The 220,385-nt window shown below is 69.4% G+C and carries 231 protein-coding genes, 2 tRNA genes and 4 pseudogenes (2 of these 237 cut by a window edge); 133 read left to right on the forward strand and 104 right to left on the reverse strand.

Annotated elements, in window-relative coordinates; all coding sequences use genetic code 11:
- The 3 genes in view from HD596_RS17270 to HD596_RS17280 are tightly spaced (at most 20 nt apart) and all read left to right on the forward strand, a layout consistent with a single transcriptional unit that may run on beyond the window.
- Positions 1–512, forward strand: partial view of a dipeptide/oligopeptide/nickel ABC transporter permease/ATP-binding protein gene (locus tag HD596_RS17270; RefSeq protein WP_185070297.1) — the end only. It extends 1,213 nt beyond the left edge of the window; 512 of the gene's 1,725 nt are visible here — the last part of the coding sequence; its start codon lies beyond the left edge, outside the window; the stop codon is at positions 510–512.
- Positions 509–1,360 carry an ABC transporter ATP-binding protein gene (locus HD596_RS17275; protein ID WP_185070299.1) on the forward strand — a complete coding sequence of 284 codons (852 nt, stop codon included), beginning with the start codon at positions 509–511 and terminating at the stop codon, positions 1,358–1,360. The genes HD596_RS17270 and HD596_RS17275 overlap by 4 nt, the downstream gene beginning before the upstream one ends.
- A gap of 20 nt (positions 1,361–1,380) precedes the next feature.
- Entirely contained in the window at positions 1,381–2,799 is a 1,419-nt protein-coding gene (locus tag HD596_RS17280; RefSeq protein ID WP_221519372.1) for a cellulase family glycosylhydrolase, read from the forward strand.
- Positions 2,800–2,908: 109 nt separating this feature from the next.
- On the opposite strand, the gene HD596_RS17285 is transcribed toward HD596_RS17280, so the two are convergent.
- The 6 genes from HD596_RS17285 to HD596_RS17310 all read right to left on the reverse strand — a co-directional run bounded on the left by HD596_RS17285 (position 2,909) and on the right by HD596_RS17310 (position 12,054).
- Positions 2,909–5,167, reverse strand: coding sequence for a glycosyl hydrolase family 95 catalytic domain-containing protein (locus HD596_RS17285; RefSeq protein WP_185070304.1), 2,259 nt, complete (start codon positions 5,165–5,167; stop codon positions 2,909–2,911).
- Positions 5,164–6,783 (reverse strand): type 2 periplasmic-binding domain-containing protein, encoded by a 1,620-nt coding sequence (locus HD596_RS17290; RefSeq protein WP_185070306.1) that lies wholly within the window; start codon positions 6,781–6,783, stop codon positions 5,164–5,166. The genes HD596_RS17285 and HD596_RS17290 overlap by 4 nt, the downstream gene beginning before the upstream one ends.
- Before the next feature lie 34 nt (positions 6,784–6,817).
- On the reverse strand, positions 6,818–7,696 hold the full coding sequence (locus HD596_RS17295; protein ID WP_185070308.1) for a carbohydrate ABC transporter permease: 879 nt from the start codon (positions 7,694–7,696) through the stop codon (positions 6,818–6,820).
- 2 nt (positions 7,697–7,698) lie between these two features.
- Complete coding sequence (locus HD596_RS17300) at positions 7,699–8,610, reverse strand: ABC transporter permease (RefSeq protein WP_185070310.1); 912 nt, start codon at positions 8,608–8,610, stop codon at positions 7,699–7,701.
- The gene (locus tag HD596_RS17305; protein ID WP_185070312.1) at positions 8,600–10,936 is read right to left on the reverse strand and encodes a glycoside hydrolase family 2 protein; all 2,337 of its coding nucleotides are present in this window, start codon (positions 10,934–10,936) and stop codon (positions 8,600–8,602) included. Before HD596_RS17305 ends, HD596_RS17300 begins: the two co-directional genes overlap by 11 nt.
- 122 nt (positions 10,937–11,058) lie before the next feature.
- Positions 11,059–12,054: a LacI family DNA-binding transcriptional regulator gene (locus HD596_RS17310; RefSeq protein ID WP_185070316.1), complete on the reverse strand. Its 996-nt coding sequence runs from the start codon at positions 12,052–12,054 to the stop codon at positions 11,059–11,061.
- A 78-nt stretch (positions 12,055–12,132) separates the two neighbouring features.
- On the opposite strand from HD596_RS17310, the gene HD596_RS17315 reads away from it, so the two are divergent.
- Positions 12,133–12,354 (forward strand): hypothetical protein, encoded by a 222-nt coding sequence (locus tag HD596_RS17315; RefSeq protein WP_185070317.1) that lies wholly within the window; start codon positions 12,133–12,135, stop codon positions 12,352–12,354.
- Here HD596_RS17315 and HD596_RS17320 read toward each other — a convergent pair.
- Positions 12,332–15,268: a glycoside hydrolase family 2 TIM barrel-domain containing protein gene (locus HD596_RS17320; protein WP_185070318.1), complete on the reverse strand. Its 2,937-nt coding sequence runs from the start codon at positions 15,266–15,268 to the stop codon at positions 12,332–12,334. The two genes, HD596_RS17315 and HD596_RS17320, sit on opposite strands and share 23 nt — an antisense overlap.
- Before the next feature lie 123 nt (positions 15,269–15,391).
- On the opposite strand from HD596_RS17320, the gene HD596_RS17325 reads away from it, so the two are divergent.
- Complete coding sequence (locus HD596_RS17325) at positions 15,392–16,393, forward strand: LacI family DNA-binding transcriptional regulator (RefSeq protein ID WP_313044364.1); 1,002 nt, start codon at positions 15,392–15,394, stop codon at positions 16,391–16,393.
- Between the two features lie 176 nt (positions 16,394–16,569).
- On the opposite strand, the gene HD596_RS17330 is transcribed toward HD596_RS17325, so the two are convergent.
- The gene (locus tag HD596_RS17330; protein WP_185070320.1) at positions 16,570–16,902 is read right to left on the reverse strand and encodes a DUF6247 family protein; all 333 of its coding nucleotides are present in this window, start codon (positions 16,900–16,902) and stop codon (positions 16,570–16,572) included.
- Positions 16,903–17,243: 341 nt separating this feature from the next.
- A complete protein-coding gene (locus tag HD596_RS17335) occupies positions 17,244–17,531 on the reverse strand; it encodes an Imm32 family immunity protein (protein WP_185070321.1) in 288 nt (95 codons plus the stop codon).
- Between the two features lie 1,096 nt (positions 17,532–18,627).
- Here HD596_RS17335 and HD596_RS17340 point away from each other — a divergent pair.
- Positions 18,628–18,885: a hypothetical protein gene (locus HD596_RS17340; protein WP_185070322.1), complete on the forward strand. Its 258-nt coding sequence runs from the start codon at positions 18,628–18,630 to the stop codon at positions 18,883–18,885.
- A gap of 21 nt (positions 18,886–18,906) precedes the next feature.
- Here HD596_RS17340 and HD596_RS17345 read toward each other — a convergent pair whose 3' ends face one another.
- Positions 18,907–19,905 (reverse strand): transposase, encoded by a 999-nt coding sequence (locus HD596_RS17345; RefSeq protein WP_221519373.1) that lies wholly within the window; start codon positions 19,903–19,905, stop codon positions 18,907–18,909.
- Positions 19,906–20,659: 754 nt separating this feature from the next.
- Positions 20,660–21,046, reverse strand: a complete 387-nt coding sequence (locus HD596_RS17350; protein ID WP_185078529.1) for a suppressor of fused domain protein — start codon at positions 21,044–21,046, stop codon at positions 20,660–20,662.
- A 421-nt stretch (positions 21,047–21,467) separates the two neighbouring features.
- Between HD596_RS17350 and HD596_RS17355 the strand changes: the two genes are divergently transcribed.
- The 6 genes and pseudogenes from HD596_RS17355 (at position 21,468) to HD596_RS17380 (ending at position 25,535) form a co-directional block, all read left to right on the forward strand.
- Positions 21,468–21,938 carry a hypothetical protein gene (locus tag HD596_RS17355; protein WP_185070323.1) on the forward strand — a complete coding sequence of 157 codons (471 nt, stop codon included), beginning with the start codon at positions 21,468–21,470 and terminating at the stop codon, positions 21,936–21,938.
- 366 nt (positions 21,939–22,304) lie between these two features.
- Positions 22,305–22,598, forward strand: coding sequence for a hypothetical protein (locus tag HD596_RS17360; RefSeq protein ID WP_185070324.1), 294 nt, complete (start codon positions 22,305–22,307; stop codon positions 22,596–22,598).
- 13 nt (positions 22,599–22,611) lie between these two features.
- Positions 22,612–23,145, forward strand: a pseudogene (locus HD596_RS17365) (tyrosine-type recombinase/integrase); the annotation flags it as partial.
- A 609-nt stretch (positions 23,146–23,754) separates the two neighbouring features.
- Positions 23,755–24,078: a hypothetical protein gene (locus tag HD596_RS17370; protein WP_185070326.1), complete on the forward strand. Its 324-nt coding sequence runs from the start codon at positions 23,755–23,757 to the stop codon at positions 24,076–24,078.
- A gap of 251 nt (positions 24,079–24,329) precedes the next feature.
- Positions 24,330–24,731 (forward strand): DUF4279 domain-containing protein, encoded by a 402-nt coding sequence (locus tag HD596_RS17375; protein ID WP_185070327.1) that lies wholly within the window; start codon positions 24,330–24,332, stop codon positions 24,729–24,731.
- A 264-nt stretch (positions 24,732–24,995) separates the two neighbouring features.
- Positions 24,996–25,535, forward strand: a complete 540-nt coding sequence (locus HD596_RS17380) for an SMI1/KNR4 family protein (protein WP_185070328.1) — start codon at positions 24,996–24,998, stop codon at positions 25,533–25,535.
- A 63-nt stretch (positions 25,536–25,598) separates the two neighbouring features.
- Here HD596_RS17380 and HD596_RS17385 read toward each other — a convergent pair whose 3' ends face one another.
- Positions 25,599–26,186 carry a hypothetical protein gene (locus HD596_RS17385; protein WP_185070329.1) on the reverse strand — a complete coding sequence of 196 codons (588 nt, stop codon included), beginning with the start codon at positions 26,184–26,186 and terminating at the stop codon, positions 25,599–25,601.
- A 263-nt stretch (positions 26,187–26,449) separates the two neighbouring features.
- A complete protein-coding gene (locus tag HD596_RS17390) occupies positions 26,450–27,922 on the reverse strand; it encodes a helix-turn-helix domain-containing protein (RefSeq protein ID WP_512699272.1) in 1,473 nt (490 codons plus the stop codon).
- Positions 27,923–28,299: 377 nt separating this feature from the next.
- Here HD596_RS17390 and HD596_RS17395 point away from each other — a divergent pair, with 377 nt between their 5' ends.
- The gene (locus HD596_RS17395) at positions 28,300–28,530 is read left to right on the forward strand and encodes a hypothetical protein (RefSeq protein ID WP_185070331.1); all 231 of its coding nucleotides are present in this window, start codon (positions 28,300–28,302) and stop codon (positions 28,528–28,530) included.
- Between the two features lie 143 nt (positions 28,531–28,673).
- Entirely contained in the window at positions 28,674–29,405 is a 732-nt protein-coding gene (locus HD596_RS17400; protein ID WP_185070332.1) for a GntR family transcriptional regulator, read from the forward strand.
- 11 nt (positions 29,406–29,416) lie between these two features.
- Here HD596_RS17400 and HD596_RS17405 read toward each other — a convergent pair whose 3' ends face one another.
- Complete coding sequence (locus tag HD596_RS17405) at positions 29,417–30,832, reverse strand: SNIPE associated domain-containing protein (protein WP_185070333.1); 1,416 nt, start codon at positions 30,830–30,832, stop codon at positions 29,417–29,419.
- A 263-nt stretch (positions 30,833–31,095) separates the two neighbouring features.
- Here HD596_RS17405 and HD596_RS17410 point away from each other — a divergent pair, with 263 nt between their 5' ends.
- The 7 genes from HD596_RS17410 (at position 31,096) to HD596_RS17440 (ending at position 36,421) form a co-directional block, all read left to right on the forward strand.
- The gene (locus HD596_RS17410) at positions 31,096–31,509 is read left to right on the forward strand and encodes a plasmid replication, integration and excision activator (RefSeq protein ID WP_185070334.1); all 414 of its coding nucleotides are present in this window, start codon (positions 31,096–31,098) and stop codon (positions 31,507–31,509) included.
- Positions 31,506–31,799: a hypothetical protein gene (locus tag HD596_RS17415; protein WP_185070335.1), complete on the forward strand. Its 294-nt coding sequence runs from the start codon at positions 31,506–31,508 to the stop codon at positions 31,797–31,799. Before HD596_RS17410 ends, HD596_RS17415 begins: the two co-directional genes overlap by 4 nt.
- An 82-nt stretch (positions 31,800–31,881) precedes the next feature.
- Positions 31,882–33,300: an FtsK/SpoIIIE domain-containing protein gene (locus tag HD596_RS17420; protein ID WP_185070336.1), complete on the forward strand. Its 1,419-nt coding sequence runs from the start codon at positions 31,882–31,884 to the stop codon at positions 33,298–33,300.
- Entirely contained in the window at positions 33,297–33,446 is a 150-nt protein-coding gene (locus HD596_RS17425) for a hypothetical protein (RefSeq protein ID WP_185070337.1), read from the forward strand. The genes HD596_RS17420 and HD596_RS17425 overlap by 4 nt, the downstream gene beginning before the upstream one ends.
- Positions 33,443–35,080: a replication initiator gene (locus HD596_RS17430; protein WP_313044379.1), complete on the forward strand. Its 1,638-nt coding sequence runs from the start codon at positions 33,443–33,445 to the stop codon at positions 35,078–35,080. The genes HD596_RS17425 and HD596_RS17430 overlap by 4 nt, the downstream gene beginning before the upstream one ends.
- Positions 35,052–35,276, forward strand: coding sequence for an excisionase family DNA-binding protein (locus tag HD596_RS17435; protein ID WP_185070338.1), 225 nt, complete (start codon positions 35,052–35,054; stop codon positions 35,274–35,276). Before HD596_RS17430 ends, HD596_RS17435 begins: the two co-directional genes overlap by 29 nt.
- Positions 35,273–36,421, forward strand: coding sequence for a tyrosine-type recombinase/integrase (locus HD596_RS17440; protein WP_185070339.1), 1,149 nt, complete (start codon positions 35,273–35,275; stop codon positions 36,419–36,421). The genes HD596_RS17435 and HD596_RS17440 overlap by 4 nt, the downstream gene beginning before the upstream one ends.
- Before the next feature lie 1,179 nt (positions 36,422–37,600).
- On the opposite strand, the gene HD596_RS17445 is transcribed toward HD596_RS17440, so the two are convergent.
- Both HD596_RS17445 and HD596_RS17450 read right to left on the reverse strand, forming a co-directional pair.
- Positions 37,601–38,425 (reverse strand): inositol monophosphatase family protein, encoded by an 825-nt coding sequence (locus tag HD596_RS17445; protein ID WP_185070340.1) that lies wholly within the window; start codon positions 38,423–38,425, stop codon positions 37,601–37,603.
- Entirely contained in the window at positions 38,422–39,321 is a 900-nt protein-coding gene (locus tag HD596_RS17450) for a DUF5919 domain-containing protein (RefSeq protein ID WP_221519375.1), read from the reverse strand. The genes HD596_RS17445 and HD596_RS17450 overlap by 4 nt, the downstream gene beginning before the upstream one ends.
- 756 nt (positions 39,322–40,077) lie before the next feature.
- On the opposite strand from HD596_RS17450, the gene HD596_RS17455 reads away from it, so the two are divergent.
- Positions 40,078–40,809 carry a GntR family transcriptional regulator gene (locus HD596_RS17455; RefSeq protein ID WP_246554529.1) on the forward strand — a complete coding sequence of 244 codons (732 nt, stop codon included), beginning with the start codon at positions 40,078–40,080 and terminating at the stop codon, positions 40,807–40,809.
- 25 nt (positions 40,810–40,834) lie between these two features.
- On the opposite strand, the gene HD596_RS17460 is transcribed toward HD596_RS17455, so the two are convergent.
- On the reverse strand, positions 40,835–41,596 hold the full coding sequence (locus tag HD596_RS17460) for a hypothetical protein (RefSeq protein ID WP_185070342.1): 762 nt from the start codon (positions 41,594–41,596) through the stop codon (positions 40,835–40,837).
- 172 nt (positions 41,597–41,768) lie between these two features.
- Between HD596_RS17460 and HD596_RS17465 the strand changes: the two genes are divergently transcribed.
- From HD596_RS17465 to HD596_RS17500, 8 genes are all read left to right on the forward strand, one after another.
- Positions 41,769–42,182, forward strand: a complete 414-nt coding sequence (locus tag HD596_RS17465; RefSeq protein WP_185070343.1) for a plasmid replication, integration and excision activator — start codon at positions 41,769–41,771, stop codon at positions 42,180–42,182.
- Complete coding sequence (locus HD596_RS17470; RefSeq protein ID WP_185070344.1) at positions 42,182–42,457, forward strand: hypothetical protein; 276 nt, start codon at positions 42,182–42,184, stop codon at positions 42,455–42,457. Before HD596_RS17465 ends, HD596_RS17470 begins: the two co-directional genes overlap by 1 nt.
- Positions 42,454–42,756, forward strand: coding sequence for a hypothetical protein (locus tag HD596_RS17475; protein WP_185070345.1), 303 nt, complete (start codon positions 42,454–42,456; stop codon positions 42,754–42,756). The genes HD596_RS17470 and HD596_RS17475 overlap by 4 nt, the downstream gene beginning before the upstream one ends.
- Positions 42,757–42,844: 88 nt before the next feature.
- Positions 42,845–44,254 (forward strand): FtsK/SpoIIIE domain-containing protein, encoded by a 1,410-nt coding sequence (locus HD596_RS17480; RefSeq protein WP_185070346.1) that lies wholly within the window; start codon positions 42,845–42,847, stop codon positions 44,252–44,254.
- The gene (locus HD596_RS17485; protein WP_185070347.1) at positions 44,251–44,403 is read left to right on the forward strand and encodes a hypothetical protein; all 153 of its coding nucleotides are present in this window, start codon (positions 44,251–44,253) and stop codon (positions 44,401–44,403) included. The genes HD596_RS17480 and HD596_RS17485 overlap by 4 nt, the downstream gene beginning before the upstream one ends.
- 29 nt (positions 44,404–44,432) lie before the next feature.
- Positions 44,433–45,968, forward strand: a complete 1,536-nt coding sequence (locus HD596_RS17490; protein WP_185078531.1) for a replication initiator — start codon at positions 44,433–44,435, stop codon at positions 45,966–45,968.
- A gap of 12 nt (positions 45,969–45,980) precedes the next feature.
- Positions 45,981–46,187 carry a helix-turn-helix domain-containing protein gene (locus HD596_RS17495; RefSeq protein WP_221519376.1) on the forward strand — a complete coding sequence of 69 codons (207 nt, stop codon included), beginning with the start codon at positions 45,981–45,983 and terminating at the stop codon, positions 46,185–46,187.
- Positions 46,187–47,524, forward strand: a complete 1,338-nt coding sequence (locus tag HD596_RS17500; protein ID WP_185070348.1) for a tyrosine-type recombinase/integrase — start codon at positions 46,187–46,189, stop codon at positions 47,522–47,524. The genes HD596_RS17495 and HD596_RS17500 overlap by 1 nt, the downstream gene beginning before the upstream one ends.
- Positions 47,525–47,617: 93 nt before the next feature.
- On the opposite strand, the gene HD596_RS17505 is transcribed toward HD596_RS17500, so the two are convergent.
- Positions 47,618–47,688 (reverse strand) — tRNA-Gly (locus HD596_RS17505).
- 99 nt (positions 47,689–47,787) lie between these two features.
- Here HD596_RS17505 and dcd point away from each other — a divergent pair.
- The 3 genes from dcd (at position 47,788) to HD596_RS17520 (ending at position 50,161) form a co-directional block, all read left to right on the forward strand.
- Complete coding sequence (gene dcd / locus HD596_RS17510; RefSeq protein ID WP_313047551.1) at positions 47,788–48,363, forward strand: dCTP deaminase; 576 nt, start codon at positions 47,788–47,790, stop codon at positions 48,361–48,363.
- 167 nt (positions 48,364–48,530) lie between these two features.
- Positions 48,531–49,148, forward strand: a complete 618-nt coding sequence (locus tag HD596_RS17515) for a DUF47 domain-containing protein (protein WP_043625094.1) — start codon at positions 48,531–48,533, stop codon at positions 49,146–49,148.
- 8 nt (positions 49,149–49,156) lie between these two features.
- Positions 49,157–50,161: an inorganic phosphate transporter gene (locus tag HD596_RS17520; RefSeq protein WP_185070350.1), complete on the forward strand. Its 1,005-nt coding sequence runs from the start codon at positions 49,157–49,159 to the stop codon at positions 50,159–50,161.
- On the opposite strand, the gene mshD is transcribed toward HD596_RS17520, so the two are convergent.
- The gene (gene mshD / locus HD596_RS17525) at positions 50,136–51,074 is read right to left on the reverse strand and encodes a mycothiol synthase (RefSeq protein WP_313044390.1); all 939 of its coding nucleotides are present in this window, start codon (positions 51,072–51,074) and stop codon (positions 50,136–50,138) included. The genes HD596_RS17520 and mshD overlap by 26 nt on opposite strands.
- Positions 51,075–51,236: 162 nt before the next feature.
- On the opposite strand from mshD, the gene HD596_RS17530 reads away from it, so the two are divergent.
- Positions 51,237–53,024 carry a bifunctional metallophosphatase/5'-nucleotidase gene (locus tag HD596_RS17530; RefSeq protein WP_185070352.1) on the forward strand — a complete coding sequence of 596 codons (1,788 nt, stop codon included), beginning with the start codon at positions 51,237–51,239 and terminating at the stop codon, positions 53,022–53,024.
- A gap of 253 nt (positions 53,025–53,277) precedes the next feature.
- Here the strand turns inward: HD596_RS17530 and HD596_RS17535 are convergent, their stop codons facing one another.
- Entirely contained in the window at positions 53,278–53,583 is a 306-nt protein-coding gene (locus HD596_RS17535; protein WP_185070353.1) for a nucleoside triphosphate pyrophosphohydrolase family protein, read from the reverse strand.
- Between the two features lie 30 nt (positions 53,584–53,613).
- Positions 53,614–54,981, reverse strand: a complete 1,368-nt coding sequence (locus HD596_RS17540) for a sensor histidine kinase (protein ID WP_185070354.1) — start codon at positions 54,979–54,981, stop codon at positions 53,614–53,616.
- Positions 54,982–55,155: 174 nt separating this feature from the next.
- On the opposite strand from HD596_RS17540, the gene HD596_RS17545 reads away from it, so the two are divergent.
- Positions 55,156–56,133, forward strand: a complete 978-nt coding sequence (locus tag HD596_RS17545) for an NAD-dependent epimerase/dehydratase family protein (RefSeq protein WP_185070355.1) — start codon at positions 55,156–55,158, stop codon at positions 56,131–56,133.
- A gap of 425 nt (positions 56,134–56,558) precedes the next feature.
- Here the strand turns inward: HD596_RS17545 and HD596_RS17550 are convergent, their stop codons facing one another.
- The 3 genes from HD596_RS17550 to HD596_RS17560 all read right to left on the reverse strand — a co-directional run bounded on the left by HD596_RS17550 (position 56,559) and on the right by HD596_RS17560 (position 59,496).
- Positions 56,559–58,211: an FAD-binding dehydrogenase gene (locus HD596_RS17550; protein WP_185070356.1), complete on the reverse strand. Its 1,653-nt coding sequence runs from the start codon at positions 58,209–58,211 to the stop codon at positions 56,559–56,561.
- Between the two features lie 244 nt (positions 58,212–58,455).
- Positions 58,456–58,839, reverse strand: coding sequence for a hypothetical protein (locus HD596_RS17555; protein WP_185070357.1), 384 nt, complete (start codon positions 58,837–58,839; stop codon positions 58,456–58,458).
- 117 nt (positions 58,840–58,956) lie between these two features.
- Complete coding sequence (locus HD596_RS17560; protein ID WP_185070358.1) at positions 58,957–59,496, reverse strand: hypothetical protein; 540 nt, start codon at positions 59,494–59,496, stop codon at positions 58,957–58,959.
- Positions 59,497–59,717: 221 nt separating this feature from the next.
- Between HD596_RS17560 and HD596_RS17565 the strand changes: the two genes are divergently transcribed.
- Complete coding sequence (locus HD596_RS17565) at positions 59,718–60,938, forward strand: MFS transporter (protein WP_185070359.1); 1,221 nt, start codon at positions 59,718–59,720, stop codon at positions 60,936–60,938.
- Positions 60,939–60,959: 21 nt separating this feature from the next.
- Here HD596_RS17565 and HD596_RS17570 read toward each other — a convergent pair whose 3' ends face one another.
- Entirely contained in the window at positions 60,960–61,982 is a 1,023-nt protein-coding gene (locus HD596_RS17570) for a LacI family DNA-binding transcriptional regulator (RefSeq protein WP_221519377.1), read from the reverse strand.
- A 123-nt stretch (positions 61,983–62,105) separates the two neighbouring features.
- On the opposite strand from HD596_RS17570, the gene HD596_RS17575 reads away from it, so the two are divergent.
- From HD596_RS17575 to HD596_RS17600, 6 genes are all read left to right on the forward strand, one after another.
- A complete protein-coding gene (locus HD596_RS17575) occupies positions 62,106–63,434 on the forward strand; it encodes an ABC transporter substrate-binding protein (RefSeq protein ID WP_185070360.1) in 1,329 nt (442 codons plus the stop codon).
- The gene (locus HD596_RS17580) at positions 63,434–64,345 is read left to right on the forward strand and encodes a carbohydrate ABC transporter permease (RefSeq protein ID WP_185070361.1); all 912 of its coding nucleotides are present in this window, start codon (positions 63,434–63,436) and stop codon (positions 64,343–64,345) included. Before HD596_RS17575 ends, HD596_RS17580 begins: the two co-directional genes overlap by 1 nt.
- Positions 64,342–65,151, forward strand: coding sequence for a carbohydrate ABC transporter permease (locus tag HD596_RS17585; RefSeq protein ID WP_185070362.1), 810 nt, complete (start codon positions 64,342–64,344; stop codon positions 65,149–65,151). The genes HD596_RS17580 and HD596_RS17585 overlap by 4 nt, the downstream gene beginning before the upstream one ends.
- Before the next feature lie 3 nt (positions 65,152–65,154).
- On the forward strand, positions 65,155–67,278 hold the full coding sequence (locus HD596_RS17590) for a glycoside hydrolase family 43 protein (protein WP_185070363.1): 2,124 nt from the start codon (positions 65,155–65,157) through the stop codon (positions 67,276–67,278).
- Between the two features lie 3 nt (positions 67,279–67,281).
- Positions 67,282–68,748, forward strand: a complete 1,467-nt coding sequence (gene arfA, locus HD596_RS17595) for an arabinosylfuranosidase ArfA (protein ID WP_185070364.1) — start codon at positions 67,282–67,284, stop codon at positions 68,746–68,748.
- Positions 68,749–68,842: 94 nt separating this feature from the next.
- Positions 68,843–69,454, forward strand: a complete 612-nt coding sequence (locus HD596_RS17600) for a hypothetical protein (protein WP_185070365.1) — start codon at positions 68,843–68,845, stop codon at positions 69,452–69,454.
- 73 nt (positions 69,455–69,527) lie between these two features.
- Here the strand turns inward: HD596_RS17600 and HD596_RS17605 are convergent, their stop codons facing one another.
- The 3 genes from HD596_RS17605 to HD596_RS17615 all read right to left on the reverse strand — a co-directional run bounded on the left by HD596_RS17605 (position 69,528) and on the right by HD596_RS17615 (position 73,719).
- The gene (locus HD596_RS17605; protein WP_185070366.1) at positions 69,528–71,024 is read right to left on the reverse strand and encodes a M28 family peptidase; all 1,497 of its coding nucleotides are present in this window, start codon (positions 71,022–71,024) and stop codon (positions 69,528–69,530) included.
- Positions 71,025–71,151: 127 nt separating this feature from the next.
- Positions 71,152–72,651: a M28 family metallopeptidase gene (locus tag HD596_RS17610; RefSeq protein WP_185070367.1), complete on the reverse strand. Its 1,500-nt coding sequence runs from the start codon at positions 72,649–72,651 to the stop codon at positions 71,152–71,154.
- Between the two features lie 120 nt (positions 72,652–72,771).
- Positions 72,772–73,719, reverse strand: a complete 948-nt coding sequence (locus HD596_RS17615) for a DNA polymerase domain-containing protein (protein ID WP_313044401.1) — start codon at positions 73,717–73,719, stop codon at positions 72,772–72,774.
- 50 nt (positions 73,720–73,769) lie between these two features.
- Between HD596_RS17615 and HD596_RS17620 the strand changes: the two are divergent.
- Positions 73,770–73,901: pseudogene (locus tag HD596_RS17620) on the forward strand (histidine phosphatase family protein); the annotation flags it as partial.
- Positions 73,902–73,997: 96 nt separating this feature from the next.
- Here the strand turns inward: HD596_RS17620 and HD596_RS17625 are convergent.
- Positions 73,998–74,633 carry a maleylpyruvate isomerase family mycothiol-dependent enzyme gene (locus HD596_RS17625; protein WP_185070369.1) on the reverse strand — a complete coding sequence of 212 codons (636 nt, stop codon included), beginning with the start codon at positions 74,631–74,633 and terminating at the stop codon, positions 73,998–74,000.
- A gap of 63 nt (positions 74,634–74,696) precedes the next feature.
- Between HD596_RS17625 and HD596_RS17630 the strand changes: the two genes are divergently transcribed.
- Positions 74,697–75,122, forward strand: a complete 426-nt coding sequence (locus tag HD596_RS17630; RefSeq protein ID WP_185070370.1) for a MarR family winged helix-turn-helix transcriptional regulator — start codon at positions 74,697–74,699, stop codon at positions 75,120–75,122.
- On the opposite strand, the gene HD596_RS17635 is transcribed toward HD596_RS17630, so the two are convergent.
- From HD596_RS17635 to HD596_RS64795, 4 genes are all read right to left on the reverse strand, one after another.
- A complete protein-coding gene (locus tag HD596_RS17635; protein WP_185070371.1) occupies positions 75,119–77,227 on the reverse strand; it encodes a carbon starvation CstA family protein in 2,109 nt (702 codons plus the stop codon). The genes HD596_RS17630 and HD596_RS17635 overlap by 4 nt on opposite strands.
- Positions 77,224–77,577: a hypothetical protein gene (locus tag HD596_RS17640; RefSeq protein WP_185070372.1), complete on the reverse strand. Its 354-nt coding sequence runs from the start codon at positions 77,575–77,577 to the stop codon at positions 77,224–77,226. The genes HD596_RS17635 and HD596_RS17640 overlap by 4 nt, the downstream gene beginning before the upstream one ends.
- A gap of 175 nt (positions 77,578–77,752) precedes the next feature.
- On the reverse strand, positions 77,753–78,412 hold the full coding sequence (locus tag HD596_RS17645) for a response regulator (RefSeq protein WP_185070373.1): 660 nt from the start codon (positions 78,410–78,412) through the stop codon (positions 77,753–77,755).
- Complete coding sequence (locus tag HD596_RS64795; protein WP_313044404.1) at positions 78,409–79,602, reverse strand: sensor histidine kinase; 1,194 nt, start codon at positions 79,600–79,602, stop codon at positions 78,409–78,411. The genes HD596_RS17645 and HD596_RS64795 overlap by 4 nt, the downstream gene beginning before the upstream one ends.
- Positions 79,603–79,998: 396 nt before the next feature.
- Here HD596_RS64795 and HD596_RS17655 point away from each other — a divergent pair, with 396 nt between their 5' ends.
- Positions 79,999–80,376: a hypothetical protein gene (locus HD596_RS17655; protein ID WP_185070374.1), complete on the forward strand. Its 378-nt coding sequence runs from the start codon at positions 79,999–80,001 to the stop codon at positions 80,374–80,376.
- A 17-nt stretch (positions 80,377–80,393) separates the two neighbouring features.
- Here the strand turns inward: HD596_RS17655 and HD596_RS17660 are convergent, their stop codons facing one another.
- Positions 80,394–80,852 carry a MarR family winged helix-turn-helix transcriptional regulator gene (locus HD596_RS17660; protein WP_185070375.1) on the reverse strand — a complete coding sequence of 153 codons (459 nt, stop codon included), beginning with the start codon at positions 80,850–80,852 and terminating at the stop codon, positions 80,394–80,396.
- 83 nt (positions 80,853–80,935) lie between these two features.
- Here HD596_RS17660 and HD596_RS17665 point away from each other — a divergent pair, with 83 nt between their 5' ends.
- From HD596_RS17665 to HD596_RS17675, 3 genes are all read left to right on the forward strand, one after another.
- A complete protein-coding gene (locus tag HD596_RS17665) occupies positions 80,936–81,316 on the forward strand; it encodes a VOC family protein (RefSeq protein WP_185070376.1) in 381 nt (126 codons plus the stop codon).
- A 171-nt stretch (positions 81,317–81,487) separates the two neighbouring features.
- Positions 81,488–82,012, forward strand: a complete 525-nt coding sequence (locus tag HD596_RS17670) for a sigma-70 family RNA polymerase sigma factor (RefSeq protein ID WP_350733159.1) — start codon at positions 81,488–81,490, stop codon at positions 82,010–82,012.
- 149 nt (positions 82,013–82,161) lie between these two features.
- Positions 82,162–82,857: a zf-HC2 domain-containing protein gene (locus HD596_RS17675; RefSeq protein ID WP_185070377.1), complete on the forward strand. Its 696-nt coding sequence runs from the start codon at positions 82,162–82,164 to the stop codon at positions 82,855–82,857.
- 2 nt (positions 82,858–82,859) lie between these two features.
- On the opposite strand, the gene HD596_RS17680 is transcribed toward HD596_RS17675, so the two are convergent.
- From HD596_RS17680 to HD596_RS17705, 6 genes are all read right to left on the reverse strand, one after another.
- Positions 82,860–85,139 carry a hypothetical protein gene (locus tag HD596_RS17680; RefSeq protein WP_185070378.1) on the reverse strand — a complete coding sequence of 760 codons (2,280 nt, stop codon included), beginning with the start codon at positions 85,137–85,139 and terminating at the stop codon, positions 82,860–82,862.
- On the reverse strand, positions 85,136–86,833 hold the full coding sequence (locus HD596_RS17685; protein ID WP_185070379.1) for an ABC transporter permease subunit: 1,698 nt from the start codon (positions 86,831–86,833) through the stop codon (positions 85,136–85,138). Before HD596_RS17685 ends, HD596_RS17680 begins: the two co-directional genes overlap by 4 nt.
- Positions 86,830–88,050: a hypothetical protein gene (locus HD596_RS17690; RefSeq protein WP_185070380.1), complete on the reverse strand. Its 1,221-nt coding sequence runs from the start codon at positions 88,048–88,050 to the stop codon at positions 86,830–86,832. The genes HD596_RS17685 and HD596_RS17690 overlap by 4 nt, the downstream gene beginning before the upstream one ends.
- Positions 88,034–88,600 carry an ATP-binding cassette domain-containing protein gene (locus HD596_RS17695; protein WP_185070381.1) on the reverse strand — a complete coding sequence of 189 codons (567 nt, stop codon included), beginning with the start codon at positions 88,598–88,600 and terminating at the stop codon, positions 88,034–88,036. Before HD596_RS17695 ends, HD596_RS17690 begins: the two co-directional genes overlap by 17 nt.
- A 155-nt stretch (positions 88,601–88,755) precedes the next feature.
- Positions 88,756–89,127 carry a VOC family protein gene (locus tag HD596_RS17700; RefSeq protein ID WP_185070382.1) on the reverse strand — a complete coding sequence of 124 codons (372 nt, stop codon included), beginning with the start codon at positions 89,125–89,127 and terminating at the stop codon, positions 88,756–88,758.
- Entirely contained in the window at positions 89,124–89,723 is a 600-nt protein-coding gene (locus tag HD596_RS17705; protein WP_313044410.1) for a dienelactone hydrolase family protein, read from the reverse strand. Before HD596_RS17705 ends, HD596_RS17700 begins: the two co-directional genes overlap by 4 nt.
- 109 nt (positions 89,724–89,832) lie before the next feature.
- Here HD596_RS17705 and HD596_RS17710 point away from each other — a divergent pair, with 109 nt between their 5' ends.
- Positions 89,833–90,501, forward strand: a complete 669-nt coding sequence (locus HD596_RS17710) for a 2'-5' RNA ligase family protein (RefSeq protein WP_221519379.1) — start codon at positions 89,833–89,835, stop codon at positions 90,499–90,501.
- 54 nt (positions 90,502–90,555) lie between these two features.
- On the opposite strand, the gene HD596_RS17715 is transcribed toward HD596_RS17710, so the two are convergent.
- Together HD596_RS17715 and HD596_RS17720 are read right to left on the reverse strand one after the other, a co-directional pair.
- Positions 90,556–90,747, reverse strand: a complete 192-nt coding sequence (locus tag HD596_RS17715) for a hypothetical protein (protein ID WP_185070385.1) — start codon at positions 90,745–90,747, stop codon at positions 90,556–90,558.
- Between the two features lie 247 nt (positions 90,748–90,994).
- Complete coding sequence (locus HD596_RS17720) at positions 90,995–91,687, reverse strand: response regulator transcription factor (RefSeq protein ID WP_185070386.1); 693 nt, start codon at positions 91,685–91,687, stop codon at positions 90,995–90,997.
- Between the two features lie 176 nt (positions 91,688–91,863).
- Between HD596_RS17720 and HD596_RS17725 the strand changes: the two genes are divergently transcribed.
- From HD596_RS17725 to HD596_RS17770, 10 genes are all read left to right on the forward strand, one after another.
- A complete protein-coding gene (locus HD596_RS17725) occupies positions 91,864–92,115 on the forward strand; it encodes a MoaD/ThiS family protein (protein ID WP_185078536.1) in 252 nt (83 codons plus the stop codon).
- A gap of 72 nt (positions 92,116–92,187) precedes the next feature.
- On the forward strand, positions 92,188–92,853 hold the full coding sequence (locus HD596_RS17730) for an LmeA family phospholipid-binding protein (RefSeq protein ID WP_185070387.1): 666 nt from the start codon (positions 92,188–92,190) through the stop codon (positions 92,851–92,853).
- Between the two features lie 37 nt (positions 92,854–92,890).
- On the forward strand, positions 92,891–93,403 hold the full coding sequence (locus HD596_RS17735) for a sigma-70 family RNA polymerase sigma factor (protein ID WP_185070388.1): 513 nt from the start codon (positions 92,891–92,893) through the stop codon (positions 93,401–93,403).
- Entirely contained in the window at positions 93,400–94,260 is an 861-nt protein-coding gene (locus HD596_RS17740) for an anti-sigma factor family protein (protein WP_185070389.1), read from the forward strand. The genes HD596_RS17735 and HD596_RS17740 overlap by 4 nt, the downstream gene beginning before the upstream one ends.
- A 28-nt stretch (positions 94,261–94,288) precedes the next feature.
- Positions 94,289–94,738, forward strand: coding sequence for a thioredoxin family protein (locus HD596_RS17745; protein ID WP_185070390.1), 450 nt, complete (start codon positions 94,289–94,291; stop codon positions 94,736–94,738).
- Positions 94,739–94,909: 171 nt separating this feature from the next.
- Positions 94,910–95,323: a DUF4395 domain-containing protein gene (locus HD596_RS17750; RefSeq protein ID WP_185070391.1), complete on the forward strand. Its 414-nt coding sequence runs from the start codon at positions 94,910–94,912 to the stop codon at positions 95,321–95,323.
- Positions 95,320–96,159, forward strand: coding sequence for a sulfurtransferase (locus HD596_RS17755; RefSeq protein WP_185070392.1), 840 nt, complete (start codon positions 95,320–95,322; stop codon positions 96,157–96,159). Before HD596_RS17750 ends, HD596_RS17755 begins: the two co-directional genes overlap by 4 nt.
- Positions 96,159–96,461, forward strand: coding sequence for a DUF1416 domain-containing protein (locus tag HD596_RS17760; RefSeq protein ID WP_185070393.1), 303 nt, complete (start codon positions 96,159–96,161; stop codon positions 96,459–96,461). The genes HD596_RS17755 and HD596_RS17760 overlap by 1 nt, the downstream gene beginning before the upstream one ends.
- Before the next feature lie 85 nt (positions 96,462–96,546).
- Positions 96,547–97,107: an RNA polymerase sigma factor gene (locus HD596_RS17765; RefSeq protein WP_313044415.1), complete on the forward strand. Its 561-nt coding sequence runs from the start codon at positions 96,547–96,549 to the stop codon at positions 97,105–97,107.
- Positions 97,104–97,841, forward strand: a complete 738-nt coding sequence (locus tag HD596_RS17770) for a methylated-DNA--[protein]-cysteine S-methyltransferase (RefSeq protein ID WP_185070394.1) — start codon at positions 97,104–97,106, stop codon at positions 97,839–97,841. The genes HD596_RS17765 and HD596_RS17770 overlap by 4 nt, the downstream gene beginning before the upstream one ends.
- Here HD596_RS17770 and HD596_RS17775 read toward each other — a convergent pair.
- Positions 97,838–98,347 (reverse strand): helix-turn-helix domain-containing protein, encoded by a 510-nt coding sequence (locus HD596_RS17775; protein ID WP_313044416.1) that lies wholly within the window; start codon positions 98,345–98,347, stop codon positions 97,838–97,840. The two genes, HD596_RS17770 and HD596_RS17775, sit on opposite strands and share 4 nt — an antisense overlap.
- Positions 98,348–98,601: 254 nt before the next feature.
- On the opposite strand from HD596_RS17775, the gene HD596_RS17780 reads away from it, so the two are divergent.
- Positions 98,602–99,849 carry a hypothetical protein gene (locus HD596_RS17780; RefSeq protein WP_185070396.1) on the forward strand — a complete coding sequence of 416 codons (1,248 nt, stop codon included), beginning with the start codon at positions 98,602–98,604 and terminating at the stop codon, positions 99,847–99,849.
- 15 nt (positions 99,850–99,864) lie between these two features.
- Here the strand turns inward: HD596_RS17780 and HD596_RS17785 are convergent, their stop codons facing one another.
- The 3 genes from HD596_RS17785 to HD596_RS17795 form a co-directional block, all read right to left on the reverse strand.
- Positions 99,865–100,722 (reverse strand): hypothetical protein, encoded by an 858-nt coding sequence (locus HD596_RS17785; protein ID WP_185070397.1) that lies wholly within the window; start codon positions 100,720–100,722, stop codon positions 99,865–99,867.
- Positions 100,723–101,500: 778 nt separating this feature from the next.
- Complete coding sequence (locus HD596_RS17790; RefSeq protein WP_185070398.1) at positions 101,501–102,145, reverse strand: hypothetical protein; 645 nt, start codon at positions 102,143–102,145, stop codon at positions 101,501–101,503.
- Positions 102,142–102,762 carry a hypothetical protein gene (locus tag HD596_RS17795; RefSeq protein WP_185070399.1) on the reverse strand — a complete coding sequence of 207 codons (621 nt, stop codon included), beginning with the start codon at positions 102,760–102,762 and terminating at the stop codon, positions 102,142–102,144. The genes HD596_RS17790 and HD596_RS17795 overlap by 4 nt, the downstream gene beginning before the upstream one ends.
- A 218-nt stretch (positions 102,763–102,980) precedes the next feature.
- On the opposite strand from HD596_RS17795, the gene HD596_RS17800 reads away from it, so the two are divergent.
- Positions 102,981–104,921 (forward strand): hypothetical protein, encoded by a 1,941-nt coding sequence (locus tag HD596_RS17800; protein WP_185070400.1) that lies wholly within the window; start codon positions 102,981–102,983, stop codon positions 104,919–104,921.
- Between the two features lie 83 nt (positions 104,922–105,004).
- Positions 105,005–107,980: an ATP-binding protein gene (locus HD596_RS17805; RefSeq protein ID WP_313044421.1), complete on the forward strand. Its 2,976-nt coding sequence runs from the start codon at positions 105,005–105,007 to the stop codon at positions 107,978–107,980.
- Positions 107,981–108,055: 75 nt separating this feature from the next.
- Here the strand turns inward: HD596_RS17805 and HD596_RS17810 are convergent, their stop codons facing one another.
- Complete coding sequence (locus HD596_RS17810) at positions 108,056–108,490, reverse strand: YjdF family protein (RefSeq protein ID WP_221519380.1); 435 nt, start codon at positions 108,488–108,490, stop codon at positions 108,056–108,058.
- Positions 108,491–108,650: 160 nt separating this feature from the next.
- Between HD596_RS17810 and HD596_RS17815 the strand changes: the two genes are divergently transcribed.
- Both HD596_RS17815 and HD596_RS17820 read left to right on the forward strand, forming a co-directional pair.
- Positions 108,651–109,880, forward strand: coding sequence for a Mur ligase family protein (locus HD596_RS17815; RefSeq protein WP_185070402.1), 1,230 nt, complete (start codon positions 108,651–108,653; stop codon positions 109,878–109,880).
- Positions 109,870–110,583 carry a type 1 glutamine amidotransferase gene (locus HD596_RS17820; protein ID WP_185070403.1) on the forward strand — a complete coding sequence of 238 codons (714 nt, stop codon included), beginning with the start codon at positions 109,870–109,872 and terminating at the stop codon, positions 110,581–110,583. The genes HD596_RS17815 and HD596_RS17820 overlap by 11 nt, the downstream gene beginning before the upstream one ends.
- On the opposite strand, the gene HD596_RS17825 is transcribed toward HD596_RS17820, so the two are convergent.
- The 3 genes from HD596_RS17825 to HD596_RS17835 form a co-directional block, all read right to left on the reverse strand.
- Positions 110,535–111,722, reverse strand: a complete 1,188-nt coding sequence (locus HD596_RS17825; protein ID WP_185070404.1) for an NAD(P)/FAD-dependent oxidoreductase — start codon at positions 111,720–111,722, stop codon at positions 110,535–110,537. The genes HD596_RS17820 and HD596_RS17825 overlap by 49 nt on opposite strands.
- Positions 111,723–111,792: 70 nt before the next feature.
- A complete protein-coding gene (sigJ, locus tag HD596_RS17830) occupies positions 111,793–112,659 on the reverse strand; it encodes an RNA polymerase sigma factor SigJ (RefSeq protein ID WP_221519381.1) in 867 nt (288 codons plus the stop codon).
- Between the two features lie 84 nt (positions 112,660–112,743).
- Entirely contained in the window at positions 112,744–113,106 is a 363-nt protein-coding gene (locus HD596_RS17835) for a DsrE family protein (protein ID WP_185070406.1), read from the reverse strand.
- Positions 113,107–113,191: 85 nt separating this feature from the next.
- Here HD596_RS17835 and HD596_RS17840 point away from each other — a divergent pair, with 85 nt between their 5' ends.
- From HD596_RS17840 to ygfZ, 4 genes are all read left to right on the forward strand, one after another.
- Positions 113,192–113,680, forward strand: coding sequence for a heme-binding beta-barrel domain-containing protein (locus HD596_RS17840; RefSeq protein WP_185070407.1), 489 nt, complete (start codon positions 113,192–113,194; stop codon positions 113,678–113,680).
- A gap of 6 nt (positions 113,681–113,686) precedes the next feature.
- On the forward strand, positions 113,687–113,983 hold the full coding sequence (locus HD596_RS17845; protein WP_185070408.1) for a DUF2470 domain-containing protein: 297 nt from the start codon (positions 113,687–113,689) through the stop codon (positions 113,981–113,983).
- A gap of 303 nt (positions 113,984–114,286) precedes the next feature.
- Positions 114,287–114,700 carry a Fur family transcriptional regulator gene (locus tag HD596_RS17850; RefSeq protein WP_185070409.1) on the forward strand — a complete coding sequence of 138 codons (414 nt, stop codon included), beginning with the start codon at positions 114,287–114,289 and terminating at the stop codon, positions 114,698–114,700.
- Between the two features lie 10 nt (positions 114,701–114,710).
- Positions 114,711–115,649, forward strand: coding sequence for a CAF17-like 4Fe-4S cluster assembly/insertion protein YgfZ (gene ygfZ, locus HD596_RS17855; protein WP_185070410.1), 939 nt, complete (start codon positions 114,711–114,713; stop codon positions 115,647–115,649).
- 28 nt (positions 115,650–115,677) lie between these two features.
- Here the strand turns inward: ygfZ and dtd are convergent, their stop codons facing one another.
- Positions 115,678–116,103, reverse strand: coding sequence for a D-aminoacyl-tRNA deacylase (gene dtd, locus HD596_RS17860; RefSeq protein ID WP_185070411.1), 426 nt, complete (start codon positions 116,101–116,103; stop codon positions 115,678–115,680).
- Positions 116,104–116,169: 66 nt separating this feature from the next.
- On the opposite strand from dtd, the gene HD596_RS17865 reads away from it, so the two are divergent.
- Positions 116,170–117,072, forward strand: a complete 903-nt coding sequence (locus HD596_RS17865) for an asparaginase (RefSeq protein ID WP_246554533.1) — start codon at positions 116,170–116,172, stop codon at positions 117,070–117,072.
- Here the strand turns inward: HD596_RS17865 and HD596_RS17870 are convergent.
- A complete protein-coding gene (locus HD596_RS17870) occupies positions 117,069–118,676 on the reverse strand; it encodes a DUF2207 domain-containing protein (protein WP_185070413.1) in 1,608 nt (535 codons plus the stop codon). The genes HD596_RS17865 and HD596_RS17870 overlap by 4 nt on opposite strands.
- 28 nt (positions 118,677–118,704) lie before the next feature.
- Complete coding sequence (locus HD596_RS17875) at positions 118,705–119,793, reverse strand: FAD-dependent monooxygenase (RefSeq protein ID WP_221519382.1); 1,089 nt, start codon at positions 119,791–119,793, stop codon at positions 118,705–118,707.
- 109 nt (positions 119,794–119,902) lie between these two features.
- On the opposite strand from HD596_RS17875, the gene HD596_RS17880 reads away from it, so the two are divergent.
- Entirely contained in the window at positions 119,903–120,814 is a 912-nt protein-coding gene (locus HD596_RS17880; protein WP_185070414.1) for a TetR/AcrR family transcriptional regulator C-terminal domain-containing protein, read from the forward strand.
- On the opposite strand, the gene HD596_RS17885 is transcribed toward HD596_RS17880, so the two are convergent.
- From HD596_RS17885 to HD596_RS17910, 6 genes are all read right to left on the reverse strand, one after another.
- On the reverse strand, positions 120,811–121,545 hold the full coding sequence (locus HD596_RS17885) for an alanyl-tRNA editing protein (RefSeq protein ID WP_185070415.1): 735 nt from the start codon (positions 121,543–121,545) through the stop codon (positions 120,811–120,813). The genes HD596_RS17880 and HD596_RS17885 overlap by 4 nt on opposite strands.
- A 25-nt stretch (positions 121,546–121,570) precedes the next feature.
- Positions 121,571–121,939, reverse strand: coding sequence for a DUF2516 family protein (locus HD596_RS17890; protein ID WP_185070416.1), 369 nt, complete (start codon positions 121,937–121,939; stop codon positions 121,571–121,573).
- Between the two features lie 119 nt (positions 121,940–122,058).
- Positions 122,059–122,460, reverse strand: a complete 402-nt coding sequence (locus HD596_RS17895; protein ID WP_185070417.1) for a hypothetical protein — start codon at positions 122,458–122,460, stop codon at positions 122,059–122,061.
- Between the two features lie 3 nt (positions 122,461–122,463).
- On the reverse strand, positions 122,464–122,955 hold the full coding sequence (locus tag HD596_RS17900) for a helix-turn-helix domain-containing protein (protein WP_185070418.1): 492 nt from the start codon (positions 122,953–122,955) through the stop codon (positions 122,464–122,466).
- 63 nt (positions 122,956–123,018) lie between these two features.
- Positions 123,019–123,924, reverse strand: coding sequence for a M56 family metallopeptidase (locus HD596_RS17905; protein ID WP_185070419.1), 906 nt, complete (start codon positions 123,922–123,924; stop codon positions 123,019–123,021).
- Positions 123,921–124,277, reverse strand: a complete 357-nt coding sequence (locus HD596_RS17910; RefSeq protein ID WP_185070420.1) for a BlaI/MecI/CopY family transcriptional regulator — start codon at positions 124,275–124,277, stop codon at positions 123,921–123,923. Before HD596_RS17910 ends, HD596_RS17905 begins: the two co-directional genes overlap by 4 nt.
- 104 nt (positions 124,278–124,381) lie before the next feature.
- On the opposite strand from HD596_RS17910, the gene HD596_RS17915 reads away from it, so the two are divergent.
- The 3 genes from HD596_RS17915 to HD596_RS17925 are packed head-to-tail and all read left to right on the forward strand — an operon-like array spanning position 124,382 to position 127,133.
- Positions 124,382–124,855: a DUF305 domain-containing protein gene (locus tag HD596_RS17915; protein WP_185070421.1), complete on the forward strand. Its 474-nt coding sequence runs from the start codon at positions 124,382–124,384 to the stop codon at positions 124,853–124,855.
- A 3-nt stretch (positions 124,856–124,858) separates the two neighbouring features.
- The gene (locus HD596_RS17920) at positions 124,859–126,613 is read left to right on the forward strand and encodes a bifunctional copper resistance protein CopD/cytochrome c oxidase assembly protein (RefSeq protein WP_185070422.1); all 1,755 of its coding nucleotides are present in this window, start codon (positions 124,859–124,861) and stop codon (positions 126,611–126,613) included.
- 16 nt (positions 126,614–126,629) lie between these two features.
- Positions 126,630–127,133: an O-acetyl-ADP-ribose deacetylase gene (locus HD596_RS17925; RefSeq protein ID WP_185070423.1), complete on the forward strand. Its 504-nt coding sequence runs from the start codon at positions 126,630–126,632 to the stop codon at positions 127,131–127,133.
- Here the strand turns inward: HD596_RS17925 and HD596_RS17930 are convergent.
- A complete protein-coding gene (locus HD596_RS17930; RefSeq protein ID WP_313044434.1) occupies positions 127,130–127,954 on the reverse strand; it encodes a class I SAM-dependent methyltransferase in 825 nt (274 codons plus the stop codon). The genes HD596_RS17925 and HD596_RS17930 overlap by 4 nt on opposite strands.
- Positions 127,947–128,690, reverse strand: coding sequence for an SDR family NAD(P)-dependent oxidoreductase (locus HD596_RS17935; protein WP_185070424.1), 744 nt, complete (start codon positions 128,688–128,690; stop codon positions 127,947–127,949). The genes HD596_RS17930 and HD596_RS17935 overlap by 8 nt, the downstream gene beginning before the upstream one ends.
- A 122-nt stretch (positions 128,691–128,812) precedes the next feature.
- Between HD596_RS17935 and mshA the strand changes: the two genes are divergently transcribed.
- From mshA to HD596_RS17955, 4 genes are all read left to right on the forward strand, one after another.
- A complete protein-coding gene (gene mshA, locus HD596_RS17940; protein ID WP_446685862.1) occupies positions 128,813–130,090 on the forward strand; it encodes a D-inositol-3-phosphate glycosyltransferase in 1,278 nt (425 codons plus the stop codon).
- 60 nt (positions 130,091–130,150) lie between these two features.
- Positions 130,151–130,630, forward strand: a complete 480-nt coding sequence (locus tag HD596_RS17945; RefSeq protein WP_185070426.1) for a type III secretion system chaperone family protein — start codon at positions 130,151–130,153, stop codon at positions 130,628–130,630.
- A gap of 23 nt (positions 130,631–130,653) precedes the next feature.
- Positions 130,654–131,397 carry a phosphoglyceromutase gene (locus HD596_RS17950; protein WP_185070427.1) on the forward strand — a complete coding sequence of 248 codons (744 nt, stop codon included), beginning with the start codon at positions 130,654–130,656 and terminating at the stop codon, positions 131,395–131,397.
- 346 nt (positions 131,398–131,743) lie between these two features.
- The gene (locus HD596_RS17955) at positions 131,744–132,019 is read left to right on the forward strand and encodes a hypothetical protein (protein ID WP_185070428.1); all 276 of its coding nucleotides are present in this window, start codon (positions 131,744–131,746) and stop codon (positions 132,017–132,019) included.
- A 94-nt stretch (positions 132,020–132,113) separates the two neighbouring features.
- Here HD596_RS17955 and HD596_RS17960 read toward each other — a convergent pair whose 3' ends face one another.
- Both HD596_RS17960 and phoU read right to left on the reverse strand, forming a co-directional pair.
- Complete coding sequence (locus HD596_RS17960) at positions 132,114–133,070, reverse strand: carbon-nitrogen hydrolase family protein (protein WP_313044437.1); 957 nt, start codon at positions 133,068–133,070, stop codon at positions 132,114–132,116.
- 465 nt (positions 133,071–133,535) lie between these two features.
- Positions 133,536–134,180, reverse strand: a complete 645-nt coding sequence (gene phoU / locus HD596_RS17965; protein WP_185070430.1) for a phosphate signaling complex protein PhoU — start codon at positions 134,178–134,180, stop codon at positions 133,536–133,538.
- A gap of 133 nt (positions 134,181–134,313) precedes the next feature.
- Between phoU and HD596_RS17970 the strand changes: the two genes are divergently transcribed.
- Both HD596_RS17970 and HD596_RS17975 read left to right on the forward strand, forming a co-directional pair.
- Positions 134,314–135,486: a sensor histidine kinase gene (locus tag HD596_RS17970; RefSeq protein WP_185078541.1), complete on the forward strand. Its 1,173-nt coding sequence runs from the start codon at positions 134,314–134,316 to the stop codon at positions 135,484–135,486.
- Positions 135,483–136,175 (forward strand): winged helix-turn-helix domain-containing protein, encoded by a 693-nt coding sequence (locus HD596_RS17975; protein WP_185070431.1) that lies wholly within the window; start codon positions 135,483–135,485, stop codon positions 136,173–136,175. The genes HD596_RS17970 and HD596_RS17975 overlap by 4 nt, the downstream gene beginning before the upstream one ends.
- Before the next feature lie 63 nt (positions 136,176–136,238).
- Here the strand turns inward: HD596_RS17975 and HD596_RS17980 are convergent, their stop codons facing one another.
- Complete coding sequence (locus HD596_RS17980) at positions 136,239–136,820, reverse strand: copper chaperone PCu(A)C (RefSeq protein WP_313044441.1); 582 nt, start codon at positions 136,818–136,820, stop codon at positions 136,239–136,241.
- 275 nt (positions 136,821–137,095) lie between these two features.
- Here HD596_RS17980 and HD596_RS17985 point away from each other — a divergent pair, with 275 nt between their 5' ends.
- From HD596_RS17985 to HD596_RS18000, 4 genes are all read left to right on the forward strand, one after another.
- Entirely contained in the window at positions 137,096–137,578 is a 483-nt protein-coding gene (locus HD596_RS17985; RefSeq protein WP_043624891.1) for a CarD family transcriptional regulator, read from the forward strand.
- Between the two features lie 17 nt (positions 137,579–137,595).
- The gene (ispF, locus tag HD596_RS17990; protein ID WP_185070432.1) at positions 137,596–138,066 is read left to right on the forward strand and encodes a 2-C-methyl-D-erythritol 2,4-cyclodiphosphate synthase; all 471 of its coding nucleotides are present in this window, start codon (positions 137,596–137,598) and stop codon (positions 138,064–138,066) included.
- Between the two features lie 186 nt (positions 138,067–138,252).
- Positions 138,253–138,540 (forward strand): GlsB/YeaQ/YmgE family stress response membrane protein, encoded by a 288-nt coding sequence (locus HD596_RS17995; RefSeq protein ID WP_185070433.1) that lies wholly within the window; start codon positions 138,253–138,255, stop codon positions 138,538–138,540.
- A 98-nt stretch (positions 138,541–138,638) separates the two neighbouring features.
- On the forward strand, positions 138,639–138,908 hold the full coding sequence (locus tag HD596_RS18000) for a GlsB/YeaQ/YmgE family stress response membrane protein (RefSeq protein ID WP_185070434.1): 270 nt from the start codon (positions 138,639–138,641) through the stop codon (positions 138,906–138,908).
- Between the two features lie 59 nt (positions 138,909–138,967).
- Here HD596_RS18000 and HD596_RS18005 read toward each other — a convergent pair whose 3' ends face one another.
- Complete coding sequence (locus tag HD596_RS18005) at positions 138,968–139,900, reverse strand: DUF2637 domain-containing protein (RefSeq protein WP_185070435.1); 933 nt, start codon at positions 139,898–139,900, stop codon at positions 138,968–138,970.
- A 58-nt stretch (positions 139,901–139,958) separates the two neighbouring features.
- Between HD596_RS18005 and HD596_RS18010 the strand changes: the two genes are divergently transcribed.
- The gene (locus HD596_RS18010; protein WP_185070436.1) at positions 139,959–140,345 is read left to right on the forward strand and encodes a PPOX class F420-dependent oxidoreductase; all 387 of its coding nucleotides are present in this window, start codon (positions 139,959–139,961) and stop codon (positions 140,343–140,345) included.
- Positions 140,346–140,409: 64 nt separating this feature from the next.
- Positions 140,410–141,801 carry a cysteine--tRNA ligase gene (cysS, locus tag HD596_RS18015; protein WP_185070437.1) on the forward strand — a complete coding sequence of 464 codons (1,392 nt, stop codon included), beginning with the start codon at positions 140,410–140,412 and terminating at the stop codon, positions 141,799–141,801.
- A gap of 601 nt (positions 141,802–142,402) precedes the next feature.
- Here cysS and HD596_RS18020 read toward each other — a convergent pair.
- The 3 genes from HD596_RS18020 to HD596_RS65675 form a co-directional block, all read right to left on the reverse strand.
- A complete protein-coding gene (locus tag HD596_RS18020; RefSeq protein ID WP_246554536.1) occupies positions 142,403–143,848 on the reverse strand; it encodes an RNA-guided endonuclease InsQ/TnpB family protein in 1,446 nt (481 codons plus the stop codon).
- 592 nt (positions 143,849–144,440) lie between these two features.
- Complete coding sequence (locus tag HD596_RS65670) at positions 144,441–144,674, reverse strand: alpha/beta fold hydrolase (protein ID WP_185070438.1); 234 nt, start codon at positions 144,672–144,674, stop codon at positions 144,441–144,443.
- Positions 144,655–145,338, reverse strand: a complete 684-nt coding sequence (locus tag HD596_RS65675) for an alpha/beta fold hydrolase (RefSeq protein WP_376776147.1) — start codon at positions 145,336–145,338, stop codon at positions 144,655–144,657. The genes HD596_RS65670 and HD596_RS65675 overlap by 20 nt, the downstream gene beginning before the upstream one ends.
- A 42-nt stretch (positions 145,339–145,380) precedes the next feature.
- Here HD596_RS65675 and HD596_RS18035 point away from each other — a divergent pair, with 42 nt between their 5' ends.
- Together HD596_RS18035 and HD596_RS18040 are read left to right on the forward strand one after the other, a co-directional pair.
- Positions 145,381–145,917 (forward strand): PadR family transcriptional regulator, encoded by a 537-nt coding sequence (locus HD596_RS18035; RefSeq protein ID WP_185070440.1) that lies wholly within the window; start codon positions 145,381–145,383, stop codon positions 145,915–145,917.
- 41 nt (positions 145,918–145,958) lie between these two features.
- Positions 145,959–146,939, forward strand: coding sequence for an NADPH:quinone reductase (locus HD596_RS18040; protein WP_185070441.1), 981 nt, complete (start codon positions 145,959–145,961; stop codon positions 146,937–146,939).
- A gap of 21 nt (positions 146,940–146,960) precedes the next feature.
- Here the strand turns inward: HD596_RS18040 and HD596_RS18045 are convergent, their stop codons facing one another.
- From HD596_RS18045 to HD596_RS18055, 3 genes are all read right to left on the reverse strand, one after another.
- Complete coding sequence (locus tag HD596_RS18045) at positions 146,961–147,413, reverse strand: Tn3 family transposase (RefSeq protein ID WP_313044446.1); 453 nt, start codon at positions 147,411–147,413, stop codon at positions 146,961–146,963.
- 364 nt (positions 147,414–147,777) lie between these two features.
- Positions 147,778–148,125 carry a hypothetical protein gene (locus HD596_RS18050; protein ID WP_185070443.1) on the reverse strand — a complete coding sequence of 116 codons (348 nt, stop codon included), beginning with the start codon at positions 148,123–148,125 and terminating at the stop codon, positions 147,778–147,780.
- Positions 148,126–148,127: 2 nt separating this feature from the next.
- Positions 148,128–148,739, reverse strand: a complete 612-nt coding sequence (locus HD596_RS18055; protein WP_185070444.1) for an SRPBCC family protein — start codon at positions 148,737–148,739, stop codon at positions 148,128–148,130.
- A 115-nt stretch (positions 148,740–148,854) separates the two neighbouring features.
- On the opposite strand from HD596_RS18055, the gene HD596_RS18060 reads away from it, so the two are divergent.
- Positions 148,855–149,544, forward strand: a complete 690-nt coding sequence (locus tag HD596_RS18060) for a TetR/AcrR family transcriptional regulator (RefSeq protein WP_185070445.1) — start codon at positions 148,855–148,857, stop codon at positions 149,542–149,544.
- Between the two features lie 36 nt (positions 149,545–149,580).
- Here HD596_RS18060 and HD596_RS18065 read toward each other — a convergent pair.
- From HD596_RS18065 to HD596_RS18075, 3 genes and pseudogenes are all read right to left on the reverse strand, one after another.
- Positions 149,581–150,056 (reverse strand): annotated as a pseudogene (locus tag HD596_RS18065) (cytochrome P450); the annotation flags it as partial.
- A gap of 78 nt (positions 150,057–150,134) precedes the next feature.
- Positions 150,135–150,314, reverse strand: a complete 180-nt coding sequence (locus tag HD596_RS18070) for a hypothetical protein (protein WP_185070446.1) — start codon at positions 150,312–150,314, stop codon at positions 150,135–150,137.
- Between the two features lie 590 nt (positions 150,315–150,904).
- Complete coding sequence (locus tag HD596_RS18075) at positions 150,905–151,705, reverse strand: TetR/AcrR family transcriptional regulator (RefSeq protein ID WP_185070447.1); 801 nt, start codon at positions 151,703–151,705, stop codon at positions 150,905–150,907.
- Positions 151,706–151,974: 269 nt separating this feature from the next.
- Between HD596_RS18075 and HD596_RS18080 the strand changes: the two genes are divergently transcribed.
- The 6 genes from HD596_RS18080 to HD596_RS18105 all read left to right on the forward strand — a co-directional run bounded on the left by HD596_RS18080 (position 151,975) and on the right by HD596_RS18105 (position 156,756).
- The gene (locus HD596_RS18080) at positions 151,975–152,430 is read left to right on the forward strand and encodes a hypothetical protein (RefSeq protein WP_221519383.1); all 456 of its coding nucleotides are present in this window, start codon (positions 151,975–151,977) and stop codon (positions 152,428–152,430) included.
- A gap of 713 nt (positions 152,431–153,143) precedes the next feature.
- The gene (locus HD596_RS18085; protein WP_185070448.1) at positions 153,144–154,298 is read left to right on the forward strand and encodes an LLM class flavin-dependent oxidoreductase; all 1,155 of its coding nucleotides are present in this window, start codon (positions 153,144–153,146) and stop codon (positions 154,296–154,298) included.
- Positions 154,295–154,984, forward strand: coding sequence for an alpha/beta fold hydrolase (locus HD596_RS18090; RefSeq protein ID WP_185070449.1), 690 nt, complete (start codon positions 154,295–154,297; stop codon positions 154,982–154,984). The genes HD596_RS18085 and HD596_RS18090 overlap by 4 nt, the downstream gene beginning before the upstream one ends.
- Before the next feature lie 4 nt (positions 154,985–154,988).
- Complete coding sequence (locus tag HD596_RS64800) at positions 154,989–155,669, forward strand: winged helix-turn-helix transcriptional regulator (protein ID WP_185070450.1); 681 nt, start codon at positions 154,989–154,991, stop codon at positions 155,667–155,669.
- A 31-nt stretch (positions 155,670–155,700) separates the two neighbouring features.
- The gene (rlmB, locus tag HD596_RS18100) at positions 155,701–156,663 is read left to right on the forward strand and encodes a 23S rRNA (guanosine(2251)-2'-O)-methyltransferase RlmB (RefSeq protein ID WP_185070451.1); all 963 of its coding nucleotides are present in this window, start codon (positions 155,701–155,703) and stop codon (positions 156,661–156,663) included.
- Between the two features lie 20 nt (positions 156,664–156,683).
- A tRNA-Thr gene (locus tag HD596_RS18105) sits at positions 156,684–156,756 on the forward strand.
- A 472-nt stretch (positions 156,757–157,228) separates the two neighbouring features.
- Here the strand turns inward: HD596_RS18105 and HD596_RS18110 are convergent.
- From HD596_RS18110 to HD596_RS18125, 4 genes and pseudogenes are all read right to left on the reverse strand, one after another.
- Positions 157,229–157,942, reverse strand: a complete 714-nt coding sequence (locus tag HD596_RS18110; RefSeq protein ID WP_185070452.1) for a DUF3027 domain-containing protein — start codon at positions 157,940–157,942, stop codon at positions 157,229–157,231.
- The gene (locus HD596_RS18115; RefSeq protein WP_185079463.1) at positions 157,939–158,091 is read right to left on the reverse strand and encodes a hypothetical protein; all 153 of its coding nucleotides are present in this window, start codon (positions 158,089–158,091) and stop codon (positions 157,939–157,941) included. The genes HD596_RS18110 and HD596_RS18115 overlap by 4 nt, the downstream gene beginning before the upstream one ends.
- Positions 158,092–158,279: 188 nt before the next feature.
- Positions 158,280–159,224 carry an ADP-ribosylglycohydrolase family protein gene (locus HD596_RS18120; RefSeq protein ID WP_185070453.1) on the reverse strand — a complete coding sequence of 315 codons (945 nt, stop codon included), beginning with the start codon at positions 159,222–159,224 and terminating at the stop codon, positions 158,280–158,282.
- A 241-nt stretch (positions 159,225–159,465) separates the two neighbouring features.
- A pseudogene (locus HD596_RS18125) lies at positions 159,466–160,064 on the reverse strand (DUF3885 domain-containing protein).
- 261 nt (positions 160,065–160,325) lie between these two features.
- Between HD596_RS18125 and HD596_RS18130 the strand changes: the two are divergent.
- From HD596_RS18130 to HD596_RS18150, 5 genes are all read left to right on the forward strand, one after another.
- Entirely contained in the window at positions 160,326–160,802 is a 477-nt protein-coding gene (locus HD596_RS18130; RefSeq protein ID WP_185070454.1) for a hypothetical protein, read from the forward strand.
- A 205-nt stretch (positions 160,803–161,007) separates the two neighbouring features.
- Positions 161,008–161,403, forward strand: a complete 396-nt coding sequence (locus HD596_RS18135) for a hypothetical protein (protein WP_221519385.1) — start codon at positions 161,008–161,010, stop codon at positions 161,401–161,403.
- A 756-nt stretch (positions 161,404–162,159) separates the two neighbouring features.
- Positions 162,160–162,561, forward strand: a complete 402-nt coding sequence (locus tag HD596_RS18140; RefSeq protein ID WP_185070455.1) for a hypothetical protein — start codon at positions 162,160–162,162, stop codon at positions 162,559–162,561.
- Between the two features lie 69 nt (positions 162,562–162,630).
- Positions 162,631–163,290, forward strand: a complete 660-nt coding sequence (locus tag HD596_RS18145; RefSeq protein ID WP_185070456.1) for a GNAT family N-acetyltransferase — start codon at positions 162,631–162,633, stop codon at positions 163,288–163,290.
- Between the two features lie 138 nt (positions 163,291–163,428).
- Complete coding sequence (locus HD596_RS18150; protein WP_185070457.1) at positions 163,429–164,559, forward strand: NAD(P)/FAD-dependent oxidoreductase; 1,131 nt, start codon at positions 163,429–163,431, stop codon at positions 164,557–164,559.
- Between the two features lie 15 nt (positions 164,560–164,574).
- On the opposite strand, the gene HD596_RS18155 is transcribed toward HD596_RS18150, so the two are convergent.
- Together HD596_RS18155 and HD596_RS18160 are read right to left on the reverse strand one after the other, a co-directional pair.
- Positions 164,575–165,630 (reverse strand): WD40 repeat domain-containing protein, encoded by a 1,056-nt coding sequence (locus tag HD596_RS18155; protein ID WP_185070458.1) that lies wholly within the window; start codon positions 165,628–165,630, stop codon positions 164,575–164,577.
- Between the two features lie 92 nt (positions 165,631–165,722).
- Positions 165,723–165,989: a hypothetical protein gene (locus tag HD596_RS18160; protein WP_185079464.1), complete on the reverse strand. Its 267-nt coding sequence runs from the start codon at positions 165,987–165,989 to the stop codon at positions 165,723–165,725.
- 19 nt (positions 165,990–166,008) lie between these two features.
- Between HD596_RS18160 and HD596_RS18165 the strand changes: the two genes are divergently transcribed.
- Positions 166,009–166,752 (forward strand): AraC family transcriptional regulator, encoded by a 744-nt coding sequence (locus HD596_RS18165; protein WP_246556418.1) that lies wholly within the window; start codon positions 166,009–166,011, stop codon positions 166,750–166,752.
- Complete coding sequence (locus HD596_RS18170) at positions 166,749–167,417, forward strand: class I SAM-dependent DNA methyltransferase (RefSeq protein WP_185070459.1); 669 nt, start codon at positions 166,749–166,751, stop codon at positions 167,415–167,417. The genes HD596_RS18165 and HD596_RS18170 overlap by 4 nt, the downstream gene beginning before the upstream one ends.
- A 113-nt stretch (positions 167,418–167,530) precedes the next feature.
- Here HD596_RS18170 and HD596_RS18175 read toward each other — a convergent pair whose 3' ends face one another.
- Positions 167,531–168,838, reverse strand: a complete 1,308-nt coding sequence (locus tag HD596_RS18175) for a sensor histidine kinase (protein ID WP_221519387.1) — start codon at positions 168,836–168,838, stop codon at positions 167,531–167,533.
- A gap of 229 nt (positions 168,839–169,067) precedes the next feature.
- Between HD596_RS18175 and HD596_RS18180 the strand changes: the two genes are divergently transcribed.
- Positions 169,068–169,892: a helix-turn-helix transcriptional regulator gene (locus HD596_RS18180; protein WP_185070462.1), complete on the forward strand. Its 825-nt coding sequence runs from the start codon at positions 169,068–169,070 to the stop codon at positions 169,890–169,892.
- 186 nt (positions 169,893–170,078) lie between these two features.
- Here HD596_RS18180 and HD596_RS18185 read toward each other — a convergent pair whose 3' ends face one another.
- Positions 170,079–170,672, reverse strand: coding sequence for a dihydrofolate reductase family protein (locus HD596_RS18185; protein ID WP_185070465.1), 594 nt, complete (start codon positions 170,670–170,672; stop codon positions 170,079–170,081).
- Between the two features lie 89 nt (positions 170,673–170,761).
- On the opposite strand from HD596_RS18185, the gene HD596_RS18190 reads away from it, so the two are divergent.
- Complete coding sequence (locus HD596_RS18190; RefSeq protein ID WP_185070467.1) at positions 170,762–171,214, forward strand: winged helix-turn-helix transcriptional regulator; 453 nt, start codon at positions 170,762–170,764, stop codon at positions 171,212–171,214.
- A gap of 25 nt (positions 171,215–171,239) precedes the next feature.
- Positions 171,240–171,839 (forward strand): chloramphenicol phosphotransferase CPT family protein, encoded by a 600-nt coding sequence (locus tag HD596_RS18195; protein ID WP_185070469.1) that lies wholly within the window; start codon positions 171,240–171,242, stop codon positions 171,837–171,839.
- On the opposite strand, the gene HD596_RS18200 is transcribed toward HD596_RS18195, so the two are convergent.
- Positions 171,824–172,546 (reverse strand): phytanoyl-CoA dioxygenase family protein, encoded by a 723-nt coding sequence (locus tag HD596_RS18200; protein WP_185070471.1) that lies wholly within the window; start codon positions 172,544–172,546, stop codon positions 171,824–171,826. The two genes, HD596_RS18195 and HD596_RS18200, sit on opposite strands and share 16 nt — an antisense overlap.
- 10 nt (positions 172,547–172,556) lie before the next feature.
- Positions 172,557–173,423: an alpha/beta fold hydrolase gene (locus tag HD596_RS18205; RefSeq protein ID WP_185070473.1), complete on the reverse strand. Its 867-nt coding sequence runs from the start codon at positions 173,421–173,423 to the stop codon at positions 172,557–172,559.
- Positions 173,424–173,483: 60 nt separating this feature from the next.
- Between HD596_RS18205 and HD596_RS18210 the strand changes: the two genes are divergently transcribed.
- Both HD596_RS18210 and HD596_RS18215 read left to right on the forward strand, forming a co-directional pair.
- Complete coding sequence (locus tag HD596_RS18210) at positions 173,484–174,035, forward strand: helix-turn-helix domain-containing protein (protein WP_185070475.1); 552 nt, start codon at positions 173,484–173,486, stop codon at positions 174,033–174,035.
- A 148-nt stretch (positions 174,036–174,183) separates the two neighbouring features.
- Positions 174,184–175,293 carry a serine hydrolase domain-containing protein gene (locus HD596_RS18215; RefSeq protein ID WP_221519388.1) on the forward strand — a complete coding sequence of 370 codons (1,110 nt, stop codon included), beginning with the start codon at positions 174,184–174,186 and terminating at the stop codon, positions 175,291–175,293.
- 33 nt (positions 175,294–175,326) lie between these two features.
- Here HD596_RS18215 and HD596_RS18220 read toward each other — a convergent pair whose 3' ends face one another.
- The 9 genes from HD596_RS18220 to HD596_RS18260 all read right to left on the reverse strand — a co-directional run bounded on the left by HD596_RS18220 (position 175,327) and on the right by HD596_RS18260 (position 182,882).
- Positions 175,327–175,830 carry a hypothetical protein gene (locus HD596_RS18220; RefSeq protein ID WP_185070477.1) on the reverse strand — a complete coding sequence of 168 codons (504 nt, stop codon included), beginning with the start codon at positions 175,828–175,830 and terminating at the stop codon, positions 175,327–175,329.
- Complete coding sequence (locus HD596_RS18225; RefSeq protein WP_185070479.1) at positions 175,827–176,414, reverse strand: RNA polymerase sigma factor; 588 nt, start codon at positions 176,412–176,414, stop codon at positions 175,827–175,829. The genes HD596_RS18220 and HD596_RS18225 overlap by 4 nt, the downstream gene beginning before the upstream one ends.
- A 147-nt stretch (positions 176,415–176,561) precedes the next feature.
- On the reverse strand, positions 176,562–177,740 hold the full coding sequence (locus tag HD596_RS18230) for a cytochrome P450 (RefSeq protein ID WP_446685873.1): 1,179 nt from the start codon (positions 177,738–177,740) through the stop codon (positions 176,562–176,564).
- A gap of 76 nt (positions 177,741–177,816) precedes the next feature.
- On the reverse strand, positions 177,817–178,392 hold the full coding sequence (locus tag HD596_RS64805; protein WP_221519389.1) for a TetR/AcrR family transcriptional regulator: 576 nt from the start codon (positions 178,390–178,392) through the stop codon (positions 177,817–177,819).
- A gap of 44 nt (positions 178,393–178,436) precedes the next feature.
- The gene (locus HD596_RS18240; RefSeq protein WP_185070481.1) at positions 178,437–178,733 is read right to left on the reverse strand and encodes a hypothetical protein; all 297 of its coding nucleotides are present in this window, start codon (positions 178,731–178,733) and stop codon (positions 178,437–178,439) included.
- Between the two features lie 155 nt (positions 178,734–178,888).
- Positions 178,889–180,505, reverse strand: coding sequence for a GMC oxidoreductase (locus HD596_RS18245; RefSeq protein ID WP_185070483.1), 1,617 nt, complete (start codon positions 180,503–180,505; stop codon positions 178,889–178,891).
- Positions 180,506–180,528: 23 nt separating this feature from the next.
- Entirely contained in the window at positions 180,529–181,029 is a 501-nt protein-coding gene (locus HD596_RS18250; protein ID WP_185070485.1) for a carboxymuconolactone decarboxylase family protein, read from the reverse strand.
- A complete protein-coding gene (locus tag HD596_RS18255) occupies positions 181,026–182,084 on the reverse strand; it encodes an NAD(P)H-dependent amine dehydrogenase family protein (protein ID WP_185070487.1) in 1,059 nt (352 codons plus the stop codon). Before HD596_RS18255 ends, HD596_RS18250 begins: the two co-directional genes overlap by 4 nt.
- Positions 182,085–182,123: 39 nt before the next feature.
- Complete coding sequence (locus HD596_RS18260; RefSeq protein ID WP_185070489.1) at positions 182,124–182,882, reverse strand: class I SAM-dependent methyltransferase; 759 nt, start codon at positions 182,880–182,882, stop codon at positions 182,124–182,126.
- A gap of 72 nt (positions 182,883–182,954) precedes the next feature.
- On the opposite strand from HD596_RS18260, the gene HD596_RS18265 reads away from it, so the two are divergent.
- The gene (locus HD596_RS18265; RefSeq protein WP_185070491.1) at positions 182,955–183,524 is read left to right on the forward strand and encodes a CGNR zinc finger domain-containing protein; all 570 of its coding nucleotides are present in this window, start codon (positions 182,955–182,957) and stop codon (positions 183,522–183,524) included.
- 219 nt (positions 183,525–183,743) lie between these two features.
- Here the strand turns inward: HD596_RS18265 and HD596_RS18270 are convergent, their stop codons facing one another.
- Together HD596_RS18270 and HD596_RS18275 are read right to left on the reverse strand one after the other, a co-directional pair.
- Positions 183,744–184,112, reverse strand: a complete 369-nt coding sequence (locus tag HD596_RS18270) for a ClpX C4-type zinc finger protein (protein WP_185070492.1) — start codon at positions 184,110–184,112, stop codon at positions 183,744–183,746.
- A gap of 17 nt (positions 184,113–184,129) precedes the next feature.
- On the reverse strand, positions 184,130–184,471 hold the full coding sequence (locus HD596_RS18275) for a hypothetical protein (protein ID WP_185070493.1): 342 nt from the start codon (positions 184,469–184,471) through the stop codon (positions 184,130–184,132).
- Between the two features lie 326 nt (positions 184,472–184,797).
- Here HD596_RS18275 and HD596_RS18280 point away from each other — a divergent pair, with 326 nt between their 5' ends.
- From HD596_RS18280 to HD596_RS18315, 8 genes are all read left to right on the forward strand, one after another.
- A complete protein-coding gene (locus tag HD596_RS18280) occupies positions 184,798–186,612 on the forward strand; it encodes a glycosyltransferase family 2 protein (protein WP_185070494.1) in 1,815 nt (604 codons plus the stop codon).
- Between the two features lie 69 nt (positions 186,613–186,681).
- The gene (locus HD596_RS64810; RefSeq protein ID WP_185070496.1) at positions 186,682–187,683 is read left to right on the forward strand and encodes an energy-coupling factor ABC transporter permease; all 1,002 of its coding nucleotides are present in this window, start codon (positions 186,682–186,684) and stop codon (positions 187,681–187,683) included.
- Positions 187,684–187,686: 3 nt separating this feature from the next.
- Positions 187,687–188,442: a cobalt ECF transporter T component CbiQ gene (gene cbiQ / locus HD596_RS18290; RefSeq protein WP_185070497.1), complete on the forward strand. Its 756-nt coding sequence runs from the start codon at positions 187,687–187,689 to the stop codon at positions 188,440–188,442.
- Positions 188,436–189,173 carry an energy-coupling factor ABC transporter ATP-binding protein gene (locus tag HD596_RS18295; RefSeq protein WP_313044480.1) on the forward strand — a complete coding sequence of 246 codons (738 nt, stop codon included), beginning with the start codon at positions 188,436–188,438 and terminating at the stop codon, positions 189,171–189,173. The genes cbiQ and HD596_RS18295 overlap by 7 nt, the downstream gene beginning before the upstream one ends.
- A gap of 95 nt (positions 189,174–189,268) precedes the next feature.
- The gene (locus HD596_RS18300) at positions 189,269–189,607 is read left to right on the forward strand and encodes an STAS domain-containing protein (RefSeq protein ID WP_185070501.1); all 339 of its coding nucleotides are present in this window, start codon (positions 189,269–189,271) and stop codon (positions 189,605–189,607) included.
- Between the two features lie 48 nt (positions 189,608–189,655).
- Positions 189,656–190,429, forward strand: a complete 774-nt coding sequence (locus HD596_RS18305) for an SDR family NAD(P)-dependent oxidoreductase (RefSeq protein WP_185070504.1) — start codon at positions 189,656–189,658, stop codon at positions 190,427–190,429.
- A 7-nt stretch (positions 190,430–190,436) separates the two neighbouring features.
- The gene (locus HD596_RS18310; protein ID WP_185070506.1) at positions 190,437–191,201 is read left to right on the forward strand and encodes a crotonase/enoyl-CoA hydratase family protein; all 765 of its coding nucleotides are present in this window, start codon (positions 190,437–190,439) and stop codon (positions 191,199–191,201) included.
- A 391-nt stretch (positions 191,202–191,592) separates the two neighbouring features.
- Complete coding sequence (locus HD596_RS18315; protein WP_185070508.1) at positions 191,593–192,216, forward strand: rhomboid family intramembrane serine protease; 624 nt, start codon at positions 191,593–191,595, stop codon at positions 192,214–192,216.
- Positions 192,217–192,219: 3 nt separating this feature from the next.
- Here the strand turns inward: HD596_RS18315 and HD596_RS18320 are convergent, their stop codons facing one another.
- Entirely contained in the window at positions 192,220–192,804 is a 585-nt protein-coding gene (locus tag HD596_RS18320; protein WP_246554541.1) for a TIGR00645 family protein, read from the reverse strand.
- A gap of 37 nt (positions 192,805–192,841) precedes the next feature.
- Between HD596_RS18320 and HD596_RS18325 the strand changes: the two genes are divergently transcribed.
- Positions 192,842–193,210 carry a BlaI/MecI/CopY family transcriptional regulator gene (locus tag HD596_RS18325; protein ID WP_185070510.1) on the forward strand — a complete coding sequence of 123 codons (369 nt, stop codon included), beginning with the start codon at positions 192,842–192,844 and terminating at the stop codon, positions 193,208–193,210.
- Here the strand turns inward: HD596_RS18325 and serC are convergent.
- Positions 193,189–194,298 (reverse strand): phosphoserine transaminase, encoded by a 1,110-nt coding sequence (gene serC, locus HD596_RS18330; RefSeq protein WP_185070512.1) that lies wholly within the window; start codon positions 194,296–194,298, stop codon positions 193,189–193,191. The genes HD596_RS18325 and serC overlap by 22 nt on opposite strands.
- Positions 194,299–194,435: 137 nt before the next feature.
- Positions 194,436–195,542 carry a citrate synthase 2 gene (locus HD596_RS18335; RefSeq protein WP_185070513.1) on the reverse strand — a complete coding sequence of 369 codons (1,107 nt, stop codon included), beginning with the start codon at positions 195,540–195,542 and terminating at the stop codon, positions 194,436–194,438.
- Positions 195,543–195,720: 178 nt separating this feature from the next.
- Here HD596_RS18335 and pdxH point away from each other — a divergent pair, with 178 nt between their 5' ends.
- Together pdxH and HD596_RS18345 are read left to right on the forward strand one after the other, a co-directional pair.
- Complete coding sequence (gene pdxH, locus HD596_RS18340; protein ID WP_185070515.1) at positions 195,721–196,374, forward strand: pyridoxamine 5'-phosphate oxidase; 654 nt, start codon at positions 195,721–195,723, stop codon at positions 196,372–196,374.
- A 10-nt stretch (positions 196,375–196,384) separates the two neighbouring features.
- Entirely contained in the window at positions 196,385–197,620 is a 1,236-nt protein-coding gene (locus HD596_RS18345) for an MFS transporter (RefSeq protein ID WP_185070517.1), read from the forward strand.
- 10 nt (positions 197,621–197,630) lie between these two features.
- Here HD596_RS18345 and HD596_RS18350 read toward each other — a convergent pair whose 3' ends face one another.
- Positions 197,631–198,248, reverse strand: coding sequence for a UdgX family uracil-DNA binding protein (locus HD596_RS18350; protein WP_185070518.1), 618 nt, complete (start codon positions 198,246–198,248; stop codon positions 197,631–197,633).
- A 102-nt stretch (positions 198,249–198,350) separates the two neighbouring features.
- Between HD596_RS18350 and HD596_RS18355 the strand changes: the two genes are divergently transcribed.
- From HD596_RS18355 to HD596_RS18375, 5 genes are all read left to right on the forward strand, one after another.
- Complete coding sequence (locus HD596_RS18355) at positions 198,351–199,055, forward strand: iron-dependent transcriptional repressor DtxR (protein ID WP_185070520.1); 705 nt, start codon at positions 198,351–198,353, stop codon at positions 199,053–199,055.
- 123 nt (positions 199,056–199,178) lie between these two features.
- The gene (locus tag HD596_RS18360; protein ID WP_185070523.1) at positions 199,179–201,398 is read left to right on the forward strand and encodes an ATP-binding SpoIIE family protein phosphatase; all 2,220 of its coding nucleotides are present in this window, start codon (positions 199,179–199,181) and stop codon (positions 201,396–201,398) included.
- Positions 201,399–201,414: 16 nt separating this feature from the next.
- Entirely contained in the window at positions 201,415–202,194 is a 780-nt protein-coding gene (locus HD596_RS18365) for an alpha/beta fold hydrolase (protein WP_185070525.1), read from the forward strand.
- Positions 202,195–202,262: 68 nt separating this feature from the next.
- Positions 202,263–204,149 (forward strand): hypothetical protein, encoded by a 1,887-nt coding sequence (locus tag HD596_RS18370; protein ID WP_185070526.1) that lies wholly within the window; start codon positions 202,263–202,265, stop codon positions 204,147–204,149.
- The gene (locus HD596_RS18375; protein ID WP_185070528.1) at positions 204,133–205,590 is read left to right on the forward strand and encodes a type 1 periplasmic-binding domain-containing protein; all 1,458 of its coding nucleotides are present in this window, start codon (positions 204,133–204,135) and stop codon (positions 205,588–205,590) included. The genes HD596_RS18370 and HD596_RS18375 overlap by 17 nt, the downstream gene beginning before the upstream one ends.
- Here the strand turns inward: HD596_RS18375 and HD596_RS18380 are convergent.
- A complete protein-coding gene (locus tag HD596_RS18380) occupies positions 205,527–205,934 on the reverse strand; it encodes a helix-turn-helix domain-containing protein (RefSeq protein ID WP_185070530.1) in 408 nt (135 codons plus the stop codon). The genes HD596_RS18375 and HD596_RS18380 overlap by 64 nt on opposite strands.
- A 20-nt stretch (positions 205,935–205,954) precedes the next feature.
- On the opposite strand from HD596_RS18380, the gene HD596_RS18385 reads away from it, so the two are divergent.
- The gene (locus HD596_RS18385; protein WP_185070532.1) at positions 205,955–206,383 is read left to right on the forward strand and encodes a MarR family winged helix-turn-helix transcriptional regulator; all 429 of its coding nucleotides are present in this window, start codon (positions 205,955–205,957) and stop codon (positions 206,381–206,383) included.
- Here HD596_RS18385 and HD596_RS18390 read toward each other — a convergent pair.
- Together HD596_RS18390 and HD596_RS18395 are read right to left on the reverse strand one after the other, a co-directional pair.
- A complete protein-coding gene (locus HD596_RS18390; protein ID WP_185070534.1) occupies positions 206,380–206,541 on the reverse strand; it encodes a hypothetical protein in 162 nt (53 codons plus the stop codon). The two genes, HD596_RS18385 and HD596_RS18390, sit on opposite strands and share 4 nt — an antisense overlap.
- A gap of 96 nt (positions 206,542–206,637) precedes the next feature.
- On the reverse strand, positions 206,638–207,783 hold the full coding sequence (locus HD596_RS18395; RefSeq protein WP_185070536.1) for an acyl-CoA dehydrogenase family protein: 1,146 nt from the start codon (positions 207,781–207,783) through the stop codon (positions 206,638–206,640).
- A 181-nt stretch (positions 207,784–207,964) separates the two neighbouring features.
- Here HD596_RS18395 and HD596_RS18400 point away from each other — a divergent pair, with 181 nt between their 5' ends.
- The 6 genes from HD596_RS18400 (at position 207,965) to HD596_RS18425 (ending at position 214,229) form a co-directional block, all read left to right on the forward strand.
- Positions 207,965–209,365, forward strand: a complete 1,401-nt coding sequence (locus HD596_RS18400) for a hypothetical protein (protein WP_185070538.1) — start codon at positions 207,965–207,967, stop codon at positions 209,363–209,365.
- Positions 209,365–210,141, forward strand: a complete 777-nt coding sequence (locus tag HD596_RS18405) for a class F sortase (protein WP_185070539.1) — start codon at positions 209,365–209,367, stop codon at positions 210,139–210,141. The genes HD596_RS18400 and HD596_RS18405 overlap by 1 nt, the downstream gene beginning before the upstream one ends.
- A gap of 166 nt (positions 210,142–210,307) precedes the next feature.
- Positions 210,308–211,555 (forward strand): hypothetical protein, encoded by a 1,248-nt coding sequence (locus tag HD596_RS18410; RefSeq protein WP_185070540.1) that lies wholly within the window; start codon positions 210,308–210,310, stop codon positions 211,553–211,555.
- A gap of 5 nt (positions 211,556–211,560) precedes the next feature.
- Positions 211,561–212,334 carry a class F sortase gene (locus tag HD596_RS18415; protein ID WP_185070541.1) on the forward strand — a complete coding sequence of 258 codons (774 nt, stop codon included), beginning with the start codon at positions 211,561–211,563 and terminating at the stop codon, positions 212,332–212,334.
- Positions 212,335–212,361: 27 nt separating this feature from the next.
- Positions 212,362–213,021, forward strand: coding sequence for a hypothetical protein (locus HD596_RS18420; protein WP_185070542.1), 660 nt, complete (start codon positions 212,362–212,364; stop codon positions 213,019–213,021).
- Between the two features lie 62 nt (positions 213,022–213,083).
- On the forward strand, positions 213,084–214,229 hold the full coding sequence (locus HD596_RS18425; RefSeq protein ID WP_185070544.1) for an acetyl-CoA C-acetyltransferase: 1,146 nt from the start codon (positions 213,084–213,086) through the stop codon (positions 214,227–214,229).
- A 372-nt stretch (positions 214,230–214,601) separates the two neighbouring features.
- On the opposite strand, the gene HD596_RS18430 is transcribed toward HD596_RS18425, so the two are convergent.
- On the reverse strand, positions 214,602–215,984 hold the full coding sequence (locus tag HD596_RS18430; protein WP_185070547.1) for a serine hydrolase domain-containing protein: 1,383 nt from the start codon (positions 215,982–215,984) through the stop codon (positions 214,602–214,604).
- Positions 215,985–216,054: 70 nt separating this feature from the next.
- Positions 216,055–216,510 (reverse strand): Lrp/AsnC family transcriptional regulator, encoded by a 456-nt coding sequence (locus HD596_RS18435; protein WP_185070549.1) that lies wholly within the window; start codon positions 216,508–216,510, stop codon positions 216,055–216,057.
- A gap of 81 nt (positions 216,511–216,591) precedes the next feature.
- On the opposite strand from HD596_RS18435, the gene HD596_RS18440 reads away from it, so the two are divergent.
- The 3 genes from HD596_RS18440 to HD596_RS18450 all read left to right on the forward strand — a co-directional run.
- On the forward strand, positions 216,592–217,821 hold the full coding sequence (locus HD596_RS18440) for an APC family permease (protein WP_185070551.1): 1,230 nt from the start codon (positions 216,592–216,594) through the stop codon (positions 217,819–217,821).
- Between the two features lie 67 nt (positions 217,822–217,888).
- Complete coding sequence (locus tag HD596_RS18445) at positions 217,889–219,760, forward strand: acyl-CoA dehydrogenase family protein (protein ID WP_185070553.1); 1,872 nt, start codon at positions 217,889–217,891, stop codon at positions 219,758–219,760.
- 206 nt (positions 219,761–219,966) lie between these two features.
- Positions 219,967–220,385 carry the beginning of an extracellular solute-binding protein gene (locus HD596_RS18450; protein WP_221520512.1) on the forward strand. 850 nt of this gene lie beyond the right edge of the window, so only the first 419 of its 1,269 coding nucleotides appear in the window; the start codon lies at positions 219,967–219,969; its stop codon lies beyond the right edge, outside the window.

The raw sequence follows: 220,385 nt of genomic DNA on the forward strand, positions 1-220,385 counted from the left end.
CCGTCATGACCGTCGGCGCCCAGCTGGAGGACGTGCTCACCACCCACCTGCCCCGACTGTCGGCGGCCGAGCGCCGGGCCCGCTGCGCCACGGCGCTGGAGCTGGTCAGGGTGGACCCTAGGCGGCTGCGCTCCTACCCGCACGAGCTCTCCGGAGGCATGCGGCAACGGGTCATGATCGGCATGGCGCTCCTCCTCGAACCCCAGATCATGATCATGGACGAGCCGACGAGCGCCCTCGACGTCGTCGTCCAGCGCGGCATCCTCAAGGAGATCCTGCGCTTGCGGGACGAACTGGGGTTCGCGGTCGTGTTCATCACGCACGACCTCCCCCTCCTCCTGGAGGTGAGCGACAGAATCGCGATCATGCTGCACGGCGAGATCGTCGAGTGCGCGAGCGCCGAGGAGATCCGCAAGCAGCCACGCCACCCCTACACGCGGCGCCTGCTCGGCTCCTTCCCCAGCCTCACCGGCGACCGCGGCGCCTTCGTGCGATCGGGAGGTGCCCGGTGACCACTCTCGAGGTAGCGGACCTGGTCAAGGACTACCGCGTGCGCGGCGACGGCATGCGCCGTACGCGGCTGCGGGCGGTGGACCATGTCTCCTTCACGCTCACACCCGGCCGCACCACCGCACTCGTCGGCGAGTCGGGCTCGGGCAAATCCACGGTCGCCAGGATCATCGCCCGCCTGGAGCGACCCACGTCCGGCACGGTCGTCCTGAACGGCGCAGGCAGCGGCGACTACCGCGACCACGTGCAGATGGTGTTCCAGGACCCCTTCGCCTCGCTCAACCCCTTCCACACCGTCGAACACCACCTGGCCCGGCCGCTGAGACTGCACGGCCGGGCGCGGACACGGGCCGAGACCCGGCAGGAGGTCGCGCGGTTGCTGGAGCGCGTGAACCTGCCGGCGGAGGAGCTGGCGCAGCGCCGCCCCCACGAGCTTTCCGGCGGGCAACGCCAGCGGGTGGCCATCGCCCGCGCCCTCGCACCCGGCGCGAAGGTGATCGTGGCCGACGAGCCGGTGTCCATGCTGGACGTGTCCATCCGGCTCGACGTGCTCAACCTGCTGGCCCGGCTGCAGGAGGAGGAGGATCTCGCCATCCTCTACATCACCCATGACCTGGCCACCGCGCGGCACTTCGCCGACGACATCCTCGTGCTCTACCGAGGGCGGGTCGTGGAGCGGGGGCCGGCCGATGAGGTGATCCTCGATCCGCGCCACCCTTACACCAAGTTGCTGGCCGCCGCCTCACCCGACCCGGACGCGCGCGGCCGCACCTTCGATTTCGACCCGGCGGACGTGGTCGCCGCCGGCTCCGCACCGCCGTACGACCACAGAGAGGACACCCCCCGATGAAAGTTCGCACGATCTTATCCGTGGTGGCGACTGCCGCCCTCACGGTCGCCGGGCTCGTCACCGGTCCGGCGGCGACGGCCGCCACCGGCTGCACGGCCAAGTACACCGTCACCGGCCAATGGGGAAGTGGATTCGGAGCCGAAGTCTCCTTCACCAACCTGGGTGACCGCCTGACAACGTGGACTCTGGAGTTCGACTTCCCCGCCGCCGGCCAGCGCGTCAGTCAGGGCTGGAGTGCCGACTGGTCCCAGTCCGGCACCCACGTCACCGCCAAGAGCCTGAGCTGGAACAGCGAGGTTGCGACCAAGGGCTCGGTGGGCCTCGGCTTCAACGGTTCGTGGAGCGATGCCAATCCCGTGCCCGCCTCGATCTCCGTCAACGGGGTGAAGTGCGACGGCACCATCATCGATCCGCCCAAGACGCCGGCTCCGCAGCTGCGCGTCCAGGGCAACAAGATCGTCACTGCGCAGGGCAAGCCGTACCGGCTGCTGGGCGTGGACCGCTCGAGCGGCGAGTTCGCCTGCGTGCAGGGCAAGGGGATGTGGGACGGCGGGCCGGTCGACCAGACCTCCGTCAACGCGATGAAGGCCTGGAACATCCACGCCCTCCGCATCCCGCTGAACGAGGAGTGCTGGCTCGGCACCAACGGTTCGCCCAGCGGCGCCGCATACCAGCAGCAGGTCAAGGACTACGTGAACCTCCTGGTCGCCAACGGCATCACGCCCATCCTCGACCTCCACTGGACCTGGGGAGAGTTCACCGGCGTCGACTGGGCGTGCAAGGACGTGACCGCGACCTGCCAGAAGCCGATCCCGTCCGCTCGCAACGCCCCGCGGTTCTGGACCGGCGTGGCCAACGCCTTCAAGGGCAACAACGCGGTGGTCTTCGACCTGTTCAACGAGCCGTGGCCGGAATTCGGCACCGTCGACAGAGAGGCGGGCTGGCGGTGCCTGCGCGACGGAGGCACCTGCGCCGGCTTCAGCTATGAGGTCGCGGGCATGCAGAGCATGCTCGACGCCGTCCGATCGACCGGAGCCACGAACATCGTCATGGTCGGCGGGCTCGAGTGGACCAACGACCTTCGCGAGTGGACGCAGTACAAGCCGCACGACCCCACCGGCAACCTGGTCGCCTCCTGGCACTCCTACAGCTTCAACCGGTGTGCCGCCGTCGACTGCTGGAACACGGAGATAGCCCCGCTCGCGGCGCAGGTGCCCGTGGTGATCGGCGAGATGGGCGCGGACAACTGCGGCTACGACTACGTCGACGCGCTCACCAAGTGGGCCGACACGCACGGCCTGTCGTACCTCGCCTGGACCTGGAACCCGTGGGGCTGCACCCAAGGAGGTGTGCTCATCAAGGACTGGAACGGAACGCCTGAGCCGGGAATCGGCGAGGGGTACAAGGCGCACCTGCTGACCCAGGATCCCTACGCCTGATCATGGGTGCCGGCCGGCTGGGCCTCGGCTGACGTGCCGAGGCCCAGCCTTTGGCGGCGGGAGGCGAGCACGGCGGCGTATGCCGCCGGCATCGCGATCGCGCGCGCGTTCACAGGGAACGTTCGGGGAGGAGCGTGTAGCGGGTGAGCGCGGTCGCGTCCCAGGCCATGCGCCGGCGCCCCGCGAGCGCGCCGGAGACCTCCCGGGCCGGGACGGCTCGCTCGCCGCAAGTGACGGTCAGCGGCGGAGTGTCGCCGGGTACCTCGACGACGAGCCGTCCGTCCGACCCGGCGGTGATCGCCGCCGACGTGAGCATGCCCGCGGACCAGGCCACGGAGGCGGTGTACCCGCCGCGGCAGCGGATGCCGCGCACCGACCCCGTGTCCCAGCTCCCCGGCAGCGTCTTCAGCAGGCTGACCGCGCCTTCGTGGCTCTGCACGAGCAACTCGGTCATCCCCGCGACAGCGCCGAAGTTGCCGTCGATCTGGAAGATGTAGCCCGACGGCCGGCCGCCGTGGGGATGCAGGTCCAGCAGCGAGACGGAGCCCAGCTCGTCGAGCAGGATCGCGATCGAGCGCTCGGCCAGTTCCGGGTCGCGCAGCCGGGCGGCCAGGCACAGGATCCACGCCTGGCTCCAGCCGGTGTGTCCACTGCCGTGCTGCAGCCGGGTGGCCAGCGCCTGCCGTACCGCCTCGAAGTCGTCCGGCGTCCCCGACTCGGTGATCCGGGTGCCGGGGTAGAGGCCGTAGAGGTGGGACAGGTGGCGGTGGCCGGGCTCCTGGGAGGGCCGCCGGTCATACCACTCCAGCAGCTCGCCGTCGATCGCGACCGGGCGCAGCTGTGACAGCGCCTTCCCCGCGCGTACGGCGAGCTCGTCGTCGGCCAGCGAGCAGTAACGGGTCAGGACCTCGCGGACGAGCTCCTGGTCCATGGCCGCGCCCGCCGAGATGGCCGCCGGATTGCCGGCCTCGGTGAGGAAATGGTGTTCCGGCGAGGTCGACGGGCTCATCACCAGCTTGCCCTGGGCGTCGGGCACCAGCAAGGCCAGCGCGAAGGAGGTGACGCTGCGCAGAGCGGGCAGGAGCAGCTCGGGTGCTCCGCCGTACTCGAGGTGGTCCCAGAGGTGGGCGGTGAGCCAGAGCAGGCCGGAGGACCAGTTGGCCCACTGCGGCTCGCCGTTGACCGGGGCGCTGAAGCGCCACAGGTCGGTGTTGTGGTGAGTGGTGGATCCGGCGGCGCCGTAGTAGTGCCGGGCCGCGTCCTGGCCGGTATCGAGCAGGCCGCCGATCAGCTCGAACAGCGGCTGGTGCAGGTCGGGCAGGCCGGCGGGCTCGGCGGGCCAGTAGTTCATCTGGACGTTGATGTTGGTGGTGTAGTTGCTGCTCCAGCCGGGCCGCACGTCGGCGTTCCAGATGCCCTGCAGGTTGGCGGGCTGGGTGCCGGGACGGGAGCTGGAGATCAGCAGGTAGCGGCCGAAGTGGTAGTAGAGCTCGGCGCGCTCGTCGGGCAGCGACAGGTCGACCCGGTCGAAGTAGCCGCGGTAGTCGGCCTCGTGCTCGGCCAGCAGCTCCGCCGTGCTCCGGGACAGTGCCGCCTCGACCTGCGCGCGTGCCCGGCGGGCCAGCTCGGCGGTGTCGGCGCTGGGCCGTACGGCATGGCCGCGGAAGCCGTCGGCGGCCGCGGCGACCATCCGCACCTCGCCGGATCCGGTGCCCTGGACCGCGATGACGACGGCGAAGCCCATGCCGGCGGCCACCGTGCCGTCGCGGTCGGGCGCATCCGCGCCGTAGACGACGGCGGGCTCCCGGTTGATGTAGTCAGGCAGCACGTTCGCGGGCGCCCGGCCGGTGATGGTAAGCCACTCTCCGTCGCGGATCACCTCGACCGGGTGCGGTGAGGTGAACTCGGGCAGTTCGAGCGGCCCGCGAGCCGACGCGACCAGCACCCCGGCGGGGGCGGAGACGAAGCTGGTCAGTAGACCGTTCACCGTGGTCACCGCACGGGCGAGGTCGAGCTCTCGGCGGTAGCCGGAGGGCTCACCGGCGGCGGTATGGCGCCACTCGATGAAGCCCAGCGGCTGGTAGGCCTGGGTCCAGCCGCCGGACTGCATCCGGCGGCCCAGCTCGTCCGCGCGCTCGAAGTCGCCCGCGGCGATCGCGGCACGCAGCTCTGGCAGCAGCCCGGCAGGAGAAGGACCCTCCGGGGGCGGCTGGGGACCGCCCGACCAGAAGGTGTCGAGGTTGAGGTCGAAGCGCTCCACCTCCGGCCTGCCGTACGCCATCGCGCCCAACCGGCCGTTGCCGAGCGGGAAACCGTCGTGGAAGTGGGCGGCGGGTGTGGAGAGCCGGAGGAGATGTCTGGTCGTCACAGCGCGTCGTATGCCTTCTGCTGGATCTGGAGGTAGCGGGTCACGCCCAGGCCGTTGAGCCCGTCGAGGAAAGCCTGCCAGGCGGCGTCGTCGTTGATGTTCTTCTGGCCCGTGACGAACTGCAGGCTGGACTGGTTGACGTAGTTGTCGATGTTGGTCTGCAGGGTGGCCAGCTCGCCTGCCTGCTCCGGTGCGATCTTGATGTGCCAGACCGGGAAGATCTGGTCCTTGGGTTCCTTGCCCGCGTACAGCTCGGTGGCCTTGAAGAGGCGGCGCTCGTAGCCCGCCTGGTCGTAGATGTGCGTCGATGCCACCTGGGCGTTGCGGAACTCCTTGGTGCTGTTGTACTGCGCCGCCGGCCCCCAGCCGCCCTCCACCCCCTCGGGCTGCGTCAGTGTCTTGAACGACGGCTTGAGGCTCTCGTCGAGCGCGACGTCGCCGGGGCTCGCCTTCTCCCAGCCGACACCCTCCTCGCCGAACTCGCCATACCGGTGTCCCTCCTCGGTGAAGATGTAGTCCAGCATCTTGATCGCGGCGATCTGGGTCGCCTCACTCGCCTTGGAGGTGATGACGAAGGTGCCGCCGGGCTGGCTGGGCAGCGTGTAGGTGGCGTACTGCGTGCCTGACGGGCCGGTCAGCGGAGCCACGGCGTCGTAGTCCCTGTCGCGGCGGTCCTTCTGGCCGATGGTGACCAGTTGGGCCGGATGCATAACCGTCGCCGAGCCGACGATGGCCGCCCCTGCCTTGTCGCCCTTGGCCTTCATCGCGTCCCCGTTCTGGGTGAAGGCCGCCTGGTCGATCAGGCCGTCCTTGTACAGCCCCGCGATGTAGCGCAGGCCCTCGCGCCAGCCGGGCTGCATGGGCTGCAGTTGCACCTTGCCGGCGTTGACCGCCAGCGTGGAGCCGTAGTCGGGGCTGCCCTGCGGGTCGTAGATGAAGGCGTTCATGAGGTACGGCAGGAGCGGGTTGGCGGTGCTCGCGCTCATCGGGATCTCATCGGCCTTGCCGTTGCCGTTGGGATCCTTGGTCTTGAACGCCTGCAGCACCTCGCGCAGCTCGTCGGGGGTGGTGGGCTGTTTGAGTCCGAGCTTCTTCAGCCAGGCCGAGTTCATCCAGAGCTTGGCGGCATAGGAGCAGTGGAAACAGTCGTTCCACTGCGGCATGCCGTAGATCTTCCCGTCGGGCGCGGTCGCCAGCCGCTTGAAGTCGGGAATCGAGTCCAGCGTCTTCTTGACGTTGGGGGCGTATTTGTCGATCAGGTCGTTGAGCGGCACGACCACGCCCTGCTTGCCCAGGCGGATCAGCTCGGACTGGGTGAACCCGTCGACCCACGGGATGAGCATGTAGACGTCGGGGAGATCGCCGCTGGCCAGCGAGATCTGGCGCTTCTCCTTGGCCGAGGCGCTGTCCCAGGTGGTGGTCTCGAAGGTGAGGGTCACCCCGAGCTTCTGCTCAAGGCGCTTGGTGAACGGGCTTTTGCTCAGGTGCTGGTCGGCGTTCTGCTGGGCGAAGATCTTGATGGTGCTTGCCTTCTGCTCCTGCTTGGGTTCCTCGGCGGAGCAGGCGACGAGGGCGAGGAAACCGGCGGTGAGTGCTGCGACGACTCGGACGGACATGGCGATACCTCGATGTCTGTGGGTGGGGGGTGAGTCAGCCCTTGACGGAGCCGATCATGAGGCCCTTGGTGAAGTGCCGGGCGACAAAGGGGTAGATGAGGAGCACGGGTACGGTCGAGATCACGATGAGCGAGTATTTGAGCAGATCGGCGAGTTGCTGGCGCTCCATGGCGGTGGCGACGTCCATGCCGTTGCTCTGGGTGTTGAGGATGAGGATGTTGCGGAGCACGAGCTGCAACGGATAGAGGTCGTCGCTCTTGAGATAGAGCAGGGCGTCGAAGTAGGAGTTCCACTGGCTGATCGCGTAGACCAGCGCGATCACCGCGATCATGGGCTTGGCCAGGGGCAGCACGATCGACCAGAGAACCCGGAAGTGGCTCGCGCCGTCGATCTCGGCGGCCTCGAACAGCTCGCGGGGGATGGAGTGGCGCAGGTAGGTGCGCGCGATGATCACCTGCCAGACGGCGATCGCGTTGGGGACGATCAGCGCCCACCGCGTGTCGATCATGCCGAGAGACTTGACGACCAGGTAGGTGGGGATGAGGCCGCCGCCGAACAGCATTGTGAAGACGATCAGCCGGGTGAGGAGCCCGCCTCCGACGAAATCCCTGCGGGACAGCGGATAGGCCAGCATGAGCGTGAGGCTGACGCTGACGAACGTCCCCACGGCCGTGTAGAAGAGCGAGTTGCCGAAACCGACGAGGATCTGCGGATCGGACAGTGCCACCTGGAAGCCGCGCAAGGTGAAGTCCACCGGCCAGAAGGTGACCCGGCCGGAGCTGACCGCGTTCGGATCGCTGAGGGAACTGGCCACGATGTAGAGCAGCGGCAGCAGCACGACCGCCAGGAAGGTGGCGAGCAGCACGTAGACGCCGACCATGAACAGCCGGTCCGTCCGCGATTCCCTGACCATGGTTACCAGAGCCCCGATCCGGAGACGCGCTTGGCGACCCTGTTCACGACGATGAGCAGGACGAGGTTGACGGCGGAGTTGAACAGGCCGACCGCGGTGGCCTGGCTGAAGTCGGCGTTGAGCAGGCCGGTCTTGTAGGTGTAGGTGGCGATGATCTCCGACTTGCTCAGGTTCAGCGGGTTCTGCAGCAGGAACGCCTTCTCGAAGCCGACCGCCATGATGTTGCCGACGCCGAGGATCAGGATGATGGCCGCGGTCGGCATGATGCCCGGCAGGTCGACGTGGATGATCTTCTGCAGGCGGGAGGCGCCGTCCACCCGGGCGGCTTCGTACAGCCCGGGATCGACTCCGGACAGCGCGGCCATGTAGACGACGGCGGAGTAACCGGCGGTCTGCCAGATGTCGCTCCACACGTAGATGTGCCGGAAGTAGTCAGGATTGCCGAGGAAGTCGATCGAGGGGATGCCGAACAGCCCCAGCGCGTCATTGGCGAGCCCGACACTGGGCGACAGGATGAGGATCGTCATGGAGACGACCACGACCGTCGAGATGAAGTACGGCGCGTAGGTGACCAGCTGCACGGTCCGCTGGAAGAACCCGCGCCGGACCTCGTTGAGCGCCAGCGCCAGGATGATCGGGATCGGGAAGCTGGCGAGGAGGAAGTAGGCCGACAGGATGAAGGTGTTGCTGACCAGCGTCCAGAAGACCGGGTTGTCGAAGAAGGCGCGGAAGTGCCGGAAGCCGACCCACTCGCTGCCCCAGATGCCGTCCAGGACGCTGTAGTCCTTGAAGGCGATGACCGCGTTGGCCATCGGGATGTACTTGAAGATCGCGAAATAGGCCACCGGCACCGCGACGAGCAGGTAGAGCTGCCAGTTCCGGCGAATGCGCCGCAGGCGCGTGCTAGTGGCCATACACCCTCACCTCGATCAGTTCCGCCGGCCCGGCGGGGAAGCGCACCCACACCTCGTGGGCGAGCAGGGCGTCCAGCTCCACGCGGGCCGGGCCGCCTCCGGTCAGACCGGCCGCCACCTGGGCGCCGTCGTCGGTTTCGATGACGAACGGTACGTCGGCCCCCTCACCGAACCGGACTTCGATCCGCCGTAGCCGCCACGCGCCCTCCAGGTCGACGCGGACCCACTCGCCGCTCCAGCCGTGCTCGGTGCTGTAGTCGGTGACGTTATGAGCGGGTGATCCGCTGCTGAACACCGGCCGGTTGGCCGACAGCAGCCGCTCGCTGCCGGGCCGGTAGCGCCGGCTCGGCGGCCCAGAGGGCAGTTTGCGCGGCTGACCGGTCCACTCGGGGCCACCGGTCGCCAGGATCGTGAGGGTGGCGGGCTCCAGACCCTCGGCGCTCGCGCGCAGGACGTTGACCCCGGCATAGTGGGAGCGGAACTCGATCGCCCCGATCCCGTCCACGACGGGCAGCTCGATCGAGGTGCCGGTCGGGAAGAGGCCGCCGCCCTCCAAGACCTCGATGGTCACCGTGCGTTCGTCGGAGATGACCGTGCCGCTCTCGTCGACGAGTTCGACCCGGAGGTAGGCGTCGTCGGTGCCGTCCGTGCCGATCGTCTCGGTGTCGGAGCTCAGTCGTAAGGCTCGCGCGGTGCCCTCGCGCGGCCAGACGGGGGGCTCGATGCCGCGCAGCTTGTTGCGGTACCAGTAGTAGGAGCGCAGCGGCACGCGGAAGTAGTCGATGAAGCCCATCCGGCTCATGTCGGTGATGATGCTGCCGTGGTGGAAGGCGCACCACAGCGCGATCCCTGCCCGCCAGGGGTGCTCGATCTCGACGCCGTCGGTGTAGCGCGGGCCGTAGACGCCGGGCCGGTCCTCGATGGCGCTGCCGTACTCGGTGACCAGGCTGGGCCAGGGCGGCTGGTGGAAGAGGGCCGCGCCGTCGCCGTTGTAGCCGGCCAGGTCGCCGAGCTGGTCGAAGCCGCCTCGCTGCGCGCCGCCGACCGCGGCGGGCCTGGTCGGGTCAAGCTGGTGAGCCAGGTCCACCAGGCGGGTGATGAGCTTCTTGGCCTCCGGCATCACCTCCGCGTCGGTGAAGAAGGGCTCGTTGCTGACGCTCCAGACGATGATGCTGGGGTGGTTGCGGTTGACGCGGATCATCTCGGTGAGCGCGCGCAGGCAGCTCTCCTCGAACTCGGCGCGGTCCTCCTCGTGCGGCGGGTAGGCGCTGGCGTTCCAGTAGCCCTCCGCGTCGTGGCCGCCGACGCCCCAGAAGTGCAGCTCCGACCAGAACAGCAGGCCCTGCCGGTCGCATTCGGCGGCGAACTGCTCGTGATGCGGGTAGTGGGAGCCGCGGATGAAGTTCATGCCGCACTCCTTGATCATCGCGACGTCGCGGCGGATGCCGGCGTGGCTGACCGCGTCGCTCCAGCCGGCGTGGTCCTGGTGGACGTTGGCGCCGTTGATGAGGTAGTGCTCGCCGTTGAGGAAGAAGCCGCCGTCGGTGGTGAACTCGACGGTCCTGAACCCGAAGGTCGTGCTCGCCTGCTCACCGTTGCTCAGCCGCTGGTCGAGCTGGTAGAGGACCGGGGTGGCAGGGTGCCACTGCCGGACTTCGTCGAGCAGCAGCTGCGTCCGGTGGGTAGTGGCCTCGCCCGCTTCCAGGCTGATGTGAGCGCTAACAGTCGCTAGCTCGATGCCGTCCAGGCTCACCACGGCGTCGAGTTGCCCCTCGAAGGGGGTGTCCCCGTCGTTGACGAGTTCGGTGGCGATTTCGACGCGGTTGCCGTCGGTGGTGACCGCCGTGCCGTACCAGGCGAAGCGGGCCTTCTCACTGACGATCAGCGACACGTCGCGGTAGATCCCGCCGTTGAAGACGTGCTCTCCCGCCCGCGGCGCCAGGCGCGGGTTCCACTCGTTGCTCACCCGTACGGTGAGCTGGTTGATCCCGGGCCGGACCGCCTCGGAGACGTCCATCTCGAAAGCGGTGTAGCCGCCCAGGTGCCGGCCGACGTGGTGGCCGTTGACGTAGACGTCGGCGTCCTGGAACACGCCCTGGAACTCCAGGGCGACGCGCTTGTCCGGGTGCTCGACGACGAAGTCCCGCCGGTAGACGCCACGACCCACATAAAAGCCGGCTTCCATGAAGTACGGCTGGCCGAAGGAGTGCGGCAGGCCGACGTCGTACCAGTCGCTGTCGTCATAGCCGGGCTCGGTGGCGCCGGACGGGTCTCCGTAGGTGAACTTCCATGACCGGTTGATCAGGCTCTTGCAGGTGGAAGGCACGATGGCGCGCTCTCGGGGAGAAGGGGACGTGAACGTTCACGACACGGCCGTGAACGCTCACGACATCTGTTGGAAACGTCACGCTACGGAGCGGGGTGGCTCCATGTCAATGGGGAACTTCGTCAGGCGGATTCGCGCCAGATCAGCCACGGGTTGACAACCCGTCGCATAGGCGGAAGCGGAGCGAAGTCGGCCGCGGCGAGCTCTTCGGCGATGTCCAGCGCGGCGTTCACCACGGCCTCACGCCCCATCGACAACGTCGTCAGCCGCGGGAGCACCGCTTCGCCCAGGCTCAGCCCGTCTATCCCGCAGATCCTGACCCGCCCAGGCACCTCGATGCCGAGCGCGTGCGAGGCCTGCACGGCGCCGATGGCCATGAGGTCGTTGTAGACGAGCACGCCATCCACCTCAGGATGGGCGGCCACGAGCTCGGCGAAGGCCTTCCCGCCACCGGCCAGCGACTCGTCCCCGACCGTGATCATTCGTGCCGACTCGGCGCCCGCCAACTCCTCGAACCACTCCCGCCGGAGCGAGGGATGGTAGGTCGGCGAGTCCCGCAGGGTGAAGTCGGAATCGATCATCCCGAGGTGCCGTACGCCCCTGGCTCGCAGCGCCTCGATCGCATGCCGTACACCCTCACGCAGATCGATCTCCACCGAGTGCATGCCGGACCGGTCCATCAGGCGATCCACCATGACCAGCGGAACTCCCCGGCAGACCTGCGCGAGGTCGTCGTCCGGCAGGAAGAAGTGGCCCATGAACAAGTCCACCTCTCCTGCCAGCATCTCCATGGCCGCCGACTCCTCCTCCGTCTCCGTCGAGGCCATCAGCACATGCCAGCCCCGAGCCGCGGCTGCGTTGAGCAGGTCCCCGGCGATCTCGGTGTAGTACGGATTGCGGAACGAGGCGACCAGATAGCCGATCGCGCGGGTCTTCTTCCTGGCGACGAGATTGCGGGCGAACCGGCTCGGCCGGTAGCCGAGGCGCTCGCACGCCTCCAGGACACGCTGTTTCGTCTGCTCGTTGATCTCTCCCATTCCGTTGATCGCGCGGGTCACGGTCTGCCGGGAAACCCCTGCAGCCTGGGCCACATCGTTGATCGTCACACGCTTCGCCATCGCCATCCTCAGGTCCGTTCTGAAGCTGATCGTAGTGACGAGCCGGTCGTACGGCTGAGATGAAGCTCAGGAGCCGAAGTGGAACGCGGTGAGCCTGATGCTCCCGTGCAGGCTCACCAGCAGGTCGTGAGTCGCGGGCTGGTCCTGCCGGTCGCCGAGCACGCGGTCGCCCCCGGCCCGCTGGTGCTCACCGTCGAGACCGGGGAGCCGCGAGTGCCGGGCGACGCGTGCGCGGAGCCCGACACGCTCTCGTTCGGCTGGTTCGACTACGAGGGGTTCAGTCCGTCGCCGACAGGATGAAGGCGAAGTCGGCGGCCCTGACCTCCAGCCGGTGCTGGGGAAGGACGCCGGGACCGACCGCTCCCGATCCGACACCCTGGACGGCGTGGTCGGTGTAGAGGTAGATCAGCGGCTCGGGCACCAGGTCGCTCTGGTGCCGGGCGGCGGCGAGTTGCCTGTCGCTCCAGCGGCGGGCGGCGAGGTTGAAGACCGGGTCGCCCTCGATGCGGAGGCCCCCGATCTCGGCCCACCGCACGTCGGCGCGCGTGCCGTTGTCCTGGGGACGGACGTACGGCGTCTGCAGTTCGTCCACCGTGGCGCGGAAGTGGCCGATCCGCACCGCCTGCCGCGAGTCCGGATACGCCTCACCTGGCCCGGCGCCGAACCACTCGACCTGCGACGCCTCCTCGGGAAGCTGCCACAACAGGCCGATGCGCGCCAGGGAGGGCGCGCTGTGGCGGCGGAGCAGTTCCTTGCGCTCCTCGTCCGGCAGATCGGAGTCGACCATCTCCTCGTCGAAGGCGGACGTCCGCTCGGGCCAGTAACCGACCGGCTCTGTGTGCACGCTCACCCGGACACGCTGCCCGTCGGTGTCCCAGCGGTAGGTGCTGAGGTAGCCGCAACCGGCGTTCGCGGCCGAACTGCGGACCACCACGGTCAGGCCGTCGTCACTGGTCTCGACGGAGACCGTGCGGTGCAGCAACCGGTCCAGGCCGCGGGCCTTCCAGTAGCCGGCGTCGCCCTGCCCCGTCGATCGATCGTTGTCCGTGGGCGCGCGCCACAGCGCCAGCCGGGGGCCGTGCAGCTGCCGGTCGCCGAGGCCGACCAGGGTTCCGGTGCGCCGGTCGAAGCGCGCCGGGCCGAGCAGGAGGTGATCGCCGGACCGCCTGGCGGCCTGCCGTACCTCTGAAAGAGCAGGGCTCCTCTCGGGTACGGCGGGCGGGACCTGGCCCCACGCCACCACGTGACCCTCGGGCGCCCAGGCGGTGGCCTCGGCCAGCTCGGCCTGGACGGTGAGCCAGCCGTCCAGCGCGGGGACGGGGACTTCGACGGATTCCCCCGGCCCGAGCCGCGGCACCTGGAGCTCCCCCTGATCGTGGGTGAAACGCAGGTGGGACAGGTCCAGGAAGGCGTAACGGTTGCGGATCATGACATGGCCGGGGCTGCCCGGCTCGATGACGACGGGCTCGATGACCTTCTGGTATTCCAGCATGCCCGGCGACGGCGTGCGATCGGGGAACATGAGGCCGTCGCAGATGTAGTTCGCGTCGTGCAGCTCCTCGCCGAAGTCGCCGCCGTAGGCGAAGAACTCCCGGCCCTGGGCGTCGGTGGTGTGCAGGCCCTGATCGATCCACTCCCAGACGAAGCCGCCCTGGACCCGCGGGAACTCGTCGGTCAGCCGCATGTACTCCGCCAGCGCGCCGGGGCCGTTGCCCATCGCGTGCGCGAACTCCGTGTAGATGAAGGGCATGCGGTTGCGCCGGTCGTCGGCCGGATCGCCCGCGCCCGCGGTGAGCGGGTAGAAGATCTCCCCAGGCAGCAGCCCGCCCTGACCGATGCGGCGCACGGCGGCGGGGGTCCGGTACATCTCCCCGTAGACGTCTACGTAGCGGGCCAGGCGGTCGGCCTCGTAGTGGACCGGCCGCGACGGGTCGCGCTCGTGGATCCACTCGGCCATCGCCTCGAGGTTCTGCCCGTCGCCCGCCTCGTTGCCGAGCGACCAGATGATGATGCTCGGGTGGTTCTTGTCCCGTTCCACGGTCCGCTGGACGCGGTCCAGGTAGGCCGCACGCCACCGCGGATCGCCCGAGGGGTTGCCGATCCAGGGCTCGGGCCGCGTCTGGTCGAACCCGTGAGTCTCCAAATCGCACTCCAGCACCACCCACAGGCCCAGCTCGTCGCAGAGGTCGAGGAAGGTGGGGTGCGGCGGGTAGTGCGAGGTACGGACGGCGTTGACGTTGTGCCGCTTCATCAGCTCCACGTCGCGGCGCATCAGCTCCGGGCTCACCACGCGCCCGCGGTCCGGGTCGAACTCGTGCCGGTTGACGCCGCGCAGCACGATCCGCTGCCCGTTCACCGTAAGCACGCCCGCCTCGGTGATCTCGACGGTGCGGAAGCCGAACCGCACGCGCACCCGCTCGCTCGGGGTGGAGAGGACGGCCTCGTACAGGAACGGATCCTCCGCGCTCCACGGCCGCACCCGCTCGAACGTGAAGGTCTGCGTGGCGGGGGCCGCCTCCACCCCGAGCAGCGGGATGCTGACCTCGACGGGCCCGTCCGCGTCCACTTCTAACCGCACCCGCCCGCCGCCATCGGCTTGGTAGTCGGCGTGCACGAAGACGTCCCGGATGCCGTCGGCGGGCCGGGCAAGCAGCGTGACATCACGGAAGATCCCGGAGATCCGCCAGGTGTCCTGATCCTCCAGGTAGGTGCCCGAGGAGTACTGGTGAACCCGGACCGCCAGCACGTTACGGCCCTTGACCAGCACCTCCGAGGCGTCGAACTCAGCGGGCAGGCGGCTGCCCCTGGTCACACCCAGCTCCACCCCGTTGAGCCACACCCGCGCGCACGAGTCCACCCCCTCGAAGCGCAGCACCGCGGGGCTGCCGTCCCAGTCGAACTCCCGGCGGTAGTCGCCGGTCTGGTTCTCATCCGGGACGAACGGCGGATCCACCGGGATCGGATAGGGGATGTTCAGGTAGGCGGGCTTGCCGTACCCGTGGAGCTGCCAGTGCGACGGCACGGGCAGCCGATCCCACTGCGCGTCGTCGAAGTCCGGCGACTCGAAACCGTCCGGCTCGTCGAGTCCGATCGGGGAGAAGCGAAACGACCAGTCACCATTCAGGTCGAGCCGTGGGGCATCAGAAGCCAGGACGGCTCGCGGCGCCGCCTTGCCGTAGCCGGGCGAGACGTCCTCGAAGTAGCGGTGCGACATATGTTTCCTATGGTTTGCGCGAAACTTTCGCGCGACAACGTAGTATCGAACGCTCGTTGCGGGAAGCCACACCCGGCAAATATGCAGGCCGCGTCAGAGAAAGCCTTACCTTATAGTTTCCTCGTGACCGACAACCCACGCTCGATCGATGAAGTGCCGCACTCGGTCACCATCGCGTTCATCGCCGAGTCCGCCGGCGTCTCGATCCCCACCGTGTCGAAGGTGCTCAACGGCCGTTCCGGCGTCTCGGACGAGACGCGCGCCCGAGTCGAAGAGCTGATCAACCAGTACGGCTACCGCCGCCCTTCCGGCAACCGGAGCAGCACCGTGGAGCTCGTCTTTCGCGAGATGGCCGACACGTGGGCCGTGGAGGTCATTCGAGGGGTCGAGCGGGTGGCGCGCAAGAACCGGATCGGCCTGTTCGTGTCACAGTTCGACTCCTCCATCGACGACACGATCGGCCGCCGCCCCATCGGCGTGCTGTTCGTCTCCCAGATCTCGGAGTCCGAACGTGACAGGCTGAAGGCGAAGGACGTCCCGTTCGTCGTCATCGACCCGATCGACGAGTTGCCGGACGACATCCCCTTCGTGGGCACCACCAACTGGCGGGGCGGCCACTCGGCCACCCGGCACCTGCTCGACCTGGGTCACCGGCGCGTCGCGATGATCAACGGACCCGACCATCCGTTCTGCCAGGCGCGCATGGCCGGATACTTCTCCGCACTGGCCGAAGCCGGACTCACCCCGGACCCCGAGCTGCTCATCCGCACCGAACTCACTCGCGACCACGGCTACACCGCGGCCCTCCAACTCCTGTCCCGCGCCGACCGGCCGACCGCGATCTTCGCGTCCGACGACATGCAGGCATTCGGCGTCTACCGGGCCGCCGGAGAGCTGGGCCTGTCTGTCCCGCGCGACCTGAGCGTGGTGGGCTTCGACGACCTCGTCGTCTCGGACTGGGTCGACCCGCCTCTGACCACCGTCCACCAGCCGTTGTTCGAGATGGCCGGCGCTGCCACCGAACTGGCGCTGACCCTCGGCCGCGGGGAGCCGGTTTCCCAGATCGGGCTGGAGATCGCCACCACCCTCACGGTCCGTGCGAGCACGGCGCCGCCGAAGGGCTGAGCCCCACACTCTCCGCTGGAATCGAGCGGGACGATCCTCACCACCCCAGCTCGGAACTCCGGATCAAGGCGCCGCCGCGTGACTGCTGCCACGACCAAACCTCTCCCGGTTCGGTCTCCACGCTAAGAGGGGAAGCTCAGTTCCTCCGCTACGGGATCAAGGATGAGCTTGAACACCTAGACATCGATCCCGCGGGCAGCAAGGATCTCCCGCCACGGCCTGCCCTGAGGTACCGGTTCGCCAGCCAGAGCCTGTCCGGCTCTAACGTGCATCTGACGGCGCCCTTCGGGATCCTTCGCGGTGTCACAGGCGGAGATCCACCAGCGATGCATGAAGGCGTTGAGCGCTCCAAGATCCAGGCTCACCCGTACCTCGTCGAGCACAGCCTTCAAGCCTGCGTCAAAAGCTTCGCGATCTTCTGGGACGATCAGCGCGGCACGGATGGCCCGCAGGTTCTTCTCGGGCACAGATGCACCGATGGAGACGAAGTCCTGCGGTTGTGCGGTCATGCCCTGCTCCCTTCCTCTCCTCAAGAGACTACAGAGGGAAGACGACATCCTTCATGCACATGCGAGCAACTGGATCTATCGCGGCGTTGAGTGGATCGGGCGATGGGAATCGAACCCGCGCTGTCAGCTTGGGAACCGCAATGATTTGGCTTGTAGAGGCTCTGAGCTGGGCGGAAGGCTGGTCCTGACTGACGGTGGTTGGCCTCTTTCACCCCGGTTCAGCTCGTGGTCCGCTGTGCCAGAGCTCATCCGGGCCGCGGAGAATCATCGCGGTTCGCACAGGAATTGCCGCCGTTCCCGCCACCCTGAGCCGCGCGGCCCTAAGCGGCCTGACATGAGACCTAGGCCTTGCGAGTCAGCGTGAGAACTGTAAAGTCTCTGTCGAGTTCACCGGTGATGGGGTCAAGGTGACAGTGGTAGTGGTGAGGCACATTTGCTTCCGCCAACGCCAGCAGCTGTACGGCAAGCCCACGCAACCCAGCGCTGTCACCGTAGATCTCAACCTCGCCATGTTCCGACGACACCTCCAGCGAGTAGTCCGCTGGCCATGGGCGGGCGAGTCCACCGGTCCCGCTGTAGACGGGAATCTCGATCGTGATGGGCTTCGTCGGATACTTCTGCGTGCTCACCCGGGCAGGATCTCACTCGCTTTGCGGCCGATCCCGCTGACTGCGCTGATCTGCTCGACGAGGCTGTGGGCGTCATGCACAAGCGTGCGGCTCGCTTTGCCGGGGTTCATCGATCGCACACGCCTACCCTCGACGATCCCTTGGTCCCGGTCGTGGTCCACGAGGTGGCGTTCCTGACCGCGTATCAATCCGACGCGCAGCGCATCTCCGCTGCCTGGCCACATTGACGACCCGGGGCCGCGCGGTCGGCGTCGGCGTGCTCGCGGCTCTCCAGGACTCACGCAAGGAGGCCATGAACATCTCCACCTCTTCCCGGACAAGATCGCCCTGCGGCTCGACGAGTCGGAGCAGGTGGACATGGTGCTCGGTGACGGTGCGAGAGATCGTGGCGCTGGCCGACCGCGTTTCTCCCCGTCTCCGGAGCGGGTACGGGCGTCGGATGCGTGCGGCTGGAGACCAGTTCCGATCCGATCCGCGTCCAAGCGGCGTACGTCTCCGGCGACGACGTCCGGGCGAGGGTCGGTGAGGCCCCACGACGCTGACTCACTTCCTCGACGACCTGCGCTGCGCTCTGCGCGACGCGCTGAACGTTGTCCTCTGGCTCGACTCGCGTGGCCTGGTCGAGTGCTCCGAGTGTTCCGAGTGCGGAAAGACCGCGCTCAGGCTCCCCGAGATCGGCGAGGAGGTCAATCGGCCAACCACAGGACTCCGCGCTGTCCGCATGGCTCAACCGTTTGCCCGCGACGTGGCCGGGGAGATCACCAAATTCCCAGAAGTCGATACAGCCGGGATGCATACGACCGAGAACCCGGTCGGCACATGATCGAAGTTTCTGCTCCGGCCAATGACGATCTCAGCATGCTCCATGCGGTCATCCTTATGGAAGGGGCATTCACCTGGTCACCAGTGTGGAAGGTTTCGGCCGATGGTCGCCTTGCTGCGCTGCTGGTCGGGCCGACGGACGCTTAGGACGTTACTCCCCGTAAGTCCCCCTTGATCGCCTCACTATCGGGCGCGTATCGGGCACGGTTACTCTGATGCAACTCATGATCGGAACGGGGAACAAGTGATCTTAAGGGCGTGTAGTCGGGTGTTGATGGGAATCGGGCTGGTGGTCCTCGTTCCCAGCATCCTCATGCAGATGGAGGTGCAGGAAAAGTGGATGCGCGCGAGGGCGGTCGAGCCGTCGGAAGCAAATGCATCCTTTCTGACACCGCTCGTGATCTCATGGATTGGTATCGGTCTGGGGATCGCGTGGGTGCTGGCGGCCATAACCTGCTATCTCATACCGAGGTCCATGGCCTATCTGCAGCGACCACGGGGCCATAAAGACGGTTCGGGTGCGGTCGTTTAATCTCCTTCCCGCCTGACGCTCCTATGTGCAAGGGGTCGGTGGGTCCTTCTCCGCTGTCTCGGCGTGGTGGTCGGTGACGAGGGCGCGGTAGATCACGTCTGACAGGTGCCGTTTCAGGACGCGGAAGCTGCCTTTGGTGGTGTCTCGGGTGGTTTCCTGGCGTCGTTTCAGCAGGGCTCGGGCACCTTCGTGGCAGCGGGCCTGGGTGATGGCGATGCGGTGCAGGGTGGTGTTGAGCTGCCGGTTGCCGCCAGGGTTGAGTCGGTGGCGGTCGTCGTTGCCGCTCCAGACCGGGATCGGGGCGGTGCCGTTGTGGCGGGCGAATGCTGCGGAGCTGCGGAAGCGGGTGATGTCGCCGACTTCTCCCAGGAGTTTGGCCGCGGTCACCACGTTCACGCCGACGATCGTCATCAGGCGCGGAAGGCGGGTCTGAACCAGCGGCTTGAGCTCCTTTTCGGCCGCGTCGATCTCGATGCTGAGCGAGTCGATGAGGGCGATCTGCGCCAGCGCGACGCGTCGGGCGGTGGTGGCCGGCAGGGCTTGGAGTTGCGCGGTGAGCTTGCGCCGGGTGGTGACCTGCTTGAGTTTGGTTACCGCGGCTGCCAGGTCGGGGTCGAGGTCGTGGACCAGCCACAACACGCGGTTGATCAGCCTGGTGCGCTCGGCGACGAGTGCCTCACGATGATCGACCAGCAGCCGGATTGGCCTGGTCTGCTCATCCAGTCGCGCGGTCGGCAGGTCGGGCTCACGCAGGGCCAGACGTGCGATGGCCAGGGCGTCGATCGCGTCGGACTTGCCCCGTTCGCGACCGCCACGACGCTCTCCTGCGGTGCGGTTCGGCGGCACGGGGACCACCGCCCACACACGCTCTTCGGCAGCGAGTTTGCGGGCCCAGACCAGCAACCGGACGTGCCCGTGGTCACGGGCCTGAACGGTGCGTTCGCCCTTCTTACACCCGACTTCATCGACGGCGACCGCGGTGTGGGTGCGCTTGGGTGGATCGATACCGATCACCATCATGGACGTTGTCTCCTTCATGCAGGGGGACGACATCCGGGCTGGTCGGCGGACATATCTCAGTTGAGGGAACTGCCAGGCTCCTATCAAGTCATGCCGTCCGGCCCGGCCAATGTCGAGGGCCAGGCCACCATGGACAGGTCAGAACCCGAACCAGCGGGTCCTACAAGCGTGACATTTAGATCATCCCGTCTGCTCGGCTTGTCCCGGGTCGATGGCGGGCGGGATGATCAGGCTTCCACCGCAGCCATCGACGGTCCGGACGCCCGCTGAGATGATCATCCCGGAGTCGGAGCGCCGCCAGAGGCTTGCTCTTGTTTCAAGGAGAGAGCGAGTAGACAATCCCCTGCATGATGATCAGAGTTTGTCTCCTGGTGATGACTGTCCAACAGATCGTACTGATTGGCGGGCTGCTCCTCCTGTGGAGCGTCAAGGACGGAACAGGGATCGTTACCCTTCCCGACGCGACCCTGCAAGCGGCTTCGACGGTGTTATGCGTAGGCTGGGTTCTCGGGACGCTAGGAACGACGCTTGGCTATCTCGGACTATTGATTAAGCAGGTGAACGGGGCTCGAACCATGAAACCACGGATTAAAAGATCCAGTTCGAGCTGTTCCGGATCGTTCAATGCAGGTCAGAGGGCATAAGCGGTCCATCCTCAACGGGTCTGAACGACCCTGTATTGCAACCCGGACCGGCTCATCCCTATACGGACCTGGATGCTTCCGCCCCGTCGTCCCTTCTGGTGAAGCCGCTGTCAGGCGACCGACGACCGATGAGGATCGGTGTAGTCGACGCGCTTTTCCTCGAGGAGCGATTCGAAGGCTTCCAGACCGGCGTTCATGATGAGGTCGCGTTCCGCCGAGGTGATCGGCAGGAGCCAGAGGATGCGAGCGTGGCCGCCGTCCCACGCGCAGACCTCGAAGTCCGGGCCGAAGGGATAGGGAAGGCTGATCAGATACCGGTCACACACCGAGTCGGCAAACCACGGTCGGCCAATCGGGACAACATGGCCGTGATCGAGGCGCTGATGAGGAGGACCTGCGTGATAGTAGGCGTTCATGGTCATCGACTCAAGGTGCTGCCAGTCGTCGGTCCGCGCGGTGAGAACGAATTCCAGGCCGTGTCCGTCGACCGAGGTGATCTCGGCGCGCCCCTGAACTCACGTAAGTCCAGCCACCAAACCGCGGCCCTGGGCCGATACGGAAGATCCGGAACCCCGGGATGCGCTCCTTAATGGGGCCGACAACGTCAGTCCTCTCATCATGGGCGTGACGCATACACGCCATGCTCCTGATTGTCCTGTCCGCCTCGCCCCTTCTGTTACCGGGCAGAGATAGGAGTCGAACCCTGGTTGTCAGCTTGGGAACTGCATCGATCATGCCCCGATGAGGCGCTGAGCTGGGCGGAAGGCAGGCCCTGAGTAACCGTGGTCGACCCCTCGTCACCCCACTTAATGGCCCGCTAATGGCCCGGCGATCAGCCTGCCGCCTCGTGTTACTCGCGCAACACGCGCGCCGGTTGATCGGTGGTGAACTATACCGGTGAGGATATATACGAGGCTGATGAGCGTCCTACTTGTGGGCTGCCTTGGAATCGTGTTGGTCACCGGTGCCTTCCTGGCCTTCTTCTACTCGCACACGGACAACTCGATTATCTATGACGGCCCCTATGAGCCGCTGCGCGGTGTAGAGATGAGCACCGCCTACGCCTCGGAGCTGGAACTCGCCTTTGAGGCACCTGGTGGCCTGCTCGTGCGAGCGTTGCACCAGTGGGCAGGGCTGGCTTTCCTGGTGGTGGCCGTCTTCCGACTGCTACCCATCCGGAGGATCCCCCAGGTTCTGCCCGTGCTCGCGCTGCTTGGGCTGGGTGCATTGAACGTGGTCGTCGGGCTCGTGGCGACTGGCGCAGTGCCCGCCTGGGAGCCCTTCGAACAGGTGCCGACCATCTGGTGGTACAGCGTGCACCTACTGCTGGCGCTCATGACGGCGGCAGCCCTGATAGTCGCCTGGCGCCAGCAATCGCGGCCGGATTGATCTACGGGCTTTAGGCAACAGCAACTGTTCAGCGGCGATCAGCCACCGTGAACGGTGAGTCAGGGTGAGGAACGACCCCTGGATCGTCGATCGCCCCCAAGCACGTACGGCGTCCAGCCATGCAGTGGCGATCGTAGGGCTGCATCTGTGCGGCGGTGCGGCAACCCTGGTCGGGGGGTTCGGTTGGTACGGCGGGGCCGGCGCGGTGCCCGGCCCGGTGTGCCGCCGCCGTCCGGGACCGGCCTCCAGGCCGCACGCCCGGACGGCGGGCGGGCGGAGGGTCGGGGGTACGGCGGCGCGCCGCGCCGCCGCTTGACCGTTCGGCAGTGGCGGGCTGATCTGCTCGGCAATGGAGTATCGGTAAGCATGGCGGCCAAGGCGTACCGGTTGCTGCGCCGTACTGATGACCGCCGCCGACGACCGCGTCATCCCGCACAACCCGTGCCGGATCCGCGGGCCGGTGGTGAGCACGCACAAGAACGTCCCGTGCTCACCGTCTCCCAGGTGTTCGAGTTGGCAGACCGAATCTTCCTCACGCGAGCGGCGGCCGAGCGGGCGCTGTGGAAGATGGCCATGGAGGGAAAGGCTGACGCCATCCAGGACCGGGGGTTTCCGTGCGATGGTACTTCTGGCCACGTTCGCGAGCCTGCGATGAGGTGAGGTCAGCGCACTACGCCGGATGGACGTCGATCTCAAGGCGCGTACGGTCCGTGGCCGGGTCGCCTTCGTCGAGCGCTCCGCGGGTGGGCTGGTGCTGGGACCGCCCAAGTCCAAGGCCGGGAGACGGACGGTCGGCATTCCGCAGAGCATCGTCCGCGTCCTCCAAGAGCACATGAACACCTACGTCCAGGACGAGCCGGGCGCGCTCATGTTCCCGGCAGCCAAGGGCGGGCCGATGCGGCGTAGTGGCTTCAACACTCGTACGCGGTGGGTGGATGTCGTCTCGGAGATCGGCTTGCCGGGGCTTCATTTTCACGACCCGAGGCACACGGGCAACATGCCGGCCGCTGAGTCCGGCGCGGGTCTCAAGGACCTCATGGCGCGCATGGGACACGACAACGTACACAACGTACGGGCGGCCATGATCTACCAGCACGCCGTCAGGGGAGCCGACGAGGCGATCACCAACGCCATCGATCGGCAACTCGAATCGCGCGACGATGACGACGACAAGGGCACGGCAGGCGCACCGATCCCCACAGGGTGATCAAGAGCTAATGGCCCGTTAATGGCCCGCGAAGATCGAGTCAGTCCGGAAACAATCAAGGCCCGAGTCGGGATTCATGTCCCTACCTGGGCCTTCACGATGAGAGCGGGTGACGGGAATCGAACCCGCGCTGTCAGCTTGGGAACTCTTTCAAGATCATGGGATCTGAGCAGGGGAAACGCTGACCTGGGCGTATGTCGGTCGAGTGACCGTGAGTCCCCGTGACTCCCTGCTGATCACTCTACGAACGGGCACGCAACGGGCACGCAACCAGCGTGCCGTAGTCAGGGCTCGGCTCCTATCGCAATGTGATCAGAGCGTGAGACGCGGCGCGAACAGTCTTGCCAATAGGGCTGGCCGACGTGGGCTTGCCTCAACTCGACACTCAACGGAATGATCAGGCTGCCTAGCAGTCATCCACGATCCCCTACGACCGAGGACTCCCTCATGGTCATGTCGTCCCATGCCGACCCACGCCGAAGGCGAGCATGCTTAGCCGGCGTAAATTCCGCATTCCTCCTTATCGCTTCCCTGCTCATGTCGGGGTGCGGATATACGACATGGCAGGTTGATCCGGCGGTCCTCGAGGAAGTGCGCAGCGTTGGAAAGGTGGTAGGGGAGTCGACCTCTGATGGAATCTGGGAAGATACGAACGATATCATCACTACGTTTGTGATTGATGTCGGAGGCAAGAGCGGCCCCGATTCGGTCAATAAGGCCATCGCTCTTCTGGGCAGGCGTGGCTGGAAAATAGCGAACACCAACCTGCCAACGTCGGTAACGATGGAGTCGCCCAAGTGGGAGACTGATCAACTAGTTGTGCGCCCGTTTGACCCTATCGAAGTGGAAAATAAGCCTGAGCTTCAAGAGGCTATCAAGAAGAAAGTAGCCAAGCCTACAGCTCTTGTAGTTGTGTGGGCATGGGAAGCATGAACGGCTTATTCTGATGGCTTGAAAGCGTAAGGAATATCTGTGCTGCGAGCTGGTGCAGATGAGAGGCTGCTCCGCGCTGTCAGCTTGGGAACTGCATAGATCACGGCCTGATGAGGCGCTGAGCCGTGCAGAAAGTCGGTCCTGAGTGACCGTGATTGACCCCTCGTCGCTCCTCTTAATGGCCCGCTAATGGCCCGACGACCAACCTTCGACCTGGCATAACCTGAGCACAGAGCCCTAGCCTGTGCGCCGTGAGAATTGAACACAGCGCAACATTGCGGATCATGAGCGATGTGCACAGTCCCATCGAGATCTCTGAGGCTTTAGGGGTGCGGCCTTCAGCAGTCACCCATACTGGCGATTGGGAACTCGAAGCATCTGCTCACGGCAACGAGGCCTCACTTGAGGAACTCATCAGGGCAGTAACTGATCCTCTTCTTGGGCTTGCGGACAAGCTCGCCTCACTGGCCAGTCAGGGGGCAACGATCGAACTGCACCTTACGCGTGACCTGCTCGGGCCAGGAGCTGGTGCTCTGTGCTTCATGTTGGATGCCCCCGTGATCAAACTCCTGGGGGAGGTCGGCGCCGAAGTGTGGATCGACGAATACGACGAGGTCGAGTGGGAGCGCAACGCGCATACGCCGTCTGCCTGACGCTCATCCCGTCTGCCGTCGACCCGCCCGAAGGGGAAGCGGGCCAGGGCCACGGGGACAAGGTGGAGCGCCCTACTGGACGAACGACCTTGGCCCCGTGGCCCTGGTCTGCTCGGCTTGTCCCGGGTCGGTGGTGGGCGGGATGATCAGGCTTCCACCTCCGCCACTCACAGGTCTGCCACACCGCGCGGCGATCATCCCGGAGTCGGAGCGCCCCCGCCGGAGGCATGGTTTTGAGCAGTGCACGTCGTTACAGTCGGTGCCGTGGCTTATGACCCAGCAGCGCTCGATCGCCTCACTTCCCTTGTTCCTCCGCCTGCCTCACCCATCTTTGGCATCCGTAGCTGGGATGAGGTCTTCCGGGCTCTCGATCTTCGCCTTCCGCCCGACTACATCGCCTTCATCGAACGATACGGAGAATGCGAGTTCGCCCGATGGATCGGCGTTTTCGACTTCCGGACACTCACCGATGAGCAGCTCGCTCATATTCCAGAGTGGATGGACTACTACCGAGATCTCCGGGAGGACTCGCCCGAAGACTTCCGGCTCGCGATGTGGCCGGAACCAGGCGGCTTCTTCCAATGGGGCAGCACCATCGATGGTGACGCCATGGGCTGGATGACAGTGGGTAAGCCTGAGGAATGGCCAATTATGATCGTCGCTCGTCATCACGACGAGGATTTGCCAGTCCAGGAGACCATGACCGAGTGGCTGGTGGGTTGGGCCTCCGGAGCTCGGTTCGGTAGCTGGGCCTTCAGCGCGACGTCTGAAGAACATCCCTTGATCTGCGAGCCACGGGACTAGGCTGAATCTCCATCCGGCAGGGGTGCTGAGCTCCTAGGCCGGGATTGTCGGCGAGGTTAGCTGTTACCAGTCCGGCTCCCATCTGTAGCTGTACCAATGGCCCTCCAAGTGGCTGTAGCGGTTGCCGCCGTCGACGCCCTCGCTGGGTTCGCCGGAGGTCAGCCAGAGGAAGCCCTTGTCATCGTGCAGGAACAGGTCTCGGACGGCGAATTCCACACTGCCGGGGATCTCTTCTCCTGTGTCGGCATCCTGGTGTCGCGTTCCGTCGCACACGTAGTACAGGCCGACCCATTGACACGGTTCTTTATGGCTGGGGTTTTCGTTCACGGCTTTGATGTAGGCTTCCATGCTCGGTTCGAAGATCGTGAAGCGAACCCAAGACGGCGCCTCGGTGATGAGAGCGAGCAAGACGACGCCGGCGATGTACCACGGTATGAGCGAGCGATTGAGCGTGCCGTCCGGCGCGGTTCCCTTGTAATCGGCCCAGGTGATTCGGATCGCCCAGTATACGAATAGGAGAAAGCCAACGGGGATCCCGTATATGAACGTCTCGAGCCCCAACCAGGAGGGGTGGCTGGCCCATATCAAGAGGACTGCTGCCGCGGCTGAGAAGACGACCACGAACGGTAATCCGGGCGGCTTATTGATCACGGCGTCACCCTAGCGCCATCCAGTAACACGGGGTACCCGACATGGCCGGTCTTGCGCGGCGGTGCGGCGCTGAGTCGGAGAGTTAGGTGGGTACGGCGGGGTGGTGCTACGGCGATGCCCCGCGCGGCGCGCCGCGCGAGAACGGCCCCCAGGCCGCACGCGCAGCGCGGCGGCGCTGGCGCGGGGCGTACGGCGGCGCGGCGCGCCGCCGCTTGATACCTACAAGAACAATTCGGCAGTGCAGGGCTGCATGCCTGATGTGGTCACGCGGTCGACTGGCTCAGGCTTCGATGTGCCGAGTTGATGGCGAGCAGGAGTTCACGGGCTGTGGCGTCTCGCTTGCCGGTGAGTGCGTTCTCTACTCCGGCGAGTTGCTGGAAGGCCCAGCGGGATTCGGTGCGCTGGGCGGTTTCGAGAGCAAGGCGTCCGCTGACGATGCCTTCGTTGAGGTCGCCGATGCGGAGTTGGGCGGCGGCGATGTCGGCGTAAACAGCGGCGATCTTCTTGTGGTCGGTCTCGTGTGACAGGGCGTTGAGGGCGGCCTGGCCTTCGTCGATGACGCGTTGTTCGTCGCCGAGATGTTCATAGGTTGATAGCCGGTAGGCGGCCATGCGGCCCGGGTCCAGGAATCGGGTCCAGGCCCGTTCGCGTTGAGGGCGCGCGTCGCCGTAGGCATCCTTCGCCTGCTCTAGACGGATGAGTGCCTGTCGGTCGCCGAGACTGGCGAGCTCTTCGGCTTCGCGGGCCAAGAGCCAGGCTCTGGTGGCGTTGTCGCCCTGGGCTGGTAGGTACTGCTGAGCGAGGCGGATGTTCTGGACTGCGGGGGCGCCTCGGACGGCGTACGAGCGATAGCCGTAGGTGCAGGCTTGGATGATGGAGTGTCCGCTCTCCTGAGCAGCCAGAGCGGCGATGCGGTCGAAGGCTGTGGACTGTCTCGGCTGTTTGATTTCCCAGGCGATCCAGGAGGCCAGAACCGCTGCCTCGCCCGTGGTGGCGGCTAGCCGGCGGCGTAGGCGGTCGGGGAGTCCGGCTTGGAGGAGGGTGCTCAGCTCGTTGAGGTGTGCGGTGAGGCCCTGGTAAAGGGAGCGGGCGGGCATGACCTCTTCGAGGCGGTGGAACCCGATGGTGCGGGCCTCTAGCCGTTCGACCGTGTCTTCCTGATCGGCTCGCGAGCCGGTGAGGGCCAGGGTGAGGCGCTCCCATGGGTTGGCGATCGAGGCGGCGCTTTCGGCGGTAAGTCCGGCTGCGAGGAGCAGCATCGTGCGGCGGTCCATGTGGCCATCCAGCCTTCCCACGATCCAGGCCAGCGTCAGCACGTCAACGTCGCAAGCGTCGTCAGGCTGGCGCGAGCCGACAACAACTTGTTCCACCTTAAGAAGGCCACTTGCTGGTGTTCCATCCCGCGTCGGGATGGGTGTTGGTGGGAGTGGAACGTCGGTGAGGACGCGCGGGGCCAGGCCGAGCGTCATGCGGGCAGGGTCGGGCATGCCCAGGCCCTCGGCGATGCGCTCGAACACGTCGAGCGCGGTGACTTGAGCCTTGTCCTTCATGTACTCGCTGACTTTGCCCTGGCTGAAGCCCACGGCGACGCCGATGCGGGTTTGGCTGACGCCTGCGTACTGGCGGATGAGCCGGAAGAGGTGGCCGATATCCCGCTTTGTGAGGGCAGTGCGCATTTCGGGGCGTTCCCAGAGGTCAGCCGGTACTACCACCGGTTCGGCCCCGTCTGCGGGCATCTGCGGTATCCCCTTGTGTCCTTGGACTGCCGGTGACTCCACGCTCACCGTTCGGAGTTATCCCGTCAAGGGATATTGCTGATCCCGTCTGAGGATTCCGGCTCGGGATGGGTTGCCTTCGCGCAGGTGAACACGCTTGTCCCCATGACTGGGGGCGATCAACCGACAAGTGAGAGGTGCCGGGCCTGCCGGGCCAACGGATGGCGCTGGGTGCGCAAGAGCCGTGCTGATGCGCTGCGTCGTCTCGATGGGAAGGCGGTCGAGCTTGTGCGGGTGGACTGCTTCGAGTGCTCGGGTGTCGGAAGGAGGCGGGTGTCGTAGTGGAGATCATCTCGGACTGCATGAGTCCGCACGTCGAAGGGGTTCGGGAGGGGCACATGCAGTTGGTCTGGCGCAAGCCGTCCAAAGCGGAGGAGCGTGCCCGGGTGGTGGCCTGGTCGTGCCACTGCCGGACGATCGTCTACGAGCTGTGCCGTGCGGCCGGTCAGTCGTACATCCGCCGGACGGAATACGACGACAACGGGGAGTCGGTCTACGAGACCTACCGGTGGTCCTTCAAGGAGGCTGCGGAGGTCTGGGCCGCCTTGCTTGAAGGTCAGGCGGTGTAGGTCGGTTCGACGGCGCGGTTCCCTGAAACGGGGCCGCGCCGTCGCTCTTTGGGGTACATCTATCTGTCGGAAGAAGGGGTTGCCTAAGCAGCATGCGCTGATAGCCTGCTTGGCTAGACAGGCATGTTGAATGTGGAGCCCTGATGTCATTTGAGTACACGCCTCCGAAGTACGCGCAGTTGATCGCGGAACTTGAGCGGCGCATCGACTCGGGCGAGTATCCGCCCGGCTCCCCGCTGCCGAGCGAACACCAGCTCATGGCCGAATTCGCCATGGCGCGCCCGACCGTCGTCAAGGCGCTCGGCGTTCTCCGGGATCAGGGCTGGATCGTCACCCACCAGGGCAAAGGCCGGTTCGTGCGCGGTCGCCCTGCGATCCCGACGGGGCAACAGGTACGAGCCGGGCGGGAACTCCTCGACCGGAAAGAGGCCCAGGTCTCCAGTCGGCTGCTCTCGGCTGGAGAGGTCCCCGCACCGAACAGGGTCGCCGCTTATCTCGGGATCAAGCCCAAGTCGCCGGTCATGCTGCGGCGGACGCTGGTCGAGCACGACAACGAGCCAACCGAGATCTCTTCGACGTGGCTTCCGGTTGAGGTCGCACAGGGAACGGCGCTTGCCGAGCTGGAGGAGTTGAAGCAGGGCGTTCGACGTTACGTCGAGAGCGCGGCCGGCGCTTCGCTTGATCACATCATCGAGCACATCACCGCGCGCAATCCGACCAAGGAGGAGTGCGGCCTCCTCGGCGTCAAGAGCTCGGCTGCGCTGCTGACCGTCTATGCGGTGGCCTGCGATGCCACTGGAAAGCCATGGGTCGTCGTCGAGTCCGTCCTGCCTGGAGACCGCCACGAATTGGAGGACGCGTACCCCATTCGCTGACCCAGATGGAGCTACGAGGCGGTTTCAGTCGCTCCGGCCGACTGCCGCCACTCCAGGGCTTCGGCTGTGTCGCGGTACTCCAGAAGGTGTTGACCTGCGATCTTCTGGAGTAGGTCGCGCACCTCGGCCGGAGTGGCGTGGAAGAACTCTCGCCGCAGGTTCACCTTGTTGAGTCGGCGATCGCTCAACTCTGCGTGCAGTCGCGACTCCAGTCCCACCGCATCCTCACTGAAGATCAGCGCATGCGTGTCGAACCTGAACGGCACTGATGCGTCACCCAGTTCACGCACGCGGTCTTCAGGCTCCAGCCGGCGGGTCATGCCGATCTTCACGACGTTCTCCCCGAACGCCCCGATGTTGGAGATGACGTACACGTACCCAGCCCTGGTGTTCGCCTCGCGCGCCTCTACGTCGGCGACCGCCGCACCGATCTCCTCCAGCTTGGCCTTCAACTCGTCCACGCTCTCCGCGGACGCGGCACCGTTCTTCAGCAGCTTGGCCAGTGCTGACCGGTAGTGTGCCTCCTCCTTGCGCAGGCGCGCCTTCTCGCGCTCGAACTCGCGGCGCGCGGCCTCTTCCTCGCGTTGCTGCTCGCGCTGCGCCCGGATGAGCTCTTTCTCCTCCTCCTGCTTGGCCAGGTAGTCAGCCGTCAGCTCCAGTTCGTGGATCCGCGTTCGGTGATAGTTGGGATGGACGTGGATGTTCATGGTCCGTCCCAGCTTGACGATCGTCTCCACGACCTTCTCCAGCCGATCGATCGCCGACTGCAGCTTGTACGGGCGCATGGTTCGCACACAGTTGTCCGCCTCCGCGTTGTACGCGCGCAGCATCAGCTTGGAGAAGTCGCGCACCATCTTGCGTCCCTCGGCCGCAGACCCGTTCACCTGCCAGTTGGTGGCGCCTACGACGGCTCGCCCCTCTCTGGCCATCTCCTTGATGCGAGCCTTCACCCGCGTGAGTTGGTCCTTATAGGCCACCGCGTCGCTCAGCGGATGCCGGTACTCGTAGACACCCACCTCCTGGAGCAAAACGGTCTCCTCGGTCTGCACGACCCGTCGCTCCGTCTCATGAAGGCGCCTGGTGGCGTCGTCGATAGCGGTTTGCAGTCCGGCGTGCTCTCCGTGCAGGGCCTCGGTCATTGCCGCGATGCGCATGGCGTCCAGCCCACCCAATCGCTCCACCCATTGGCGTAGCTGGGTGTTCTCCTCTTCGAGCCGCTTCTTGCCGCCGAAGAGTCCACCGCTCTTGCGTTCCGGTAGCTGTGGTGCGTTCGTTGCTGGTGCAGTCGGCACTTCTTCCAGAACCCAGAATTCCCAGCCGGCGGGAGCCGGTGGCCACGACGGGTCCGGCTTCCACCCCTGTGGCGGTTTCCACCCGCGAGGCGGGACCGGCCAACCAGGGGGCGAATTGAACTGGTACTCGGGCATGTGCGCTCCTCCCCTGCAGACGACAAGCCACACAGGTGAGATAGCTATGAGCCCCACAAGGGTTACAGGAAGCGAGCTTTCGGAGCCGTCTTGGGAGTTATCACCCAAATTTCTATTGCGCCCTAGTTTCGCGCGTCGGAGTTCCAGCTTTCTTCGGCCTGTCCACTTGGTGCACTTGACTGTCCAAGTGAACGTCATGCTTAATGAGCTTACAGCTTGGTCAGTCAAGATGGCTGACCGCCCAAGAAGAGAGGTTGGCAGGAATGGCAATCCAGGGACCCATCCCCGTGACGTTCGCCCAGGTCTTCCCGCACGGCTGCTACGCCGTCGGGGAGGTCGAGCAGGTCAAGGACTTCGAGGCTTCGACGAACGGCAGGTTCGTCCAGGCGAGGGACAAGCAGACGGGCGAACTCGTCTGGCAGATCCCCGTCATGGACGCCGACCCGTCGCTCAAGGCGGCCCAGAAGACCGTGGCAGTCAAGATCCTCAGCCCCACTCAACCGGTCGCCCCGGCTCCCGTCGCGGGGCTGCCGTTCACGCCGGTCGAGTTCGACGGACTGACCGTCACGCCGTACGTCAACGGGTCCGGGCGGCTCGCCTACTCGATCAAGGCGCGGCAGATGCTCGCGCCCCGTACCAACGCCAAGTCCAACAACAGCAAGGAGGTCGCAGCATGAACACCGGCTACAGCTACACCGTCATCCGCGTCCAACCCGACGTCGAGACCCACATCGGGGTCTCGATCTACCCGGACGCCCTGGCCGAAGTGAAGTACTTCCCAGCCAAAGACAACTCTCACGCCTTCATCAACATCACCCACGGCGTCGCGGACGTGACCATCGGCACCACGAACAACGCCGAGATCACCAACGAGCACATCACCTTCGCCCGCCAGTTGCTCGACGCGGCGGCGGCCTTCCTCGCCGACTGCGAGCGCCTGCATGCCGAACAGCAGGCGGCGGCCTGACAAGCAAGCGGGGCCGCTGGAACTGGTCCTTCCGGCGGCCCCTCATCTCCCCTGACGCGAATCACGAGAGGTCTACAGCCTAATGTTCAAGAGGCTTCCTGGTGACGAGGCGCGCAATCTCGTCACCACCACCCCAGACACCGCAGTCGTGTTCCAACCGGCTGTCGTGCGGACACCTGCCCTGGTCACCCTCGTCATCTACGGGTGGCGCTTCGTCGTCGCGCTGGTGCGTACGATCTGGCGGCACCCGGTGGCGACGTCCGCGCCCACTGCCCTCGGATTCATCTGGTACCAGTACGGCTGGCCGCTGGCGGCATCCCTGTTCGGGGTCGTCGTGCTGAGCCTGCTGTTCTGGGTCTTCATCGACCGGCCCTCGTTCGCTCGTCTCGTCGGCTGGCGGCTGCTGGCCTGGTGGCGGTTGATGTCGGTCTACCGTCGTCACTGGCAGTCCGTCATGGATGTCTCCGGCCTGGGCAAGCGCGTTCATGGTCGCAGCTACCTGCCCCGGCTCGCCCGCGTCCAGTGCGACGGCTGGGCCGACCGGATCACCGTCCACATGCTGCGGGGCCAGGCGGTCAAGGACTGGTCCGACCGCATCGACAACCTCGCCCATGGCTTCGGCACTACCTCTTGCCGGGTCGCGCTCATCAAGGGCGGGCGACTGCTCCTTATCTTCCCGCGCCGCGATCCACTGGCCTCGCCGATACCTGCGCTGCCCGTGCCTGACGAGCCGACCATCGGGCCAGTCGAGATCGGCAAGCAGGAGGACGGCCAACCGCTCCGGCTCAAAGTGCACGGCACCCACATTCTGATCGCGGGCGCGACCGGGGCCGGCAAAGGGTCGTTCCTGTGGGACACGATCCGCGGGCTGCTCCCCGCCATGCGGGCGGGCCTGGTCGAGATATGGGCGTTGGATCCCAAGCTGATGGAGCTGTCGTTCGGGCGAGCGCTGTTCCAAGGCCGGTACGCCGCCGACCCGGCCGACTGCGCCGACCTGCTCGACGAGGCCGTCAGCGTCATGCAGAAGCGGGCAGCACGCTTCGCCGGTCTCCAGCGTTCCCACGTCCCGACGATCGAAGATCCGTTCGTCCTGGTGCTCGTCGACGAAGTGGCGTTCCTGACCGCCTACCAACCCGACAGACAACTCCGGCCACGAATCTCCGCCGCCCTGGCCACCCTGACCACCCAGGGCCGCGCGGTCGGCGTCGGCGTCATGGCCGCACTCCAGGACCCACGCAAAGAGGTCATGAACATCCGCAACCTCTTCCCCGACAAGATCGCCCTCCGACTCGACGAATCCGAACAGGTGGACATGGTGCTCGGCGACGGTGCACGCGATCGAGGCGCTTTGGCTGATCGCATCTCACCGGTTCCGGAACTGGGCGCGGGGGTCGCCTACATGCGGTTGGAGACCTCGCCCGAACCGATCCGGGTTCGCGCCGCCTACGTCTCCGACGCCGACATCCGCGCGATGGTCGCGCAGTTCGGGGAGGCCGCATGACGCTCGCTCACTTCCTCGAAGGGCTGCGCTGCGCGTCCTGCGGCACGCCCAACGCCCTCTGGCTCGACCTGACCCGCGCCCTGGTCGAGTGCCGCGAGTGCGGCCAGACCGCGCTCAACGTCACCGACGAAGGGAGGTCCCTATGACCCATGCGCAAGACCGTGCACTTCCCAGAGCGGTACGCCTGGCGATGCCCCTCGCGCGAGACGTCGTCGAAGAGGTCGCCAAGCTCAACGGCGTATGCATCCGACCCGTCCCGCTCAAGCGACTCGACACCCACACCGGCAAGTGGGAGACCATCGACGTCCCCTGCGGCTCGCCCATGGACAGCAAGTGCCCGCCATGTGCCAAGCGCAACAAGCAACTGCGCAAGGCCCAATGTCGCGAGGGTTGGCACCTGGACGAGGAACCGACGATCACCCCGGACGAGCCCAACGAGGAACAGCGCTGGCTGGTTGAGTTCCGCGCCGACATCCAAGCCCAGCGCGACGACACCGAACGCGACGGCGGCGACACCGCCGACCTGGACGCGGTGATCGAGGGCCTGGACGAGGAGATCAACGCGGCGGGCATGCGGGGGAGCGTGCTGGGCCGGGCGATGACCTCCAAGCGCTCACGCTCGACCAGGCGGCGGCAGGACGCGCCAGACCTGCCCAAGCGCAGGATGGCGCACACCACGCTGGGCCGGACCTTCCAAGCCCCGGACGGCAGGACCTATCGGCCCTCGTTGTTCGTCACGCTCACCTTGCCCTCGTACGGCAAGGTTCGTGACGGTGCGCCCGTCGATCCGCAGACCTACGACTACGCACGGGCCGCTCGCGACGCGCTGCACTTCTCCAAGCTGGTCGATCGGTTCGTGCAGAACCTTCGCCGCGTCGCGGGCTTCGACGTGCAGTACTTCGCCACCGTGGAGCCACAGAAGCGGCTCGCTCCACACCTGCACATGGCCATCCGCGGGACGCTACCCCGCGCGGAGATGAAGCAGATCGCGGCGGCCACCTACCACCAGGTGTGGTGGCCACCAGTCGATCAGGTGCGCTTCGAGGGCGAGCACCTGCCCGTCTGGGAGGAAGGGGCCGGCTACCTCGACGCCGACACCGGAGAAGTCCTGCCCACCTGGGACGAAGCCCTCGACGAGCTGGACACCGACGAGGACGCCGAGCCGCTGCATGTGATCCGCTTCGGAGAGCAGGTGGACGTCAAGGGCGTGCTCGCGGGCACCAAAGACGCCGACCAGTGCATCCGCTACCTGTCCAAGTACCTGACCAAGAGCCTCGGCGACGGGCTCGACGGCCAGGCCCAGCACGAGCACGCGGCGCGCTTCGTCGATGCGCTGCGCTTCGAGCCCTGCTCGCCGACCTGCCCGAACTGGCTTCGCTACGGCGTCCAGCCCAAGGGCGCCAAAGCCGGGATGGCCCCCGGCCGGTGCCGGTCCAAGGCGCACAAACCCGAACACCTCGGCTACGCAGGCCGCCGCGTCCTGGTCTCCCGTAAGTGGTCGAACAAGACCCTGGCCGAACACAAGCAGGACCGCCGTACCTGGGTCCTGGAAGCCCTCGGCAAGGCCGACGAGCTCATAGACCCGCACCGCTACGTCTGGAAGCTGTCCCGGCCGGTGACGCCAACGTGGCTCCGCTGGCGGTACGGCTCCTGCGGTCCGTTCGTGAGCGGCAACGCTGGCGCGCTCACATGGCCGAACTCCAAGCCAGAGCGGACGGCAAAGATCTTTCGGCAACTGAAGGGAGGGCGGCATGAGCGGCGGGTCCAAGAGGCCCGTTGACCGCCTCCTGACCGTCGCCGAAGTAGCGGAACGGCTCAGCACCAGCGAGCGGTTCCCCTGGCGTCTCATCGAAGAACGCCGGATCACCTTCGTCCGCATAGGGCGCAAGGTTCGCATCCCCGAATCCGCACTCAACGACTTCATCGCGGCGGGACTCGTCCACCCCATATCCACCCGCACATGGAGGGCGGCATGAGTAAGCGTCGATTCGGGCGCGTTCGAAAACTCCCCTCGGGACGATTCCAGGCCAGGTATCCAGGACCGGACGGCGTGGACCGCACCGCGCCGCACACCTTCGCCACCAAGAAGGACGCGGAGGTCTGGCTGACCAAGAAAGAGGCCGAACTGCTGGCCGGCGACTGGCTGAACCCGGACCTCGGGAAGGTCAGCTTCAAGGAGTACGGCGAGGCCTGGATCGATGAGCGTCCGGGCCTGCGGCCGAAGACGGTCCAGCTCTACGAGGGCCTTCTCCGCCTCCATCTCGTTCCGACTTTCGGCAACTGCGCCATGAGCGAGGTCAAGGTCGCCCACATCCGGAAGTGGCGCAAGCAACTCCTCGACAACGGCGTCGGCGCGGTCACCGTGGCCAAGGCGTACCGGCTCCTGAAGGCCATCTTCAACACGGCTGTGGAGGACGGGCTGATCAAAGCCAATCCCTGCACGATCAAGAGGGCGGGCAAGGAGGACTCGCCGGAGCGGCCCGTGCTGACCATGAAGCAGGTCTTCGTCCTGGCCGATGCCATCGATCCGCGGATCTGGCTGCTGATCCTGCTCGCTACCTTCGGGAGCCTGCGGTGGGGTGAACTGGCGGCGCTCCAGCGGAGGAACGTGGACCTGGAGGCGGGCACGATCCGAGTCGTCGGGACCACGACCGAACTCAAGGACGGCTCGGTGACCATCGGGCCGCCCAAGTCGGAGGCGGGCAAGCGCATTGTCAGTATCCCGACGACGCTGCTCCCGGACCTTCACAAACACATGGAGACGTACGCGGAGAAGGGCGAGCACGGGCACGTCTTCGTCGGCCCCAAGGGTGCCCAGCTCCGGCGCGCGAACTTCACCCGTGTCTGGGCGGCGGCGCTCAAGAAGGCGAAGCTCGGCGGATTTCACTTCCATGATCTCCGCCACACCGGAAACACCCTTGCGGCCCGGTCCGGCGCGACCCTCCGGGACCTCATGACCCGTATGGGCCACGCGTCCACCCGAGCCGCGCTGATCCACCAGCACACCGCGATGGAGCGCGACAGGGCCATCGCCGACGCTCTCGGCAAGCTCGCCGAGGAAGCCCTGAAGCCGGAAGAGCCCGAGTCGGACGAGCAAGATCCAGATGGATCGGGCACGTAACGGGCACGGAAGATCGAAAAGAGCCTTAGAAACGATCAAAGCCAGGTCGGGAATCCATCCCTGACCTGGCTTTTCATAGTGAGAGCGGGTGACGGGAATCGAACCCGCGCTGTCAGCTTGGGAACTGGAAGGATCGCGGCACGTGAGGGTCCTGAGCTGGACGGAAAGCCGGTCGCGAGTGACCGTGGTTGACCCCTCGTTACCCTGTCTAATTGCACGCTAATTGCACGGTGATCAGCCAGCGACCTGGGGTTTCTCACGCGACGCGCACACCCTGCGCCCTGATCATCCCGTCTGCCGTCGACCCGCCCGAAGGGGAAGCGGGCCAGGGCCACGGGGACAAGGTGGAGCCCCCAACCGGAGGAACGACCTTGGCCCCGTGGCCCTGGTCTGCTCGGCTTGTCCCGGGTCGATGGCGGGCGGGATGATCAGGCTTCCACCTCAGCCACCCTCGGACCTCGTCTCACGCACCTCGATCATCCCGGAGCCGGAGTGCCCCGCCGGAGGCAACTTCTCTGTTTTGCTCGCAACGCGAATGGATCAGCTATATCTTGAGCCTTGGTTCGCGAAGCAATGCATAACTACCACCCTGCATCGCCATCTTCGACGTGGCATCTCGTTCAGGCTCGACGAGAGAAGCAGCGGGTGCATTGCGGAGCGAGTTTGTCTAAGCGCTACAGGTGTCTCGTCCGAGTGATGTCGAAGATCACTCGATTGGCGGGGTCCCTGGAGCGCTTTTTCGTTGTAAGGAAGGAGGGATAGTGAGCGCGTTCAGAGAACTCGGACGGACGGCCCGGTTCGCGGCATCGAACTGGGGCCGTACCGCCCGAATGTGCCTACTGCTGCTAGCGGTCGCTGTAGCAGTCGGCGCCTTCATCGCAGTCAGGAACTTGCCCTTAATCACTTGGTGACGAGTTCCATTCTGATGTTGCGTGCGTGCACGGAATCCGTGCACGCACGCAACGCACTGCTTTGAGGCTAGCGGAAGCGCTTGCAAGTTGGTCGCGAACCTCGCGAACTTCGCGACGCAAGACGGTACATCGCGAAGCAGGGCGATGCCCTGGCGGTCCGAGTGGCGGGCGCGCGCGAGAACGGCCCCCAGGCCGCACGCGCAGCGCGCGGCCCGCAAGCTCGGGCCGCGCGGCGGCGCGTGCGCCGCCGCCTTGATACCTACAAGAGCTATTCGGCAGTGTGCTGGCTATGCCTTGTGGCCTCGCGAGCTTCGGCGATGAGCTCCACGAGGTCGGCTACGAGCTTGGGGCTTGCGGCGATGGTCGCGTGAGCGTTCATGCTGTGTGGGCTGCCGTCGAGATCGATCACTGTGGCCCCGGCTTCGCGGGCGATGATGACGCCTGCGGCGGTGTCCCATGGGTTGTTGCTGAGCATGATGTTGGCGTCGATCTTGCCGTCTGCCACCCACGCGAGATCGATCGCGGCTGAGCCGAACATCCGTATGCGCTGGACGCGTGCGGCTAGCTCTTGGGTCAGAGCGAGTCGTGGTTTGTTTTGTTCCTGGGCGTTCTTGCCCACGGCGTAGTCGCCGATGGCGACGATGGCAGTTTCCAGGTCGCGGGCGTCGCTCACTTGAATGTGAGATCCGTTGGCTTGTGCGCCGGCCCCTTCGACGGCCGAGTAACTCAGGTTGAGGAACGGCAAATCGATCACCCCGAGCGTGGGCATGTCCTTGTCCACCAGGCCCAAGGACACCCCACACAACGGGATGCCGTGCAGGAAGTTCGCCGTCCCGTCCACGGGGTCCAGCGCCCACATCAGGCCATCGCCTGTCCGACTGACACCCTCCTCCTCACCAAGGAATCCGATCTCAGGTGTCTCGCGAGACAGGAACTCCCGTACGGCGTGCTCGACGGCGTAGTCCACCTCGGTCGCCATGTCGCGGTCGCCCTTGGCGGTGACGACGCCTGGAGCCTTGGTTCTGATGATCTCGCTGGCGATCGATACAGCGCGTTCGGCGATGGGAAGAAGCGTTCGGGCGTCGATGGTCATACAGGTTTGCTCCGCTCCCACATATCCCTGAACACCTGATCGAAGATCGGGAACAACCCTTCCGCGGCGGTGTTGTCTTTGATCACGAAGGTTGGCGAGTCGACTCCGCGGGCCTCCGGTAGGTACGGCTGGACCACGCAGAACGCACGGTCAACGATCAGCAAGTTGAAGCGGATCGTCTCGTCGTAGACGTGGAGTTCGAGGCGCTGGGCCGACGCGGTGTCGAGCCGATCGCGCAGCCTGGTCAGCATGGTGATGTTGAGTGCTGTGAGGGTCGTCAGAGTGTTGTCGGTGTAGCGCTCTTCTGCTTCCCGGGCGTGGATCGCCTGGCCCTTGGGGTCGAGGAAGAGGCAGCGGATGCGAGTGCCGGAGTCCAGCAGGCGCCTGAGCTGATGGTCGGGGTAGCTCTGGCAGATGATGTTGAGCGACAGGCCCGCCGCGTTGATCTCCTTCGCGCTGTCGAACATCGTCGATGGGGGATACGCGGATGAGAAGGCGGAACGGCTGCTGAAGACCGCGGTTACGTCGGCCATCTGCGGCATCGCGCAGGCTGCAACGTCGGGGCCGGCGCTTCGGGCTGGCTCTGGTTGTGTCCTCGGCGTGGGGACTTCGACGGCGTTCGTGGAGAACAGCTCACGTGCCGACTTGCCCGGGAACATCGCTTCCAAGACGCGGCAGTGGCCGGAGTAGGGCAGGCCCTTGAGTTCGCCGGTCAGCCATCGATGGAGCTGAGCGCGGCTCGGCCAACCACCCTGCAACGACGGGTCCACCTTCTTGGCGGCTTTGTCGTACTCCTTACAGAACGTGCTGTAGGTCTGCCAGTGGCGTTGCGTCAAGAGGGTCTTCAACAGGATCGGCTGGTCAGTCATGATCCGCGCCTCGGGCTGGGGTGCCATACATGCTCAGGTTAGCGACAGAGACGGGCTCGGACGAGACAAAGAGGAGACGAACGGAGACGAGTCGATCACAGACGGTACTCGCGGGCGATCGAGACGTGACAGTCCCTCGGGCAATCCTCGTTGCATGACTGCGCGATGCGACTCTTGCTCGGGACGGGGCTGGAAATACGTCAGCCTTCGTCGGGCTGTTGTGGTGGCGGAGAACCCCGATGTCGCCGTCTCGGACGACAGGCACCAGGACGACTGCTGGCGGTGCAACGGGAGCGGAGAGGCCGGTGCGTTGTCGTGACGATGGACACCGACTGCTTCAGCTTCCATGTCGCTCCGCCGCAACCGGATCACATGCGCTTGGTCTGGCAAGAGCCCCACAAGGCGGAAGACATGGTCCGGGTGACCGCCTACACCTGTGACTGCAAGGACACGGTCTACGAACTGTGCCATGCGGCGGGCCACTCCTTCATCCGTCGGACTCAGCGAAGCGCCGGGGCAACACAGGTCCATGAGACGTACCGATGGCTGCGCAAGGAGGCCCAAGGCGTCTGGATAGCCCTTCTCGAAGGTCGGGCCCGATAAGCGGGCGCGACGAGGGGTGCGGAGGGGTGCCCATCTCGTCGTGCCTTGGGTTGGTGGGGGACTGCTGTCGCGCAGTCAGACAGTCCCTCACCAGTCCGTACGGTTCCTGTGCGCGAGGAGGAGACAGACCGTTCATCTCGAACTAGGCTTTACGACAAGTCGAGTTGTTGGATGGTCGTCATGTCCTCTGAAGAGTTCGCGCCACCGAAGTATGCCCAGATCGTGCAGACGATCAGGCAGAAGATCGCGGACGGGACCTATCCGCCCGGCTCTCTGCTGCCCTCCGAGACGCAGCTTGTCCGCGAGTTCAAGGTGAGTCGTCCGACGGTCGTCCGGGCCCTCCAGGTTCTTCAGCTCCGCGGGGTCATCGAACGAGAGCACGGCAAGGGGTCCTTCGTGAAGGCTGCCCCACCGGGCGCGTCCAACCAGAATCCCCGTCCGGGGCGAGCCGTCCTGGATCGCGTGGAAGCCGACGAGAACTGCACGGTCATCGACGCTGGATCACTGGCGGCTACTGCTGGGATCGCGAAGCTGCTGGACGTTCCGGAGGGGTCCACAGTGGTACGGCGCCGTGTTCTCTTTCGGGATGATGAGCGACCGACGGACCTGTTCACTGTGTGGTGTCCAGTGCATCAGGCCGAAGGAACGCAACTCGGCGAGGCGCAGCCGCTCACGGCCGGCATCAGGCAACATCTCCAGGCGAGCAAGGGCCTCAAGCTGCAGCACGTCGTTGAAAGGCTGAGCGCTCGTCACCCCTCGGCCGACGAGTCCAAGGTATTGAAGCTTCCTAAGTCCTCGGCGGTCCTCGGGGTACTGGCGAGCATCTTCAACGGTGGTGGGCGGCCAGTACTGGTGGTAGACCTTGTCCTACCAGGCGATCTCCATGAGTTGGAGGATTCCTACTCGCTGTAGGCGAAGTCGCTGCGCACAACCAGATCTACGCGTGCCCGACCTCGCTTTGTTTAGCGACTTCGTCGGCTGGGGGAGCTTGGATGGTTACCTCTGGACGCCAGTCGGAGAAACGAGTGTCGAAGATGAGGTCGGTTGAATCACTGTTCTTCTCAGAGGTCACCAATCGGCGGACCAGTCCCTTGGAGTCGGTGGAGAGCCGCCAGTTGAGTATGGCCATCTTGTAGTCGAAGCCTTTTGGGTAATCCGCGCGAAGCGATGAGGAGACTTTGTATATCTCGCCGAGCGAAATCGCTCCAGAGTACAGAGTCTCGCCTTTACTGCGGCGAACCGTGGTAGTCGACTTGAGCAACGCGCCCAAGGTGGCGGGCTCCAGTACATTCACGACCTGCAGGAAGCCGACCGCCGGCCTGGCCTTGCCAGCCCTCAAAACCCACTGCTTGCCTTCGGGAAGCACCGGGCTTCCCTCGTTGAATATGCGGCCCCGGTAGTACATCCGGCCGTTGACGATGATGTCCCTTGCGTGCTGGGCTATGTCCGCGGGGCCGAGGGTCATGATGGTGCGGTCTGAGGCAACCGGCCGACCCGCCCGATCGAGCTCCACCAGGACTTTTGTCCGGATGCCAACAACCTTCTCGGTGGGCTTGGTGCCTCTCTCAACGACTGTGACGCCTCGGTTCTTGGACAGCTGAGCTTTCAACACGGACACGGGATCGGCAGCCTCGGCGCTCGCAGGGAGCGCGGTCACTGCTAACACCACCGCCGTCACCGTAATGACGAACCGCTTCATAGACCCTCCAATCGCAAAGTTGTCCAGAATTCTGCCGATTCGTCCACGCCCGGGGAAAGTGGTTCGAAGAAAACTTGCGAACTTGTGTTGTCGAGCCTCGAAAAGCTGGGTACCGTCATGACAACTCGACAAGACGAGTTAGCGACAAGACGACTAGCTAGGAGCAAGCCTCATGGCACTGCAAGGTCCCATCCCCGTCACGTTCGACATGGTCTTCCCGCACGGCTGCTACATCGTGGGCGAGGTCGAGCCCGTCAAGGACTTCGACGCCTCGACCAACGGACGCTTCGTCCAGACCCGCGACAAGCAGAGCGGAGAGCTCGTCTGGCAGGTCAGCGTCATGGACGCGGACCCGACGCTCAAGGCGGCTCAGAAGACCGTCTCCGTCAAGATCCTCAGCCCGACGCAGCCGGTTCCCCCGGTTCCAATGGCCGGACTGCCGTTCACGCCGGTCGAGTTCGACCACATGACCGCCACGCCGTACGTCAACCAGGCCGGGCGGCTGGCGTACTCGATCAAGGTTCGTGAGATGCGTGCTCCTCGTCCGGCCGGTAAGGCGACGGCCGGTGCCAAGGACGCGGCGTGATGGGGCGGCGGAAGGCCCGTCCGGTCAGCACGATCGCTCTCAAGGTCGGTCAGGGCGCTGATGTGCGGAACCATCCGTATCCGCAGCGGTCGCCGGTCCTGGGGCTTGTCTTCGGCGGCACACAGGTGCTCGTCACCACGTCGGCCAACGATCACGTCACCCTCGACGACGTCGAGTTCGCTCGGAGTCTGGCGCGGGAGGCCGCCATGTTCGCGGGTGCGGTGGAGCGCATGTTCCACGGTCTCCCGAACGGGCCGGGGGTGGCGGGTCGATGACGCTCAGCCCCTACACCTACGTCACCGTTTCCATACGTCCCGATCAGCCGTCGCGGGTCAGCGTCGCCTTCTGCTCGGCGGAGCTGCGGGCGCGCGCCTGGCTCGGGGAGAGCGGCAAGCCCTGCTTCGACCTGGACGCCTCGGACGCGTCAGTGACCGTCTCGACCTCGGGTCGGGTGACCGACGACGACCTGACCATCGCTCGCGAGATCTTCAACGCCGCCGCGCGGTACCTGGCCGACTGCGAGCGGCTGCACTCCAGCCAGTCAGGCAAGGCCACCGCAGACGAGGCGGCCTGATGTTGAGCGGGGCCGCAGGAAGCGGCAACTTCCGGCGGCCCCTCGGTCTTCCGTACACGCGCGACATGCTTGGAAGGACTTCACCCTAATGCTCAAGAGGATGCCCGGCGACGAGCCGCACCGCATCGTCTCCACCACCCCTGACACGGCGGTGGTCTTCAAACCGGCCGTGGTGCAGACCCCGGCCATCATCACCCTGGTCATCTTCACCGCCCGGTTCGTAGCCGGCCTTTTCCGCCTCGTCTGGCGGCACCCCGTCGCGCTGGCTGCGATCTCCACTCCCGCAGGGCTCTGCCTCGTGTACGGCTGGCGCGTCGCGCTGCTGCTCATCGCTCCGGCTCTCGCGGCTTTGAGCGCCTGGGCATTCCTCGACAGGGCAAGCTTCCTGCGATGGGTCGGCTGGCGGCTGGTCGCCTTCGCTCGCTGGTTCTGGATCTACCGGCGACACTGGCAGCCGGTCATGGCCGTCTCCGGTCTGGCTCGGCACATACGCGGGCGGGAGTACGTTCCGCGGTTGGTCAAGGTCACCTCCGACTCGTGGGCCGATCGGGTCACCGTTCGCATGCTCGACGGCCAGGCGGTCAAGGACTGGGCTGACAGGATCGAGAACCTGTCCCATGGCTTCGGGTCGGAGACGTGTCGCGTCTCGGTGGTCAAGGCCGGTCGGCTCGCGCTGACCTTTCCGCGCCACGATCCGCTGGCCACGCCGATAACAGCGCTTCCCGTTCCGGATACACCGACCGTGGGGCCGGTCGAGATCGGCAGGCAAGAGGACGGCTCGCCATGGCTTCTACGGCTGCATGGGACCCATGTCCTCGTCGCCGGTGCCACCGGGGCGGGCAAGGGCTCGATCATCTGGTCAGCGATTCGTGGGCTCATGTCTGCGATGCATGCGGGCCTGGTCGAGATCTGGGCGCTCGACCCGAAGCTGATGGAGCTGTCGTACGGCAAGGCACTCTTCGGCGGTCGGTATGCGGCCGATCCCGCCGACTGCGCTGACCTGCTCGACGAGGCCGTGAGTGTCATGCATAAGCGCGCGGCTCGTTTCGCCGGAGTACAGCGATCGCACACGCCTACCCTCGACGACCCCTTCGTCCTGGTCGTGGTCGACGAGGTGGCGTTCCTTACCGCTTACCAGTCCGACAGGCAGCTCAGGCAACGCATCTCCGCTGCCCTGGCCACATTGACGACCCAGGGCCGCGCGGTCGGCGTCGGCGTTCTCGCGGCTCTCCAGGACCCACGCAAGGAGGTCATGAACATCCGCAACCTCTTCCCGGACAAGATCGCTCTGCGGCTCGACGAGTCGGAGCAGGTGGACATGGTGCTCGGTGACGGGGCGAGGGATCGTGGGGCGCTGGCCGACCGCATCTCTCCTCGTCCGGAGCGGGGCGCGGGCGTCGGATACGTGCGGCTGGAGACCAGTCCCGATCCGATCCGTGTCCGGGCGGCGTACGTCTCCGACGACGACATCCGCGCGATGGTCGGTGAGGCCCGATGACGCTGGCTCACTTCCTCGACGGCCTGCGCTGCGCTCTGTGCGGCGCGCTGAATGTCCTCTGGCTCGACTCGCTGCGTGGCCTGGTCGAGTGCTCCGAGTGCGGACAGACCGCGCTCACGTTCCCCGAGATCGGAGAGGAGGTCCATTGACCGACCGCAAGACTCCGCGTGCCGTCCGCATGGCTCAACCGCTTGCCCGCGACGTGGCCGAGGAGATCGCCAAGCTCTACGGCGTCTGTATCCGGCCCGTGGCGCTCAAGCGGCTCGACATGATGACCGGCAAGTCAGAGGTCGTCGATGTCCCGTGCGGCTCTCCGCTGGAGAGCAAGTGTCCTCCGTGCGCCAAGCGCAATCGGCAACTCCGGATGGCGCAGTGCCGCGAGGGCTGGCACCTCGACGAGGAACCGATCATCACGCCCGACGAGCCTACCGATGGACAGCGCTGGCTCGTCGAGTTTCGGGCCGACATGCAGGCCAAGCGCGACGAGGAGGAAAAGGCCGGCGGCGACACCTCCGACTTGGACGCCGTGCTCACCGGGCTCGACATCGAGATCAATGAGGCCGGGATGCGCGGCAACGTGCTGGGGCGTACGGGGTCCAAGCGGGTCCGCTCGACGAAGCGTCGCCAAGACGCGCCCGACCTGCCCAAGCGGAAGATGGCCAGCACGACTCTGGGCCGGACCTTCGAGGCGGCGGACGGCAGGACCTACCGGCCTTCTCTGTTCGTCACGCTCACCCTGCCGAGCTACGGCAAGGTCATGAACGGCGCTCCCATCGATCCGGACACGTACGACTACGTGCGGGCGGCCCGTGATGCGCTGCACTTCTCCAAGCTCGTGGACCGGTTCGTGCAGAACCTTCGCCGGGTCGCTGGCTATGACGTGCAGTACTTCGCCACGGTGGAACCGCAAAAGCGGCTCGCGCCACACCTGCACATGGCCGTCCGGGGCACCCTGCCGCGCGCCGAGATGAAGCAGATCGCGGCGGCGACCTATCACCAGATCTGGTGGCCTCAGGCGGATGAAGCCCGTTTCGAGGGTGACCACCTGCCCGTCTGGAACGACGGCGTCGGCTACGTGGACCCTGACACGGGCGAGCTTCTGCCCTCCTGGGACGAAGCCCTCGACCAGCTCGGCGACGAGCCCATGCACGTGATTCGCTTCGGCGACCAGGTGGACGTCAAGGGCGTGCTCGCCGGGTCGCCGGACGCTGACCAGTGCATCCGGTACCTGTCCAAGTATCTGACGAAGAGCCTCGGCGAGACCTTGGACGGTCAGGCTCAGCGGGAGCACGCGGCCCGCTTCGTCGATGCCCTGCGCTATGAGCCGTGCTCGCCGACCTGCCCGAACTGGCTGCGATACGGCGTGCAGCCCAAGAACGCCAAGCCGGGCATGGTCCCCGGCCAGTGCAGGTCCAAGGCCCACAAGCCCGAACACCTTGGCTACGCCGGTCGCCGGGTCCTCGTCTCCCGCAAGTGGAGCAACAAGACGCTCGCCGAACACAAGCAGGACCGCCGTACTTGGGTTCTGGAAGCGCTCGGCCAGGCCGACGAGCCCACCGATTCGCATCGCTACGTCTGGCAGCCGGTCAGACCTGGCGATCCCGATGTCGCTCCGATCGGCGTCCGGCTCCTTCGATCCATCGCGGAACGCCAGCGATGGCGCGCTCACCTGAGACAGCTCGAAGAACTTTCGGCAAATCCGCAGGCAGCCTGAGAGGAGGAGATCTTGGACCAACTGTTCACCGTCGCGGAAGCGGCCGAACTGCTCAGCACCTCGGTTCGCTTCGTCCGCCGACTGATCGCCGAACGCCGGATCGAGTTCGTGAAGGTCGGGCGGCACGTCCGCATCCGTGAGTCCGCACTGATCGCCTTCGTCGTCGCGGGCACCGTCGCACCGCTCACAAGCCATGACGTCACAGGGAGGGCTGCCTGATGGCCAAGGGCAACAAGCCGAACCACCGACGTTTCGGCAACATCCGTCAGCTTCCTTCCGGCCGTTATCAAGCGTCCTACCTTGGTCCGGACGGGCGGCGCCACAACGCTCCGGAGACCTACGAGCGGAAGGGGGACGCGGAACGTGCGCTCTCCCTCATCGAGGCCGAGATCGTCAAGGGAGACTGGATCGACCCCGAGCGAGGCAAGATCAAGCTCAAGGACTACGCCGAGATGTGGATCAAGGAACGTCCGGGCCTGCGTCCGCGGACCGTCGATCTCTACACCTGGACGCTGAACAAGCACATCACGCCCTACCTCGGCACTGTCCAGCTCGGGAGGCTCTCTACCGCCATGGTCCGGAGGTGGCGGGCCGACCTGCTCGGCAAGGGCGTGTCACCGACCATGCTGGCGAAGGCGTACAGGCTCCTACGGGCTGTGCTCATGACTGCTGCGGAGGACGACGGGATCATCCCTCGTAACCCGTGCCGGATCCGCGGGGCGGACGCTGAGCACGCTGAGGAGCGTCCAGTGCTGACCGTTCCTCAGGTCTTCGAACTGGCGGACCGCCTCGGCCGTCGTCCTTTCGGCAATGTGCGCAAGGTCAAGGACGGGGCCTACCGGCTACGGTTCCAGCGTCACGGGGAGATGCGGACGCATCCTGAGATCTTCCTGACCCGGGCAGAAGCTGAGCGGGCGCTGTGGGAGATGGCCCGTGACGGCAGGGCGGATTCCGATCAAGATCGCCGGTTCCGTGCCATGGTCCTGCTGGCCACGTTCGCGAGTCTCCGGTGGGGAGAGGTCAGCGCGCTGCGTCGGATGGACGTGGACCTCGTCGTCAAGGCCGTTCGCGTGCGTGTCGCCTTCGTGGAACGCTCCACAGGTGGGCTGCTCCTCGGGCCTCCCAAGTCCAAGGCGGGCCGGCGGACCGTGGGCATCCCCGAGAGCATCATCCCCGTCCTCAAAGAGCACATGGACACCTACGTCCAGGACGAGCCGGCGGCACTGATGTTCCCGGCCGCGAAGGGCGGGCCGATGCGGCGTAGTGGGTTCAACACCCGTACGCGCTGGGTGGACGTGGTCAAGGACATGGGGCTCCCCGGCCTGCACTTCCACGATCTCCGTCACACCGGGAACATGCTGGCCGCGATGTCGGGGGCCGGTCTCAAGGATCTGATGGCCCGGATGGGGCACGACAACGTCAGGGCGGCCATGATCTACCAGCACGCGGTCAGGGGCGCTGACCAGGCGATCACGAATGCCATCGATCAGCAGCTCAAGCAGCACGACGAGGGCGACGATGACGGCTCGGCGAGTGTGCTGACTCCCGTGGGCTAATTGCACGCCAATTGCACGGAAGATCGAAGAGAGCCCCACAAACGATCAAAGCCAGGTCGGGAATCCATCCCTGGCCTGGCTTTTCATACTGAGAGCGGGTGACGGGAATCGAACCCGCGCTGTCAGCTTGGGAAGCTGATGTTCTGCCATTGAACTACACCCGCGTGCGACCCGAAGCCGCGTCCCCCACTGTAGCGGAAACTTGGCGTACAACAGCAATCCCGACCCCACAGAGTTTCCGATCGGGCGGTAGGTTGCTCTCCGTGCTGCTATCTGACCGCGACATCCTCGCCGAGATCGAAGCCGGCCGGCTCGGGCTTGATCCGTTCGATCTGGACATGATCCAGCCCTCCAGCCTCGACGTACGGCTTGACCGGTTCTTCCGGGTGTTCGAGAACCACCGGTACCCGCACATCGACCCCTCGGTGGAGCAGCCGGATCTGACGCGGATGGTCGAGCCGGATGGGGATGAGCCGTTCATCCTGCATCCGGGGGAGTTCGTGCTGGCCTCCACCTATGAGGTGGTGACGCTGCCGGATGATCTGGCGTCGCGGCTGGAGGGGAAGAGTTCGCTGGGGCGGCTCGGGTTGCTGACGCATTCGACGGCGGGGTTCATTGATCCGGGGTTCAGCGGGCATGTCACGTTGGAGTTGTCGAACGTGGCCACGTTGCCGATCAAGTTGTGGCCGGGGATGAAGATCGGGCAGTTGTGCGTGTTCCGGCTCAGCTCGCCTGCCGAGCATCCGTACGGGTCGGAGAAGTACGGGTCGCGCTACCAGGGGCAGCGGGGGCCGACGCCGTCGCGGTCGTTCCGGGACTTCCATCGGACCAAGGTTTGATATCGGTCCCCCGGTAAGGAGACAAAAAAGACATCAAAGTACCCTCTGTCCCGGGTGTTGCACAACATACGCAGGGTAACCAGTAGGAGAAGGGGACATGAAGTTCGCATTTCGCCTGGTAGCCCGTACCCTTTCCACGGACCATCCCCGCACATCTGGAGAACGACGTGCGCCTGCGTCTCACGCCACGTGAGGACAGCTACTACGACCTGTTCGCAGACTCCGCGAACAACCTGGTCACCGCATCCCGTTTGCTGGTAGAGATCATTAGTGACGGATCGGACAGGGAAGCCCTGGCCGAGAAGATGCGCGCTTGCGAGCACGCTGGGGACGAACGCACCCATGCGATCATGAACCGGCTGAATGAGAGCTTTATCACTCCGTTCGACCGTGAGGACATCTACCGGCTCGCGTCCAACCTCGACGACGTGATGGACGCCATGGAGGCGGCCTCCGACCTCATCGTCCTGTACCAGCTCGACCACCTGCCGAAAGACGTGGTCAGGCAGGTCGAGGTGCTGGAGCGGGCCGCCGAGCTGACGGCCGAGGCGATGCCGCGGCTGCGGTCCATGAAGAACCTCAACGAGTACTGGATCGAGGTCAACCGCCTGGAGAACCAGGGTGACCAGGTCTACCGGAGGCTGCTGGCCAAGCTGTTCAGCGGCGAGTACGACGCGCTCACCGTCATGAAGATGAAGGAGGTCGTCGACGCCCTCGAAGAGGCGGCCGACGCCTTCGAGCACGTGGCCAACACCGTCGAGTCAATCGCGGTCAAGGAAAGCTAGGCCCAGTAGTGGACCTTACGCTCGCCCTCGTCATCGGCGTGGTCGTCATCTCTTTGGCGTTCGACTACACCAACGGGTTCCATGACGCGGCGAACGCCATCGCAACCTCCGTCTCGACCCGGGCCCTGACCCCCAGGGCCGCGCTGTTCATGGCCGCGGCCATGAACTTCATCGGCGCCCACCTGGGCACCCAGGTCGCGCAGACGGTCGGCAAGGGGATCATCGACGCTCCGGACGGCCCCCACGGACTGGTCGTCGTGGCCTCGGCGCTCATCGGCGCGATCGCCTGGAACCTGATCACGTGGTACTTCGGCCTGCCCTCCTCCTCCAGTCACGCCCTCATCGGCGGCCTGGTGGGCGCCGCCCTGGCCTCGGCCAGCGTGGTGCACTGGGACGGCGTGGTCGACAAGGTCGTCATCCCGATGGTGCTGTCGCCGCTGATCGGGTTCACGCTGGCGGCCGCGATCATGATCGCAATTTACTGGATCTTCCGCAACAGCCAGCCGGGCAAGACCAACCGCGGCTTCCGCTACGCGCAGACCGTCTCGGCCGCCGCCATGGCGCTCGGGCACGGCCTGCAGGACGCGCAGAAGACCATGGGTGTCATCTTCCTGGCGCTCACCGTCGGCGGGTTCGCCCAACCGTCCGACCCCATCCCGCAGTGGGTCATCCTGGCCGCCGCCGGGGCGATCTCGCTGGGGACGTACGCGGGCGGCTGGCGCATCATGCGTACGCTGGGCCGGCGCATCATCGCGCTCGACCCGCCCCAGGGCTTCGCCGCGGAGTCGGCGGCGGCGACGGTCCTGTACGGGGCCGCCATCGGGTTCGGGGCGCCGATCTCCACCACGCACACGATCACCACGGCGATCATGGGCGTGGGGGCCACCAAGCGGCTCAGCGCCGTGCGGTGGGGGATCGCCGGGAACATCGTGACCGCCTGGATCCTGACCATCCCGGCCGCCGCCCTGGTGGCCGCCGTCTCCTACTTCATCCTTCACTCGCTCGTGGAGTAGCGGCCTCCCCGGCGGGCGCGTACATCACGTCCACGTCCCAGCGGTTGAAGCCGAGCGACTCGTACAACCTGATCGCCGCCGTGTTGGCCTCGTCCACGTACAGCATCGCCTGGGCGAGGCCGCGCGAGCGCAGGTGGCACAGCCCGGCCAGGGTCAGCGTCCGGCCCAGGCCGGTGCCCTGCTGCGTGGGATCGACGCCCACGACGTACACCTCTCCCAGGGGCTCGTGGCCGTGGGACGAGGAGCCGTGGATCTTCGTCCAGTGGAAGCCGGCCAGCCGGTCGCCGCGGAAGGCCAGGAAGAACCCCTCCGGGTCGAACCAGGGCTCCTGCTCGCGGCGGAGCAGGTCGTCCATCGTCCAGGCGCCCTGCTCGGGGTGGTGGGCGAAGGCGGCGGCGTTGACCTTGAGCCAGGCCTCCTCGTCCTGACCCGGTACGAACGTGCGCAGCTCTACCCCGTCCGGCAGGGCGGAAGCCTCAAGAGGGGCGAAGAGGGAGCGGCGCATCTGCCAGAGCGAGCGCACCCGCTCGAAGCCGAACGCGGCCGCCAGCGCCCCGGCGCCCTCGTGGTCGCCGTGCGCCCACAGGCGCGGCCGCCCGTCCGCCAGCTCCGTGACCGCCCTCAGCAGGCGCGCGCCGTGGCCCTGACGGCGGTGGGCGGGGTGGATGACGAGCTCGGCGCTCGGGCCCTCGACCTCGTCCGTCGGGTCGATGTGGGCGTAGCCCACGAGGGTGCCGTCCGCCTCCAGGAGCAGGGACCGGGCCTGCGGGTCGCCGCCGTAGCGGAGATGGAGCATCACGTGCTCGTTGAGCGGGCGGACGCCGTCGGCCTCCGTCGCCGCCTCCACCAGGCCGAGCACCGCGGCGACCTCGGTGTCATCGAGCCGTTCCCTGACCTTCACATGCTCGCCCACAGGCCCTCCTTCGCTGCGAGCGATCACCTGGCGCCAATCCCATCGTTCGCTCACAGAACGAACTCTAGGCGTATGACTGGCAAATAACGCCATGTGACAACCTGACAAATCGTTACCTTTGCGACATTGGCTGCATAGGTTCCCGCCGTAACGTCTTGGGCCATGACGTCTCGTTCCTTCCTCCGGCTGGCGCTGGCCGGAGCCGTCGCCTCGGGTGCGGTCATGCTCGCCACGCTCCCGGCGGACGCGAGCAAAGCCCCTCGTACGGTGCCCGTACGGCTGCTCGCGCTCAACGACTTCCACGGCAACCTCGAACCCCCCACCGGATCCTCCGGCCGCATGGTGGACGAGAACGGCCAGACCGTGGACGCCGGTGGCGCCGCGTACGTCGCCACCCACATGAAGGCCCTGGCCGACAAGAACACCATCGCCGTGGCCCAGGGCGACCTCATCGGGGCGACGCCGCTGATCTCGGCGGCCTACCACGACGAGCCGTCGGTCGAGTTCCTGGGCAAGCTGGGGCTCAAGGTGGCCGCGGTGGGCAACCACGAGTTCGACGAGGGCTACACCGAGCTGCGGCGCATCATGAAGGGCGGCTGCCACCCGGTGGACGGCTGCTCGCCCGCCGGCCCGTGGAAGGGCGCGACGTTCGACTACGTGGGCGCGAACGTCCTGTTCAAGAACCGCAACGAGAAGACCGACGCGCTCGCCGCCCTCGGCGGCTCGGACTCGGCGCAGGTCAAGCAGGTCCTGTCGGACTGGGGCGTGCCCGCGCTGCCGCCGGTCAGCATCAAGTGGATGAACGGCGTGCCGATCGGCTTCATCGGCCTCGTCACGCAGACCACGCCGAACATCGTCACGGCCGAGGGGATCAAGGACCTCAAGTTCGTGGACGAGGTGAAGGCCGCGAACGTCGCCTCGAAGCTGCTCAAGCTCGTCGGGGTGAAGGCGCAGGTCGTCCTGGTGCACGAGGGTGACCAGGTGAACGCGGGCCAGTCGCCCGACGCCTGCAGCGCCGTCCCGGGGGCGGGCAACCGCATCGCCACGCAGGTGGACCCGGAGATCGACGTGGTGCTCAGCGGGCACTCCCACCAGGCGTACCTGTGCAAGGTCAAGGACCCGGCGGGCAACGACCGCGTCTACTCGCAGGGCGGCTCGTTCGGGCGGGTCATCACGCAGGTGGACCTGAACGTGAACGTCAAGACGCGGGACATCGACCGCGCCTCGGTCGTCGCAGACAACCACGTGGTGACCCGGACAGTCACCCCGGATCCCGAAATTTCGGCGTTCGTGCAGACGTGGAAGGACCGCGTCGCCCCCGTCGCCAACAAGCCCGTCGGCAAGATCACCGCCGACATCACGAACACGGCCGCGCCCTCCGGCGAGTCCGCGCTCGGCGACCTCATCGCCGACGGCCAGCTGGCCGCGACGAAGACCGGCGGCAACGCCCAGATCGCCCTGATGAACCCGGGCGGCGTGCGGGCGTCCCTGACGTACGCGTCGTCCCCGGCCAACGAGGGCGACGGCGTCGTCACGTACGGCGAGGCGTTCACCGTGCAGCCGTTCAACAACCTCATGCAGGTCGTCACGCTCACGGGTGCCCAGCTCAAGACCGTGCTCGAGCAGCAGTTCACCGGCGGGCCCAACAACCAGCCGTTCGCCAAGATCCTGCAGCCGTCGTCGAACTTCACCTACACCTACAGCCGGAGCGCCGCCTGGGGCTCCAAGGTGTCGAACATGAAGATCGACGGGGTGCCGGTGACGGACACGCAGTCGATCCGGGTCGCCGCGAACAACTTCCTCGTGGGCGGCGGTGACGCCTTCGCGGGCTTCAAGGACGGCACCGACCTGTGGAGCGGGCCGCTGGACATCGACGCCTTCGTCGAGCAGCTCGGCAAGGACAACCCCATCGCCCCGCCGGCCACCACCCGAATCACCGCCGTCGACTGATCCGTGATCCCGGTGATCACCACCGGGATCACTGTCGTCGACCGACCCGTCTTTTCTCCGGCCCGCCCGTTTCCTCTCGGGCGGGCCGCCCTCTTTTCGCCCGCTTTTCTCCGTGCGGCCCGTCTCCCGCCGCACGTGGTTTTTCATCCTGTACGGCAGAGCACGGCCGGCACCACCCGCCGCACGTGGCACAGGACCTCCAGGGTGACGCCCGCTGACCCGCACGGGGCCGGCCGCCGTAACGGCGCACCCATCAGCGCTTCCAGGCCAGCCACTTGCGCGCCACCTCCGCCTCCAGGTCCACCCCGTGATGGTGGGCCAGGAGGACCACGTGGCACAGCACGTCGGCCAGCTCCTCCCGGAAGCCCGCGTCGAGCTCGTCCGCCGTGCGCCCCTTGGTCCTGGCCCGGCCCGAGCGCATGAGGAACGCCTGGGTCAGCTCGCCGATCTCCTCCTGGAGCTTGAGCAGGAACCAGGTGTCGTCGCGCTCGATCCCGAGCTGGTCCGCGTACCGGCTGGAAATGGGTTCGATCTCGGCGGCGAGCTGGCGCAGATCCATGGGCGCGAGCCTACGGCAGACCGCGATCGATCACGGCTTCCCGTAAAGGGGGAGGGTGACCACGAAGCGGGCCCCGGGGAAGTGGTCGGCGACGGTGACGGTGCCGCCGTGGGCCGTGGCGATGTCGCGGCACAGGGCCAGGCCGAGGCCGCTGCCGCCCTTGTCCTTGGCGCGGGCGGGGGCCAGGCGGGTGAAGCGTTCGAAGACGCGCTCCCTGTCCTGCGGCGGGATGCCGTCGCCGTCGTCGGTCACGGTGACGATCACCTTGTCGCCTTCCACCGCGACCTCCAGGTCGATCCGGGTGGCGGCGTGCCGGGTGGCGTTGTCGAGCAGGTTGGTCAGCAGCCGGTCGAGCTGCATGGGGGAGCCGTAGACGGGGGCCGAGGCGCACAGGTCGGGGAGGATGGGCACCCGGCCGCCCGCGCGGCGGCGGATCTGGTCCTCGGCGACGCGGACCAGGTCCACCACGCGGCGCTCGCTGACCGCGCCGGCGTCCAGCCGGGCCAGCATCAGCAGCTCGTCGATGATGCCGGTCAGGCGGTCGGCGGCGGCCAGCGCCTGCTCGCCGGTGGCCCTCCAGTCGGTCTCGTCGGGATAGGCGCTGGCCACCTCCAGCTGGGCGCGCAGGGCCGAGATGGGGCTGCGCAGCTCGTGGGAGGCGTCGGCGACGAAGCGGCGCTGGGTCTCGGCGGAGCGTTCGAGGCGGTCGAGGGTGTCGTTGGTGGTGGTGGCCAGGTCGGTGATCTCGTCGCCGGTGTCGGGCACGGGTACGCGCCTGCTGAGGTCCTGGCCGGTGATCTCGGCCATTTCCGCGCGGATGCGTTCGACGGGGCGCAACGCGGACCCGACCGAGATCCAGGTGATGCCGGCCACGCTCACCAGGACGAGCGGAGTGCCAATGAATACCAGGACATATATCCATTTGAGGGCTCGGTCCACATCGGTCAGCGAGGACGCCCCGTAGACCGTCACGGGGCCCCCAGGGGTCTGCGTCGTCAGGGCCATGACGAGGTAGTGGGTCTCGGGCTCGTCGGGGTTGCGGGACACGGTGCGCTCGGCGAAGCGGACGGTGTGGGGCCAGACGGGCCTGAGGTCCGCCAGCCGCAGGCCCTGGGCCGGGTCGGGACTGCTCGCGAGCAGCCTGCCGTCCGCCGTGAACACCTGGAGGATGTGGACGCGTGACGGCGTCTCCAGCACCCGGGGCAGGGTCCCGGCCCGCGCCTCGGCGGCGACCCGCCGTACGGCCAGCTCGACCCTCGCCTGGACCACGCCGCGCAGGTTGTCGGGGATGGTGGCGAGCGTGATGGTGGCGGTCGCGATGAAGACCACGGCCGCTATCAAGGTCGCGACCGTGGTCAGCCGTGCGCGGATCGAGCGTGGAAACAGCCGTCTCACCATCCCGTCCCGTCCCAACTGCATCACTGTCTGTGACATTTACCCGTGCACGGCCGTCGCAACATGACCGGACGCCCGCCCGAGGCCACCGGCACCACCTGCGTTTTCGCTGGTGGCGATTCCGCTCAGGGCGTGCACACCTACCGCGTCCGGGCCCGGTGGGACATGGTGGATGCCATGAGGCTTCTGGTGCTGGGCGGTACGGAGTTCGTGGGGCGGGCGTTCGTCGCCGAGGCGGTGGCGCTGGGCTGGGAGGTGACGACGTTCAACCGCGGCACCCACGAGCCGCGCGACGGCGTGACGGCGCTCCGCGGCGACCGGACGGCCCCCGGCGGGCTGGCGGCGCTGGAGCGCGGGGAGTGGGACGTGGTGGTCGACACCTGGTCGTGGGCGCGGGCCGCGGTCGGTGCGACCGCCTCGCTCCTGGCCGGCCGGGCCGGCCATTACGTCTACGTGTCCAGCCGGTCGGTGTACGCACCGCCGGTGCCGTTCGGCGCGGACGAGAGCGCCCCGGTCGTGGCGGTGGCGGCCGACGACGGCGACGGCGACTACGCCAAGGACAAGGCGGGGGCGGAGCTCGCGGCGGTGGCGGCGTTCGGGGACCGGGCGCTGCTGGCCCGTGCGGGCCTCATCCTGGGCCCGCACGAGAACATCGGGCGCCTGCCCTGGTGGCTGAGCCGGATCGCCCGCGGCGGCCCGGTGCCCGCCCCGGAGCCGCGCGACCTCGGCCTGCAGTACATCGACGCCCGTGACCTGGCCGTCTGGTGCCTGGCGGCCGCCGAGCGCGGGCTCGGCGGGGCCTACGACGTGGTGAGCCCGCCGGGATTCGCGACGATGGGGCAGCTCCTGGAGACCTGCGTCAAGGTGACCGGATCGGATGCCGAGCTGCGCTGGCTGCCGGCCGAGCAGATCCTGGCGGCGGGCGTGCAGCCGTGGACGGACCTGCCGGTCTGGCTGGTGGGCGAGGACTACGACTTCTTGCACGGGGGCGACGTGTCCAAGGCGCTGGCGGCGGGCCTGCGGTGCCGTCCGCTGGAGGAGACGGTGGCCGACACGTGGGAGTGGCTCCAGAGCATCGGCGGCCGGCCCCCGATGCGCCCGGACCGGCCGAGCGTCGGCCTCGCCCCGGAGCTGGAAGCCCGGCTGCTGAGCTGAGGGCCCCCATAGGAGCTGAGGGCGCCCGGAGGAGCTTGAGGGTGTCCGGGGGTGCTGGGGGTGTCCGGGGGTGTTGCGGGGGTCCGGAGGAGCTTGAGGGTGTCCGGGTGCTGAGGGTGCCCGGAGGAGCTTGAGGGTGCCCGGAGGAGCTTGAGGGTGTCCGGGGGTGCTGAGGGGATCCGGGGAATGGTGACGGCCACCCCGGCCCCCTCCGCGGGCTCTCGTCAGAGAACGGAGGATGGCTCGTGATGGCCGCGGTCAACAGTCTGCCGTCCGGGCGGTGGCCGCCGCAGGCGATTCCGACAAATGCTCTCGACTTTCCGCAAGCCATCATGTCGTCCGGTCAACGATCCGAGGCCGAGCGGGGGCCGGGTCCTCCCTGACAGTGGCGTTCTCGCCGCGCTACGGCTGCCTGTGGAGACAGGTCAGCGTGCCGCGGCGCGGCCGGCCTGGCGGCCGGAGAAGAGGCAGCCGCCGAGGAAGGTGCCTTCGAGGGCGTTGTAGCCGTGCACGCCGCCACCGCCGAACCCCGCGATCTCGCCCGCTGCGAACAGCCCCTCGACGGGCTCGCCGCCCGGCCCCAGGGCGCGGGAGTCGAGGTCGGTCTGGATGCCGCCGAGCGTCTTGCGCGTGAGTACGTGGAGCATGACCCCGATCAGCGGCCCGGCGGCGGGATCGAGGATCCGGTGCGGGGCGACGGTCCGGCCCAGCTTGTCGCCGAGATAGCGGCGGGCGTTGCGGATGCCCTGGACCTGGGAGTCCTTGCTGAACGGGTTGGCCACCTGCAGGTCGCGGGCCTCGATCTGGCGGCGCACGAGGTCGGTGTCGAGCAGGGGTTCGAGCGTCAGCTGGTTCATCTTGGCGACCAGCTCGTCCAGGGTGCCGGCCACGACGAAGTCGGCGCCGTTGCGCATGAACGCCTCCACCGGGGCGGGGGCGCCCTTCCCGAGCAGGCGCTCCAGGAGGAACGCCTTGCGGTCGTTGCCGGTGATGTCGGGGTTCTGCTCGGAGCCCGACAGGGCGAACTCCTTCTCGATGATCTTCTGGGTGAGCACGAACCAGGAGTGGTCGTGGCCCGTGCCGCGCAGGTGGCGCAGGGTGCTCAGCGTGTCGTAGCCGGGCAGGCACGGGTCGGGCAGCCGCCGCCCCAGCGCGTCGAACCACATGGAGGAGGGGCCGGGCAGGATCCGGATGCCGTGGCCCGGCCAGATCGGGTCCCAGTTGCGCAGGCCCTCCGTGTAGTGCCACATGCGGTCGCGGTTGACCAGCCGCACCCCGGCCTCGGCGCTGATGTCGAGCATCCGGCCGTCCACGTACGCCGGCACGCCCGTGACCATGCTCTCCGGCGCGCTGCCCATCCGCTCCGGCCAGTAGCGGCGCACCAGGTCGTGGTTGCCGCCGATGCCGCCGCTGGTGATGATCACCGCCGGTGCCGTCAGCTCGAACTCGCCGATCCTGTCGCGGTTGGAGGCCACCCCTCGCGGCGAGTCGTCCTCGGCCAGCAGCGTGCCCCGCACGCCCTGTACGGCTCCGCCGCTGACGATCAGCTCGTCCACCTGGTGGCGGTGGTGGAAGGTGACCAGCCCGCTGTCGGCCGCCTGCCGGACCCTGCGGACGAACGGCTTGAGCACGCCTGGCCCCGTCCCCCAGGTGACGTGGAAGCGCGGCACGGAGTTGCCGTGCCCGTCCGCGCGCAGGTCGCCCCGCTCCGCCCAGCCGACCGTGGGCAGGAACTTGATGCCCAGGCCGTCCAGCCAGGCCCGCTTCTCCCCGGCGGCGAACTCGACGTAGGCCCGCGCCCACCGCACGGCCCAGGAGTCCTCGTCGTCCAGGCGGTCGAACTGGGCGCTGCCCTGCCAGTCGTTCCAGGCCAGCTCGAAGGAGTCCTTCACGCCCATCCGCCGCTGCTGCGGGGAGTCGACGAGGAACAGCCCCCCGAACGACCAGAAGGCCTGGCCGCCCAGGTTGGCGGCGTTCTCCTGGTCGACCACGGCGACCTTCTTGCCTCGGGAGGTCAGTTCGCAGGTCGCCACCAGACCGGCCAGCCCGGCCCCGACGACGATGACGTCAGCGTTCATGCGCCGATGATTCCACCTGACCAGCACGCGCCATAAGCCGCCCGAGCCCTGATTTCGGGCGAGCGCCCGGTCCGTCAGGCGGCAGGGCCGGCGACGGGTGCCCTATCCGTCAGGCGGCAGGGCCGGCGGCGGGTGCCCTATCCGTCAGGCGGCGGGTGTCCCGGGCCGTCAGGCGGCAGGGCCCGGTCGCCGTCGCGGGGTTGCTGCCGGACGGCGGCCGGGCCCTGCCGGCGCGGCCGGAGGTTCAGGTCTTCCTTCTGCTCGTCGTCCCTCCTTTGGCGGGGCTGCGCGTCGAAGCCATGCCGCTGGTCGGTCCGGGAGACAGATGATGCTCCAAAGACTTCATGATCTCCGGTGCCAGGACTTCTGCCAGCGCCGGCGCGAGAGCGTCCGCCAACGCGGACGACAACACCTGCGTGAGCAGGAGCCTCTCCATCGGCGACGCCTTCGACGCGGTACGCGAGGTCGACGAGAGGGCCGATTCGATCAGGCTCGCCATGGGGTCCATGCCCCGGGCGCGGGCCTTGGTGGTCTGGCCGGACTCGCTGAGGATGTCGCGGATGAGGTCGTCGATCATGGACTCCAGAGGGTTGTGCTCGGATGAGTTACCGGTTTGCTCCGGCGCCATGAGGTGCTCCTTTACGGTCGGTGTGAGCCGTCTCCCGATCTCCCCTTGCCGGGAAACCAGGAGGCGGCGTTCTTCCTTGCGGGCCGGCGGGCGCGGTGGTCGGCGGTTGTCGGGCGGTTATCGGGACGCAAGCGCGGCCAGCATCAGCGGGTGTTCGATGCCGGCTTCTTCGCCTTCCGTGCGGCGGCGCATGAGCGCGGCGAGCAGGAGAGGGTGCTCGATCATGCTCATGCCGCTCTCCCTGCGGCGGCGCATGAGCATGGCGAGGAGGAGCGGGTGCTCGATGCCGGTCTCTTCGCCTTCGGTGCGTCGGCGCATGAGCATGGCGAGCAGGAGGGGGTGTTCCATCATGCTCATGCCGCCTTCCTTGCGGCGGCGCATGAGCATGGCGAGGAGGAGCGGGTGCTCGATGCCGGTCTCTTCGCCTTCGGTGCGTCGGCGCATGAGCATGGCCAGCAGGAGGGGGTGTTCCATCATGCTCATGCCGCCTTCCTTGCGGCGGCGCATGAGCATGGCGAGCAGGAGCGGGTGCTCGATGCCGGTCTCGGTGGTCTCCTCGCGGCGGGCCGCGAGTGCGGCGAACATCAGCGACTCGAACGCCTCCCGCTCCTCGGTGTCGCGCTCGGTCGTCTCGGTACGCTCTGCGGTCTGGGTCATCGGATTCCCTTTCAGGCACGGTCGTGTTGCCGGAGATGCATGCGACCGATACCCGCGAGCGATAGGCCCCATACGCGCAAAGAGCGTGTCGCACCGTTCCTGACCTGGCCTTTTACGTGGATCGCCGCAGCGCTCACCCGGGTGCTAGGACCATCGGCGTAGAACGCCTAGGGCGCGCGGCGGATCCGAAACCGGCCTCGCGCGTGCTGATACTCCTGCTCATGTCGATCGCCTCCGCGCAGCGCCAGTCGGGCGTGCGGCCGTTTCTCGTCGGGATGTTCGTGGACGCCCTGGGCAGCGGCCTGTATTACCCGCTCACCCTGCTGTTCATCCACAGCGTCACCGGCCTGCCCATGACCGTGGTCGGGCTGGGGGTGACGGCCGCGGCCGCGGTGGGGCTGGCCGCCAATCCGGTGGCAGGCGTGCTCATCGACCGGTTCGACGCGCGGCGGGTGCTGATGGGCACGTACGTGCTGCGCGGGCTGGGCTTCGCCGCGTACCCGTTCGTGGACGGGTTCGCCGCGCTGATCGTGGTCGCGGCGGTGGTCGCGTTCGGAGACCGGGCCTACTATCCGGCCTCCGGCGGCTACATCTCGGTCCTGGCCACCGGCGCGGACCGGGACCGGCTGTACGCGCTGATGTCGACCGCCAGGAACGTCGCGTTCGGCCTGGGCGGGCTGCTGTCGGCGGGGGTGGTGTCGCTGGGCGGCACGACCGGCTTCGTGGTCATCGCGTCGGTCAACGCGGCCAGCTTCGTCGTGGCCACCGGCTGCCTGGTCCTGTCGGGGCGGCGCGCACCGGTGGAGCCGGCGCCGCCGGAGCCGGGCGGCTACCGGCGGGTTCTGGCGGACCGGCCGTTCCTCGGGCTGGTGGCGGCCGAGCAGGCGTTCACGCTGACGCGCCTGGTCCTTCCGGTCGCGCTGCCGGTGTACGCCGTCACGGTGCTCGGCGCCCCCGCCTGGCTGCTGGGCCTGCTGTACACGCTCAACACGATCCTGGTGGCCGTGGGCCAGCTCGCGGTCCGGCGGCGGCAGCGCGCCGCCCGCCGTACCCACGCCATGGCCCTCGGCGGAGCGGTCCTGATCGTGTCGTGCGTCGCGTACGCCGCGGCGGCCGCGTTTCCCCCCGGGCCGCCGCGTGTCATCGCCCTGGTGGCGGCCACCCTCGTCTTCACGGCGGGCGAGCTGATGCACGCCACCCCGTCCTGGGCCCTGGCCGCGGCGGCGGCACCACCCGCCCTGCGCGGCCGATACCTGGCGATCCACCAGCAGACCTGGGCCATCGGCAACGTCGTCGCCCCGGCCGCCTTCTCGGCCCTGCTGGGCGCCGCGCCGGCGCTGCTGTGGGGCACGCTCACCGTCCTGCTCGCGCTGGCCGCCCTCACCCTCCTGCGCCTGTCGCGCCGCCTCCCGCCCGACGCCGTCGCCGCCCCGGGCGCCTGAGGCCTCCCCCTCATCACGGGTCTAGGTGATCCCCGGCAAGTCCGTACTCTCCCGAAATGCCAGTCGATGCGGCACGCACACCTCGTGTGCCTTGTCCGTCCCGCCGCCCAGCCGCTCGGCCAGCAGGTCCACCGCCGACTGCGCGATCAGCGCCTTGTCGGGCGCCACGGTCGACAGCGTGGGCGTGGCGAACCGGCCGTCCTGGATGTCGTCGAACCCCATCACCATCACGTCGCCCGGCACCTCGTACCCCCGCTTGAGCAGCGTCCGCAGGGCGCCCAGCGCGAGCGTGTCGTTGAAGCAGAAGACCGCGTCCGGCGCGCCGGAGTCGAGCAGGCGGCTCATGGCCTCGGCGCCGTCGGCGCGCCCCCAGCGGGCGACCGGCGCGACCAGCGACGGGTCGGCGGGGACGCCGGCCTCGGCGAGCGCCTGCCGGTAGCCCTTCAGCCGCAGGCGGCCCGTCGCGGCGACGGCCGTGCGCTGCACGCCGATGGCGGCGATCCGGCGCCTGCCGCGCTCGGCCAGGTGCAGGGTGGCCGCCCGCGCGGCGGCCACGTTGTCGATGCCGACGTGATCGTACGGCGAGCGCCCCGTCCCGATGCGCTCCCCGAGCAGCACCATCGGCGTACGCTCGTCGCGCCCGGCCAGGTCCTTGCCCGTGAGCGCGAGCGGGCTGAACAGCAGCCCGTCGATGAGGTGGTCGCGGATCCCGGAGATCACGACACGTTCCTTGGCCCGGTCGCCCTGGGTCTGGTCGATGAGCACGGTCCAGCCGCGCCGGTCGGCCGCCTCGATGACGTTGGTGGCCAGTTCGGCGAAGTAGGGGTTGTCCAGGTCGGGCACCGCCAGCGCGACCACGCCGGAGCGGCCCGCGCGCAGGCTGCGCGCCGACAGGTTCGGCCGGTAGGAGAGCTCGGCTATCGCCGCCTCCACCCGGGCGCGTGTCTCCTCGCTGACATGGGGATAGTCGTTGACCACGTTGGACACGGTCTTGATCGACACCCCGGCCAGCTCGGCGACGTCCTTCAGCCTCGGCCGCACCATGCCCCCTTCGCCATCGGAACCCTACCTGGTTTACAACGATGTAACGAACTGGCGCCAGGCAATTTACAACGTTGGAACCAACGATGTAGAACGTCCGTAACCCCACGGGCAGGAGTGATTGGCATGTCCCTCGACAACCTCTCCAGGCGGCGCGCACTGGGCCTCGGCCTCGGTGCGCTGGTCATCGGCGCCGCGGGCTGCGGCGGAGGCGGCGGCCCCAAGCAGGTGCAGGCACCGGCAACCACGGCGGCGCCCACCGAATACACCGGTCCCTCGGTCTCGCTGAAGTTCTGGAACGGCTTCACCGGCGGCGACGGCCCCGTCATGAAGAAGCTGGTGGACCAGTTCAACGCCGAGCACCCGAACATCAAGGTGTCGATGAACGTCTACAAGTGGGAAGACTATTACGCGAAGGTCCCCGCGGCCGTGTCCGCCGGCCAGGGCCCTGACCTCGGCATCATGCACGTCGACAGCGTCGCCACCAACGCGGCGCGGCAGGTGGTCCTGCCCCTCGACGACGTGGCCAACGCGCTCGGCCTCACCGAGGCGGACTTCTCCCCGCCGGTCTGGAAGGCCGGCGTCTACAAGGGCGCTCGCTACTCGATCCCGCTCGACGTGCACCCGCTCGGCCTGTTCTACAACAAGACGGTCATGAAGCAGGCCGGGCTCGACCCGGAGCAGCCGCCCAAGACCGGCGAGGAGTACATGGCGGCGCTGGAGGCGCTGAAGAAGGCGGGCATCCAGGGGCACTGGGCCACGCCGTTCCCGTTCACCGGAAGCATGCAGTTCGGGACGCTGCTCTACCAGAACGGTGGGCAGCTCTTCGCCGACGACGCCAGTGCCTCGCGCTTCGCCGAGGACCCCGGCGTGCAGGCCCTGACCTGGCTCGTCGACCTCGTCAACAAGGGCTACAGCCCCAAGAACGTCGGCCAGGACGCCGACTTCATCGCCCTGCAGAACGGCAAGGCCGCGTTCAACTGGAACGGCATCTGGTCCATCAACACGCTCAAGGAGATCAAGAACCTGGAGTGGGGCGTCGCGCCGCTCCCGCAGATCGGGTCGGAGCCGGCGGCGTGGGCGGGCTCGCACCAGTTCGTGGTGTTCAAGCAGGGCACGCCCGACCAGAACAAGCTGACCGCGGCCAAGGTGTTCATCAACTGGATCAGCGGCCACTCGCTGGAGTGGGCCAAGGGCGGCCAGGTGCCGGCCCGCAAGTCGATCCGCGACAGCGCGGAGTTCGCGGCGCTGAAGGAGCAGGCCACGATCGGCACCCAGATCGACTACCTGTACTTCCTGCCGTCGGTGGCGGGCATCGGGGACGCCTCCGCGGTCGTCGACCAGGCGATCAACGCGGCCATCCTGCTCAAGAAGAGCCCCAAGGACGCGCTCACGGAGGCCGCCGCCAAGGCCGACAAGATCCTTGAGGCCAACCGGAAGAAGTACGGCGCCTGATGGTCGCGATCTCGGCGGAAGAGACTCTGGAGCGGGAGGTGCGCATTCCCCGATCGGGCAAGGCGACGCCGTACCTGTTCCTGGCGCCCTACCTGATCCTGTTCTGCGTGTTCGTGCTGGCCCCGGCCCTGTTCGGGATCTGGGTGAGCCTGCACGACTGGGACTACATGCTGGAAGGCAAGCCGTTCGTCGGCCTGGACAACTACACGGCGCTGTTCGACGACCAGTCGCCCGTCTACGGCGACTTCTGGATGTCGATGCGGGCGACAGGCATCTTCACCGTGTTCAGCGTGCCGTTCCTGGTCGTGCTCCCGCTCGGGGTGGCGTTGCTGCTCAACCGGCCCTTCCGGGGCAGGACGCTGTTCCGGGGGCTGTTCTTCGCGCCGTTCGTGCTGGGCGTGGCGGTGGTGTGCCTGATGTGGCGGCTGCTGCTCGACCCGAACCTCGGCCTGGTCGACTGGATACTCGGCACCCCGATCCCCTGGACCACCGCGACGCCGTGGGCGTGGATCGCGCTGGTCGGGGTGACGGTCTGGTGGACGCTCGGGTTCAACGCGGTGATCTACCTGGCCGGGATGCAGGACATCCCGCGCGAGCTGTACGACGCGGCGAAGGTGGACGGCGCGGGGCGGTGGGGCGAGTTCGTCCACGTCACGCTGCCGGGGCTGCGGCCCGTCGCGCTGTTCGTGGTGACGACGACGATCCTGGCCTCGGCGAACATGTTCGGGCAGTCGTACCTGCTGACCCAGGGGGCGCCGGGCGGGGGCACGCGGACCGCGATCATGTACATGCTCCAGCAGGGGCTCAGGGAGTACAAGATGGGCAGCGCCTCGGCCATGAGCTACCTGCTCACGCTGCTGCTGATCCTGGTCAGCGTGGTCAACTTCCGGCTGTTCAGGACCCGGTCATGAGGCGCTACACGGGCCTGCTGGCCCTCGCCGTGCTGTTCGTGGGGCCGCTGGTGTGGGCCCTGGGCGTGTCGTTCAAGACGCAGACCGAGGCCACCCGGGTGCCGCCCACGCTGCTGCCCGCCGAGCCGACGACGTCCGCGTACGGGACGGTCTTCCAGGGCACCACGGACACGCCGGTGCTGCGCTGGTTCGCCAACAGTCTCATCGCCGCCACGGCGCACATGCTGCTGGTGCTCGCGGTGTCGTCGCTGGCCGCGTACGCGCTGGCCAGGCTGGAGTTCCGCGGCAAGAAGCTGATGTTCGGCGTGATCGTCGGCACGCTGCTGGTGCCGGGGTTCGTCTTCCTCATCCCGCAGTTCCTGATCGTCGACCAGCTCGGCTGGCTGGACAGCCTGACGGCCCTCGTCGTGCCGGGGGCGGCGGGCGCGTTCGGGGTGTTCTTCCTGCGGCAGTTCTTCGTCGGGCTGCCGCGCGAGCTGGACGAGGCCGCGCTGATGGAGGGCGCCAACCACTGGCACATCTTCTGGCGGATCACGCTGCCGCTGTCGCGGCCCGCGCTGGCCACGCTGGCGGTGCTGAGCTTCCTGTCCAACTGGAACGACTTCATCTGGCCGATCTACGTGATCTTCAGTCCCGAGTACTTCACGCTGCCGCCGGGCCTGTCGATCCTGCAGGGCGCGTACACGATCCACTATCCGGTGATCATGGCGGGCGCGGTGCTGGCCAGCATCCCCGTCCTGATCCTCTTCAGTCTGACCCAGCGGTACGTCATCGAAGGCATCTCTCGTAGTGGCCTGAAGGGCTGACACATGCACCTGGCTGTCATCGCCACGCTGATCCTCTCCCTCTTCACCAATCCGGTGTCCGGCTCCTTCTCCGACACGTTCGCCGACCCGTCGGTGATCCGCGGGCAGGACGGCTACTGGTACTCCTACGGCACGTCGGACCCGCTGCGCGAGGGCGAGAAGGTCCTGCACCGGCTGCCGATCGCCCGCTCCGCCGACCTGGTCAACTGGACCTACATAGGGGACGCGTTCGGGCCGGACAACCTGCCGTCGTACGCGGCGCCGGGCAGCCTGTTCTGGGCGCCGGACATCCGCTACCTCGACGGCCGGTACGTCATGTACTTCACCGTCACCGACACCGCCACCACGCCCGCCAACTGGGACTACTCGATCGGCGCCGCCACGGCGCCCACGCCGGCCGGGCCGTGGACGCACATCGACGCCCCGGTCGTCGCCCCGCGCCCCTCGGGCAACTCGTACTGGAACACGATCGACCCCTCGCAGTTCACCGACGTGGACGGGCGCAAGTACCTGTACTTCGGCGGGTTCTTCGGCGGCCTGTGGGTGACCGAGCTGTCCGCCGACGGGCTGCGCGCCACCGGGCAGCCGCAGCAGGTCGCGATCGACAACAAGTTCGAGGGCGCGTACGTGGTGCGCCACGACGGCTACTACTACCTGCTCGGCTCCTCGGCGAACTGCTGCGCCGGCCCGACCACCGGCTACTCGGTGCTGGCCGGGCGCTCGACCAGCCCGCGCGGGCCGTTCGTCGACCGCGAGGGCGTGCCGCTGCTGGCCTCGCGCGCCGGTGGCACCCCCGTCCTGGACCAGAACGGCAACCGCTTCATCGGCACCGGCCACCACGCCCAGCTCACCGACCTTTCCGGTCAGGACTGGATGCTCTACCACGCCATCGATCGAAGCGACCCGTTCCTGGACGAGCCGTACGGGATCAACGAGCGCCCCATGCTGCTGGACCGGCTGGACTGGATCGACGGCTGGCCGGCCGTGCGTGCGGGGGCGGGCCCTTCCGAGCAGTCGCGGGAGACGCCGGTGACCCGCGGGGTCGTGGACGATCGGTTCGCGGGCGATCTGTCGGGCTGGCGGAACACGGCCGGCTGGACCGTACAGGATGGACATGTCCGTGGCCAGGGCACGCTCATCAGCCGCAAGTCACTCGGCGGGGACATCCGCGTCGAGACCGACCTCAAGACGGACAAATCCGCAGGAATCCGCATCGGCGGCACGACCGCGGTCGTTTCGCGCGACGGGCTGACGCTCACCTCGGGCGGCACGTCCCGTACGGTGCCGCTGCCCGGAGGGGCCGCGACCTGGCACAACCTGGCCGTCACCGTCAAGGGACGGACGATCACCGCCGAGGTGACCGAGGCCCGGCTCCGCGACCCGCAGGCGAGCCTCACCGTCACCGGCAGCGCGAACGGCCCCATCGGGCTGGTCGCCGACGGGGTCGCCGACTTCGACAACGTCTCCGCCGCCCCGCTGTTCAAGGCCGTCACCAGGGCGGCGCCGACGCCGCGTACGGGCAGGCTGCTGGACGCCGACGAGTTCACCGGCGCCCTCGACTCCCGCTGGACCTGGGTGCGGCAGGACGCCGCGGCCAAGGTCGAGGAGGGCGTGCTGCGCTGGCCCGTCCAGGGCGCCGACCTGGTCGGGGCCGACAACAAGGCGTCGGTGCTGCTGCGCGAGGCCCCCGAGGGCGACTACGTCGTGGAGACCAAGGTCACGCTCGACCTGGGCGAGGACGCCGTACGCAACTACCAGCAGGCCGGGCTGGTCGCCTACGCCTCCGACGACGACTTCGCCCGCCTGTCCCAGGTCGCCATCTGGAACACCCGCCAGGTCGAGTACGGCCGCGAGCTGACCTTCGCCGGCCGCCTGTCCTACGGCGGCAACATCGTCGGCCCGCCCGCCAGGACCACCTGGCTGCGGCTGGCGCACCACGTGGACCCGGCCAACGGGGAGCACGAGTTCCGCGCCGGATCCAGCCGCGACGGCAGGACCTGGACCTGGGGCGGCGTGTGGACCTTCCCCAAGGACACGGCCGTGCGCATCGGCCTGGTCGCCCACGGAGGGGCCCAGCCGGCCGTCAACGCCGACTTCGACTACGTACGCGTCTACCGAGGAGCCTGACCCGTGCCGCAAGCACACCTGACCCTTGACCCCTCCTTCCGCATCGCCCCCGTCAACCGGCGCCTGTTCGGCTCGTTCGTCGAGCACATGGGCCGGTGCGTCTACACCGGCATCTACGAGCCGGGCCACCCGGCGGCGGACGAGAACGGCTTCCGCACCGACGTGCTGGAGCTGGCCCGCGAGATGGGCGTGAGCGTGGTCCGCTACCCGGGAGGCAACTTCGTCTCCGGCTACCGCTGGGAGGACGGCGTCGGCCCCGACCGGCCCGCCCGGCTGGACCTGGCCTGGCGGCAGATCGAGACGAACGCGTTCGGGCTCAACGAGTTCATGACCTGGACCCGGGCCGCCGGGGTGGAGCCGATGATGGCCGTCAACCTTGGCACCCGGGGCCTTCAGGAGGCGTGTGACCTGCTCGAATACGCCAACCATCCCTCGGGTACGCAGTGGTCGGACCTGCGGGTCAAGCACGGGGTGACCGACCCGTACGGGATCAGGCTGTGGTGTCTCGGCAACGAGATGGACGGACCCTGGCAGATCGGGCACAAGACCGCGCACGAGTACGGACGGCTGGCGAACGAGACCGCCAAGGCCATGCGGCTCGTCGACCCCGGCATCGAGCTGGTGCTGTGCGGCAGCTCCAACAGCGGCATGCCGACGTTCGGCGCGTGGGAGGCCACCGTGCTCGAACACGCCTACGACGCGGTCGACTACCTGTCGCTGCACAACTACTACGAGGAGAACGGCGACCTGCCCGGCTTCCTCTGCAGCGCCGTGGACATGGACCGCTACATCTCGGCCATCGTGGCCACGGCCGACCACATCGGGGCGAAGCTCCGGCGCAAGAAGAAGATCAACCTGTCCTTCGACGAGTGGAACGTCTGGAACCAGAGCCGGTTCACCGGGCGCGAGCGCTCGCCGTTCCAGGAGGCGCCGGAGCTGATCGAGGACACCTTCACCGCCGCCGACGCCGTGGTGGTGGGGGACTTCCTCATCACGCTGCTGCGGCACGCCGACCGGGTGAGCATCGCCTGCCAGGCGCAGCTCGCCAACATCATCGCGCCGATCAGGACCGAACCCGGCGGCCCGGCCTGGCGTCAGACGATCTTCCACCCGTTCGCGCTGACGGCCCGGCACGCGCGCGGCACCGTGCTGCGGGTGGAGCCGTCCGGGCCGCTCCTGGAGACCGAACGGTACGGCGAGGCGCCCGCGCTGTCGGCGGTGGCCACCGTCGACGGGTCCCGGGTGGCGCTGTTCGCCGTCAACCGCTCGCCCGACCAGGACCTCGACCTCACCGCCCGGCTCCCGGCGGCGGTCCGGCCGGTGTCGGCCTCGGTGATCGCCGCCGGGGACGACCCGCACCGGGTGGAGGCCCTTCCGCAGCCGCTGACCGTACGGGCTGACGGTGACCGGATGACGGCGCGGCTGCCCGCCGCCTCGTGGACGATGATCCTCGCGGAGTGCGAAAGGTAGCACTTGAGGCGTGTCGTCCGGGTTGACCTTGACGCGACGTCAACGTGTCTAATCGGGGGCGACCGGGCCGACAGAGCCGAGAGTGGGGGACCCGATGGTCAGAGCCGCGCTGCGGATCGTGGTGTTCGAGCTGAAAGGGCTGCTGGCCATCGGGCAGTGGATCCTGCGGCGTCGTGACGGCGTGCCGGCGGGGGCGACCGTCGTGACGTACGCGAAGGGGCAGACGTTCATGCTGTCGCTGATGTTGTTCGCGATGGCGGTCGAGACCGTGGTGGTCGATCTGCTGCTGGTCGCGATGGACGTGCCGGCGTGGCTGCGGTTCACGGTGCTGATCGGCGACGTGTACGGGCTGCTGTTCGGGGTCATGCTGGCCGCGGCCTGCGCCACCAGGCCGCACGTCATCACCCCGGACGAGCTGCGCGTCCGGTTCGGCGTGTACGTCGACGTACGCGTACCGGTCGAGCGGATCGCCGCCGTGCGGACCAGCCGCAACTACAACGAGAGCAGCATGGTCGCCGCCAAGGACGGGCGGCTGAGCGTGGCGGTCTCCTCGCAGACGAACGTGACGGTCGAGCTGACCGAGCCGGTCGCCTTCGTGCGCCCGTTCGGCCGCCGGGGGGAGGCCACTTCGATCCGGTTCTTCGCCGATGAGCCGGAGAAGGTCGTGGCGGCGCTGCGTACCGACCGGACCGCTGAGGCCGCCTGATCCGGGGTCTCGCGGGCCGGCCCCCGGGAGGGGCTGAGGGCCGGGCCCGCGACAGGCCCGGCCCTCAGAGCGGTCAGCGGGTGATCTTGACGTCGTCCACGCCGGCCTCCACCAGGGAGGCGCCCGAGGCGTCGGCGGCGTCGATGAGGATGCGGACGGTCTGGCCCGCGAACGCGTTCAGGCTGGCCGTGGCCGTGGTCCAGGCGCCGTTGCGGTTGGCGGCGGCGCCCGCCTGGTTCAGGACCGTGGTGGTGGTGCTGCCGACCACGCGGACGCGGAAGTAGTCGGCGCTGGAGGCGTTCGAGCCGTGCGCCAGGTACCACGAGAACGACAGGTTCAGCGGGCCCGTGGACGGGAGCGTGATCGGGGGCGACTGGATCGAGGAGACGCCGCCGTCGAGGTCGTAGTCACCGGCGGACGCGCCTGCCAGGCGGCCCGTGACCAGGTCGTTCGTGCCGCTGACCGTGGTGCCGAGCTGCTTGGCGCCGCTGGAGGTGGTCGCCTCGGGGTCGCCGCGCTCCCACTGGCCGGTGGTGGCGGTGTCGGTGCTCGACGGGTTGACCGTCCAGCCGTTGGCCGTCTCGAACGTGTCCTGCCAGACCACGACGGGCGGTACGGCGGTGGCGATCGTCCACACCGAGTACGCGATCGCGTCGGCGTTCCGGTCGAGCGCGGTGTCGTTGATGTTGGACGAGGTGTCGCAGGAGCGGTGGTAGCAGGCGTCGAACGCCTGGCCCGCGGTGCCGCCCCACAGCGTGGCCTGGGCCGAGCTCTTGATGCCCTCCGCGCCCGTGAACGTGCCGCCGGCCGGGATGCCGACCGCGATGAAGGGGCCGTAGTCGGAGCGGCCGTCGAAGTCGGTGCCCCGGGTCGGCACGCCGATCGACGTGAAGTAGTCCTGGATGACCTTCTCCAGCTCCGCCGATCCGGCCGGGCCGGGACCGGAGCCGGTGCCGTCGGAGTTGTCGCCGTCGTATACGAAGTATCCGGGGTTCGGGGAGCCGACCATGTCGAAGTTGAGGTACCCCTTGATCCGCGCCCGGTCGGCGGCCGGCAGGTTGTTCACGTAGAACTGCGACCCGCGCAGCCCCAGCTCCTCCGCGCCCCACCAGGCGAAGCGCAGGTGCTTGGCCGGCTGGAGCGCCTGGCGCGACACTTCGAGCGCGGTCTCCAGGATGGACGCGCTGCCCGAGCCGTTGTCGTTGATGCCGGGACCGGCGGTGACGCTGTCGAGGTGCGCGCCGACCATGAGGATGTCGTTGGGGTCCCCGCCCGGCCAGTCGGCGATGACGTTGTAGCCGGTGGCGCCGTTGTAGGTGAACGACTGGAGCGTGGTGGTGAAGCCCGCGGCGTCCAGCTGGCCGCGTACGTAGTTCGCGGAGGCCAGGTAGCCCGGGCGGCCGTGTGCGCGGTTGCCGCCGTTGGCGGTGGCGATGGACTGGAGCTGGGTGAGGTGGGCCTTGACGTTGGTGAGGGAGATGTCCGGGGCTGCTGCGGCCTGCGCCGGCACGGCCGTCAGGGCGGTGATGGCCAGGGATAACGCTGTTGCCGCGACGATGATCGATCGCATTGCGGCGCCTCCATCCGAGGTCGAGGGTGGGAGATCCCGAGATGGTGCTCGTTGGAACCGGTGGTGCCGTGGTGCCAAGGTGGTGCCCGGGTGGGCGGAGAGGTGCCGCCCACCCGGTGTGGAGCCGTCAGGCGGCCGTCTTGGCGGCCAGGAGCGCCGCCGCGGGCGCGGTTCGCGGCGGGATGGAGCGCAGGTCGAAGGCGAAGCGGGCGACGGAGTCCGCGATCGCGTCCAGGTCCACGTCCAGCGCGGTGTCGTTGATGTTGGCGATCGTGTCGCACGCCTGGTGGTAGCAGGCGTCGTACGCGGCCCCCGCCGTGCCGCCGAACAGCGCCGCCTCCTCGGGCGTCTTGATGCCCTCGGCGCCGGTGAAGATCCCGCCCGCCGGGATGCCGACGTCGATGAACGGGCCGTAGTCGGAGCGCCCGTCGAAGTCGGTGCCGACGGTGGGCAGGTTGCGCGCGCCGTAGAAGGCCTCGAGCTGCTTCTCGATCCGGTCGGATCCGGGCGGCCCGGCCGGGGAGCCCTCGTTGTCGGAGTTGTCCCCGTCATACAGCTTGTACGCGTAGTTGGGCGAGGCCACCATGTCGAAGTTCAGGTAGACCCGGATCCGGTCGCGCTGCGTCTCCGACAGCGACGCCACATACTGGTCGGACCCGAGCAGCCCGATCTCCTCGCCCGCCCAGAAGGCGAAGCGGACCTTGTTCTTGACCGGGTAGAGCGCCATCTCCTCGGCGACCTCCAGGATGGACGCCGAGCCCGAGCCGTTGTCGTTGATGCCGGGACCGGCGGTGACGCTGTCGAGGTGGGCGCCGACCATCACCACGTTGCGCGGGTCGCCGAAGCGGGACTCCGCGATCACGTTGTCGTTGGTGCCGAGCACGAGGGTGGAGTCGACCTTGAGCCGTACGGTCGCCCCGGCCGTGGCCGCCAGCTCGTTGCCGACCGCGAAGTCGGCGAAGACCATCGGGACCCCGGCCCGCCACTCGCCGATGTCGAGCGGGAACGCGTCGGTCCGGCCCGGCTGTCCCTCGTTGAACACGATGATCCCGGACGCCCCGGCGCGTCCCGCGTTGCGGATCTTCAAGGCGAAGGCGCACGTGCCGCGCTGGATGAGCGCGATCCGCCCGGCCACGAACCCGTCGAAGTCGGACGCCTCGCAGCCGCTGGTCGAGGTGGGCGCCGGGGTCGGCGGCAGGATCAGGTCCACGCCCTGGACCTGCGCGGTCACGTCACCGGCGGGGGAGGGCTCGAAGGAGAAGAAGTCGTCGTTCGGCACGTACGTCTTCGAGCTGGGCGCGGTGAGGTTGAGCGTGGGCGGGGAGTTCTCGGTCCAGCTCTGGACAAAGTTGATCGGCTGGAGCGTGACCTTGTATCCGGCCTTGCGTAGTTTGCCTGCCACGTAGTCGCGGGAGGCATCGTAGCCGGGGGTGCCCGCGGCGCGGGTGCCGCCGTTGGCGTCGGCGATCGCCTGCAGGGCGCCGAGGTGCTTCTTGGCGTTCGGGCCCTTCACCTGCTTGACGAGCAACTTGGCGAAGAGGTCGTCAAGGCCGCCGGCGTTGGCCGGGGTGGTCAGGGCCAGTGGTAGGGCCAGTGCGGTGAGCAGTGCGATGGCGATTCGACGCATAAGGGTTCCCCTGGTGGACGAATGCGATGATTCCCCCGAGCCGCCACGTGAACGTAACCCGGCAGAGGATCACTGAGAAGGCCCACTAGGGCGTCAATATCCGGAGATATCCGGATGAGGTCACTCGGTGCGGCGGGCGCGGGCGCGCCGCTTGCCCTCGTGCATCGCCTGTACGCGGGCGACCGGGATCGTGTGCCCCTCCTCGACCAGGTCGGCGGGCAGCCGCTGCGGCTCGGGCATGGACTCGGCCCACGGGTCGCCGTCCTTGAGCAGCCCGGCCGCCGTGTGCACGGTGAAGTCGGCGGGCACGACCTGGTCGAGCGACTCCCACGCCACGGGGAACGACACGGGCGCGCCGGGGCGTACGCGCGGGCTGTAGGCGGCCGCGACCGTGGCCCCGCCCGCCCTGGTCGAGTCGATGAACACCTTGCCCGCGCGGTCCTCGCGGATGAACGCCGTGGTGGCCAGCGCCGGATCCACCCGCTCGGCCCGGGCCGCCAGCGCGCGCGTGGCCGCGGCCAGGTCCTCCATGCCCGTCCCCTCGGCCACGGGCACGAACACGTGCACGCCCTTCGCCCCGCTGGTCTTCACCGCGCCGGCCAGCCCGGCGTCCTCCAGGGCCTGGCGCACCAGGAAAGCCCCGCGCACGGCCAGCTCGAAGGCGTCGCTGCCGTCGGGCGGGTCGAGGTCGAGGATCAGGTGGGTGGGATGGGAGCCCACGAACAGCCCCGGGTGGTACTCCACCGCCCGCTGGTTGGCGAACCAGAGCAGCGTCCTGCGGTCGTTGCAGAGCGCGTACGTCACCTGCCTGCGCGACGCCTCGGCCCACACGGAGACCGACTGCACCCATTCGGGGGCGTACTTGGGCAGGTTCTTCTGCATGAACGGCTCCTGCCCCGGCCGTACGCGGATGACCGAGAGCGCCCGGTCGCGCAGGACCGGGATGATCCGGTCGGCGACCGCGTCGAGGTAGTCGACCAGGTCGCGCTTGGTCGCGCCGGCCCCGTCGAACAGGGGCTGGTCGAGGTTGGTGAGCGCCACCCCGTCACGTGTCTCATCGCCGGCCACCCGCCCTACGATGCCCATGACGTGCCTACCAGGTCAACAACTGGAGCCCGATGACTCGCTACCTCTACCTCACCCGCCACGGCGAGGCCACGCCGGACGAGACCGGCCTGACCGCGAACGGCCGCCGCCACGCCGCGCTGCTGGGCGAGCGGCTGAAGGACGTCCCCCTCTCCGCCGTCCACCACAGCCCGCTCCCGAGGGCCGCCCAGACCGCGCGCCTGATCGCCGAGCACCTGCCGTGCTCTTCTTCAACGACATGGCGCACCTGCCGCCCGAGCTCAGGTGGACCGGATTCCCGCCCGAGCTGCGCCTGTAGCTCCCCGCAGGCCGGCCAGCGCGGCCGGCCGCCCGCTGAGCAGCAGGAGCAGCGCCTGTACGGGCCCCTCGACCACGTCCCCCTCGCCCGCCGACCAGTCCACGTCCGTGGCCACGAGCCGCAGCCCGCGCAGGCGCCGCTGCGGATGGAACGGGAAGCCGCGCTCCCAGATGTGCACGGCGCAGGCGCGGGCCGCCTCCAGCGGCATGGCCCGGTCGAGGCCGAGCGGCACGGCGATGTCCTGGGCGTGGACCAGCACGTCGAAGAGCGGGTCGAGCGGCTTGGTCGCCGGCGCCCGGCGGCGCGAGGTGGCAGACTCGCGCAGCTGTGCGACGAGCTCGCCGACCGGCAGCCTGGCGTGGCGTACCGCCGTGTCGTGGACGAACCGATCGAAGCTCCCGCGCGCCCGGACGAAGTCCACCATCGCCCGCGGGACGCTCACCCTGGTGGCGAGGGCGAGGTGGGCGGCCACGTCGCGGACCCGCCAGCCCTCGCAGAGCGACGGCCGCTCCCAGTCGCCGGCGGACAGCGAGCCGAGCAGGTCGGCCACGCCGCGCCGCTCGATCTCGAGGGCGGCCCAGATGTCTTCCTGGTTCATCGCACCCTCCCAATTGCTAAGGTGGCCTTAATATAAGGCTTCCTGAGCGATTGGAGAAGGGGCATGGCCGCCACTCATCCACCGCACGTCATAGCCCTGCTCTACGAGGCGTACCTGCGCCTGCAGGACGTCGTGCTCGACGCCGGCAAGACGTACGACGCCCGCATCCGGCCCGCGCACTCGGCGGTGTTCTTCCACATGGAGCACGACGGCATCCGGCTGAGCAGGCTCGCGGAGAAGGCGCAGATGACCCCCCAGGCGATGGGGGCGCTGGTCGACGACCTGGAGGAGCTGGGCTACCTGCGCCGGGTGCCCGATCCGGCCGACCGCCGGGCCAAGCTCATCGAGTTCACCGAGCGCGGCGACGAGGCGCTGAGGGTCGGCTACACCGCGATCGACGACGTCGAACGGCGCCTCGCGGCCCTGCTCGGCGAGGACGGCCTCGCCGAGCTGAACGCCACGTTGGGCCGCGTCATCGACGCCTTCTAGCCGGCCATCTGCTCCCGCTCCTCGCGGGTGGGGATCAGCCCGGCGGGCGCGAGGATCTTCGACTCCTCGAACGGCGCCTCCGTGGTCGGCAGCGGCTCGCGCGACCTGACGGCCTTCACCCACACGCGCAGCGCGTCGAGGATCACGATGATGATCAGGACCGCGAACAGCGCCGCCAGGATCCCGTCCACGGTGGAGTTGAGCACGATCTGCTCCATCGCGTCCCGGGTCTTGGCCGGCGCGAGCAGCTTCCCCTGGTCCAGCGCCGTCTGGTAGCGGTCGCGCTGGGCGAAGAAGCCGAGCGTGGGGTCGGGGGAGAACACCTTCTGGTAGCTGGCCGTCAGCGTGACGGCCGCGTCCCAGGCCAGCGGCACCCCCGTCACCCAGGCCCACTTCAGCCGGCCGCTCTTGATCAGCAACGTCGTGGCGACCGTGAGCGCCACGGCGGCGAGCAGCTGGTTGGCGATGCCGAAGAGCGGGAACAGCTGGTTGATGCCGCCCAGCGGGTCGTTGACGCCCACGTACAGGAAGTATCCCCAGGCCGCCACGACCACGGCGCTGGCCGCCACCAGCCCCGGCCACCAGCTCACCCTGGAGATCGGCTGCCACAGGTTGCCCAGCGTGTCCTGCAGCATGAACCGCCCCACCCGGGTGCCCGCGTCGACCGTGGTGAGGATGAACAGCGCCTCGAACATGATCGCGAAGTGGTACCAGAACGCCTGCAGCCCCGCCCCGCCGATGAACCCGGAGAAGATCTGCGAGATCCCCACCGCCAGCGTGGGCGCGCCGCCCGTCCGGGCGATCAGGGTCTGCTCCTGTACGGCCGCCGCCGCGGCCTGCAGCTGCTCCGGCGTGATCACGAAGCCCATCTCGGTGACCGCCTGCGAGGCGCTCTGCACGGTGGCCCCGACGACGCCGGCCGGGGAGTTCATCGCGAAGTAGAGCCCGGGGGTCAGCACGCAGGCCGCGGTGATGGCCATGACGGCCACGAACGACTCCATCAGCATGGAGCCGTACCCGATCATCCGGACCTGGGTCTCCTTCTGGATCATCTTGGGCGTCGTGCCGGACGAGATCAGCGAGTGGAACCCCGACAGCGCGCCGCACGCGATGATGATGAACACGAACGGGAACAGCGACCCGGCGAACACCGGGCCCTTGCCGTCGAACGCGAAGTCCGTGAACGCCGGCGTCCTCAGCGTGGGCATCGTGACGGCGATCCCGATCGCGATCAGCACGATGGTGCCGATCTTCATGAACGTCGACAGGTAGTCGCGCGGCGCGAGCAGCATCCAGACGGGCAGCACCGCGGCGACGAACCCGTACGCGATGAGCCACAGCGCCAGCGCGGACGGGCTCAGCGTGAAGAACGGCGCCCAGCTCGACTCCTGCACCCAGCCGCCGGCCACGATCGACAGCAGCAGCAGCGCGACCCCGATCACGGTGATCTCGACGACCTTGCCCGGCCTGATCACCCGCAGGTAGAAGCCCATGAACAGGGCGATCGGGATGGTCATGGCGATGGAGAAGACGCCCCAGGGCGACTTGGCCAGGGCGTTGACCACGACCAGCGCCAGCACGGCGAGCAGGATGATCATGATGGCGAAGACCGCGACGAGCGCCGCCACCCCGCCGACCGGCCCGATCTCCTCGCGGGCCATCTGGCCCAGGCTGCGGCCGTTGCGCCGCATGGAGAAGAACAGGATGACCATGTCCTGCACGGCCCCCGCGAAGATCACTCCCGCGACGATCCAGATCGTGCCGGGCAGGTAGCCCATCTGGGCCGCCAGCACGGGCCCCACCAGCGGCCCCGCCCCGGCGATGGCGGCGAAGTGGTGGCCGAACAGGATCCGGCGGTCGGTCGGCTGGTAGTCGATGCCGTTGTCGAGCCGCTCGGCCGGGGTGGCCCTGCGGTCGTCCGCGCCCAGGACCCTGCGGACGATGAAACGGGCATAGAACCGGTAGGCGATGGCGTACGAACCGAGCGCGGCGGCCAGCAGCCAGACCGCGTTGACGTTCTCCCCTCTGGACAGGGCCAGCACGGCCCACCCCGCGGCCCCGACGAGCGCGACCGCCGTCCAGATGATGATGGAACGTAACTTCACCGGTTACCTCCCATATGCGAAGGGCCATACAGGGGTCGGCCCAGGCAGCAGCGCAGTCCGGCGTCCGGCGGCAGATCGGTCGTGAACCGCCGCCAGCGCCACAGCGGGCGGCAGTCGATCGTGACGGGGAGTTCGGCGAGATGCACCCAGGCGGTCGGATGGGCGTACACCTTCTCGTCCTCGTCGCCGAGCCGGCGCGCTCGCCGGGGGAGCCGGGAGCGGGGTAACGGGCGGACCGAGAACTCGCCCGCGTCGGCGCAGCAGAGGCCGGTCACGTGCCAGTCGAAGAACACCACTTCGTCGTCGCGCAGTGCTTCACGGGCGGCCGGCGTGAGCGTGACACGGGGCATCTGTGGCTCCTGAGGACCAGGTAGCTCAGAAATCAACGACGGCCTTACCCGCTGCCGCCGCTCCGGAAACGTCGCCCAGCGCGACCCCGCCGTACTCCGGCGGGGGTCCTTCGGGGGTGGATGGGGGGCGGGGTGACTGCGTCGCGCCGTACTCCGGCCGGGGAGCCGTGGTGGCTCAGTCGACCAGGCGGCGCTCCCAGGCCCAGGCGACGATCTCGACCCGGTTGCGCAGGCCCAGCTTGGTCATGATGCCGGACACGTGGCCTTTGACCGTGCTCAGCGAGATGAAGAGCTCGGCGGCGATCTCCTGGTTGGTGCGGCCCCTGGCGACGGCCCGGACGACCTCCAGCTCCCGGCCCGACAGCGGCTGCGCGGGCGCGCGGCCGGCCGGGGCGGCGGTGGCCGTGAGGTGGCGCAGCAGCCGGAGGGTGAGCGAGGGGGAGATCAGCGCGTCCCCGGCCTTCGCCGCCCGGACCGCCTCGACGAGCAGGTCGGGGCCGACGTCCTTCAGCACGAAGCCGATCGCCCCGCCGTGCAGGGCGCCGTGGACGTACTCGTCGAGGTCGAAGGTGGTGACGACGACCACCCGCAGCGGGTCGGCGACCTCCGGCCCCGCGAGGGCCCGCGTGACCTCGATGCCGTCGAGGCCGGGCATCTGGATGTCCACGAGGCACACGTCGGGGCGCAGCCGGCGGGCCAGGGCGACCGCCTCGGCGCCGTCGGCGGCCTCGGCGACGACGCTGATGTCGGGCTGGTCCTCCAGGATGAGGCGCAGGCAGTCACGGATCATCGGCTGGTCGTCGGCCAGCATGACGGTGATGTCCGCGGCGCTCATGGGTGTTCCCGCGCCGGGACGGGGAGGGTGGCCACCACGGACCAGCCGGCGCCGGGGCGCGGGCCCGCGCGCAGCGTCCCGCCCAGGGCCTCGACGCGTTCCCGCATCCCGACCAGGCCGTATCCGCCATGTCCGCCGCGTCGAAGCCGGCGGGCGGGGGCGGGAGGGGCGTCGTCCGCGACCTCGACGGTGACCGAGCCGCGGGCTCGCGTGACGGTGACGGTGACCGAGCGAGCCTGCGGGGCGTGGCGGGAGACGTTCGTCAGCGACTCCTGCACGATCCGGTAGACGGTGGTGGCCACCTCGGGCGGCCAGAGCGAGGTGTCCTCGTCCTTGGGGAGCCGCAGCCGTACGGCCGGTCCGTGGTCGCCGAAGCGCCTGACCAGCTCGTCGAGGCCGTCGAGGGCGGGCAGGCCCCGGGCCGGGTCGCGGAGCAGGCCGACGACGCGGCGGGTGGCGGCCAGGGCGTCGGAGCCGGCCGCCTCGATGTCGGCCAGCGAGGTCGCCAGCCGGTCCGGCTGCTTGTGGGCGAGCAGCCGCGCGGTCTGCGCCTGGAGCACGACGCACGTGACGTGGTGGGCGACGACGTCGTGCAGCTCCCTGGCCAGTTCCATGCGCTCGCTGCGGCGTACGCGCTCCTCGACGGCCCGGCGGCGGGCGGCCAGCAGCCGCGGCGACAGCCCGGCCGCGACGGCGCCCGCCCAGCCCACGGCGTTCATCGCCCCCACGGCCGGCTGGGAGGCGGCGGCGAAGGCCCCCGCCACCACCACGAGCCCGCCACCGGCGACGGCGCAGGCCGGGCGGGGCGGAAGCACCCGGACTGCGGACGCGACGAGCACGGACAGCCCCAGGGTCACGCCGGGACCGGGCTCGGCGGGCAGGTGGGCGACCCGGGCGACCACGATGGCGGCCGCCGCGACGCCCAGCCCCGCGACCGCCGTCCACAACCGGCTCCGCCGCCGCGCGAGCGCGAGCGCGCAGGCCGCCGCCCCGGCGGCGCACCCGAAGACCCAGTACGCGCCACCCCAGCTCGCGTTGATCCGGTAGCAGTAGAAGGCGAGCACCGCCGCGGCCACTGCGCCGATCACTGGGCCGATCACTGCGCCGATCACTGGGCCGATCACTGGGCCGATCACTGGGCCGATCACCACGTCGGCCGCGACCCCGGCCCGCCACTCCCGCACCCGCACACGGCCAGGCTAGGAGCCGCCGCCCGCCCGCCGCACCGGCCGAAAGTACGGTCATGCGGCCGCGCGCCCAACAAGTAGGAGTCACCGATCGCGATGGGACTTCACCGGCGATGGGCCAGCCAGCAGACTGTCCCTGCGGCCATCGCCATCTCCCGCGAAACGTGAAGCGTGGCTCTTTCGCGGGAGCGTTCACGCGATGGCCGTCACCATTGCGCCCGGGGTCGAATCTGCACGTCCCAGGAGGACAACACCCCTGCCGGCGCAGAAAAATCCGTACCCGCTTCGACGATCGAACGCTCCTGATCATGAACGGCTTGCCATCATGTGCTCACACACAGCAAGGGCCCCGGCCATCTGGGCCGGGATCCCTTCCGACCGCAGCGAAGGTAGGTGTGCGTGAACGTAGAGGCGGAGATCCTCGACCTGAAGGTCCGGGTGGAGGCTCTCGAAACGACCCTGCGCTCCAACGTCGGCCCCCGGTACGACGACCTGGTCCCCGCCCAGACCGGCCCCTACCGGTTCGAGCTGCCGGCCCTCATCGCGCAGGTGTCGATCGGCGTGACGGAGATCAGAGCCGAGATCGCGGACGTCCGCACCGAGCTGAGCCAGGACCTCCAGGCCCTGCTCGTGGAGGTCGCCGGGCTCCGCGTGCAGACGAACGAGCACTTCAACGTCATTCAGTCGGACCTGCTCGGGCAGATCGACTCGCTGCGCTGCGACATGATCGAGCTCGGGCTCCGGATCGACCGGCTGACGGAGCCGGACGGAGTCTGAGACCGGGGCGCGGGGGTTCAGGCGCCGAGGTCGTCGGCCAGCCGGTGCAGGTAGGCCGCGAACTGCCGCCGGTCGCGCTCGTCCCAGGAGGCGGTCAGCTCCTCGAAGGCCCGGCGCTGCCACTGCCTCGCCCCGGCCAGCAGCGCGTGCCCGCTCTCCGTGAGCCGCAGGCAGGCGCGGCGCCGGTCGCGCTCGGAGGTGTCGCGGGCGAGGTAGCCCGCCTCCACGGCGTCCTTGACCATGCGGCTGGCGCCCGAGTGATCGAGGCCGAGCTGGTGCGCCACGGTGCCGACCGTGGGCGGCTCGGGCGCCTGTCCGCCGGCGCGCGCGTTCGTGTGCACGGCCTCCACGACCTGGATGTGCTGCACGTGCCGCAGCTCCCCGGTCACCTCTTCCGACACCCGCCCGGCCCACCGGCGGGACCAGAAGCGCACCAGGTGGAACAGCGCCGGTCCGCCGTCGGCCTCCTCGCTCATGCCCTCACCCTACGACGGTTGCATGCGAAACGCACGTATGATTATGTGCGTTTCGCATACATCTGCTCCGGAAGGACGCCGTCATGGCCATCGTCATGAACCACCTGATCGTCCCCGCCGCCGACCGCGAGGAGGCGGCGGCGTTCTTCGCCGGCCTGCTCGGGCTTCGGGTCGGCCCGCCCGCCGGGCCGTTCGCGCCCGTCAGCGTCAACGACGACCTCACGCTCGACTTCGACGACCGCCGCGCGCCCCAGCCCGGCCACTACGCCTTCCTGGTCGACGACGACACCTTCGACGCGCTCATGGAGCGGCTCGAGGGGGACCCGGCGATCGAGTACGGCTCCGGCCCGATGAACGGCTGGGACCGCGAGATCAACCATCTGGGAGGCGGCCGCGGCGTGTACGTGCGCGACCCCAACGGCCACAGTTACGAGCTGTTCACCGCCGAGCCCGAGGATCACTGAGCGGCCGGTCTGCGGGGCCGCCGCAGGTAGGCAAAAGCATGATTTAGCCGGTAAATCCAGCGAAGCGGTGAGAAGGGCAAACTGCCAGCATCTGGCCCCCTCCGGTGGCTAGAGTGATGATTCCAATATCGGCGGGATATTCCCTGGTATCCGCAGCGCGAGGAGTCGCGGGTGAATCACCGCGTGACCGACGAGGCCATGGTCCGAGCCCTGTACCGCGAATACGGCGCCCCCCTGATGGCCTTCGCCGTCCGGCTGACGGGGGGCGATCGGCGCTGGGCCGAGGACGTCGTGCAGGAGACCCTGGTACGCGCCTGGCGCAACCTCCCCGACCTGCGTACCGACTCCGGCTCCCTGATGCCCTGGCTGGCGACCGTCGCCCGCCGCGTGGTCATCGACAACCGGCGCCGCTCCGGCTCGCGCCCGCTCGACACCGTCGAGGACGTCCCGGAACGCCTCAACTCGGTGGCCGCGGAGGACGAGCAGCTGTTACGCGAGATCGTCGTGACCGACGCGATGATGTCGCTCTCGCCGGCCCACCGGCAGGTGCTCACGGAGACGTTCCTCCTGGACCGCACGGTCCAGGAGGCGGCGGAGATCATCGGGGTGCCCGTGGGCACCGTGAAGTCCCGCGTGTACTACGCCATGCGCGCGTTACGCGTGGCTCTGGAGGAAAGGGGGGTGACGCTGCCATGACGTGGGAGGCGCGTCACGAGGAGAGCCACACCGAAAGGGGGGTGACGTTGCCATGACGTGGGAGGCGCGTCACTACGGAAGCCACCGCGAAAGGGGGGTGACGCGCTCATGATGGAGATGCGTCACGAGGAAAGGGGGGTGACGCTCTCATGACCGAGGTGCGTCACGAAGACGTGGCCGCGTACGCGCTCGGCCTGCTCCGCGGGGAGGAGAAGGCCGATTTCGAGCGCCACCTGAGGGGCTGCCCGAGCTGCGCGGAGGAGGCCGGGGCGTTCGCCGCGATGGGGGAGCTGATCAAGACCGTCCACCCGGACGACCTCCTGCCCAGCCCGCCCGACCCCGAGGTCGAGTCACTCCTGGTCCGCCGCGCCGCCACCGAACGGCGCCGCCGGGGCCTGTACCGCACGTTCATGTCCGCCGCCGCCTGCGTGCTCGTCGCGGCCGGCGTCTTCCTCGCCGTCAGCTCGGTCACCAGCGGCCCGAACCCCGACAGCATCCACAGCCCGGCCCGCGCGCTCCTCATGACCGGCCACACCTACTCCGCCACCGACAAGGGCACCGGCGTGTCCGCTCTCGTCGGGCTGGAGGACAAGGGCTGGGGCACCCACGTCGCGCTGGAGCTCAAGGGCGTCAAGGGCCCGCTGCAGTGCCGTCTCATGGCGGTGGGCAACGACGGCCGCTCCGAGGTGGTGGCGAGCTGGGGCGTGCCCGACAAGGGGTACGGCGTGCCCGGGGCCCCTGACCCCCTGCTGCTGCACGGCGGCACCAGCCTCCCGGAGTCCGAGCTGAACCACTTCACGGTCGAGACCTTCGACGGCAGGACCCTGGCCACCATCCAGGTGTGAGCTCACAGCTCCGACAGGCGCTCGCGCAGCTCGCGGACCTGCCGCGGCTCCGCGATCCCGTCCCAGGGGGAGAGGGCCGCCAGCCCCGCAGCGCGGTGCTCGGCGGCGCTCCCGGCCCGCAGCCGGGCCAGGTGGAGGTGGGCCAGCGCCGTGCTCACCCCCGCCGGGGGCAGCCGCGGCTCGGCCTCCTCCAGCAGCGCGACGACCTCCTCGGGAGGGTGGCCGGGCTTGTCCAGCAGCACCCCGGCCCGCTGCACGAGGCAGCGGGCCCGCCCGATCTCGTCCGCGGTCTTCGCGTAGAGCCGCTCGGCCTCTTCCAGGTTGTCCGCCGCGTCGAAACCCCGGCCCAGGTAGTGCTGCGCGAGCGCGAGCAGTTCCCGCGCGTGCGCCGCCGCGCCGTCGTCGCCGGCCTCCGCGGCCAGGCGGAGCGACTCGAACAGCACGTTGCGGGCGTCGGTGTACAGGTGTTGCGCCTCGGAGTCGCGCCCGTCGCCGTCGAGCGTCTGCCCCTTGCGCAGGAGCAGCGCGGCCACGTTGATCAGCCGGAGCGAGTGCCCCGCCAGGTCGCCGCCGGACAGCGCCTGACCGTAGCGCACGAGCGCCGACTCGACGGCGGTGAACTCGTCGCCGGCGGCCAGGAGGATGGCCGCGTGCTCCAGGTGCAGCTCGGCGGGCCACGACTCCACCTTGACGCGCAGCTTGGCCGCCCGGTTGAAGTGCTGGCGCGCCGCCGCCGGGTCGCCCCAGGTGAGCAGGATCGCGCACTGGCGCAGCTCGGCCGTGGCCTGCACCTGCTCGTCGCGGAGCGCTCTGGCCGCCTCGGCCAGCGCCGCCGCGGCCCGGAGCCGGTCCTCGTGCCGCTGTTCGAGCCGGAACCAGGTCTCCAGCCCGTCGGCGATGCGCGCCAGCGCCCGGGCGGTCTTGGGCGCGGGGGTCCCGTGCGCCAGGACCTGCAGCAGCGCCCTGTCCTCGATCGCGAACCAGGCGCGGGCCTCCTTGCCGGGTAACAGGCGGGCGAACGAGTCGGCCTCGTCGGCGAAGTGCTCGACCAGCCGCCGCCAGGCCGCGGCGTCCTTCGGCGAGGGCGGCGGTCCGGGGGTGCCGCTGGGGAACGCGCCGGTCACCCTGACGCGCGTCATCCGTACGTTCTCCACCAGGCCCAGGTCGGCCAGCTCCCCGATCGCGTCGGCGGCGGAGGGCACGCCGAGCAGCGCGGCGGCCGCCCGGTGGTCCACCTCGACGATCGGCAGGCCCGCCAGCAGGACGAACAGCTGCTTGGCCGTCGGCCTGAGCTGCCTGACGCTGAGGTTGAGCACGAAGTCGAGGGTCTTGACGACGGACAGGTTACGCAGGTCGTCGACCAGGGACTGGAGCGCGACGCCGGGGTTGCGGGCCAGCCACCGGCCGATCCTGACGAGCTCCAGCGGGCTGCCCAGGCAGGCGTCCACCAGCAGCGCGAGCGCCTTCGGGTCGCGGTCGACGCGCTCGTCGCCGATGTGGCGGGCCAGCAGCGCCTGCCCGGCCGCGGGCGCGAGCGGGCCGAGCTGGATCGGCTCGAGGTGCTGCGGCAGCTCGTCGGTGAACGTGCCCGCCACCACGATGTGCGCGCCCGGCACCCGGGGCGGGAGCCAGGCGATCTGGCTCCAGGTGCTGACGTTGTCCAGCAGGAGCACCCGGTCCGTGCCGGTGAGCGCGTCGATCACCTGCGCGGTGGCGTCCTCCGGCTCCTGGATCGCGCCGGGCGGCCGGTCGAGGGTGCGCAGGACCCGCTGGGCCACGCTCAGCGGCGTCTCCGCGTGGTCCCTGTCGGGGCCGCGCAGGTCGGCGTAGCGCTGCTTGCGGGCGTCCGCGGTCAGGTCCCACGTGGCCAGGATCGCCACCGAGGACGTGCCCATGCCCATCGCGCCCTGCACGACGACGATCCCGCTCTCCTTCGCGCGCTCCTTGACCTGCTGGACCTCGGCGTCCCTGCCGACGAGCCCGTCGATCCTGTCGGGGAAGGGCAGGCGCTGGAAGATCGGCTGGGGTGGGGGCTTGCGGCGGCTGCGTACGAGATGGGTGGCCCAGCCGGCCACGACCGGCAGGGAGACGATCAGGATGACGAGCAGCCAGACGGGCAGCCACTCCGTCACCCGCTCGATCAGCTTCTCCTGCAGCAGCAGGACCGTGCCGCCCACGGTCAGCAGCCCGCCGAGCCCCAGCTCGGGCAGGTGCGCCCCGGCCTGCCGGGAGAGCTGGGACAGGCGGAAGCGCAGCCGGTCCTTTCGCGAGATATCCGTCATCGGCGCACCCCTCGCGTCAGCCCCCGGTACAGCCAGCGCCCGGTGACGACCACCAGCAGCACGGGCACCGCGGTCGCGATCACCGACTGCGCCGCCAGCGGCCCGGCCGCGCTCATGAAGTGGCGGGCCTGCTCCAGCAGGATCAGCGGCAGGTGGTCGCCCGACGGCCAGTTGAGCAGCAGCCCGACGACCGTGTCGTTCCAGACCAGGACGAAGGCCAGGACGGCGGCCAGCACCAGGGCCGGGCGGGCCTCGCGTACGACGTGGAACAGCTCCCAGCGGTCCCGCGCCAGCATGGGAGCCGGCACGCGGACGAACGCGTTGTAGAGCACCAGCACCGCCAGCGGGATCACCAGCGCCGCGTGCACGATGGCCAGCGCCGGAGCGGTGCCGACGACCGGGCTGAGCCAGCGCTGCAGCGGCACCGCGAACGCCTGCGGCGGCAGCACGGCCAGGGCCACGGCGACCAGCAGCACCGGCCGCCAGGCCCGGCGCGGCAGCAGGTGCTCGTGCGCCAGCACGTACGCGGCCGGCACGGCGGCCAGCAGCACCAGGCACACCACCACGACGGCCCGCAGGAACGTGGTGCCGAGCGCGCCCGCGAACCCGCCGTCGGCCAGCGCCTCCGCGTACGAGCCGAGCGTCCAGGGACCGCCGCCCCACCACCCTGACAGCGCCGCCGCGACCGGGTCGCGCAGCGAGGTCAGCACGAGCACCACGAACGGCAGCACCCAGAGCACCGACGCGGCCGCGCACAGCAGCCAGATCCGCCAACCCTTCCTGGGCGGCGGCGGGACCACCGGTTCGGCCCAGGTCACCCGCCCGCGCAGCCCGAACAGGGCGGGCACCGCCATCACGGCCACGAGGGCCGACAGCCCCACGGAGAGCGCGGAGGCCCGCGTGTCGCCCAGGTCGCCGTGGTGGCGCCACCAGAACAGCCCGCCGCCCTCGATCTCGGCCTGCATCGACCCGGGCGCGCCCATCAGCACGACGTCGAACACGCGGGCCGCCGCCGCCAGCGCGAACAGGTACGCCAGCGCCGCCGGCCCGGCGAGCGCCGGGACCACGACGGACCAGAGCCTGCGCCGCCGCCCGACGCCGAACGCCCTGGCCATCCGCAGCAGGTTGGTGGGCAGCCGCGCCAGCGCCTCGTGGAAGACGAGGAACGCGACCCCGGCCCACTGCCAGACCAGCGCCAGCCCGAACACCACCCAGATCCACACGGGCCCGAGGAAGGCCACCTCCGTGCCGAACAGGGCGTTGACCAGGCCGCGGCGCGGATTGGTGTCGAACATCAGCCGGAAGATCGCGCCCGTGGTGAGCGGCGACACCGCGGCCGGCAGCACCAGCAGGAAGCGCAGCACGCCGCCGAGCACCGGGCCCGCGTTCCTGGCCAGCCAGGCCAGGCCGAGCCCGACGGCGCACACGACCACGGCCAGCACCAGCCACATGAACGAGTTGCCGAGCGACTGGAGCACCCGGCCGTCGAGCAGCACGTCGTACGCGCCGGGCCCGTCGGAGAGGCTGAACGCCACCGTCGCGCAGAGCGGGACCAGGATGACGCCCGCCGACAGCAGGACCGCCAGGAGGAGGTAGAGCGAGGCGCGCAGGCGGCCGATCCCGTGCCCGACCAGCGGGATCCTGGCGTCGTGGTGCGTGGCGGCCTCGAACAGGAACGCGTTGCGCCGGCTCACAGCGCCCCCTCCTTGCTGCCCGCCACCAGCTTGTCGCGGGCGGCTGCCGCGGCCGTGGCGGGATCGACCGCGTTGACGGCGACGGCGGTGAACAGCTCCGTGAGCACCCGCCACAGGCCGCGCCCGTCGCCGCCCTCCAGGCCGCCGATGAGCCGGTCGGACAGGTCGTAGTGGGCGTTCACGGCGGCGTTCAGCTCCTGGGCGGGGCCGCGCAGCAGCTCGGGGGAGGGCTGGGTGAACGGCGTCAGGAAGCCGCCGTCGGCGATCCACGCGGTCAGCGCGTCGTGCTCGCCGCTCGCCCGCGGCCTGGTCAGCCAGTTGACGAACTCGATCGCGTGCGCCGGCCCGTCCCGCATCGCCACCGCCACGTCGCCGCCGACGACCAGCGGGGGCGGATTGCTCCCGTAGGCCGGGAAGCGGAAGTGCGCCGCGACCCCCTTGCCGCCGTAGTGCTCGATGACCGGCAGGGCGAAGTCCGGGGCGGCCACCACGCTCGCGGTGCGGTAGGCGAAGACGTCGAAGATCGAGTCGTGGAACTGCATGGTGAGCGCCCGCCGGGCCTGCTCGGGGGTGAACGCGCCGCGCCAGATCGTGCCGAGCAGCTCCAGCGCGTCCGCGACCTGCGGCGCGCTCCACCAGTCGGGATTGCCCGGCAGCCCGGGCGGGAAGAGGCCGCCGTAGGCCTCGGGGGCGAAGGCGAGCAGCACGTTCTCGAACCAGTCGCTGAGCACCCACCCGTCGGCCGCCCCGATCGCCAGGCTGCCCGGGGTGGGCCGCCAGGAGGTCAGGTCGGCGGGCGGCGTGTACTCCCCGGCCCGGTGCCAGACGAGCGACTTGTGGGCGAGCTTGAACCAGGCGCCCAGCTCCTCGTGGCTCCCCGGCGGCGTCACGAGCCCGCGCCAGAACTCCCGCTGCCGGTGGCCGCCCGTCCACGGCCGGATGCGCGGCCGGATCATCGGATCGAAGAGCAGGCCCAGCCTCGGGATCACGGCCACGTCCGGGAGGACCTCCGCCGCGGGGCCGCGCAGCACGGCGGCGATGTTGTCGCCCGCCGAGAAGACGTGGACCGGGCGCCCGTACTCCTTGACCACGCCGAGGAAGCGCCGCAGCTCGTCGCCGCTCCACACCACCGCCACCTGCAGCGGCCGCTCGCGGGCGCAGCCGGCGAGGGCCGCCGCGGGGAGCGCGGCCAGTAACGCTCTACGGGTGAGGGGCATCGACGACCTTCCGGAAGCGCGAGGGGGAGGCCAGGCTGGCCACCCTGGTCCGGTCGTCGGTGACGACCAGCACGGCCAGGTCGGGGTCGGTGGCCAGCGCCGCGCTCACGGCCGCGTGGCAGGGATCGCAGCCCGTGCGGTCCTCGACCACCATCACCTTGACCGCCGTCCGCCGGCACAGGGCCCGCGCCAGCGCCACGTGCAGCCGCTCGTCGTGGGCCAGCTCGTGCGGCCTGGACCGCAGGAAGCCGTGGATGTCCGTCTTGTTGACCATGTACGCGACCACGCCGCGGAAGGGCGGGGACGCGTGGTCGTCGCGGGCGGTCAGGAAGAGGTTCTGCTCGACGGTCAGGTGCGGCAGCAGGCCGGCCCCGGCCGGGATCAGCCCGATCCCGCGCTCGGCCGGCAGCCACCTGGTGACCTCGTCGCCGTCGAGGCGGATCTCGCCGTTCTCGGGCATCTCCAGGCCGATCAGGATGTCGGTGAACGCGTCGGCCTCGGCGCAGTCGGCCGCCACCACCACGGCGGTGTGCCCTGAGTCGACGGTCAAGGGGTCGGGCCCGAGCCAACGGCGCCTTTCACGCGTCCGCCAAACGAGGCCGGACAGCTCAAGAAGCGGCGAGTCCTCGACCACCATTCGACGTTTTCACAAAGAGTGGATCACGGCAACGTGATTGACCGCCTCCGCTACGTGCCGATCTGGCGCTATCCGCTCACCCAGAGGCAGAACGGGTGCCCGGCCGGGTCGAAATGCACGCGTACGTCGTCCTGTGGCTGGAACTCGGCCACGGTCGCGCCCAGCTCGACGGCGCGGGCGCTGCTCGCGTCGAGATCGTCGACCTCGATGTCCAGGTGCATCGTGATCCGCTGCTCGCCGGGCGAGGCGGGCCAGACCGGCCGGACGAAGCCGGGGGCGCTCTGGAAGGCCAGCCCGGGCCCGCCTTCCGGCGGGACGAGCAGCACCCACTCGGGCTCGTCCTCCTTGACCCGCCAGCCGAGCAACTCGCGGTAGAAGGCGGACAACGCCTGGGCGTCGGGCGCCTCCAGGCAGACGGCCGACCACTTGAACACGCTCATGCGCGACCCCTGAAATGAGTGGTGAACCAGTTTCTGGCATGCTCGGCCACGGTCTCCAGCGCGCCGGGCTCCTCGAACAGGTGGGTGGCCCCGGGCACGACGGTGATGCGGCTCTCCGCGCGCAGGCGCTCCTGGGCCTCCTCGTTCAGCTTCACCACGATCGGATCGCGGCCGCCCACGATGAGCAGCGTGGGCGCGCGTACCGCCGCGAGCCGAGGCCCCGCCAGGTCGGGCCGCCCGCCGCGCGAGACGATCGCGGAGACCGGGTTGTCCGGCTCGGCCGCCGCCCACAGCGCCGCCGCCGCGCCGGTGCTGGCCCCGAAGTAGCCGATGGGCAGCCCCGCCGCGTCCTGCTGCTCGCGCAGCCATCGCGTACGTTCCAGCAGCCGCTCGGCCAGGAGGGCGATGTCGAAGACGTTCGCCCTGTCGGCCTCCTCCTCGGGCGTGAGCAGGTCGAACAGCAGCGTGCCAAGCCCCGCCTTGTTGAGCGCCCCGGCCACGTAGCGGTTGCGCGGGCTGAGCCGGCTGCTGCCGCTGCCGTGCGCGAACACCACCACTCCATGAGCGGCGTCAGGGACGACCAGATCGCCGGACACGTGCCCCACCTTTCTCCCGTCCATCTGCCACTGCCCGCGCAGGCCCTGCTCTATCCGTGGCGGGTCGTTTCCGCCGCGACAGCCTGGCGTGATCAGGCATACTGCACGGATGTCCGATTTCGTCGACTTCCGGATCAAGGGGCGGGCGGCTCTGCTGGCGGGCCGGGCGACCCACGACAGCCCCATGGTGGAGGGCGCGCGGCGGTGGGGAGCGGCGGCCGTGCTCCGCCCCTCGGGCGAGGTGCTGGACCGGCTGGCGGCCCTCGCCGGGACCATCGAGGCGCCGGGGCACTGGGTGCACGGCAGGCGGACCCTGCACGTCACGCTCAGGTCCCTGGAGCCCTACCGCGACCGGATCCCGGCCGGCGACCCGCTCCGCGCGGTCTACCGGGACGCCCTGGCCGAGGCGGCGAAGGACGTACGGCCCGCGCGGGTGCGGCTGGCGGGCGTGAGCCCCCATCCCGGCGGCGTCCTGGTCTGCGGGCATCCCCAGGACGACACGCTGGCCAGGTTGTGGGAGCGGTTCGCCCGCGCGATGGCCTCGCGCGGGGTGCGGGACCTGGAGCACGGACGCGTACGCGACCGCTGGTACGTCAGCCTCGTCCACTTCGCCGGCCCGCTCGCCGACCCCCGCCGGATCGTCGACTGGTGCGACGCCCACGCCGACGTCGACCTCGGCCTGGCCGAGCTGGACACGGCGGAGATCGTGCGGTTCGTGCTCGCGGACGCGAGCATCCACGTCAAGGCGCTGGAAGAGGCCCCGCTGGGCCGGGCGTGACGGCGGGGCGCCACCCGGCCCCGTTCCGAGGGTGGCGCCCCGCCGCCGTCCGGGTCAGCCCGGCACCACCGCAGCTCCTCGGCCGGCTCCCTGCGCGCCTTGAGGGTCCTGGTGACGAGGTACGCGCTGCGTGAGCCGGCGCTGCACCACGTCGGGGGAGCTGCCCACGAGGTCGGCCGGCGTCTCCATGGACAGCGGCGGCGCGGACTCCGAGGCCGGCGCGTAACGCTCGTCCAGGTGCAGCACCGCACCTCGGCCAGCGCGTCCACCTTGGCGCGCTCGGCCGGGTTCCAGAAGGCGAGCTCGCCGACGAGGTCGCCGGCGTCGCGCTCGCCCGTGGGGGTGTACTCGCGGGCGTAGCCGTGGTCGATGAGGTAAACCTGGTTGGCGCGCCGCAACGGCGCGCACATGGTCGCGTTACGCCGGAAAACGCGGGGCCTGGCGCCCTCGTCCACCAACGACCGGAACAGACCTACCCCGCCTGCGTCAACGATCAGACGGCGGCGGTGTCCTGCCGGTCGGGGACGAAGCGGTAGCCGACGTTGCGGACCGTTCCGATGAGGGACTCGTACTCGGTGCCGAGCTTGGCGCGCAGGCGCCGCACGTGGACGTCGACCGTCCGGGTGCCGCCGAAGTAGTCGTAACCCCAGACCTCCTGCAGCAGCTGGGCGCGGGTGAAGACCCGGCCCGGGTGCTGGGCGAGGTATTTCAGCAGCTCGAACTCCTTGAACGTGAGGTCGAGCACCCGGCCGCGCAGCCGCGCGGTGTAGGTGGCCTCGTCGATCGACAGGTCGCCGCTGCGGATCTCGTCGGGCACTTCCTCCGTCGCCGCCTGCGAGATGCGGCCCGTGGCCATGCGCAGGCGCGCCTCCACCTCTGCCGGGCCCGCGCTGTCGAGCAGCACGTCGTCCACACCCCACTCGGCCGTCATCGCGGCGAGCCCGCCCTCGGTGACGATCACCAGCAGCGGGCAGTCGATGCCGGTCGTGCGGATCAACCGGCACAGGCTCTTGGCCTGCACCAGCTCCTTCCGCGCGTCGACGAGGACCGCGTCGGCCGGAGGCGTGTCGATCAGTGCGGACGCCTCCGCGGGCGAGACCCGGACCGAGTGGAGCAGCAGGCCCAGCGCCGGAAGCACCTCGGCGGACGGCTCGAGGGCGTTGGTCAGCAGGAGCAGGTTGCTCATTACGGCCTCCTCAAACACGCAAGGACCCGGGGGCTACGTCGCCCAGGTCCCGTAGGCGAGGATATCCCACGAGGAAGTCACGTCCATTGCGCGTCCACCAGATGAACAGCGCGTCTCTCGAAACAACCTTGTTAAGGGCGACGCACAATAGACCGGAAAGTGATTGTGAGGTGCCCATGGCCACGGGAAAGGTACGTTATTGGGCTGCGGCGAAGGAGGCGGCCGGAGTGGCGGAGGAGCCGTTCGAGGCGGTCACTCTTGGTGAACTCATGACGAAAATCACACAGAATCATGAAGATCTGGCCCGCGTGGTGAGGCGTTCCTCGTTCCTCGTGGACGGCACCCCGGTCGGCAAACGCCCTCATGACGAGGTCGTTCTCGCCGACGGGGCGACCGTGGAGGTGCTGCCGCCGTTCGCGGGCGGGTGATGGGGGCTTCCATGGGGGAATGAGTGAGCCCAGTCGATAGGCTCTTGACCCCCGCCACAGACAGGGAGCCCCATGCGGAAGCTGATCATTTTCCTGATCGTGCTGGTCATTCTCCTTGTCGCCGTCGACCGGGTCGCCGTGGCGGGCGTGGAGCGCGATCTCTCCAACCGGATCGCGGCCGCGTCCGACCTCTCCGGCAAGCCGACCGTGACAATTGAGGGCATCCCTTTTCTCACCCAGGCCATCTCGGGTCACTATCCGGAGGTACGGTTCGATCTCGGCACGTTCACCTACGGTGGCGTGCCGATCAAGAACCTGCGGGGCGCCGCCTATGACGTGACGGCTCCCCTGGCGGACGTCCTGCAGAACAGAGCCAACATCAACGCTGGACGCGTGGCCATCAGCGGCACCCTGACCAGGGCGACGATCGACAAGTACGCCCCCCAAGGAGTCAAGATCGGCGGCAACGGCGACCGGCTCACGGCGTCGGGCGAGGTGACGGTCGGGGTGCAGAAGGTGAAGTTCAACGCCGAGATGCGGGTCGAGCTGGTCGACGGCGGCATCAAGCTCCAGGCCGAGAAGATCGAGGGCGTGCCCGACCAGCTCGCCTCGCTCGTCTCCTACACCATCAAGTTCAAGGGGAAGCTGCCCTTCGACGTGAAGGTGACCGGGGTCAAGAGCGTGCCCGAAGGATTGGAGATCTCGGCCGAAGCGTCTGACGTGCCGATCCGTGGATGAGGCTGAACCGGTCCGGCCGGACGTACGTGATGAGGGTGTGAGTACAGCCGGCACCGCGGATGAGGAACTCGTGAGGACCCTCTTCGACGAGCATGCCGGGCCACTCTACGGCTACGTCCTGCGGCTGACCGGTGATTCCGGGCGGGCGGAGGATGTCGTGCAGGAGACCCTGTTGCGGGCCTGGCGACATCCCGACGCCCTCTCGGGGCGGCCGGTGCGCGCGTGGCTGTTCACGGTGGCCCGCAACCTCGTTGTCGATCAGCATCGGGCCAAGAAGGCCAGACCGCAGGAGACCGGGGACGAGGCGCTGGCCGTCCTGCCGGCGGACGACGACCTGGAGCGCGCCGTCGAGTCGTGGGCGGTGGCCGAGGCGCTGGCCGCGCTCAGGCAGGAGCACCGTGAGGTGCTGCTGGAGGTCTACTATCGGGGGCGATCGGTGAAGGAGGCGTCGGCGACGCTGGGCATACCGCCGGGCACGGTCAAATCGCGCACCTACTACGCGTTGCGGGCGCTCAAACTGGCCCTCGAGGAGCGGGGGTTGGCGCCATGATGACGTGCGAGGAGGTAAGGCTCGCCCTGGGCGCGCACGCGCTGGGCGCGCTCGATCCCGACGAGGCGCTGGAGATCGACAACCACCTGGCGACCTGCGAGGAGTGCGGCCGCGAGCTGCTCGACCTCGAAGGCGTGGCGTCGTTTCTTGGCAAGGTGTCCGAACGCGACGTGGAGCTGGTGGCGAGCCCGCCGCGGCAGGTGCTGGACCGGCTGCTGAACGCCAGCGCCAAACGGAACAGGCGCGGCCGGCTGCTGCTGGTGGCGGCCGCCTCCGTCGCGCTGCTGGGGCTGGGCGGCACGATCGTGTCGGTCGTGAACAGCCGCGCGCACCAGCAGGAGACCTCCGCCGCCTCCGCCCCCGTGTCCACGGAGGCACCGGAGATCATGTCCACGGCGGGGCCGGGGAGCGCGCAGGACTCGGCGGCCCCCCAGGGCGACCAGTCGCTGAGCCGGCTGGCCGAGCCGTCGGCGACGCCCACCAAGCAGGCCAAACGGCCCAGCAGGGCCCCTGCCGCGTCACCGTCCGCGTCACCGTTCAAGATGGCCGAGGGCCAGAAGTTCTCCGGCGTGAACAGGGACGAGAAGTACTCCGCCACCGTGTCGGCCTACCCCGGAGACAGCGGCACGGAGCTGTACGTGAGCGTGCGGGGCGTGCCCGTCGACACGACCTGCAGCCTCCTCGTCGTGGCCGGCGGGCGGCACGAGCTGACGGAGAGCTGGACGGTCAGCCGCGAGGCGTACCTGGACAAGGCCGAGTTCAAGCGGTCGACGACCCTGCCCATGTCCGAGATCACCGCGTTCTACGTGGTCGACCAGAAGGAGAAGGTGCTGATCAGGGTCCCGGTGCGGAAGTAAACGCGGGCGCGCGTGGTTGCATCGGGAGATGACTGGTTGGTGGGTGGCGCTGGCGACTCTGGCGCTCGGTTCTGTGATCGGGGTGGTTCGCCTGCGCCGCGACGGACGGGTGCGTGACACGGGTGGCGACCGGCTGTCCGAGGCCGACCTCGGCGCCGGTCTGGGGGAGCGGGCGACGCTGGTGCAGTTCTCCACCGCGTTCTGCCAGCCGTGCCGGGCGACCAGGAGGATCCTGGCCGACGTCAGCGGGATCGTGCCGGGGGTGACCCATGTCGAGATCGACGCCGAGTCCCGGCTGGACCTCGTACGGCGGCTGGACATCATGCGCACGCCGACGGTCCTCGTGCTCGACACCAGCGGAAGGATCGTGAAAAGGGCCGCCGGCCTGCCCCGCAAGGCGGACGTCCTGGCGGCCCTCGCCGCGGCCGTGTCGCCGCCGCCGTCTCACGAATCGTCTCACCAACCGGACGAGATGTGACAGATGACGAGACGCCGAGTAGTGTCGTCGGCATGAACCCAACGACAGAGCTGCTGACGAAGCGGCGCGCGGTTGATTTCTGCCGCGTGACCACCGCGCTCTGTCGCGCTGCCTGAGGACGATCCCGCGGACATCCGGTCCGCCCCGTCGACCCTTCAGGAGCATCCCGCGATGCGTGCCGATCCTAGAGCGCTGCGCTTCGGCGCGGCCATCACCACCCTGGTCCTCGCCCTCGTCCTGGTGACGGGGAGTGCCTGGCTGCTCGCTGTCCAGGCGATGGTCTTCGCACTCGGAGTCGTGTCGCGCTCGCCGTACACGATGCTCTTCAAGGCGCTCGTCAAGAGCGCCCCGAAGGAGACCGAGGACGCCCGCCCGCCGAAGTTCGCGCAGGCGGTGGGGCTGGTCTTCGCGATCGCGGGCCTGGTCGGATATCTCACCGGGATCACGCCGCTGGCTCTCGTCGCCACGGCTGCGGCTCTCCTCGCCGCTTTCCTCAACGCAGCCTTCGGATTCTGCCTTGGCTGCGAGATGTACCTGCTCATTCGCCGTCTACTGCCCGCCGCCAACATGGAGGTTTCCAAATGAGCCGCTCCGCCGCCCTGGTGGACGCCGACTGGGTCGAGGCCAACCTCGACACCCCCGGAGTCGTCCTCGTCGAGGTCGACGAAGACGTCAGCGCCTACGACAAAGGCCACATCCGTGGCGCCGTGAAGGTCGACTGGCGGCAGGACCTGCAGGACCCGGTGCGCCGCGACTTCGTGGACAAGACCGGTTTCGAGGCCCTGCTGTCCGACCGTGGCATCTCCAACGATGACACCGTCGTGCTCTACGGCGGCAACAACAACTGGTTCGCCGCCTACGCGTACTGGTACTTCAAGCTCTACGGCCACTCCAACGTCAAGCTGCTCGACGGCGGGCGCAAGAAGTGGGAGCTCGACTCCCGCGAGCTGGTCAAGGACGTGCCGGAGCGGCCCAAGACGCAGTACGTGGCGCAGGAGCAGGACACCAGGATCCGCGCCTTCCGCGACGACGTGGTCGCCGCCATCAGCAAGCTCAACCTGGTCGACGTGCGCTCGCCCGACGAGTTCACCGGCAAGCTGCTCGCTCCCGCGCACCTCCCGCAGGAGCAGGCGCAGCGCGCCGGCCACGTGCCCACCGCCCGCAACATCCCGTGGTCCAAGGCCGCCAACGACGACGGCACGTTCAAGTCCGACGACGACCTGCGCACGCTCTACGCCGAGGCCGGGGTCGACTTCGGCAAGGACACCATCGCCTACTGCCGCATCGGCGAGCGTTCGGCGCACACCTGGTTCGTGCTGCACGAGCTGCTCGAGCAGGACAACGTGAAGAACTACGACGGTTCGTGGACCGAGTACGGCTCGCTCGTGGGCGTGCCGATCGAGCTGGGGGAGGCCCGCTGATGACTGCTGCACAGGGTTGCGGAGCGCCGGAGCAGACGATCACTCTGCCCGCCGGGATCGACCTGTCCACCCAGGCCGTGATCCAGGGCGTGGTGACCGGCGCCGGCACGGCGTACGCGCGTCTGCTCGACCACTCCGGCGAGTTCACCGGCGAAGTCGTGGTGTCCGACGAGGGCGTCTTCCGCTTCTTCGCCGCCCCCGGCGACTGGACCGTCCGCATCATCGCGGGCGGCGGCGTCACCAGGGACATCAAGGTCGAGGCGAAGCTGGGCGAGGTCTCCTCGCTCGCGGTCGCCGTCTGAGCCTGCAAAGGTAAAGACCCGCGTCCGGTCCGGACGCGGGTCTTTTCGCTGCAACGGATCCGCATGCCGCGGTGTTGTACCCAGCGTGAGAGAAACCGACTGCCCCGACCCGGTGCGCAAGGCGCTGCTCGACGACCTCGACGAGGGGTTCGCCGAGCTGTACGGTGCCTACCGCGGCCTGGTCTTCTCGACCGCGCTGCGGCTGAGCGGTCGCTGGGCCGACGCCGAGGATCTCACCGCGGAGACGTTTCTGCGCGCGTACCGGGCGCTGGCCGGATACGAGCGCGCCCGCATCGCCACGCTCCAGCCGAGGGCCTGGCTGATGACGATCCTGATGAACATCTGGCGCAACTGCGCCCGGACCAGGTCCCGCAAACCGCCACCGGAGCTGCAGGACCAGCCGATCGAGGAAGCCGATCCCGCTCAGGACGTCGAGGAGGCCGCGGTGCGCCGCGAGACCGGCGACGAGCTGGCCGGGCTGCTCGGCCTGCTGCCCGAGGAACAGCGGGTCGCGGTGGTGCTCAGGCACGTCGTCGACCTGCCGGTCAGCGAGATCGCCACCGTGCTCAGGATCCCCCAGGGCACGGTCAAGTCGCACGTGTCGCGGGGTCTGCGGCGGCTGCGCGCACTGGGAGGTGCCCGATGACCCACGATCCACTGCTGGCCGGGCTGGCGGCGCTGGCCACCGACGCGCCCGAGGGACTGCTCGACCGGATCGCGGCCCGCTGGGTGGGCGTCCCGAGCCCGATCGGGGAGCTGCGGGTCGCGTTCACCGACCAGGGCGTGGCCTACGTGCATCCGGGCGACGGGTTCGCCGAGGCGTTCAGGGGGCGCTTCGCCCGCCCGCTGCTGCCCGCCGAACGCCCGCCCGCCGGGCTGCTGCCCGCGCTGCGCACGGGGCGCCTGGGCCGGCTCCGGCTGGACCTGCGCGGGATGAGCGACTTCCAGCGCGACGTGCTGGAGACGGTCCGTACGATCCCGCGCGGCGAGGTCAGGCCGTACTCGTGGATCGCGGAGCGGATCGGCCGGCCCAGGGCGGTGCGCGCGGTGGGCACGGCGCTCGGCCGCAACCCCGTGCCGCTGCTGATCCCGTGCCACCGCGTCACCCGGTCGGACGGCGTCCCGGGGGACTACGTGTTCGGCTCGGCGGCCAAGGAACGGCTGCTGCTGGCCGAGGGCGCCGACCTGGAGCGGGTGCGGGAGCTGGCGGGTGACCGGGTGTTCTACCTGGCCAGCGACACCACGGGCGTGGTGTGCTTCCCGACCTGCCACAACGCCCGGCGCATCACGCCGCGGCACCGGCACGGCTTCCGCACCATCGCCCAGGCCAGGGCCGCCGGCTACCGGCCGTGCCGCACGTGCCGGCCCGCCAGTGCCTAGGGGTTGATCGGGTAGCGCATGAGGAGCGTGGCGCGTACGACGTCGGGGCCGTGCGCGCGGTAGCCGTGCGGGACGTCGGAGAGCCACGAGATGTGGTCGCCGGGCCCCGCCGTGAGCGGTTCGAGCATGGGGCCCGCGCTGAGCGTGCCCGTGAAGACCGTGACGTGCTCGCTCACGCCCTCGTGGTGGGCGGGCGAGGTCTGGGTGAGGCCCGGCGGGACGATCACCCGGTAGAGCTCGTACGTGACCCGGTCGTCCTCGAACACCTCCAGCAGCTCCGCCTCCATCGCCCTGCCCCGCATGATCTGCGGCTCGGGCGGCGCGTCGAGCAGCGCCCCGATCGGCACCCCGAGCTGCGCGGTGATCGCCCAGAGCGTCTCCGCCGTCGCGTCGAGCTTGCCGGTCTCCACGTCCGACAGGATCTCCTTGTCGATGCCCGCGCGCTTGGCGAGCTCCGACAGCGACACGCCGCGCTCGTGCCGCAGCCGCCGGAGGCGATCTCCCACGACGTGGGGATCGGCGTCGAGTGCGGGCCGCGGCTCCATAGAGCAATCGCACGCGCCCCGCCTCGGGACCGCCATTTCCCCGCCGATAATTCTTTTGTCACTGCCCAGGGACCACACCCGCACTGGCATGCCGAGCATGGCGCTTTCCGGGGTTGCTGCTGCGACATCTGGGACAGACCGATACGATTCTGCAGATGTCCGGTTCGACAGGTGTGGCGGCACCTCCCCGACCTGGGCCTACGCCGGCTCAGGCAATGCCGTCGCCGTACTCGCTGCCCCTGCACGCCCTACGGCTGGCGGGGAAGTGCGCCCTGCCGTTGATCCTCTGGTACGCCGCCGGTCAGCTGACCCGCTTCGTCCTGCTCTACGGCGCCACCGAGGTCGCCTACGGAGACTTCCGGCAGGTCCGCCTGGTCCTCGTGATGACGCTGCTCACGTTGATCATCCTAGCGGCGATGACGGTCACCGCCGGCATGCTCTACTCCCTGCGCAACGCCCTGTGGGAGATGCGCGCGAAGACCGAGGAGGGCATGCGGGACGAGCGCTTCTTCCGGGTGCTCGACCGCGTGGCCCCGGCCTTCGCCGTGCTCTACCTGGCCTGGGGGTTCCATACGGAGGACGCCAGGGACGTCTACCAGATGGACATCTTCCACCACTTCTACGACCAGACGGAAGCGTCCTTCTTCGGCGAGCAGTCCCAGGTCGGCCGGGGGCTCACGGACCTCGACTGGCGGGTCTCGCTGGGTGCGATGGCCGTCATGTTCGGGCTGAAGCTGCTCTTCGCCAAGCTCCTGGAGAAGAGCGAGGGCAACGGCAAGTTCTACGGCTTCTGCGCGGCCTTCTCGGAGTTCGCCTTCGTCTTCTACGGCCTGAACGCCACTCTCTACATCGGCACCGCGCGTACCGACTGGGTCGAGCACCGCAACGTGGTGGCCGGCGCGGAGGAGCTCTTGGCCGAGGCGCAGAAGAACGTGCCGCTGTGGGAGTCCGTCACCGGCTTCCTCGGCGACGCCTGGCCGTTCTTCCTCGACGCCGTGGCCGTCCCGCTGGCCTGGCTCACCGTGGCGATGCTGGTCTTCGGCTCCTACTCCGACGAGACCCGCGTCCTGGTCAAGGGCACCCGCCTGGAGCGGGGGGTGGACCGGCTGGAGGGCGCCCACGACCTCACCCAGAAGTCGTTCGACCACCTCACCGGCGGGATCAGGGACCGCTGGCTGCCGCTGGCCAACTCCCTGCGGATGGTGGGCAAGGCCGGCCTGCCGCTGTTCGGCATGATGTGCCTGTGCTACGTGGGCCTGCAGGTCGGCGGGCAGTACGCCGAGCGGGGGGTGCGGTGGCTCATCGGCACCGAGCGGGAGTGGGTGTGGCAGTTCCAGGGGCCGCCGCTGAGCTTCCTGCGCGAGACGGTCGTGGCCGTGCTCACGATGGCGCTGCTGGCGGCCGCGTACGACCTCGCGGCCACCAGGGCACGCCTCAGGGGCGAGCCGTTCGACGACGTCTGAGCCGCCTCCGGGCGGTCAGCGCCGCCTGAACCGCAGGACGTCCACGTCGTCCTCGAGCTTGGCCACGGTGTCCCGCTTGAAGAGGTCCGCCGTGGGCGTGTCCGAACGGTAGTTGCTCGGCCTGAAGGACAGCTCGACCTCGTCGGCCACCGCGGTCGGCACCACCGCCGCGGCCAGGATCTTGTACTCCTTGCCGACCTCCAGCCGGTCCGTCGGCCGGTCGGTCTCCGGGGCGACGTTCACGACCCAGCTGCGGCCGGCGCGGTCCTCCAGCTTGGCGTCGCTGAACAGGCCGGTCTTGGTGGCGCTGCCCGCGTCGAGGACCTTCTTGGTGATGTCCACCTTCAGCGCGGCCACCTCGGGGCCGTACTGGAGGTTGTCGGGCATCTCGATGCGGGTGACCGTGGCGCGCCACTCGATGTTCTTCACCCTGGCCGCCTGGCCGGCGGGGACGATGGTCTCCTTGGTCTCCTTGGTGGTGGTCTTCTCGTAGAAGAGGTAGCCGTCGTACGAGCGGGCGCCCACGGTGACCAGCGACACGATGACGGCGGCCGTGGCGATCAGCGCCGTGCGCTTCTTGCGTCCTCCCGGGGCGGCGGCCCGCTCGGACCCGGGCGGGGGGTCCTGCGGGGCGTCGGGCGACGGCTCGGGGCCGGACACCTGGTGGGCCGCGGGCTCCGGATCGGGGCTCTGGCGGCGCGGGAGGGGCGTGCCGGGGCCCTGCTGGGGCGACACCGGCATGGCGGCCGGGACGGCCGGCAGGGGCTGCGTGGAGCCGCCTACGGGCTCGCGGGGGGCCGGGGGCCACACCTGCTGGTCGCCGTGGGCGGCGTGCCGGGCGCGGGGCTGCTGCGGGACGGGGCGCGGCGGCAACCCCGGCCGCTGCGCCGGGCCTTGCGCATGTGCGGGACCTTGCGCGTGTGCCGGGCCCTGGCCGGGTGCCGGGCCGCGCGCAGGTGCCGGGCCTTGCCCATGCGCGGGACCTAGGCCGTGCGCCGGGCCCTGGCCGTGCGAGGGGCCCTCTGAGGGGCCTTGGGGGTGGGCGGGGCCTTGGATGTCCGCCCCAGGACGGGCGTGTGCCGGGCCTTGGACGTCCGCCGCAGGCCGGGCGTGTGCCGGGCCCTGGGCGTCCGCCGCAGGACGGGCGTGTGCGGGACCCTGGGGGTGAGCAGGGCCTTGGGGTTGCTTGGGGCCTTGGGGCGCGCTGGGCCACTCCAGAGCCTCTTGCGGCGGGTTGGGCCGGCCCGTCGCCTCCCGGGGCGCCTCCGGCCAGCCCGTCGCCTCCCGGCGCGCGTCCGGCCAGCCCATCGCCTCCTGCGGCCCGCTCGGCCGTCCCTCCAGCGCGTCATAGCCCGGAGGCGGGGCCCCACGGCTGCCACGGCCGGGCAGGTCGCCCGCGGACGGCACCCGGGGGACCGGCGCCGTCTCCTCGCCGAGCAGATCCTGATCAAGGCGCGGATCACGCTCGGCAGGCAGGCCGTGCCCGGAGTGCCGCCCCTGCCCGGGCGGCTGGGCGCCGCGGGCGGAGTGGGTGCCGAGACCCGGCGGCGGCTCCTGGCTGGGCGGGGGCGGAGCCGGGGCCGGATCGTCCTCACGCCGCGGGTCGTTCCTGGGTGCGAACCAGTCGCGCTCGTTCGTGCTCATCCTGAGATCACTTCTTGTCGGTCGAGTAGACGTCCTGAGGCGAGGCCGCGAGCTTGCGCGCGCCCTCGTCGTCCAGGCCGAGATCCACCTCGACCTCCGGCTGGTACGGCTCCACCAGGATTTCCTTGTTCAGCCCGAACACGACATGCGCCCCCGCCAGCTCGGACGACGGCACCTCGAAGAAGAAGCGCCCGCTCCTCCAGATGTCCGGCTGCACCCACGACATGGCCATCGTGAGGTCGTTGTTGACGCGGTCGGTGGCGTCGAACCGCTTCCCGTCGGCGGTCAGGAGCTGCGGCTGGGCCAGGTGATAAGGCTTGAGGCTGGACTTGGCCGAGACGTTGACGACGAGGAAGAGGTTGTCGGTCCCGATCGTCTGGGTGCCGCTCTGGATCGACTTCGCGGCCAGGAACGAGTCGAGCCGCAGGGAGAACCGCCGGGCGTCCACCACCTCGCCCCTTGCCCCCGTGTACGTGATCGGGTCGTCGATCTCGCCCTCGGCCATGTGCAGGGTCTGCAGCCAGACGGCGCCGCCCAGCAGCACCAGCCCGGCGGCGACGCTGAGTAGCCGGGTGCCGATCCCCTGTCCCCGATCCGCCCTCCTGCTGCGGCGACTCCCCGCGACAGTTGATCTTTGCTGCGTGGCGGTCACGTTGCGTCACCCTTCTTGACCGCAAGAGTCACCCGCGCCTTGATCTCGGGGTAGAACTTCATGGTGTCGAGGTTCTCGTCGGCGACCATCTTCCAGCGCGGGACGTTGGTGCTCCAGTCGGGTGAGAACTCGAACGACGCGACATCCATCGTGATCTTCTCCGGCGGCTGCTCGTTGTCCTTGAGCCGGTAGCGGAGAATGACCTGGCTGGTCACCCCCGGGTGGAGCTGGCGGGTCTCGCCCCCTTTGGCCTGGGCGAACGTGAACGGCCCCGCGTCCTTGGGGAAGGCAGGGGTGATCTTGACCAGGGAGCCGGCGAAGGAGTCGCTCGTGAAGGCCTGCTCCAGCTTCGCCGGCGGCAGGCCGACCTGGTAGGTCTGGTCACCCTTGTTGGTGACCTCGAAGACCAGCTCCACGAACCTCTTGTCCTCGTCCCACTGCGACTCGGCCTTCTCCACGGTCACGCGGGACTCGACGAACTTGGTGGCGTACAGGCCCTGATCGAGCACCGCGCCCGGGCCCAGCGTCTCGGGCTCCTCGGGGGCCTCGCTCAGCCCGCCCAGCAGAGCGGTGATGCCGATGGCGGTGAACGCCACCAGGGCAACGGCGGGCACCACTACCGGGCGTCTGGGCTTTTCACTGCTTGCGCCGGAGGGTTCCGTCATGGGTAAGGATGGTAGTAGGTCTCGCTTGTCCCATCTGCCGCAATACTCCCATCGGACTGGGAGAATTGCCGGGAAACCCTGCCGCTACGGGCCTCGAAGCTCATACGCTGTCACGGAGCGGAAAGGGTTGGCCCTTACTCCTAACGACATATCGGCGGCCGGAGGGTCACGTGACGGACGTGCATCCCGAGCATGCCCAGCTCCAGGCGGACCGCATCTACCTGGGCTGGCAGTACATCCTGCTGCACTCCGACCCTGGCCCGCCACCCAAGCGCCCCTCTCCGCTGGAAGAGCCCGCCGACCCGCCCGGCCCCGTCGACCCGGACCTGCTGCGCCGCGAGCGGCTCCAGGAGGACATGCTCAACAAGCCCGTGCGGCTCGTCCGGACGCTCATGCTGGTGCTGGCCGTGCTCATCCTGGCCGCCGGCATCGGGGGCTACCTCGCGTGGCCGTTCGCGCTCGCCGGGCTCACCGCCGCCGGAGGCGTGGCGGGCATCTGCAGTTACGCGCTGTTGCAGGGCGACCGGGCGGTGAAGTACCGCGTGCTGGAGCAGCAGGCCAGGGACGAGCGCCGGCGCGAGGAACGTGACAAGGAGCTGTTCCGCGCGCAGGAGGAGCACGCCCAGCGCTACCGCGAGTGGCAGGACTCCAAGGAACGCCACGACCGGCAGCTCACGTGGTACGCGGTCGCCGTACCGGACGAGATCGACCGCATCGACGTGGCGGGTGGCACGCTCCCCGGCTGGTCGGCGCTGATCACGCTGCTCGGCGCCACGCGGCTCTACAGCGGCGGCCACCTGACCGTGCTCGACCTGTCCGAGGGCGCGATCGCCAAGGACCTGATCGAGCTGGCCCGCAAGGGCGGCGACGACCCGCTGGTCTGGGTGCTGCCGGTCGATCTGCCCAAGCTCGACCTGGGCGCCACGCTCAAGCCGGAGGCGTTCGCGGACGTGCTGGCGCACGTGGTGAGCGTGAGCGAGGAGCACCGCACCACGCGCGACCTCAGCTTCGACAACGCGATCCTGGAGCGGGTGCTCGAGGTGCTCGGCGAGAACGCCACGATCAGCCAGGTCACGGCCGCGCTGCGGGCGCTCGCGCAGGTGGGCGACCCGCGCGATGACCTGAGGTTCGGGCTGATCACGGCCACCCAGCTGGAGCGGATCGGCACGCTGTTCGGCCGCGGGGTGAGCGAGCGGGTGGTGATCGAGCGGGCCTGGGCGCTGGAGTCGCAGCTGCGCAAGCTGGAGACGCTCGGCACGGAGGCCGTACGGCTGCCGCCCGCGCGGCTGCGGGTGGTGAGCATGGACCGGCAGGCGGGCGCCTTCGGCAACCGGGTGCTCGGCACGTACGTGGCCACCGCGCTCACCCACATCCTGCGCCAGTCCCCGGCCTCGGACCGGCCCTGGTACCACACGATCATCGTGGCGGGCGCGGACAAGCTCAGGGGCGACGTGCTCGACCGGCTGATGGACGCCTGCGAGACCTCCCGTACGGGACTGGTCCTGACTTATCGGTCTTTGACCCCCACGGTGCGGGAGCGGCTCGGCAGGGGGCACGCGGCGGTGGCGTTCATGCGGCTGGGCAACGCCGAGGACGCGCGGGTCGCCAGCGAGCACGTCGGCACCGAGCACCGGCTGGAGCTGGCCCAGCTCACCGAGACGATCAGCGACTCGCTGCCCGGGCTCGACGGCGGCTACACCTCCACGATCTCCCAGATGGACGACGACAGGGAGGACCGCGACGACAATCTCGCGGATCTGGCCGGCGACATCACCGAGTCCACCGAGTGGGGCAGGACCGCCGACAAGATCTCCGAGAAGGAGCGGGTGCTGCAGCGCTCGCGCGAGTTCCTCGTCGAGCCGCACCAGCTCCAGCAGCTCCCCACGACCTCCGTGATCGTCACCGACGCCACGGCCCAGGGCAGGCGCGTACGCCTCGCCGACGCCAACCCCGCCATCCTGACCTTCCCCAAGACCACGCTCGGCGAGCTGGAGGACGTACGCGAGGCCGTGCTCGCGCTCGACCCCAAGGCGCAGGGCACCGACGGCGAGCCCCCACCGAACCTCGGGCCACCACCGCCACGCCTGGACTGGCGCAAGGGCAGGCAATGACATGGTCAATGTCAACGTGACGAGCTGACGGTTGGCGGAATTTAACAAAGAACCGTCTGTGGGGGAATGAAATGCAGCCGAGTGTGTCGCTGAGTGGGCCCTGGTATCGAATCCAGTCGATCGCAGCGCCCTCGCGAAGCTCGTCGGCCGAGTGGGATTTCGTCACCGTGCTGCCCGCGGTGCTGTCGGCGGCGCAACGCGACCGGCCGTTCGTCATCGGGTGGCTGTCGCGGGGATCCGGCGCGCCGCTCGAGCTCATCACCAACGCCGGGCCGCTGTCGCCCCCGCGCCAGCCGCGCAGGTCCACCGGCGCGCCCGGCCGCCCGAGCGGGCCGCAGCCGCTGCTGTTCCCGGGCGGCGCGCGGGGGGTCCAGCTCGACGAGGAGTATCTCGCCGACCTGGCGGACCTGGTGTGGACGCCGTGCCCGGGCCGCCAGGCGCCGCCGCTGGGGAACAAGGGGCGCGAGTTCGACCCGGACGAGCTGCGGCGGCCGACGCTGTTCGAGTCGACGCTGGTGACGCTCATGTCGCGGCCCTTCGCCTGGCTGGTGGTGGCCGAGCCGACCGACCTGCTCGACGCCGAGGTGGCGCACCTGCGTACCCAGCTCAACGTGCTCAGGCAGTACGGGGACGCCTCCGAGCGCTCCCGCTTCGACGCCGAGCGGGCCGAGCGGCGCATGCAGGAGCTGGACGCCTTCAGGGAGGCGGGGCTCTGGAACGTTCGCGTGCTGGCCGGGGGTGCCACCGCCGAGGAGCTGCGGCAGATCGCTCCCGTGCTGGTCGGGTCGGTCGAGATGAGCCATCACCCGTACCGGCTGCGCAGCTCGCACGGCGCCGCCTACGGCCTGTCGGAGGCCCTCGCCCTCACCATGCAGGACCCGGCCGACGGCGCCGCCGCCCCGTTCGCCGCCACCGCCGGGGCGCTCGCGGCGCTGGCCGGGCTGCCCAGGCGCGAGGTCCCGGGGGTACGCGTGCTCGAGTCGGGCTTCTTCGACGTGACGTCCGAGGCCGACGGCGGCGAGCTGGAGCTGGGCGAGATCCTCGACGGGCAGGACAGGGGGGTCGGCACGTTCCGGGTGCCCCTGGCCACGCTGAACCGGCACGCCTTCGTCACGGGCGCGACCGGCTCGGGCAAGTCGCAGACGGTGCGCCACCTGCTGGAGCAGCTCAGCCGGGCCCGCATCCCGTGGCTGGCCATCGAGCCCGCCAAGTCCGAGTACGCCGCCATGGCCGGGCGCCTCGACGATCCGGTCACCGTCATCAACCCGTCGGCGCCGGACGGCGTGCCGTTCAGCATCAACCCGCTCGAACCCGAGCCCGGCTACCCCGTCCAGGCCCACATCGACATGGTCAGGGCGCTGTTCATGGCGGCGTTCGACGCCGAGGAGCCGTTCCCCCAGATCATGTCGCTGGCGCTGCAACGCGTCTACGAGGCCACCGGCTGGGACGTCGTCACCGGCGGCGCCGTGCCGGGCTCCAACGTCCCGCCCAGCGTCCCCACCCTCGAACAGCTCCAGCAGCACGCCATGGACGTGATCAAGGAGATCGGCTACGGCCGCGAGGTCCAGGCCGACGTCGAGGGCTTCATCTCGCTCCGGCTCCGCTCCCTGCGGGTCGGCTCGGCGGGACGCTTCTTCGAGGGCGGCCACCCCGCCGACATCGGCGGCCTGCTGGAGCGGGACGTCGTGCTGGCGATCGAGGACGTGGCCAACGACGAGGACAAGGCGTTCCTCATGGGCACGCTGATCATCCGGATCGTCGAGCACCTGCGGATGCGGGCCCGCCGGGAGAAGTCCCACGAGCTGCGCCACGTCATCGTGATCGAGGAGGCGCACCGGCTGCTGCGCGACCGCGGCCACGGCCGGGCCTCCACGCACGCGGTGGAGCTGCTGGCCGGGCTGCTGGCGGAGATCCGCGCGTACGGCGAGGGCATCGTGGTGGCGGAGCAGATCCCGACCAAGCTCGTCTCCGACGTCGTCAAGAACACCGCGCTGAAGGTCGTGCACCGGCTCCCGGCGGAGGACGACAGGAAGCTCGTCGGCGCCGCCATGAACCTCAGCGACGAGCAGTCCCGCCACGTGGTCTCCCTGCAGCCGGGCTCCGCCGCGGTCTTCGCCGACGGGATGGACCGGCCGCTGCGGGTCCGCGTACCGCTGGGGGAGTCCCGCGAGAAGGTGCTGCCCGGCCCGCCGCCGCCCATCCGCGGCCGCCGGTCCGCGGCGTGCGGCGCGTCCTGCCGTACCGGGCAGGCGTGCACGCTGGTGGAGCTGCGCGAGGCCGACGTGCTCGCCGACGGACCCGAGTGGGCCTGGCTGCGCATCTGGTGCGACACGGTCGTGCTCGCCTTCGTCAGCAACCGGCCGCTGCCCGGCGTGCCTCGCGCCCTGGGCGCCGCCTGGGGCGAGCTGCCGGCCAGGCGCGCCGAGTGCCTGCTGGCGACCCTGATCGAACGCTCGGTGCAGCGGCGCGCCTGGTCGCTGCGCAGCTGGTTCGACCCCGCCCTGCTCACCGAGAAGGCCGCCGAGACCGCCACGCGGCTGCTGTCCGGGCTCGACGGCGGCGGGGAGCGGCCGGGGGCGTCGTGGGTGATCCCGCAGGTCCGGTGGCTGCACGAGGTGGACAGGCTCTTCCCGTACGGCCACCCGGCCCCCAACCTGCGCAGCCCCGCGCCGCCCATGGAGTACGCCCTCTTCCGCCAGCCCTCCAACGGCAACGGCGCCAACCCCGACCTCGTCCACACCGAACTGCTCGGCCACCGCGCCAAGGCGCTGCGGCACCACCCGCTGTCGATGGAGGTGGACCGGAACCGGGCGCTGGCCTGGCGGGTCATCCTCGGCGACGACGAGAACGAAGGGGTGCAGCGGGACATCACGACGGTGGCGATCGGGATCGAGTCGTCGGCGCGGCTGCGGCACGTCGGGCAGACGATGGGGGCGGGGTGGCTGGAGGGCGTGCTGTCGTGGCCACGCCGCTTCGTCCTGCCGTTCGACCACGGCGGCGCCCCGGAGATCACCTTCGCCGACACCGCCCCCTCCCCGTCCCTGACCTCCGGGGGCTGAGCGGTCGCGGCGGCGGCCCTGGGCGATGACGGTGGCGGGTCTCAGCGGTGTTCGGGGCGTTTGCGGTGGCGGGGCTCAGCGGTCGCGGCGGCGTTCGAGGCGCTTGCGGCGGGCCACCTCCCGCCTGTGCTCCGCCGCCTCCCGCCGCCGGGCCCGCCGGTCGTCCGCCGCCTCCGCCTTCCGGCTCTCCAGCTCCAGCCGCAACGCCTCCTGCGAGGCCGTGCTCCGGCGGGACACCTCGGCCGCCGCCCGGGCCGCCAGTTTCGCGGCCCGCTTGGGGTTGACCCGCCTGCGCTCCCGCCCCTCCGAAGGGACGGGAGGCGAAGCGGCCGCCCGTTCGAGCAGCGCGACGCCGTTCCGTCGCAGGAACTCGTACAACTCCGGATCGGTGGGCTCGGACCCGAGCGTGAAACGGGTCGCCCGCACCGTGCCGTCCTCGACGATCTCGAGTACGCCGACCCAGAACGGCCCATCCAGATAGACCGACATCGTCACCACGTCGCCCTCCATGCGCGTATGCCGAAATCACGGCCTGTCGAGGCCGCTTTCCGGCACACCGGACATCCCATGGAAGGGCGGATACGGTGAAGCTTCGCCCGGGCTACCGACCGGGCCGCGTTTTCGTGTGCGTCTCCAGACTATCGGCCAATGCCGACTAGGATCCTTGGGCATGACCCAGCTTCCTCTGCGGGCCCAGCTCGCCAGCGCCCTGGGCCGCAGTGCCGCCACGCTGTCCAAGATGACCGGGCGCGGGGACGGCTCGGTGATCGGTGGGCGAGTCGGCCTGCTGCTTGAGCCGGACCTCCTGCGCAAGCTGGCCCGCGACCGCAAGCTGGCCCTGGTCAGCGCCACCAACGGCAAGACGACCACCACGCGGCTGATCACCTCGGCGCTCCTCGAGCTCGGCGACGTCGCCACCAACGCGCTGGGCGCCAACATGCCCGCCGGCCACGTCTCGGCGCTCTCCCAGAACAAGAGCGCCCCGTACGGCGTGCTCGAAGTGGACGAGAAATACCTGCCGGAGGTCCTCGACACCACCGGCGCGGGCGTCGTGTGCCTGATGAACCTCAGCCGCGACCAGATGGACCGTGCCGCCGAGATCTGGCTGCTCGCGCAGAAGTGGCGCAGGGCGCTGTCCGGCAAGCCCACCCACGTCATCGCCAACTGCGACGACCCGCTCGTGACCTGGGGCGCCTCCACGGCCGCGAAGGTCACCTGGGTCTCCGGCGGCCAGCGGTGGAAGGAAGACTCCTGGTGCTGTCCCGAGTGCGGCGGCCCGCTGGACCGTAAGGACGCCGACTGGGCGTGCAAGGAGTGCACGTTCCACCGGCCGGAGCCGCAGTGGGCGATCGACGACGAGGTGGCCGTCGACCCGCGCGGGCAGCGGTGGCAGCTCGACATCCAGCTGCCCGGCCTGGCCAACCGGTCCAACGCGGTGATGGCGCTGGCGGTGGCCGAGGCGTTCGGGGTGCCGGTGGAGCGGGCGCTGCCGCGGCTGCGCCAGGTCACCTCGGTGGCCGGCCGCTACACCACGGTCGAGCGCGACGGCCGGCACGCGCGGCTGCTGCTGGCGAAGAATCCGGCGGGGTGGCTGGAGGCGTTCGACGTGGCCGACCCGCAGCTGCCGATCATCCTCTCGGTCAACGCCAACGGCCCCGACGGGCGCGACACCTCCTGGCTGTGGGACGTCGACTACCGCATCCTGCGCGGGCGCCCGGTCTTCGTGACGGGCGAGCGCCGCCTCGACCTGGCGCTCCGGCTCGAGGTGGCGGACGTGCCGTTCATGCTGTGCGGCTCGTTCACGGAGGCGCTGGCCATGCAGCCTCCCGGCCGGGTCGACGTCATCGCCAACTACACCGCCTTCCAGCAGATCCGAACGGAGTTCGGCCGTGCCGTCTGACAGCGCCCTTCGCATCGTCTGGATCTATCCTGACCTGCTGAGCACGTACGGGGACCAGGGCAACGTGCTCGTCCTGGAGCAGCGCGCCAACCGCCGGGGGATCGCGACCGAGACGATCCACGTACGCTCGGCGGACCCGGTGCCGGAGACGGGCGACATCTACCTCATCGGCGGCGGCGAGGACCGCCCCCAGATCCTGGCCGCCGAGCGCCTGCGCCGCGACGGCGGCCTCCACCACGCCGTCGCCCGCGGCGCCGCCCTGCTGGCGGTGTGCGCCGGATACCAGATCATGGGCAGCACGTTCGGGGGCGAGGAGGGCCAGCCGGTCGACGGGATCGGGCTGCTGGACATCGCCAGCTCCCGCGGTCCCGCCCGGGCGGTCGGCGAGCTGGCCGCCGAGGTGGACGCCGCGCTCAACCTCCCCACCCTGACCGGCTTCGAGAACCACATGGGCGTCACCCACCTCGGCCCCGGCGTCAAGCCCCTGTCGCGGACCCTCGTCGGGGTGGGCAACGGAGACGGCTTCGAGGGCTGCTACGCGGGCCACGTGGTGGGCACCTACCTCCACGGGCCCGCCCTGGCCCGCAACCCGGCCCTGGCCGACCTGCTGCTGTCGTGGCGGGTGGGCGACCTGGCGCCCCTCGACAACTCCCGCTACGACGCCCTGCGCCAGGAACGCCTGGCCGCCGTACTGCCCGGCTGACCGCTCTCCTCGTCGCGGGGGAAGAAGGGCAGCTCGAGGAGGACGCGGTCGGCGGCGGCGAGGATCTTCGCGGCGTCGTCGACCGGCGGGTGGATGAACTGGTTGATCTGCCGCTTGATCTCCTTCCCTGCGGCGCCCGAGGCCATCACCCGGCGGTCCCAGCCCCGGGTGAAGATCCCGCCGGCGCCGCCCAGGTCCAGGCAGGTGACGTACGGGCCGGGGGTGAAGTCGCGCGGCGGCACGCCGAGCAGGTCGGCCGCCGCGTTGTAGCCGGCGACCTTGCCGAGCGGGGTGGCGTGCTGGCAGGCCTGCATCACCGTGTGCTCGGCGTCGAACGCGGCGGCGGCCGTGTCCCCGGCGGCGAACACCTCGGGAAGGGCGCGCAGGTGCCGGTCCACCGGCACCCGGCCGAGGTGGTCGAGCTCGCCGGAGATCTGCCGGGCGAGCTCGCTGGCCCGCATCCCGGCCGACCAGACCACCGCGTCCGCCTCGACCCGGGTGCCGTCGGACAGGACGGCGTACCCGTCGCCGACCTCCGTCACCGTCGTCCCGAGGCGGCGTTCGACGCGCAGCCGGTCCAGCGCCGCCTCGATCTCCTCGCGCGGGCCCGGGCCGAGCTGGTGCCCGACCACCTGCGAGCGGTCCACCAGCAGCACCCGGCCCCGGGCGGCCAGCTCGGTGGCCGCCTCCAGGCCCACGAACCCGGCGCCCACGACCACGGCGCGGTAATCCTCGCGGCCGCGCAGGTGGTCGGCGAGCCGCCTGGCCCCGTCCAGGGTGTCGATGTCGAAGAGCCGTTCGGCGCCGGGCAGGCCCTCGGGCCGGACGAGCTTGCTGCCCGCCGCCAGCACCAGGCGGTCATAGCCGATCTCCCGGCCGTCGGCCACGACCACGCGGCGGCCGGTGTCGATCGTGCTCACCGAGGCCCGCAGGTGCTCGACGCCGATCGGCCCGAGGATCCTGCCGAGCTCCACCTTGGCCAGGTCCGGCTCCGGCTCGTACAGGCGTGGCCGCAGCACCAGGTGCTCGTTCGGCGAGATGAGCGTGATGCGCAGCTCCGCCGCTCCGCGTGCCAGCGCCGCTCCCGCCGCGCTCCACACGCCCGCGAAACCGCCTCCGATGATCACAACGTGCGCCACTGTCCCGTCCTCTCTCAGCCTCGCCCCCGGGGGATCGGGGGCCGGTCGGCAGGGAGACAAGACGGCGGGGTCAGATGTGACCGACGCGGGCGAGCTTCTCCGGATTGACCAGGCGCCTGTACGTCGTGATCCGCCCGTCGGCGATCTCCACGGTGTCGAGCCAGACCAGCTCGCCGCCGTGGTAGGTCGCCAGGGCCGGGTGCCCGTTCACCTCGATGACCTCGAACGCGTCGGGCCGCCTGAGCTCGATCTGCCTGGCCGCCAGCAGCGCGATCCGCTCGGCGCCCCGGACCGGCCTGCGCGCCGCGGTCACCTCGCCGCCGCCGTCGGCGACGTACACGGCGTCGGGGTGCAGCAACTCGACGAGCCCGGCGATGTCACCCGCGTCGGCGGCCGCCTTGAACGCCCTCAGCAGCCGCTCGGTCTCGGCCCTGGACGCCCGGGGCCGCTCCTGGACCGCCGCGACCCGTGCCCGCGCGCGGGAGGCGAGCTTGCGGGCGGCGGCGGGCGTGCTGTCGAGCACCTCGGCGATCCGGGCGAACGGGAAGTCGAAGACGTCGTGCAGCACCAGCGCGACGCGTTCGGCCGGGGTGAGCGTCTCCATGACCACCAGCATCGCGGTGCTCACCGACTCGTCCACGAGCACCTGGGCGGCGGCGTCGGGCCCGGTCAGCAGCGGTTCGGGCAGCCAGGGCCCGACGTAGGACTCGCGCCGGACGCGCGCCGACTGCAGCACGTTGTAGGACGTCCGGGCGGCCACGGTCACCAGCCAGGCCCGCAGGTCCCGCACCTCGGACAGGTCGGCGGCGACGGCGCGCAACCAGACCTCCTGCGTCACGTCCTCGGCCTCGGCCACGGTGCCGAGGATGCGGTAGGCCGCCCCGAAGACCGCGGAGCGATGCGACTCCCACTCGCCCTCCGCCAACGCGCCGGCCATCTCCACCCCCGCCTCGCCGATCGAGCCCCGATCCTGGGCAAGTCCGGGGAGCCGCGCGCCCTGCCGGCCCGTGATCCCGGAAGCTCAGTAGACCAGCGCCTGGGCGCCTTCCCTGACCACTTCCTCGACGAACGCCGGCGCACCGGCGATGCGGACCCCGTCGATGAGGTCGTCCACGGTGATGTTCCTACGGGCCGCGCACTGGGTGCAGAGCGTCACGCGCCCTGCCGCCAGCACGGCGTCGAGGAGGTCGGTGAGCGGCGCGGCGTGCGGCAGGCTGAACTCCTTGGCCCTGCCCGGCAGCGCGAACCACGACGCCTCGCCGGTCAGCCACAGGGAGACGGGCACACCGCTCGCCAGCGCGGCGGCCGCGACATTGAACGCCTGGTTGCACCGCTCAGGCGCATCCGCCCCGGCGGTCACCTTGATCACCAGTGATCGTTCCATATCCGTCACCCTAACGCCCCCTGACTCCCGGTGAAGGCTCCGACTGAATACGGGCGGCGAGCAGGGAGCACTACGCTTGGGGAGCATGGAAGAACCTGAAGTGCACCCCGACCTGGAGCCCATCGCGTTCCTGCTCGGCCGGTGGGAAGGCGCCGGCGTGGGCGGCTACCCGACGATCGAGAGCTTCAACTTCGGGCAGGAGATCGAGTTCGGGCACAACGGGAAGCCGTTCCTGAGCTACGTGAGCCGCACCTGGCTGCTCGACCAGGACGGCAACCGGGTCAAGCCGCTGGCCACCGAGTCGGGATACTGGCGCCCGCAGCCCGACAGGCAGATCGAGGTGGTGCTCGCCCACCCGACCGGGATCGTCGAGATCTACATCGGCGAGGTCGTCTTCCACAAGATCGAGCTGCGGACGGACGTCGTGGCCCGCACCGGCTCCGCCAAGGAGTACACGGCGGGGCACCGGCTGTACGGGCTGGTCAACGGCAACCTGATGTGGGCCTACGAGATGGCGGCCGTGGGTCACCCGCTCACGGACCACATGTCGGCGGAGCTGAAGAAGGTAGCTTGAGCCGATATGAGCACGCCTTTCACCGCTGACGCCGTCGAGGCGATCAAGCGTCACATGAATGACGACCACGCCGAGGACTCGCTGATCATCGTGCGGGCGCTCGGCGGCAGGCCCGGCGCCACCTCGGCGGTGACGAGTGACGTGGACGCCGAGGCGATCGAGTTCGTGGTCGACGGCGGGGAGCGGGTGCGGGTGCCGTGGGGGGAGACGCTCACCGAGCGGGCCCAGGTGCGTAAGGCTGTGGTGCGGCTCTATCGGGACGCGTGCGGCAGGCTCGGCATCGCGGCGCGGGGCGAGCACTGAGGTCTCGATGGCCGGGTGACGTGGACATGAAAAGGGCCCCAGGCGAACTCCACCTGCTGGGCAGGTGGGCCGGATGGACCAAAGACGGGATCAGGATCCCGCCCTCCGGCTGCCAGGGGCCCCGGTGGTTGCCTCGTATTCGCATACGTCACGAGACAACAGTCCGCGACTTAGCGGACAACCACCTCGCTAGTCCAACTATGATTCACCATTGCTTGGACCACCTCCTTTCCGCGTACCAAAGACGCTATGCGCTTGTACGCGAAAGGGGCAAGTGAATATCCCGCGCCGTACACTCGGGGCATGACGGAGACGCAGTGGCATGAGGAACTCCGCGCCAAGGGCTACCGGGTCACCCCGCAGCGCCAGCTCGTCCTTGAGGCGGTCAAGACGTTGGAGCACGCCACGCCCGAGGAGATCTGCGTCAAGGTCCGCGAGACCGCCCGTGGCGTGAACATCTCCACGGTCTACCGGACGCTGGAGCTGCTCGAAGAGCTCGGCATGGTGACCCACACGCATCTGGGGCACGGCGCGCCGACCTACCACCTGGCCGCCGAGGCCGATCACGTGCACCTGGTGTGCCGGGGGTGCGACGAGGTGTTCGAGGTACGGCCCGAGCTCGCGGACGGGCTGGTCAAGGGGCTGGACGAGGAGCTGGGGTTCGTCGCGGACGTGCACCATCTGACCGTCTTCGGCCGGTGCCGCAACTGCCGATAGCCTGGAGGGCATGCGTAGTCCTCTGCTCGATCTCCCCGGCGCCGTCGCGGCCGATGGGCCGGATTCCGACGTGGCCGCACATTACGGCGATCTGTTCGCCGAGCAGCGTGCGCTGGCCAAGGGTGAGGCGGTCGTCGACCGCAGCAACCGTGAGGTGGTCCGCATCTCCGGCGCCGACCGGCTGAAATGGCTCAACGACCTGACCTCGCAGAAGCTCGACACGCTGCGGCCGGGCGAATGGACGCAGACGCTCGACCTCGACCTGCAGGGCCACGTGCTGCACCACCTGACGCTCGTCGACGACGGTGAGAGCCTGCTGGCCCACGTCGAGCCGGGCACCGCGCAGAGCCTGATCGACTATCTCGACCGGATGCGGTTCATGCTGCGGGTCGAGGTGGCGCGGGCCGACGACCTGGCCGTGCTGTCCACGGCCACGGAGGACTTCCTGGTGCCGCGCGAGGAGCTGCCCGACCACCTGGGCAAGCCGCTGGCGGGGCTGTGGGCGTACGAGGCGCTGCGGATCGAGGCGCACCGGCCGCGGCTGGGGTTCGACACCGACCACAAGACGATCCCCCACGAGGTGGGCTGGATCGGCGCGGCCGTACACCTGAGCAAGGGGTGCTACCGCGGTCAGGAGACGGTCGCCCGGGTGCACAATCTCGGGCACCCGCCGCGCCGCTTGGTGTTCCTGCACCTCGACGGCAGCGTCGACACGCTGCCGGCGCACGGTGATCCGGTGATCTTCGAGAGTCAGGAGGTCGGGGTGGTCGGGTCGGCCGCCCGGCACCACGAGCTCGGGCCGATCGCGCTGGCGGTGGTCAAGCGGACGGTGCCGGTGGACGCGCCGCTGCTGGCCGGTGGTGTGGCGGCCGCGCAGGAGGTCATCGTGCCGCCGGACGCGGGACGCAACGTCTCCATCGACCCGGCCCTTCGCCGCCGCATCCGCTGACTGGTGGAAGCCCCCCAGGCGGGGGCGGTCAGAAGTCGAGGACGAGGGTGATCGGGCCGTCGTTGACGAGCGACACCTTCATGTCGGCGCCGAAGACGCCCGTCTCCACGTGCGCCCCCAGCTGCCGCAGCTCCTCCACCACGGCCTCCACCAGCGGCTCCGCGACCGGCCCTGGGGCGGCGGCCTGCCACGTCGGCCGCCGCCCCTTGCGGGCGTCCCCGTACAGGGTGAACTGGCTGATCACCAGGAGCGGCGCCGACACGTCCGAGCAGGACTTCTCGCCGTGCAGGATGCGCAGGCCCCAGAGCTTGGCGGCGAGCTTGGCGGCCTCGGTCCGCGTGTCCGTGTGGGTGACGCCCACCAGCACCAGCAGGCCGGGCTCGTCGATGGCCCCGACGGTCTGACCGTCGACCACGACCGACGCCGAACTCACTCTCTGCACCACTGCTCGCATGGCAACCCATTCTGGACCAGGAAGAAGGGTTCGTAGACTCAGGCCCAAAGGGGAAGGGAAATGTCGATGATTGTGGAAGTTGTCCGGTCCGGGTTCGTGGAGTCCACGCATCAGGTTCGCATGCTGACCGTGGACGCGGAAGGACGCCCGGTCGAGGCGAAGGGCGCGGTGCATGTGCCCGCGTCGCCACGGTCGTCGATGAAGCCGCTGCAGGCGCTCGGCATGCTCCGGTCCGGGCTCGGGCTGGAGGACGAGCTGCTGGCGCTGGCCTGCGCCTCGCACTCGGGCGAGCCGTTCCACGTGGACGGCGTCAGGAAGATCCTCGCGGGCGCGGGGCTGGAGGAGTCGGCGCTGCTGTGCCCCGAGGACTACCCGTTCGACCGGAGTGTCACGGAAAGCGGCCGCGTCTACATGAACTGCTCGGGCAAGCACGCCGCCATGCTGGCCACCTGCGTGCTGAACGACTGGCCCACCGAGTCCTACCTCGAGCCCAGGCACCCGCTCCAGCGGGCCATCCGCGAGACCGTGGAGGACCTGACGGGGGAGCGGGTGGCGGCCTCCGGGGTGGACGGGTGCGGCGCGCCGCTGTTCTTCGTGTCGATGCTGGGCGTGACGAAGGCGTTCCGGGCGTTCCCGAGGTCGTCCCCCGACTCGTACGAGCGCAAGATCTTCGAGGCGATGAGCACCTACCCCGAGTGGACCTCGGGCACCGACCGCCCCGAGGCCAGGCTGATGCGCGCGCTGCCCGGCCTCATGCTGAAGGCCGGGGCGGAGGCGTTCGACGCGTTCGCGTTCGAGGACGGGCGGGCGGGCACCGTCAAGATCGAGGACGGGTCGCAGCGCGCCCGCGTCCCGGCCACGGTGGCGGCCCTGCGCTCGCTGGGCCTGGACGCGCCCGAGCTGGCCGAGCTCGCCGCCCCGCCGGTGCTCGGCGGCGGCCGGCCGGTGGGTGAGCTGCGGTTCCGTTAGAGGGTGCGGAACTGGCGGGTGGCGGAGATGGCGCCCGAGGTCGTCGTGGTGAACGTCCGCATCGACCCGGCGAACTTGGACAGGTCCCACTCCGCGGGCCCGTGGTACCAGTACAGGTTGTCGGACTGGTGGCCGTTCCCCGTGACCGAGGCCACCACCCGCGACCAGTGCTCCACCCCGTCGAAGATCACCGCGTAGGGCAGGTAGCGGGAGAACAGCTCCACGCGGTGCTGCTCCGGCACGTCCCCCAGCTCGCCGGAGAACAGGTACTGCCGGAAGCCCATCGTGTGCGCCAGCGCCGCCGAGCCCTTGGCCGTCTTGGCCGGCATGTACTGCCCGCCGACGGCCAGCGCGCCGCCCGCGATGATGACGGCCAGCCCCAGCAGCCCGTACGTGGTGAACCAGGCCAGCCCCGCCGTGGCCAGCACGCCGACCGCGATGAGCACCACGCCGATGGTCGTCCACCTGGTGCGCTCGGTGTCGGGCCGCCGGGCGAACCAGCCCTGCCTGACCACGTCGGCGTACAGGGCGTCGCGCACCTTGCCCAGGTGGGCCGCGAACGAGCCGGACAGCTGCGACAGCAGCACCGCGTCCCGCCCGTCGAAGATGGCGTCGTACAGGGCGCGCTCGTACGGCAGCAGCGCGTTGACCGGCGCGTTCGGCAGCCTGACCAGCATCCAGTCGGGCGCGTCGTACGTCTGGCGCGGCTGCTCGTCGATCCGCAGGTAGCCGCGGACCGCCAGGTCGACGATCGTGGCGGTGACGTCGACCACGTCGGCCTGTTCGTCCACCAGGGTGCCGATCTGGCCGGGCCGGACGCCGTCGGGCGGGGAGAAGTGGCCGTTCTGCACCGGATCGACCGGGCCCTGCGCGTGGCCGGCGACCCTGGCGTCCCGGCCGCGCGTCCAGTAGAGCAGGGCGAGGCCGCCGAGCAGCAGCACCAGCAGCCCGGCCAGGGCGCCGCCGGTGACGGTGTTCAGGGTGAACGCCGAGGCCAGCGAGAAGCGCTTCTCCAGGATGGGGGTGCCGGAGCTGGACCCCTTGGGGTAGCCGATGACCACGGTCAGGGCCTGGCCGGGAGCGATGTTCTCCTGCTCGAAGTCGGCCTGGGTGGCCGAGTGGTCCATGGAGGCCGAGGTGCAGCCGATGGCCGAGGTCAGCTCGCCGGCGAAGCAGGACAGGTTCTGGACCTGCCCGGGGCCGTTCACCTTGACCGTCGCCTTGGCGACCTGCCGGCTCCAGCCGTTCACCGCGAACCAGCGCAGCTCCTCGACACCGCCCGAGGTGGTCACCGCCCCCTTGACGTCGTACTCGACCGTTCCGTCGCCCTTCACGGTGAGCACGTCGCCGGCGAGGGTGCCGCCCTTGACGTTCGAGATCTGGTAGACGCGGTCGTTGCCGTCGTCGTACCGCGTCCTGGTGATGAACGTCCGCTTGAGCTCACCCGGCGCCCCGCTGATCTTCTCGACCACGTGCAGGGTGCCGTTCTTGCCGAGGGTCATCGTCACCTCGTCGGTGATCCCGGCGCCCGCCGCGTGCGCGGGTGCGGCGCTCAACGTCAGAGCGGTGGCCCCGAGCGCGGCGATCGTGAGTCTGATGCCCATGGCGGCAAATCGTATCGGTTCGTGACTGTCAGTCCAGCGTGATGCTGGTTGCCGCCCGCTGAACGCTCTCCGGCGAGGCGCCCTGGCCGGGGTTCTCGAGGGCGAGCGCCTGGTTCTGGGCGACGTACGGGCGCATGCGCTCCTCGTACCGGTCGAAGGCCCCGATGGGGTCCCTGCCGAGCTCCTGCGCCAGCACGTACGCCCCCACCAGCGCCAGGCTGGTGCCCTGCCCCGACAGCGGCGAGGCGCAGTAGCCCGCGTCGCCGACGAGCGCGACCCGGCCCTTCGACCAGCGCTCCATCCTGACCTGGGCCATGGCGTCGAAGTAGAAGTCGTCGGCCTTCCACATGGCCTCCAGCAGCTTGGGCACCTCCCAGCGCAGCCCCGAGCAGCGCTCCTGGACCAGGCGCTTCTGCTGCTCGACGTCGCGGTGGTCGTAGTCGATGGGGCCCGCGCCGAAGCCCAGGTTGACCCGCATGACGGTGGCGTCCCGGTCGCTGAAGAGGGCGCCTCCGGTGTCGCCCTCGCGGAACCAGGTCTGCCAGCGGTCCAGGCCGAGGAAGTTGTCGGCGGTGAAGATGGAGACGTACGTGCCGAGGTGGTGCAGGAACCGCTCCTCGGGGCCGAAGGTGAGCCGGCGCACGTTGGAGTGCAGGCCGTCGGCGCCGAACACGTAGTCGTAGCGCCCCCGGCCGCCGCTCTCGAACGTCACGTCCACGCCGTCGGCGTCCTGGTCGAGGGTGGCGATCGAGTCGCCGTACACGTACTCGGCGCCCGAGGCCGAGGTGAGGATGGTGGTCAGGTCGTCGCGCATGATCTCGATGTCCGGGCTGTCGAACCGGCCGCCGCTGACCGTCTCCTCGTAGCTGCGCATGAGCTCGTTGCCGTCGCCGTCCACCATGGACATGCCGCGCATGGTCGTCCGCAGGGCCCTGATCCGCTCGATGACGCCCATCTTGGCGACCACGTCCAGCGCGGCGCCCCTGATGTCGACGGCCTGACCGCCCTTGCGCGGGGCCGGGGCCCGCTCGACGAGGGTGGTCTCGTACCCGTGCCGCCGCAGCCAGTACGCCAGGACGGGACCGCCGACGCTCGCGCCCGAGACGAGCACTTTCATGATCTGCTCCTTTGCCGCAGAAGTGAACGTTGTACGCTGAATGTACGGAGTACGGACAGCAGCTCGCAAGGGTAGGATGGCCAGATCTGTACTAGTACAGGAGGACCGGATGGCAGCGCCCTACGCCGAGATCGTCGCCGACATCAAACGCCGCATAGCCGACGGCCGGCTCCGCCCGGGAGACCGCGTCCCGTCCACCAGGCAGCTCGCCAGGGACCGGGGGGTCGCCCTGGCCACCGCCGCCAAGGCGCTCGCCCTCCTGGCCCAGGAGGGCGTCGTGGTCGCCGAGCCGCGCGTGGGGACGATCGTGGCGGAGCCGCGCGGGGGGCGGACGGCCGCCCGGCGGCCGGATATTTCAGGAAATGAGGTGACGCGGGAGCGGATCGTACGGGCCGCCATCGAGATCGCCGACGCCGAGGGCCTGCCCGATCTGACCATGCGCGGCCTCGCCGACCGGCTCGGCATGGCCACCATGTCCCTCTACCGCCACGTGGCCGGCAAGGACGACCTGGTCCTGCTGATGATCGAGGCCGTCATCGACGAGTTCCCGCTGCCCGAGGAGCCCCCGGACGGCTGGCGGGCCAGGCTGGAGACGTCGGCGCGGCTGCAGTGGGCCGGCTACCGCGCGCACCCGTGGATGGCCGGCGTCACCTCGCTGACCAGGCCGCTGCCCTCGGCCAGCCTGCTCAGGCACACGGAGTGGGTCATGGCCGCGCTGGCGGGCACGAGGCTCGACGCCACGGCCAAGATGCACGTGCACACCCTGGTCTACAGCTACGTGCAGGGCATCGCCGCCAACCTGGAGCTGGAGCGGCAGGCCCAGGCCGCCACGGGGCTCAGCGCGGACGAGTTCATGGCCGGGCAGGAGGAGCACCTGCGCTGGATCGCCGAGTCCGCCGAATATCGCGCCTTCGCGGGGGTCGTGGCCGAGCTGGACGGCGACTTCGACCTCGACCTGGACCGGCTCTTCGAGTTCGGGCTCGGCCCGCTGCTCGACGGCCTTGCCAAGGTGATCGACTAGTCGGAGATCTGGATGCGCAGCCGGCGGAAGCCGCGGCCCTTGCTCTCGATCTTGGCCACCTTGATGCGGCCGATCTGCTTGGTGGAGGCCACGTGGGTGCCGCCGTCAGCCTGGGTGTCGAGGCCCACGATGTCGACGATCCGCACGTCCTGGACGGTCTCCGGGACCAGGTTGGTGGCCGTGCGGATGATGTCGGGGATCTCGAACGCCTCCTTGCGCGGCAGGACGCGCACGTCGATGCGCCGGTCGGCGGCGATCTCGGCGTTGCAGGCGTCCTCGACGGCCTCCTTGAAGCCGGGGGGCACCTCCGGCAGGTTGAAGTCCATCCGCGCGCTGAGCTCGTCCATGTTGCCGCCGGTGACGAGGCAGCCGTAGTCCCTGAACACCACCCCGCACAGCACGTGGAGCCCCGAGTGCGTACGCATGAGGGCCGAGCGCCGCTCGTCGGCCACCGCCGCCCGGACCACGGTGCCCGCCGGCGGGATCGGATCGCCCTCGGCCGGGATCAACTGGAGGTCGTCGCCCTTGCGCACCCCCACGACGCGCGTCTCGACGCCCTGCCAGATCAGCACCCCGTGATCCGCCGGCTGGCCGCCGCCGCCCGGATAGAACGCCGACCTGTCCAGCACGATCCCCTCGGGCGTCGCCTCCAGCACGACGGCCTCGAAGTCGCGGAGAACCTGGTCGGCCAGTTCCAGCCGCTGCGTGCGCCCGTGGAGGTCGTAGGTCATGCCGGCAGCCTAACGCCCGGGCCGATCACCAGGGGCCGTAGGGACCGTTGTTGCCCCGCCCGCCCATGCCCTTGACGGCCGGCTTGACGTCCACGATGTAGATCGTGGCGGCGATGGCCGCGATGATCGAGAAGAAGCCCAGCGCGCCCAGGCCGATGAACTCGATGCCGCCGACGATGAGGAAGGCGGTGAAGTAGCTCCAGGCGCCGCCCACCGAGAACAGCGTCGCCAGCGCCAGGATCAGCAGCCAGATGTTCTTCTGCAGCTTGCCCGCCGAGACGAAAGCGCCGGTCGGCACCCGGAGCGCGTGCACGAGCGCGTAGGCCGACATGCCGAAGATGACGGCGGCGAGCACCAGAAAGAGGAGATTGAGGACACTGTTGATCAAAGTCATGTTTGTTGGCTCCGCACAACGCCGCGATGAAATCGGCTTCAGCCTAATAGCCGACCCTGTCAGACGGGCACCCCAAAGCGGAAAGCCCGCCTCCCGCAGGAGACGGGCTTTCCGTCAAATCAGGCCTTCGCCTTCGTGGTGCGGGGCTTCCTGGCCGGGGTGGCGGGCTTGGCGGCCCGCGACACCTCTTCGAGCTCCAGCGCGGCGTCGCCGCTCGTCTTGCTGACGACCCGGCGGCCGCGCGTGGCGAAGTCCTCGTAGGCCTCGGTGGCCCGGCCGGCGAGCTGGTCGGCGTAGCCGCGGGCCTTCTCCGGGAACTCCTTGGCGAAGCTCTCGGCCTTGCCGGCGTACACGCGGGCCATCTCCGGCAGGTCCTTGGCCAGCTCGGTGCGGCGCGACTGCAGCTTCTGCAGCTGCTCGGGCAGCTCGCGGAGCTTCTCGACCGCGAAGTCGCCGACGCCCGCGACGGCGTAGAACGGCTTGGACTCCGTAAGCTTCTTGACCTCGGTTGCGAGCGTCATGGGTTAACCTTCCTTGGTTTCCTGGGTGACGTTGCCGTTGCCGGAGGTCGCCGTATAGGGCTCAAGAGCGGCGAGAAACTCCTCCGGCAGCGGTTCGTCGTCCGATCCGGAGCCGTGCCGAGGGCGAGCATTCTGGGAGGTCTGCTCGTCTTCGGCGCGCTTCTCCTTACGGAACGACTCATAGATATCAATCAGCACCTGGCGTTGCCGTTCGGTGAGGTGCGTGTCGGCCCTGATCGCCGTGATGATGTCACTTGGCGGCTCGCGGTCCTCGATGAGGCCCGCCTGCACGTAGAGCGCCTGCGAGGAGATGCGCAGACCCTTGGCGATCTGGTTGAGGATCTCCGCGCTCGGCTTGCGCAGCCCACGCTCGATCTGGCTCAGGTAGGGGTTGGAGACCCCTGCCGCCGCCGCGAGCTGGCGCAGCGAGATCTTCGCCTGCTGCCGCTGCTCGCGGATGTATTCACCGATCGAGCCGACCTTGGGTAGTGCCATGCCTCATAGTCTGCCCTGTAGTGCTTGCAATTGCAAACAGGACAGTTAACGCCAGCAAGCACGTCAGAGCTGGAAGACCCACAGGAGAGGCGCGGAGGTGACCAACGTCACAGAGAGTGCGATGTAGCCGTAGCGCACCGGGGTGGCCAGCTCGGGACCCGGCTTGATCAGGCGGTCGACCCTGGCCATGACGTTCTTGGCGTGCATGCCGAGCATGCCGTGGGGGGTCGGCATGGCGCCCGCCGTACCGAACCTGAGCAGCGCCGTCGCCAGCCTGCGCGGCGAGCAGTAGCGCCGGGCGCGGTCGTCGGCGGCCATCTCGATGAGCAGCTCCACCTGCGCCTGCGCGTCGGCCACCACCTTCGACCACGGCAGCGCCCTGCGCAGCGCGGCGAACGGCAGCAGCACCAGGTCGTGCCGCTCGCGCACGTGCGCGGCCTCGTGTGCGAGCACGGCGGCCAGTTCGTCCTCCGACAGCAGCTTGAGCGCGCCCTCGCTGACCACGACCTGCGAGCGCAGGCCGGGCACGCAGTACGCGGCGGCGCCCGGATGGGCGAGCACCCGCACCCCGGGCACGCCGGGGTCGTCGTGGGAGATCAGCGCGAGCAGCATGCGGTGCCGGCGGCGTGCGCGCAGCGCCTGCGCGCCGGCGGTGAGCAGCACCGCGATCAGCACGGTCAGGGCGGTGAGCCCCGCGATCAGGGCCAGCACGTGCAGCGGGTCCCACGCCTGCTGCGGCGCCTCCCCCCGCGCGAACGCGAACAGCCCGGGCAGCACCCCCTCGCCGTACGGCTGGACCGCGTAGGCGAGCATGGCGCCGGTGGTGGCCAGGCCCCAGGAGACGCCCAGGGACTGCCAGACGATGATGGCCAGCCGGGGAGCGCGCGAGGTCCACCGGGCAGTCGTGAAACGCCAGGAGCCAACCGCGCACGCCGTGGCGAGCGCTGCCAGCGCCGCTGCCGTGATCACTCTTCCTCCAGCTCCGTAAGGGCTCTGCGCAGGATCTCCGCCTCCGAGCCCGACACGGCCTGGGCGAAGCGAGTCAGGGCGGCCGATCGGTCGCCCGTCATGTCCAAGGCTTCAAGCATAAGCTCGGCGATGTACGCATCGCGGCTTTCGGCCGGTAGATATCTCCATGCGCGGCCGTCCCGGGTGCGCTGGAGGAAGCCCTTCCGGGTGAGGCGGTCGAGCACGGTCATCACCGTGGTGGGGGCAAGGTCGCGGTCGGCGATGAGCCTGCCGACCTCGCGGGCGGTCAGCGCGCCGTTCTCCGCCCAGAGGATGTCCATGATGCTGCGCTCAAGCTCGCCAAGACCCTTCACGCCCTTCAGGGTAGCTCTACAACCTGTCGAGCTGGCATTCGGGGAGTGTGAACCGTGTCTCTGTGTCGTGCGTATCTCCGTGCATGCGTTGGAGTACAGCGGTTGTGGCCCTGCTCGGTCTGGTGCTGGCGGCCGGGTGCGCGGCCTCGGCGGACAGCACGTCGACACACGTTCAGGCGGACGTGGTCTTCAGCCAGGAGATGATCACGCACCACCAGCAGACGATCCAGCTGGCCGAGGTGGCGGCCAAGAGCGGAAAGTCCCCGTACGTCCGTGACCTGAGCACGAAGCTCATCGCGGAGGAGAAGGCGGACATCGACATGATGTCGTCGTGGCTGCAGTCCTGGAACGAGAAGGTGCCGCCGGCGCCGACCGACCAGATGGGCGCGGACCTTAAAGCCGGCTCCGGCTTCGACAAGGAGTGGCTGTCGGCGCTGTCGGGGCATCTGGAGCACGGTGTGATGATGGCCGAGACCGTCAAGAAGTCGGGCAAGCACGGGCCCACGCTCGAACTGGCCGACAAGATCATCAAGGCTCAGAAGGCGGAGCTGGCCGAGATCGCCAAGCAAGCGGGCTGACCCGTGGCCAGGGCCTTCCCATCGGTCCCGGCAGGAAAGCCGGTCAGGACCTACGCCGGCGCGGCGGTGGCCGCCGGCGTCGTGGTGCTGGTCGTCGTCCTGCGGTTCGGCGGGGCCATCAAGCCGGAGTTCCCCGGGTTGCCCACCGCCGGGCCGTTCACCGAGTGGGGGCTGCCCCTGGCCCGGTTCTGCTTCGACGCGTGCGCGCTCGGCTGCGTCGGCACGCTCACCGCCGCCCTCCTGGCCCCCGCCTCCTCGCCCGAGTCACGGTCCTGCCGCCGCGCGGCCGGCTGGTGGGCGCTCGGCTGGGCCCTGGCGACAGCGCTCAGCTACGTGCTCACCCTGTCCAACCTCATCCCGCTGCCCGCCGGCGACCTGCTCGCCTCGCCCGATCTGCTGGAGTTCGGCACCTCCATCCCGCAGACCCAGGCCCTGCTCGTGGTGCTGGCCGCCACCGCCGTCGCGGGCCTCACCTGGCGGCTGCCCCCGGCCGTCCGGCTGGCGGTCGCCGTGTTCGGCCTGCTGCCGCCCGCCTACGTCGGGCATGCCGCCTCCGCGGGCGACCACGACATCGCCGTCTCCGCCCTCATGGCGCACCTGGTGTCGGTGTCGGTCTGGGTCGGCGGCCTGGTCGCGGTGCTCGTCCACTTCCGCCGGTCCCAGGAGCTGCCGGCGGTGCTGCCCAGGTTCAGCGCGCTCGCCCTGTGCTGCTTCGCCGCCGTGGCCGTCTCGGGCGTGGCGAGCGCCTGGGTACGGCTGAGCGCCCCGTCCGACCTCTGGCAGAGCGCGTACGGGCAGCTCCTGCTGGCCAAGACCGCCGCCCTCGTGCTCCTGGGCCTGTTCGGCTGGACCCACCGCCGCCGCACGGTCGCCGGCATCGCCGACCGGTCCGTCCGCCGGACCTTCGTCCGCCTGGCCACCGGCGAGGTGATCGTGATGGCGGCGGCCGTCGGGCTGGCCATCGGCCTGTCCCGCACACCGCCACCGCCCGGCGGCGGTGGCGGTCACGGCCAGTCCGCCCTGGAGTACGCGCTCGCCCCCGTCACCCCGGGAGCGCTGATCACCGAGGTCCGCCTGGACCCGACCGTCCTGATCCTCCTGATGCTGCCCGCGGTCGCCTACGCGGTCCACGCCCGCAGGGCGGCCTCCTGGCCCGCCGGCCGCGCGATCGTCTGGTACGCGGGCCTGGCGCTGACGGCGCTGGTGCTGCTCGGTGGGGTCGGGAGCTACGCGCGGGCGATGCTGTCGGTCCACTCGGTCCAGCACGCGGTGCTCACCGTCGTCGCCCCGCTCCTGCTCTGCCTGGGCGCCCCGTTCACCGTCGCCGGCCGGTACCGGTTCCTCGCGCATCCCGCCGTCTACTTCGGGGCGTTCGTCCTCCTCTACGGCACTCCCTGGTTGTCGTGGTCGCTGTCCGGCTACGCCCCTCACCTGCTCACCGAGCTCCTGTTCTTCGGCCTCGGCCTGCTGGTGTTCGGCGTCCTGACGGGGGCGGACCCGGGGACGTCGGGCGATCGGGCCCGCCTGCTGGCCGCCGTGACGCTGACCCACCTCGCCGTCGGGACGTACCTGCTGCTCGCGCCCCCGGTCGCGGCCGGCTGGATCTCCCTCGCGGCCCCGTCCGGCGCGCCCGGCGTCCTCGCCGACCAGCGCCTGGCCGGAGCCGTGGCGATGCTCCTGCCGCTGCCCGCGCTCGTCCTGCCGGCCGTGCGCGCGGCCGGCAGGGGGACCGCGGTGCTGGTGCGGGGCGGCCGTTGATGCCAAGCTCGGTGAGATGCGCATCACGTTGGTGAACGGCGACATCACCGAGCAGCGGGTGGACGCCGTCGTGAACGCCGCCAACTCCTCCCTCATGGGCGGCGGAGGCGTGGACGGCGCCATTCACCGCCGCGGCGGTCCGGAGATCCTCGAGGCGTGCCGGAAGCTGCGTGCCGGCCACTACGGCAAGGGGCTGGCCACCGGACAGGCGGTCGCGACGACGGCCGGGCGCCTGCCCGCGAAGTGGGTGATCCACACGATCGGGCCGGTGTACTCCATGTCGGTGGACCGTTCGGAGCTGCTGGCCTCCTGCTACCGGGAGTCGCTGCGGGTGGCCGACTCGCTGGAGGCCAGGTCGGTGGCCTTCCCCGCGATCTCGACCGGGATCTACGGCTGGCCCATGGACGACGCCGCGCGGATCGCCCTGGACACGGTGCGGCAGGCGGACACGTCCGTGGAGGACGTCCGCTTCGTGCTGTTCGACAGCGCGGCCTACGCCGTCTTCGAGGCGCGCCTCTAAGCGCGGGGATCCACCGCCGAGAACGGGAGGGTCAGCTCGCCGAGCCGCCACCGGGCCGGGCCGCCGAGCGGCGGCCGCCCGGAGACGGGCCAGGAGCCCGACAGCGCGCGTACGGAGGCCAGCCACCGCTGCCGCAGCCCATGGGCCCCGTACGGCGCGCTCACCGCCCACGCGTGGTCGAAGTCGCTCAGGAACGCATGGATCCGCTCGCCCGGCACATTCCGGTGGATGAGGGTCTTCGGCAGCCGGTCGGCCAGGTCGGAAGGCCGCTCGAAGGCATCGAAACGGGCCGAGAACGTGATCGTCCGGGGTCCTTCCGGACAGAGCCCCACCCAGACCGCGCGCCGCCCGTTCTCGGACGAGGTCCCCTCGACCAGGACACCATCGGGGGCCAGCCGGCCTCTGAGCACGTCCCAGTAGTGCCACGCCTCGGCCTCGCCGTACTGCCTGAGGACGTTGAAGGCCCGCACCAGCGTCGGCGGGCGCGGGACGGGCAGCTCGAAGCCGCCCAGGCGGAAGCTCAGCCCCTCCCGCTCGTACGGCTTGGCCACCGCCACCCTGGCCGGGTCGATCTCGATCCCGACCACCTCGACGCCGGGAGCCACCCGGCGCAGGCGGGTGAACAGCTCCAGCGTCGTGGTGTGCGACGCGCCGTACCCGAGATCCACCACGAGGGGCCGCTCGGTGGCCCGCAGCAGCCGGCCGTGCGCGGCGGCGATCCAGCGGTCGGAGCGCCGCAGCCGGTTGTGCCCGGTCGTGCCCCTGGTGATGGCGCCGACCGGCCTGCCCCCCGCCTTGGCGGCCCCGGCCGGTCTAGCCACTGACGCGGTGCACCTTGTGCTGGGCGGCCTGGGCCCGGGGGCGGATGATCATGCGGTCGATGTTCACGTGGGCGGGGCGGGTCACGCACCAGGCGATCGCGTCGGCCACGTCGTCGGAGGTCAGCGGGCCGGGCACGCCCTCGTAGACGCGCGCCGCGGCCGCCTCGTCCCCGCGGAAGCGGGTGACCGCGAACCCCTCGCTCCGCACCATGCCCGGCGCGATCTCCACGATCCGCACCGGCCGGCCGACCAGCTCCAGGCGGAGCGTCTCCACCATCGAGGTCTGCGCGTGCTTGGCCGCGACGTAGCCGCCGCCGCCCTCGTACGACACCAGGCCCGCCGTCGAGGTCACCATCACTAGCACGCCGTCGCCGGACTCGACGAGCTTGGGCACGAGCGCCTGGGTCATGCGCAGGGAGCCGAGCACGTTCACGTCGTACATCTGCTGCCAGTCATCCAGGTGCCCCTCCGCGACCGATTCGAGGCCGAGGGCGCCACCGGCGTTGTTGACCAGCACGTCGCAGCGCTCCAGCGAGTCCGCCAGCGCGTCGACCGACTCCTGGGAGGTCACGTCCAACGTCACCGGCCTGATCGAGGGCACCTCCGCGGCCAGCTTGTCGAGCCGCTCGCGCCGCCGCGCGCCCGCCACCACCTCGAAACCCTCGGCGGCGAGCCGCCGCGCGGTCGCCTCCCCGATCCCGCTGCTCGCCCCGGTCACCACAGCCGTTCTCCGCATGCCCCTCATCCTGCCAGCCCTCCCAGGGGCGTTGACCACCGCCCTGAATACCTAGTTATGACCATGTGTCGGGAATGTCGCAAAAATTTGGATGGTTATAAGCCGTCTGGAGGTGGTGTCGAGTGAGGCGACGACGGGTCAGCCGGGTCGCGACCATCAGCATGCACACATCGCCCCTGGACCAGCCCGGAACGGGCGACGCCGGAGGCATGAACGTGTACATCGTGGAGTCGGCCAAGCGGCTGGCTCACCTCGGCGTGGAAGTGGAGATCTTCACCCGGGCCACCGCCCGCGACCTCCCGCCCGTGGCCGAACTCGCCCCAGGCGTCCTCGTCCGCCACCTCACCGCGGGACCGTACGAGGAGATGGAGCGCAGCGAGCTGCCGAGCCAGCTCTGCGCGTTCCTGTCCGGGGTGCTGCGCACCGAGGCCATGTACGACCCGGGCCGCTACGACGTCATCCACTCCCACTACTGGCTCTCCGGCCAGGTCGGCTGGCTGGCCAAGGAGCGCTGGGGCGTGCCGCTCGTGCACACCATGCACACCATGGCCAAGGTCAAGAACCTCCTGCTCGCCCAGGGCGACAAGCCGGAGCCCAACGCCCGCGTGGTCGGCGAGGAGCAGGTCGTGCAGGTCGCCGACCGCCTCGTGGCCAACACCGTCGACGAGGCGCGCGAGCTGATCGACCTGTACGGCGCCGTCGAGGAGCGCGTCGCCGTCGTGAACCCGGGCGTCAACCTCACCGTCTTCCAGCCCGCCTCGCAGGGCGCCGCCCGCCGCCGGCTCGGCCTGCCGCAGGACGCGCACGTCCTGCTCTTCGTGGGCCGCATCCAGCCGCTCAAGGCCCCGGACGTGCTGCTCCGCGCCGCCTCCAGGATGCTCATCGACGACCCGTCGCTGCGCGAGCGCCTGGTCGTGGTCTGCGTCGGCGGGCCCTCGGGCAACGGTCTCGCCAGGCCGTCCCTGCTCACCGAACTGGCCGCCGAACTCGGCATCTCGGACGTCGTCCGCCTCGTGCCCCCTGCCCGGCAGGAGGAACTGGCCGACTGGTACCGGGCGGCCTCGGTGACGGTCGTGCCCTCGTACAGCGAGTCGTTCGGCCTCGTCGCCCTGGAGTCCCAGGCCTGCGGCACCCCCGTGGCGGCCGCCGCCGTGGGCGGGCTGCGCACCGCCGTCCGGGACGGCGTGTCGGGCCTCCTCGTGGACGGCCACGACCCGGCGCAGTGGGCCCAGGCCCTGCGCCGCTTCGTCGTCTCGCCGCGCTGGCGCGACTCGATGTCGGGGGGAGCCCGCGCGCACGCGGCGGCGTTCGGCTGGCAGGCGACCGCGTCCCGCCTGGTGGAGGTGTACGCGGGCGCCATCGCAAACCTCCACAAAACCCCCATCGCCCTGAACTTCTAGCCCTCTTCTGGCCCGACTTTTGTTCTGGTCTTGTGCTGGCGGCCTTCTATCCTTGTCGGCATGCGCGATGTCGTCGAAGCCGCGCTCAAGGCCGCGGACGTCACCTACGACGAGCCGCGGCCGGGCGCTTTCCTGGTCAACCTGCCCGGGCAGCACAAGCTCGCCACCATGACGTGGTTGATCGTGGGGGAGCAGGCGCTGCACGTCGAGGCGTTCTTCTGCCGCCAGCCCGACGAGAACCACGCCGAGTTCTACCGCTGGCTGCTCGGCAAGAACGGCGCCATGTACGGCGTGCACTTCTCACTCGACCCCGTGGGGGACGTCTACCTGGTGGGCCGGGTGCCCCTGGCCGCCGTCACGGAGGCGGAGGTGGACCGGCTGCTGGGATGCGTGCTGACGTACTCGGACGACTGGTTCGACCGGGCGCTGGAACTGGGGTTCGCCTCGTCGATCAGGCGCGAGTGGGAGTGGCGGGCCAAGCGCGGGGAGTCGCTGGCCAACCTGCAGGCGTTCGCCCGCTTCGCCGACCCGGACCGCTGATCCCGGACCATAGGATTGGCGATATGGCGACTTTGGTGCTGCTTAGGCACGGCGAGAGTGACTGGAACGCGAAGGGCCTGTTCACCGGCTGGGTGGACGTGAGCCTCTCGGCCAAGGGTGAGGACGAGGCCCGCCGCGGCGGCAAGCTCCTCCAGGACGCCGGACTGCGCCCGGACATCGTCCACACCAGCCTGCTGACGAGGGCCATCCAGACGGCCCAGCTGGCGCTGGCGGAGGCCGACCTGCTCTGGCTGCCGGTGAAGCGGAGCTGGCGCCTCAACGAGCGCCACTACGGCGCCCTCCAGGGCAAGAACAAGGCCCAGACGCGCGAGGAGTTCGGCGACGAGCAGTTCATGCTGTGGCGCCGCTCGTACGACGTGCCCCCGCCCCCGATCGCGGACGGCGACGAGTTCTCCCAGGCCGGCGACCCCCGCTACGCCCTGCTTCCCCCGGAGCTGATGCCCCGTACGGAATGCCTGAAGGACGTGGTCGACCGCATGCTCCCGTACTGGTACGACTCGATCGTCCCCGACCTGTCGGCCGGCCGCACGGTCCTGGTGGCCGCCCACGGCAACTCCCTGCGGGCCCTGGTCAAGCACCTGGACGGGGTCGGCGACGAGGAGATCGCGGGCCTCAACATCCCGACGGGGATTCCGCTGCTGTACGACCTGGACTCCGACTTCCGGCCGCGGCGGGCGGGCGGCGAATACCTGGACCCGGACGCCGCCAAGGCCGCCATCGAAGCCGTCGCCAACCAGGGCCGCTGAAAGCTCGGCCTTCCGCTCCTTGGCGCTTCGCGCTCGGGGCTTCAGACAGCGCTTCCCAGGGGGCTTTCGCCCCCTTCGACCCCCGAAAGGCGTGGTCTTCGCAGGCGGGACGCGCTTCGCGCGAAGGGGCTCAGGCTGTGTCGTGTGGGGGCACGCCCCCACACCCCCGGCGAGGGGACTCCCGTCCCCTCGCGCTCCCCTTGCCTGAGCCCTCTCGGTATCGATGGTGGGCGGGCATGATGGTTCGACGTGCGGGCGCATCCGCGTCATCCCGGTCTACCGAGTGGCCGGGATCATGGACCCTTCGCGGCGACAGGTCGCGTGCTGGCAGGAAGGGATGGCAGGCATGAGCGAACATCGCGAGACGACCGGCCGATGCTATGCGTGCAAGCGCACATTCAGCTTCGACCCGAAAGAAGTCGTAACTTTCCTGATCGATCCCGAGACCCACATGCCGCCAGGGATCACGTTCCTGGGCTCTCTTCGTCCGGCCAAACCGGAAGCCGTGGCCAGGTCTGTTGACGAGCCCATCTGCCCTGACTGCGTGACCAAGGCGAAGCAGTACAGCGAGGAGGGCGGATCGGGCCGCTCCTGGGACAGCTGGCCGCCGAGCAGCAATTGAGCCCTCGTGGTTTCGTGATCGTTTGTGCAGGCATGAGGAGGCCCCAACAGTCCATCGGACCGTCGGCGCCGCGACGAGAACCCTTGCCGTTCGGTCAGGTTCCACTGCGTTGTCCGGACACATGGTCGAGCCATTGCTTGAGGACCGCCGGGTTCTGTGCCACGTTCCAGCGCTGCAGGAACGAGCGGTCAGGCACCTCGATGTCCGCCATGACCAGGCCCGGTTCGTCCGCTTGCGCCGCGGCGACGATCCGGCCATCCGGGGCGATGATCCGAGTCGCCCCGCCGCCCTCGCGCCCACCAGCCGTGCCGGAGACATCGGCCGCGATCACCCAGCAGTCGTTCTCCACCGCCCGCGCTATGAGCGTGGACCGGGTCCTGACCGCCCAACCGCGAGTGACCTCCACGGGCAGGTCGTTGTTGAGCGGGCAAGCCAGGATGCGGGCGCCGGCCAGGGCCAGGAGGCGGGCCGGCTCGACGAGGTTGGCGTCGTTGCAGATCACGACGCCGAAGGCATGGCCTTCCTGGCGATACAGGGGCAGATCCGCGCCCGGGCTGAAGGCCGGTTCGCGGGGAAAGAGCTTGCGGGTGACCTCGCCGACCAGCCGCCCGGCGCGCACGACCGCCGCTGAGCTGTGCAACCGCCCGCCGGCTGAGAGCTCGGTGAAACCGGCGACGACGGTCATCGTGGGTGGGCAATCCCGCAGAGCAGAGATCAGGTGTGCGTACGGGGGAGACAGCGCGACGGCCTCGGCGGCCGGTTTGTCCGGCGGCATGCCGCCGGAGTAGCACTCTGGCAGGACGAGCAGCTCCACTCCGGCTCGTTCGCACTGATCGATCACCCGTGGGAGGTCACCGGCCGCCGATCCCGCGAGCTCCGCCTGGAGCGCTGCCACTCTCATTCGGCGGCGCCCATGAAGTGCTTGCGAACGGCGTGGACGTCTTGCGCTCGTAGTCCTGCCGCCCGGGGCGCCAGTAGCTGTGTGCACATGTCGCCATGGTTGCGTGCATCGACGACCGTCCGGACGCCAGGCGTGACAACAGCCGACCATCCTGCGGCCGTGAGCCGCTTTGGGGGATCCGGCCGGACCACTGCATCCCGCCGGACCACTGCATCCCGCCGGACCACTGCATCCCGCTGGATCATCCAGCCACCGGTCACTGGGATGCGGCCGAGGTCGCGAATACAGGCTCAAAAGCCAACCCGACGACGGAACGCGACCGGTAGCCGGAGGCGTTTGACCCCGGCCCGTGAAATGGATGTGCGGCTGGCTCTGGGATGCCGTCTCTCGACTGCGACACGGCCTGCCATGACGGGTCGCATGATGGCCAAGTTCCGGGGAGCGCGAGGGGACGGGAGTCCCCTCGCCCGGGGGTGTGGGGGCGCAGCCCCCACACGACACAGCCTGAGCCCTTTCGCGCGAAGCGCGCCTCGTCTGCGAAGACCGCGCTTTTCGGGGGTCGAAGGGGGCGAAAGCCCCCTGGGAGGCGCTGTCTGGAACCCCGAGGAACGGGGATCAGCTGGGCCGCGCGCCCGTGACCAGGTAGACGACGTCCGCCGCCACCCGCACCGCGTGGTCCGCGTACCGCTCGTAGTAGCGCCCGATCAACGTGATGTCGATCGCCGGCTCCACCCCGTGCTCCCAGTCCTTGGACAGGATGTTCCGGAACAGCCGCCGGTGCAGCCGGTCCATCGCGTCGTCGTCCTGCTCCAGCTCCAGCGCCGAGTCCACGTCCCGCGAGGCGATGCAGCTGCCGGTCTTGGTGACGAGGTTCTCCGCGATCTGCCCCATCTCCACGATGGTCGAGCGCACCTCGGCCGGGATCGCCGACTCGGGGTGGCGCAGGCGGGCGACCTTGGCGACGTGGACGGCGAGGTCGCCCATGCGCTCCAGGTCGGTGCCCATGCGCAGCGCCGTGATGACCATTCGCAGATCCACGGCCACCGGCTGCTGCCGGGCCATCAGATCGAAGATCGAGGTCTCGATCTCGGCGAACGTCGCGTTCACTTCCTCGTCCCGGGAAATGACACTCTCGGCGAGCTGGAGGTCGGAGTCCAAAAGGGCCGTGGTGGCACGGGAAATAGCCGAGCGGACAAGCCTGGTCATCTCGACCAGCTTGTCGGTCAGGGAATCAAGTTCTTCGTGGTACGCGTCGCGCATGGGGTCACCGTACGTGCCTGTCGATGAACGAACCCCTACCGGCAGATGAACTTTCCAGGAAAGGGGCCTTCCACCCCTGATGAGAGGGTCTGCCCCCGGGAGAAGGCCACGTACTCTCGAAGGCATGAGTGAGATGGCCATGAGCTTCGCGGCCCTGGCCGGGTTCGTCGTGGGCGCCCTGGCGGTCCTGTTCTACCGGAACCAGATCGAGGCTCCGAAACGCGCTGCCATGGAGGACGGCACGCAGCCCGGGAGCACGCTGCCGCAGGGCGTGGCGTCCGTGCTGGCCGTGCTTCCCTCCTCCGCCGTGGTGCTCGACGCGCATGACAAGGTGCTGCGCGCCAGCTCGGCCGCGCGGGCGTTCGGGCTGGTCAAGGGGGACCGGCTGATGGCCGCCGAGTTGCTGGCGCTGGCCCGGCAGGTACGCCGTGACGGCGAGATCCGCGAGAGCGAGATCGACGTCGCGGGGCACAAGTTCGGCCAGGAGACCACGAACTTCGCGGTACGCGTGGCTCCGCTCGGCTCGCACGGCCAGGTCCTGGTGCTCGCGGAGGACCAGACCGAGCGCCGCAGGGTCGAGGCCGTACGCCGTGACTTCGTCGCGAACGTCAGCCACGAGCTGAAGACCCCGGTGGGCGCCATGAGCCTGCTGGCGGAGACCATCCAGGACGCCGCCGACGACCCCGAGGCGGTCGGCCGCTTCGCCGGGCGCATGCAGCACGAGGCCGCCCGGCTCAACTACCTCATCCAAGACCTGATCACACTCAGCAGGATCCAGGGCGCCGAGCCCATCCCCACCCCCGGACAGGTCTCGATCGACGAGTCCATCCACGACGCCATCGACCACTGCAACACCAAGGCCGCCGCCAAGGACATCACGCTCGTCTCCGGCGGCACCGAGGGTCTGCGGATCTGGGGTGACGACGAACTCCTCGTGACGGCGTTGCGCAATCTGATCGACAACGCCGTCGCGTACAGTCCCGAGCACACCCGGGTCGTGGTCAGCGTGCGGCCCGCCGGCGACTCGGTGGAGATCAGCGTCAGCGACCAGGGCATCGGCATTCCGGAGGAGGCGCTCGAACGCATCTTCGAGCGGTTCTTCCGCGTCGACGCGGCCAGGTCGCGGGCGACCGGTGGGACCGGGCTCGGACTGGCCATCGTCAAGCACGTCGCCGCCGCGCACGCCGGCGAGGTGTCCGTCTGGAGCAAGGAAGGGTCCGGCTCCACCTTCACGCTCCGCCTGCCCGCCTTCGGCGGCACGGCGGTGGCAGTACCACCCTCGATTCCCCTGGAGACAGCCCAATGACCCGCGTACTTGTCGTCGAAGACGAGGAGTCCTTTTCCGACGCTCTGTCCTACATGCTCCGCAAAGAGGGTTTCGAGGTGTCGGTCGCCGCGACCGGGCCCGAGGCGCTCGACACGTTCGACCGCAACGGAGCAGATCTGGTGCTGCTCGACCTGATGCTTCCGGGTCTGCCCGGTACGGAGGTGTGCCGCTCCCTCAGGCAGCGCTCCAAGGTGCCGGTGATCATGCTGACGGCCAAGGACAGCGAGATCGACAAGGTCGTCGGTCTTGAGCTGGGCGCCGACGACTACGTCACCAAGCCGTTCTCCTCGCGCGAGCTGGTGGCCCGCATCCGCGCGGTCCTGCGCCGCCAGGGCGACGTGACGGAGGAGCTGGAGACCGCGGTGCTGGCCGTCGGGCCCGTGCGCATGGACGTCGACCGCCACGTCGTCGCCGTGCGCGGTGAGCAGGTGCAGTTGCCGCTGAAGGAGTTCGAGCTGCTGGAGGTGCTGCTGCGCAACGCGGGGCGTGTACTGACGCGCGGGCAGCTCATCGACCGCGTATGGGGCGCCGATTACGTGGGCGACACCAAGACCCTCGACGTGCATGTCAAGCGCCTGCGCGCCAAGATCGAGTCTGACCCGTCCAACCCGCGCTGCATCCTCACCGTGCGCGGCCTGGGCTACAAGTTCGACGCCACCGAAGAGTAGAAAACCCTTGTTCCGGTACGAGTCGCGTACCGGAACAAGGGTTTCGGCGTTTCCGGGAAAGGGTCAGTGGGCTTCTTCGGAAGCCGGCGCGGACGGCGTCGGGGTGGGCGTGGGGGCCGCGGGCGCGTTCGGCGCCGGCGGGTAGTCCTTGAACTCACGGCTGCGCGTGACCACAGGGACGTTCAAGGACACGATCCCGGCGTTGGCGAACTGGAGGTCCAGCTTGATGCTCTCGCCGCCCCTGAGGCTCTTGGGGATCGCCTCGAGCATGATCTGAGGGGTGGGCTTGCCGGTGTTCACGAGCTGGTGGCTCGGGAGCTGGATCGGGGCCGCGACCTTGACCGTCCCCATGGCCCCGGCGGAGACCGCCTCCAGGGTGTCGGGGGCGCCGGCGGTGTTGAGGATGTTCAGGTAGATCGGGGCGGAGCCGCGCCAGGCGAGCTGCGCGCCGGAGTCGGGCCCGAGAATGAACGCCTGCGGGATCTGAATGCCGCGCGTGCCGTAAGCACCGTTCTCGATCAATGCCTGTGCCTCGTTGGGCGCGTACGGCTTGTTGGTAGTGGCGTCGAATCCAGCCCCGCAGCCCGCCAGCACGGGGGCTGCCAAGAACGCGGCGGCGACGACAATCCAGCGACGGCTGGTCACGGGCGGGTTCTCCTTGGTCTTGCGGAGGGCTCGCGCATGCGCTAGACGCGGGTGGCGCGCATGCGTGATGTGCAGCGCCCACCATATCCATCCGAATCCATGGTCATATCCACACCCCCGCAGGTCATTCGCTATGTCCGGAAATGCCAGACATAGAGTTGAGCACTTGTCAAGCCCTAATATGCGGCCTTGACCTGCAGTTATGAGGATTTCACTGTTCCGGGAGGCTGTGGATGCGTGGTACCCTGGAGTACAGCGGAAGGGGTACTTGTCACATGACTTTCCAGGTCGGCGACACAGTCGTCTACCCCCACCATGGGGCTGCTCGGATCGAAGCAATCACGAAGCGATCCATCAAGGGTGAGGAAAAGACCTACCTGGTGCTCAAGGTCGACAAGGGCGACCTTACCGTCCAGGTGCCAGCCGAAAACGCAGAACTCGTCGGTGTGCGCGATGTAGTCGGCCAGGAAGGCCTTGAGCGGGTTTTCGATGTCCTGCGGATGCCGCACACGGAAGAGCCGACCAACTGGTCTCGTCGCTACAAGGCCAATCTGGAGAAGCTCGCCTCCGGCGATGTGAACAAGGTCGCCGAAGTCGTTCGGGACCTGTGGCGGAGAGACCGCGAGCGCGGCCTGTCCGCGGGCGAGAAGCGCATGCTCGCCAAGGCGCGCCAGATTCTGGTCAGTGAGCTTGCCCTGGCGGAGAAGACCAACGAGGACAAGGCTGAGGCCCTGCTCGACGAGGTTCTCAACTCCTGAACACCAATCTTCCACGGGTGGGCGTCGGAGTCGACGTCCACCCGTTCGCTTCAGGATCCTCGGGGCGTGAGCTCAACCTCGCCGGCCTGCACTGGCCGGGCCAGACCGGGCTTGAGGGCCATTCGGACGGTGACGCGGCCGCGCATGCCGCGTGTGACGCGCTGCTGTCCGCGGCCGGCATGGGCGATCTCGGGCAGCTGTTCGGGACCGCGGACCCGCGCTGGGCGGGTGCCTCGGGTGTCGCCCTGCTGGAGGAGACCGCGCGGCAGGTTCGTGCCGCGGGCTATGAGATCGGCAACGTGGCCATTCAGGTGATCGGCAACCGGCCCAAGCTGGCGCCGCGCCGTACCGAGGCCGAGCTGGCGCTCAGCGCCGCTGTGGGTGCGCCTGTGAGCGTGTCGGCCACCACCACCGATGGGCTCGGGCTGACCGGGCGGGGAGAGGGCATCGCGGCCGTGGCCACGGCCCTGGTCGTCAACCTTTCCTGAACGCCGGGCGTCTTACGTATGGATGCGTGAGGGTGTCCCGGCGGGTCGTCGCGAAGCCCGCTGTATCAGGAGGCGGCGGTTCGTCACTGGCGCGGTACGGACCGCCGTCTCCCCTTTTTGGTTGTTTTGCCTGCTCTGAGGGTATGTGTCCCCACGACATGTGAACGTTTCGGGGGGGAGCAGCACATGATCGGCGCGATAGTTTCCGCGATAGTCATCGGTGCCATCGTCGGCGCCCTGGCCAGGCTGGTCGTTCCTGGCAGGCAGAACATGTCCATCGGGCTGACCCTCATCGTCGGCATCGTGGCAGCCCTGATCGGAACGCTGATCGCGCAGGCCGCCGGCGTGGCCGACACGCGAGGGATCGACTGGATCGAGCACATACTCCAGCTCGTGCTGGCGGTCATCGGCGTGCTCCTCGTGACGCGCTTCGGGCCGGGACGCACGGGGCGTACGCGCGGAACACCCACCTGACCTGCTCGGACATAAAATCCACGCATAAAAGCGGTAGATCGGGTAGCGAGCATCTCTGTGAGAGTGAACCGCTCACTCTTACGGGGAGGTTTCGAACCATGACTATCGAGTCCATCCTTGGCGCCATCGTGATCGGCGCCGTGATTGGCGCAATCGGTCGCCTCCTGCTCCCCGGCAGGCAGGCCATCGGCTGGATCCTCACCATCGTCGTCGGCATCGTGGCCGCCCTGCTAGGCACCCTGATCGCTCAGGTGCTCGGCGTCGAGACGACCCCCGGCATCGACTGGATCGAGCTGGTGATGCAGGTGGTGCTGGCCATCGTCGGCGTCGGCCTGGTCGCCGGGCTCCGACGCGGCTCCAGCGTCTAAGACGAAATAGATCGGCCCGCCCGGGATCGTGCCCGGGCGGGCCTCTCACGCCTTCCGGCTCAGTCTTCGGGGTGACGCGGGGTGCTGCGGAGGCGTTCGGCCGGGGCCGGGGCGTCGTCGTCCTGGATCACGGGGTGGGGGGCGGTGTCCTCTAACTCGTCCTCCCGCGGCCGCTCCAGGTCGTCGGCCAGCTCGGGACCGTGCCCGGGATCCGGTACGTCGTCCTCGATCACGGGGTGCGGCTGGGTGTCCACGTCCTTCTCGTCGACGCGCGGGTGGACCAGGACGTCCGTCGGCTTGACCCGGTCGCCCCAGCGGACGGGGCGGGTGGGGCGCTCCGGCGCTTCTTCGTTCTGCACCGGCCACTCCGCCACCTGCGCCGCCAACGGGGCAGGGGCCTCGACGACCTCCTGGACCGGCTCGGGAGCCTCCGGGACCGGCGCGGGCCGCGGCGTCTCCTCGGAGAGCCGTTCCGAGTAGATCTCGACGGGCGGCCGCTCCGGAACCGGCTGGCGCTCCGGGCCCGGCTGGAAGGGGACGATGTCCTGCTCGGCCGCGCTCTCCTCGCTCTCCGAACGATGCGCCTGCACGTGCTTGATCAGCAGCAGCCAGAGCCACAGGGCCACGGCCAGCATGACCCAGGGCGCCAGGGCCACGCCCACGGCCGTCGCCCGCACGTCGAACGCGAACCGCACCGCCGTCGCCACGTCGGCCGCCGCTGCCGCGACGATGAGCACGACCAGCACGAACGCCGCCTGCACGCGTACCAGCAGCCGGGCGGAGCGCAGCAGCAGCACGTCGATCAGCGCGATCACCAGGAGCGCGTCCAGGGCCGCCGGATAGAGGAAGGCGAGATCCTGGCGCGCCTCGCCGGTGATGGCCAGCGCGCGCAGGTCGTCGAAGGAGAGCGCGCACGCGGCCCCGGTGAGGGCGGCGACCGCGAGCCCGGCTAGGGCGATGCCCAGGCGGCGCAGCATAGAGGGGGGAGTCACGTCCATGGCGGTTCGAGCCTACAGAAGAATGAGGGGCAGGACCGATCAAGGGAGATACATGGCCGAGCTGTCGGAAGATGCGCGCAACCTCTTGGATGCCCCGAATTATGCGACTGTGACCAGCCTCAACCCCGACGGCGGGCCGCAGTCGACGGTCGTGTGGGTGCGCACGGACGGCGACGACGTGCTGTTCTCGACCGTGCGGGGGCGCAGGAAGCCACGGAATTTCGAACGCGACCCGCGGGCGAGCCTGCTGGTCATCGATCCGGACAATCCGTACAGGTATGTGGAGGTACGCGGGCGCGTGACCATTACGCCCGACCCGGAAGGCGCGCTCATTCAGGAGCTCTCGCACAAGTACCGAGGGCTCCCATGGGAGGACAAACCGGGCGTCGAGCGAGTAATCGTACGGATCTCGCCGGACAGGGTGACGTTGCGAGGCTGATTTATCGACGTGACGGCGGGATTTATCGGCGTGACTAGCCCTCTGAGGCGTTAGCCTTGCCTTCGTGAGCCTGCACATCTACGACACCAGCACGCGCGCCATCCGTGAATTCGTTCCGGTCGAAGCCGGCCGGGCGTCGATTTACCTGTGTGGGGCGACCGTGCAGGCTCCTCCGCACATCGGGCACATCCGCTCGGGCGTGAACTTCGACGTGCTCCGGCGCTGGCTGGCACGATCCGGCTATGACGTGACGTTCTGCCGCAACGTCACCGACATCGACGACAAGATCATCAGGGTGGCGGCCGAGGAGGGCGTGCCCTGGTTCGTCGTGGCCGAGCGCAACCAGCGGGCCTTCACCTGGGCGTACGACACGCTCGGCTGCCTCCCGCCGACCGTCGAGCCGCGCGCCACGGGCCACGTGCCCGAGATGATCACGCTGATGGAGCGGCTGATCGCCCGCGGCCACGCCTACGCCTCGGGTGGCGACGTCTACTTCGACGTGCAGTCCTACGCCGACCGCTACGGCGCGCTGTCCAACCAGAAGCTGGACAACATGCGGGCCGCGGCCGACACCGACGACGAGTCCTGCAAGCGTGACCCCCGCGACTTCGCCCTGTGGAAGGGGGAGAAGCCGGGCGAGCCGACCTGGCCGACCCCCTGGGGCCCCGGCCGCCCCGGCTGGCACCTGGAGTGCTCGGCCATGGCGACCAAGTACCTCGGCCCGACCTTCGACATCCACGGCGGCGGGATCGACCTGACCTTCCCGCACCACGAGAACGAGATCGCCCAGTCCCAGGCGGCGGGCGACGGGTTCGCGCGCTACTGGATGCACAACGGCATGCTCAAGATCGGTGCCGAGAAGATGAGCAAGTCGCTCGGAAACTCGCTGCTGATCCCCGAGATGGTGCAGAAGGTCCGCCCGGTGGAGCTGCGCTACTACCTGGCGGCACCGCATTACCGCTCCTCGATCGACTACTCCGAGGAGGCCCTGCTGGAGGCGGCCGCCGCGTACCAGCGCATCGAGGGCTTCGTCACGCGCGCCGCCGAGGTCATCCACGACGTCGACGCGGACGCGCCGCTGCCGCAGGCGTTCGTGGACGCCCTCGACGACGACCTCGGCACGCCGCAGGCGCTGGCGGTCGTGCACGAGGTGGTGCGCGAGGGCAACGTGGCGCTGTCGCGCGGCGACAAGGAGGCCGTGGCCCGGCTGCTCGCCGAGACGCAGAACATGCTCGACGTCCTCGGCCTCGACCCCCGCTCACCGCAGTGGCGTGGGGCCGGCTCGGACCTCTCGCCGGTGGTGGACGCGCTGGTGGCAGTCGCGCTCGAACAGCGCAAGGCGGCCAGGGAGCGCAAGGACTACGCGGCGGCGGACGCGATCAGGGAGCAGTTGACGGCGGCGGGGATCACGGTGGAGGACACCCCGCACGGGGCCCGCTGGGAGCTCACCCGCTAACCGGGCGTTTCGGCTGCGGTGGCGGCCCTGTGCGGTATGCACGGGGCCCGCCACTGCCGCGAAAGCAATGGCCCATGTCGAGATCTTGGCCAAGCACCCCGCCACCCGCCCAGTCGTTTTGGCGGGCCGGACATCCGAGCTGCCAGGGTTGGAGCCGCACAGGGTCGGGGCGGTCGTGAGCTCGGTCAGGACTCCGGTCGGACGTCCGAGCTGCCAAGACCGAAGCAGCGCCGAGTTAAAAACCGGCTGCGGATGAAGGCGGGGCCTGAGGCGAAGATGGGGCTGGCGGAGTCGGGGCCTGAGGCGAAGATGAGGGCGGAGCTGAAGGCAGGGACCGGGGCGAGCACCGGTGATCACGACTGCGGCGCGGGATCCGACTGAAGGTGGCCGCGCTGGGCCACTCGAGAGGCGGGTTGAGCAGCAAAATCTACATGTCGGTCAACCGGCGACGCCGTCCACCGTCCTTCATCCTCACCCCGGCCAGGCTGGAGACAGCCCGCAGTTGCGCGCTCCGGGCCAGCCGCCGAGCGTCCCAGCGCAATCGCAATGCAATATCAAGCGCCTCGTGACTCCTCCGCTCCTTGAAGGGAGCGGCTTCTCGCTAAGCCGCTTGCGCAGCCTCACGAAGGGCAAGCCCTGCCCTCAAGATGTTGATCGACGCATTCACGTCGGCGTGCGCGCAAAACCCGCACCCCGTACATCGGAAGACGGCCTGGCTGACGCGGTTGTCCTTCGCGCAGTGCCCGCAGCGCGAGCACGTACGGGAGGTGTTGGCCGGGTTCACCGCGATCAGCTGTCGACCGGCGCTTTCAGCCTTGTGCGACAGGATCGTCAGGAACGCCGACCAGCCCGCGTCGAGAATGCTCTTGTTCAGCCCGGATTTAGCCGATTGGCCGTTAGGCAGGTAGCCGCCTTCGCCGTCCGGTTTCGGCGCGGCACGCCGGGTCATGCCCGCCACGTTCAGCGCTTCATGCACGATCACGTCGTAGCCGCGAACCAGCGCAAGCGCGGCCTTGTGCGCCGAGTCGAGGCGTTGCCGCCGCACCTTGGCATGCAGCACCGCCACCCGTGCGACGGCGGCCTTCCCGCGCCGCTGGGATCCTCGCCTCTTACCGGCGAGGTCCCGCTGGGCTGCTGCCAGACGGCTCGCGGAGGTGGCGAGGTGGCGCTGGTTGTCGAGGTGGTCGCCGTCGCTGGTCGTGGCCAGCCAGGCGACACCCATGTCAATACCCGCGACCGCGCCCGTGGCGGGAAGGGGGTGTGCAGGCACCTCATCGCACGACAGCACGACGAACCAGCGGGCGCCTTCCCGCTTGACGCTGATCGTCTTGACGATGCCCAGCACCCGGCGGTGCTGGTGGACCCGCACCTGCCCGACGCCCTGCAACCGCACGTAGGTCGCCGTCGGGTGCTCGGGTTGGGAGTCCCACCGGCAGCCGTCGCCGTCCTTGGGCCACTCGACGGTGTCGAACCGGCCCCGGCCCTTGAAACGCGGGAATCCTGGCGTGCGGCCTGCTTTGACGCGGTCGAAGAACGCCCGGTACGCCTTGTCCAGCCTGCGCAGGGTGGCCTGCTGGGAGGAGAACGACCACCGGCCCTGACCGCCGGGGTCGTCGGCGCGGATGTGCTTCAGATCGGCCGACTGCTCGCCGTAGCGCACCGTCACCCCGGCTTTGCGGTAGGCCGTACGGCGGTGTTCGAGAGCGGCGTTGTACAGCTCCCGGTGGTTCTCCAGGCACTGCGCGAGCGCGGCGGCCTGCTTGCCGGTGGGGCGCAGCAGGAACTCGCCGCGGCACACACCGGCCGGGAACTGCTCACCGTCGGCTACGGCTCGGCCGATCGCACCTCGGACGGCGCCGACGACGCCGAGGCGTCCGCGCAGGAGCTCGCCCGGTACTCCGGCGACCTGCGCAAGCCCGGGTACCGGGGTCGAACCAGAGTGGCGCGTCACCTCGACGTGGGAGCCCGAGCCCGCCGCCGTACGCGCTCCCAGGACCAGCGGCTGAGCTGCCCAGACCGCCAGCAAATGCGATATGTAGCTGATCAACAGGCGCATCCCACCCGAGACAAGGAGCCACGTGGCCGAGGGCAGCAGCACGCCAGCCGGACAGAACGCCGACCCCGTGTCGCCCCTGTCGCCCACCCGGCCTGACGGCTGGCCCGACTGGCTCGGACGCCGCCCCATCCCCATTGCCGAACGCGACCGGCTCCGTCAGACCATCGACGCCGATCGACTGTCCCGCGAGACCGCGCGAGCCCAGGCCGACCAGCAACTCGCGCCGCACTTCTCCTACATCGTCGTCGAAGGCCTCAACCCCGTAGAACCCCCGCAAACGCACCCGGCTCACCATCGCACTCCGCCTCGCCGCCGGAGAAGACCACCGCACCCACTACGAGGCCACCGACCACCGGATCACTACTCGGCATCGCCGGACCCGACGCCCGCGAACGCGCCCGATCTCTACGCCAAGAAGTCCAACGCATCGGGCGAGGCCATCGCTGGACCATCACCGAGGACCTCCACCAACCACGCTCCTGGGCTGCCGTGCTCAGCGCACCCGTTCTGACGTGCGGAAAGTCCTTAGCGTTGTTCTCTGAGGAAATAGTCCCCACACCCCAGGACTGTCGACTTCGGCCGGTCAGTCAGTCAAGTCGGCGGCGAAGGCGGTGATGGCGTCGGCGAGGGCGTGGGGGCCGGTGAGGAAGGCGTCGTGGGCTTCGCCGGGGATCTCGAGGAGGCGGGCGTCGGGCAAGGCCTGGTGCAGGCGGCCGGAGACGTCGGTCAGCCAGCGGGGGCTACGTTCGCCGATCACAAGGAGGGTCGGGATGTTGAGGGTGGCGAAGCGGGTGAGGTCATCGCCGAAGCTGTCCATCGCGCGCATCTCGCGAGCCCACGTCGGGGTCATGGACGCGCGGATGGCCCAGAACGGGGTCTGGCGGAACTCCTCGATGGCCTCGTCGGGGAACTTCAGGAAGTTCCGCAGCCCGAGGGTGAGGGCCTGGTCGAGGTCGCCTGCCTGGACGGCCTCCTCGAAGGGGGCGAGAGCGTCGCCGCCGACGGGGCCGCCCAGCGGGATCGGGGGCTCGTAGAGGATGAGCGCCGCCGGGGGGCTGGTGCAGGGCGTGGGCGAGGGTGACCAGTCCGCCGTAGGAGTGGCCGAGCAGGATCGCGTCAGGGCCGGCGAGCTCGAGGACGGCGGCGATGTCGTCGGCCTCCCGCTGGATGGTGTGCTCGCTGTTGTCGCCGCTGGCGCCCCGGCCGCGGCGGTCGATCGCGTAGGTGGTGAAGTGCGGGGCCAGCAGGTCGGCAAGGATCTGCCAGTCCTGGGCGGCGTTGAGGGCGCCTGCGGAGACGACCAGGGGGCGGCCCTGGCCGGTGACCGTGACGGCGATCTCTGTTCCGTCGGTGGAGGTCATGTGGGACTGGTGGGTGGTAGCGGCAGTCATGATCTTCTTCCTTGTGCGGCCGGGCGGGCGGCCCACCCGGGGCGGCCTTGCAGGCGGTACGGAGGGGCGCCTCCGAATTCGCCCAAACATCGAAACGATGTGCACATCGTTTCGATGTAGGATCCTAGAGTCATGCTCGAACTCGCAATACTCGGCTTCCTCGCCGAAGGCCCCCTGCCCGGTCACGAGCTGCGCCGCCGCATCACGCACCTGACCGGCTACAGCCGTCCGGTCAGCGACGGCACCCTCTACCCGGCGATCAACCGGCTGACGAAGGCCGGGCTGATCGAACGGCGCCCCGCACCCGAGGCGGGCGGCGGCCGGTACATGCTGAACCTGACCGCGAAAGGACGCGAGGACATGCTGCGGCGGCTGCGGGACCCGGCCGAGCATGAAATCACCGACTTCTCCCGCTGGTTCACGATCCTGGCGTTCCTCTCGCTGCTGCCCGACAGCGCCGAGCAGCACGCCGTGCTGCGCCGCCGCCTGGACTTCCTGGAGGCTCCCGCCAGCTTCTTCTACGACGGCGACACGCCGTTACGCGCCGAGCAGGTCACCGACCCTTACCGGCGCGGCATGCTGCTCACCGCCCGCGCCACCAGCCGCGCCGAGCGCGCCTGGCTCCACGAGGTCCTGGACGGCGACGGCCTCCGAGCGGCGGACGAATAGCCCCACCCTCAAAACCACACCCATGATCGGAAGGACTGAACATGCTTGCGTCCTGGTACGACCAGCAGGGCCCGGCCGCCGAAGTGCTCCAGCTCGGTGAGTTGCCCGACCCCACCCCCGGCCGCGGTGAGGTCCGTGTCCGCGTCACCGTCTCCGGCGTCAACCCCGGCGATACGAAGAAGCGTCGCGGCTGGACCGGCTCGGCCATGCCCTATCCGCGGGTGATCCCGCACAGCGACGCCGCCGGCATCATCGACGCCGTTGGCGACGGCGTCGACGCGCGCCGCGTCGGGACGCGCGTGTGGGTGTACGGCGCCCAGTCCTACCGCCCCTTCGGCACCGCCGCCCAGTACACCGTCGTCCCCGGCGACCTCGCCGTCCCACTGCCCGACCACCTGTCCGACGATCTCGGCGCGAGCCTGGGCATCCCCGGCATCACCGCGCACCGCACCGTCTTCGCCGACGGCCCCGTCGACGGCAAACTGGTGCTGGTCAACGGCGTCCTCGGCGGGGTCGGCTCACTGGCCGCCCAGCTCGCCCGCTGGGGCGGGGCCACGGTCATCGGCACCGTCCGACGCGGCACCGAGCTGGACAGGATCGATCCCGAGGTCGTCTCCCACGCCGTCGCCCTCGACTCAGGCGATCCCGCCGCCGCGATCCGCGCCCACGCACCCGGCGGCGTCGACAGGATCATCGAGGTCGCCCTGTCCGACAACGCCGACCTGGACGACGCCGTCGCCGCGAACGGCGCGGTCATCGCCGCGTACGCCACCCGCCACGACCGCACCGAGATCCCGTTCTGGACCCTGCTGTTCAACAACATCACCCTGCGCCTGCTCGGCAGCGACGACTTCCCCACCGAGGCCAAACGCCAGGCCGCCCGCGACCTCACCGCCGCGGCCGCCGTCGGCGCCCTCACCGTCGATGTCGGCGCCCGCTTCCCGCTCGCCGACATCGCCAAGGCCCACGACCGCATCGACGCCGGCGGCCGCGGCCGCGTCCTGATCGACATCCCCCAGTAAAGAAAGCCCGGCGTGACCTTCTCATCCCCCGCAATCGAGCGTGAGGGCGCTGCGGGTGGAAGCCTCCGCCGCCGGTTCGGGAGCCTGCGTGTCGGGCGCGGTGCGGGGGCCAGGCAGCGTGGCCGCTGCGCCGGCGAGATCGAGGGGGGAGTTCATATCCAGCTCGAACCGGCCGTTGGGGTTCACATGGGTCCAGAACAGCGGAGACAGGGCCCGCCGGTCGGCATCGGTGAGCCGCTTCTGCCACTTCTTCTCACTCAGGATGTCCTGGAGGAGCAGGGTGAAGACATGCACCAGCGCCGACTGGAACAGGTGCAGTGCCAGCATCGAGACCTCCTGGGACTCCTTGTCGGAGCCGGTCAGGGCGCCGTCCTTGCCGTAGAACAGGTCGTGGTGGGCGCTGTTCCAGCTCTCCACGACCCGGAGGCCGTCGTTGATCTCACGCCGCAGGCCGGCAGGAAGGCACGGGAACACACGGGCCTCGTGGGGTCGGTCAGGTCATAAGCAGGTCGCACGGTGCGCTCCCTTGTGGATGTCGTCGCGATGATGACCGAACTGTCCCCGTTCTGTGCTGGCGCTGGCCCCGGGATCAGTCGTCGCCGAGGGAAGCGGACTGAAGCACAGAATTACAGAGTTACTTTGGGGCTGGTCGCATGGACCCGAGTGGGGGCCCTTCTGGCGGTCGCTGGAAACGCTTCTTGTCGGGCCGCTTCGCCATGACCCCGTCCTCCCGCCGCGCAGAACCCGCACGGGTCTGCACGGCGCCTTCAGCATCCGCCCGCCCGCCCCGCCGTCACCGTCCGGATTCGGACAGTTTCCGCCTCGGGTGCGGGCGGCGTCAGCCGGCTGTGGCCCGCGCCGCGGTGCGTCTGCGCTGGACGTGGAACGCGAGGGCGACGGCCACGCCGGTCGCGACGAGGATCGTGGTGACGGCGGGGTTCATGTACTTGGTCAGGCTCGGCGCGTCGCTCGGCCCCAGCTGCCAGAACGCCACCGGAACGGCGTAGGCCGCGACGAGCGCCCCGCTCCACCAGCGCAGGGCGCGTAAGCGGGCATCACGCAGGGTGGCGATCAGCACCATGGCGATGGGGATGCCCGAGAGCAGGGCGAAGCCGCCGAGGACGAGGACCGGTGCGGTCCAGGCGGCGATGAGGGCGGGCAGGGAAGGGCGGGCGGTGGGCTTCATGATCACTTCCGGCCGGAACGAGCTTCGGCGGCGGACTTGAGGGCGGTCAGCCAGAGGTCGAGGCCGGGGGCGAGGTACTTGATGGAGGTCTCCGGGTCGGCCTCGATCTGGCCGCCGGTCCAGCTCTCCTCGGTACGCACCAGGACGCCGCCCTTGACCTCGGTGAAGTTCCAGACGTGCACGCCCTTGTCGATGCGCAACCCCTCGCCGACGGCCGGGCCGCTCCAGCGGATGCAGGCGCCCCGCTTGAGGTCCTTGACGGTGGAGGTGATGACCAGGGTGGTGGCGGGGGTCGCGGGTGTGGCGGGCGCCGGCGTGGTCCAGCGGAACTTCGAGCCCGTCCGCAGCGAGCCCCGGTCGAGCCGCTTGGCGCTGGTGACGGGCTCCTGCCAGGACGGCCAGCGTTCGACGTCGGTATGCAGGTTCCAGACGGTGCGCAGCGGGGCCTTGATGAGGATCTGGGTGCGGTGGTGCAGCTTGGCGCGGGGGTCGATGCCCTTGCCGCGGCAGGTCACCGAGCTCGTCCGGTCGAGGGTGCCGGCGTCGGCGGTGCCGGCACCGGCGGCGAGGAGTGCGGCGGCCAGAGGGATGGCGAGGAGGCGGACCTTCGGCATGATGTTCTCCCAAAAGTGAGTACTAGTTGTATTAGTTAGAAGCTATAACGCAGGCGAAGTGAGCGTCAATAGGAAACGTGAGAAGCTCTAACTAGCGACGAAGGAGGAGCGGCCGATGACGGACCGGGGTGGGCAGAGCCCGCGGGAGCGCTACCGGGCTCAGGTGCGCGCGGAGATCAAGCGGCACGCGTGGGAGCAGATCGCCACGGCGGGCGTCGCCGCCCTCTCGCTCAACGCGATCGCCAAGCAGGTGGGCATGAGCGGCCCCGCCTTGTACCGGTACTTCGCGAGCCGCGACGAGCTGATCACCGCGCTCATCCGTGACGCCTACCGCAGCCTCGCCGACGAGGTACGGGCGGCGGCCGACTCCGGCGCCGACCTGATCGGACTGGCCCGCGCGATCCGGGAGTGGGCGCGCAGCGACCCCCAGCGGTACTTTCTCATCTACGGCACGCCCGTCCCCGGCTACCACGCGCCCGACGACACCGTGCAGATCTCGTTCGAGGTGATGACGGTGCTGCTGGAGGTGTGCGGGGCAGCGCCGGCGAGCGGGCCGGCGACGCCGTTCGACACCCATCTGGAGATGCACCGCGACTGGGTCTTCGGGCATCCGGCGCCGGCCACGACGCTGCATCGGGCGCTGTCGTTCTGGACGCGGCTGCACGGGGTGCTGTCACTGGAGCTCGCGGGCCACTTCGCCGGCATGAAGATCGATCCCGACCTGCTGATCGCCGACGAGTTGCGGGCCCTGCTGGGGTCAGCGGGCGGCGACGGTCAGCAGGTGGCCGCTGACCCCCAGCAGTGACGGCACAGACTCCATGAACGATGTACGGTCACGCGTCCAGGTGACCGGCAGGCTCTTCACGCCGTAGATGTCCGGGGCCTCCGGGCGCAGGACGACCTCGTTGGCCGGTACGGCCAGGCGCAGCGTGGGGAAGCGGCCGAGCAGCGCGGGGAACGTGACCCGCAGCTCGACGCGGGCCAGCTGCTGGCCGAGGCACTGGTGGCTGCCGTGGCTGAAGGCCAGGTGCCCGCGTTCCTGCCGGCGCAGGTCGAGGACGTGGAGGTCGGTGAAGCGCTCGGGGTCGCGGTTGGCGATGTTGAGGGAGAGCAGGACGGTCGTACCGGCCTCGATGGTGTGGCCGCCCAGCTCGACGTCCTCCACCGAGACCGCTGGAACTCCTTGGCGACGCTCAGGCAGCACAGCAGCTCCTCCACGGCTCCTTCGGCGAGGCCGGGGTCGGCGCGCAGGGCGTTCAGCTGCTCGGGGTTCTGGAGCAGGGCGAAGGTGCCGAGGGCCGCCCTGCTCGCCGAGGTCGTACTGGACTTCGTCGACCATGAGGGCGTGTGCGTCGGAGGAGCCCACCGTCAGCACCTGGCCGGCGTGCCGCAGCGTCATCCCGGCCATCGGCGCGTCCGGGGTGACGCTGCGGCAATGGCCGACAGTTCGCCCAGCGCGCGTTCGACGTCGCTGGTGGCCAGCAGGATCTCGGTCAGCTCCACCAGATCGAGGGCCGTCACCTGGCCGCCGTGGAGATCGCCGTCATGGGGGTTGTCATGGCCGGGCCCAGGCATCAGGCAGCACCTTCGTCGTCAGGAAAGGATCGTGTGGCCGGCACCGCAGTTCGCGCCCGGCGCCCTACCGGCGGGCCGCCCACCCATGGCGGGTCAGCCCTCGTAGCACGCCGGCTTCCTGACGCTGCGCTGCCGCACAGAACGAAGAGCTGCCGAGCTGCCGCACACGGGCTCCCCGCGCCATGCCTCCTCAACATTGTCACGCTCCCGCGCGCCGGCCGGAAGATGCCGTGCCTCGTTCCCTCCACCGGCATCTCCCCGACCGCACGAAGCTGGACCAGCAGGATCACGCCCCCGGAGGGCGCCCGCGGGCGGGTGGGCCCTGCGGCATCTGAGGGTCTTGGCATCACCGACGGACCGGGAAGTGTAGGTCCAGGTGGTTGTTGCTCTGGCAGCAACGACCGTTGGGGCTCATGCACGTTTCTTACCGGCCCGTGAACAGGTCGTGCTGTTCCCTACGGTAGGTGGTGGTTCGAAGATCGCCAGGTTGTGTGGTGATCGCCGTCGCGCCATGACCTGACCGGTGCGTCGGCGCACTCCGGTCCCGTGCGACGGCCAGGTCGCAACCAGCCGATGGAGCGGCACGCTGATCAGACAGCTCCGTGATGTCTTCGCGACGACGCGTGGGAAACCGGCGCGTTCGGATCGGAGGCCGGCCGGGCGGGTACGCGGCGGTGTGCGTCGGCGAGCAGGGTGTGCATGGCGCCGCGGAAGATCTCCGCCTGGAGCGGGCCGATGAAGGCGGTGTGCCCGAACACCTCCAGGACCACGAGGCCGTGCAGGTGTCCCCAGGCGCTGACGAACAGGGCGGCGGCCTGCGGCGGGAGCCCGCCGACCGCTTCGGGCGGGAGTTGTGCGAGGTGTTCGCGTAGTGCGGGGCTCAGTGGCGGTACGTCGACGCGGGCCAGTTGCTCGCGGGTGAACGTGCCGAACAGCGTTTCGAACAGGAGGGCCGCCAGTCTGCGGGGGCCGGCGGTCGTACGGCCGTCGGCGGGTGCCTCGTAGTGCAGCAGTGGTGTCCCGTAGATGAGCTGGAACCGGGCGGGGTTGTCGATGCCCCAGCGCCGGAAGGCTTCCGCGCCGGCGATGAACCTTGGTGGGTCGTCCTGCCGCGGCGCGCTCTCGAGCGCCGACTGCACGGCGTCGGCGAGGTCGTGGTACGCCTCGGCGATCAGCGCCGTGATCAGCTCGTCGCGGCTGGGGAAGTAGTGGTAGAGCGCCTGCACCGTCATCCCGAGGCTGCGGGCGATCGATCGCAGGGACAGGCCGGCGGGGCCGTGCAGCGCGATCTGTTCCTGGGCCGCGTCGAGGATCTCGCGGGTGGCGGCGGCCCGCCGGCGCAGGCGGAGCGGTGTCGGGCCGGCGTCAGGCGGGGTGGGGGCGTCCGTCATGCGGACACCGTACTGGCTGCCTGACAGTGTCAGGTAAATCTGGCACTGCCAAATCCGGGCCTACGTCCTTTAGCGTCGTGTCCCGGCCGCCACCGGCTTGTGTCGCGGCCCATGACCGAGCACCGAGACCACTCGTCATCCAAGGAGAAAATCCGTGCTTCTCAGCGTCGTCAAATTCACCGTCCAGGTCGAGCAGGACGGCTGGGGCCCGATGCCGGGTACCGCCCCGCAGCAGTGAGCAAGCCCCCTCTCTCACCGAAGGAGTCCTCATGACCACCAAGCCGACGTCTTCCCCCGTCGCCGGCCGTCCGTCCGCTGTGGCGGATCGCATCGGGCGCACCCTGATGGCCGTCGACGCGGTCGCGACGCTCGTCGCGCTCGTGAACGGGATCCTCATCATGAACAGCGTCGCCGACGACCGCGTCATCACCGAGGCCTGGCGGACGCTGGCCTATGTCGTCTTCGCGGGAATCTGGGCGATACTCGCCGTCGCGCCGCGCCGGCAGTGGGGCCTGTGGGAACTGCTGCTCTTCCACAAGGGCGCGATCACCGTCTACTGCTTCGTCATGTGGGACAAGCCCGACGCGGTGCAGACCGCGTTCATCGACCTGTCCCTCGTGGTGACGACCGCGGTGGCGTACGTGCTGTGCCGCGGCTGGATCAGCTGGCGGAGCGGCGCCCCCGAGCCGGTCGGCGGCCGGCGGCCCGCGGCCTCGGCCGGGTGAGGTGTACCGATCGCGTCGCCGGTGCGGGCACGAGGCGCACGCCGACGTGAACGCGGCGACCAACATCTTGAGGGCAGGGCTTGCCCTTCGTGAGGCTGCGCAAGCGGCTTAGCGAGAAGCCGCTCCTTTCAGGGAGCGGAGGAGTCACCTCTGCGAGGTCGTGTCTCCCCTTGGAAACCGATATCTCCGCAAGAACTTCAACGTGAGGACCTCAAACCGCGCCGGCGACCAGGAGATGCCCGCGGATCGCGTCCAGAAGCGCCGACGCTGTCACGGCGTGCGGTGCGTCTGGCCTCTGGCCGCGTGTGCCTGCACCGCATGAAACAGCCCGTCAGGACCACCCAGCTCTCCACTTCCCGAATTGAACTTACAGCTTCAAAAACAGGAAGTACATGGTTAATATTGCGGTACTCCGACCGACCTACCCGAAGCGAGGTGACGTCCTGAACCACACCGTGTAGACGAGCCAAGGCGGCCAGCACGGTCCGTCGGCGGCATGCGGGGAGGGACCTCTGGGGTGCTGCGGCCAAGCCGCTGACATCTCCCGAGCCAGGTCCCAGCAACCCTGCTCTGCCGCTATCCCATGTGTGCCAGCTGGGACCCCACCGCCCTCCTCCCCTGCACATTTCAATCACCTCGACCACTCACAAGACCTCCCAACCACCACCATCTGAACGACGCCCCGACCCCACCCACCACCCGAAGGCGATGCCATGAGACCGAAAATCGGCTACTTACTCCCGACACGCGACTGGACAGTGCTCGGCAACCAGGACCTGTCCGCGCTCATTGAGCAGGCAAGGCTGGCCGAGCAGTTGGGGTTCGACTCAGTGTGGGCGGGGGACAGTCCGGTGACGCGGCCCAGGGCCGACGCGCTGATGATGCTCGCCGCAGTCGCCGCCACCACGAACCGCATCACGCTCGGCACCGCCGTACTGCTCCCCGCCCTCCGCCACCCGCTCCTCCTCGCCCACCAACTGGCGACCCTCGACGGCATCGCGGACGGACGGCTGATCGTCGGCATGGGCGGGGGGTTCGCCCACCCGAACACCGAGGCCCAGTTCGAGGCGCTCGGAGTCGGCTTCAAGCGCCGGATCAGCCGCATGGAGGAGTCGGTCGACATCATGCGGCGCCTGTGGACCGGCGAAACGGTCTCTCACCAGGGCGAGCATTTCGCGTTCCATGATGTGACGCTCTACCCCAAACCCGTACAGGCCGGTGGCCCGCCGATATGGCTGCCGGGCAGCGGTGAGCGGGCGCTGCGGCGGGCGGCCCGCTTGGCCGACGGCTGGCTGCCGTACCCGCCGACGCAGAAGGCCTACGCGGAGGACCTGAACGTGCTGATGTCAGCAAACATGTCCCAGGCCTCATCAACAGCCAGTACCTCCGAAACCTCATCAACAGCCAGTACCGCCGAGGCGTGGTCGTCAGCCCGTGCCTCCGAGGTCTCGTCAACGGCCAGAACCCCCGAAGCCTGGTCTCCGGCCGGTACCGCCGAGGCCTCGTCGCCGGCCGGCAACCCCGAAGGGCCGCCCATGAACGGCACATGCGAGCACGGATCGCCCAGAGCCTCGGCGCCCCGCCCCTTCACCCCGGCCCTGTACGCCACCATCTGCCTGGACGACGACCCCGAACGCGCCCGTCACCGCCTCCGTACCAGCATCGAGCGCTACTACAACGCGCCGCTCGAGTTCGTCGAGAGCATCCAGGCCATGTTCGCCGGCACTCCGGAAGAGGCCGCGAACTGGCTCAACGGTTACATCGAGGAAGGCGCCCGACATGTGGTGATCAGGCTGGCCGTTGACGATCATCGGGCGGCCATGGAGGAGTTCGCCGCGCAGGTACTGCCCAGGATGGGGGAGATATGACCACGTTCGTCCTGGTGTCGGGCGCCTGGCACGGGCCATGGGCCTGGGACCGCGTCGTACCTCTCCTGGAACGATCCGGCGCCCGCACCATCACCCCGGACCTGACCCACACCCCCGGCACCGGCCTGCATGACCACGTCGAACAGGTGCTCGCCGCTCTGGACACCGCGCCCGACGACCGCACCGTGCTCGTCGGACACAGCTACGCGGGCCTGGTGGTACGCCAGGCGGCCGATCTCCGGCCGGAACGCGTACACCATGTCGTGCTCGTGGACGGCTGGGTAGGCCCGAACGGCGCCGGCATGTTCACCCTCGCCCCCGACGCCTTCGTACAGGTCATCCGCGCCTCCGCTGACGGCGGGCTGATCCCCGCCCCCGCGCCGGAACGCTTCGGCACCACCGACCCCGACGACGCGGCCTGGCTCCGGGAGAGGCTGCGCCCGCAGCCGCTGCGTACGTTCACGGACACGACGCGCCTCAGCGGAGCGGTCGACCGGATCCCCGGGACCGGCATCTTCTGCCGCCCCCAGACCTTCCCGTTCGAACGGTTCGCAGAGTCGGTCGGCTACCGGACGATCCCGATCGACGGCCCGCACAACGTGATGCTCGAACATCCGGAACCACTCACCCGACTACTCCTCGACGTAGTCGAGGGTTCGAAAACGGGAAGCCCGAGATTAAGCTGATGAAGTGGATCGGACGTACAACCAGTTCTGCGCCACAGCGCGGACGCTCGACCTCGTAGGGGAGCGCTGGACGCTGCTCATCGTGCGTGACCTCCTGACCGGCCCCAAGCGCTTCTCCGACTTCCAGAACAGCCTCCGCGGGCTCGGCACGGGCCTGCTGGCCGCGCGTCTGAAACATCTCGAACGCGAAGGACTGGTACGGAAGGTCACGCTCCCGGCCCCCGCCCGCACACCCGCGTACATGCTCACGGAGGCCGGCGCCGAACTCGCCCCCGCCGTGCTTGCCCTGGCGCGCTGGGGCATGAAATGGGCCATGGGCGAACGCCGGGAGGGCGAGGCGTTCCACGGCGGATGGGCGGTTCTGGGGCTGAGGGCCTGCTTCGACGCGGAGGCGGCGCACGGGTTGCGGGCGATGTACGAGTTCCGGGTGGGGGACGAGGTCTTCCACGCCCTGGTCCAGGACGGGACGATCGACACCCAGCACGGTCCGGCGCAACGTCCCGACGCCGTCATCGAGACCGACGACGAGGTGCTGGTGGACATGGCGGCCGGGCGTACGACGTTCGCGGAGGCGGTCAAGGAGCGTCGCGCCGAGGCGTCCGGTGACCCGGCGGCGCTGGGCGCTCTGTACGGAATCTTCCGTATCCCGGCCCCGGAGGAACGCGCCATTCCCGGCGTGGGCTAAGGCGCCCGGCGGCCCGAGTACCCTTGTTTGCATGGCAGCAGGCGGTAGGGCTTCGGGCAGGCCCGCAAAGAAGAAGGGCCCGTCCAAAGGCGCCGGAGGGCAGGGCCGCCGGTCGCTTGAGGGCAAGGGCGCGACCCCGCCTGCCGAAATGCGGCATTGGTACAAGGAAAAGGCTCGCACCGAGCGCATCGCCCGCGAGGAACGCGGCGGCGTCCGGCGTCCCGCTCCGGTGCGGCAGCGGCGCTCCGAGGACGCGCCCGAGTACATCGGCGGCCGCAACCCCGTACTCGAGGCCCTCCAGGCGGGCGTCCCGTCCAGCGCCCTCTACGTTGCCCAGCGCATCGACAACGACGACCGCGTACGCGACTCCATCAGGATCGCGGCCGAGCGCGGGATCGCCCTGCTCGAAGTCTCCCGCGACAAGCTCGACCGCCTGACGGAGGGCGCCGTCCACCAGGGCGTCGCGCTCCAGATCCCGGCGTACGACTATGCGCACCCGTCCGACCTCGTGGAGATCGCGCAGGACGCCGCCGAGATCCCGCTGATCGTGGCCCTCGACTCGGTCACCGACCCGCGCAACCTCGGCGCCATCGCCCGCTCCGCCACCGCCTTCGGCGCCCACGGCCTCCTCATCCCCTCCCGCCGCTCGGCCGGGGTCACGGGCGGGGCCTGGAAGACCTCCGCGGGCACCCTCGCCACCATGCGCGTGGCCCGCGCGGCCAACTTGACGGCGGCACTGCGGGAGTACCGCGAAGCGGGCCTGTTCGTCATCGGCCTCGACGGCGCCGGCGAAACCGACATCGGCGACGTCGACCTGCTCACCGAGCCGCTGGTGGTGGTCGTGGGCTCGGAGGGCAAGGGCCTTTCGCGGCTGGTCCGGGAGCACTGCGACGTGGTGACCCGGATCCCGATACAGGCGGCCGCGGAGTCGCTCAACGCGGGAGTGGCGGCCGGAGTGGCGCTGTACGAAGTCGCTCGTCACAGGCGCCTCTAGCGTCTACACTGGTAGGCCGCGCCGACGTAGCTCAATCGGCAGAGCATCTGTCTTGTAAACAGAAGGTCAGGGGTTCGATTCCCCTCGTCGGCTCTGCAAGATGAAGCCCCTGAACTGGTCCTTCCGGTTCAGGGGCTTCCTGTTTGTCAGGACAATGTCGCATCGGGCGTGCTGTCTGAGTCAGCTGCGGAAGGAAGCATGCTTCGGTGGGGGGCGCTCCGGCTCCGGGATGATTGCCGCGCGTCACGTCGGGCTCATAGGCGGCTAGGGCGTAAGTTTGATCACTCCGGCTGCCAGCGATCCGGGACAAACCAAGCGGATCTGGGCGACGGGGTCAATGTCGTTCGTCTGGTGGAGCACTTCACCTCGACCTCGTGACCAGGCCCGCTCCCCTCGCGGGCGAGGGCGATAGCGGACGGGATGATCAGCCAGAGATGTCCGCGCCGAGCGCTCTCGTCGCGTGCTGACGCCCAGGCAGGACACCACGAAGGAGTCGATAGTCGGAGTCGGTGCTCTTGACGATGCCGAGGAGCAGGTAGTCGTACAAGTGCTGGGCGATTCGTCCTCAGGTGACGGGCGGAGCGTCGGGGTCGCGCATCGCCCTCTTACGCTCTGTGGCCAGGCGCCTGACGCGTTTCGTGCGCCCCGCGCGGGCGAGGGTTTCGAGCGTCGCCGGATCGGAGGTGGTCGCCGCGAGCCTGAGCTGCAACCACTCCGACCACTCGCCGGGTTGACCGGCCGGCCCGCCCGTCAGGAGTTCGAGATCTTTCGCGCGGGCCTCGGCTCGCTCCCGATCCTGTCCGGCAGGAGCCAGATCGATCCACTCTCGCCGCTCGTCTGCGGTCACCGCCTCCAGCGCGCGCAGGATCACGGCCAGTGCCAGCTCCCGGTCAGGCTCTTCGGTCAGCGCGTCGCGCAGCAGCAACAAGCCACGCTCGTCCCTGTTGTCCAGCGCGTCGAGGTACAGCCTCCACCGTCGATACGTCTCGTGGTCCTCCGGAACAGACCAAGTTCCCGACTCCTGGAAGGCGTCACACCCGTCATGCTCGAAACGGATCCGGCCGTCGAAGGGGGACGCCGCATTCGCGCACGCACCGTAATCGTTGCCCAGCGCGCCGGCCAGCGGGAACCAGAATCGGCAGGCACCGCACTGCTCGGAGTACCACTCTTCTCGATAATGGGGATCCTCGGTACGCCGATGACGCTCCGCAAGCCACCGTTCATGAATTGCGGAGCGCTCGGCCTCGCTATATCCAGCATGGTCGGGATTATCTGTCATTTGCCAGTGATGATCCTCAGGATCGCAGCGAAGCTCTTGATCTTCGAGTTTATCTGGATCGCGTTCCTCCAGAACTCGTACAGTCCTCCCTTGGAGATGGCACCACGAGCCTTGTCCTTGGTCACGCCGGCGAACTCAGTCACTGACATGAGGACATGGTCCCGCACACCGGATCGATCTTGGAAGCTCCCAATGGGCTGGTGACAACGTCCCCGCCCCCGGGCTCACTGCGGCCACCATCCACACGTTCCTGAGTACGGCCTCGATCAGCCGAGCAGGGTGATCGGTCCGGCTGAGAAGCCCAAGGTTGTGGCCCTCTGGCAGCCAGGCCCCTGCGTCAGTCTGAATTCGGATGCTCCACGAGGTCCCGAGCGAGGTCGATCAGGTGAGGCAGACGCAGGGTTCTGCCGCCGCTTCCAGGTAGTGGAACGTGCAAGGGTTCGGTCCAGTCGGTTGGAACCGCTGCCGGTCCGTACACGGCTCCGGCCAGTCCGCCGGTGACCGCGGCGACGGTGTCGGTGTCGCCGCCCAGATCGATCGCGGCGCGGATGGCGTCCTCATAGCTGCGGGTGGAGCGCAGTGCCCATACGGCTGAGCCGAGGCAGGGCCAGATGGCGCCGTTGAACTCGGTGGCCTGGTCGGGATGCCAACTGGGGTCGAGGATGGCGGCGTAGCGTTGACGATGGTCGGGGTGGACAGCGGTAAGGGCCTGGGAGAGCTGGTCCAAGGGGTCCGCACCGTACAGGGCGACACGTATCAGGTCGTGAAAGATCGCGGTGCCTTCCCATGCCGCCGGGTCGCCGTGGGTGAGGGCCGCGATGTGCCGAGCGGCGTCCATGGTGGCCTGCCGTCCGGCGCGGGCGAAGTACACCGCCGACGGGGTGGCCCGCATCAGCGCGCCGTTACCCGCGGCTCGGTGGCTGCTCCGGTAGTGGGCGGCGGCGGCCTGATCCCAGGGCAGGCCGCGGGTCAGTACGTCTTCAGTCTGCAGCCCGATGTCCTTCGGCTGATCGGCCGCCCATCGCTGGAAGCGGGCGAAGATATCCGGCAGGTCCAAACCGCCCCGTTCCAGCAGCGACTCGGCTACGTGAACAGCCATCTGCGTATCGTCGGTGGCCTCGCCGGCGTCCCAGCCGCCGCCTCCAACCATCTCGCCGCCGGCACCCGGTACCGGGAAGCGGGAGGAGAACGCGCCCGCCGGACCGAACTCGAAGGGAGCACCCAGCGCGTCGCCCACAGCAGAGCCGACGACCGCCCCAACGGCACGCTGCACAAGATTCACACCAGCAGGCTACTTAGCTCTTGCAGCGCCGACCGTCTAGTGCTTCGCGGCCGGGATGTCTGAGCTGATGGAAGGAGACGGCGGGACCTTGGGGCACGACGGGCAGGTTTCCGAAGCAGAGCGCTGTGTACAGCAGCGGAATACAGCGACGTCGCCTGACCCGATCACGTGTCGTCGGCCCGCATCTACCGCTTGACCAGGCTCACCCGTTTGCAAGTAGGAAGTCGGGTAACGGGCGGGATCAGAGTCCGAGCGGGTGTTTAGAGAGCCAGCTGGCATGACTGTTCTTCAGGGCGTCTCGTTCTTGCGGGCTGGCCAGGATGACGTCGGCGCCGCCGTCGTAGGGGAGGTAGAGGCGTCGCAGGTCGGTGTCCATGATGATGACGCCGGCGCACTCGTCATCAGCGACTGCCCGCAGCAGGGGTCCAGGATTCGTGGCTTCCAGCGCTGCTCGCTGATGTGTAGGTGCATGGTTCCGCCGGGATCGGCGTCATCGTCTTCGCGGAGCCTTGTCCATGGGCGTGAGCCGGGATTGAGGGCGTGCGGATCGGTGGGGGACCATACCTCGATGCCTTCGTCGGAGACGAAGCTCCTGGTCACGATGTAGACGGGGTGGCCGGCGAACAGTTCGGTGAGCACGGTGTTGTAGCGGTCGAGCAGGATCTGGTACTCGGCGGCGGTGTCGGCGTACCGCTTGGATTCCGGCAGGCTGTGAAAGCGCACCCAAAGGTCCCGATCGAAGTGAAGCTGGTGAGCGATTGGGGGACTGTCCGACCAGCGCGACCGCCATAATGCCGACAGCTCGGGTAAGTCAGGGCTCGGGAGTTCTCGGAAAGGCACTCGCCCAGGGTAAAGGCTGATGACCTCGCGACACGATCTTGCTAACGCTGGTGCAACAGCTGTTCCGGACGATCACGGGTGGTTGTGGACGGCAGGTCCTCCGATGCGGGGCGCGACCTGGAACCTAAGCGGGAGGGGCCTTTTTATCTCTGTACAGCAGTGCGGTACGGCAACGAGGCCACGGGCGTCCTCGGCTTGCCTGCGCAGGGCCTAGCGCGCCACGCGGTAGCGGAGGTAGACGAGGCCCGGGCGTGGGCACGGATGGGGCAGGGAACCGAGACCAGGGCCGCGCTCAACCGGATTCACCGGATGGTCTCTCCCCTGCCCATGCCGGACCGGCCAGAGCGCCACTTCCGATACGACCCCGCCAAGAGCGAGGCCTACACCGCGACGACGCTTTCGTGGCTGGGCGATCCCGCGGCGGTGGGCTACGCACGGCAGGTACTCGCACGGCTGGAGTCCACCGAGGACGGCGGGCCGCGTCCCCGTAGAGCCGCCTCCGCCCGTCTCGATCTGGCACTGGCACTGCTCGCCACGGACGATCCGGGAGAGGCCGGCCACGTCACCCTCCAAGCGGTCATGAGCGGCCTGCTCGCGCCCTCGAACTACTGGCGGGCCATCCAGGTCATCGCGGGCGTCGAGGAGCACGGCCTCGCCGAAGCCGTCGAACTACGCGAGGCCTACCGGGAGTTGTACGGTCGGTCGTCGAAGTCGGGGCGACCACAGCCCAGCGCCTGAACGCGGCCTCGCCGTCGAGCAAGGACACGTGCATTGCATGGCCGTGACGATCGCCGACTTCGGTACCGCCTCTCGGCTGGGGCGATCGGCTGCTGCGGACCGGACGCGTCGGTCCTTGCCACCGATTGTCGGGCATCATACGGGGTGTGTGAGTACGGTGGCCAAGATCGCCCGGGACTGAGACTAGAGCAAGGTAGCCGATGCCATGGATCTTGCGGGTCTGGCGCACAAGCGCCTGATCGAAGTGATAGTCGCCCAGTTCGTGCATAAAACCGACGCCCCTGAAGTCATCGATGTGTGGCTGCGCTTTGAGTCGGGAACTATTGGCGTCGAAGTCGCCGCCGATTGGTCGTTTCGGATCGAGCCATGCGAACCAGGACAGAGCTACGTGATGGAAGAGCTTGGCAGCCGCGTCGATGTGATCTCCGCTCCGGATGACGTTCCCTTTGTGCGGCACATTGGCGAACGGCTCATACGCGTTGTCGAGCGGTTCGGCGGCGGGGTGGACGGGACCGAGCGTGTGGGAGCGGAGTTCGTGTTCGACTCGGGGGCTGTGGTCGCAGAGAGCTTCGGCGGCGACCTGCGGATGAGCAGCGGCTGATTCAGGATGGAGACAACCACTCAGGTTGTGTTTCTGGAGCCTCGATCGTCTTGCGATACAAGGGTGGATTTGCTGCTGTACAGCAACGCTGTCTTACCCGGCCGGATGCTGACTCTTCACGACCGCCACTTGAGCAGAACGGACGCGCCACAGCAGGTCAGGGGTTCGATTCCCCTCGTCGGCACCTGGGCGGTGGATCGGGAGGAGTGGGGAGTCTGGCTTTTCTTCGTTCTCCCCGCGACGCTTCTCACGGGGGTACGGCCGAGGGTGCCCGTCGGTGACCGAGTTCCGAGTTGCAGTTCGGGTGATCCGCCGACTTCCAAGACACCACTGCCGCGTCAGTGCCCTGACGCGTTGCCGTACGGCTCACCAAGAAGGTACGCGGGCGGGCTTGCCAGCGGATCACCACAACGAGTATGGGAAGCTCACGCGGGCACAAGCAAGCCTGTTTCCGGGAGCCAGTCGGAGATCGCCGCCGGCAAGGCGAGCGTTGTGCCGGTCGAGCGGCGGGCGGGCTTCGGGGGCTCGGGATCTGGTCTGCACGTTCATGGTCACGCTGAATTGCGAATGCTGCGTGTCCAAGGTCAGGCCGCGAAATTCGTCACCGTGCAGGGCATGGGTTCAAGCTTTGCCCGCTGGGCGTCCGGGCAGGCCGGATGGGGTTGTGGCTTTTCCGGGGTGGTCACGCCCGGCCGTTCTCGCGCGCCATCGAACGGGGCAGGGCCATGAGGAAAGTGCTGTGCATCAGAATGGGTGGTGACGAACATCGTCAAAGCGCGCCGGATGCCGGGCACCCTCAAAGTGGCTCAGTTCATCATCACGCTGGAAGTGGCTTTTGGGCTGGTGGGCCTGGCGATCACACTGGCTGCCTTTTTCTCCACCTTCCAGTGGGGCATGCTGACTGCCCTGATCTACGCCGCGGGAAGCGCCGCCCTTCTCGGGTGGCTGTTGAGCCGATGGTCGAGTCGCCGAACGTACTTACGGTGGGTAATCATCGCCGCGCACCTGTTGTTGGTCGGTGCCGCCATTCTCGACCTGGCACTCTTCTCCACAGTGACGTGGAATGCGGTGTTCGGCTCTCACATACTCGCTTGGGCGGTCATCGTCCTGCTCTTTCTGCCTGCGGCCGGGCGCTGGTTCAGCGAGTCCCGCGCCTGATGGGGTGGCGGGCCCAACGCCTGCTCGTCCAGCCGGCACGCTCCCCGCGGGGTGGGAAGGAGGTCGATCGTGAGTGAAGAGTTGGCGGAGTTGTGGCCGCTGTTCGCACTGCGCGTGAAGACACCGCGCCTGGAACTGGCCGTCCCCGACAACCGCGATCTACTGAACCTGGCCCGGGCGTCGGGCGACATTCAGCCCTCCGGCGAGGGTGAGCCCCGCTACCAGAAGGCGTACCTTTACGAGCCGTCTCCCGGCAGGGAACGGCAGCTCCTGCAACGCCACTGGCGGGCCCTGGCCCATTGGCGGCCGGCGAGCTGGGATCTGCACCTGGCGATTCGCCTTGACGGCCTGGCGATCGGCGTGCAGAACATCTGGGCGACCGACTTCACGACGGTCCGGTCCGTGGAGACCGGGTCGTGGATCGCTCGGGAGCATCAGGGCAAGGGGTACGGGACCGAGTCCAGGGCCGCCGTGCTGGAGCTGGCGTTCGCCCACCTGCGCGCTCTGGAGGCGTACACCTCCTTCGTCGAGGGCAACTCCGCCTCGGAGAGGGTCTCCAGGAAGCTTGGGTACGTCTACAACGGGCGGCGGGTCTACAGCCGGAACGGCGTGCGCGCCGTGGAGCACGGCATGCTGCTGGAAGCCTCCCGCTGGGCTCCCCGCAGGAGCGCCGGGATCTCCGTCGAGGGCATCACTCCTGCCTGTCTGGAGCTGTTCGGGGCAGAATAGGCGCTCGCCGATGAGGGCGGTGGATGGTCGGGTCTACAGCCGCCTCGGTCGCGCGGGTGTGGTGACGGTGTAGAGGTACTGGGTGGGTCGCGTGCAGATGGCCCCGCGGGTGAGGGATGACCCCTAGCGTCGCTGGATATGCGGACAGTGGATGTACTGGTCGTGGGGGCGGGGCTGGCCGGTCTGCGGACGGCTCGGCTGCTCGCGCTGCGAGAACTCGATGTGATGGTGGTCGACCGCCGCAGGTCGCTGTCGGCGGGCATCCGTACGACCGGGATCTTCGTGCGTCGTACCCTGGAGGACTTCGACCTGCCGGACGAGCTGCTCGGCCCGGGTGTCCGGGACGTGCTGCTGTATCCGCCGTCGCGGCGGGCGCCGATCCGGCTGACCAGTGAGCGGGACGAGTACCGCGTGGCCGACATGGCGGCCGTCTACGAGGACGCGCGCCGGGCGGCGGAGTCGGCTGGGGCACGGGTCTTCATGGGCGTACGGTATGTCGGCGCGTCGATGGGACTGGTGCAGTTCGCGGGGGCGGAGCCGGTGCGGGCCCGGTTCATCGTCGGCGCGGACGGTGCTCGCTCACGGGTCGCGCGCGATCTCGGTCTTGATGTCAACCGGCGCTTTCTCGTCGGTGCCGAGATCGTCCATCCGGTCGCGTCGGGCACGACCACCCCGGCGTTCCATTGCGTGCTGGACCCTCGGGTCGCTCCGGGGTACCTGGGGTGGGTCATCGACGACGGCCGGCATGCGCATGTCGGCGTCGCGGGGTACCCGGGCGCGATGCGCAGCGGCGTCCGTCACCTGCTGGACGCCTTTGCCGCGGACGCGCCCGGCCGGGCGGCGCCGACCGGGCCGGTCGAGCGCCGTGGCGGTCCGATCCCGGTCGGCGGTGTGCTGCGGCGGCTGGCGTGCCCCGCCGGGTTGCTCGTCGGAGACGCGGCGGGCGCGGTCTCGCCGCTGACGGCCGGCGGGTTGGACCCGTGCTTACGCATGTCCGAACTGGCCGCGGCGGTCGCCGCCGGGTACCTGCGTACGGGCGATCAGCGCATGTTGAGCCTGTACGACGGGGGCGCGCTGCGGAGCCGGTTCCGCGGCCGGCTGCTGTTGCGCCGGGTGTTCGCTGGGATCCGATCCCGCGCCGCGGCCGAGGCGGCGGTGGCCGTGCTGCGTGGTCGTGCCGGTCGTGCCGTGGCGGCGCGGATCCTGTTCGGCGATGGGTCGTTCCCGGGGGTCAATCCACAGCTTGTGGACGCGATGAGGCCGGTCTGAGGGAACGGCATATGACTATTTCAGGGCGCTGAAGTGCGGGTAGATCGCGGAGTTCCTGCCGAGCTTGAGCAGGGTCTCGGTGACGCGGCCCTTGAGGTCCATGATCCCGATGCCGGCCGCGGTGGAGATGAGCAGGTGCTTCTCGTCGTACCAGCCGAGGGTGGTGGGACGCGCGCCCGCGACGACGGGAAGTCTCGTCACGGCCTTGCCGGTCGCCGCGTCCCACACGCAGGCGGCCTTCTCCAGCGGCAGGCAGGCGGTGACGAACCGCTTGCCGGAGGGGGAGAAGACGCCGCGCCCGTCACCGCCCGGCCTGCCGCGCACCTCGTATTCCTTGGCGGCTTCGCCCTGCAGGTCGTACAGGCGGACGGTCGTGCTGCCGAGCCTGCCGTGTCTGACCAGGAAGCGGGTGCCGTCCTGGTTCCACTCGAAACCGCCGACGGTGACCAGCGCCTTGTGGATCTTGATGAAGCGGGGCGCGAAGTCGGGCAGATCGAGGATCAGCACCCCTGCCGAGCGGTCGTCCTGCCGGGCCAGGCTGACGGTGAACAGCAGCTTCTTGCCGTCCGGCGACCATCGGGGCCAGCGCATCTGGGGATACCGGGTGCCGCCGTTCCCGGTGTCGGCGGGCGTGTACTCGGTGAGCTCGATGTCGAGGTCCTGGCTCTTGCCGGTCTTCCGGTCGGTGATCCGCAGGCGGTCCTTGCCCGGCTCTCCTGGGGACTCCAGGTGCGCGACCGTCCAGCGTCCGTCGGGGGAGACCGCCAGCTCCGCGTAGTCCGTCTTGACGAACCGCCGCCGGTCCGGCTGCCAGGCCCACAGCGTGAACGGGTTCCGCCGCGGCTGGAGGTCGGTGGTGCCGTAGGAGGTGAACTGGACAGGGCGGCCGTTCAGGTCGGCCACGACCACGGCCTGGCCCTTTCCGACCTGGCCGTCTCTCGTCCGTTCCGTTACGCCAGGTAACGGGCCTTTCGTCGGCTGGGCTGGGGGCGCGGCGGCCGAGGCTGTGGGGAGGGCGGTGGCGGCGAGTACGAGTGTGCTCACCAGGACGGACGCGAAACGGCCAAGCATGTGGTCTCTCCTGGCTGTCGGAAGCAGGGGGCGTACCGTGATCATGGTAGGGCCGCCCCGGCGCCCGCGATGGTGGCTTGCGGAGAATCTGATCAACAGCCGATCTCGTCGATGAGGGCGGCCAGCCGGCGAGGCTGGGACAGGAACGGAGAGTGACCGCCGACCAGCTTGCTCGCCGCCTGCTCGGCCTCCGCGTCGGGCAGGTCGCCGTAGAGAGAGGTACGCGGTTCGCCGGCGAGCGGGAACAGGCCGTCCGTGTCTTCGGGATCGAGGAGACCGTGGAGGGTGTACATCGACTGTCCCTTGTCCGGCATGTAGGAGCGGATCGATCTGGCCGAGGGCGACTGCTTCCTGCTCACCCAGCCACGCGCCTTCACCCTGGCCAGCGGTCCGGGGGTGCGGCCGGTCCCGGCCGGGCCGGTCTTCGCGGCGGCCACGGACGGCGTGGCCCGGGTGGGGACCGGCGAGGACGCGGTGTTCATCGGTGGCCGGTTCGACTTCGGCGAACGGGCCCGCGAGCTGCTGCTCGACGTGCTGCCGCCGGTGATCCACGTGCCCGGCCGCACCGCCGAGGCCGCGACCGTGCGCTGGGCGCTGGAGCAGATCGACGCCGAGCTGCGCGACCGGTCGCTCGCCTCGACGCTGGTCACCGAGCATCTCGCCCTGGTCATGCTGATCCACCTGCTGCGCCTGCACCTGGCCGGCGCCGGGCCGGGCGCGGTGTCCGGCTGGATGGCCGGGCTCACCGACCCGGTCGTGGCTCCGGCGCTGCGGGCCATGCACGCCCGGCCGGCTCACGCCTGGACGGTGGCCGAGCTGGCCGGGGCCGCGGCGGTGTCCCGGTCGACGCTCGCTGCCCGCTTCAAGCGGACCGTCGGGCAGAGCCCGCTGGACTACCTGACCGGCTGGCGGATCGAACTGGCCACCGACCGCCTGCGGCGCGGCGACGACACGGTGGCGATGATCGCCCGTAAGGTCGGCTACGGCTCGGAGAGCGCGCTGAGCAACGCGTTCAAGCGGGTCACCGGCGCGTCGCCGCGCGAGTACCGCCGCCGGATCAGCTCCGGGGGCGGCGGTCAGATCGCGAATGCCGCCGACGGGGGTTATCGTCCTCGGACATGACCGAGTCCGCCTACCTGCGTGCCACCCGAGTGGCCTACGACACCGTCGCCGCCGACTATGCCGAGTTGCTCCGGGACGAGCTCGACACCAAGCCGCTTGATCGCGCCATGCTGGCGGCGTTCGCCGAACACGTGCGGGCGCCGGAGGCCGGGGAGGTCGCCGACCTCGGCTGCGGCCCCGGCCGCGTCACCGCCCACCTGCGCTCTCTCGGGGTGAACGCTTTCGGCATCGACCTGTCGCCGGAGATGATCGCGGTCGCCCGCCGGACCTATCCGGAGCTGCGGTTCGAAGAGGGGTCGATGACCGCTCTGGACCTGGCGGACGGGGCTGTCGGTGGTGCCGTCGCGTGGTACTCGACCGTCCACACCCCGCCGGAGGTGTTGCCGACGGTGTTCGCCGAGATCCATCGGGTGCTGGCCCCGGGCGGCCATTTCCTGATCGCGTTCAAGGTCGGTGACGAGCGTCGCCATCTGCCCAGAGGCTACGGGCACGAGATCTCGCTCGATGTCTACTGGATGCCTCCTGAGCACATCGCCGGACTGCTGGGCGACGCCGGGCTGGTCGTGGACGCTCAGCTGATCCGCGAGCCGGACGAGAGCGAGCGGCCCCGGTCGGGCCGGCAAGCCTTCTTCCTGGCCCGCAAGCCCCGACAGCCCTGGCGGTAGCCCACCCCCGTGCTGCGGTCCTCCGGTCCGCCGGGGTGTCGGGACAGCCGACAGAACAGGCCCAGAGGGCGCATTACGCCGATCTGGAAGCCTGATCTTTCCAGGTGGGGTTCTCAGGCGACGGCGCTCATGCGTCCCGTCTGATCGACCGGAGGGGCGTCGAGACGCGGGAGCCGCAGGACGAAGCTGGCGCCGCGCGGCGCGTCCTCGGCCTTGAGCGTCCCGCCGTGACTCTGGGCGATGTCGCGGGAGATGGCCAGGCCAAGCCCGCTGCCGCCGGCGTCGCGGTGGCGGGCGTCGGCGAGGCGGGTGAACCGCTCGAACACCCGCTCGCGGTCGGCGGGCGCGATGCCGGCGCCGTCGTCCGCCACCGTCACCACGGCCTCGCCGTCCGAGGCTGTCACGAAGACGTCCACGGCGCTGCCGGCGTGCCGGATCGCGTTGCTCACCAGGTTGGCGAGCAGCCGGGCGAGCTGGATGTGGGACCCGCGGACCCAGACGTCCGAGGCCGCATGGACGCGTACGGGCACGCGGCCCGTGCGCGGGGCCTCCTGGCTCACCAGCCGCGCGAGGTCGATGAGCTCGGGCGGCGCCGGGTCGCCGGCCCCGAGCCGCGCGAGCGCCAGCAGGTCGCCGACGATGGCGTCGAGCCGGTCGGTGACCGACAGGGCCGAGCGGATGGTCTTGTGCGGATCGATCTCGCCGGGGTGGAGCAGCGCCCCCTCCAGTTGCGCCCGCAGGCCGGCGATCGGGTTCCTGAGCTCGTGCGATGTGGTGGAGGCGAACCTGCGCTGCTGCGCCACCGCCTCGTCGAGCCGGTCCAGGGTCTGGTTGGCGGTACGGACGAGCATGGCGACCTCGTCGTCGCCCGGCGGCACGGGGATGCTCAGGCTGAGGTCGCTGACGGTGATCTCGGCCAGGCGTGCGCGGATCGCCTCGACCGGCCGCAGCGTGCGGCCCACCGTTCTCCAGGAGGTCCAGGAGACGATCGTGAGGAGGACGAGGGCCGCCGCTGTGAGCGCGTACTCCAGCTTGTGGCCGCGCAGCAGGGCCGGCTCCCGGCGCTCCGCCAGCAGGACCTGGGCGTCGGCCGCCGTGGTGATCCGGATGGCCACCAGGAGGCGGCACCCGTCGCTTCGCCGCTGGACGCGGTCGTCGACGGGTGGTCGCAGCGTGCTCAGCGCCGAGCGTGCGGGGGCGGAGTGGCTGGCGGCGAGGACCCGGCCGCGCGGGTCGACCAGCTGAATGAGAGCCAGGTCGCCCGAGGTGGGTATCACCTTGGGGATCGTGCCGGCGCGGGCCGCCGCACTCCACCGGCTGGCGACCTGTTCGATCCGGTTGAAGGCGTCGTCCTGGACGCGGTAGCGGACGGCCAGTGATGAGGTGACGCCCACCACGGTCAGCGCAATCAGGGCGAGCAACGAAGCGGCCACGGTGCAGCGCGCTCGGATGGACCGGGGGCGAGGAAGCACGGTTATCGTCTCCTTTCCGTCACTGCGACGGTAAGGCGGGACGATGCTGAGGAGGGTGGGCGCGTGACACCCAGGAAATTCGCATACCTGGATGAATGCCGACGGATGCGGCGGTGCCGTCTCAGCCTGGTAGTGACACGCCCACCCTGGCACTCAAATCCCGACATATCGTACTTAAATGGACGGCACGAAGTTGTTGGGGGAGTTCCTGCGGGCGCGGAGAGAGGTCATGACTCCCGCGCAGGCGGGGCTCCTCGACGTGGGCCCGCGCCGGACCCCGGGGTTGCGGCGCGAGGAGGTGGCGATGCTGGCCCACGTCAGCACGGATTACTACATCCGCCTCGAACAGGGCAGGGAGCGCCACCCGTCCGAGCGCGTGCTCGGAGCCCTTGCCCAGGTGTTCGGGCTGACTCTCGAGGCCACGGCCCACATGCACGCGCTGGCCCATCCCATGCTCCAGCCCCGGCGGTCGCCGGCCCGGCGGGTCAGCCCCGCCCTGCGCACGCTGATCGGCGGCTGGCCCGTCACGCCCGCGCTGATCTGCGACGACCTCATGAACATCCTCGCCGCGAACTCCCTCGCCGACGCCTTGTACGGCGGGTTCGAGGACCGCGACAACCTGCTCCGCATGATCTTCCTGGATCCCGCGGCCCGCGAGTTCTATCCCGAGTGGGAGAAGTCGGCCCGTTCCAAGGTCGCCCACCTGCGCCTCGTCGCCGGGTCGCAGCTCGACGACCCCCGCCTGACCGAGCTCGTGGGGGAGCTGTCCGTCAAGAGCCCCGACTTCCGGAGGCTGTGGGCCCGCCACGATGTCTCACCCAAGGTGGCCGAGGTCAAGCGCATGTGCCACCGGGAGGTCGGGGAGCTGGAGCTGACCTGCGAGGTCTTCTCGGTGAACGGCTCCGACGGCCTGCAGCTCATCACTCTGCTGGCCCAGCCGGGCAGCCCTTCGGAGCAGGCGCTGAAACTGCTGGGCAGCCTCGCCGCGCCCGTCCGTGACTGAGGCCCCTCTTCAACGGCTGTCGTCCCGCATTGATCGTGGGGGGTAAGGCGCTGGAAGGATCTCGGCCGTCTCCGGGATGTTGTTGGGGTTGGCGCCGGAGTGGATGCTGCCCACCGTGAGCACGACCGGGGTGAGCGGGCTGACCTCGCGACAGGACCTCGGTCCGGTGGTGTGCGGTGACGAGGATCACCGGACCACCTCGTAGCGGAGGTGGGTGACGCCGGGCGCCGGTACGGCTTCGACCAGGCGCAGCCGTACGTGCTCGGGCAGCGACCGGAAGAACGGGCGGCCGCCGCCGAGCAGGACGGGCACCTGGTGGAGGATCACCTCGTCCACGAGCCCCGCCTGCAAGGCCGCGGTCGTGACGCCGCCGCCCATGAGGCCGACGTCCTTTCCGCCGGCGGCCTCGCGGGCCGCCGCGATCGCGTCCTCGATCCCGGTGGTGATCAGGGTCTGCCGCTCGGTCAGCTCGGGTGCCGGCCGATGGCTGAGGAGGAACGGCCGGGCCGCCGGGTGCGGGCTGCCGCCCCCGAAACGGTCGGAGTCCTCGTACGTGTTACGTCCCACCACGACAGCGCCCACGGATCCGGCGAGGGCGTCGAAGACGCGGGCGCTGGGCGCGCTCAGCTTGAAGCCGTCGAACACCTGGCTGGGGGTGTCGCCGTCGAAGTACCAGTCGAAGAGCGTCGTTCCGTCGCCGAGCCCGCGCCCTGAGCCGGGCTCGCGACCGGTGATGTAACCGTCGACCGACACCGCGTGGGCGCTGAGGACCTTGCTCATGGTGTGACTCCTTTTGAGTTCCTTCAAGAGACTCCACGACCATAACACCCAGAGTTTCTTCAGGGAACCCCAATTGGTAGACTGGTTCCATGCAACGCACGAGCTTCGCGGACATGGCCTGCTCCATCGCGCGCACCCTCGACGTGATCGGGGAGCCCTGGTCGCCGCTGATCCTGCGTGACGTCTGGGTTGGCATGAGCCGCTTCGACCAGATCCAGGCTGATCTGGGGATCTCCCGCAAGGTGCTGACCGAGCGGCTCAACCACCTCGTCGACCAGGGCGTGCTCGAGCGCCGTCCCTACGACAACCGGCCGCGCTACGAGTACCACCTGACGGTGAAGGGTGCCGAGCTGGTCGATCTGCTCATGGTCATGACCGCCTGGGGGGACAGGTGGCTCGCCGGCGAGGCCGGGCCGCCGGTGCTCTACCGCCATCACGCGTGCGGCGAGATCAGCAGTGTCGACCTGCGCTGCGCCCACTGCGGCGAGCCGATGCACGCCAGCGACATCGACCCGTTGCCGGGCCCTGGCGCGGCCATGTGATCAAGGCTTCTGCCATCGTGTGGGCATGGAACCCATCCCACCGGGCAGAGGCCCTGGACGCGTCATCATCCTCAACGGGGCCTCCAGCTCCGGGAAGTCGACCCTGGCCAAGGCGCTGCAGCGCTCGCTCGACGAGCCGTTTCTGTATGTCTCTTCCGACCAGTTCGTGGAGAGCGGCATGGTCCCGGAGCGGCGCGACCACGAAGGTCCCTTCTCGTGGTGGTACGAGATGCGGCCGCGCTTCTTCAAAGGCTTCCACCGGTGCCTGCCCGCGCTGGCGAGCGCGGGCAACGACCTCGTCGTGGAGCACATCATCGAGTTCCCGGCCTGGCGCGAAGAGCTGTCAGAGCTGCTGGCGGACTTCGACGTGTTCCTCGTCGGGGTGCACTGCGACCTCGCGGAGATCGACCGGAGAGAACGCGAGCGCGGGGACCGTCACCTCGGGGAGGGGCGCGGGCACGTCGAGGTCGACGGCATCCACACGTTCGGTCCGTACGACTACGAGGTGGACACCAGCCGGGGCGTCTCGGCCGCCCTTGTGCGGTCGGTGGTGACCGCCTGGCGATCGAGGGGCGCGCGGAGCGTGCTGACCTCGGGAGGGCATGTGCCTCACGAGATGGCCTGAGCCAGTGCGTTGCCCCCCTCCGGACTCACCGGTTCGGTCAGGAAGACGGGCGCCTGGGCCATGAACCTCGGCTCGTCGCCCCGGTGTTCGTCGGCGGCGTGGACGGTGAAGGGATGGACCAGGTAGATGTCGCCCGGCCGGCCCGTCGCGTAGGCGAGCGGACGGTGCGAACTGGCCGCGTCCACCAGCGGTCCGGCCTCGAACGGGTCCATCACGCGCCCCGCCAGCGCCGCGGCCGCGTCCCGGTGCGAGCCGACCCTGATCCGGGTCGGCGCGTCGTCGGGGCCGACCTCCGACAGCAGGACCAGCAGCAGCATCGTCTCCGGACGCCCGCTGCACAGGTAGCGGCCGTCCGGCTGGGCGGCATTGGCGTCGATGTGCCAGCCTCTGTCGTCGGCGGGTGGAAGGTGCGGGAACCGGATCGGCACATTGCCGAGCGAACCGCGCGGCACCCAGCCGCCGGCCCCGCAGAGCTCGTCGAGTGCCTCGGCGAGCCGGGGGCTCCGGATGAGCTCCCCGAACGGGCCCTCACCCGTGAGGTCCGCGGCCCACACCACCGGTTCCCTCCAGGCGCCCGGGTCCTGCGGTGACAGACCGGTCTGCCGCCACAGCAACGCCCTGGCGGCGTCGCCGACCTCGCGCGGGGAGGCCGCTTCCAGCTTGACGAACCCGTCGGCGACAAAACGGTCGATGTCAACGATGCTCATGCCTGGGACGCTAACAGCGCTGTCCATCCGTTTTTCGGGAGGCGGCGAGGAGCTGCCGGATCCGGTCCGCGACCAGCCGGGGCTGCTCGGCCGGGACGAAGTGCCCCGAGTCGACGTCCTCGTGGCGTCCGTCGGGCAGGGTCTCGGCGTAGCGGCGCTGGTGCTCGCGGATGGCGGCGTGCTGACGCTCCCGCCCCTTTTCCGCGCGGGTCGCCGACAGCACGATCGTCGGGCATTCCGGGAGCCGGGGCGGCCGGGCGCGGAACTGCGGGACGGCGGCGGCCACCGCCTGGATCTCCTTGCGGGTCTGGGAGGTCCCGGCGGGGGTGAAGTCCTCGGCGAGCATGACCCGGTAGGTGTCGGCGGAGAACAGGCGGCGGACGTTGCCGGTGAACAGCCGTGCCAGGGGAGGGAAGCGGCAGAGCGCCTGGGTCACCGCCAGCATGCGGTCGACCTTCTTGGTGGTCTCGTCCCAGTTGTCGTACACAGGTGAGGTCTCCGGCAGGACGTCGGCCAGCAGCAGGCCCCGCAGCCGAGGTCCCAGGCGCTCCGCGGCGCGGCGGGCGACCAGTCCGCCCATGCTGTGCGCGACGAGCACGAACTCGCCCGGGACGACGGCCTCGGCCATCGCGACCAGGTCGGCGGCCAGGTCATCGATGCTGAGCTGCCGGGTGACGCGGCCGCTGAGCGCGCGCCCGGCGCGGTCGTAGGCCACCAGCCGCGCCTCGGAGGCCAGCAGCGGCAGCACCGGATCCCAGAAGGTCCGGCCGCAGCCTCCGCCCGCCTCGAAGACCACCCAGTCCGGCCCCTGGCCGGACTCCTCGACATAGAGGCGCCGGCCGTTCACCGGCACCGCCCGCCCCGGTACGTCCCGCATGCCCGCTCCTCCCACCGTTTTCATTTTGGATAATGATATCTCATGTGAAATCGTTGGACCATGGACGCCGTTGAGCTGCTGCTGCACCCGGTACGGCTGCGCATCGTGCACGCCCTGTCGGCAGGACAGGTGCTGACGACCGCGCAGTTGTGCGCCCGCATGCCCGAGGTGTCGAAGGTGACCGTCTACCGGCAGGTCGCCCTGCTGGCCGAGGGCGGGTTCCTCGAAGTGGAGAGCGAGCAGCGGGTACGCGGCGCCGTCGAGCGCAGCTACCGGCTGCGCCAGGACCGGCCCGCGATCGACGCCGGCGCCGCGGCCGCGATGTCGCTCGACGATCATCGCCGTGGATTCGCCGCGGCGATGGCCGCCCTGATCGCCGAGTTCAACGCCTACCTGGACCGCGACGGCGCCGATCCGGTCGCCGACTCGGTGTCCTACCGGCAGGGCACGGTGTGGCTCAGCCCGGACGAGCTCGCCGAGATGCTCACCGACCTGCTCGCGGTGCTGCGGGGCCGGGTCGCCAACGCTCCCGCGCCGGGCCGCGCGCCGTACCTGCTCAGCGCGATCCTGTTCCCGGCCGAGCAGCCGCCCCCGGACGCCTCCAGCCGCTGAGGGTGGCCGAATGGCCTACTTCCCGGGACGGAGACCGCCGGCCGAGATCAGGGTTTGCGCGGGTGCCTTCTCCGATGCCGTACCACCCCGCCATGGCCGATCTTGATGTGGCGGAGGCCGAGAGGCGGGCTCCGGGAGGAGGAGCAGCGTGAAGGGGAAGAAGTACGTCAGCGTGGCCGTCGCGGCGGGTCTGATCGCGGCGGTGGCGGCGGCGCCCGCCGGGGCCGCCGCCGGCACGGCGGGCCCTCGTGGCCGGGCGGACCTGCAGGCGATGCTGGACAGGATCGTCGATGCCGGGGCGGTCGGGGTGATCGCCGAGGTACGCGACGGGAACAGGACCTGGCGCGGCACCAGCGGCCGGGCGCGGATCGGCAGGCCCCAGGCGGCTCCGGTGGACGGGCGGTTCCGGGCGGGGAGCGTGACCAAGTCGTTCACGGCGACCGTGGTGCTCCAACTCGTGGGCGAGGGCCGGCTGGAGCTGTCCGACAGCGTGGAGCAGTGGTTGCCCGGGCTCGTGGACAAGGGGGCCGACACCACGATCCGGCACCTTCTCCAGCACACCAGCGGCCTGCCCGAGTACACGACGGACATGTTCGACAAGTGGGGCATTCCCCAGGAGCGCTACCGCTCCTGGACGGCCAAGGAACTGGTGGACCGGGCGGGGAGGCTCCCGCGCGAGTTCCCGCCCGGGGACAGGTACGGCTACTCCAACACCAACTACATCGTGCTCGGCATGCTGATCGAGCGCGTCACCGGCAGGCCGTACGCGACGGAGGTCAGGGAGCGGATCCTGCGGCCGCTCGGCATGGGGCATACCCGCGTGCCGGGGACCTCGCCGGAGGTGCCCGGGCCGCACGCCCACGCGTACGTGCCGGTCACCAAGGGGGGCAAGGTCGTCCCGGTGGACGTCACGCGGTTCAATCCCACGATGGCCGGTGCGGCCGGGGGGATCATCTCGACGACGGAGGACCTCAACCGGTTCTTCCGCGCGCTGTTCCAGGGCAGGCTGCTCCCCGCTGCCCTGCTGAAGGAGATGAAGGACCCCGGCATGACCAAGAACGCGTACGGGTTGGGCCTGGAGATGGCGCCGTTGCCGTGCGGCACCGCGCTGGGGCACGGCGGGGGCGCCACGGGCTACCTCACGGTGGCGTTCAGCTCGGCGGACGGGTCGCGGCAGGTGGCTCTGTCGATCACCCCGTACTCGGGGGATCCCGAGAAGCCGGCCATGTCCCTGCTGACCTCCGCACTGTGCCCCTGAGGCGCGTTGCCAACAACCGGGGTGGGACCGCGGTCATGCCTCCAGCCGGCATGGTGTCCCTGCGTCGATGGCCTTTCGCGCCAGGTCTCCCGCCAGGTCCCCGGCATCGGCGACGGCGCGGGCCACGGTGACGATGAGCTCACCGAGGTGATGGTCGAAGGCCGGGGCTCCCACCAGGGCGACCGCCAGGACGCGGGCCAGGGCCACGTTGAGTGCCCGCAGGAGATCGGGCACCCGTCGCAGGTCCTCCGATCGGGCGTCGTCGAGCGCGCGATCCACGGCCTGCCGGAATTCGTACGCCCGGTCGGCGGCGAACGTGGCCGTGAGGCTCTCGGCGAGGACCTCGGTGTCGACGAGCCTGCGCGCGATCTCGCGCAGCCGAAGGTGGTCCGAGGAGATCGGCGCCTTCGCCGGCAGTGAGGCGGGAACGGAGACGGGGGCGGCGGTGGTGCTGACGTAGGTGAGCAGGTCGGTGTGGGCCAGCGAGAGAAGCTGATCAAGATCGTCGTCGCTGAGCGCCTCGTCATGCGTGGTCACTCGGACACCTGCTCTCGCCGGTGGCCGGACAGCTCTCGCTTCAGCATCGTGCGGGCCTCCTCGCGGATCACGGCGGACTCGTGCTCGGACATTCCCAGCGCGCGGGCGGCATAGGAATCGGGCAGGCCGCACACCGAGAATGCCATCGTCAGCCGCTGCTCGAACGGCAGTTTCCTGATCGCGGACAGTACGCGGGAGGTAAGCCCCATGAGACCCGCCAGCTCATCGCCCGGCGGATCCGGCTCCCGTTCGTCGGCGAGCGGGGCCAGCGCCTGGCGGTGGGGATGCCTGCCCGGCATGCGTAACCACGCGCTGACGGCCTCCAATCGCACCCAGCACGACTGGTCCGTGATCCTCTCCCATGAGCTCGGCTCCTGCAGCAACAGCTTCAGCCCTTTGTCGAAGGCCTCCTGAGCGGCGGCCTTGCCTTCCTCCATGGTGGCGCCCAGCCATATCAGAAAGCCGACCACCGGGAAGTACTCGCGGCCAGCGAAACCGACATAGTGGGCGTTCAGGGCCTTCGTTCGTTGATACGTAGCCGTCGGCGTATCCCCATGGGATTCCTGCGGCCCGACATTCGTCACGCGTCCGACTCCTTTCGAGAACAAGGAGATTGGCGGAGCATGGGCGAAGATCGGAAGTGACCAGTCGAGAGGACGGTGGGGGCGGGGTGGCACTTGGTGTCAGCGGGTTCACACCGAGGGGGAGGATCCTCCACCGCCCTCTCTCTGTCACCACGTGACGGGGAGCCGGTGCACGCCGTAGATGGTCATGTTCGTACGCATCGGCACCTCCTCCGGCGGCACCGCCAGCCGCAGGGCGGGGAAGCGCTCGAACAGCGCCCGGTACGCGATGCGCATCTCGATCCGGGCCAGCTGCTGGCCCAGGCACTGGTGGATGCCGTGGCCGAAGGACAGGTGCCCGGTCGGCGACGGACGGGTGACGTCGAGGGTCTCGGGATCCGGGAACCGTTCGGGGTCGCGGTTGGCGGCCGGGATCGACAACGTCACCACCTGGCCCTTCCTGATGGTCCGGCCGGCGATCTCGACGTCCTCCAGCGCGGCCCGCATCGGCCCGAGGTGGGGGACCGAGAGGTAGCGCAGCAGCTCCTCGACCGCGCCCTCCATCAGGGCCGGGTTCCCGCGCAGCGCGGCGAGCTGGTCCGGGTTCTCCAGGAGGACGTACGCGCCCAGGCCGAGCATGGCCGCCGTGGTCTCGTGACCGGCCACCAGGAGCAGCAGGGCGATCCCGGTGATCTCCTCCAGCGTCAGCTCGCCATCGGTGACGAGGCCGGTGAGCAGGTCGTTCGCCGGGTGTGCCCGTTTCGCCGCCGTGAGCTCGTACAGGTAGCCGAACAGCGAGGCCGCCGCGCCGGCGACCTCCTCCTTGGTGGATCCGTCGCGCAGGACGGTGGCGGAGTCGTGCTGGAACCGTGAGCGGTCGGCGGGCGGCACGCCCAGGAGCTCGCAGATCACCAGAGAGGGAACGGGCAAGGCGAACTCGCGTACCAGGTCGGCGGGCGCCCCGCCGCGTTCCATGGCATCGAGGACCTCGGCGGTGATCCGGCCGATCCGCGGCTCCAGGGCCTGCAGCCTGCGCACGGTGAACTGGGCGGTGAGCCGGCGACGCAAGCGGGTGTGGTCGGGCGGGTCCAGCTGCATGAAGAAGCCGGGAGGCTGGACGAAGCTCGCCAGATCGATGCCCTCCCAGGCGACGGGCCAGCGCAGGTGCTCCAGGCGGCTGCTGAACCGGGCGTCGGCCAGCACCGCCCGGGCGGCCGCGTGGCCGGTCACCAGCCAGCCGTCGTGACCGTCGGGGTAGCGCATGGGCTGGATGGGCGCCTCCGCGCGCCAGCGGCGCAGCTCTCGCGGAGGGTCGAACGGGGACGGGCGTTCCGTGGGGAAGGTGATGCTCACGCTCTTGCTCCTCTACACCTATAGAGCCTCTACGGATGTAGAGTAGCGAGGGAGCTCGGAGGTCCTGAGGTCAGCCCTCGCCGACGGTGGCGAGCAGCGCGCGGATCTTGGGGCGCAGGTCGGGGAGCTCGGCCGGGTCGCTGAGCAGGTGGTCGAGGAGCAGGCCGTCGCCGTACGCGATGAGGTCACGGGCCCACAGGTCGGCGTCGGGCACCCCGGAGCCGGCCAGCAGGCCGGTGATCAGGGCCCGTACGCGAGCGGCGCCGGCCAGGAGCGCCTCGCGCAGCTCCGGCCGCCGCGTGGCCTCCAGGGACAGCTCGTACCGGGCGAGCTGGCGGTCGCGGCTGGTGGTGAGCCACTCCCCGAGCAGCCAGGCCACGGCCTCGACCAGGCCGTCCTGCCCGATCATGAGGCCGGTCGGGGACGACTCCGCCCGCTCCTGCAGCGCGGCCAGGTCGGCGGCGGTGTGGTCGGCGAGCCGCTCGACCGTCGCCTGGAGCAGCGCCTGCCGGGTCCTGAAGTAGTAGGAGGTCGAGCCTTCCGGCAGGTCGGCCACCCGGTCGACGGCACGGTGGGTCAGGCCGCGCATGCCTTCCGCGGCGAGGAGCTCGATCGCCGCGTCGGCGATCTCCTGTCGTCTCGACACGGGCCGAGTCTAGTGACGGCCCGCCGTGCGGGCGGGCCGGTGGTTCACCGTACGGGGACGCCGAGTTCGCGGCCCTGGTAGAAGCCTTCGCGCTCGTCGAGGACGTAGGGGCTCATGATCTCGCGGCGCCGGTTCTCGGCCTCGGAGCTCCGCCAGGAGTCGCAGGTCTCCTTGGAGTCCCAGAACGACACCCCGGTGATCTCCTGCCCGTCCTCCGACCAGTACGCGTACGCGTGGCGCAGGCCCTCCGGGTATGGGTCCGGGCGCCAGGCCCTTTCGAACTCCTCCAGCGTCCCCGGCCTGATGCGGCGCGTCGTCACCCAGACGAAGTGCTCTCTCATCGCAGCCTCCTCAGCGGCTTTCATTCCACCATAGGCGCCCGGGGCGGCGATATAAGGGAAAATATCGGCGTAAAAGGCTGCTGTTTCCATGCCGTGCCATGGGATTTGCTTGACGATCGCCTGCGAGGCCCGCAGAGATGCGGGCCTCGAGTCTTTCACAGATCAGTGGCGATGATTTTCTCGATGTTCCGCTCGGCCAGGGCCGTGATGGTGACGAACGGGTTGACACTGGTGTTGCCCGGGATCAGCGCCCCGTCGATGACGTACAGGCCGGGGTAGGCGGTCAGGCGCCCGTAGTTGTCGGTCGCCCTGTTCAGGACCGCGCCCCCGAGCGGGTGGTACGTCAGATGGTCGCCCCAGATCTTGTAGACGCCGAACAAATCGGTCCGGTAAATCGTCCCCTCTTTCGCGTTGATTTTGTCGAAAATAGTCTTCGCCATGTCGATGCCCGGCTGTTTCCAGGCCGTCTGCCAGTTCAGGTCCACCTTTCCCGTCGCGGCGTTCCAGGTGAACTGGGCCCGGTTCGGGTTCTTGGTGATGGACAGATAGAACGACGCGAAGGTCTCGATCCCGGTGGGCAGCGGGGCGATTTCCGCGAAGGCGCCGCCCGCGGCCCAGTTGTCGATGCCGCAGCACGGGATGGACGACTGGAGCGCTCCGGTCGGGTCCCAGAGGTGGTTGGCACGGCCGCACATGACGTTGCCGTTGTCGCCCCAGCCCTTGCCGATCTCGCCGTTCAGGTTGGGCAGCGCGCCGGTGGCCTTCAGCTTGACCAGCAACTTGCTGGTGCCGACGCTGCCGGCCGCGAAGAACACCCGGTCCGCGGTCACGGTCTTGGTGGCCGTGGCGTCGCCGCTCGTGTTCAGCTGCTCGATGGTCACCGTGTAGGCGCCGCCGGACGCGGGGTTGACCGAGGTCACCCGGTGCAGGGGGGAGACGGTGACCCGGCCGGTGGCCGCGGCGCGGGCGAGGTACGTCTTCTGCAGGGATTTCTTGCCGTAGTTGTTGCCGTACAGGATCTCGCCGGCCAGGGCCGACTTGGTGACCGTGCCGGCGGCCTCCTGCTCCATGTAGTCCCAGTCGTACACGTCCGGCACGAAGGTGAACGGGAAGCCGGAGCGCTGGGCGTGCTTGCGGCCCACGCGGGCGTACTGGTAGCAGTCGGTGGAGTCGAACCAGGCGGGGTCCACGGTGCCGACGCCGAGGCCGGCGTTCGCGCGGGGGTAGTAGGTGTCGTACATCTCGGCGGGGTTGACCGAGGGGAGGATGGCGGCGAAGTTCTCGCGCTTGGGGGTGACGGCCATGCCGCCGTTCACCAGCGAGCCGCCGCCGACGCCGCGCCCCTGGTAGACCGTGATGCCGCTGAACTCCTCGGCGTCCAGCACGCCGGTGTAGCGAGGGATGTCCCGGTCGATGGGGAAGCCGAGGAAGTAGTTGAGCGGGGCCTTCGTCCGGGTGCGGAGCCAGTAGGAGCGGTTGTCCGGCTGGAGCGTGTTGCAGAAGATCTTGCCATCGGAGCCGGGGGTGTCCCAGGCCATGCCCATCTCGATCATGTGGACGTTGACCCCAGCCTGGGCCAGGCGCAGGGCGGCCACCGAGCCGCCGTACCCGGTGCCGATGACCAGGGCCGGCACGTGGGCCCCGTCGGCGATCGGACCGGCAGCGGCGGCGGCCGGGCGGGCGAGGGCCGCCGCGCCCAGGAGGGATCCGGTTCCGATGAGGAAGCCGCGGCGGGAGAGGTCGGGGGTCGAGGTCTTTCCGGTGCTGCGCATGCGATCCCTCACTTCGTGAGTTCTCATAATCGGGGGGTGGGCGATGAGCCGCCGGTCAGCGTGCATGCGGTGTCGAGGCCCAGTACGTGGTTGAGGCGGCCGAACGCCAGCCACGAGCCGAGGCACATGCTCAGCTCCACGATCTCGAGCTGGCTGTAGTGCGCCGTCATCCGGGCCCAGAACTCCTCGTCCAGGCCGTGGTGGTCCAGGGCGTACCGCTCGGCGTACTCGGCCGCCAGGCGGGTGCGGTCGTCGAACGCGTCGGTCGTGCGCCACTGCGTGACCGCGTCGGCGAACGTGTCCTCGACCTTCTGCCCGTCCCGCTCCGTACGCCAGTCGAGGCAGAAGGCGCACCCGTTGATCTGCGCGATCCGCAGCCGCGCGGCCTCGAACTCGCGCAGTCCGAGGGTCGTGTGGGTGTACACCGACATCGAGAACTTCGAGGCGGCGATCCCGATGCCGGGGACCATCTCGCCCCACACGTACGAGATCGGGTCCTTGCCTGCGGGAATGTCGATGTTCACGGTCGTTCTCCTCCGAGTCTGCCGGGGCGCAGCGGGACGTCGAGCGCGTCGTACAGCCCGGGTCCGGCGTCCACGAGCCAGTCGATGGCGCCCACCAGGCGGGCGACCGCGGTGGCGTTGCCTCCGGCGGACAGGTTGCCGCCCTCGTCCGTGGCCTCCACCGTGACCTCGATGCGGGGCCGGCCCTCGATGATCACGCGGTGCGCGCCCACGCCGTTCGGAGGCGTCGGCCAGTCGGGCGCGCAGGACGGATGGATGCGGGTGACGTGCTCGACGACGATGCGGGGCTCGCCCCCGACGATGCCCTGCACCTCGAACCGCACCGCGCCCTGCGTTCCCGCCTCGAACTCGCCCACCGTGGCGTCCAGCGCGCGCCGGTCCCGGGTCTCGCGGATCTCGTCGAGCCCGACGCCGAGCGCCCTGGCCATCAGCCGTACCTGGCCGCCCCACACCATGGTCGGGACGGTCGGCGCGATCATCGGCGGCTCGTAGTCCATCGGCTGGCCCATGCCGACCAGGTACCGGACGGAGTCGGGCTGGTCGTAGGTGGAGTAGTCGAAGATCTCCTGGCAGCGGATCGCGTCGATGGTGGAGCCGAGCCCGCTGATCAGCAACGGCAGCACGTCGTTGCCCCAGCCCGGGTCGATCCCCGACACGAACAGCGAGCCGCCGCCCTCGCCGATGGCCGCCAGCACCGGCTCGCGCAGCTCGGGCGGGGCGTTGAGCTGGTCGTAGAGCGCGTAGAGGGAGGGGGTGACGACGACGGCTCCGGCGCGGATCGCCCTGGTCACGTCGGCGAGGGCGTCCTGCGGGCGCAGGTCGCCGGAGGCCGCGTAGACCACCGCGCGGGGGCTCGCGCCCAGCACGGCGTCGACGTCGTCGGTGGCGGCGACCCCGAGCTGGTGGCCGAGCCCGCCGAGGTCGCCGGCGTCCCTGCCGACCTTGTCCGGATCGTGGACGAGTACGGCTGTGAGCTTCAGCCCCGGATGGGCCTCGACCGCACGGATGGCCGCGCGGCCGACGTTGCCCGTGCCCCAGACAACCGTGGACATCATGGGCGGAGCGTAGCAAGCGCTTGGTTAGTCGTACAGAGGTCAGCTCCGCACGGCGCACAGCAGGCGGTTGTTGCCCCGCTGCCAGAGCGTGCCGACCTCCGCGAACCCGGCCTCCCGGAGCGCCTCGACGTGGTGCGACAGCAGGTGCGACTCCGAGCCGTGGTGCGAGGCCCCGGCCGTGGTCCGGCGCGCCTCGTTGAGCTCGGCGAAGGCCGGGTCCGCCTCGATCGCGTCCCACCAGGCCCGCCAGTCCTCCGGCGGGTTCGCGCCGAAGGCCCGCTCCGTCTCCCTGTCGTGGACGGCGCGCTCGAGGCGGGCCAGGGCCGGGGTGGCGTCGTCGGTGTCCATGTGGTCGCCGTTGAGCAGCAGCCCGCCGGGCCGCAGCACGCTCGCCACCTCGCCGTACACGCTCTTGAGGTCGGCGGCGGAGATCCAGTGCAGCGCCGTCGTGCTGATCGCGGCGTCGGCGGGCCCCTCCAGCCCGAGCAGCTCCGTCCAGCCGGCCGTACGCAGGTCCGCCGAGACGAACGTCAACCGCGGGTACGCGGCCCGCCCGAGCCCGAGCAGCAGCGGGTCGGCGTCCACCGAGATCACCTTCGCCTTGGGCAGGCGGTCGAGCAGCCGGGCCGACAGGGATCCCGGGCCGCAGCCCAGGTCGATCACCACGGGGTCCGGCCGGTCCAGTGCCTCCACGGCGTCGATCAGGGCGGTGAAACGCTCCTCGCGGTCGGGCAGGTAGCCCTCCTGCTGGCGGTCCCAGCGCGCGATCCACTGCGATGCGGCATCGTGAGTGAGCACGTACGTCTCCTTGTGACTGTCATTTATACTTTGGACAGTTACAAGCTAGAACATGAAGGTGTAACCGGTCAATTGGATTACAACAGTCACACGGATGGCGTGGTCAGGGCCACGGTGGCGATGGTCAACGCGCTGACCCCCGGCGAGCAGCGGGGACGCGCGTATCCGGCGCCGGGCAGCCCCGGCGCCGCCGCCACCGGGAGCCTGCGTACGGTCTATCCGGATCAGCGCGAGGTCACCGACGCGGAGGGCGCCGAGCTGGTGGCGGTGGCCGCCCGCCTGCGGACGGTCTTCGCCGCCGTGGCCGCCGGCGACATCGACGCCGCCGCCACCGAGGTCAACGCGCTATTGGAGGAGAGCCACGCCAGGCCGATGCTGGAGCGGCACGACGGCGAGCCCTGGCACCTGCACTTCCACGGCCCGGGCGGCACGCTGGCAGGTGAGTGGGCGGCGAGCTGCGCCACCGGGCTGGCGATCGTGCTGGGCAGCGAGTTCAGCGACCGCCTGGGGGTCTGCACCGCGCCGCACTGCGACCGGGTCTACGTGGACGTCTCGCGCAACGGCACCCGGAGGTTCTGCTCCACGGCCTGCCAGAACCGCGTCAAGACAGCCGCCTTCCGCGCCAGGAGCCGGGCCGACTGACGGGTGGCAAGCCGGCCCCCTGCTCCAGCTCCCCGGTACGCCGGGGAGCTGGAGCCCGTTCATTGGGCAGTGAGCCGCTCTGCCTCTTCGTGCAGCGCCAGGATCAGGATCAGTTCGAGCTGGAGCTCCTCCAGATCGGGCGCCGTGAGACCGTGTAGGACGCGCATGTGGGGCCTCCCTGACCATAAGACGTCCCACAGGTCACAACGGTTCACCTTTTCAGGTCTCGCTCCTGAACCGTTCCCACGCCGATTGCCGCGTCATGCCGAGCGAGACGCCGATGCGCTCCCAGCTGACGTCCCTGGTGCGAAGGTGCGCCACCCAGTCGCGCAGGTTGTCGTCCACCTGTGCCTGCACGGCGGCGATTTTCGGAAGATGCTCGAGTATTTGCTCCTCTGTCATGGACTCCCACATCGGGAGGCGGGGTTCGGTAGAGGTGGCGAGGCGCTCCTGGGCGAGGATGTCATTGCACAGTTCGATGCATTGGTCGCAAATGTGCACACCGGGACCGGCAATCATCTTCTTCACCTCCGCGCTCTTCTTGTGGCAGAAAGAGCAGCGGATCTTGTCCTTCCAGTCGTCAGGCATGGCCTGACGCTATCTCGTCAGGCGGCACCTGACAACCCCATCTGCTCCCGCAGGATGGCCTGGCGCTCTTCGGCGATCTTGCGACAGATCGTCACGTACGCGCTCAGCACCTTGCCGTACATCCCGCGCGCCTGTTCCAGCTGGGCGCGCAACTCCAGGACGCGGTCGGTGTCGCCGCGTTGCTCGGCCTCCGCCAGCAAGGTCCGTGCCTCGTCCACGATCTCCTCGGCGCGCAACCTCGTACGGCGGAGCACGGCGGAGCACTGATGCAGCTCTTCCAAGCGAGCCGCGAAGACGATGAACTCGGCAGAGTGCACGGGCGAGTCGTCCGACGCCCGCCTGCAGAGATCCGATGCCATTTCCCGCCACCTCCCGGTCAAGGTTGCCTAACTGTAGACGCGCAAGCCCCTCGGGCGGATCACCGGCGAAGGTCCGGGGGTAGCTGAATGATCCTGGCAGGGAGGTTTCTATTCCTCGGTAGGAAAACCTCATTCCTGAAACTCATTCGGTCCAGGATAAATGTGGTACTGCCAGGGCCTATTAGTGGAATGCCGTATTTCTCCGTTGGCTGCAAAAGGCATGGGTGAAGACATACGATCGGCCCTCGCGGAGGCCGGGACTCGTCACATACTGAAGCGGGACGGCAGCACAACGTGACTCTCTGGAGTGGTGGCGGTGGTGGCGGATGTCTGAAACGGGGAACGGTGACGACGCGGTCGACGTGAGCGTCGTCATCCCTGCCCACAACTGCCGGGCCTACCTCGACAGATGCCTCACCTCCGTGCTCGTGCAGCGCGTGAAGAAGGAGATCGTCGTCGTCGACGACGGCTCCACGGACGGCAGCGCCGAGCTCCTCGACCTCTACGCCGCCTATCACCGGGCCAGCGTCAAGGTCGTCCACATCGACGGCAGCGGCGGCGCGGGCCGGCCGCGCAACATCGGCATCGAGCACGCCTCGGGCCGGTACGTGTTCTTCTGCGACGCCGACGACTACCTCGGCCCCGAGGCCCTGGAGCGCATGGTCGCCATGGCCGACAGGAACGGCTCCGACATCGTCCTCGGCAAGATCGTGGGCCACGGCAGGCGGGCGCCGGTGTCGATGTTCCAGCAGAGCGCCGACCGGGTGACCATCGGCGACAGCAACGTCTACAACAGCCTGTGCTGCTTCAAGCTGTTCAGGAGGGAGCTGCTCGAACGCCACCGCATCAGGTTCGGCGAGGGCATGCTCGTGGGCGAGGACATCCTCTTCACCGTGCACGCCTTCTGCCACGCCGGGGCCGTCTCCGTGGTGGCCGACTACGACTGCTACCACCTGGTGTCCAGGCCCGACGGCACCAGCATCATGCAGCAAAACGGCAGCAGGGACCCGCTCGCCTGGCTCGCCATGATCAGGGCGCCGATCCGGCTCATGGCCGCCCACGTCGAGCCCGGCCCGCTCCGCGACCACCTGTTGCGCCGGCACTTCAGGCTGGACGTGTTCGCGCAGCTCGGGCAGGTGTTCCTGGAGAGCGACGACGTGCGGCGCAAGGACATCGCGCGGGAGGTGGCCGCCCTGTGCGACGAGTGGTACACCCCCGGCGTGCACGAGCTGCTCAACAACGTCGACAGGCAGCGGGTGGCGGCGCTCGACGACATCGACCGCCTCGTGCGCCTGGCCCGCATCGAGAACGCCGCCGTGCGGCGCAGGCTGACCGGGCTGTGCTGGGACGGCGACACCCTCGTGGTGACCGGATCGGCCGGGCTCGACGGCATCGGCGGGGACGGCGCCCTGGCCGTGGTGCTGCGCGCGCGGCACGACCCGGCCGCCGAGGTGGTCGTCCCGGCCGAGCGCAAGGACAGCGAGTTCACCGCGCGGGTGGAGGCGGCCGCGCTCGGCTCGGGGATCTGGGACCTGCGGGTGGCGGTCGAGGTCGAAGGCGTGGTACGGCTCGGCAGGCTCGGGGCCGAACGCGACAGCGGCGTCAACCGCCCGCCACCCCGACTGATCGGCGCCGCCGTCGCCCTGCCGTACTTCACCAGGGACAACGGCAACCTCAGCATCGACGTCGGCGGCCACGTGGTCGGGGTGCCCGGCTCGGTGCGGCTCATCAGGACGAGGTGGGCGCTGGGGCACCGGCTGATCGTCGACGGCGAGGTCCGCGTCGCGGGCGCCGTCCCCGCCGCCTCGGCGGTCAAGCGGATCGTCTGGCGCGAGCGGCGCAGCGGCCGTGAGCGGGCCGAGCGGGCCGTGGCGCTGCCCGGCGGCGGTTTCGTGGCCCGGCTCGGGGTGGGCTGGCTGCCGCCCGGCACGTGGGACGCGTACCTGGAGCTGGATCTGGGCGGGCCGCCCGCGCGGTTCAGGATCGAGACCGACGCCGAGACGGTGGCGGCGCCGCGCCGGTGGTGGGGCGCGGCCGTGCTCAGGAGCGTGCGGCCGTACGCGACCTCGGGGAAGGGGCGGCTGAGCACCGTGGTGCGGCGGCTCACGGCGAGGATGATCATCAGGAGAATCATGCGCTAATGCCACCCATATGCAGGTGCAAGTCGATGTCCTAAAGTAGGACCGTTTGCTCTTGCAGGAGGTGTGCCGGTGCACGTACCAGATGGCTTCTTCAACGCGGCGACGTCCATCTCGGCCGGGGTGGTGGCGGCGGCCGGGGTCACCGTCTGCCTGCGCGGGGCGCGGCGCGAGCTCGACGACCGGACCGCTCCCATGGCCGGGCTCGTCGCGGCCTTCATCTTCGCCGTGCAGATGCTCAACTTCCCCGTCGCCGCCGGCACCAGCGGCCACCTGCTGGGCGGTGCGCTGGCCGCGATACTCGTCGGGCCGTACACGGGTGTGCTGTGCATGGCCGTGGTCCTCCTCGTGCAGGGGGTGTTCTTCGCCGACGGCGGGCTGACCGCGCTCGGCGTCAACATCACGATCATGGGCATCGTCACCGTGGTGGTCGGCTGGGGGATCTTCCGGGCGGTGGCGGGGCTGTCCAGGGGACGCGTGACGGTGGCGGCGTTCCTGGCGGCGCTGGTGTCGGTGCCGGCCTCCGCGCTGGCGTTCACGCTGCTGTTCTGGATCGGGGGGACCGCGCCGATCGAGGTGGGCGCGGTGGCGGCGGCCATGGGAGGCGTGCACGTCCTGATCGGGATCGGCGAGGCGGTGATCACGGCCGTGACCGTCGGCGCGGTCCTGGCCGTGCGGCCCGACCTCGTGTACGGCGCCCGCGGCCTGACCAGGCCCCTGGTCCTGCGCGACGCCGATGGCGCGACCACCACCGTGGGCGGGCAGGAGCAGCCGGCCGCCGCGCCCGGCAGGCTCAAGCCGTTCCTGCTCGGAGGGGTCGGCCTGACGCTGGTCCTGGCCGGGGTCGTGTCGTTCTTCGCCTCGTCCTCGCCCGACGGGCTGGAGGCGGTCGCCGAGAACAAGGGCTTCCTCGGCCAGGCGTCCGACCACCTGGTGACGTGGGGGCTGGCCGACTACGGCGAGGTGGGCGGCATCCCCGTCGGCGTGGCCGGGATCATCGGCGTCGGGCTCGTGCTGCTCATCGCCGGGGCCGTGGCGTACGCCGCCCGCGGCCGCGACACGGCCAAGGTGTGACGCGTGGGCGCGGGGCACCATCACCAGCTCTACCTGCCGGGCGACTCGGTCGTGCACCGGCTGCCGCCGCAGTGCAAGCTGCTGGCCGTCTTCGCCTTCGCGATCGTGGTGGTGGCCACGCCGAGGGAGCGGTTCTGGGCGTTCGCGGTCTACGCCGCCCTGCTGGGAGCCGTGGCGGTGGCCGCGCGGGTGCCGCTGGCGTACGTGCTGCGGCGGATGGTGATCGAGGTGCCCTTCGTGCTGTTCGCCTTCCTCATCCCGGTCATCGGGCTGGGGGAGCGGACGACGGTCCTGGGGGTCTCGCTGAGCGTGCCCGGCCTCTGGGCGGCCTGGAACATCCTGGCCAAGGCCACGCTCGGCGTGATCGCCTCCATCCTGCTCGCGGCCACCACCGAGCCGCGGGTGATCCTGATCGGCGCCCAGCGGCTGCGGCTGCCGGCCCTGCTGGTGCAGATCGCCATGTTCATGCTGAGATACATGGACGTGATCGTGGACGAGATGCGGCGGATGCGGGTGGCCAGGGAGTCGCGCGGCTTCGAGGCGCGTGACCTGCGGCACGTCCCGGTGATCGCCCGGTCCGCCGGGGCGCTGTTCATCCGTTCGTACGAGCGGGGCGAGCGCGTGCATCTGGCCATGCTCAGCCGGGGATACACCGGCAAGATGCCGATAATTCAAGATATTTCGGCATCTGTACGCCAATGGGGCATCGCTCTGGCTCTGCCGGCCGTGGCCCTCGCAGTATGGGGACTCTCGTGGTGAACTCTCTCGACGTCAGCCGGCTCGCCTACGCCTATCCCGACGGCACGCAGGCGCTGTTCGGCGTGGACCTGTCGATCTCCCGCGGCGAGCGCGTGGCCCTGCTCGGCCCCAACGGCGCCGGCAAGACCACCCTCGTCATGCATCTCAACGGCATCCTCACCCCGGGACACGGCACCGTCACCGTGGCCGGCACGCCGGTGCGCAAGGACACGCTCAAGGAGGTCAGGCAGCGCGTCGGCCTGGTCTTCCAGGACCCGGACGACCAGCTCTTCATGCCCACGGTCAGGGACGACGTCGCCTTCGGCCCGGCCAACGCGGGCGTGCGGGGCGAGGACCTCGACCGCGTGGTCAAGGACGCGCTGGAGCGGGTCGGCATGCTGGAGGCCATCGACCGGCCGCCGCACCACCTGTCGTTCGGGCAGCGGCGCCGGGTGGCGGTGGCGACCGTGCTGGCCATGGCGCCGGAGATCCTGGTGCTCGACGAGCCCTCGTCCAACCTCGACCCGGCCGCCCGCAGGGAGCTGGCCGAGATCCTGCGCTCGCTCGACGTGACGGTGCTCATGGTCACGCACGACCTTCCGTACGCGCTGGAATTGTGTGAACGTTCACTGATCCTTTCCGGTGGCGTGATCGCCGCCGACGGCCCCACGCGTGAGCTGCTCTCGAACGCGGAACTGCTGGCCGAGCACCGCTTGGAGCTCCCATACGGGTTCGCGATCCCTGCGGTGTGAGGGCATTTATCCGCCTCCCGTCCGCCTCTTCATAGTTTGTGCATGCCCGGGACCCGGGGATGTCGAAGTACAGTGGCTCATCGAGGAGGGGCCAAATGAAGCTGCGGCTTGCGCGACACGCCCTTGGTGATGCCGTGGTGGTGGCCGTTGAGGGAGAGCTTGACCTGTTCACCGCACCGTTCCTGCGCGACGAGGTGCGTGACGCGATCAAGCAGGACAGCGCCAGGCTGGTGCTCGACCTGCAGCAGCTGTCGTTCATGGACTCCAGCGGCCTGTCGGTGCTGATCGAGGCCTGGCGGCTGGCGACGGGCGAGGGCGGCGGCGTGTCCCTGGCGGCGCCCCAGGCGCCCGTGGCGCGCATTCTCCGTACGACGGGGCTCGACCGGCGCATCAAGGTCTACGCCGACGTCGACAGCGCTGTGGGTGAGATTTGACGCCCCCCGAGTAGAACTTCATTCGGTCGGCGGGTTAGGGTCCGGGATATGGACGTGAACGGATCTGCAGCAATCATCTCCGGCGGCGCCAGCGGCCTCGGCGAGGCCACGGCCCGCGAGCTGGCCCGCGCGGGCGCCACGGTGGTCGTCGCCGACCTCAACGAGGAGCGCGGCAAGAGCGTCGCCGACGAGATCGGCGGGGTGTTCGTCAAGACCGACGTGTCGGACGACGAGCAGGTGCAGGCGGCCGTGGACGCGGCGGTGGCCACCGGCAAGCCGCTGCGCGTGGTGGTCAACAGCGCCGGCATCGGCTGGGCCGAGCGCACGGTCAACCGTGACGGCAGCCCGCACAACCCGGCCACGTACCGCAAGGTCATCGAGGTCAACCTGATCGGCACGTTCAACCTCATGCGCATCGGCGCCGCGGCGATCGCCAAGGCGGAGCCGGCCGACGCCGACGGGCAGCGGGGCGTGGTGATCAACACGGCCTCCGTGGCGGCGCTGGAGGGCCAGACGGGGCAGCTGGCGTACTCGGCCTCCAAGGGAGGCATCGTGGGCATGACGGTGCCCGCGGCACGCGACCTGGCCGCGATCGGCGTGCGGGTCAACACGATCTGCCCGGGCATCATCGACACGCCCATCTACGGCTTCACGCCGGACTCGGAGGAGTTCAAGGCCAAGCTCGTGGCGCCGGTGGTGTTCCCCAAGCGCATGGGGCGGGCCGACGAGTTCGCGCACCTGGTGCACTCGCTGATCCAGAACGACTACATGAACGCCGAGGTCATCCGCTTCGACGGCGGCATCCGCTTCCAGCCCAAGTGAGGTCTCGTTGTCTGACGAAGTGCTCGTCGAGGAATCCGAGAACGTCGCCGTAATCACGATAAATCGCCCTAAAGCGAGGAACGCCATCAACGGGGCGGTGGCGCGGGGGATCGCCGAGGCGCTGGACGCGCTCGACGCCCGCCCTGACATTTCCGCCTATGTCCTGACCGGTGCCGGCGGCACCTTCTCCGCCGGCATGGACCTCAAGGGGTTCCTGTCCGGCGACTTCCCGGTGGTCGAGGGGCGCGGCTTCGGCGGGCTCACCGAGTCGCCGCCGAAGAAGCCGCTGGTGGCCGCCGTGGAGGGGTACGCGCTCGCGGGCGGGTTCGAGCTGGCGCTGTCGTGCGACGTCATCGTGGCGTCGTCGGAGGCCAAGTTCGGCCTGCCGGAGCCCAAGCGCGGGCTGGTGGCGGGCGCGGGCGGCGTCATGCGGCTGCCGCGCCGGATCCCGTACCACGTGGCCATGGAGATCGCCCTGACCGGCGACCACTATCCGGCGGCGCGGCTGTACGAGCTCGGGTTGGTCAACCGGATCACCGTGCCGGGGGAGGCGCTGGAGGGGGCGCTGGAGCTGGCCCGCAAGATCGCCGCCAACGCGCCGCTGGCGCTCGCCGCGACCAAGAAGGTGATCATCGAGTCGCAGGACTGGTCGCTGGAGGAGATGTTCGCCAAGCAGGGGGCGATCGTCGGGCCGGTGTTCGGCTCGAAGGACGCCATGGAGGGCGCGGCCGCCTTCGCCGAGAAGCGCGCCCCCCGCTGGACGGGCGAGTAACCACCCGGCGCCAGGCCTCTTACGGGCGGGAGAGCCCACCGCACTGGCTCTCCCGCCCGGGTGCCCGCCACCGGACGCCCCTCACCCGCCCTACGACGCCGCCCCGCTCCTTCCCGACGACCCTCAGCCCGCCACTACCTCCCGAAGGCCTTCACCCCGCCGCTCGACGGCGCTCAGCCCACCGCTCCGCTGCCCGACGGCGCTCAGCCGCCGAGGGACCCCAGCCCGCTTTGCACCGATGCTTGCATGCGCCCGGCCGCCGTGCGCGGGGACGGGGCGGCCCGCCTCTCTTCCGACGGACCCCCGGATTCCGTCAGGGGCGGCTTTTAGCGCGTGCATAAGTGTTCCTGGCTACGGTAAAGAAAGAGAAGGCAACGTACCGGGAGAGCGCATGAGCGACTATTCGGGTCACAGGTTCGAGTCGGCCAAGCGTGGCGCCGGGGCGCTCCTGTCCGGTGCGCTGAGCGCGCTCGCCGTCGTGGTCGCCATGCTGGCCGTGATGTGGGTCGTCGAGGGCGTCGACTTCGTGCTGAACGGCAGGCTCGACCGCGAGTTCGGCATCATCGGCTGGGAGCCCGACGGCCTGATCGGCATCCTGTTCGCCCCGTTCCTGCACGGCGGCTTCGGCCATCTCATGGCCAACTCGCTCCCGCTGCTGGTCCTCGGCTTCCTGGCCGGCCTGCGTGACCTGCGCAAGTTCCTGTGGGCCAGCGTGCTGATCATCCTCATCGGCGGCCTCGGCACCTGGCTGACCAGCCCCAACGTCTACACGGTCGGCGCCAGCGGCCTGATCTTCGGCTACTTCGGGTTCATCCTGGCCCGCGGCCTGTTCGACCGCAGGCTGCTCGACATCGTCATCGCCATCGGCGTGGGCTTCGCGTACTGGGGGATCCTGGCGGGCCTGCTGCCCAACCAGCAGGGCATCTCCTGGCAGGGCCACCTGTTCGGGCTCATCGGCGGCGTGGTGGCCGGCTGGGTGCTGCGCCGCAAGCGCCGCGAGATCCCGGCGTACTGAGGGTCAGAGATGTGACCGCGTGTGCTCCGCCGGGGAGGTGGACAGCAGGCGGTCGATGTAGGCGAGGCCGATGGCCGAGGCCACGAAGGCCAGGTGCATGATCGTCTGCCACATGATCTTGTCGTTGGGCGTCGACTGGGCCCTGATGAACGTCTGCAGCAGGTGCACCGACGAGATGCCGATGATGGCCGTGGCCAGCTTGACCTTCAGCACGTTGGCGTTGACGTGGGAGAGCCACTCGGGCTCGTCGGGATGGTCGTTGAGGTTGATGCGGGAGACGAAGGTCTCGTAACCGCCGATGATCACCATGATCAGCAAGTTGGAGATCATCACCACGTCGATGAGCGCCAGGACCGTGAGCATGACCACGACCTCGGGCGTCGGCGTCGTCGAGGTGACCGGGGCGGTGTGCAGGAACACCGTCTCGATCAGGTGCCACAGTTCCAGCGCGAACTGCCAGACGTAGACCGCCTGGGCCACGATGAGGCCCAGATAGAGCGGGACCTGGAGCCAGCGGCTGGCGAACATCAGATAGCCGAGGCTCTTCGGCCGCGAGATGCCCTGGCCGGATCTGACTTTTTCGGGCAACAATGTTTCCTACTAATCGAGCCGGAGGATTGGTCAGTTGGCGAACCTGGGGTTCCTGGAACGCGCGATCATGGACGTGCTGTGGGATGCCGGGAAACCGATGCGCGTCAGGGAGCTTCTGGTCCGGCTCAACGAGGAGCGCGAACTGGCGTACACGACGGTGCAGACCGTGGCCGAGCGGCTGGTGAAGAAGGGCCTGCTCGAACGTACGCCGTACCGCAACGCGTTCCGCTACGCCGCGGTCAAGTCGAGGGACGAGCACGTCGCCGACCTCATGCTCGAAGCACTCTCGGCCGGCGGCGACAGGTTGCCGGTGCTGGCCAGGTTCGCGCAGAGCGTCGAGGAGGAGGACGCGCTCGCCCTCATGGAGGAGCTGTCACGCCGTCAGAGGCGCTCGACCACGTAGTCGACGCAGACCGTCAGCGCCTCGACGTCGGCCGGGTCGATGGCCGGGAACATCGCGATGCGCAGCTGGTTGCGGCCCAGCTTGCGGTAGGGCTCGGTGTCGACGATGCCGTTGGCGCGCAGCACCTTGGCCACGGCGGCGGCGTCGACGGAGTCGGCGAAGTCGATCGTGCCGACGACCTGGGAGCGGAACTCCGGAGCGGCGAACGGCGTGGTGTAGGCCGACTTCTCCGCCCACGTGTAGAGGCGCTGGCTGGACTCGGCCGTGCGGGCGGTGGTCCAGGCCAGGCCGCCGTTGGAGTTCATCCAGTCGAGCTGGTCGGCCAGCAGGAACAGCGTGGCCACGGCCGGCGTGTTGTAGGTCTGGTCCTTGGCGGAGTTGTCGATCGCGACCGGCAGGCTGAAGAACTCCGGCACGTAACGGCCGGTCGCGGCGATCTCCTCGACCCTGGCCAGCGCCCGCGGCGACATGATCGCGATCCACAGGCCGCCGTCGGAGGCGAAGCTCTTCTGCGGGGCGAAGTAGTAGACGTCGGTCTCGGCGATGTCGACGGGCAGGCCGCCGGCGCCGGAGGTGGCGTCCACGAGCACGAGCGAGTCGTCGGAGCCCACGCGCTGGATGGGCATGGCGACGCCGGTCGAGGTCTCGTTGTGGGTGAGGGCGTAGGCGTCCACGCCCTCCTCGGCCACGGCGGTCGGGTGGGTGCCGACCTCGGACTTGATGACGCTCGGCTCGCCCAGCCACGGGGCCTTCTTGGTGACCGCCGCGAACTTCGAGGAGAACTCGCCGAACGACAGGTGCTGCGACTTTTCGCGGATCAGCCCGAAGGCGGCGATGTCCCAGAACGCGGTGGTGCCGCCGTTGCCCAGCACGACCTGGTAGCCCTCGGGCAGCGAGAACAGGTCGGCGAGTCCGGAGCGTACGCGGCCGACCAGGTTCTTGACCGGCTTCTGGCGGTGGGAGGTGCCCATGAGGCTCGCGCCGGAGGCGGCGAGCGCGGCCAGTTGCTCGGTGCGTACCTTCGAGGGCCCGCAGCCGAAACGGCCGTCGGCGGGCTTGATGTCAGCGGGAATCACGATGTCAGCCACCTGACCAGGGTACTGATCCCGCGGGGCTGACAAGGGACCGGGGCGGGAATCTGAGAAGAAGCCCACACCCGAAATCACGAAAAGGCCCCGGGCGCCGCCGAACTCGTGGTGAAGCGGACACGCCGGGGCCGATCCCGTCAGTTCTTGCCGGTGACCTCGGCGGCGCCGGGCACGTCGCTCAGGGGGCGCGAGGCGGGGCCGACGTAGTTGGCGCTCGGGCGCACGAGGCGGCCCGTGAGCTTCTGCTCCAGGATGTGCGCGGCCCAGCCGGCCGTGCGGGCGCAGGTGAACATCGAGGTGAACATGTGGGAGGGCACCTCGGCGAAGTCCAGCACCACGGCCGCCCAGTATTCGACGTTGGTGGCCAGCACCCGGTCGGGCTTGCGCGCGTGCAGCTCGTCCAGCGCGGCCTGCTCCAGCGCCGCGGCGACCTCGTAACGGGGGGCGTCGAGCTCCTTGGCGGTGCGGCGGAGCACGCGGGCGCGCGGGTCCTCGGCGCGGTAGACGCGGTGCCCGAAGCCCATGAGCCGGTTGCCCTTGTCGAGCTCGCTCTGGACGTACTTCTTGGCGTCGCCGAGCTGCTCGACGCCCTCGATCATGTGCAGGACGCGGGCCGGGGCGCCGCCGTGCAGCGGGCCCGACATGGCGCCGACGGCGCCGGAGAGCGCGGCCGCCACGTCGGCCCCGGTGGAGGCGATGACGCGGGCGGTGAACGTGGAGGCGTTCATGCCGTGCTCGGCGGCGGAGGTCCAGTAAGCGTCGATGGCCTTGACGTGCTTGGGATCAGGCTCACCGCGCCAGCGGATCATGAAACGTTCGACGATGGTCTCGGCCTCGTCGACCCGGCTCTGCGGCACCATGGGCAGGCCGAGGCCGCGCGCGGACTGCGCGACGAAGGAGAGAGCCATGACGGAGGCGCGGGCGAGCTGGTCGCGGGCCTCCTCGTCACTGATGTCGAGCAGGGGCTTGAAGCCGTAGGCCGGAGCCAGCATGGCCAGGGCGCTCTGCACGTCTACGCGGATGTCACCGGAGTGGACAGGGATGGGGTACGGCTCCGCCGGGGGCAGGCCCGGCTGGAACTTGTTGTCGACCAGCAGGCCCCAAACAGCCCCGAACGGGACGCGGCCGACCAGCTCCTCAATGTCGACGCCCCGGTATCGAAGGGCGCCCCCTTCTTTGTCCGGTTCCGCGATCTCGGTCTCGAAAGCTACGACGCCTTCGAGCCCGGGTTTGAAGTCGGACATACTCGGCCGCCTCCCTTTCCCTTGCCATGTTTGGGCAATGCCTTGATGTCGAGATACCGGCGGGTCAATTTAACCCCTTCCCAGGTCGTGCTCGGTCTCGGGACCCGCCGTAAGGCCAAACCCGCTGGTGAGGGGGGTGCATGGGATCTACCACGCAAGCGCGCAAGAATACCGTCTCGTGGATGCCACCCCGCGCCCGCCCGTGCTGGCGGGGCTACGCCGAACGTACGAGGGCGAGCCGCTGCTCGAATCCGACCTCGCGTCCGACCCCATAGAGCAATTCACCTTCTGGCTCCAGGACGCGCTGGAGTCCGGCCTGCCCGAACCCAACGCCATGGTCCTGGCCACCGCCTCGTCCGGCGGCCGCCCGAGCGCCAGGACGGTCCTGCTGAAGGGCTACGACGAACGCGGTTTCGTCTTCTACACCAACTACGAGTCGCGCAAGGGGCGCGACCTGGCCGAGAACCCCCGGGCGTCACTGCTGTTCCCCTGGCATCCGATCCGCCGCCAGGTACGCATCGAGGGCACCGTGACGCGGATCTCCCACGAGGAGTCGGCCGAGTACTACAACTCCCGCCCGTACGGCTCGCGCATCGGCGCCTGGGCGTCGCGGCAGTCGGCCGTCGTGCGGTCCAGGGAGGAGCTGGACGAGCGCTACGCGGAGCTGGCCGAGCGCTGGCCGGAGAGCCCGCCGGTGCCCGACTTCTGGGGAGGTTTCCGGGTCTATCCGATCGAGATGGAGTTCTGGCAGGGACAACTCGACCGGATGCACGACAGGCTCCGTTATCGCCGGACACGACCCGGTTGGGCTCTGGAAAGGCTGGCACCTTAATGTTCATGGAGTGGCGATCGCGGAGCTGGTCAAGCGTCATCTGGTAGACACCCGGCCACTCGGCGTGTCCGAGTACCGGCGGCTCTGGCTGGGCCAGGCCGTCTCGCACGTCGGCGTCGGGGCGACCGTCGTGGCCGTCGGCCAGCAGGTCTGGGAGCTCACCCACTCCTCGCTGTACGTGGGCCTGCTGGGGATGGCCAACCTGGTCCCGCTGATCGTCTTCGGCCTGTGGGGAGGGGCGATAGCCGACGCCGTGGACCGGCGCAAGCTGCTCATCGTCGGCTCGCTCATCGCGTGGACGGCGACGCTCCTCATCCTCGGGCAGGCGCTGCTCGGCCTGCGGAACGTCTACCTGATCTTCGGCGCGGTCGCCCTCAACGCCACCGGCTTCGCGATCACCAGCCCGACCAGGGGCGCGATCATCCCCAGGATCCTGGAGAAGGAGCTGGTGCCCGCCGCGAACGCGCTCAACTCGCTGGTCTTCAGCATCGGCGCGGTCGCGGGCCCGATGATCGGGGCCGTCGTGCTGGCCTCCGGCGGGTTCGCGGCGGCGTACGCGATGGACGCCCTGCTGTTCACCGCGAGCCTCTACGCGGCCCTCAGACTGCCCTCACTGCCCCCGCTGGGCGAAGTGCGACGTCCGGGTGCCGGGGCGGTGCTGGAGGGGCTCAGCTTCATCGTCAGGAGCCCGGTGCTGCTGATGTCGTTCGTCGTGGACATCATCGCGATGGTGTTCGCCCTGCCGCGCGCGCTCTTCCCGGAGCTGACCGCCGACAGGTTCGGCGGCTCGATGATCGCGCTCGGCTGGATGAGCTCCGCCATGGCCATCGGCTCGGTGGCCGGGGCGCTGTTCTCCGGCTGGGTGGGGCGGGTCTCGCGGCAGGGGGTCGCGCTCGTCGTCGTGATCGCCGTCTGGGGCCTGGCCGTGGCCGCCTCCGGGCTGGCGAGCCAGCTCTGGCTGGTGGTGGCGTTCATGGCCGTGGGCGGGGTGATGGACGTGATCTCCTCGGTGTGGCGGCAGTCCATCCTGCAGCTGTACGCGCCCGACGAGATGCGCGGGCGGTTGCAGGGGGCGTTCATGGTGGTCGTGGCGGGCGGGCCGCGCCTGGGTGACCTGCGGGCCGGCGCGACGGCGACGGAGCTGGGGGTGAGCGGGGCCTGGGTGGGCGGCGGGCTCGCCTGCGCCGTCACGGTGCTCGTCGTCGGCCTGTCCGTGCCCGCCTTCCGCAATTACCGGGCTCGTTAAAGATCAGAGGTCAGACGACCTGGGCGGCCACCTTCAGGTCGGCCAGGAAGCCCGCGTACGCCTGGTCCCTGTCGGGCGCCCGCAGCACGGCGGACGGGTGCACGGTGGCCACGGCCAGCGCGTCGCCGAGCGGCACCGGCTCGCCCCGGTGGTGCGTCACGCGGAACTCCCGCCCGAGCAGCGCCCTGGCCGCCGTCGCCCCGAGCACCACGACCACCTCGGGTCGCACGAGGGCCAGCTCCGCGTCGAGCCACGGATGGCAGGCGTCCACCTCGGCGGCCGTCGGCTTCTGGTGGATACGCCGCTTGCCGCGAAGGACGAAAGAGAAATGCTTGACGGCGTTGGTGACGTAAACGTCGTCCCGCTCGATTCCCGCCTCTTCCAGTCCCTTGTCCAGAATGCGCCCGGCCGGCCCCACGAAAGGATGTCCCCGCCGGTCCTCCTGATCTCCCGGCTCCTCGCCCACGAGCATGAACCGAGCCCGCTGCGGACCCTCGCCGAAAACGGTCTGCGTGGCGTTCCGGTAGAGCCCGCAGCCCTGGCAGGAGGCGGCCGCGCGCCGCAGCGAGTCGAGATCGAGCTGGTCGGGAAGGAACTCGGCCGCTCCTTTGTTTCCGTCCTTAACCATCGTCGGTCGTTCTCCCAATAGGGTTCCTGTGACTTCTGTGCCCGCTGCGGACGGGCCCAGTCCCCGCCACGACCGGCGTAACATTTGATTGGGAGGACTGCCTTGACCGCACACGGCCTGATCGACACGACGGAGATGTACCTCCGCACGATTTACGAGCTCGAGGAGGAGGGCATCGTCCCCCTTCGCGCCCGCATCGCGGAGCGCCTGCAGCAGAGCGGCCCCACCGTGAGCCAGACCGTCGCCCGCATGGAGCGCGACGGCCTCGTCCGCGTGGAGGGCGATCGCCACCTGTCCATGACCGACCTGGGCCGCACGCTGGCCACCCGGGTCATGCGCAAGCACCGGCTGGCCGAGTGCCTGCTCACCCAGGTGATCGGCCTTCCCTGGGAAGAGGTGCACATCGAGGCGTGCCGCTGGGAGCACGTCATGTCGGAGTCGGTCGAGGCCCGCCTGGTGACCCTGCTCGACAACCCCACCGTCTGCCCGCACGGAAACCCCATCCCCGGGCTCGCGGAGCTGGGCGCCAAGGAGCCCCCCGAGGGCGGCGCCGGGGTGCTGACATCGATGTCGGATCTGGCCGGGCCGAGGGACACGCCGGTCGTCGTGCGTCGAATTAGCGAACAAGTGCAAAGCGATCCTGCTGTGATGCTTAAACTCAAGCAAGTTGGGATACAACCCGGACGCGAGGTGACGCTCGCGGCGAGCGACGACGGTGTGCGGGTGACAGGTGACGGTGACGCGAACGACACTCCCGCGGAGCTTCCGCGCGATGTCGCCGCGCACGTTTTTGTCTCCAAGCGCTGACGCGCGCGCAGCGGCTTGGTTGAATCCCTCCTGGGAGACCCTCCACTCCCCCCTGGCCAAGACTGTTGCAGGAGCGCCCGTGGTCCACTTTGCGTGCATGCCACCCCAAGGAGTGGTCTCCGGATGAATCGTTGGGGGGATCTGTCACAGGAGACGGCTGATCACCTTGGTGCCGGATCTGTGCTCGATCACGCTGAGATGGCGGTGATCGTCACCGACCGTTTCAGCAATCTCCTCTATTGGAACCCCTTCGCCGAGAAGCTCTTCGGCCATCAGGGCAAGTCACCGTCGCGTGACGCGTCCGTCCTGTCCCTCGGGATCATGGAGAAGGACCACCCGCTGGCCATCGAGCTGGCCAAGCACGTGCTCAAGGGCGGCGTGTGGGAGGGCACGTTCGACGTCAGGCGCGGCGACGGGACCATCATCTACGTCCGCGCCCAGGCCGTGCCGCTGCGCCACACCTCGGGCTCGGTGACGGGCATCGTCATCACGGCCCGCGAGGCGCTGCGCAGCAACGAGCGGGAGAAGGACCGCTTCGGCCTGCTGGAGCGCATCGGCGAGCGGCTGGCGGGCTCGCTCTACGTCGAGGAGACGCTCAAGCGGGTCGCCGAGATGCTGGTCCCCCAGTTCGCCGACCACTGCTTCATCGAGTTGATGGAGGGCGACCGGCTCGTGCGCCGGGTCTCCCAGCACGTCCAGGGCTGGACGCCGCCGTCGGGCACCTGGAAGCCGGTGGGCGCGGAGATCCGCTACCCCTCCGGCCACTACGCCGACACGGCGCTGCGCCGCCAGGAGACGATCCTGGTCGAGAGCTTCGCCACCAGCAGCTACCCGGCCACCAGTGAGGGCAGCGCCCGCCTGTGCGGCGAGATCGGCATGACCTCCGCCATCGTGGCCCCCCTGCTGGTGCGCGGCGAGACGCTCGGGCTGATGTATCTGGGCCTGTCCAACCTCACCGACCGGCGCAGCCCCCACTACGACGCCTTCGACCGCGACTTCGTCGGCGCCATCGCCACCCGGGTCGCGCTCGCCATCGACAACGCGCTGCTGTTCGAGGAGGAGCGCCACACGGCGGAGTCGTTCCAGAAATACCTGCTGCCCCGGGCGCTGCCGCAGCTCGACGGCCTGCAGATCGCGGTGCGCTACTACCCGGCGGCCCCGCTCGCCTCCCACGGCCAGGGCATCCAGACCCAGGTCGGCGGCGACTGGTACGACGTGATCCCGCTCTCGGCGGGCCGGGTCGGCATCGTGATCGGCGACGTCGAGGGCCGGGGCGCCAAGGCTGCGGCCATCATGGGCCAGCTCAGGGCCGCGCTGCGGGCCTTCGCGCAGGACGACAAGTCGCCGGCCGACATCCTGGCCAGGCTCGACGAGTGGACCCGCATCATCGCCACGCCCGAGCACGACGACAACGGCGCCGAGGTCAGCATCCCGCCCATCGTGACCTGCCAATATCTGGTCTACGACGCCTGGTCGCGCCAGCTGTCCTTCGCCAACGCGGGCCACGCGCCGCCGCTGCTGCTGGTCGACGGCCAGTGCGTGGAGCTCGACATCGAGGAGGTCGGCCAGCCGCTCGGCGTCCACGCCAACCTGCACGCCGACCTGGTCTACAAGGAGGAGACGCGTACGCTGCCGCCGGGCGCGGCGCTGCTGCTCTACACCGACGGCCTGGTCGACCGCCGCCCGGGCCGCGACGGCCGGGTGCCGAGCGAGGAAGAGACGCTCGGCGTGCTCTGCGAAAAGCTCGCCAAGATGTCCGGCGCCGAGGTCGAGCGCATCGCCGACGCCGCCACGGTGGCCGTGCCCGGCGACATCGACGACGACATGGCGATCCTGGTCGTCCGCTCCAGCGACGTCGACCTCGACGTCGAGGAGCGCACGTTCCCCGCCCAGCCGATCATGGTGGGCGAGGCGCGCCGCATGGCGTCGGAGGCGTTCTCCAGCTGGAACGTGCCCGAGGAGCGGGCCGAGCTGGCCTGCCTGCTCGTCTCCGAGGTCGTGACCAACGTCGTGCTCCACGCCGCCACCGCCAGCGTGCCCCGCAGGGAGCTGGTCGTGGAGGGGCCGCCGCTGCCGTTCGACGAGTCCTGGGACGTGCCCGGCTTCGAGGACGAAGGGGTCGGCGACAAGGAGTTCACGCTGAGGCTGCGCAGGGGCGAGGAGGCGGTCTGGGTCGAGGTCTTCGACCAGGACCTGCGCCTGCCGCGCATCCGCAGCGCGGGGGAGAACGACGAGGGCGGGCGCGGCCTCTACCTCGTCGACCAGCTGGCCAGGCGTTGGGGATCGCGTCCTACCAGGGAAGGCAAAGCCGTCTGGTTCGAGATTCCCACTCGCGGCAGGTGAGTGATTAGCTGGCTGTATGGAGCTGGCCTTCGAACGACGGGGCACCGGCGAGCCGCTGATCCTCATCCACGGGATCGGCCATCACTGGCAGGGGTGGTTGCCGGTGCTGGACCGCCTGGCGGCCGCGCGTACGGTGATCGCGCTCGACCTGCCCGGCTTCGGCAGATCGCCGGGCCTGCCGGAGGGCGTCACCTACACCGCCGAGTCGCTGGCCGACGCGGTCGAGTCGTTCTGCGCGGTGCTCGGCGTGCGCGAGCCGCACGTGGCGGGAAACTCGCTCGGCGGCTACATCGCGCTGGAGCTGGCCTCGCGCGGCGTCGTACGCACGGCCACCGCGCTGGCGCCGATCGGCTTCTGGTCCCGGCCTGAGCTGCTCTACTGCCAGTCCGTGCTGCGTGCCCTGCGGGCCTCGGCCCGGTCGATCCCCGCACGGCATGCCGCCAGGACGGCCGGCAACCCGCTGCTGCGCGCCGTCTCGACCGGGCTCCTGGTCGCCCACCCCGCCAGGCTCTCCGCCACCGCTCAGATCGCGGCCATGCAGGCGCTGGCCTGGGCCGGCGGCTTCGACGAGACGCTGGAGTCGTTCGCCGGCCTGATGCCGCCCGCCCCGCCGAAGGCGCCCATCACGATCGCGTGGGGCGAGCGTGACCGGCTCCTGCCGCGCCGCCAGGCCGTGCGCGCGGCCCGCTGGTCGGGGCAGCGGGTCAAGCTGCTGAAGGGGTGCGGTCACGTGCCGATGAGCGACGACCCCGGCCTCGTCGCCCGCGTCATTCTGGAATCCAGCGCCATTTCATGAATTTCGCTGCCCCCGCCAAAGGGATGGGATAGGTTTCCCGGTATCGATCGCTCATCCGATATTGCCGTATGGCGGAATTCATGGCGGACGACTCCTGGTACCCGCTGTTGCGCGGGTGCCTCCAGAGAACTCATCCTCCCGGGCGGCACGAGCTGCCCGTCATTTTTCTGCTCGGGCTGGCGGGCACCGGGAAGAGCGCGACCCTCACGCAGATCTCGCGCAGCGTGCGGAAACCGCCCTCTCCGGCGGTCAACCTGGCGCTCCACCCGGCGCACGGCAGCACCGTCGCCGACGTGATCCAGCGGATCGCCTATGACCTGGCGGCGCTTGAGAAGGTACGGCTGCCCCGCACGGTCTTCACGCTGGTGGTGCTCGGCCTCAATCCGAAATTGTCGCGTTCAGAACTCGAAGATCAGCTACAGCGGCGTCTTCAGCGCAAGGCGCGCATTGATCCCAATGACGCGGCGCAGTGGCGAGATATCGCCTCATTATTGCCTAATATCGGCATCTGGCTGAAATTTCTGGTTTATGTCGCGGAGCTTCTCGGTCGCCGGCTGGACGCCGCCGATCGGGTTCACCGCGTGGCCAGGGCGTGGCTCTCGGAACGGCTCGGCGGTGACGTCCTGAATCTCGTACAGGACCAGCAGATCGGCGGGGAGCGGGCGGAGGGCGCGCGGGGGATACTCGTCGAGGCGTTCCTCGAGGACCTCGCCCAGGCGTGGGCGAGACCGCGCCACGCGCGCAACTGCCTGCTGCTGCTCGACGACGCCGACAGCCCGGCGGGCAGCGCCTTCCTGCAGGCGCTCGTCGCCGCCAGGGCCAGGCGCTCCGAAGCCGGCGCGAGCGCGGATCCCCTGGTGGTCGTGGCCGCGTCGAGGACCTGGCCGAAGGGGATGACGGGCTGGGCGTGCCCGGGAGCGCCGGGGGCCCGCCGGCCGCCGCAGCTCGCCGCGGCCACGTACCAGGACTGGCTGAGGCGGCGGGACGACGGCGAGCAGCGCTGGTGGTATCCCGTGCTCATGCCCGGCCTGCCGACCGGCAGGACCGCGGCGGTGTACGCGCGCGCGGTCCACGAGCTGACCGGGGGCTACCCGTACGCCGCCCGTGAACTGGGCGAGCTGCTCGGGAACGCCGAGGACGACGACGAGTTCCGCGCCATCCTGAACGAGAAGGACGCCCTGCGCCGCCTGATGCCCGACCACCTGCCCCGGCGTGACCTGCTGACGGCCTGGTCGGCGGCCAGGAACGTGGACGACGCCGAGAACGCGCTGCTCGACGGGGCCAGCACCGCCTCCCACCTCCGCCGCGAGCTGACCGAGCGGCTGTGGCTCACCACGCAGAGCGCCGCCGACAGCCGAGGCGGGGCCTGGGAGCGCTCCTCCTCCGGCGGTGAGGAGATCACCGTCATCCATCCCTGGCTCAGAAGGCTGCTGCTGCACCACCTCGCCGCGGAGCCGGAGCGCTGGGACCAGGTCCACGAGACGATGGAGAGCTTCTACCGCAAGCAGGAAGTGGCCGACGACGCCTCGGCCGCCTATCACACGCTGGCCCGCGTCACGGAGGCGTACGATCCGCGGCTGGAGACCGTCGTGGCGTTTCTGAACGAGAGGTTCGGGCAGCTCGACGTGACCGGCCGCCGCGGCAGCCGCCTGTCGGAGTGGGTCCAGCTCTACGAGCAGGTGACCGCGGCCCCCAACCGGCTGCCGCTGGACCGGCCCTTGGCGGCGTTGTACGACTCGCTGGCGGTCGGCTCGGCCGACACGGAACGGCGGGACCGGACCTCCATGATCAGGACGCTGGTGGTGGCCCGGTGGTTCTGGCTCGATCCCGTCCTCGATCCACCCGGCCGGCGCGCGACGGAGATCGCGCACGAGTTCAGGCAGCTGGCGGGTCTCAGGACGACCGGCCGGTCGATCTTCAACCGAGAGGCCGAGAGGTATGAGCAGCATCTCTGACGCCGGCCTCCAGATCGAGCCCGCTCCCGCCTACGTCAGGCGTCGCCGCCGGCGGTGGACCGCGCTCGGCGCCCTCGTCGCCGTGCTCGTCGCGACGGGCCTCACCTTCGCCCTCCGCGCGCCGTCCAGGCTCACCGACGCGAGCGACGCCTTCGACCCGAGCCTGGCCGACATCATGGAGCGCATCCACGCGGAGAACGACAACGTGATCGCGAAGCATCCGGGGGAGTACGTCACCATCCTGCTGCTGCTCCCGATGTCGGGTGATGTGACCGAGACGGGGATGGGTTTCGACACCATCCGGCATGCCCTCCAGGGGTCACATCTGGCGCAGCTCTGGCGGAACAGGGAGCAGTCCGCGGCGCCGTACATCAGGCTGCTCGTCGGCAACATCAGCTCGGACGCGTGGGAGGACACGGTCACGGACCTGGAGGGCCGCGTCCGGAGCGAACGCATCCTCGCCGTCACCGGGCTCGGGAACAGCGTCGAGGCCACCAGGCGCGTGATCGACCGGCTCAGCAAGAGCAAGATCGCGATGGTGGCGGCCGTGATCACCTCGGACGAGCTGCAGCGTCACGAGGCACTGGTGCGGATGGCGCCGCTGAACAGCGACGAGGCGGCGGCTCTCGTGCGCTTCGCCGGGCAGGCCGTTCCCGCGCTCAAGCCGGTCGTCGTCATGGACACCAAACCCGGCGACAGCTACAGCCGGACGCTGGGCGAGGCCTACGACAAGACTCTCGCCCGCGTCGTCGACGCCAAGAGGCGCGGCCGGCCGCTGACGTTCGACTCGACGGTCAACGCCTCCAGCACGGTCATCGGGAACATCGCGGACACGATCTGCGGTTCCGACGCCAACGCCGTCTTCTACGCCGGTCGCGCCCGAGGGCTGCCCGCGCTGTTACGCGGTCTCAGCCTGTCGCGCCCCTGTGCGCAGCGCGACATCAGCGTCTTCGCCGGGGACGACACCAGCGAGCAGGCCCACCTCGTCCAGAGCCCCATCTGGGAGGACAACGGCGGCAGGATCCGGCTGTACTACACCGCCCTGGCCCATTCCGCGAACGTCACCGACCACGGCAGCCGCGTCCTGCCCGCGATCAAGGCGAGGTTCGGGAACGGCGACGAGAAGGGATACGTGCGGCTGTTCCCCACGGAATCGCTCGACGACGGCCACGCGATCATGCACCACGACGCCGTGTACGTCGCGATCAAGGCCATCGACAGGTACGCCAAGGACGATCTCGCGAGGCTTGGGCCGCAGGAGGTGGCGGCCATGCTGCGCAGCGGCACCATCGACGTCCAGGGCGCCGGCGGTGACATCACGATCGACCGCGACGGCAATCCGCTCAGGCGGGAGATCCCCGTCCTGCGGCTCACTCCCTACGGCGCCACCGTCTTCGCCGCGTGGTCGTCCCCCGAGCCGGCGGGGGCCGCGCGCCAGTGATCGAGGTTGGCCGACATGCGGCGGAGCACGTCGACGGTGGCCAGGTACTCCTGCGAGCTCACGCCTTCGAGCACCCGTTGCCGGAACCGGCCGACCTTCTCGGAGATCTCGCCGTGCGCGGCCCTGCCCGCGTCGGTGAGCCGGCCGTCCGCCAGCCAGCCCCTGGCGGTGAGCCGCTCCACGGCCTCGTCGACGCCGGTGAACGGCATGGTGTACGTGCTTTCCTGGGCCGCCAGGTTGAGCACCTGCCACTCCCGGCGGGTCGTGGTCTGGAGCGCCTGCTCCATGGCGTCTTCCAGCAGGTTGTCGAGATGCTTCAGCCAGTGGCCGATGGGCTTGTCCATGAATGTAGGATAACAACAATATGTATGAAGACAAGTATATTGCCGCGGTCGAGCGGGCGATGGTCGCGATCAGGCGGCGGCAGAGCCGGCGGGTGCTGGCGCGGCAGCAGGGCGCCGTGGGGCCGGAGTACGAGGTGCTCGACGTGATCGAGGGCGGCGACGGGTCCGTGACCGTGTCCACGGTCGCGCAGGCGCTCAGCGTCGATCAGCCGAGGGCGAGCCGGATGGTGGCGGCGGCCGTGGCGGCGGGCCTCGTCAGGCGGGAGGCCGATCAGGCCGACGGGCGCAAGGCGTGGCTGGTGCTGACCGAGGCCGGGCGGGCGGCGCTGGAGCAGGCCCATCGGGCCAGGCAGGCGGCGTTCGCGGCGGTCATGGAGGGGTGGCCGGAGGAGGACCGGGCGGAGTTCGCCCGGCTGCTCACCCGGTTCGTCGAGGGCATGTCCGGTTAGGTCTTGGTCTGGCCCCAGAGGAGGAGCATGACGATGATGAACACGATCATCACGCCGCCGTAGCCCACCGGTCCCAGGCGGATCGCCCGGCGCACGCGGTTGAGGCCCCAGGCGAACAGCAACGCCAGGAAAGCCAGGAGGATCAGGCCGCCGTCCATGGTCTCCAGTATGCGGCGCGGACCGCCTGTCCGTGCGGTCAGAACCCGAAGGACCGCCCTCCCGCGGTCAGAACCCGAAGGACCGCCCTCCCGCGGTCAGAATCCGAAGGACCGGCCGATGATCTCCTTCATGATCTCGGTGGTGCCGCCGTAGATCGTCTGCACCCGGCTGTCGAGCCACGCCTTGGCGACCGGGTACTCCATCATGTAGCCGTACCCGCCGTGGAGCTGGAGGCAGCGGTCGATGACCTTGGTCTGCAGCTCGGTGGTCCACCACTTGGCCTTGGCCGCGTCCACCGCGTCGAGCTGCCCGGCGTTGAGCGCCAGGATGCACTTGTCCACGTAGTGGCGGGCGATCTCGGTCTCGGTGGCCAGCTCCGCCAGCACGAACCGGGTGTTCTGGAACGAGCCGATGTTCCGCCCGAAGGCCTGCCGAGTCTTGCAGTACTCGATGGTCTCCTCCAGCACGGCCTCGGCCGCGGCCACCGCCGCCACGGCGATCGACAGGCGCTCCTGCGGGAGGTTGTTCATGAGCTGGAAGAAGCCCTCGCCGTCGCGCGGGCCCAGGCGGTTGGCGACGGGCACGCGTACGTTCTCGAAGAACAGCTCGGCCGTGTCCTGGGCCTTCATCCCGATCTTCTCGAGATTGCGCCCCCGCTCGAACCCCTCCATGCCGCGCTCGACCACGATCAGCGTGGTCCCCCTGGCGCCCGCGTCGGGGTCGGTCTTGGCCACGACGACGACCAGGTCGGCGTTGATGCCGTTCGTGATGAACGTCTTCTGCCCGTTGACCAGGTAGTGGTCACCCTCGCGCAGGGCCGTGGTCCTGATCCCCTGCAGGTCGCTGCCGGCCCCCGGCTCGCTCATCGCGATCGCGCTGATCAGCTCGCCGCTCGCGAAGCCGGGCAGCCACCGCTGCTTCTGCTCGTCGTTCGTCAGATCCACGAGGTACGGCGCCATCACGTCGTTGTGCAACGAGAACCCGAGCCCGGAGGCGCCGTTCCTGATGATCTCCTCGACGATCACGGCGTTGTAGCGGAAGTCCGTGACCCCGGCCCCGCCGTACTCCTCGGGCACCGAGAACCCGAACATCCCGAGCTCTCCCGCCTTCTTCCAGACCTCGCGCGGGACGATGCCGTCCTTCTCCCACTGGGCGTGGTGCGGCACGACCTCGCGGGCCATGAACTCGCGCACGGTCTCGCGGAAGAGCAGGTGCTCCTCGTCGAAGAGGTCTCGCCGCATCAGGTCCTCCCGAATAGAGTTCTGTTACTGGCAGGTATACCCTCTTTTCCTGGTACGGCGGATACCTGTGGACACGGCTTCATCACAAGTGCCGGACGTTGCCCCATTCGGCATGTGTTGAGGGTGTTTTCGACTCTAAGATCTACCCTCGGTCTGTTTTGTGGCGTGATCGGAGTCTCCCGTGAGTCGGTGGCGCAAGGCGTTGATCGCCGCATCGGTCGGATCGGTGGCGGCTTTAGGAATCGTGGTGTTGCCAGGTACGCCGGCAATCGCCGCACCGGCCGACCTCGTCGTCGAGTACGACTGCGTGGCGTCCGGCCCCAACAGCATCGTCAGGCACGGTCCCGTCCGCCTGAAGACCAACCTCACCTTCGCGACGGACCTGGTCGTCGGAGACCCGCTCAACTTCACCTGGAAGCTGCACTACGCCAACGACAGCCGGCTGCAGTCGCCCGGCTACTTCCCCGCCGGCGGCCAGGTGCACGGCACCGGCAACGTGCAGCTCACCAGCAGCTGGCAGGGCATCCTGCAGCCCAAGGGCAGCGCCGACCCCGAGAAGGCGCTGCGCCCCGACAGCCACCTGTCCCTCCCCGAGACCATGAACGACCCCGGCCTGACCGACAAGCCGGGCACCATCACGGTCACGCCCAAGGACATCGAGCTGGACTTCACCCCGCCGGACGGCAGCGTGGTGGTCAACGACGGCGACGACGCCGACAACCCCTCGGACATGGGGATCGTCTACAGCAGCGGCTGGGTCTCCCTGGACGACCGTCCCGGCTCCGAGAACCACGTGCACAACGACCTCCACCAGACCGACGAGATCAACGCCTCCGCCGAGCTGACCTTCATCGGGACCGGTGTGGAGTACATCGGGCCGACCGACAAGGACGCCGGCCCGGTCGACATCTACATCGACGACCAGAAGCGGGCCACGGTGGACCCCTCCCGCTCCGACGACGACGTGCCGGTCAACGACGACATGGACGGCGGGCAGACGCTGTGGACGTCCGCGCCGCTGACCTACGGCCAGCACAAGATCAAGATCGTGAACGCCGCGAACAAGCCGGCCTGGCTGGACGCCTTCCGGGTGACCACCAACACGTCCAAGACCCCCACCGGCTACCACGGCGCGAAGTGCAATCTGGCCAGCTCGCCGGTGTCGGTCGTGGTGACCGTACGGGCCAAGTCGGGCCCCACCGGCACGCAGTCGCCGCCCGTCAGCCCCACCAACACCTCGACGAACAGCCCGACGACCGACCCGACCAACCCGACGCCCACCGGGACCCACACCACCCCGAACAACCGGACCACCGACATAGGCCTCGGGCGGGTGATCGTCGTCCCCACCGCCACCGGCACCAGCACGAGCACGACCACCCCCAAGGCCACCGGGCCGACCGCGACCAAGTACTACCGGGCGCAGGTCGCCAACACCCCCAAGGGCGGTGTGGACAGCGGTGAGGCGCCGGATCGCGAGGACAGACCGTACGGGCTGATGGCCGCGCTGGTGATCGGCGGCGCGGGCGGCGGATTGCTGCTGCGCCGGCGCAGGGCCGCGCACGCGGGAGGAGCGCACTGATGACCGAGCAGACACCAATGCAGCGGGCGCTGCCCGGACTGCTGATCGCCGGCTCGCTGGGCGGCGTCGGCCTGGTCATGGTGAGCATGCTCTCGCTGTGGCCCACCACGGAAGAGGCCTCGGGCTCGCTGGCGGCGGCGCAGGACACGCCGACGCAGGTCGAGGTGGCGAACGCGGGCGCGTTCGTCCTCCCGGCCACCGTGGGCCCCGGCGGCAAGGGCATCCCCCTGACCCCGGCCCGCCTGGACGCGCCGCCCCCGCTCCCGGCGGTCCCGGTCGTGTCCCCGATCCCCTCGACCAAGGCCAAGGCGGCCACCCGGCCCAGGCCGATCCGCATCAAGATCCCCAAGATCAAGGTGAACGCGCCCATCGGCGCCGTCACCGTGGACCGCAAGGGCAAGCTCGGCACCCCGCCCCTGACCAGGCCCAACCAGACGGGCTGGTTCAAGGGCTCCCCGGTGCCCGGCGAGCTCGGCCCCTCGGTCATCAACGGCCACGTGAGCACCCGCAAGGGCCCCGCCGTCTTCGACCGCCTCCGGGAACTGGCCAAGGGCGACCAGATCTACGTGTACCGGTCGGACGGCAAGGTCACGCGGTTCACGGTGAGCGGGATCGAGCAGGCGAGCAAGTCGACGTTCCCGACGTCGCGGGTGTACGGGAACACGAGCAACGCGCAGTTGCGGCTCATCACGTGCGGTGGCGTCTTCAACAAGACGGCGCACAGTTACACCGACAACATCGTCGTGTACGCCACGTTGTCCAAGAAGAAGGGCTAGGGTGTTGGCGGTTTACGGGAACTTGACAGGGACAGTTCGTAGGATCTCAACCTAACCGTGACCAACGGCTGGAATTCTGGCACGACTGTTGAAACTTGCCTTGAACGGAGATGGACCCGTGCTTATGTCCCAGGCGTGGCGCCGCCTCGCCCATAAGACGTCCGCATTGGGATTGACGGGTACGCTCGCGATCTTCGTCGGCTCCATCTTCGTGGTCTCCACCCCGACGGCCGCGTTAGCCGCCGTGACGAAGCAGTTCAGCTACGCGTGCACGGGGTCTCTGCTCAGCAGCACCACTACTCAGACCGTCAGCGTCGGGCTCAGCGCTCCCGATTCGGTGACCGCTGGCACGACCTTCGACCTGACGGTGAAGATCCCGGAGCTGACGCTGGCAACCGCGCCGACGGCGGCTACGACCTTGCAGGTCAACGCCACAATGACGCCGACGCCGGGCTCGATCCAGGACCCTGGAGCGAAGACTGGCGCCAATGTCACCACCAGCACCACGGTGCCGGCCAAGGACGTGGTCTACAAGGTCTCCGTGCCGACCGGCACGACGGGCAAGGTCAGCGTGAAGCCCGGCCAACTGGTGTTGAGCCTCCTCTCGCCCAGCACTGCAACGACGACATGCACGACGCAGTCGACCGAGGTCCTGGACGTGACGATCGGGACCGGTGGCGGTGGCGGGACCGATGACGTCGTCGAGTACGACTGCGACGTCGCCAGCGGCGGCGGCGACGCCGACTACCCGGCTGACGTCGACATCAAGGTCACCATGACGCCGCCCACCAGCGCCACGGCCAACGCCGACGCCTCGATCACCTGGACCGGCGTCGTCCAGTCCACCGGCCAATCGCTGAAGGCCCCCACGGGCTTCCCCACCACCAGCCCGAAGATGTTCGTCACCGTCAAGGCGAGCGGGGCCGGAGTCCCCACCACCGCGACCGGGGAGGCGACGCTCGGCACCGTCACGATCGGCCAGCCCATCACGCTCCCCACCAGCGTCACCGTCAAGATCAAGCCCACCACCACGGGCACCGTGACGCTGACCGCCGGCGACCTGGCCTTCGGGACCTCGGCGTCCTCGCCCTCGATCAAGTGCCTGGCCCCCACGACCGGCCTCAAGACGTTCACCTTCCAGGTGGGCTCCTCCACCGGCACCCCGACGACCTCCTCCACCCCGACCAACACGACCTCCACCCCCAAGCCCACCAAGACCAGCACCGCCACGGTGACGGTCACCCCCTCCAGCTCCACCAAGAAGTCGAAGACCCCCAAGGCCGGGGCCGACACCGGTGGTGGCGGTGAGGCGGGGCCCGACGGGCGGATGTTCATCCTGACCGGCACCGCGCTGGTGGGCGCCGCGGCCGTCGGCGGGCTCGTCATGCGGCGCCGTAACGCCACCAGGGGCTGACGAAGATGTCGGGGCACTATCCGTACGGCGGCGGCGGTGGCGGGCAGGTGCCGCCACCCGCGGACAAGGGGAGTGCGGCGCTCAGGACCGTGCTCATCGGGGCGGCCATCGCCGGTGTCGTCACCGTCGTGGCCGGGCTGCTGATCGTGCTGAACTCCCCCCAGGAGTACGGCCTCGCGAGCAGCAACCGGGAGACCCTGAAGCTGCAGGCACAGCCGGACGGCAAGGCCACCGGGCAGCCGGAGCAGGCGTTCTTCCAGGCGGCCCCCGACGTGCCGCCGCCGCTGCCGCAGATCAACGCCGCGCCCCCCATGCTGCCGTCCACGCCCAAGCGGATCGTGATCAAGAAGCTCGGGATCAACGCGCCGATCATGTCCGTCGGGCTGAAGAAGGACGGGACGATCCAGGTGCCCCCGTCGGAGAACCCGAACCTGGCCGGGTGGTACCGGAACATGTCCACCCCGGGTGAGGCGGGGCCGGCCGTGATCCTCGGGCACAAGGACACCAGGACGCGCAGCGCCGTGTTCAGCAGGCTCCCCGAGCTCAAGAACGGCGACACCATCGAGATCCAGCGCCAGGACAGGACGACCGCGGTGTTCACCGTGGGCGGCATCGAGCAGGCGAGCAAGAAGACGTTCCCGACCGAGCGCGTCTACGGGCCCCGGGAGAACGCCCAGCTTCACCTGATCACCTGCGGTGGGAACTACGATCGCACGATCGGCCACTACGACGACAACGTCATCGTCTACGCGACGATGACGAGCTCCTATCGAAGCTGACTAGCGCGGAGGCGGGCTATGGGCTGGATGGCCAAGCGGAGACTGCGTACCGGCCCGACGGCGGCCCTGCCCGCCAAGCCGGATCCGGCCGAGTTGCTGCGCATCGTGCGGCTCGCCGACCCGGGCGCGAAGAAGGACGGCGACGACATCGTGGCCACCGACGTGCGGGTGTACGCGCCCGTGGAGGCCGAGTCCGAGCTGACCGGTGGCGAGCTGGAGAAGGTGTGGGCGGTCAGGGTGGCCGCCGAGGGGCCGCTGCCGCTGAACTTCTTCGACCGCTATCTCGCCGAGGGCCTGGCCTTCCGGCTCAAGGGGCTCGCGGTGTGCCGGGGCGAGGTGACCGACCCCGCCGACGAGGAGGAGAGCGGGCCCGCCGTCATCCTTCCGGCGCGGCCGGCCGCCGAGGAGCTGGCGCCGCTGCTGGAGCAGGACGAGGAGGACGAGTTCGCGTTCACGGCCGGTGACATCCGGGCCGTGCTCGTCCCGGAGAAGGGGCAGCCGCCCGCCGTGCAGGAGCTCCTGCCCTTCGCCGTCGAGCTGACCGCGATCGAGTTGCGCGGCGACGAGCCCGCCAAGCTGGGCGCGCTCGCGCTGGAGCTGGCCGAGTCGCTGAACGGGCTGGTCGTGGACCGCTGGCGGTTCCGGGTGGACGCGGCGGAGGACCTGGTCCCGCCCACGCGTGAGTAGAACGTCGTTCTGTTGTAGTCTGCCCCTAGTAACCGAATAATGCTCGGTTTCCAGGAGGCACTGTGGCAGAGGCGTACATCGTCGGGGCGGTCCGCACCCCGGTCGGCAAGAAGAAGGGCGGCCTTTCCACCGTCCACCCCACTGACCTGGCCGCGCACACGCTGAAGGCGCTGATCGACCGCACGGGCGTCGACCCCGCGGCGGTCGAGGACGTCATCATGGGGTGCGTCATGCAGTTCGGCCCCCAGAGCATGGACATCGCGCGGAACGCCTGGCTCTCGGCGGGCCTGCCGGAGACCACCGCCGGCGTCACGATCGACCGGCAGTGCGGCTCCTCGCAGCAGTCGATCCACTTCGCCGCGCAGGGCGTGATGTCCGGCACGCAGGACCTGGTCGTGGCCGGCGGCGTGGAGTCGATGAGCATCGTGCCGATGGGCTCGTCGATCACGGCCGCGCTGGAGAAGGGCATGCCCTTCCCGTTCGGCGAGAAGTGGGTCGAACGGTACGGCAAGCAGGAGATCTCGCAGTTCCGCGGCGCGGAGCTGATGTGCGAGAAGTGGGGCTACACGCGGGAGACGCTGGAGCGGTTCGCGCTCGAGTCCCACCAGCGCGCCGCCAAGGCCATCGCCAACGGCTACTTCAAGGACCAGATCGCCCCCGTCAACGGCGTCGAGGACGACGAGGGGCCGCGGGCCGACACGACCCTGGAGAAGATGGCCACGCTCAAGACGCTGAAGGAGGGCGGCCAGATCACCGCCGCCACCTCCTCGCAGATCTCCGACGGCTCCGGCGCGGTGCTGATCGCCTCCGAGCAGGCGGTCAGGGACCACGGCCTGACGCCGCGGGCCCGCATCCACCAGCTCGCCCTCATGGGCGACGACCCGGTCTACATGCTGACCGCGCCCATCCCCGCCACGCGGCGGGCGCTGGAGAAGGCCGGCATGTCGATCGACGACATCGACGTGGTGGAGATCAACGAGGCGTTCGCGCCGGTGCCGCTGGCCTGGACGCACGAGCTCGGCGCCGACCCGGCCAAGGTCAACCCGAACGGCGGCGCCATCGCGCTCGGCCACCCGCTCGGCGGCACGGGCGCGATCCTGATGACCAAGCTCCTGCACGAGCTCGAGCGCACGGGCGGCCGGTACGGGCTGCAGACGATGTGCGAGGGCGGCGGCCAGGCCAACGTCACCATCATCGAGCGCCTCTGAAAGGCATGAAAGGTGCGGGCGCCGCCTCCTGGCGTACGGTGGAGGCGGCGCCCGCCTAACTACCCATCCTGGTAGTTGTCTCAGCGGCCCTTCGGCGGGATGCGCCGGGGCGGCATGATCGGCCGTTGCGGCATCTTGGGCATCGGCCGCGTCACGGGCAATCCGGGAAGGTTCTTTTTCCTGGATGAACGGACTCGCATGAGGGAGCTCCTTTACACAGACTCACGACGCGGCTCATCGAGGCCGGTCGGCAAGCTCAGCTGCCGCGTCTGGAACGGATGACGGGCGATCTCGCTGCTGAGCAGCGGTGAATCACAGGTAAAGGCGCATGTCCATGACAGTACGGGCCGGCCGTAATCCCGTGCAACCGAATTAACGCCGGGCGGCCATCAGCCGGGACACCGCCACCGCCGCCCCCGACAGCGCCGCCACCAGCAGCGTGATCGACAGGGGCGCGGCGAAGTAGGTGAGCTGGGCCCACGTCACCGCCCGCCCGTTCATGAGGAACGAGATCAGGTCCGGATAGGCCGCCAGCACGGCCACGGGCAGCAGCACCGGCACCAGCCGCCACCAGACCCGCTTGCCCGCGCGCCGGGCGGCCCAGCGCCGGGCGCGCAGCACGCCCAGGACGCCGAGACCGGCCGCGGCCAACGCCAGCACGCCCAGCACCAGCTCGAACAGCTGCCGGTCGCCTCCGGGCACCTCAGGGGCGCGGCCCTCGCTCAGGGCGGTCAGCCCCTGCATGACGGTGTAGGTGTCGTCGGTCAGCGCCGCCCCGTTCGCCATGACGGCGAAGCCGTAGCCGGTCTTGGGGGAGATCGCCTCGACGGCGTTGTAGGTGAACAGGTTCCCCGAGTGCACGAGCTGCCCGGTCTCCCGCTCGACGCCCCAGCCCATGCCGTAGTCGCGGATCTTGGTGGGCGTGTGCATGGCGTCCAGGCTCTCCCGCTTGACCAGGGGGCGCCCGTCGCCCGACTGCGCGATCAGCCACCTGCCCATGTCGGCGGCCGTGGTGATGACCCCGCCCGAGCCGCTGTCGTTGAGGAAGCCGGACAGCTCGGGACGCGGGAGCCAGGCGCCGAAGATCGAGTTGTAGCCGTCGGCCGGCCGGACGACCTGGTCGCTGACGGCGCTGGACTTCATGCCCAGCGGACCGAACACCCGCTCCCGCAGGTAGTCGCCGAACCGCTGCCCGGAGGCCACCTCGACCAGCCGGGCGGCCAGGTCGTAGTTGACGTTGCAGTACTCCCAGCGGGTGCCGGGGGCGGCGCGCAGCCCGGAGCCGGACAGCCGGGAGGTGTAGTCCGCGAGTGAGGTGGCGCCCTCCACCGCGGCGATGTCGACGGTCGTGTCCGACAGGCCGGAGGTCTGGTTCAGCAGCTGCCGTACGGTGATCGCCGCCGCGCGCGGGTCCGCCATCCGGAACCCCGGCAGCTGCCCGGCCACCGGCTCGTCCAGCTTGATCTTGCCGCGCTCCACGAGCGTCATCACGGCCATCGCGGTGAACGACTTGCTGACCGAGGCCACGCGCATCGGGGTGTTCGCGGTGACGGGACGCCCCTCGGAGTCGTGGCCGTAGCCGGCCGCGTGCACGACCTCGCCGTTGTGCGTCACGACCACGGACATGCCGGGCAGTCCGGTGGACTCCATGGCCTGGCGCAGGTAGGCGTCGATGGTCTGGGAGGTCGGCTGCGGGGCGGGGGCGAGGGTCAGCGCCGTCGAGAGGCCGATCAGGAGGGACTTCACTGCTATCACGGAGAGAAACCTAGGAAGTCGCCCCCACCCTCCGGATCGGCCGACCGTCCAGTGTCACCCCTGACGAAAGTCAGGTCAGGCGCTCCGGGACGGTGTTGTGCACCTGCTGGAAGATCACCGACGTGCGGAAGCCGACGATCTCCTTGCGCTTGCTCAGCCGGTCGAGCAGGAACGAGTGCAGGTGGTCCAGGTCCTGCACCGCCACGTGCAGGAGGAAGTCGTCCCCGCCCGCCAGCACGAACACGCTGAGCACCTCCGGCATCGCCGCCGCCGACGACTTGAACGCGTTGATCACCGCCCGGCTCAGCGGCCGTACCTGGACCGAGACCATGGCCTGCACGCTCCGGTTGAGCGCGGCCGGGTCGATCTCGGCGTGGTAGCCGCGGATCACGCCGCGCCGGGTGAGCGACCTGACCCGCTCCAGGCAGGTCGAGGGCGCGACGCCGAGCTGCCGGGCCAGCTCCCGGTTGGACTGCCGCGCATCCGTTTGGAGCAGCCGCACGATCTCCGAATCAAGTTCGTCCATGAGTGGATGGTCCCACGCGGTTCCGGCCATTCGTTCGGCTGAGGGGGATTCGGTCCGAATGGCCGGACTATTTTCGGCTGCATGTCGGAACATCGCATAGGCGCGGGACATGGCACGGCACTGCTGGTGGGGGCGGTCCTCGGACCCGGGATGCTGGTGCTGCCGCACCTCGCCGCCGCGGCCGCGGGGCCCGCGTCCGTGCTGGCCTGGGCCGGGCTGCTGGCGCTGAGCGTCCCGGTCGCGCTGACCTTCGCCGCGCTCGGCGCCAGATACCCCGACGGCGGGGGAGTGGCGAGCTTCGCCGGGCTCGCCTTCGGCCGGCACGCCTCGGCCGTGGTCGGCTGGTGGTTCTACGGCGCCGTCCCCATCGGCACCGTCGCCGGCGCGCTGGTCGGCGGCCAGTACGTCGAGGCCACGCTGGGCATGGACGCCACCCTGGCCGCCTGCCTGATCCTGGGAGCCGCCTTCGCCGCCAACGCCGCCGGGCTGCGCACCTCGGGACGGCTGCAGATCGGCTTTGTCGTCCTGCTCGTCGCGCTCCTGGCCACGGCCGTGATCACCGCCGCGCCGTACGCAGATTTGGGCAACTTCACCCCCTTCGCCCCGCACGGCGCCGCGGGCGTGGCGGGCGCGGCCGGCGTGCTCCTGTTCGCCTTCGTCGGCTGGGAGGCGGCCAGCCACCTGTCGGCCGAGTTCGCCGGCAAGGGGAACGGCCTGGTCCGGGCCACCGCGGTGACGCTCGTCGTGATCGGGATCCTGTACGTGGGCGTGTCGGTCACCTCCGTCGGCGTGCTCGGCCCCGACATGACCGGCGTGCCGCTCACCGCCATGCTGGAGACCGGCATCGGCCCCGCCGCGCGGCCCGTCACCGGGGTCGTGGCGGTGCTGCTGACCTTCGGCGCGGTCAACACCTACCTCGCCGGGGCCTCCCGGCTGGGCGCGGCCATGGCCAGGGACGGGGCGCTGCCGGGCTGGTTCGCCAGGGGCGGGGCGCCGGGCGAGACGCCGTACCGGAGCCTGGGGCTGCTCGCCGTGCTCAGCGTGCCCGTGCTGGTGTGGGCGGTGGACCTGGACCTGCTCATGCGGGCCACCTCGGCCTGCCTGGCGGCGGTCACGGCGGCGGGCGTGGTGGCGGCCGTGCGGATGCTGCCCGCGGGGCGGCACCGGAACACGGCCGTGGTGGGCGCGGGGCTGTCGCTCGTGGCGCTGGCGTTCTGCGGTGCCTATCTCGTGGTGCCCGCCGTGCTCGCCGTGGTGGCGATCGGAGTCCTGAAAGCGAATGTTCGCCGTTCGTACAAAATCAAGCGATGAAACGGCGCATGGGGCCGTCAGGCGGGCAGTACTCCTAGCACAGGACGGCGCATCGTCGGGAGGTGCTATGACCGAGCACGCCAAGTACGCGGAGTCCAGGGAGGTCGGCGAGCAGGCCCGCGAGAAGGAGTGGACGCGGCCCAGCTTCGCCAAGCAGCTCTTCCTCGGCGACTACCGGCTGGATCTCGTGTACCCCGTGCCGACGCTGTCCGACGAGGCGACCAAGCGGGGTGAGGAGTTCGTCAGGGCGGTGCGGCGCTACCTCGACGCCCACGTCGACCCCGCGCTCATCGAGCGGACCGCGCAGGTGCCCGACGAGGTGGTCAAGGGCCTCGCGGCGCTCGGGGCCTTCGGGATCACGATCGGCGAGGAGTACGGCGGGCTCGGGCTGCCCTACCTGTACTACTGCCGCACCCTCATGCTCGTCGGCTCGTACTGCCCGGCGCTGGCCACGCTGCTGTCGGCGCACCAGTCGATCGGGGTGCCGCAGCCGCTCAAGCTGTTCGGCACCGAGGAGCAGAAGCGGGAGTTCCTGCCGAGGTGCGCGGCGGGCGAGATCTCCGCGTTCCTGCTGACCGAGCCCGACGTGGGCTCCGACCCGGCCCGCCTGTCCACCACCGCCGTCCGCGACGGCGACGACTACGTGCTCGACGGCGTCAAGCTGTGGACGACGAACGGCGTCGTCGCCGATCTCCTGGTGGTCATGGCCAGGACCGGCAAGAAGATCAGCGCTTTCGTGGTCGAGGCCGACTCTCCCGGCATCACGGTCAAGCGGCGCAACGGCTTCATGGGGCTGCGCGGCATCGAGAACGGGGTCACCGAGTTCTCCCAGGTCAGGGTGCCGGCCAGGAACCTGATCGGGCGTGAGGGGCAGGGCCTGAAGATTGCCCTGACCACGCTGAACACCGGCCGCCTGTCGCTGCCGGCCACCTGCGCGGGCAACGCCAAGTGGGCACTCAAGATCGCCCGCGAGTGGGGCAACGAGCGGGTGCAGTGGGGGCGCAGGGTCGGCGAGCACGAGGCCGTGGCCACGAAGATCGCGTTCATCGCGGCCAGCGCGTACGCGCTCGAAGCCCTCTGCGAGCTCACCAGCCGCCTGGCCGACGACCAGCGCAACGACATCAGGATCGAGGCGGCGCTGGCCAAGCTGTACGCGTCGGAGCTGTCGTACCAGGCGCTCGACGAGCTGGTCCAGATCAGGGGCGGGCGCGGCTACGAGACGGCCGAGTCGCTCGTAGCGCGCGGCGAGCGCGGCGTGCCCGCCGAGCAGATGCTGCGCGACTCCCGCATCAACCGCATCTTCGAGGGCTCCTCGGAGATCATGCGCCTGATGATCACCCGGGAGGCGGTGGACGCGCACCTGTCGGCCGCCGGGGAGCTGATCAACCCCGAGGCCTCGCGCCAGGAACGCGCCCAGGCCCTGCGCCGGGCCAGCAGCTTCTACGCCAGGTGGCTGCCCACGCTGGTGGCCGGCACCGGCAACCTGCCCGCGTCGTACGGCGACTTCGGCCCGCTGGCCGCGCACCTGCGCTTCGTGGAGCGGACCAGCCGCAAGCTGGCCCGGTCCACCTTCTACGGCATGTCCCGCTGGCAGGGCCGGCTGGAGCACAAGCAGTCGTTCCTCGGCAGGCTCGTGGACATCGGGGCCGAACTGTTCGCCATGACCGCCGTGTGCGTCAAGGCGGAGGAGGACTCCAGGGACCTCGGACGCCGGCCGTACGAGCTCGCCGACACCTTCTGCCACCAGGCACGACGCCGCGTGGACGCGCTGTTCGACCGGCTCTGGGACAACAGCGACGCGGGCGACGTCCGCCTGGCCGGCTACGTGCTCGACGGCCGCTACGAGTTCGTCGAGGAAGGCATCCTCGACCCCTCCATCGAGGGCCCGTGGATCGGCACGCCGCAGGGCGGGGAGAGCGTCCGGAGAAAGATCCTCTGACGCCCGGTCTAGACCGGTTGTGAGGTTTTCCGGCTCTCAGCGTTTTCAAACTGATACGAGCCGGTATAGACCGGCTCGTCGATCCAGGCTTACGCTGACGCAAACGCGTCGAGCTGTACGCTCGCGTGCCCCATCCCCCAGGACGGGGTCCGTTGGCTGGTACGGACCAGCACCCGTCCGACGAGAAGGCGGTATCTCCAGTGAACATGAAGCTTGTGGGCGGCGCCGCTCTCGGCCTTGCCACGATGCTGGTCCTGGCCGGCTGCGGCTCCGGCGGTTCCGGCGGTGGCGGAGGCGACACGCAGGCGTCGGGCGGCGGCCAGGTCACCCTGAAGATGGTCGCCGCCGACTACGGCGACGGCCCCGGCAAGCCGAACTCGGGCGAGACGTTCTGGAAGGGCGTCGTGGACGAGTTCCAGGCGGCCAACCCGAACATCAAGGTCGACGTCCAGGTCATCAACTGGAACGACATCGACAAGCAGGTCGCCACCATGGTCCAGAACGGCCAGGTGCCCGACATCCTGCAGACCGGCGACTACTCCGGCTTCGTCAAGGACGGGCTGCTCTACAAGGTGGACGAGGTGCTGTCGCCGAACGTCTCGGGCGACATGCTGCAGAAGTTCGC

This window comes from Nonomuraea jabiensis (assembly GCF_014204795.1).
Taxonomy (GTDB): Bacteria; Actinomycetota; Actinomycetes; order Streptosporangiales; family Streptosporangiaceae; genus Nonomuraea; species Nonomuraea jabiensis.

What these genes read in the sequence shown, in the direction of transcription:
- HD596_RS17290 (WP_185070306.1), bottom strand. Translation starts at nt 6,783, where the DNA reads ATGTCCGTCCGAGTCGTCGCAGCACTCACCGCCGGTTTCCTCGCCCTC.
- HD596_RS17295 (WP_185070308.1), bottom strand. Translation starts at nt 7,696, where the DNA reads ATGGTCAGGGAATCGCGGACGGACCGGCTGTTCATGGTCGGCGTCTAC.
- HD596_RS17300 (WP_185070310.1), bottom strand. Translation starts at nt 8,610, where the DNA reads ATGGCCACTAGCACGCGCCTGCGGCGCATTCGCCGGAACTGGCAGCTC.
- HD596_RS17310 (WP_185070316.1), bottom strand. Translation starts at nt 12,054, where the DNA reads ATGGCGAAGCGTGTGACGATCAACGATGTGGCCCAGGCTGCAGGGGTT.
- HD596_RS17320 (WP_185070318.1), bottom strand. Translation starts at nt 15,268, where the DNA reads ATGTCGCACCGCTACTTCGAGGACGTCTCGCCCGGCTACGGCAAGGCG.
- HD596_RS17330 (WP_185070320.1), bottom strand. Translation starts at nt 16,902, where the DNA reads ATGACCGCACAACCGCAGGACTTCGTCTCCATCGGTGCATCTGTGCCC.
- HD596_RS17340 (WP_185070322.1), top strand. Translation starts at nt 18,628, where the DNA reads ATGGGAATCGGGCTGGTGGTCCTCGTTCCCAGCATCCTCATGCAGATG.
- HD596_RS17345 (WP_221519373.1), bottom strand. Translation starts at nt 19,905, where the DNA reads ATGATGGTGATCGGTATCGATCCACCCAAGCGCACCCACACCGCGGTC.
- HD596_RS17355 (WP_185070323.1), top strand. Translation starts at nt 21,468, where the DNA reads ATGAGCGTCCTACTTGTGGGCTGCCTTGGAATCGTGTTGGTCACCGGT.
- HD596_RS17360 (WP_185070324.1), top strand. Translation starts at nt 22,305, where the DNA reads ATGGCGGCCAAGGCGTACCGGTTGCTGCGCCGTACTGATGACCGCCGC.
- HD596_RS17390 (WP_512699272.1), bottom strand. Translation starts at nt 27,922, where the DNA reads ATGCCCGCAGACGGGGCCGAACCGGTGGTAGTACCGGCTGACCTCTGG.
- HD596_RS17395 (WP_185070331.1), top strand. Translation starts at nt 28,300, where the DNA reads ATGCAGTTGGTCTGGCGCAAGCCGTCCAAAGCGGAGGAGCGTGCCCGG.
- HD596_RS17400 (WP_185070332.1), top strand. Translation starts at nt 28,674, where the DNA reads ATGTCATTTGAGTACACGCCTCCGAAGTACGCGCAGTTGATCGCGGAA.
- HD596_RS17405 (WP_185070333.1), bottom strand. Translation starts at nt 30,832, where the DNA reads ATGCCCGAGTACCAGTTCAATTCGCCCCCTGGTTGGCCGGTCCCGCCT.
- HD596_RS17410 (WP_185070334.1), top strand. Translation starts at nt 31,096, where the DNA reads ATGGCAATCCAGGGACCCATCCCCGTGACGTTCGCCCAGGTCTTCCCG.
- HD596_RS17415 (WP_185070335.1), top strand. Translation starts at nt 31,506, where the DNA reads ATGAACACCGGCTACAGCTACACCGTCATCCGCGTCCAACCCGACGTC.
- HD596_RS17420 (WP_185070336.1), top strand. Translation starts at nt 31,882, where the DNA reads ATGTTCAAGAGGCTTCCTGGTGACGAGGCGCGCAATCTCGTCACCACC.
- HD596_RS17425 (WP_185070337.1), top strand. Translation starts at nt 33,297, where the DNA reads ATGACGCTCGCTCACTTCCTCGAAGGGCTGCGCTGCGCGTCCTGCGGC.
- HD596_RS17430 (WP_313044379.1), top strand. Translation starts at nt 33,443, where the DNA reads ATGACCCATGCGCAAGACCGTGCACTTCCCAGAGCGGTACGCCTGGCG.
- HD596_RS17435 (WP_185070338.1), top strand. Translation starts at nt 35,052, where the DNA reads ATGAGCGGCGGGTCCAAGAGGCCCGTTGACCGCCTCCTGACCGTCGCC.
- HD596_RS17440 (WP_185070339.1), top strand. Translation starts at nt 35,273, where the DNA reads ATGAGTAAGCGTCGATTCGGGCGCGTTCGAAAACTCCCCTCGGGACGA.
- HD596_RS17445 (WP_185070340.1), bottom strand. Translation starts at nt 38,425, where the DNA reads ATGACCATCGACGCCCGAACGCTTCTTCCCATCGCCGAACGCGCTGTA.
- HD596_RS17450 (WP_221519375.1), bottom strand. Translation starts at nt 39,321, where the DNA reads ATGGCACCCCAGCCCGAGGCGCGGATCATGACTGACCAGCCGATCCTG.
- HD596_RS17455 (WP_246554529.1), top strand. Translation starts at nt 40,078, where the DNA reads ATGTCCTCTGAAGAGTTCGCGCCACCGAAGTATGCCCAGATCGTGCAG.
- HD596_RS17460 (WP_185070342.1), bottom strand. Translation starts at nt 41,596, where the DNA reads ATGAAGCGGTTCGTCATTACGGTGACGGCGGTGGTGTTAGCAGTGACC.
- HD596_RS17465 (WP_185070343.1), top strand. Translation starts at nt 41,769, where the DNA reads ATGGCACTGCAAGGTCCCATCCCCGTCACGTTCGACATGGTCTTCCCG.
- HD596_RS17470 (WP_185070344.1), top strand. Translation starts at nt 42,182, where the DNA reads ATGGGGCGGCGGAAGGCCCGTCCGGTCAGCACGATCGCTCTCAAGGTC.
- HD596_RS17475 (WP_185070345.1), top strand. Translation starts at nt 42,454, where the DNA reads ATGACGCTCAGCCCCTACACCTACGTCACCGTTTCCATACGTCCCGAT.
- HD596_RS17480 (WP_185070346.1), top strand. Translation starts at nt 42,845, where the DNA reads ATGCTCAAGAGGATGCCCGGCGACGAGCCGCACCGCATCGTCTCCACC.
- HD596_RS17485 (WP_185070347.1), top strand. Translation starts at nt 44,251, where the DNA reads ATGACGCTGGCTCACTTCCTCGACGGCCTGCGCTGCGCTCTGTGCGGC.
- HD596_RS17490 (WP_185078531.1), top strand. Translation starts at nt 44,433, where the DNA reads ATGGCTCAACCGCTTGCCCGCGACGTGGCCGAGGAGATCGCCAAGCTC.
- HD596_RS17500 (WP_185070348.1), top strand. Translation starts at nt 46,187, where the DNA reads ATGGCCAAGGGCAACAAGCCGAACCACCGACGTTTCGGCAACATCCGT.
- HD596_RS17530 (WP_185070352.1), top strand. Translation starts at nt 51,237, where the DNA reads ATGACGTCTCGTTCCTTCCTCCGGCTGGCGCTGGCCGGAGCCGTCGCC.
- HD596_RS17535 (WP_185070353.1), bottom strand. Translation starts at nt 53,583, where the DNA reads ATGGATCTGCGCCAGCTCGCCGCCGAGATCGAACCCATTTCCAGCCGG.
- HD596_RS17540 (WP_185070354.1), bottom strand. Translation starts at nt 54,981, where the DNA reads ATGGTGAGACGGCTGTTTCCACGCTCGATCCGCGCACGGCTGACCACG.
- HD596_RS17545 (WP_185070355.1), top strand. Translation starts at nt 55,156, where the DNA reads ATGAGGCTTCTGGTGCTGGGCGGTACGGAGTTCGTGGGGCGGGCGTTC.
- HD596_RS17550 (WP_185070356.1), bottom strand. Translation starts at nt 58,211, where the DNA reads ATGAACGCTGACGTCATCGTCGTCGGGGCCGGGCTGGCCGGTCTGGTG.
- HD596_RS17555 (WP_185070357.1), bottom strand. Translation starts at nt 58,839, where the DNA reads ATGGCGCCGGAGCAAACCGGTAACTCATCCGAGCACAACCCTCTGGAG.
- HD596_RS17560 (WP_185070358.1), bottom strand. Translation starts at nt 59,496, where the DNA reads ATGACCCAGACCGCAGAGCGTACCGAGACGACCGAGCGCGACACCGAG.
- HD596_RS17565 (WP_185070359.1), top strand. Translation starts at nt 59,718, where the DNA reads ATGTCGATCGCCTCCGCGCAGCGCCAGTCGGGCGTGCGGCCGTTTCTC.
- HD596_RS17570 (WP_221519377.1), bottom strand. Translation starts at nt 61,982, where the DNA reads ATGGTGCGGCCGAGGCTGAAGGACGTCGCCGAGCTGGCCGGGGTGTCG.
- HD596_RS17575 (WP_185070360.1), top strand. Translation starts at nt 62,106, where the DNA reads ATGTCCCTCGACAACCTCTCCAGGCGGCGCGCACTGGGCCTCGGCCTC.
- HD596_RS17580 (WP_185070361.1), top strand. Translation starts at nt 63,434, where the DNA reads ATGGTCGCGATCTCGGCGGAAGAGACTCTGGAGCGGGAGGTGCGCATT.
- HD596_RS17585 (WP_185070362.1), top strand. Translation starts at nt 64,342, where the DNA reads ATGAGGCGCTACACGGGCCTGCTGGCCCTCGCCGTGCTGTTCGTGGGG.
- HD596_RS17590 (WP_185070363.1), top strand. Translation starts at nt 65,155, where the DNA reads ATGCACCTGGCTGTCATCGCCACGCTGATCCTCTCCCTCTTCACCAAT.
- HD596_RS17600 (WP_185070365.1), top strand. Translation starts at nt 68,843, where the DNA reads ATGGTCAGAGCCGCGCTGCGGATCGTGGTGTTCGAGCTGAAAGGGCTG.
- HD596_RS17605 (WP_185070366.1), bottom strand. Translation starts at nt 71,024, where the DNA reads ATGCGATCGATCATCGTCGCGGCAACAGCGTTATCCCTGGCCATCACC.
- HD596_RS17610 (WP_185070367.1), bottom strand. Translation starts at nt 72,651, where the DNA reads ATGCGTCGAATCGCCATCGCACTGCTCACCGCACTGGCCCTACCACTG.
- HD596_RS17625 (WP_185070369.1), bottom strand. Translation starts at nt 74,633, where the DNA reads ATGAACCAGGAAGACATCTGGGCCGCCCTCGAGATCGAGCGGCGCGGC.
- HD596_RS17630 (WP_185070370.1), top strand. Translation starts at nt 74,697, where the DNA reads ATGGCCGCCACTCATCCACCGCACGTCATAGCCCTGCTCTACGAGGCG.
- HD596_RS17640 (WP_185070372.1), bottom strand. Translation starts at nt 77,577, where the DNA reads ATGCCCCGTGTCACGCTCACGCCGGCCGCCCGTGAAGCACTGCGCGAC.
- HD596_RS17645 (WP_185070373.1), bottom strand. Translation starts at nt 78,412, where the DNA reads ATGAGCGCCGCGGACATCACCGTCATGCTGGCCGACGACCAGCCGATG.
- HD596_RS17660 (WP_185070375.1), bottom strand. Translation starts at nt 80,852, where the DNA reads ATGAGCGAGGAGGCCGACGGCGGACCGGCGCTGTTCCACCTGGTGCGC.
- HD596_RS17665 (WP_185070376.1), top strand. Translation starts at nt 80,936, where the DNA reads ATGGCCATCGTCATGAACCACCTGATCGTCCCCGCCGCCGACCGCGAG.
- HD596_RS17675 (WP_185070377.1), top strand. Translation starts at nt 82,162, where the DNA reads ATGACCGAGGTGCGTCACGAAGACGTGGCCGCGTACGCGCTCGGCCTG.
- HD596_RS17680 (WP_185070378.1), bottom strand. Translation starts at nt 85,139, where the DNA reads ATGACGGATATCTCGCGAAAGGACCGGCTGCGCTTCCGCCTGTCCCAG.
- HD596_RS17690 (WP_185070380.1), bottom strand. Translation starts at nt 88,050, where the DNA reads ATGCCCCTCACCCGTAGAGCGTTACTGGCCGCGCTCCCCGCGGCGGCC.
- HD596_RS17700 (WP_185070382.1), bottom strand. Translation starts at nt 89,127, where the DNA reads ATGAGCGTGTTCAAGTGGTCGGCCGTCTGCCTGGAGGCGCCCGACGCC.
- HD596_RS17710 (WP_221519379.1), top strand. Translation starts at nt 89,833, where the DNA reads ATGTCCGATTTCGTCGACTTCCGGATCAAGGGGCGGGCGGCTCTGCTG.
- HD596_RS17720 (WP_185070386.1), bottom strand. Translation starts at nt 91,687, where the DNA reads ATGAGCAACCTGCTCCTGCTGACCAACGCCCTCGAGCCGTCCGCCGAG.
- HD596_RS17725 (WP_185078536.1), top strand. Translation starts at nt 91,864, where the DNA reads ATGGCCACGGGAAAGGTACGTTATTGGGCTGCGGCGAAGGAGGCGGCC.
- HD596_RS17730 (WP_185070387.1), top strand. Translation starts at nt 92,188, where the DNA reads ATGCGGAAGCTGATCATTTTCCTGATCGTGCTGGTCATTCTCCTTGTC.
- HD596_RS17740 (WP_185070389.1), top strand. Translation starts at nt 93,400, where the DNA reads ATGATGACGTGCGAGGAGGTAAGGCTCGCCCTGGGCGCGCACGCGCTG.
- HD596_RS17745 (WP_185070390.1), top strand. Translation starts at nt 94,289, where the DNA reads ATGACTGGTTGGTGGGTGGCGCTGGCGACTCTGGCGCTCGGTTCTGTG.
- HD596_RS17750 (WP_185070391.1), top strand. Translation starts at nt 94,910, where the DNA reads ATGCGTGCCGATCCTAGAGCGCTGCGCTTCGGCGCGGCCATCACCACC.
- HD596_RS17755 (WP_185070392.1), top strand. Translation starts at nt 95,320, where the DNA reads ATGAGCCGCTCCGCCGCCCTGGTGGACGCCGACTGGGTCGAGGCCAAC.
- HD596_RS17760 (WP_185070393.1), top strand. Translation starts at nt 96,159, where the DNA reads ATGACTGCTGCACAGGGTTGCGGAGCGCCGGAGCAGACGATCACTCTG.
- HD596_RS17770 (WP_185070394.1), top strand. Translation starts at nt 97,104, where the DNA reads ATGACCCACGATCCACTGCTGGCCGGGCTGGCGGCGCTGGCCACCGAC.
- HD596_RS17780 (WP_185070396.1), top strand. Translation starts at nt 98,602, where the DNA reads ATGCCGTCGCCGTACTCGCTGCCCCTGCACGCCCTACGGCTGGCGGGG.
- HD596_RS17810 (WP_221519380.1), bottom strand. Translation starts at nt 108,490, where the DNA reads ATGGAGGGCGACGTGGTGACGATGTCGGTCTATCTGGATGGGCCGTTC.
- HD596_RS17815 (WP_185070402.1), top strand. Translation starts at nt 108,651, where the DNA reads ATGACCCAGCTTCCTCTGCGGGCCCAGCTCGCCAGCGCCCTGGGCCGC.
- sigJ (WP_221519381.1), bottom strand. Translation starts at nt 112,659, where the DNA reads ATGGCCGGCGCGTTGGCGGAGGGCGAGTGGGAGTCGCATCGCTCCGCG.
- HD596_RS17835 (WP_185070406.1), bottom strand. Translation starts at nt 113,106, where the DNA reads ATGGAACGATCACTGGTGATCAAGGTGACCGCCGGGGCGGATGCGCCT.
- HD596_RS17840 (WP_185070407.1), top strand. Translation starts at nt 113,192, where the DNA reads ATGGAAGAACCTGAAGTGCACCCCGACCTGGAGCCCATCGCGTTCCTG.
- HD596_RS17845 (WP_185070408.1), top strand. Translation starts at nt 113,687, where the DNA reads ATGAGCACGCCTTTCACCGCTGACGCCGTCGAGGCGATCAAGCGTCAC.
- HD596_RS17850 (WP_185070409.1), top strand. Translation starts at nt 114,287, where the DNA reads ATGACGGAGACGCAGTGGCATGAGGAACTCCGCGCCAAGGGCTACCGG.
- ygfZ (WP_185070410.1), top strand. Translation starts at nt 114,711, where the DNA reads ATGCGTAGTCCTCTGCTCGATCTCCCCGGCGCCGTCGCGGCCGATGGG.
- dtd (WP_185070411.1), bottom strand. Translation starts at nt 116,103, where the DNA reads ATGCGAGCAGTGGTGCAGAGAGTGAGTTCGGCGTCGGTCGTGGTCGAC.
- HD596_RS17865 (WP_246554533.1), top strand. Translation starts at nt 116,170, where the DNA reads ATGATTGTGGAAGTTGTCCGGTCCGGGTTCGTGGAGTCCACGCATCAG.
- HD596_RS17870 (WP_185070413.1), bottom strand. Translation starts at nt 118,676, where the DNA reads ATGGGCATCAGACTCACGATCGCCGCGCTCGGGGCCACCGCTCTGACG.
- HD596_RS17875 (WP_221519382.1), bottom strand. Translation starts at nt 119,793, where the DNA reads ATGAAAGTGCTCGTCTCGGGCGCGAGCGTCGGCGGTCCCGTCCTGGCG.
- HD596_RS17880 (WP_185070414.1), top strand. Translation starts at nt 119,903, where the DNA reads ATGGCAGCGCCCTACGCCGAGATCGTCGCCGACATCAAACGCCGCATA.
- HD596_RS17885 (WP_185070415.1), bottom strand. Translation starts at nt 121,545, where the DNA reads ATGACCTACGACCTCCACGGGCGCACGCAGCGGCTGGAACTGGCCGAC.
- HD596_RS17890 (WP_185070416.1), bottom strand. Translation starts at nt 121,939, where the DNA reads ATGACTTTGATCAACAGTGTCCTCAATCTCCTCTTTCTGGTGCTCGCC.
- HD596_RS17895 (WP_185070417.1), bottom strand. Translation starts at nt 122,460, where the DNA reads ATGACGCTCGCAACCGAGGTCAAGAAGCTTACGGAGTCCAAGCCGTTC.
- HD596_RS17900 (WP_185070418.1), bottom strand. Translation starts at nt 122,955, where the DNA reads ATGGCACTACCCAAGGTCGGCTCGATCGGTGAATACATCCGCGAGCAG.
- HD596_RS17925 (WP_185070423.1), top strand. Translation starts at nt 126,630, where the DNA reads ATGCGCATCACGTTGGTGAACGGCGACATCACCGAGCAGCGGGTGGAC.
- HD596_RS17935 (WP_185070424.1), bottom strand. Translation starts at nt 128,690, where the DNA reads ATGCGGAGAACGGCTGTGGTGACCGGGGCGAGCAGCGGGATCGGGGAG.
- HD596_RS17945 (WP_185070426.1), top strand. Translation starts at nt 130,151, where the DNA reads ATGCGCGATGTCGTCGAAGCCGCGCTCAAGGCCGCGGACGTCACCTAC.
- HD596_RS17950 (WP_185070427.1), top strand. Translation starts at nt 130,654, where the DNA reads ATGGCGACTTTGGTGCTGCTTAGGCACGGCGAGAGTGACTGGAACGCG.
- HD596_RS17955 (WP_185070428.1), top strand. Translation starts at nt 131,744, where the DNA reads ATGAGCGAACATCGCGAGACGACCGGCCGATGCTATGCGTGCAAGCGC.
- HD596_RS17960 (WP_313044437.1), bottom strand. Translation starts at nt 133,070, where the DNA reads ATGGTCGGCTGTTGTCACGCCTGGCGTCCGGACGGTCGTCGATGCACG.
- phoU (WP_185070430.1), bottom strand. Translation starts at nt 134,180, where the DNA reads ATGCGCGACGCGTACCACGAAGAACTTGATTCCCTGACCGACAAGCTG.
- HD596_RS17970 (WP_185078541.1), top strand. Translation starts at nt 134,314, where the DNA reads ATGGCCATGAGCTTCGCGGCCCTGGCCGGGTTCGTCGTGGGCGCCCTG.
- HD596_RS17975 (WP_185070431.1), top strand. Translation starts at nt 135,483, where the DNA reads ATGACCCGCGTACTTGTCGTCGAAGACGAGGAGTCCTTTTCCGACGCT.
- HD596_RS17985 (WP_043624891.1), top strand. Translation starts at nt 137,096, where the DNA reads ATGACTTTCCAGGTCGGCGACACAGTCGTCTACCCCCACCATGGGGCT.
- HD596_RS17995 (WP_185070433.1), top strand. Translation starts at nt 138,253, where the DNA reads ATGATCGGCGCGATAGTTTCCGCGATAGTCATCGGTGCCATCGTCGGC.
- HD596_RS18000 (WP_185070434.1), top strand. Translation starts at nt 138,639, where the DNA reads ATGACTATCGAGTCCATCCTTGGCGCCATCGTGATCGGCGCCGTGATT.
- HD596_RS18010 (WP_185070436.1), top strand. Translation starts at nt 139,959, where the DNA reads ATGGCCGAGCTGTCGGAAGATGCGCGCAACCTCTTGGATGCCCCGAAT.
- HD596_RS65670 (WP_185070438.1), bottom strand. Translation starts at nt 144,674, where the DNA reads ATGGACAGCTTCGGCGATGACCTCACCCGCTTCGCCACCCTCAACATC.
- HD596_RS65675 (WP_376776147.1), bottom strand. Translation starts at nt 145,338, where the DNA reads ATGTTTGGGCGAATTCGGAGGCGCCCCTCCGTACCGCCTGCAAGGCCG.
- HD596_RS18035 (WP_185070440.1), top strand. Translation starts at nt 145,381, where the DNA reads ATGCTCGAACTCGCAATACTCGGCTTCCTCGCCGAAGGCCCCCTGCCC.
- HD596_RS18040 (WP_185070441.1), top strand. Translation starts at nt 145,959, where the DNA reads ATGCTTGCGTCCTGGTACGACCAGCAGGGCCCGGCCGCCGAAGTGCTC.
- HD596_RS18050 (WP_185070443.1), bottom strand. Translation starts at nt 148,125, where the DNA reads ATGAAGCCCACCGCCCGCCCTTCCCTGCCCGCCCTCATCGCCGCCTGG.
- HD596_RS18055 (WP_185070444.1), bottom strand. Translation starts at nt 148,739, where the DNA reads ATGCCGAAGGTCCGCCTCCTCGCCATCCCTCTGGCCGCCGCACTCCTC.
- HD596_RS18060 (WP_185070445.1), top strand. Translation starts at nt 148,855, where the DNA reads ATGACGGACCGGGGTGGGCAGAGCCCGCGGGAGCGCTACCGGGCTCAG.
- HD596_RS18070 (WP_185070446.1), bottom strand. Translation starts at nt 150,314, where the DNA reads ATGCCTGGGCCCGGCCATGACAACCCCCATGACGGCGATCTCCACGGC.
- HD596_RS18075 (WP_185070447.1), bottom strand. Translation starts at nt 151,705, where the DNA reads ATGACGGACGCCCCCACCCCGCCTGACGCCGGCCCGACACCGCTCCGC.
- HD596_RS18080 (WP_221519383.1), top strand. Translation starts at nt 151,975, where the DNA reads ATGACCACCAAGCCGACGTCTTCCCCCGTCGCCGGCCGTCCGTCCGCT.
- HD596_RS18085 (WP_185070448.1), top strand. Translation starts at nt 153,144, where the DNA reads ATGAGACCGAAAATCGGCTACTTACTCCCGACACGCGACTGGACAGTG.
- HD596_RS18090 (WP_185070449.1), top strand. Translation starts at nt 154,295, where the DNA reads ATGACCACGTTCGTCCTGGTGTCGGGCGCCTGGCACGGGCCATGGGCC.
- rlmB (WP_185070451.1), top strand. Translation starts at nt 155,701, where the DNA reads ATGGCAGCAGGCGGTAGGGCTTCGGGCAGGCCCGCAAAGAAGAAGGGC.
- HD596_RS18110 (WP_185070452.1), bottom strand. Translation starts at nt 157,942, where the DNA reads ATGACAGATAATCCCGACCATGCTGGATATAGCGAGGCCGAGCGCTCC.
- HD596_RS18115 (WP_185079463.1), bottom strand. Translation starts at nt 158,091, where the DNA reads ATGTCAGTGACTGAGTTCGCCGGCGTGACCAAGGACAAGGCTCGTGGT.
- HD596_RS18130 (WP_185070454.1), top strand. Translation starts at nt 160,326, where the DNA reads ATGGGGCAGGGAACCGAGACCAGGGCCGCGCTCAACCGGATTCACCGG.
- HD596_RS18135 (WP_221519385.1), top strand. Translation starts at nt 161,008, where the DNA reads ATGGATCTTGCGGGTCTGGCGCACAAGCGCCTGATCGAAGTGATAGTC.
- HD596_RS18150 (WP_185070457.1), top strand. Translation starts at nt 163,429, where the DNA reads ATGCGGACAGTGGATGTACTGGTCGTGGGGGCGGGGCTGGCCGGTCTG.
- HD596_RS18155 (WP_185070458.1), bottom strand. Translation starts at nt 165,630, where the DNA reads ATGCTTGGCCGTTTCGCGTCCGTCCTGGTGAGCACACTCGTACTCGCC.
- HD596_RS18170 (WP_185070459.1), top strand. Translation starts at nt 166,749, where the DNA reads ATGACCGAGTCCGCCTACCTGCGTGCCACCCGAGTGGCCTACGACACC.
- HD596_RS18180 (WP_185070462.1), top strand. Translation starts at nt 169,068, where the DNA reads ATGGACGGCACGAAGTTGTTGGGGGAGTTCCTGCGGGCGCGGAGAGAG.
- HD596_RS18185 (WP_185070465.1), bottom strand. Translation starts at nt 170,672, where the DNA reads ATGAGCAAGGTCCTCAGCGCCCACGCGGTGTCGGTCGACGGTTACATC.
- HD596_RS18190 (WP_185070467.1), top strand. Translation starts at nt 170,762, where the DNA reads ATGCAACGCACGAGCTTCGCGGACATGGCCTGCTCCATCGCGCGCACC.
- HD596_RS18195 (WP_185070469.1), top strand. Translation starts at nt 171,240, where the DNA reads ATGGAACCCATCCCACCGGGCAGAGGCCCTGGACGCGTCATCATCCTC.
- HD596_RS18200 (WP_185070471.1), bottom strand. Translation starts at nt 172,546, where the DNA reads ATGAGCATCGTTGACATCGACCGTTTTGTCGCCGACGGGTTCGTCAAG.
- HD596_RS18205 (WP_185070473.1), bottom strand. Translation starts at nt 173,423, where the DNA reads ATGCGGGACGTACCGGGGCGGGCGGTGCCGGTGAACGGCCGGCGCCTC.
- HD596_RS18210 (WP_185070475.1), top strand. Translation starts at nt 173,484, where the DNA reads ATGGACGCCGTTGAGCTGCTGCTGCACCCGGTACGGCTGCGCATCGTG.
- HD596_RS18240 (WP_185070481.1), bottom strand. Translation starts at nt 178,733, where the DNA reads ATGAGAGAGCACTTCGTCTGGGTGACGACGCGCCGCATCAGGCCGGGG.
- HD596_RS18245 (WP_185070483.1), bottom strand. Translation starts at nt 180,505, where the DNA reads ATGCGCAGCACCGGAAAGACCTCGACCCCCGACCTCTCCCGCCGCGGC.
- HD596_RS18255 (WP_185070487.1), bottom strand. Translation starts at nt 182,084, where the DNA reads ATGATGTCCACGGTTGTCTGGGGCACGGGCAACGTCGGCCGCGCGGCC.
- HD596_RS18270 (WP_185070492.1), bottom strand. Translation starts at nt 184,112, where the DNA reads ATGCCTGACGACTGGAAGGACAAGATCCGCTGCTCTTTCTGCCACAAG.
- HD596_RS18275 (WP_185070493.1), bottom strand. Translation starts at nt 184,471, where the DNA reads ATGGCATCGGATCTCTGCAGGCGGGCGTCGGACGACTCGCCCGTGCAC.
- HD596_RS18280 (WP_185070494.1), top strand. Translation starts at nt 184,798, where the DNA reads ATGTCTGAAACGGGGAACGGTGACGACGCGGTCGACGTGAGCGTCGTC.
- HD596_RS18300 (WP_185070501.1), top strand. Translation starts at nt 189,269, where the DNA reads ATGAAGCTGCGGCTTGCGCGACACGCCCTTGGTGATGCCGTGGTGGTG.
- HD596_RS18305 (WP_185070504.1), top strand. Translation starts at nt 189,656, where the DNA reads ATGGACGTGAACGGATCTGCAGCAATCATCTCCGGCGGCGCCAGCGGC.
- HD596_RS18315 (WP_185070508.1), top strand. Translation starts at nt 191,593, where the DNA reads ATGAGCGACTATTCGGGTCACAGGTTCGAGTCGGCCAAGCGTGGCGCC.
- HD596_RS18335 (WP_185070513.1), bottom strand. Translation starts at nt 195,542, where the DNA reads ATGTCCGACTTCAAACCCGGGCTCGAAGGCGTCGTAGCTTTCGAGACC.
- HD596_RS18350 (WP_185070518.1), bottom strand. Translation starts at nt 198,248, where the DNA reads ATGGTTAAGGACGGAAACAAAGGAGCGGCCGAGTTCCTTCCCGACCAG.
- HD596_RS18360 (WP_185070523.1), top strand. Translation starts at nt 199,179, where the DNA reads ATGAATCGTTGGGGGGATCTGTCACAGGAGACGGCTGATCACCTTGGT.
- HD596_RS18365 (WP_185070525.1), top strand. Translation starts at nt 201,415, where the DNA reads ATGGAGCTGGCCTTCGAACGACGGGGCACCGGCGAGCCGCTGATCCTC.
- HD596_RS18370 (WP_185070526.1), top strand. Translation starts at nt 202,263, where the DNA reads ATGGCGGAATTCATGGCGGACGACTCCTGGTACCCGCTGTTGCGCGGG.
- HD596_RS18375 (WP_185070528.1), top strand. Translation starts at nt 204,133, where the DNA reads ATGAGCAGCATCTCTGACGCCGGCCTCCAGATCGAGCCCGCTCCCGCC.
- HD596_RS18380 (WP_185070530.1), bottom strand. Translation starts at nt 205,934, where the DNA reads ATGGACAAGCCCATCGGCCACTGGCTGAAGCATCTCGACAACCTGCTG.
- HD596_RS18385 (WP_185070532.1), top strand. Translation starts at nt 205,955, where the DNA reads ATGTATGAAGACAAGTATATTGCCGCGGTCGAGCGGGCGATGGTCGCG.
- HD596_RS18390 (WP_185070534.1), bottom strand. Translation starts at nt 206,541, where the DNA reads ATGGACGGCGGCCTGATCCTCCTGGCTTTCCTGGCGTTGCTGTTCGCC.
- HD596_RS18395 (WP_185070536.1), bottom strand. Translation starts at nt 207,783, where the DNA reads ATGCGGCGAGACCTCTTCGACGAGGAGCACCTGCTCTTCCGCGAGACC.
- HD596_RS18405 (WP_185070539.1), top strand. Translation starts at nt 209,365, where the DNA reads ATGACCGAGCAGACACCAATGCAGCGGGCGCTGCCCGGACTGCTGATC.
- HD596_RS18415 (WP_185070541.1), top strand. Translation starts at nt 211,561, where the DNA reads ATGTCGGGGCACTATCCGTACGGCGGCGGCGGTGGCGGGCAGGTGCCG.
- HD596_RS18420 (WP_185070542.1), top strand. Translation starts at nt 212,362, where the DNA reads ATGGCCAAGCGGAGACTGCGTACCGGCCCGACGGCGGCCCTGCCCGCC.
- HD596_RS18435 (WP_185070549.1), bottom strand. Translation starts at nt 216,510, where the DNA reads ATGGACGAACTTGATTCGGAGATCGTGCGGCTGCTCCAAACGGATGCG.
- HD596_RS18440 (WP_185070551.1), top strand. Translation starts at nt 216,592, where the DNA reads ATGTCGGAACATCGCATAGGCGCGGGACATGGCACGGCACTGCTGGTG.
- HD596_RS18445 (WP_185070553.1), top strand. Translation starts at nt 217,889, where the DNA reads ATGACCGAGCACGCCAAGTACGCGGAGTCCAGGGAGGTCGGCGAGCAG.